Origin of the sequence: Achromobacter xylosoxidans A8, assembly GCF_000165835.1 — a bacterium.
In the GTDB taxonomy this organism is placed as follows: domain Bacteria; phylum Pseudomonadota; class Gammaproteobacteria; order Burkholderiales; family Burkholderiaceae_B; genus Achromobacter; species Achromobacter xylosoxidans_B.
Map to the genome: position 1 here is coordinate 1,855,631 of NC_014640.1, position 222,979 is coordinate 2,078,609.

Here is a 222,979-nt window from a genome sequence, read left to right on the forward strand (position 1 = left end):
GCTGGACGCCTTGAGCGCGCAGATAGCAGCGATGGCGCCGATCCCGCTGTTCGGCGTCAAGGCGCACCTGAACCGCATCGCGCGGGGCGAACTCGATCTGGCCGGAATCGAACAGGGGGTATTGCGTTCCGAGCGGTCGCATGACCTGGCTGAAGGCGCGGCGGCCTGGAAGGAGAAGCGCGCGCCGCATTTCACCGGCTGCTGACGCAGCCGGCGCATGAGCAGAGAGCCGCAGCACAAGCGGCTCCGATTCCACCAAAGGAGACACCGATGAAACCCGCTATCGCCGCCTGCGGCGCCGTACTTGCCGCTGTTGCCACTTTGTCCGCGATGCCCGGAGGAGCGCACGCGGCCGCTCCTTACCCCTCCAAGCCCTTGACGCTGGTGATCGGATTTCCGCCTGGCGGCGGGGCGGATCAGGTGGGCCGCGTCTATGCGAACGCACTTGCCAGGCAGTTGAAGCAGCCGGTCGTCATCGAAAACCGTCCTGGCGCAGGATCGACCATCGGCGCCAGCCTCGCCGCACGCGCCGCCGCCGATGGCTACACGCTGTACCTGGGCAATTCCAGCGTCATGGGCAGCGACAGCGCGCTGTACAAGGTGGATTACACGCCGGACAGCTTCGTGCCCGTGGCGCAGCTGACCACCGGTCCCATGGTGCTGATTGCGAACGCCAAGCTGGGGCTGAAAGACGTGCAGGACCTGATCGACCGGGCCAAGAGCAAGCCGGGGTCCATCAACGTCGCGTCGTCCGGCAACGGCGTCATCACGCACCTGGCGGCGGTCGAGTTCATGACGCTCTCCGGGGTGAAGCTGATGCATATTCCCTTCAAGGGAGGGGCCGCAGCGGCGCAATCCGTGGCAGCGGGCGACACCGACGTCTCGTTCGCCACGGCGCCGTCGGCCAAGTCGGTGATCGACACCGGCAAGGTGGTGGCGCTGGCGGTCACGTCCGGCCAGCCCTCCCGGCTGTTGCCCTATCCTCCCATTTCGCAGACCGTGCCCGGCTATGACCTCTCCAACTGGTGGGGCATCTTCGCTCCCAAGGGCACGCCGGCGGAAGTGCTGGAGACGCTGTTCAAGGCCAGCAATGAGGTGCTGGCTCAGCCCGACGTGCAGCAGGGCATGGCCGCCGGCTATGAAGAAGTGACGCCGTCCGCGTCCCTGGCCGCGTTCGGGGACTATGCCCGCAAGGAAGGAGGCAAGGGTTTAAGATTGGCCAAAGAAAGCCTAGAGACTGCCAATTGATGGAGACACCATGCCCTACGTAACCCCGCTGCAGGACTTCCGCTTCGCCTTGAACGAGCTGGCCGGACTCGGCGAAGTCCTGAAGCTCCCCGGCTTCGAAGAGGTCACGCCGGATCTGGTGGACGCCATCCTGGAAGAAAACGGCCGCTTCGTCGAACAGGCCGTGGCGCCGCTGAACGTGCCGGGCGACACGCAGCCACCGGTCTGGAAAGACGGCCAGGTCACCACCACGCCGGGCTATGCGCAGGGTTTCAGGGACTACGCGGCGGGCGGCTGGCAGGGCTTGCAGCATCCCGTGGCCTGGGGCGGGCAGGGGCTGCCCAAGCTGGTTGCGGCGGCGCCGGGCGAGAACATCCAGGCGGCCAGCCTGGCGTTTTCCTTGTGTCCCATGCTGACGGACGGCGTGATCGAAGCCCTGCTCACGGTCGGATCCGAAGCGCAGCGCAAGCAGTACGTGCCGCAACTGATCGGCGGCAAATGGACCGGCACGATGAACCTGACCGAGCCGCAGGCCGGTTCGGACCTGGCCCAGGTCGCGACCCGCGCGGTGAAGCAGGCTGACGGCAGCTACCGGCTGAGCGGCCAGAAAATCTTCATCACCTATGGCGACCACGACCTGGCCGAGAACATCATCCATCTGGTGCTGGCGCGCACCCCGGACGCGCCCGCCGGGGTGAAGGGCATCTCGCTTTTCATCGTGCCCAAGTTCCTGGTTCAGGCCGACGGCAGCCTGGGCAAGCGCAACGACGTCTGGTGCGCGTCGCTGGAGCACAAGCTGGGCATCCACGGCAGCCCCACCGCCGTGTTGCTGTACGGCTCGGGCAAGGGCGAAGTGGGCGAGGGCGCCATCGGCTATCTGGTCGGCGAACAGAACCGCGGCCTGGAATACATGTTCATCATGATGAATGCCGCCCGCTATTCGGTGGGGCAGCAGGGTATAGGCGTGTCGGAGCGGGCCTGCCAGCACGCGCTGGCCTATGCGCGCGAGCGCGTACAGGGGCGGGCGGTCGAAGGCTCCGCCGCTGCCGTGGCCATCGTGCGCCATCCCGACGTACAGCGCATGCTGATGACCATGAAGGCGCTGACCGAGGCGGCGCGCGCCGTGTCCTATGTGACGGCGGCAGCGCATGACAAGGGCACGCATCATCCCGATCCGGAGCAGCGCTCGCGCAACCGGGCCTTCTATGAATACATGGTGCCCATCGTCAAGGGCTTTTCGACCGAGACTGCGGTCGAGGTCGCATCCTTGGGCCTGCAGGTGCATGGCGGCATGGGCTACATCGAGGAAACCGGGGCGGCGCAGTACTACCGCGACGCACGCATCCTGCCCATCTACGAGGGCACGACCGCGATCCAGGCCAACGACCTGGTCAGCCGCAAGACGCAGCGCGACGGCGGCGCTACCGCCCATGCCGCGATCGCGGCGATGCGGGAGACGTTGCGCGCCGTGGAGACCGAGGCGAAGCGCGCGTCCGCGGGCGAGCAGGAGGGGCTGCGCCTGCTGCGCGACAACCTGGACAGCGCCATCCAGGCCTACGAGGCCGGCGTGGCCTTCATCCTGGAACAATCGCCGACCAATATCAGGGCGGTCTATTCCAGCAGCGTGCCTTATCTGATGCTGGCCGGGGTGGTGCACGGCGGCTGGCAGATGGCGCGGGCCGTGCTGGCCTGCCGGCGCCACCTGGCGGCTGGGTCCACCGATCCGTTCCATACAGCCAAGCTGGCGACCGGATTGTTCTACGGCGCCCACATCCTGCCGCGGGCGCTGGCCCTGTCGGCCGCGGTGCGGGCGGGAGTGGTGGCGGACGCCTGCGGCGCCAGCTTGAATATTGCATAAGGTTATATGACTTGCGTATTTCCCCAGCTACAGGTTTGATGGAAGAATCGTTTCACAGGCGCTAGCTTGCGCCAAGAAACGCTGTTCTGCGCCGCCTGCCGCGACGGGCGGCCAGCCCCTCACCTGCATCCGCACACAGGAGACACCATGAGTCATCTACGCCTGGGCGACACCGCCCCTGATTTCGAACAGGAATCCTCGGCTGGACCGATCCGCTTCCATGAGTATCTGGGTAACAGCTGGGGTGTGCTTTTCTCGCACCCGGCCGATTTCACGCCCGTCTGCACCACCGAACTGGGCTACACCGCCAAGCTGGCCGACGAGTTCGCCAAGCGCAACGTGAAGGTGCTGGCGCTGTCAGTGGACGGCACTGATTCGCATACCAAGTGGATCGAGGACATCAACGACACGCAGTCCACCAGGGTCAACTTCCCGATCCTGGCCGACAAGGACCGCAAGGTGTCCGAGCTCTACGACATGATCCACCCGAACGCCAACGCCACGCTGACGGTGCGTTCGGTGTTCATCATCGACCCCAACAAGAAGGTGCGCCTGACCATTACGTATCCGGCCAGCACCGGCCGCAACTTCAACGAAATCCTGCGAGTCATCGACTCCCTGCAACTGACCGACAGCCACAGCGTTGCCACGCCGGTGAATTGGGAAGATGGCGACGACGTAATCATCGTTCCGTCGCTGCAGGACGAGGCCGTGATCAAGCAGAAATTCCCCAAGGGCTACAAGGCCGTGCGCCCCTATCTGCGCATCACGCCGCAGCCTAATAAGTAAATTCGGAAACCGCAGGGGCTGGTCCCCGTTCGAAACCGCCGCCTGCCCTTTGGGGAGGCGGCGGTTTTTCATTGGGGCGCGCGTGGGGGCAGGGCAGATTCCCATTGCTGGGACGCCGGTCCTATATGCCTGCGAGCGATGAGCAACCAAATAATGATTCGTTCCGTTCAGAACGCCCAGCCAGCACACTTGCTCCCACATTGCCGAACACAGGGAGCATGGGATGTCTTTCAGGAAAGCCGGTTGGTTGGCCGCCTTGGCCGCAGTGACGATGTCGTTTGCCGCGATCGCGCCGGCGCAGGCGCAGCAGAAGCAGACGCTCCTGAACGTCTCGTATGACCCGACCCGCGAGCTGTATCGCGCGATCGACGACGCGTTCATCAAGCAATACAAGGAAAAGGCCAACGTCGACCTGACCATCCGCCAATCGCACGGCGGTTCCGGCCGCCAGGCGCGCTCCGTCATCGACGGCCTGGAAGCCGACGTGGTGACCCTGGCGCTGGCCTACGACATCGACGCCGTCGCCGACCGCGGGCTGCTGCCTGCCGACTGGCAGGCCCGCCTGCCGCAGAACAGTTCGCCCTATACCTCCACCATCGTGTTCCTGGTGCGCAAGGGCAACCCCAAGCAGATCAAGGACTGGGACGACCTGGTCAAGGACGGCGTACAGGTCATCACGCCCAATCCCAAGACCTCGGGCGGGGCGCGCTGGAACTACCTGGCGGCCTGGGCCTACGCGCTGGAGAAGAACGGCGGCAGCGAGGACAAGGCGCGCGCCTTCGTCGGCGACCTGCTCAAGCACGTGCCGGTGCTGGATACCGGCGCGCGCGGCGCTACCACCACCTTCGTGGAGCGCGGCGTGGGCGACGTGCTGCTGGCCTGGGAAAACGAAGCCTTCCTGGCGTTGGAAGAGCTGGGTCCGGACAAGTTCGACATCGTGGTGCCGTCGCTGTCCATCCTGGCCGAACCGCCGGTGGCCGTAGTCGACAAGGTCGTGGACAAGAAGGGCACCCGCGCTGCGGCGCAGGCCTACCTGGAATTCCTCTACACGCCCGCCGCGCAGGAAATCATTGCCAGGAACTACTACCGGCCCATCGACAAGACCGTGGCCGCCAAGTACGAAAGCAAGTTCCCCAAGGTCAAGCTCGTGACCATCAACGACCAGATCTTCGGCGGCTGGCGCAAGGCGCAGAAGGATCACTTCAGCGACGGCGGCACCTTCGACCAGATCTATCTGCCGCAAAAGAAATAAGCACATCACGATCGGACGATGGCCATGACTACAGCCTCGAACCCGGCGGCAAGCGGCGCGCAAGCGCCTTTTGCCTTTCGGCGCAACAGCCCGGGCGTGCTGCCCGGATTCGGCATCTCGATGGGTTACGCGGTGCTGTACCTCAGCATTCTCGTGCTCATCCCGCTGGCGGCCTTGCCGATCAAGAGCGCGGGACTGGGCTGGCAGGGCTTCTGGGACACCGTGACCGCGCCGCGCGTCGTGGCTTCGTACCAGCTGACCTTCGGCGCATCGCTGATCGCGGCGCTGGTGAATCTGGTGTTCGGCACGGTGGTGGCCTGGGTGCTGGTGCGCTACCGTTTCCCGGGCAAAAAAATCCTGGACGCGCTGGTGGACCTGCCGTTCGCGCTGCCGACGGCGGTGGCCGGCATTGCGCTGACCTCGCTGTATTCGCAGAAGGGCTGGCTGGGCGGGCCGCTGGCCGACTGGTTCGGCTGGAAGGTGGCGTTCACGCCGCTGGGCATCGTCATCGCGCTGATCTTCATCGGCGTGCCGTTCGTGGTGCGCACGGTGCAGCCCGTGCTGGAAGACGTGGAGCGCGAGATCGAGGAAGCCGCGGCCAGCCTGGGCGCCAACCGCTGGCAGACCATACGCCGGGTATTGCTGCCCATCATCATGCCGGCCCTGATGACTGGCTTCGCGCTGGCCTTTGCGCGCGCGGTGGGCGAGTACGGCTCGGTGGTGTTCATCGCGGGCAATATGCCCATGGTGTCCGAGATCACGCCGCTCTTGATCATCGCCAAACTCGAGGAATTCGACTACGCCGGCGCCGCCGCCATCGCCACGGTGATGCTGGCGCTGTCCTTCGCGTTGCTGCTCGTCATCAATCTGCTGCAGGGCTGGCAGGCTCGCCGCAACCTCGGGAGGCTCGCATGAGCGCCGCGGACCGTCCCGCCCATCTGACCGAGCCGCGCTGGGTGCGCGGCGTGCTGCTCTTCATCGCGCTGGGATTCCTGGCGCTGTTCCTGCTGGTGCCGCTGGCGGCGGTATTCGTCGAGGCGTTCAAGAGGGGCTGGCAGCTGTACCTGGACGCCATTATTGAACCGGACGCGCTCGCGGCCATCCGCCTGACGCTGCTGGTCGCGGCTATCGCGCTGCCGGTGAACCTGGTGTTCGGCGTGGCAGCGGCCTGGGCCATCACCAAGTTCCAGTTTCGCGGCAAGCAGTTCCTGATCACCTTGATCGACTTGCCGTTCTCGGTGTCGCCGGTGGTGGCCGGGCTGGTGTTCGTGCTGCTGTTCGGCACCCAGGGCTGGTTCGGCGGCTGGTTGCAGGAGCACGACATCAAGATCGTCTACGCCGTGCCGGGCATCGTGCTGGCCTCGCTCTTCGTCACCTTTCCTTTCGTGGCGCGCGAACTGATCCCGCTGATGCAGGCGCAGGGCAGCGAGGAAGAGCAGGCCGCGCTGACCCTGGGCGCGAGCGGCTGGCAGATCTTCTGGCGCGTGACGCTGCCCAACATCAAGTGGGGCCTCTTGTACGGCGCCATCCTGTGCAACGCGCGTGCCATGGGCGAATTCGGCGCGGTGTCGGTGGTGTCCGGGCAGATTCGCGGCCTGACCAACACCATGACTTTGCACGTCGAGATTCTCTACAACGAATACCAGTATTCCGCGGCGTTCGCCGTGGCGTCGTTGCTGGCCCTGCTGGCGTTGGTGACGCTGGTGGCCAAGAACGTCGTCGAGTGGCGCAACGCGCGCTTACAGCAAGCCGCCGACCTGCCGGTCGAGTATCCCGGCCAGCCGGCCGCCATCAAGCCGGCCCTGGCCTGACGCGGCGGCCTGCAAGGAGACCAAGCATGAGTATCGAAGTCCGCAATCTATCCAAGCGCTTCGGCCAGTTCCGCGCGCTGAACGACGTTTCGCTGCATATTGAAACGGGTGAGCTGGTCGCGTTGCTGGGCCCATCGGGCTGCGGCAAGACGACGTTGCTGCGCATCATCGCGGGGCTGGAATCGGCCGATTCCGGCAGCGTGCTGTTTGCCGGCGAAGATGCCACCGCGGTGGACGTGCGCCAGCGCCAGGTTGGTTTCGTGTTCCAGCACTATGCGTTGTTCAAGCACATGACGGTGTTCGAGAACGTGGCCTTCGGCCTGCGCGTCAAGCATCGTTCACAGCGCCCCTCGGAAGACGTGATCCAGCGCAAGGTGCATGACTTGCTGGGACTGGTGCAGCTGGACTGGCTGGCCGACCGTTATCCGGCGCAGCTCTCCGGCGGCCAGCGCCAGCGCATCGCGCTGGCGCGCGCGCTGGCCGTGGAGCCGCGGGTGCTGCTGCTGGACGAGCCCTTCGGCGCGTTGGACGCCAAGGTGCGCAAGGAATTGCGGCGCTGGCTGCGCCGTCTGCACGACGAGCTGCACGTGGCCAGCGTGTTCGTCACCCATGACCAGGAAGAAGCGCTGGAAGTGTCGGACCGCGTGGTGCTGATGAATTCGGGCCGCGTCGAGCAGGTCGGCACGCCGCGCGAGGTCTGGGAAGAACCTGCCACGCCGTTCGTGTACGGCTTTCTGGGCGACGTGAACCAGCTGCAGGGCTTTGCCACGCGCGGCGTCTGGAACGGTGCCGGCCTGTCCTTGCCCGCGCCGGAGCTGGCCCAGGCCGAAGCCCAGCGCGCCACCGCCTACGTGCGGCCGCACGAGTTCGACGTCGAGCGCTATCGCGCCGGCGCGGACGGCATTCCGGTGCGCCTGGCACACGCCTTCCTCGCCGGTCCCAGCGCCTACCTGGAGCTGGCCAGCGAGGATTCCGACGCCATCATCGAAGCCGAGGTGCCCGAGTCCCTATACCGGGAACTGGGCCTGCGCGATGGCGAAATCCTGTTGGCGCGTCCGCGGCGGGCGCGCATTTTCGCGACGCAATCATGAGCGCTACTGATCTCTCTCTTGAACTCGAGGCGGGCCTCGCGGCGCGCTGGCGCGACCTGGGCTTGCGGCTGGCCGACGTGCAGCGGCGTTACCCGGACGCCGCGCTGGCCTCCTCGCTGGCGGCCGAGGACATGCTGCTGACGCACGCCATCTACAGCGCCGGCCTGGACCTGGAAGTCTTCACGCTGGACACGGGCCGGCTGCATGCCGAAACGCTGGGCGTGCTGGACGCCGTGCGCGAACGCTATGGCCGCGAGGTCACCGTGTACCGGCCGGTGGCGGCCGCCGTCGAACAGCACGTCGCCGAGCACGGCGCCTACGCCTTCTACGAAAGCGTGGAACTGCGCAAGGCCTGTTGCCAGATTCGCAAGGTCGAGCCGCTCAAGCGCGCGCTCGCGGGACGCGGCGCCTGGATCACCGGACAGCGGCGGGCGCAATCCACCACCCGTGGCGAATTGCCGCTGGAAGAGGACGACAGCACCTTCGGCCTCTACAAGTTCAACCCGCTGGCGGAATGGAGCGAGGACGAGGTCTGGTCCGCCATCCGCGCCTTGGGCATTCCCTACAACCCGCTGCATGACCAGGGCTATCCGTCCATAGGCTGCGAACCCTGTACGCGTGCCATCCGGTCTGGCGAGGACCTCAGGGCGGGGCGTTGGTGGTGGGAGTCGTCGGACTCCAAGGAATGCGGCCTGCATGCGGGCAACCGGGTCATCAGCATCGCGGCGCGCGCCGATTGATGCGGCCCACGAATTCGAAATCTGTTTTAGGGGAAGTGCATATGTCTGCTGTGATCCAACGCAGCCACCTGGATTGGCTGGAATCGGAAGCCATCTTCATCCTGCGCGAGGTGGCCGCCGAAAGCGAAAAACCCGTGCTGCTGTTCTCGGGCGGCAAGGATTCCGTGGTGCTGCTGCGTCTGGCCGAGAAGGCCTTCCGGCCGGGACGGTTTCCGTTTCCGCTGATGCATATCGATACTGGCCACAACTTCGACGAAGTGATCGCCTTCCGCGACGCGCGCGCATCTGAACTGGGCGAGACCCTGATCGTGCGCAGCGTCGAGGATTCGATCGCGCGCGGCAGCGTGGTGCTGCGCCGCGAAACCGATTCGCGCAATGCCGCCCAGGCGGTCACGCTGCTGGAGGCGATCGAGGAATTCGGCTTTGACGCCTGCATCGGCGGCGCCCGCCGCGACGAGGAAAAAGCCCGCGCCAAGGAACGCATCTTTTCGTTCCGGGACGAATTCGGCAAGTGGGATCCGAAGGCTCAGCGCCCGGAACTCTGGAACCTGTTCAACACCCGCGTGCATCGCGGCGAGAACATGCGCGTCTTCCCGATCTCGAACTGGACCGAGCTGGACGTCTGGCAATACATCCAGCGCGAGCAGCTGGCGCTGCCATCCATCTACTACAGCCATGAGCGCGAGGTCGTGCGCCGCAAGGGCCTGCTGGTGCCGGTCACGCGGCTGACGCCGCCGCTGGAAAGCGAACAGGTCGAACGCCTGCAGGTGCGCTTTCGCACGGTGGGCGACATCTCCTGCACCTGCCCGGTGGCGTCCGACGCCGCCGACACCATGGCCATCATCGCCGAAACCGCGGTGACCGACATTACCGAGCGCGGCGCCACGCGCATGGACGACCAGACTTCCGAGGCCTCGATGGAGCGCCGCAAGAAGGAAGGCTATTTCTGATCGCATGACACGCCGGCATGCGCCGGCGACCAGGGACGCACATGAACGCACTAAACGATTCTTTTCTTTCCGGCGCCGACACGGGCGTGTTGCGCCTGATCACCGCGGGTTCGGTGGACGACGGCAAGTCCACGCTGATCGGCCGCCTGCTGTATGACAGCAAGGGCGTGTTCGCCGACCAGCTGGATGCGATCTCGCGCGCCAAGCACAAGCGGGTGGCGGGCGACGGCATCGACTTCTCGCTGTTGACCGATGGCCTGGAGGCCGAGCGCGAGCAGGGCATCACCATCGACGTGGCCTACCGCTATTTTTCGACGCCGGCGCGCAAGTTCATCATCGCCGATGCGCCGGGGCACGAGCAGTACACGCGCAACATGGTCACGGGCGCGTCGACCGCGGACGTGGCCGTCATCCTGATCGATGCCACCCGCGCGGCCGACGGCGTGCTGCTGCCGCAGACCAAGCGCCACAGCACTATCGCGCGCCTGCTGGGCATCCGCCACATCGTGGTGGCGGTCAATAAGATGGACCTGGTGGAGTGGGACCGCGCCGTGTTCGAGCGCATCCGCGACGCCTATGCCGACCTGGCGCGCAAGCTGGGCATTGAGCATTTCGACGCGCTGCCGCTGTCGGCGCTCAACGGCGACAACGTCGTCACCTTGTCACCGCAGACGCCGTGGTACCAAGGGCTGCCCTTGCTGGCCTTGCTGGAATCGCTGGACCTGGCGAGCGACGGCCGCGTCTTGCCGCTGCGCTTTCCGGTGCAGTGGGTGGCGCGCCATGACGGCAACCGCAAGGACGATTTCCGCGGCTATGCCGGCCGCGTCGCCAGCGGCGTGCTGCGTCCTGGCGATGAGATCGCGGTGCAGCCTTCGGGCGTGACCGCGGTCGTGCGCGAGGTGCGCGCCTTCGACCGCGCGCTGGATGAAGCTGTCGCGGGCGACTCGATCACGCTGGTGCTGGACCGCGACGTGGACGTGTCGCGCGGCGACGTGATCGTGCATGCGTCGGCGCCGGCGCAGGTCACGCGCGAGTTCGAAGCGGAGTTGTGCTGGCTTGATGCGCAAGCTTTGAATCCGGCGCGCAAGTATCTGCTGAAGTCGGGCACGCGCCTGACCTCGGCGAAGATACGCGCGGTGCTGTCGCATCGAGACATCCACGAATTGCAGGAAGTGGAGAACACCGAAGGCACGCTGCGCATGAACGACATCGGACGCGTGACGCTCACCACGCGCGAGTCGCTGGCGGTCGATCGGTATGCCGATGTGCCCGCGACCGGCGCCTTCATCCTGATCGACGAGGCCACGCACCAGACCGCGGCGGCGGGTATGTTGCGGTAACGCGTAAGAGGCCGGAAAACAACGGATTTTCGGCCTTCCAGATCTTGTTGTTTTTTCGCTAAACCTAGTATTGGCGCGGGTTTCGGCGCGATCTCGCCTGGTGAAATCGATTTGTCCGGACGGCGTCGGCGTCTTGCGGTAAAGTGGGGCTGTCTTACGAAAAGGCTTTTGGTGCTTGTCAAAACCACTGTGTTTTTGTACAGTAGTTTTCATGGCACGCACCGATCATTCTTTTCCCGCCGGTTCTGGGTCCCCGGCTGCCGCCCCCGCCGCCTTGCGCGGTCGGGGTGCGGTTACTAATGTTCGGCATCGCTTTCAGCGCGATGACCGTGTGCAGGTCGACGACGGCTGGTCCTCCTCCGGTCTACCGGCCGACTTCGTTGAATCCGTCCCTGATAATTTTTCCGAAGCCGCCGCTGACAAGCCAGCCGAGCGCGTCATTCCCATCCTGCCGGACGCGCGCATCGCGCCCGCCGCTCCCAAGACCACGGTCACCGCCGAAGAGGCGCGCAAGATGCTGTCGCGCAACGATTCGCCGGACATTCCCTTCGACGTGGCGGTCAATCCTTACCGGGGCTGCGAACATGGCTGCGTCTATTGCTACGCCCGGCCCACCCATTCCTACCTGGGTATGTCGCCCGGGCTGGACTTTGAAACCCGGCTGGTGGCCAAGGCCAATGCGGTCCAGGCCCTGCGCGCCGAACTGGCCCGGCCCGGCTACAAGCCGTCTCCCATCAACATCGGCTCCGCCACGGACGCTTATCAGCCCATCGAACGCGAATGGCGCCTGACCCGTGGCCTGCTGGAACTGATGCTGGAAACCCGCCATCCGCTGACCATCGTCACCAAGAACGCGCTGGTCGCCCGCGACCTGGACCTGCTGGCCGCGCTGGCCGAGCAAAAGCTGGTGGTGGTGTACATGAGCATCACCACGCTGGATGCCGGCATGGCCCGTACGCTGGAGCCGCGTGCCGCCGCGCCGTGGCGCCGCCTGGAAGCCGTGCGCAGCCTGACCGATGCCGGCGTGCCGGTGGGCGTGCTGGTGGCTCCCATCATTCCGTTCATCAACGACGAGTCCATGGAACACATCCTCCAGGAGTCCAAGGCGGCCGGGGCGCATTACGCCAGCTACACCGTGCTGCGCCTGCCCTGGGAGGTCAAGACCCTGTTCGAGGACTGGCTCAACGCCCATTTCCCCGACCGCGCCCAGCGCGTGCTGCATCGCATCGAAGACCTGCGCAATGGCCGCCGCAACGACCCCAATTTCGGGTCGCGCATGCGCGGAACCGGCGTCTGGGCTGATCTGCTGCGCCAGCGCTTTAGCCTGGCCACGCGCAAGCTGGGCTTGAACCGCCACCGCCTGGCGCTGGATTGCGACCGTTTCCTGCCTCCCGCCGCGCTTGCGGCGAAGGTTGCCGATTTTCTATCCCCGGTTGGCGCGCAAGCGTCTTCAGGGGTCCCTTTTCCCGCCGTATCGCCCGCAGCTGGCGGCGCGCACGGGCGCGTAGCGCGCCAGTTGCAAGCCATGGCCGCAGGCCAGTTGTCATTGTTCGATTGACCGCCGGCTGCCGCCGCGCATGCCTGCCGGGGGGCTATGCCCTGGCGCTGGACCGTCTTTGCTAGGAGTTCCCATGAACACCGCTGATATTTCCGTCTTGTCGGACGACCTCGTCGTCACGCTGAACCCGCTGCGCCGCAGCTCGCACCGCGCCCGCGCCTGGTGCGCCAAGGTGGCAGGCATGGCGATGCCCTGGAATTCGCCTGCGGCCGACGTCGAGCCGCGCCGTCGCGCGCGGCCCGGTTCCGGGCCTGCGCGTTGGCCGTTCCCCCCGGCGCCCGCCGAAGCCGGCGCACTGACCGGCCAAGCCGTTGCCGCTCCGCTGCCGATGCCTGCGCCTGCCGCGCCTGCGGCCGCTGTCGGGGTTTCAGCGGCTGCGGCGCCAGCCACCCGGGAACGCAGCCTGGGCAACGCCACGGTGGAACCCGTGACGGCTCAGGTGACGATGAAGGCCATGGTGATCGACGTGGTGATGGTATTGGCTTGGGGCGCGATCATCCCCGGCCTGATGTGGCTGGGCGCCGCCGCTGGGTTTTGAACGGCGGCAGGCTCCGCCGGAACTGGCCAGGCGAAACCTGCCCGTGCAGGACGCCGACGGAACGTTAGCCAAGGACAGCCCGTGAACCGGCACTGCCCGACCGAGTACCCGTCAGCTCGATCCCAGCAGGATGACGCCGGCCAGGATGGACAGGCAGCCTAGCAGGCGGCCGATTCCGACCTTTTCCCGCAGCAGGAACATGCCAGCCAGGGTGCCCAGCATCATGGACATTTCCCGGGCAGGGGCCACCAGGCTCAGTGGCGCGCCGTTGCGCAAGGCGTACAGCACCAGTATGTAGCCCAATGGCGACAACAGGCCCACCGCCAGCGCCAGATGCCAGTGTCCGCGCATGGCCTCCCAGGCCTGGGGGCGGCGGCGCAGCATGTGAGGGGTCATCATGGTTGTGCGGGTCACGCAGGTAAACCAGTCGAACAGCACCGGGCTGATCAGCAGCACCTTCACGCCGTAGGCGTCGACGACGGTATAAGCGGCGATGAACAGGCCGATCACCACGCCCCAGCGCACACCTATCCACGCCTGCGCCTGCTTGAAGATGGCCAGCCGGCCCTGCGTCGCGATCAGCAGCACGCCGGCTACCACGCAGAGCATGCCGATGATGCCGGTACTGGTGGCGGGTTCGCCCAACAGCAGAAAGGCGCCGGTGGTGGACAGCAGCGGTCCGGTGCCGCGCGCAATGGGGTAGACCACCGACAGATCGGCCACCTGATAGCCCCGTTGCAGGCACAGGCTGTAGCCCAGATGCAACAGGCTGGAGGTCAGGATGGCGGCGACCACGGGCCAGGTCCAGGTCATGCCGTCGTGCATCAGCACCCAGATGACCCACGGCGCATACAGCACCGACGCGCACAATCCATAGGCGAAGACGAAGGGCGCGCCCACCATGGCCGCGCGCTTGGCGAGCAGATTCCACGTGGCGTGGGCCATTGCCGCCAGGACGACCAAGATCAGGGACGAGTACGACATGTAGGAACAGCGTCAAATGACGTGTTTGTTACAGAAGACGGAAGGGTACTCCAAACCGCGAGAACCGGGGCCATGTTACCTGATGCCCTGAGCGATTTTTGGTGTAGAATCATTGGTTTGCCAAATCTCATCCTCTGCTTGCGGCACATGCAACGGGGGCTGGTCTCACCGCCAGCTAGCCGTGCAACACGCGACGGATGCAGGCAGCGCACATAGCGCAGCCTTGCAAAAACCGCGTGAACAACATCGAACGGCAAAAGTTTTAGTCCGCAAAGACATGATGATCTAGGAGTTCTCATGAACCTCATCGCTATCCTGGAACAGGAAGAAATTGCCCGTCTGACCGGCGGTCAAGCCAAGCCTGAATTTGCTCCTGGTGACACCGTCATCGTGAGCGTGAACGTCGTTGAAGGCACCCGCAAGCGCGTGCAGGCTTTCGAAGGCGTCGTGATCGCCAAGCGCAACCGCGGCCTGAACTCCGCGTTCACCGTGCGCAAGATTTCGTCGGGTGAAGCCGTGGAGCGTACGTTCCAGCTGTACTCGCCGCAAATCGCCGGCATCGAAGTCAAGCGCCGCGGCGACGTGCGCCGCGCCAAGCTGTACTACCTGCGCAACCGCTCGGGCAAGTCGGCGCGTATCAAGGAAAAGCTGGTCAGCAAGCAAGCCTCGGCGGCTTGATCGCTTATCGGCACACGGCCCTACCAGTGTCGGACGCTCACGCCATCCAGCGTTTTCGTTCGGCACGGGTTTCCGGGTTAAAAAGGCACCTGCGAGGGTGCCTTTTTCTTTTTGCAGAGCCGTATGTCTGATTCCTCGTCTTCCCCGCGGCCCCGGCGGCCGCTGGCGCGTCCCGGCTTCGACCCGGCGACGCAACCCTGGGTGGTGGCCAACGAGTCCCTGCCGGCCGTGCCCAGCCGTCTGCTGACCCCCGATTCGCTGCGGGGCACGCTCAGCCAGCCGTCCACCTGGACGCTGGAGCTTTCGCGCGACACCGACCTGCGCTATCCCGGCCGCGAAGGCGTGCCCGTGCCGGCGGCGGTGCTGATCCCTCTGGTGACGCGCGACAACGGCGTGCACATCATGTTGACGCAGCGCGCCGCCCACCTGCACGACCATGCGGGCCAGATCAGCTTTCCGGGCGGGCGCATCGAAACCAGCGACTCCACGCCGGAGGCCGCTGCCTTGCGCGAAGCGCAGGAAGAAACCGGGCTGCCAGGCAATCACGTGGAAGTGCTGGGCAGCATGCCGCCGTACCTGACGGCGACGGGTTTTTCCATCATTCCGGTGGTGTCGCTGGTGCGCCCGGGCTTCGACCTGGCGCCGGACGCGTTCGAGGTGGCCGAGGTGTTCGAGGTGCCGCTGTCGTTCCTGATGGATCCGGCCAACCACCGGCTGTACGAAGCCCGCCTGGATGACGGCCGGGTGCGCCAGTATTACGGCATGCCCTACGGCAAGTATTTCATCTGGGGCGCGACCGCCGGCATGCTGCGCAACCTCTATCACTTGCTGCGCCACGGCTTCACGCCGCGCTGATCCTGTCTGGCGCGTTTCGCCGCAATGAATACGGCCCCGTTCAGGGGCCGTATTCATTGCGGGACCGCAGCCAGGACCCGGCCCCGCGTCGCACGCCTTTACGGAACAGTGCGCCTAGTAGCGCTGTTGCCCAGCCAGGTTCTCTTCCAGGATGCGCTGGTACAAGGCGTAGCGGGCCGGATCGATCGCGCCCGCCTGCAGGGCCGCGACCACGCCGCAGCCGGGCTCCTGCCGGTGGGTGCAGTTGTAGAAACGGCACTGCTCGATGGGCTGGGTGAACTCCGGGAAGCCGCGGATGATGTCTTCGCGGCTGAGGTGCTGCAGGCCGAAGGCCTGGAAGCCCGGAGAATCGATCAGGTCGCCGCCGGGCGCGGGCAGATGGTAGAGCCGCGTGCTGGTGGTGGTGTGCTTGCCCATGTCCAGCGCGGTGGAGTGCTCGCGGGTCGGGGCGGCAGCGTCCGGCACCAGGGCATTGAGCAAGGTGGACTTGCCCATGCCGCTCTGGCCCAGCAGCAGGCTGGTGTGTCCGGCCAGGCGCGGCGCAAGCAGGGTGTGCACCTTCTCGGGTTCCCGCGCGCTGAGTTCGATCACGTCCACGCCCAGCGCCGCGATCGGCGCCAGCCGGGCGCGCGCCGCGGGCAGTTCGTCCGCCAGGTCGGTCTTGTTCAGGATGATGATGGGTGCGATGTCCGCGCTCCAGGCGCCCGCCAGGGCGCGCCCAGTCAGGTCGTCGGAAAACGTGGGCTGCACGGCGACCACGATCAACAACTGGTCGACGTTGGACGCGAACTGCTTGGAACGCATTTCGTCCGATCGATACAGCAGATTGCGCCGCGGCAGGATGGCGTCGATGGCGCCTTCGTCCTTGCCCTGCGGCGTGATGCGCACGCGGTCGCCCACGGCGGCGCCTGCCTTCTTGCCGCGGGGGAAGCACTTGCGCAACGTGCCGTCGGCCAGCTCCACGGTGTAGTGGCGCCCGTGGGCGGCGATGATGCGGCCTTCGTTGGACCCGGCTTCCGGCGCGGTCATGCGGTGGCCGCCGTCAGGTGGCGGATGCGCACGGCGGCGGGCGGATGGCTGTCGTAGAAGGCGGAATGCACGGGGTCGGGAGTCAAGGTGGCGGCGTTGTCGTCGTAGAGTTTGACCAGCGCGGATACCAGGCGTTCCGGCGAGCTCTGTTCGGCCGCATAGCGGTCCGCTTCGAACTCGTCGCGGCGCGAATACCAGCTGGCCACGGGCGTGAGCATGAAAGTGAAGACGGGGATGACCAGGAAGAACAGCAGCAGCGCCATGGCGTCGTTGCGTCCGCCCAGCTGCGGCATGACGCCCAGCCCCACATAGAACCAGGGCTGCTGCGAGATCCAGCCCAGGATGGCGAAGAATGCCAGCGCGGCGGCAAAGCTGAAGACGATGCGCTTGACGATGTGGCGCTTGGCGAAGTGGCCGAGTTCGTGCGCCAGCACGGCTTCGATCTCGTCGCCATTCAGGCGCGCCAGCAGGGTGTCGAAGAACACGATGCGGCGAGAGCGGCCGAAGCCGGTGAAATAGGCATTGCCGTGGGCTGAACGGCGCGAGCCGTCCATCACGAACAGGCCGTTGAGCGCAAAGCCGCAGCGCTGCGCCAGGCGCTGGATGCGTCCGGCCAGCTCCGGGTCGGACAGCGGCGTGAACTTATTGAAGAGCGGGGCGATGAACATCGGGTAGACGATCAGCAGCGCCAGGTTGAACGCCGTCCACAGCGCCCAGGCCCAAACCCACCAGTAGGCGCCCGCGCTGCCCATCAGCCAGAGCACGGCGGCCGCCAGCGGCAGGCCCAGCACCGCCGCCACCAGCAGGCCCTTGAACGCATCGGCGGCGAACAGGCCGGGCGTCATGCGGTTGAAGCCGAAGCGCGCCTCCAGCTTGAACTGCCGCCACAGCGTGAAGGGCAGGCCCAGCACGCCCAGCAGCAGCGCCACCACCACCAGCAGCAGCATCTGCCGCAGGAAGTCGTTGCTGGTAAGCTGGGCCACCATCAGGTCGATGAACTGCAGTCCGCCCATCAGGGTCAGGACCACCAGCAGGATGGCGTCATAGGTGCGTTCCAGCATGCCCAGCTTGACCCGCGCCACCGTGTAGTCCGCCGCGCGCTGGTGGCTGGCCAGCCCGATGCGGTGAGAAAATTCGGACGGCACCTGGTCGCGGTTGCGCGCGACGTGGCGGATCTGGCGGCTAGCCAGCCACAGGCGCACGGCAATATCGGTCAGCAAAAAGGCAACGAACAGCAGTGTGAACATGGGCGATGCGGCTTGCTCAAATAGGTATGTGCGAAAATCGCGTGTTTTTACCGCCAGGCGGTCCCAAGGTAAGAAGCGCCCCATTGGGGCAGCATGCCGAAGGCGCCGCGTGGGGGTATTCCTTATAGGCAAATTATATGGCTGTGAATGAAAACCGCCTGGTCTGGCTGGACATGGAAATGACCGGCCTGGATCCCGAGAAAGAACGCATCATCGAAGTGGCCGTTGTGGTGACCGAGCCTGACCTGACGGTCGTGGCCGAAGGCCCCGTGCTGGTGGTGCACCAGCCCGACAGCCTGCTCGACGCCATGGACAGTTGGAACAAGTCCACCCACGGCAAGAGCGGCCTGATCGACAAGGTCAAGGCGTCCACGATTTCCGAGTCCGAGGCCGAGGATACGCTGTTGGCGTTTCTGGCGCAGCACGTGCCGGCGGGCAAGTCGCCGCTTTGCGGCAACACCATCAGCCAGGACCGCCGCTTCATGTTTGCTTACATGCCGCGCCTGGAGCAGTTCTTCCATTACCGCAACCTGGACGTGAGCACGCTGAAGGAACTGGCGCGCCGCTGGGCGCCGGCCGTGTACAAGGGCTTCGAGAAGAAGAGCCGCCACGAAGCGCTGGCCGACATCTACGAATCGATCGACGAGCTCAAGTACTACCGCGAACACTTCCTGAAGGTGTAAGCGGCCACTGTCCATGCCCGCCGCCCCGTCCGCCTGCGAGCCGCTCATCGGGGATCACCCGTCGATGGCGGCCCTGCGCGATCTGGTCGGCCGGGTCGCGCGCAGCAAGGCCAGCATCGTCCTCATCTACGGCGAGACCGGTACCGGCAAGGGGCTGGTCGCCCGCAACCTGCATGCGCAGTCGGCACGCGCGGCCAAGGGCTATACCGAGATCAACTGCGCCGCCATTCCGGGCAATCTGCTCGAATCCGAACTGTTCGGTCATGAGCGCGGCGCGTTCACAGGGGCGGTGGCGCGCAAGACCGGGCTGCTGGAAGCCGCCAACGGCGGCAGCGTGTTCCTGGATGAGATCCGCGAGCTGGACCCGGTCATGCAGGCCAAGATCTTGACGCTGCTGGACAGCCGGCGCTTCCGGCGCATCGGTTCAGTCCAGGAAGTTTCGGTCGACGCCCGCTTCATTGCCGCCACCAACAAGATCCTGCTGGGGGAAGTGCAGGCCGGGCGCTTTCGCGACGACCTGTATTACCGCCTGCAGGTGGTGTCGATCAACCTGCCGCCGCTGCGCGAGCGGGGCGACGACGTCATCGTGCTGGCGCACCGCTTCCTGGAGCGCTACAACGCCACCCACGGTAGCCGCTTCAGCGTCATCGATCCCGAGGTGCGGCGCATTTTCCAGGCCTATGCCTGGCCGGGCAATGTGCGTGAACTCAGCAATCTGCTGGAGCGGATCTGCATCCTGGAGGACGGCGACACGGTGCTGGCGCGGCATCTGCCACAACGCATTCTGCGCGAAGCGGCCAAGCCCGCGCCCGCGGCCTCGCCTGCCGCTGCGGGCAGCTATGCCGAGCAATCCGCGCAGTTCCAGCGCGGCCTGATCCGCTCGGCCTTGCAGGCCCATGGCGGCAATCTGGGGCGCGCCGCCGAGTCCCTGGGACTCACGCGGCACGCTCTGCGCCACCAGATGCTCAAGCTGGGGCTGGACGGCTGAAGCGCTATTCCGCGCTGATGTTGTGCTTGCGCGCGATGCCCTGCCACATCGCAAGCTCGTCGCGCACGCGTGTGCCGAACTCGGCGCTGTCCATGCGGGAAGGCACGGTGCCGTCCAGATCGAGCAATGCCTTCATTTCCGGCGAAGCCGAGATCTCGACGAGCGCGGCGTTGAGCTTGTCGATATAGGGCTGCGGCGTGCCCGCGGGCGCGAACACGCCGACCCAGATCTGCACCGAATATCCCGGCAAGGCCTGGGCGGCCGGCGGCAGATCGGGGAAGGCCGGGGAGGGCGCCTGCGCCGTGGTGGCCAGCAGCTTGACCTTCTTGCCCTGCACCACGGGGGCCAGCGTGCTGTAGTTGGACAGCATGACGTGGATCAGGCCGCCCGCCAGGTCGGAGGCGGCGTTGGCCGCGCCCTTGTAGGGCACGTGGGTCATGTCCGTGCCGGCGGCGTCGTCCAGCATGACCGTGGCCAGATGCGCCAGCGAGCCGACGCCGGCGCTGCCGTAGTTCAGGGCGCCCGGCTTGCCGCGCGCCGCCTCCAGCAGCTGTTTCAAGGAGTTGTAGGGCGTTTGCGCCGAGGCCGCGATGACCAGCGGCCCCTGTCCTATCATCGCCACCGGCGCGAACTGCTTCAGCGGATCATAGGGCAGGTGCGGCTGGGTGGCGGCGGTGGTCAGGAAGGTCGACGAGGTCAAGAGCAGCACCGAGCCGTCCTTGGCCGAACGGGCCACGTACTCGGAGCCGATCGCGCCGGCCGCGCCGCCGCGGTTTTCCACGATGACCGTGTTGCCGAGGCGGGCCGCGAGCTGCGGCGCGATGGCGCGGGCGATCGCGTCATTGCTGGCGCCGGCGGTGAATGGCACCACGATCTTGACCTGCTTGGGCACTTCCGTCTGGGCCGCTGCCGCGCCGGCCAGCAGGGACGCGGCCAGGAACAACGTTGTTTGCATGAGCGCTTTCATGATCGATTCTCTGGGAGAGCGAGGGTTGGAGCGGGCGCCGGATGCGGCGCCCGCGGCGTTCAGTCCGGCATGGGGACGGCGACGTCCAGCAGCGGCGCGTACTGCTGCGCGCCGAAGATGTCGCCGTCGCCCGCGGAGCCGCTGGGAGCCAGCCGGTAGATCGTGAACTTGATGGCCAGGCCGGGATCGTAATGCACGAAGTCCGAGATGCGGCTGTCGTCGATGCGGTAGAGAGCCGCCATGCTGGCGCGCGTCAACGCGCCGGAGCGCTTGACCGCCTCGTAGGTCGCGGGCTCGCGGAAGATGATGTCGAAAGTGATCTTGTTCACGCCCGCGTTCTTGCTGCGGATGGTCTTGGCCAGGGTGCTGAGTTTCTGGGTGCTCATGATCTTGCCGGCTCAGGCGCCAGCCTCGGTGAGGTGGGTCGGGAAGAGTTCGCCGGCATCGGCCACCGGTAAGGTGTGGTTCAGGGTCCAGCGGTAGGCGGCGCTGGTGCGCACCACCTCGTCCAGCGGGAACGACACGGAGCCGGCCGTGCCCTTCACGTCGGGCAGTCGGGCGTAGAACATCTGGCGCAAGCCCGTGAGCGTCAGTTCCTCGGCCATTTCGGCGGTCGGGGCCACGCCCTGGACCATGACGCAGAGCTCATGGCCGGGCTGGTCGCGCAGCGGTTCCAGGTCGCCCATGACGCCGTCGCGTCCGTAGACCTTGTAATGCAGTTCATAGCCCGAGTCGCCGAAGCGTTCGCGCACCTTGTCGCGCGCCCAGGCGATGACGCGGTCGACGTTGGCGATGGTGTAGGGATCGCGGATGCCGCAAAGTCCCATGTAGCGCTCGCCGACCTTGCCGGATCCTTCCAGCTTCACGCGCACCTGGGCGGCGGGCTCGAAGCGCGAACCCGTGATGCGGGTGGTTTTTTCGCTCAACTGCTCGTAGCGGCATTCGGCCATGTCCAGCCGGCCGCCGGCGAAGAGTTCCTCATAGGGGTTGGAGCGTTCGTACATGGCGTGGCCCGCGACCGAGGCGATGGTGCAGCGCTGGTCGGGGTGCATGGCGGTGACGCGCACGTCCTCGGCCGAGATCTCGCCCATCACGGTTTCCTTGCCGCCATAGGGTTCGGCGCAGAAGGAGGCGCATTCCAGCACCTTGCCCAGGTAATAGGCGCGGTCGGCGTCGTAGCCCTGGTGCAGGGCCGGAGCGGCGAACACGGCGGCGTCCGAGCTGCGCCCGCCGATGACCACGTCCGCGCCGGCTTCGAGCAGCTTGATATAGGGGTGCACGCCGGCCACCGCCACGATGCGGTCGCTGGCGTCGAGTTCGGCCTCGGTCAGGTCGGCGTAGCCGTCCAGGCCCGCCACTTGCTGGCCGTCGCGCAGGGCGCGGCGCACGCGTTCTTTGTCGACTTCCGAATAGAAATAGCCGACCTTGAACGGCGCCAGCTTATGTTCCGCGGCAATTTCCTTGATCAGGCGCACGTACAGGTCGACGCGGCTGTTGGAGCCGGTATCGCCGGCCGACCCGATGACCATGGGCACGCCCAGCTTGCGCGCGGCCAGCAGCATCTGCTCCAGGTCGTGGCGCTGCCAGGCTTGCGGGCTGGTGGAGGTATCGGAGCCCAGCGGCACCGGACCCACGTCGTCGCTGCCCGAATCGGCGGCGATGCAGTCCGGCCCGGCGGCCACGCCGAGCTGGAAGCTCTCGGTGCGCAAGGGGGCGAATCCTAAGTGCCCATTCGGGCAGATGATGCTCATGGAACGCATGGGTGTAGTCTCTTCAGTTGAGTCGTCCGGTCTCGCTCGTACCGGCCATGACTACAACGCAAGATGCGTGCCAGGTGGCGGGAACCGTAAACCCCGCGTATTTGCTGTGCACTTGGCGTGGCTTTCTCTGATTTGCGGGTAAATTTTCACGCAGTGAGTGAATTTCACGCATAACCGATCCGACCCTGCACCATGCCGCCTTCCCATTCCGTAGCCCAGATCCGCGACGCCGAACGCCAGACCCTGGCTACCGGCAGGCGCCTGATGCCCTTGGCCGGGGCGGCTGCGGCCCGTCATGTGGCGGCGCGGATCCGGCCGGGGGCGGTGGTGCTGGCGTTGGCAGGGCCAGGCAACAACGGCGGCGACGCGCTGGAAGCGGCGACCGGCCTGCGCGCAATGGGTCACGATGTGCGCGTGCTGTTGCCCTCGGGCGCGCAGGGCCTGCCCGCCGATGCCGCCCGCGCCTATGCCGGCTGGCAGGCGGCGGGTGGCGAAACCTGGTCCACGCTGGAGCCGGGTTTCGTGCCGGGATTGGTCATCGACGGCCTGTTCGGCATCGGCTTGAATCGCCCGCTGGGCGCCGACTGGCAGGCGCTGGTGGACACGGTCAACGCCTGGAACGTGCCCGTGTTGGCCCTGGACGTGCCCAGCGGTATCGACGCGGATAGCGGCGAGGCTCTCGGCCGCCCGATCCAGGCGCGCTGGACCCTGTCGTTCATCGGGCGGGCGAGGGGGCTGGAACGCCCAGGTCCGGGTCGCGATGCCTGCGGCATATCGGAAGTGGACACGCTGGGGGTGATCATGACCCCAGCGAACTGACCCGCCGTACCGGCTTGCGCGTTCAGGCGGGCTTGCCGCCGAAGCGCGCGGCGATATCCTCCGACAGCGGCGCGTAACGCTCGTTGTCGCGGCCGGCCAGCGCGTCCAGGTGCGCTTCCGACGCGTCGAACACCTGCCAGTAGACGCGTCCGCAGATTTCGCGGGCGGCATGCCCGGGCCAGTCCTCGGGCAGCATGGGGCCGGGCAGTTGCGGGTCGTGCAGGACGATGCGGCGCCAGCTGTGCAGCAGCATGACCCGCACGATGAAGGCTTCGGCGGGCGCGGGCGGGGTCTCCAGCAGCTTTTCCAGCGGGCCGAAATTCTTGGCGAACTGGCGGTACTGCTCGGCCAGTTCATCGAGGTTCCAGCATTGCGAGGCCAGGCTGGCTATCGGCAGGCCGCCGGCGCCGGCCAGGTCGCGGGCCGACAGCACCAGCGCCCGGTCCGGGATGCCCAGCTTTTCCAGGATGTCGTGCGCGGCGCTCGCCTCGGTGTGCGGATGGGCGAATAGCCCCGGCGCGATCATGCCGAACCCTTCCCAGACCAGTTCGCGGCGCAGTTCCGCGCGCTCGGCCAGCCCGTTGCCGGTGCGCGGCAAGGCGACCAGCGTCCATTCCCCGTTCCATTCCTGGGGCGGGCCCACATAGATGCGCTGCGAGGCGTGCGCCGTGTGGCGCAAGCCCTGCTCGGAAATCAGGTAGAGGCTGCGGCGCCCGTGGCGTTCCGATTGCAGCCAGTTCTGCGCCACCAGGCGGAAGACGCTGGTGCGCAGCAGCCGTTCATTGATGCCCAGCGGCGCCAGCAGTTCGATCAGGTCGCCCAGCCAGATGGCGCCGCCGTGCGGGGCCAGGGCGTCGCCGAGCAGGCTGACGCAGAGCGATTTCGCGCGCGGCGGATCGTTCTTGATCAGGCGTGACAGAAAGCGGTCCAGGGGCGACTGAGGGTTTGCCATTAGAGGGGGCCGCAGGCGGCCGATATCGGGATCCGCAATATGATACATAAATCCAATGTGATACAGATTTGAGTTTGACAATGAATTTTTTGTATTAAATAATCCGCCTATGACATGACGGCACTGCGGAACGTTTGCTTTGCGTTTTCGCAAACCGTCTTCAAGGAGACAAACATGTACGCTCAACTCGTCGAAACCGGCGTCAAGCAGGTCAAGACCGCGGACCAGCTCGAAGGCCGGGAACAGACGTTCCAGCGCCGGATCGACGACGGCGTCCGCATCGAGGCCAAGGACTGGATGCCGGACGCCTATCGCAAGACGCTCGTGCGCCAGATTTCCCAGCACGCGCACTCCGAAATCGTGGGCATGCTGCCCGAAGGCAACTGGATCAGCCGCGCGCCTTCACTCAAGCGCAAGGCCATCCTGTTGGCCAAGGTCCAGGACGAAGCCGGCCACGGCCTCTACCTGTACAGCGCCGCCGAAACCCTGGGCGTGTCGCGCGACGACCTGATCGACGACCTGCATGCCGGCCGCGCCAAGTACTCCAGCATCTTCAATTACCCCACGCTCAGCTGGGCCGACATCGGCATGATCGGCTGGCTGGTCGACGGCTCGGCCATCATCAACCAGATCCCGCTGTGCCGCTGTTCCTACGGCCCCTATGCGCGGGCCATGGTGCGCGTCTGTAAGGAAGAGTCCTTCCACCAACGCCAGGGCTACGACCTGCTGATGCAGATGTGCCTGCACGGCACGCCCGAGCAGAAGGCCATGGTGCAGGACTCGCTGAACCGCTGGTGGTGGCCGGCGCTGATGATGTTCGGTCCCTCGGATGCCGATTCGCCCAACAGCGCCCAGTCCATGGCCTGGAAGATCAAGCTCTTCTCCAACGACGAGCTGCGCCAGAAGATGGTGGACCAGACCGTGCCGCAGGCCGAATACCTGGGCCTGACGGTGCCGGATCCCGAACTCAAGTGGAACGCCGAACGCGGCCACTACGACTTCGGCGAGATCGATTGGTCCGAGTTCTACGCGGTGCTCAAGGGCAACGGCCCCTGCAACCGCGAACGCCTGGCCGCGCGCGTCAAGGCGCACGAGGACGGCGCCTGGGTGCGCGATGCCCTGGTCGCCTACGCCGACAAGCAGGCCGAGCGCAAGGCAGCCTGAACTCGCGTCCGGGCTCCACTCTTCTTCACCACCATTGCAAACCGGAGCGCGCGGCGCGCGCCCGGCATTCGAGGATATCCATCATGAGCAAAGACTGGCCTTTGTGGGAAGTGTTCATCCGCAGCCAGCACGGCCTGGCGCACAAGCACGTCGGCAGCCTGCACGCATCCGACGCCGAAATGGCGATCAATCACGCCCGCGACGTCTACACCCGCCGCAACGAGGGCCTGAGCATCTGGGTGGTGCGCGCCTCCGATATTTCGGCCAGTAGCCCGGGCGACAAGGATCCGCTGTTCGAACCGGCCAACAGCAAGGTTTATCGGCATCCCACGTTCTTCCCGATGCCCGAAGAAATCAAGCACATGTAAGACGGCGGGGGAGACATGGACAAGACTCTGTTTGAATACCTGCTGCGCCTGGGCGATTCCTCGCTCATCCTGTCGCAGCGGCTGGGCGCCTGGACCGGCCACGGCCCCATCCTGGAAGAAGACCTGGCGCTGACCAACACCGCGCTCGACCTGCTGGGCCAGGCCCGCATGTGGCTGACGCTGGCGGGCGAGGTCGAAGGCGCCGGCCGCGACGAAGACGCGCTGGCCTACCTGCGCGACGCGCACCAGTTCCACAACGTGCTGCTGGCGGAACGCCCCAACGGCAACTACGCCGACACCATGGCGCGCCAGTTCCTGTTCGACGTCTGGCACTACTTCCTCTTGCAGCGCCTGGAGCAGTCGGGCGATGAGCGCGTCGCCGCCATCGCGGCCAAGGCCATCAAGGAAGTGACCTATCACGTGCGCCGTTCCTCGGACATGGTGGTGCGCCTGGGCGACGGCACGGCGGAAAGCCACGCCAAGATGCAGGCGGCCATCGACGACGCCTGGCGCTTCACCGGCGAGCTGTTCGCCGACGATGCCATCGATCAGGACGTCGTCGCCCGCGGCATCGGCTGTGAACTGTCGGCCTTGCGCCAGCCCTGGCTGGCACACGTGCGCGAAGTGCTGGAAGAGGCCACCCTGACCGTGCCCGACGAGTCCGCCGCCAACCATCTGGCGTATCGCGGCGGCCGCCAGGGCAAGCACACCGAGGAACTGGGCTACGTGCTCGCTGAAATGCAGTTCCTGCCGCGCGCCTATCCCGGAGCCACCTGGTGAACGCGCTGGCGCCCGTATCCGCCGACCAGGTCTACACCTGGCTGCAGGAGGTCCCCGATCCGGAGATCCCCGTGCTGTCCGTGGTGGATCTGGGCGTGGTGCGCGACGTGTCCTGGGATGGCGAGGCCTGTGTCGTGGTCATCACGCCCACGTACTCCGGCTGTCCGGCCATGCGCGAGATCACCCAGGACATCCAGCAGACGTTGGCCCGCCACGGCATCGCCGAGGTCCGCGTGGAAACCCGCCTCGCGCCGGCCTGGACCACCGACTGGATGAGCGAAAAGGGACGTGAGGCGCTCAAGGGCTACGGCATCGCCGCGCCCGCCGAACGCGCCGTCGACATTTCGGGCATCAGCCGGCGCGCGTCTGGCCCCGCCATCGCCTGCCCGCGCTGCGGTTCGAAAGACACGCGCCTGGTCAGCAACTTCGGGTCCACGTCGTGCAAGGCGCTGTATCGCTGCGTGTCTTGCCGCGAGCCCTTCGATTATTTCAAGACTCACTGAGAGCGGTTTCGCAATGAGCCAGAACCAATTCCATGCCTTGACGGTGGCTTCGGTGGCGCGCAACACGCGCGACGCCGTGGTCGTGACCTTCGACCTGCCCGAGACGCTGGCGCAAGAGTTCGCCTTCCTGCCGGGCCAGTACCTGACGCTGCGCACCGAGCTGGACGGCCAGGAACAGCGCCGCTCCTACTCCATCTGTTCCGCGCCGAACGACAAGCTGCTGCGCGTGGCCATCAAGAAGGTGGACGAGGGCGTTTTTTCCAGCTGGGCCAACCATGAGCTGCAACCGGGCCAGACCCTGGAAGTCATGGCGCCGGCCGGCAACTTCACCGTCGATTTTTCGCCCGAGAACAAGCGCCACTATGTGGCGTTTGCCGTAGGCAGCGGCATCACGCCGGTGTTCTCGCTGGTCAAGACCGCGCTGTCGACCGAGCCCAATAGCAAGTTCACGTTGTTCTTCGGCAACCGCGCCTCGTCGGCCGTGCTGTTCCGCGAAGAGATCGAAGACCTGAAGAACCTCTACATGGAGCGCTTCTCGCTGGTTTACATCATGAGCCGCGAGACCCAGGACATCGAACTCTTCAACGGCCGCCTGGACGGCGACAAGGTCGACCAGCTGATGGCGGCCTGGATGAGTCCCGAGGATATCGATTACGCTTTTGTCTGTGGTCCGCAGACCATGACCGAAAGCGTGGTCGAGCGGCTGCAGGCCCGCGGCATTCCGAAGTCGAACATCAAGTTCGAACTGTTCGGCGCGCCCAAGGGGCCGCGCGCATTGCGCACCGGCCAGGACGCCCGCCAGGCGCCCGGCAAGGGCCAGTGCGAAGTGACCGTGGTGCAGGACGGCCACAGCCGCATGTTCGTGATTGAAAAGAATAAAGACAGCGTGCTGGATTCGGCGCTGGCGCAAGGGATAGAACTGCCGTATTCGTGCAAGGGCGGAGTGTGCTCCACCTGCCGCTGCAAGGTCATCGAAGGCGAGGTGGACATGGATGCCAACTTCGCCCTGGAAGACTACGAAGTGGCGCGCGGTTTCATCCTGAGCTGCCAGAGCTTCCCCGTCAGCGACCGCCTGGTCATCGACTTCGACCAGGAAACCTGACCCGGCCCGCGCCAGGCAGATAAAACCATATCCATTTGGAGAGACGCAGTGTCCCAACAATTCTTCGAACGCCACCAGCCCCTGCTGGAACAAGCCATGGCCGCAGCCTCCTTGCGCGGCTACTGGAGCCCGTTTGCCGAGTCGCCCAGCCCGCGCAACTATGGCGAGACCGCCAACGACGAGGGCCGCGCCGCCTTTGAAGCGCTGCAAGGCAAGCCTTTCCCGCTGAACCTGCATGACGCCGACGGCACCGTGGGCGGCGAGCAGTCGCCCTTTGGCTTCGACCTGGGCATCACCTATCCGCGCGTCCCCGCCGACAAGCTGATCGCCGCTTCCAAGCGCGCGCTGGAAGACTGGCGCCGCGCCGGTCCGCGCGCCTGGGTGGGCGTGTCGCTGGAAATCCTGGCCCGCCTGAACAAGCGCAGCTTCGAGATCGCCTATGCGGTCCAGCACACCACCGGCCAGGGCTTCATGATGGCCTTCCAGGCCGGCGGCCCGCACGCGCAGGACCGCGGCTTCGAAGCCGTGACCTACGCCTGGCAGGAAATGTCGCGCATCCCGGGCGTGGCCGTTTGGGAAAAGCCGCAGGGCAAGAATGACCCGATCCGCATGGAAAAGCAGTTCACCGTGGTGCCGCGCGGCGTCGCGCTGGTGATCGGCTGCTCCACCTTCCCGACCTGGAACGGCTACCCCGGCCTGTTCGCCAGCCTGGCCACCGGCAACACCGTCATCGTCAAGCCGCATCCCGGCGCGATCCTGCCCCTGGCCATCACCGTGAAGGTGGCGCGCGAAGTGCTGCAGGAAGCGGGCTTCGACCCGGACGTGGTGCTGCTGGCGGCGCACGCCGCCGGCGACGACACCGCGCAGAAGCTGGCGCTGGACCCGGCCGTCAAGATCGTCGACTTCACCGGCAGCACCGCCAACGGCGACTGGCTGGAGAACAACGCCCGCCAGGCGCTGGTCTACACCGAGAAGGCCGGCGTCAACCAGGTCATCATCGATTCCACCGACGACCTGAAGGGCGTGGCCCGCAACCTGGCGTTCTCGCTGGCCCTCTACTCGGGCCAGATGTGCACCGCGCCGCAGAACATCTATGTGCCGCGCGACGGCATCCAGACGCCGGAAGGCCGCGTCAGCTTCGATGAAGTCGCCGCCGCCCTGGGCGCCGCGGTCGAGAAGGTCGGCGCCGATGCGGCCAAGGCCGTCGAGTTGACTGGCGCGATCCAGAACCAAGGCATCGTCGAGCGCATCGAAAAGGCCCGCGCGCTGGGCCTGCCGGTGGTGGCCGACAGCAAGGCGCTGACGCACCCGCAATTTGAGAACGCCCGTGTCCGCACGCCGCTCTTGCTGCGCACGGAAGCCGGCAACGCCGCCATCAGCCAGGAATGGTTCGGTCCGATCGCCTTCGTGGTCGCCACGGATTCCACCACCCACAGCATCCAGCTGGCGCGCGACAGCGTGATCAAGCATGGCGCGTTGTCGCTGTCCGCCTACACCACCAGCGACGCCGTCGCCGACCAGGTGCAGGACGCGGCGGAAGTCTCGGGCGTGTCGCTGTCGCTGAACTTGACGGGTGGTGTGTTCGTCAACCAGACGGCCGCCTTCAGCGACTTCCACGGCACCGGCGCCAACCCGGCCGCCAACGCCGCGCTGTCGGACTCGGCTTTCGTATCCAACCGCTTCCGCGTGGTGCAAACCCGCCGTCATGTCTGAACGGAGCGGCTGACATGAGCTACCAGGATATCCAATTCGACCTGTCCGGCGGCATCGCGCGCCTGACGCTGAACCGTCCCGACAAGCTGAACAGCTTCACGGCCAACATGCACGGCGAAGTGGCCGAGGCGTTGACGCGCGTGGAAAACGAAGGCGCGCGCGTGCTGCTGCTGACCGGCGCCGGCCGCGGCTTCTGCGCCGGCCAGGACCTGAGCGAGCGCAAGCCCGCCGCCGACGGCACGCCGCCCGACCTGGGCGAGACCGTCGACAAGTTCTACGGACCGCTGGTGCGCCGCGTGAACGCCTTGCCCATGCCGGTGGTGGTGGGCGTGAATGGCGTGGCCGCCGGCGCGGGCGCCAATCTGGCGTTTGCCGGCGACATCGTCATCGCCAAGGCTTCGGCCACGTTCATCCAGTCGTTCTGCCGTCTTGGGCTGATCCCCGACACCGGCGGCACCTTCGTGCTGCCGCGCCTGGTGGGCCGCGCCCGCGCCATGGGCCTGGCCATGCTGGGCGACAAGCTCAGCGCCAAGCAGGCCGAGGAGTGGGGCCTGATCTGGCAATGCGTGGCGGACGAGGAGTTCGACGCCGCGCTGGAAAGCTTGGCGCAGCATTTCGCCAAGGCTCCGACCAAGGGCCTGGCTTTCACCAAGCGGGCCATGCAGGCCAGCCTGGGCAACGACCTGTCCACGCAGCTGGACCTGGAACGCGACATGATGCGCGAACTCGGCCGCAGCGCGGACTACGCGGAAGGCGTGGCCGCCTTCCTGGGCAAGCGCGAACCGCAATTCAAGGGGCAATAAGAATGAACGCACACGTTCCCGCGGTCGAAGTGCCGGCCGATCCCCAGGAGCTGGCGCAGGCCGTCGGCACCGTCATGTTTGCAGGCGACGCGGCGTCGCAAGGCCTGGACATGAAAATCGAGGAAATGGCGCCGGGCTACGCGCGCCTGACCATGCGCGTGCGCGCCGACATGCTGAACGGCCACAAGACCTGCCATGGCGGATTCATCTTCGCCCTGGCGGACAGCGCCTTCGCCTTTTCCTGCAATTCGCGCAACGTCAGCACGGTGGCGTCGGGCTGCACCATCGACTACCTGGCGCCGGGCTTCGAAGGCGACCTGCTGACCGCAGTGGCGCAGGAGCGCTCGCTGGCCGGCCGCACCGGCGTCTACGACGTAACCGTGACCAACCAGGATGGGCGTAACGTGGCGCTGTTCCGCGGCCGTTCCTACCGCATCAAGGGCCAGATCGTTGGCGTCCCCGCGGACGCTTGAGCCAGCCAACCAACCAAAGATACGGCCGCGGGCCGGGCCGCGAGCGGGCAGGGCTTCCGCCCGCCGCGCGACCGGGCTCCGCGCAGAGAGAATTTCAGGAGAGAGATAACCATGTCCAACACCATGAGCAAGCCGGGGCTGGATCCCATCGAGCATGCCAGCGAGGATGAACTGCGCGCGCTGCAACTGGAGCGGCTGAAGTGGTCGCTCAAGCATGCCTATGAAAACGTGCCGCACTACAAGAAGGCTTTCGATGAAGCCGGCGTGCATCCCGACGACCTGAAGCAGCTGTCCGATATTTCGAAGTTCCCCTTCACCACGAAGAAGGAACTGCGCGAGAACTATCCCTTCGGCATGTTCGCCGTGCCGCGCGAGCGCATCTCGCGCATCCATGCATCCAGCGGCACCACCGGCAAGCCGACGGTGGTGGGCTATACCCAGGGCGACCTGGACAACTGGGCCAACCTGGTGGCGCGTTCCATCCGCGCGGCGGGCGGCAAGCCCGGCGACACGGTGCACGTGGCCTACGGCTACGGCCTGTTCACCGGCGGCCTGGGCGCGCATTACGGCGCGGAACGCCTGGGTTGCACGGTCATCCCGATGTCGGGCGGACAGACCGAAAAGCAGGTGCAGCTGATCAACGATTTCCGTCCGGACATCATCATGGTCACGCCCTCCTACTTCTGCAATATTCTGGAGGAACAGCGCCGCCAGGGGATTGATCCGCGTCAAAGTTCGCTGCGCATCGGCATCTTCGGCGCCGAACCCTGGACCGGGCAGATGCGCGCCGACATCGAGACCGAAGCCGGCATCGACGCCGTGGATATCTACGGCTTGTCCGAAGTGATGGGGCCGGGCGTGGCCAGCGAATGCGTCGAGACCAAGGACGGCCCGGTGGTCTGGGAAGACCACTTCTACGCGGAAATCATCAATCCCGACACGGGCGAACCCGTGGCCGACGGCGAGCCGGGCGAGCTGGTGTTCACCTCGCTGACCAAGGAAGCGATGCCCATCATCCGCTACCGCACCCGCGACCTGACGCGCCTGCTGCCGCCGACCGCGCGCAGCATGCGCCGCATCGGCAAGATCACCGGCCGCAGCGACGACATGCTGATCGTGCGCGGCGTCAACATGTTCCCGACCCAGGTCGAGGAACTGGTCCTGAAGATCGCCCAGCTGGCGCCGCACTATCAGCTGGTGCTGTCGCGCAGCGGCAATATGGACGAGCTGGAAATCCTGACCGAACTGCGCGCCGAGTTTTCGACCCTGTCGGATGCGGAACGCGCGAACCTGGGCAAGCAATTGCAGCACGCGGTCAAGACGCATATTGGCGTCAGCGCGCGTATCCAGGTGTCGGACTCGGGCCATGTGGAACGCACGCTGACCGGCAAGGCGCGCCGCGTGATCGACAAGCGACCGAAATAAGGTCCTAAAAAAAGCAGCCGCAAGGCTGCTTTTTTACTTGATCGCCCCGCGCACGATGCGCCGGTACCAGTAGTGCAGCAAGGCGGCCGACAGTCCCAAGCCGACCATGGCCATCAGCCACATGCTGCCCGCGCCCTGAGGAGATCCAGGGACCAGGACGGCGCGCACGCCGTCCAGACCGCCGCGGCCCGGGCCGAAGCCGAACCACCAGCCGCCGACCAGGCCCACTCCCGCCAGGGCGACCACTTGCAGCAGCAGCGGCACCACCGCCACCTTGTAGGCGCGCAGCAGGTAGGAGTTGATGCATTGCATCGAGTCGAACAGATGGAACAGGGGCAGGACGGCCAGCAGTGTGGTCGCCACCGCGGCCACCTCGGGGTTGTTGGTATAGGCGGCCAGGATGAGCGGCCGGCCCGCCAGCAGCACCGCTGCGGTGAGCAGCGCGCCCAGGATGCCGAGCGTCAGGCCCGCCATGCCGGTGCGGTGCGCATGCGCGAGATTGCCCGCGCCGATGGCCTGCGCGGTCAGGGCGGCCGTGGCCACGCCCAGCGCCATCGGCATCATGTAGCAGAGCGCGGCCAGGTTGGACATGATCTGGTGGCCGCCGGTCACGAAGGTGCCTTCGCGCGCCACCAGCAGGGCCATGAAGGTAAAGGCCGACACTTCCACCAGATACGAGCCGCCCATGGGGATGCCCAGGCGCAACAGCTCCTTGAGCGTCTTCCAGTCGGGCTTGCCGACGTGCAGCTTGAAGCGCCGGTAGTAGCGGTCATGGGTGATGACCCACAGGCCCAGGCCCAGGCTCATCCACGACACCACGGCCGTCGCCAGGCCGGCGCCGGTGGCGCCCATGGCCGGCAGGCCAAGATTGCCGTAAATGAAGAGCCAGTTGAAGAAAGCCTTGAAGCCGATCGCCGTCAGGTTGATGGCCATGACCAGCTTGGGGCGCGAGACCGAGGTGCCCAGCGCGTAGATGGTGCGGAACACCAGGGCCGCAGGCAGCGCCAGCACCAGGGCCTGCAGATAGGAGCCGATGCGTTCGCGCACGCCTGGGGCGACTTCGCCCGACATGGACAGCCACATGTCCGGGAACAGCAGCAGCACCGCGCCGACCACCGACAGCCCCAGCGCCAGCCACACGCCCTGGCCCCAGCTGCGCCCAACCTCGAGGTTGTTGCCGGCGCCGAAGTGCTGGGCCAGGATGGGGATCAGGGCGTGCACCACGCCCATCAGCCCGACAAAGATGGTGATGTAGATGGACGCGGACAAGGCCATCGCCGCCAGGTCGGCGGCGCTGGAGTGGCCCGTCATGGCGGTGTCGAGCACGCCGAAGGAGATGCCGGCCCATTGGCTGACCAGTACCGGCCAGGCCTGCCGGGCTATGCCGCGCAGGGTGGCGCCGAAACTCATCGGCGCGGCGGACGCGGGCGTCATCGGGGGGCGCCGACTCTAAGCAGGCGGAACACTTCCTGGCGGTCGGCGCGCCGGCCACCTTGCCACAGTACTTCGGCGCCGTCGCTGTAGGCGGCGGTATTGTCCCGCAGGCTCTGGTTGCTGGTCTGTTGCAGCACCAGCGTGCACTTGGAGTCGAACGTGAACGTCAGGTTATTGAAGATCAGGAACGAGGCGCGCTGCCCGCTGCCCAGGCTCAGTCCGCGCACGCACTCGCCGGGGCGCACGTTCTGCTCCAGCGCCTGTGCCAACTGCCCAGACACGGTGCGATAGCTGCGGGCGTAGTCCACGGCGGGCTGCCACAGCAGCACCAGCAGGATCCACGTAACGGTCAGGCCCCCGGCCGACAGCACGGTGCCGCGCCACAGCGCCTGCGGCCGCACCCGCAGCCGCCAGACCACCAGCGCGATCCAGCCCACGGTAAAAACAATGGCCAGCGCGAACGCCACCCAGGAGATCTCGGGGTCGTAGCCGGTGGTCTGGCGCGCGATATTGCGGGAAATCTGTGCCGGCCATCCGAAGTGCAGGGCGACCCAGCCCAGCCAGACCGTGGTTGCCGTCAGCGAAAAGCACATGACGGCGAACCAGTCCAGGGTGTTGACCACGCCACGGCGCAGCGTGGGCAGCGAAAACGCGCCCAACACCGCGCAAGGCACGGCCAGCAGCACATATTCGGAGTCGGACGCTTCTTCCAGGCCGAACAGCACTGCCGCGGAGCACACCAACAGGGTCAGCGGCAGCCAGATATGGGGCGCATAAAGCCAGGCGCGCCAGCGCCAGATGGCCAGCAGGGCCAACGGCCAGGTGGGCCACAGGTACCAGGGCAGGTCGCGCAGGGTGCGCCCGATGTCATGCCAGGAGGGCACGGCGAAGGACGACAGGTTCCAGATCTTCCAGTTGCGGATCCAATACTCGCTGCTATGGCTGGCGGGAATCCACCAAGCCAGGATCAGAAGGGCCGCCAGCAGCGCGGCCCAGGGCAGCCAGCGGCGGCATTTCCACAGCCGGCTGCGCGGATAGAAGGCCAGGGCCGCGCCCACCATGATGGGGATGGCGCCGACCCAGCCGCGGGTCAGGAAGCTGGCCGCCAGGGCAATGCCCAGGGTGGTGCTGCCGGTGAAGGGCCGGTCTATGCTGCGCGCCAGCGAATAGAAGGCCAGCGCCTGCCACGCCATGATGGCGGGCACGACGGTGGTTTCGTGGGTGCGCTGCAGGATGCCGACCGTGGCCAGCAGCAGGAGCAGCGCGGCGTCGGCCAGCATGCGCCCGTAATCACGAGGTTCGGGTTCGCCGCCGAAGGGCAGGGCCAGCGGCTGCGCTTCGGCGCGGCGGCCCAGCAGGTAGGTGCCGTACCAGACGCTGGTCGCGGTGATGCCGAACCACAGCAGATTGGGCAGGCGGCCGGCGGTGATGTCGCCGATGAAGGGGCCGAACAGCCAGATGCAGATCGCGCCCACCCAGGTGATCAGCGGCCCTTCCTCGGCGTGGGCCAGGTGCCCCACCTGCGGCAGCAGCCAGGTGATGCCGCCTTCGCGGATCGCCGTGACCATGGTCGCCAGCCCCACCGCATCATCAGTTTTCCACGGGTCGCGCATGAACAGGCCGGCCACGATATAGGCCAGCGACAAGCCCAGCAGGATCAGCCTGGGCAGTTTCGCGGTGGCCACGGACGTGAGCCGGGCCGGAGTGGAAATGGAAAGTGGGGACACGGGCGTTAATGTAACCGAGTGGTCTGATTGCGCTAGTACCCGGCGTCAAGATTGAACTGCCAGGGAGAAAAAAAAGCAGCCCGGAGGCTGCCTTTTTGCTGCGGCTCCCGCGGGAGCGACAGGATCAGGAAGCGGACTTGACCGTGCCGGCAGTGCGGGCGAAACGGGCGCGGAACTTTTCCACGCGGCCGGTTTCGACGATGCGGGTCTGGGCGCCCGTGTAGAACGGGTGCGATTCGGAGGTCACGTCGCACTTGAAGAGCGGGTACGTCTTGCCGTCGATTTCAACGGTTTCGCGCGTGTGCACGGTCGAACGGGTGATGAACTTGTTGCCCGTTTGCAGATCGGCGAAGACGACTTCGCGGTATTCGGGGTGAATGCCTTCTTTCATGGTGCTTTCCTAGGGCTCTTCCGAGCCTTGCAAGTTGTTAGGGTCGCCAGCCAGGAAGCGCGGTAATCCCGTCCGCCCGGCAAATCCGCCGATATGCTCATCGGGTTTGCCCAGCGGCCGGATACTCGTCGACTATTCCAGCCACGTATCCAAAAAGTAACCCCAAATTCTAGCATGGGAATTTTGGCTCGGCCAAGAGGAAAGGAGGCCCTTGGGGAGGGGCGCCCTTGCCAAAATTGGGGTCGGATAAGGGTTTAAAGATCCGTGCGCAGCTTCCAGATCTCGGGGAACAGCACCACTTCCAGCATGCGCCGCAGGTAATCGACCCCCGACGTGCCGCCAGTGCCGCGCTTGAAGCCGATGACGCGTTCGACGGTGGTGACGTGGCGAAAGCGCCACAGGCGGAATGCGTCTTCCAGGTCGGTCAGCTTTTCCCCTAGCTGGTACAGGTCCCAGTAGCGGTCGGGCTCGCGGTAGACCGTCAGCCAGGCGGCCTCCACGCCGGCCGACGCCTGGTAGGGCTGGGTCCAGTCGCGTTTGAGGTGGTCGGCCGGCACGTCCAGGCCGTGGCGGGCCAGCAGCCGCAAAGCCTCGTCGTACAGCGACGGGGCTTCATAGGCGCTGCGCACCTGGGCCAGCAGGTCGTCGCGGTGCGCATGCGGCTTGAGCATGGCGGCGTTCTTGTTGCCCAACAGGAATTCGACCTGGCGGTACTGGTAGCTCTGGAATCCGCTGGAACGCGCCAGATAGGGGCGCAGCGCGGAGTATTCGGGCGGGGTCATGGTTGCCAGCACGTCCCAGGCATGGACCAGCTGTTCCATGATCTTGCTGACGCGGGCCAGCATCTTGAAGGCGGGTTGCAGCCGGTCGGCGGCCACGTTGGCGATGGCGGCGCGCAGTTCGTGCAGCATCAGCTTCATCCAGAGTTCGCTGGTCTGGTGCTGGATGATGAAGAGCATCTCGTTGTGCTCGGGCGACAGCGGATGCTGCGCGCCCAGCAGTTCGTCCAGATGCAGGTAGTCGCCGTAGGTCATGTCGCGCGTGAAGTCCAGCTGCGCTTTTTCCTGGCGGACGATGTCCTCGGGGCGTTCGGAGTGGCTCATGCGCGGTCTCCCTGGCAGGGCGGGGCGGCGCGGCGCGCGGATGCGGGCAGGGCGCGCCACGAGGGCGCATGGGGACGGGCGCAGGCAAGCGCCGCGTGCGGATCGGAATGGTGTTTCATGGTCGAGCTTCCAGAACTGGCGGCCGATTTCGGATCGGCCGCCCATGGCCAGCGGACCAGCCTACAGTTCGCGCAAGACGGCGCGGACCGGGCTGGCATCGGCCTGGACCAGCGCCAACGGCAGTGCGATCAACTCGTAATCGCCTTCCGGCACATCGTCGAGCACCAGGTTCTCCAGTACCCGCATGTCGTGCCGCAAGATCGTGTGGTGGCTGTCCAGGGTCTTGCTGGACGCGGGGTCGATGCTGGCCGTATCCAGGCCAATCAGCATGACGCCGCGTTCGGCCAGCCATTCGATGGTCTGGGGCGCGTAGGCGGAAAAATCGTCGGTCCACCAGTCCTGCGCGGCATGCTTGGCGGTGCGGACCAGCACGCGGGGCGGCAGGTTCAAGGCCGCATGGGCCACGTGGTCCACCGTGATGAGGGGGCCGCAATCGATGGCGTGTATGACGCGACAGGGCCCCAGGAACGGTTCCAGGGACACCGCGCCGATGGCGGCGGCGCCGTTCTGGTAGTGCAGGGGCGCGTCAGCATGCGCGCCGATGTGCGGCGACAGCGTGATTTCGCTGACGTTCACCGGGCAGCCGGGCGTAAGCGACCATTTCCATTGCTGGCGGTACGGCGTGTCGCCAGGAAAGACTGGCGACGCCGTGGAGACGGGCGGGGAGATGTCCCACAAGCGTTTCATGTCAGGCGGAATGGGTCGGAAGATGCGTTAAGCCTAAAACAATTGCGGGCGCTAGTCTAACGAATTCGGGAGCTGTCCGCAGCCCCTACAGGCCGCCGAGTTCGGCCATGGAGATGACCGTCCCGGCGGCGACGATCAGATGGTCCACCAGCCGGATGTCCACCAGCGCCAACGCCTGTTTCAGGTGCTGCGTGAAGCCGCGGTCCGCGGCGCTGGGCTCGGCCAGGCCGGACGGATGGTTATGGGCGATGATCAGGGCCGCTGCATGGTGCCGCAGCGCCTCGCGCACGACCTCGCGGGGGTAGACCGATGCCTGGGACAGGGTGCCGCGCGCCAGCTCGCCCGTGGCGATGAGTCGCAGCCGGTTGTCCAGATAGAGCGCGATGCAGTGTTCCACCTGGCGGTGCCCCAGCGCCATTTTGCAATATTCCTTTACCTGCAACGGGTGGGCCAGGTTGCTATTGCGGGTCAGATCCTCTTCGATGGCGCGGCGCGCCAGTTCCAGCAGGGCGACCAGCATGCAGGCCTTGGCCGCACCCAGGCCGGGGACCGCGGTCAGTTCCTCGGGCGTCGCGCCCAGCAGGCCCCGCAGGCCGCCGAATCTGGCCAGCAACTGGCTGCCCAATTGCACCACGTCCAGGCCGGGAATGCCGGTGCGCAGGGCGATGGCGAGCAATTCCGAGTCCTGGAGCGATCCGGCGCCGTGGCGCAGCAAGCGCTCCCTGGGGCGCTCGTGTTTGGGCAGCCGATCGGACAATTTCATAAGAGGCTCTAAAATCAGGGTTTATTCAATTGCATATACGGTGGCAGATCTTGAGCATCGCCTCTAACGAAGTGAACGTTTTTGTCCGTCCGGATTCCTACCTGACGCTGCACTACCGCATCACGCTGGCCTCCGGGCCGGGCAAGGATTCCGTGTTCGCCGACACCTTCGACGGCCGTCCCGGCACGCTGCAGATGGGCAGCGGCCAATGGGCGCCCGGCCTGGAAGCGGCGCTGGTCGGCCGCGCCGAAGGCGAGCGCTTCAGCGTCACGGTCGAGCCGGCCGACGCTTATGGCGAGCGCAACCCCGAGCTCATCCAGCGCGTCACGCGCGCCATGCTGGCTGAGCATGCGGGCGCCGACGCCACCTTCGAGCCGGGCGACCTGGTGGAATTCGCCGCGCCCAATGGCGGACGCTATTCGGGCGTCCTGAAGGAAATCAACGACGAATCGGCCCTGTTCGATTTCAACCACCCGCTCGCGGGCATCAGCTTGCGGGTCGACGTGGCGCTCTTGGGAGTCCTCTGATGAGCCAGGTTGTCACCGCCGCCGACGCCGAAGTCCTGCTGGCGCAGCCGCGCGGCTTCTGTGCCGGCGTGGATCGCGCCATCGACATCGTCGAACGCGCGCTCGAACTGCACGGCGCGCCCATCTACGTGCGCCACGAGATCGTCCACAACCGCTACGTGGTCGAAGACCTGCGCGCCAAGGGCGCCATCTTCATCGACGAGCTGGACGACGCGCCCGCCGGCGCCATCGTGGTGTTCTCGGCGCACGGCGTGTCCAAGGCGGTGCGGGCCGAGGCCGATTCGCGCGGGCTGCGCGTGTTCGACGCCACCTGCCCGCTGGTCACCAAGGTCCATATCGAGGTGGCCCGCATGCGCGCCGCCGGCCGCGAGATCATCATGATCGGCCACAAAGGTCATCCCGAAGTCGAAGGCACGCTGGGCCAGGCCCAGGGCGGCATGTACCTGGTCGAGACCGTCGAGGACGTCGCCGGCCTGCAGGTGGCCGACCCCGAAAACCTGGCCTACGTCACGCAGACCACCTTGTCGGTGGATGACGCGGCGGCCGTGTCGCGGGCGCTGAAGGAGCGCTTCCCCAGCATCGTCGAGCCCAAGAAAAGCGATATCTGCTACGCCACCCAGAACCGCCAGGACGCGGTCAAGGTGATGGCGCCGGATTGCGACCTGGTGCTGGTGGTGGGCAGCCCCAATAGTTCCAACTCCAACCGGCTGCGCGAAGTGGCCGAGCGCAAGGGCGTGGCGTCCTACCTGATCGATGGTGCGCAGTCCATCGATCCGGCCTGGCTGGTGGATCGCAAGCGTATCGGCGTGACGGCGGGCGCATCCGCGCCCGAGATCCTGGTGCAGCAGGTCATCGACCGGGTCAAGGAATTGGGCGCGGTGTCGGTGCGCACCATGCCGGGCCTGGAAGAGAATGTGGCGTTCCCGCTGCCCAAGGGCCTGTCCCGCAAGTCGGCGCAGACGGAATCGCTGGAATAAGCAGGCGGGCGCCGCGCGACCGCGCGGCGCTGCCGCATCAGAACATCAAGGAGACTTCATGCAGTTGTACAGCTACTTTCGCAGCTCGGCCGCGTACCGGGTGCGCATCGCCCTGAATCTCAAGGGGCTGCCCTACGAATACCTGCCCGTGCATCTGCTGAAGGACGGCGGCCAGCAGCTGTCGGCGGATTACCGCAAGGTGAATCCGACCGCGCTGGTGCCCACGCTGGTCGACGGCGACGCCGTCATCGGCCAGTCGCTGGCCATCATTGAATACCTGGAAGAAACGCATCCCGAGGTGCCGCTGCTGCCGGCGGACGCGATAGGCCGCGCTCGGGTGCGCGACCTGGCGCTGGGCATCGCCTGCGACACGCATCCCTTGAACAATCTGCGCGTGCTGAAGTACCTGAAGCACACCCTGGGCGTGGACGAGGCCGCCAAGACCGCCTGGTACAAGCACTGGGTGCATCAGGGCCTGGAGGCCCTGGAGGCGCAGCTGGCGGGCTCTGCCGCCACCGGCCGTTTCTGCCATGGCGACACGCCCACGATCGCCGACCTGTGCCTGGTGCCCCAGGTGGCGAACGCCCAGCGTTTCGACTGCGATCTGTCGGCCATGCCCAACGTCGTGCGTATTGATGCCGCCTGCCGCGCGCTGCCGGCCTTCGATGCGGCCGCGCCGGGCAAGCAGCCCGACGCGGAGTAGCGGCTAACCGGGTGCGGACCGGCTCAGCCGATCTGCACCGGCACGAAGATCTTGTCTTCGCCGCGCTGTACCAGCAGGGCGACCGTCTTGCCCGCCTTGGACAGCGCTTCCTTGACCTGCGCGACGTTGTGCACGGGCACCCCGTTCAAGGACAGCAGCACGTCGCCCGGTTCGATCCCGGCCTTGGCGGCCGGCCCGATCGAGCGTTCGATCAGCAGGCCTTCGGCGCCGGCCGCCTGCTGCTCCTGCGGGCTCAGCGGACGCAGCGCCAGGCCGAGCTGGCCGCGCTGCACCTCCTGCTCTCCCGCCGAGGCCTGGGTCTTGTCCTTGGGTATGCCGCCCAGGGTGGCGACCAGTTCCTTTTGCGAACCGTTGCGCCAGACGTCCAGCTTGATCTTCTCGCCCGGCGTGGCCAGCGTGATGGTGGAGGCCAGATCGCCTGATGACACGATGGTCTTGCCGTCGATCTTGCGCACCACGTCGCCGGGCTGCAGGCCGGCCTTGTCGGCTGCGCTGCCTTTCTCCACGCTGGACACCAGCGCGCCCGAGGGCGTATCCAGCTTGAAAGAGTTGGCCAGGTCCTGGTTCACTTCCTGCACCGTTACGCCCAGCCTGGCGTGCTGCACCTTGCCGTGCTCCAGGATCTGGTCCTTGATCTTGTAGGCCACGTCGATCGGAATCGAGAACGACAAGCCCTGGAATCCGCCGGTGCGGCTGTAGATCTGCGAGTTGATGCCCACCACTTCGCCGCGGTCGTTGAACAGCGGGCCGCCCGAGTTGCCGGGATTCACCGCCACGTCCGTCTGGATGAAAGGCACCGAGGTGTCGTCCGGCAGCGAGCGGCCCTTGGCGCTGACGATGCCGGCGGTGGCCGTGTTTTCGAGGCCGTAGGGCGAGCCGATGGCCAGCACCCATTCGCCTACCTGCAGCTGGTTGACGTCGCCCACCTTCACCACCGGCAGGTTCTTGGCGTCGATCTTGAGGACGGCCACGTCGGTCTGCGGATCCGAGCCCAGCACCTTGGCCTTGTACTCGCGGCGGTCGGTCAGCTTGACCGTGACTTCCTTGGCGTCCTGGACTACGTGCGCATTGGTCAGGATGGTGCCGTCGGCGCTGACGATGAAGCCGGAGCCTTCGCCGCGCATCGGCACTTCGCGCGAAGGCCTTTGGCCGCGCGCGCCGGGAATCTGGCCGAAGAACTGGGCAAAGGGATCGCCTTCGTCGGCGGAAACCTTGCGGGTGCCGCTGACGCTGATGTTCACCACGGCCGGGCCGAAGTCGCGCGTGATCTGCGCGAAGTTGGGCGGGCTGGACATGCCGGGCGCCTGGAGGGAGGAGGTAATGGCCGGCGCGTTGGCCGCCATCGAAACGCCGCCGGTGAAGGCGGTTGCGCCCGCGCCGCCTATGGCGCCGGCTGCCAGCAGCGCCAGCACCAGGCGCGAGGGTTTCATTTGGGTGGTCTTCATGTCGGCTCCTGCGTTCATGTTGAAGGACATGGCGCTATCTTCGGGCCTGACACTTAGGCGAGTCTTAAGTCGGGAAAGCCACCTTCACGCGCAGGCCCTGGCCGGCCGGCGTGTCCTGCAGCGTTATCGCCGCGCCGTGCTGGTTGGCGATGCTGCGCGCGATCGCCAGTCCCAGGCCGCTGCCATGCTGCGCATTGCCTTCGACGCGGTAGAAGCGGTCGAACACGCGTTCCCTCTCTTCCGGCGCGACACCGGGGCCTTCATCGTCGATCAGCAGGGCGACTTCATGGGCGGCCTGTTCCAGGTGGAGGTGGACGCGCTTGCCGGCGGGGGTGTACTTGATGGCGTTGTCCAGCAGATTGCGCACCAGCAGCGTCAACGCATCGCGGTGTCCTTGCACCCATGCCTGTGGCGCGCCGTCCAGGTCGATGCTGATCGTCTTGGCGTTGGCCTGGGGCAGCATCTCGGAGAGCGCCTGGCGCAACACGTCGGCCAGGTCCACGGCTTCAGGAGGCGTCTGTTCTGCCGCGCTTTCATGGCGCGCCATCGACAACAACTGTTCCACCAGGCGCGTGGCGCGGTCGATGCCGGCAGCCAGGCGCTGCTCGGCCAGCTTGCGCGTCTCCGCGTCGCCCGCGCGTTGCAGCGCCTGTAGTTGCAGCCGCAGCGCGGTCAGCGGTGAACGCAGCTCATGCGCTGCATCGCCCACGAATTGCTTCTGCTGCGCGAAGGCGCCGCGCATGCGTTCCAGGAGCAGGTTCAGTTCCTGGACCAGCGGCCGGATCTCGTCGGGCAAGCCTTGCACGCTGACGGGGGAGAGGTCCTCGGGCTGCCGCGCCGCGACCTGGGCGCGCGCGCGCTTCACGGGGCGCAGCGACCAGCTCACCACGCACCAGACGATCAGCATCAGCAGGGGCGCCGCGGCGGCGATGGGGGCAATGGTGCGTAGCGCCAGCGCGCGCGCCATGCTGGTGCGCACGCCCATGTCCTGCGCCACCTGGATGACCTGGAAGGGCGTGGCCAGCGAATATACGCGGTAGGTGCTGCCCTCCATTTTCGCATCGGAGAAGCCGAGCACGATCTGGTCTGGCAGTGGGCGGCGCGAGCGGGAATTGAAGACGCGCAGGCCGTCGGGCGTCCAGATCTGGATGATCAAGTCGTCGGCGACGGGAGAGCCCGCGCCGCGCGCGTGCGTCGGGCCTGTGCTGAGCAGCCCGTCGCCGGTCCCCAGCGACAGGGCGGTGCGCTGCAGCAGCGAATCGAAGATGTCGTCGGCTTGCGCCAAGGTGCTGCGGTAGGCGATGGCGCCTTGCACCAGCGCGCCGACCACGATGGCGGCCAACAGGAAAAAAAGCAGCCTGGCTCTCAGTGAGTAGCTAAGCGGAATGCTCATGTTTTGGGGATGACATAGCCGACGCCTCTGACGTTCTGGATCAGGTTCGGACCCAGCTTCTTGCGCAGGCCATGAATATAAACCTCAACCGCGTTGCTGCTGATGCTCTCTTTCCAGCTATACAGCTTTTCTTCCAGCTGGGCGCGGGAGAAGATCATGCCGGGACGCGCGATCAGCGGTTCGAGCACGGCCCATTCGCGCGCGGTCAGCGTCACGGGGGTGCCGTCGACCATGGCGGCGTGCGACTGGGGGTCTATGGTGATGCCCTCGTGTTCGAATACCGGCTCGGCGCGGCCGGCGCTGCGCCGGATCAGGGCGCGCATGCGGGCCAGCAGCTCGTCCACGTCGTAGGGCTTGACCACGTAGTCGTCGGCGCCGGCGTCCAGGCCCGCGATGCGGTCGCTCACGGCGTCGCGGGCGGTGGCGATCAGCACCGGCGTGCGGTCCTTGCGCGCGCGCAGGTCGCGCAACAGCGACAGGCCGTCGCGCTTGGGCAGGCCCAGGTCCAGCAGTATGAGGTCGTAGGTGTCGGTGCGCAGCGCGAGTTCCGCCGCATTGCCGTCCTTGACCCAGTCGACGGCGTAGTGTTCGGCGCGCAGGAAGTCCAGCACGCTCTCGCCTATCATGAGATCGTCTTCAACAAGAAGGATGCGCATGGTCGTGTCCGCCAGGATGGTCCAGCAGGTTGGATGCGCGGTGGCGGGCGGGAGTTCCCGGGCGAGGGGCGGCGGCGCGGAACGGGTGCGGAAATGAAAAAAGCAGCCCGAGAGGGCTGCTTCTTGAAATCTGGTGCCGGCAATAGGAGTCGAACCTACGACCTTCGCATTACGAATGCGCTGCTCTACCAACTGAGCTATGCCGGCAAGACCATTTGCTTCGTTCCGGTGATGCTGGAACCGCAAGCAAAACATCTTTGTTTTTTCTGCCTCGTGGCCCTGATTTATGGGGCCCGATCTGGAAAGACCGAGATCATATCAGAGTTTTTTGGCGATGGGAAACCGCGCGCTCAAAACACTGGAAAAATCCGGCGATTTGCACAGTCTGATTTTTTAGTTCATAATCTCGTTTCTTAGCAGTTCCCCGATAGCTCAGTCGGTAGAGCGACGGACTGTTAATCCGCAGGTCGCTGGTTCGAGCCCAGCTCGGGGAGCCAAAGAATTCAGGGCCATTCACGCAAGTGAGTGGCCCTTTTGGTTTTCTGCATCGGATCTGGCATGGAAGATCGGGCATGGACGACAAGCGCATAGGCGTGACGGTGATTTCCGGTTTTCTGGGCAGCGGCAAGACGTCGTTGCTCAACCGGCTGTTGCGGGATCCGGCGTACGCCGATGCCGTCGTCATCGTCAATGAATACGGCGAAGTGGGCGTCGATCATCATCTGGTGCGGCAGGCCCGCGACAACATCGTGCTGGTCGAGGGCGGCTGCCTGTGCTGCGTCGTCAGTGGCGCGGTGGTCGATGCCTTGCGCGATTTGTTCATGCTCGCGCTCAGCCGCAAGATCAAACCCTTTCGCCGCGTGCTCATCGAAACCAGCGGGCTGGCCGATCCTGCGCCCATCCTGTTCACCCTCAGGCACGACCGCTTCCTGGCCGAGCGCTATGCGTACCGGGGAGCGATCGTCCTGGTGGATGCGCGCAACGGCCTGGATCAATTGGAGCGGCAACCCGAGGCGCCGCGGCAGCTGGCCTTGGCGGATGTCGTGGTGTTCAGCAAGCCGGACCTGTCGGACGAGGCGAGCCTGGACCGCCTGGGGCAGGCGGTCGCCGACATCAATCCGGGTGCGCAACGTTGCGTCCAATGGCCCGATGCGCCGCTTGCCGATGCGCTGTGCCTGGGGCTGGATAGGCAGGCCAGGCGCGATGGCGCTGCCCTGGCGGGTTGGCTGCGGCCATTTGCCCAGCCTCGGGTGGCCCGCCACGGAGGCGTGGGCAGTTTCTCCCTCGTTTTGGCTGTTCCCGTCGGGCGGGCGGCGTTTCTGGCCGGCATGTCGCGGATCCTGGAGCGCTACGGGCAGGGCTTGCTGCGTATGAAGGGCTTGGTATGTTTCGAGGGCGAGATGCTGCCGTGCGAGGTGCATGGCGTGCATGGCGAGCTCTATCCGGTGAATCAACTCGATCAATGGCCGGACGGCGAGCAGGTGTCGCGGCTGGTCTGCATCTTGCGAGGGCCTGAGGTGGCGGAGGTTCGCGCTGCTCTGGGTGCCGCGCTTGGGCAATCCATCCTTTGATTGTCCGTGGCTGACGGTCTGGGCCTTCCGGATGGTGGTCTTGATTTTGATGTCGGCGTTGCACCGAAATACGGTATAACCGGAGCGGTCTGGTGCAAGAATCGAGACAATCATGGATCGTTTGAAAGCCATGCAGGTGTTCGTGGAGGTCGCTGACAGGGGTAGCCTGTCGGCGGCGGCGATTCATCTGGATATGTCGCGCGCCATGGTGTCGCGCTATCTGGCGGAAATGGAGCAGTGGGTGGGAGTGCGCTTGTTGCATCGCACGACACGGCGCCTGAGCCTGACGCCCGCCGGCGCTGAAACGCTGCCGCGCTGCCGGCAGATGCTGGACATGGTGGGGGATCTGCGCAATGCCGTATCGACTCCGGACGACACGCCGCGGGGCCTGCTGCGCATCACCACCAGCATGTCGTTCGGCTCCCGGCATCTGGCCAGCGCCATCACCGATTACGTCAAGCTGCATCCGGGCACTTCGGTCGATCTGATGCTGGTGGATCGCGCCGTCAATCTGGTGGAAGAGCGCGTGGACCTGGCCGTGCGCATCACCAATGATCTGGATCCCAATCTGATCGCCCGCAAGCTTGCTGTCTGCCGTTCGGTGGTGTGCGCCTCGCCCGAGTATCTGCAGCGCGAAGGCGTGCCGGCCCGTATCGAGGACCTGTCCTTGCGCAATTGCCTGACTCACTCCTACTTCGGCAAAAGCCTGTGGCGCTTCGAGCGCGACGGCGAACCGGTGGATGTGCCCGTCAGCGGCAACATCAGCGCGAATGAGGTGTCGGTGCTGTCGCGCGCGGCGCTGGAAGGGGCGGGCATTGCCATGCTGCCGACTTACTACGCCGCGGACGACATTGCCTCGGGCCGCTTGCGGGCCATCCTGACCCAAAGCAAGCCTCAGGAGCTGGGCATTTACGGGGTTTACGTCTCGCGCCGCCAGATGCCGCTGATCTTGCGGTCCATGCTGGATTTTCTGGTGGGTCGCCTGGAATCCACGCCATGGGACAAGCCTGCACCGTAGTTTTCGCGCCGCGTTCGGCGTCGCTCGGGCTTGAGGGTGGGGTATATGGCGGTATAATCGAACAACTGCTTGAACATGCTAGGCGCGATGGGCTTATGCCTGTCAGCGTGTAGTTTTATAAAACATCCAAGAATCGTGGTTGCAGCTCAGGTGGGCTGCGGCATCGCGGAACCCGTTTCCGCATGCGCCAGGGGAAGCTTATCGGGTTTATGGAATGCTGCGGCCAGTCCGCGCAGCCCGAGCCTCGATGATTCAGGTCCTTGATATCGATTGCCGCAGGAAGACGGCGCCGGGTTGCTGGCGTGCTCTGCGGGCTGGCCGGCGATTTCTGCCGGCTTTTCCAGAATTTGCTTGAGTGTTTGCCGTGCGGGTCACGGCAGGCATTCCGCCCAATCCCGATTGGCGCGGTCGTTTCGGCACATGTCCGGGGTACGCATATCCGGGGCGCATGGCGGTAAACACAGGAATCCAGTGAAAATTTCGCAAACCAATGCTGTCTGTTGCTGGCGAGCCGCCGAGGCTGCCGGTCCGGCGGCGGGTGCGCGTGCCGGCGTGCCGGGGTTGCGTGCGTTGGCTGGTTTGCCGTACTTGTGGATTTTTTCCGGCGCCGCAAATGAAAAAGGCCCGGCGCGTGCGCCAGGCCTGAATCAATTTGGTTGCGGGGGCAGGATTTGAACCTACGACCTTCGGGTTATGAGCCCGACGAGCTGCCAGACTGCTCCACCCCGCGTCTGAGAAATGAATAGTAGCCTTATTTTCAACCTAGCGCAAGTTAGCCCTTTTTGAATTTGAATGTCGATGAACGATAGCGAGGCAATACTCGTGTTGGAAACCGCGCTGCTTTGCGCGGCGCAGCCGATGCACCTGTCCGATATGCGCAAGCTGTTCGGGGACGATGAACAATTCGACAACAGCGCGTTGCGCGCGTTGCTGGAAACGCTGCAGGCCAATTGGGCTGACGGCGGCCTGGAGTTGGTGCAATTGGCCACCGGGTGGCGCTTTCAGAGCCGCCCGCGCATGCAGCGCTACCTTGAGCGCCTCAATCCGGAAAAACCGCCGAAGTACTCGCGCGCCGTGATGGAAACGCTGGCCATCGTGGCCTGGCGCCAGCCGGTGACGCGGGGCGACATCGAGGATATCCGCGGTGTCACCGTGTCTTCCCAGATCGTGAAAGCGCTCGAGGATCGGGGGTGGATCGAGGTCATCGGCCACCGCGACGCGCCGGGCCGCCCGGCGTTGTTCGGCACCACGCGCCAGTTTCTGGATGATCTGGGCCTGCGTGCCCTGGACGAATTGCCTGCGCTCGAGTCCGCGCAGGCGGCCGCGGCGCTCGCCGGGCTGGATCTGGGCGAAGTGCAGCAGGTGCTGGGTGGGGAAGAGGCTGCGGCCGAAGGCGATGTGCCTGGCGACCGCGAGGAAGCCGCCGGCCAGCAGCCTGAGGGCGTGGCCGAGGTTGCGGCGGATGCCGCGGGCGACGCAGATTCCGCGGGCGAGGATGGCGTCGAAATGGGCGCGCGCTCCGAAGGCGAGCTCGCCGTGGCGGGCGAGGACGGGGAGTCCGAGGTCAGTATTCCGGTTGCGGAATTGTCTGTTTCGGAACAGGATGTACCCATAGCTCCCGTCGATAGCGTAGAATCCGTGCTTTCGCGCACAGAAGAAGGCGCGGATCCCGCTGACGAATCCACCGTCCGGGAGCAAGCCGAAGGCTTGTCCAATACGTCAGCCATGTCCGGTTTTCCCGACGACGCGGCTGACAACGACATTTCCAATATGGCCGCCGATGCCCCAGAAGCCGGTGCTGCAAAGGAAAGCGTCGAGAACGCAAAACACGCGGAACCGACCGACCCGATTGACGAGACCGATACTGCGGCGCCTGACGCCGCCGGGCATGAGCCCGCTTCCGGTCTTGCCGATCCTGTTCGGCCTGGCCCGGATGCCGCCTCCCCGGAATCGGACGAGGCAGGCTTTGAGCGGCCCGAGGCTGATCGAGAGCCGGCGTCCCCAGATGATGACGAGCCTGCCGCAGGCAGGCCTACCCAAGTTTGAAATTCGGAGCTGTCCCAGTGACAACGAATACAGCAATGCAGGACGACAATCCCCGTTCGGATGATGCCGCTTCCAACGGCCAGCCGGAATCCGCCGCGCGCGAGCCGGCAGCAGAAGGCGAGGCGGGCGCCCGCGGCCGAGGCCGCAAGCTGAGAACGCCGTTCCGCCGCCGCCGCGGCGATGCCGCCGCCGAGCAGGCGCCGGCGGGCGAGGCTCAGCCGGCAGCCGCTACCGCAGTCCAGGCCGAGCCGCAGGAGTCGCGCGGCACGGAGCAGGAGGCCGAGCAGGCGTTGTCGTACCTGGAAACTGCTGACCGCATGGAGCAGCGCCTGGGCAAGTACCTGAACAGCGATTCGGTCATGCCCAAGCTGCACAAGGTGCTGGCTGACGCCGGCATCGGTTCGCGCCGCGAAATGGAAGAACTGATCGTCGCGGGCCGGGTGTCGGTCAACGGCGAGCCCGCCCATATCGGCCAGCGCGTGGCGCCCAACGATCAAGTGCGCGTCAATGGCAAGCCCATCATGCGCGTGAATACGAAGAAGCCGCCGCGCGTGATCCTGTATCACAAGCCCGCCGGCGAAATCGTCAGCCACGACGATCCGGGCGGCCGCGCCAGCGTCTTTGCCCGCCTGCCCAAGCTGCGCACGGGCAAATGGCTGTCGGTGGGGCGTCTGGACCTGAACACAGAGGGTCTGCTGATCTTCACGACGTCCGGCGACATGGCCAACCGCATCATGCACCCGCGCTACGGCACGGAACGCGAATACGCGGTCCGCGTGCTGGGTGAGATGGACGAGGCCCAGCGCCAGTCGCTGGTCGATGGCATCGAGTTGGAAGACGGGCTGGCCGCGTTCGGTGCGCTGGACTACCTGGGTGGTGACGGCAGTAACCGCTGGTATCGGGTCACCCTGCAGGAAGGCCGCAATCGCGAAGTCCGCCGCATGTTCGAGGCCGTGGGCGTCACGGTCAGCCGGCTGATCCGCACCCGTTTCGGTGACGTGGTCCTGCCGCGCACGCTGCGCCGCGGCCGCTGGGAGGAGCTGGATGCCTCCCTGGTCACGGCGTTGATGGTCCAGCTGGGCCTGGTGCGCGATGACGACGAAGCCGGCGGCAACCGCCGCCGCTCCAAGCAGCCGCAATCGCATGACAGCGCGCTGCCCCCGGGCTTTGGCACCATGGACCGCAACGGCTTGAACGGTGCCCGCATCGGTCGCCGCGGCAAGCTGCAGGGCGGCCGCTTGGGCAGCGCCGGCCAGGCGGCCGCGTGTCCGTCGGATCCCTTTGGTACGGGTTTGATGATTGCCGGTGGTTATGCCAATGGCCATCCCCTGTCGGGAGAAGGCGCTGGCGGCAACCGCAAGGGCGGCAAGCCTGGCGGCGGCCGTTCCGCGGCCGCAGGCGGCAAGCCGGGTGGCAAGCAGGGCGGCAGGCCCGCCGGCAACGCTGGCAAGTCTGGCGGCAAGCCGCGAGGTCCGCGGGCAGCCGCGGCCGGTGGGCAGCCTGGCAATGCGGCGTCGGCCGATGCTGGCTTCGGCAATGCCGCCGAGGCGCCGGCTGGCGGCGCGCGCAGGCCGGCGGGCGGCAAGCCCGCAGGCGCGCGCGGCAACGGCGGTCGGGGCGGCAAGCCGGCGGCAGCCGGCGGCGGTCGTGGCGGCAACAAGGCAACGGGTTCCGCAGGCAACAAGGCGGGCGGCGCCGCTGGAAACAAGGGGCCGGGAGCTGGCGGCAAGCCGCGCGCTCCGCGTAATGCCTCCTCTGCTCCCCGTGGCGATGACTGGCAGCCGCGCGGCGCGTCGGCGCATGAATCCCGCCTGGGCGTGATGGGCGGGCGCGGCCGGCAGGGTCGCTGATCGCTGTCGGGCGGCGCGCTGGCCGCGCCGCCGGGCGGGATATGTCCCGCATAGTCGTAAGCCCGTGACGAATCAGGCGTTTTTCCAGTTTATCTGGTAAAATCAATGGTTTTCATGGCTTCGTGTCGTTGCCTTTTGCGTGCCGTAAGGCCGCAATGCCTCTGTAAACCCGCGCTAACCCATTGCCAACGCATCGCAAATGCATGGCAAGTTCGTGGCAAAAGCGTAGCGAATGCAGCGGTGGCGGCAGCAGCCAGGCAGTAGTTGGCATCGGACTTTGCGCCAGGTGCCGCCTGATCCGAATTGCGGGTTGGGGCGGCGGGTCAGGACTGACCGGGGCGGCGCAAGCCAAATTTAGGTCGCAATATAGGGCACTGCCCAGCATTGCTCCTTACGTGCAGTAGGGTGGCGGCTGGGCTCTGTGCAATACGGTGGGCTGGGCGTGCAGCCCATTTTTTTTGAGTATATGGCTGATTTATTCGCATTGACCAAAGAGGCTCTGGCCGGCATGGACGTCGAACTCGTGGACGTCGAGCGTGCCGCCCTGGGCCTTTTGCGCGTCACGATCGATCGGGTCGGCGGTGTGCGCATCGAAGACTGTGAGCAGGTGTCCCGCCAATTGTCGCGGGTGTTTGAAGTCGAGAACGTCGACTACAAGCGGATGGAAGTCGGTTCGCCGGGCGTAGACCGCCCGCTGCGCAACGAGGCTGAATTCCGCCGTTTCGCAGGCGAGCGCATCGAAATCAAGCTGCGCGAGGCATTGGACGGCCGCAAGGTCTTTGCCGGCATCTTGACGATGCCCGAAGACGACGCCGCAGCCTCCGACGCGGCTGCTGGAATGCAAAAGACCGTGTTCGGTCTCGAATTTGAGGCAAAAAAGAACGAAATCCAGGTGTTGAATTTCACGGTCGACGATATCGAACGTGCAAAACTGGATCCCGTTCTGGATTTCAAGGGCAAAAAGCGATGAGTCGCGAAATTCTTCTGTTGGTCGATGCCTTGGCGCGTGAAAAGAACGTCACGCGCGACGTCGTGTTCGGAGCGCTGGAAAGCGCGCTGGCCTCGGCGATGAAAAAGCGCTTCAAGGATGATGCGGACATCCGTGTCGCCATCGATAGGGACACGGGCGATCACGAAGGCTTCCGCCGCTGGCTGGTCGTGCCTGACGAAGCTGGCCTGCAAGAACCCGACAAGCAGGAAATGCTGTCGGATGCGCAGGAAATCGTTCCCGGCATCCAGGAAGGCGAGTACATCGAAGAGCCGCTCGAACCCATCGAGTTCGGCCGCATCGGCGCGCAGGCCGCCAAGCAGGCCATTCTGCAGAAGATCCGCGACGCCGAGCGCGAACAGGTGCTGAACGACTTCCTGGACCGTGGCGAATCCATCGTGTCCGGCACGATCAAGCGCATGGACAAGGGCGACGCCATCGTCGAAACCGGCAAGATCGAAGCGCGCCTGCCGCGCTCCGAAATGATCCCGAAGGAAAACCTCCGGGTGGCCGACCGGGTTCGCGCTTTTGTGTTGCGCGTAGACCACGCCGCGCGCGGCCAGCAGGTGATCCTGTCGCGCACTGCGCCGGATTTCATCCGCCAGCTGTTCGAGAACGAAGTTCCCGAAATCGAGCAGGGCCTGCTTGAGATCAAGGCTGCGGCCCGCGACGCCGGCGTGCGTGCGAAGATCGCCGTGGTGGCATACGATAAGCGCATCGACCCGATCGGCACCTGCGTGGGCATGCGCGGTTCGCGTGTTACCGCCGTGCGCAACGAACTGGGCGGCGAACAGGTCGATATCGTGCTGTGGTCGGAAGACCCCGCGCAGTTTGTGATCGGCGCCCTGGCGCCGGCCAACGTCGAATCCATCGTCGTCGACGAAGACAAGCACGCGATGGACGTCGTGGTGGACGAGGAAAACCTGCCCAAGGCCATCGGCGCCAAGGGTCAGAACGTCCGCCTGGCTTCCGAGCTGACCGGCTGGCAGATCAACATCATGACGCCGGAAGAAAGCCTGAACCGCCAGGAAGTCGAGCGTTCGGGCCTGCGCGCCACGTTCATGAGCAAGCTGGACGTCGACGAGGAAGTCGCTGACATCCTGATCGACGAAGGTTTTACCGGTATCGAGGAAATCGCCTACGTGCCCATGCAGGAACTGCTGGAAATCGAGGCCTTTGACGAAGACACCATTAATGAGTTGCGCGCCCGCGCCCGCAATGCGCTGCTGACCGAGGCAATCGCCCAGGAAGAGCGCCTTGAGACCGCGCAGGACTTGCTTGAACTCGAAGGCATGACGCCCGAACTGGCTGCCAAGCTGGCCGAGCGCCAAGTGCATACGCGTGATGATCTGGCCGAATTGGCGACGGACGAACTGGCGGAAATCGCCGGTTTGACCGAACAGGAAGCCAGCGATCTCATCATGCGTGCCCGCGCCCATTGGTTCGACGAAGAATAACCAAAAGGACACGGGTCCGCGGCGGACGGAGTTTCCGCCGCCGCGAGTTCACGTTGTTTGTAATAGCTGCATATAGGGAAGAGAGAGCCTAATGTCGAGTAATACCGTCGCGCAGTTCGCTACCGAGCTGAAAATGCCTGCCAATGTGCTGCTGGATCAGCTGCGCTCGGCCGGCGTTGACCTCAAATCGGTCGACGATTCCGTCACCGACAGCGACAAGGCGAAATTGCTCGAATCGCTGCGTCGCGCCCACGGCGCGACCGAAGGCAAGAAGATCACCCTGACGCGCCGCCAGACGTCCGAAATCCGCCAGGCGGATGCCACCGGCCGTTCGCGCACGATCCAGGTCGAAGTGCGCAAGAAGCGCGTGTTCGTCAAGCGTGATCCCTCCGAAATCGCCCTGGAACAGGCCGCGTCCGCGCGTGCCGAAGATGACGCAGCCGTCGATGAAGCGCCGCAGGTGTCGGCGCCCGTCGTCCCCGAGGCTCCTGTCGCGGCCGCCCCTCTCGAGGCCGCTCCCGCCCAGGTGGAGGCTGCTGCCCCCGTTCAGGCGGAAGAGCCCGTTGCTGCAGAAGCGCCCGCGCCGGTTGAAGCGCCCGCGCCCGTTGAATCCGTCGCGGCCGAAGCGCCCGCTCCCGTCGAGGCGAAAGCCGCCGAAGTCCAGGCCCAGCCTGAACCCGAACCGACGCCGGCGCCTGCTCCTGCCGAGCCCGTGGCCGAACAGGCCAAGCCCGAAGTCAAGACTGAATCCACCGAGCCCAAGGCTGAAGAAGCCAAGCCGGAACCCGTTGTGCTAGCCAATAAGTCCGAACCATCTATCTCCCAGGCCGCCGCGCCTGTCGCCCAGGCTCAGCCTGCTGCGAAGTCCGAACCCGTCAAAACCGCCGCGAAGCCCGAGCCCGCCGCGCCCGCCGTCAAGGTAGGCAACCGCGCGGACAACCGCCGCGCCGGCCCGCCGCTGGCCGCTTCCGCCGCGCCGGCAGCCCGCGATGAGGCCCGCCGCAAGGCCGAGGCCGAAGCCGCCGCGCTGCGCGAGATGCTGAATCGTCCGCGCAAGGTGCTGCGCGCTCCCGAACCGGAAGCGCCCGCCGCCGCGGCGCCGATCTCGGGCACGCTGCACAAGCCGGCCGGCAAGCCGGGCGCCGCTCCTGGCGCCAAGAAGGACGCCAAGCCCGCCGCTCCCGGCGCGAAGAAGACCATCAAGACCGCTGAAGTCGCGTCGACCTGGTCCGATGACGCCTCGCGCAAGAAGCCCGCGGACAAGCCGGCAGCCCCGGCCAGCCGCGACGGCTGGCGCGCGGGCGGCAAGGGCGGTGGCAAGGGCGGCCGAGGCGGCCGCAACCAGCAGAACGATCGCCGCAACGAGCCGGCGCCGCAGGAATTCATCGCGCGTGAAGTCCACGTGCCGGAAACCATCAGCGTGGCCGACCTGGCCCACAAGATGTCCGTCAAGGCCGCCGAAGTCATCAAGCAACTGATGAAGCTGGGCCAGATGGTCACCATCAACCAGGTGCTGGACCAGGAAACGGCCATGATCGTGGTCGAGGAACTGGGCCACGTGGCGATCGCCGCCAAGCTGGACGATCCGGAAGCCTTCCTGGACGAAACCGCCACCGTGTCGGAAGCCGAACAGATGTCGCGCGCTCCGGTCGTGACCGTCATGGGCCACGTCGACCACGGCAAGACCTCGCTGCTGGATTACATCCGCCGCGCCAAGGTCGCCGCGGGCGAAGCTGGCGGCATTACGCAGCACATCGGCGCCTACCACGTTCAGACCGAACGCGGCATGGTGACCTTCCTTGATACCCCGGGCCACGAGGCGTTCACCGCCATGCGTGCCCGCGGCGCCAAGGCCACCGACATCGTCATCCTGGTCTGCGCGGCCGACGACGGCGTGATGCCGCAGACCCGCGAAGCCATCCACCACGCGAAGGCCGCAGGCGTTCCCATGGTCGTGGCCATGACCAAGATCGACAAGCCCTCCGCCAACCCCGACCGCGTCAAGCAGGAACTGGTTGCCGAGGAAGTGGTGCCGGAAGAATACGGCGGCGACGTGCCGTTCGTGTCCGTGTCGGCCAAGACCGGCGAAGGCATCGACGATCTGCTCGAAAACCTGCTGTTGCAGGCCGAAGTGCTGGAACTGAAGGCGCCGGTCGACGCGCCCGCCAAGGGTCTGGTGATCGAAGCCCGTCTCGACAAGGGCCGCGGCCCGGTCGCGACGATCCTGGTGCAGAGCGGCACGCTCAAGCGCGGCGACGTGGTGCTGGCCGGCGCAAGCTTCGGCCGCGTGCGCGCCATGCTGGACGAAAACGGCAAGCCGATCCAGGAAGCCGGTCCGTCCATCCCCGTGGAAATCCAGGGCCTGACCGAAGTGCCGGCTGCCGGCGACGAGCTGATGGTGCTGTCCGATGAGCGCAAGGCGCGCGAAATCGCGCTGTTCCGCCAGGGCAAGTTCCGCGACGTCAAGCTGGCCCGCCAGCAGGCCGCCAAGCTCGAATCCATGTTCGACAACCTGGGCGAGGGCACGCAGACCCTGGCCCTGATCGTGAAGACCGACGTCCAGGGTTCGCAGGAAGCGCTGGTGCAGTCCCTGACCAAGCTGTCGACCGACGAAGTGCGCGTGCAGGTCGTGCACGCTGCCGTCGGCGGCATCTCGGAAAGCGACATCAACCTGGCCATCGCCTCGAACGCCGTCGTCATCGGCTTCAACGTTCGCGCCGAAGCCAGCGCCAAGAAGCTGGCCGAGAACAACGGCATCGACGTGCGCTACTACAACATCATCTACGACGCCGTGGATGAGGTGAAGGCAGCCATGTCGGGCATGTTGGCGCCCGAGAAGAAGGAAGAAGTCATCGGCTTGGTCGAGATCCGCGAGGTCTACAGCATCTCCCGCATCGGCAATATCGCCGGTTGCATGGTGCTGGACGGTCTGGTGCGTCGCGATTCGCAAGTCCGCCTGCTGCGCAACAACGTGGTTCACTGGACCGGCCAGCTCGATTCGCTGCGCCGCTTCAAGGACGACGTCAAGGAAGTCAAGTCTGGCTTCGACTGCGGTCTTACGCTGCGCGGCAACAACGACATCCAGGTGGGCGACCAGCTGGAAGTCTTTGAAATCAAGGAAATCGCGCGTACGCTGTAAGGCGTCCGCGAGGCATTTTTTCTAATGAGCCGTCACAAGTCCAAAGCCATCCCCGGCCGCAATCTGCGGCTGGCCGACCAGATCCAGAAGGATCTGGCCGGGATCATCCAGCGCGAGATCGACACGACCCGCGCTGGACTGATCACGCTCTCCGGTGTGGAACTGTCGACCGACTACGCGCACGCAAAGGTGTATTTCACGGTTCTGGGCGCCGAGCCCGAAGCCGCGACCGCCTTGCTGAACGAGAAAGCCGGTTGGCTGCATTCCCAGCTGTACAAGCTGCTGCACATCCACACTGTCCCCACTTTGCGCTTCTTCCACGACGAGCAGATCGCCCGTGGCATCGAGATGTCGATTCTGATCGACCGCGCAAACCGGCCCGGCCCGCACTCGGGCGTGCCCGACGAACCTGAAGACCAGTCCTGATCGGGCTGTCGTCACTGCTTTAAACCGGATTCCGACGATGGCTAAACGACGCGGGCTTACGCTCGACGGTGTGCTGTTGCTCGACAAACCCGTAGGTTTGTCGAGCAACCACGCCCTGCAACGCGCCAAACGTGCCATGGACGCGGCGAAAGCCGGCCACACGGGTACGCTGGATCCCTTCGCCACCGGCTTGCTGGTGTGCTGCATGGGCCGCGCAACCAAGATTTCCGGCGCGATGCTCAACGCCGACAAGGCATATCGCGCTACGCTGCAATTTGGCTCCGAAACCGACTCGGGCGACCTGACCGGCAATGTGGTGTCCACCGCCGAGCCCGGGTTTACGGTGGATGAGCAGTCGCTGCGCGACGCGCTGTCACGATTCTCGGGCACGATCGAGCAGATTCCGCCCATGTATTCCGCGCTCAAGCGCGATGGCAAGCCGTTGTACGAGTACGCGCGCGCCGGCATCGAGCTGGAACGGCCGCCGCGCCAGATCACGATACACCGCATCGAACTGCTGTCCCTGAACGGGACCGAGGCAGAGATCGATGTGGCATGCAGTAAAGGCACATACATCCGGACACTGGCCCAGGACATCGGGCGCGTGCTGGGCTGTTACGCCCACCTGACGGCGCTGCGGCGCACGCACGTCGGGCCTTTTTCCCTGGAACGCGCCGTTGCGCTGGAAGCCTTGCAGGCCATGCCAGATCCCAAGCAGGCATTGCTTGCACTGAACGAATTGCCGGAGGGCTTGCTGCCCTCCACCCTGACCTTAAAGGACTCGCTATGACTCGCGCCTTGCGCAACGTCGCCATCATCGCCCACGTGGACCACGGTAAAACCACCCTGGTCGACCAGCTGCTGCGCCAATCCGGCACCTTCCGCGAAAACCAGGCGCTGACCGAACGGGTCATGGACTCGAACGACCTGGAAAAAGAACGCGGCATTACGATTCTGGCCAAGAACTGTGCCGTCGAATACGAAGGCACGCACATCAACATCATCGACACCCCGGGACACGCGGACTTCGGCGGCGAAGTCGAGCGCGTGCTGTCCATGGTCGACGGCGTGCTGCTGCTGGTGGACGCGGTTGAAGGCCCCATGCCCCAGACCATCTTCGTGACCCGCAAGGCGCTGGCCCTGGGCCTGAAGCCCATCGTCGTGGTCAACAAGGTCGACCGTCCGGGCGCCCGCACCGATTTCGTCATCAACGCCACGTTCGACCTGTTCGACAAGCTGGGCGCCACCGACGAGCAACTCGACTTCCCGGTGATCTACGCCTCGGGCCTGTCGGGCTACGCCGGCCTGACCGCCGACGTGCGCGAAGGCAATATGCGTCCGCTGTTCGAAGCCATCCTCGAACACGTGCCGCAGCGTGAAGACGATCCCAATGGTCCGCTGCAAATGCAGATCATCTCGCTGGACTACAACAGCTACGTCGGCAAGATCGGCGTGGGCCGCATCAACCGCGGCCGCATGCGTCCCGGCATGGAAGTGGCCTACAAGTTCGGCCCCGAAGGCCAGGGCGGCCGCGGCCGCATCAACCAGGTGCTGAAGTTCCACGGCCTGGAACGCATCGTCGTGGACGAAGCCGAAGCCGGCGACATCGTGCTGATCAACGGCATCGAAGAACTGGGCATTGGTTGCACGGTGACCGACACCGCCACGCAAGACGCGCTGCCGATGCTGCGCATCGACGAACCCACCCTGACCATGAACTTCATGGTCAACACCTCGCCGCTGGCCGGCCGTGAAGGCAAGTTCGTGACCAGCCGCCAGCTGCGCGACCGCCTGGACCGCGAGCTGAAGTCCAACGTGGCGCTGCGCGTGCGCGACACGGGCGACGACACGGTGTTCGAAGTGTCGGGCCGCGGTGAACTGCACCTGACCATCCTGCTGGAAACGATGCGTCGCGAAGGCTACGAGCTGGCCGTGTCGCGTCCGCGCGTGGTGTTCAAGGACATCGACGGCGTTAAGTGCGAACCCTTTGAATCGCTGACCGTCGACGTCGAAGACGCCCATCAGGGCGGCGTGATGGAAGAACTGGGCCGCCGCAAGGGTGACCTGCAGGACATGCAGCCGGACGGCCGCGGCCGCACCCGCCTGGAATACCTGATCCCGGCCCGTGGCCTGATCGGCTTCCAGAACGAATTCCTGACGCTGACGCGCGGCACCGGCCTGATGAGCCACATCTTCCACGAATACGCGCCCATCAAGGAAGGCTCGATCGGCGAGCGCCGCAACGGCGTGCTGATCAGCCAGGACCAAGGCGACGCCGTGGCCTACGCGCTGTGGAAGCTGCAGGATCGCGGCCGCATGTTCGTGAGCCCGGGCGATGCGCTGTACGAAGGCATGATCATCGGCATCCACAGCCGTGACAACGACCTGGTCGTGAACCCCATCAAGGGTAAGCAGCTGACCAACGTGCGCGCTTCGGGCACCGACGAAGCCGTGCGCCTGGTTCCGCCGATCCAGATGTCGCTGGAATACGCCGTGGAATTCATCGACGACGACGAACTCGTGGAAATCACGCCGAAGTCGATCCGTCTGCGCAAGCGCTTCCTGCTGGAAAACGAGCGCAAGCGCGCCGCGCGCGAATCCGCCGTCTAAAGGACTTGCGCGGAGCGCGGCTTCGCATCGGTCTGGAAAAAACGCAGCCCTTGGGCTGCGTTTTTTTTTTGTTGCGCGCCGCGATACCCGCGCGCCTGTCAGCGGCGGCCGGCTGCCACCGCGCCTGGCAGGCGCTGCACCGCGTCCAGCAGCCGGGCGGCGAACTCCTGCGCCGCGCGGCTGCGCGATGCTTCCTTGCGCCACAGGATGGCCGCGCGGCGGATGGTGGTCGGGTCGGTGAGCGCGATGCTCTTCAATTCGGATCCCGCCGCGCCGGCCGCATGCTCGGCGGCGATGGTCGCCAGTTCGCCTTGCCGGCACAGGTGGATCAGCGCATCCACCGATTCCATTTCCACCCGCACCTCGGGAGCCAGCCCGGCCTGGGCGCAGGCCGCGTCTATCATGCGGCGCGTGGCGAAGCTGCGCGGCAGCAGCGCCAGCGGCACGCCCGCCAGGTCGCGCATGCGCAGGCTGCGCCGCGCGGCCAGCGGGTGGTTCTTGCCGACCACCACCTGCAGGCGTTCGTCGAACAGCGGTTGCGCCTCGATTTCCTCGCGCAGCGCCGGATGGAAGGAAATGCCCAGGTCCAGCTGGCCGCTGACCAGCAGGTCCTCGATGGGGCCGGCCCGTAGGTCTCGCACCTGGATCTGGACCTTGGGAAAGGCCAGGCTGAATCCGGCCACCGCGTCCGGCACGAAATGGGTCAGGAAGGTGGGGATGACGCCTATGGTGAGGGATCCGGCCTGCAGGCCGGCCAGATCCGCCAGGGCCATTTTCCCGGCTTCGACTTCCTGCAAGGCCCGGCTGGCATGGTCGCGCAGCACCCGGCCCGCTTGCGACAGGCGCAACCCCCTGCCAATACGGTCGAATAGGGGCATGCCCAGCTCTTCCTCCAACTGTCGCAAGCCGTGCGACAGGGTGGATTGGGTGACGTGCAGGGCGTCCGCCGAGCGGGTCAGGTGCTCGGTTTCCGCAACGCTGAGAAAGTAGCGTAGCTGGCGCAATTCCATCGGCGGGACTCCTGGTGCAAAGCCGGAACGGACGGTCAATGATGGGCGATTTATTATTCGATGGTATCGAATAATAAGTGCAATATAAATCATTGGATGAAAAACCGGCCGAGCCCTAATCTTGCCTGTATCACTCACGCAGGGCTTCAGGCTTTATGACTTCCGTTTCGACCCAGGCTCCGATCACGCCGGACGACGCCTCCTGGCGCATCGAGCGCATCCACGCGAGGATCGTCGACATCCCGACGATCCGGCCGCACAAGTTTTCGTTCGGCGCCATCAACCGGCAAAGCCCGGTCATCGTGCAGCTCTGGCTGGCCAACGGCGCCTGCGGTTTTGGCGAGGCGGCGACGATAGGCGGGCCGTCGTGGAACGAGGAGTCGCCCGAAACCATTCTGCATGCGATCCAGAACTACCTCGCTCCTGCAGTGGCCGGGGCGGATGCGCGCCGGTTCGCCGAACACATCAACCGTCTCGATGCCGTCTGCAAGGGCAATGCCTTTGCCAAGAGCGCCGTTGAGATGGCGCTGATCGACGCGGTGGCGCGCAGCCTGGGCGTGCCGGCCTGGCAATTGCTGGGCGGCAAGCGCATCGAACGCCTGCCGCTGGCCTGGACGCTCGCCAGCGGCGATTCGCAGCGCGACCTGGAAGAGGCCGAGCAGATGATGCAGGCGCGCCGCCACCGCCTCTTCAAGCTAAAGATCGGCGCACGCAGTCCGGCCGACGACGTGGCCCACGTGGCGCGCATCGCGCGCGGCCTGGACGGCCGCGCCGAGATGACGGTGGACGTCAACCAGGCCTGGGACGGCAACACCGCGCGCCGCTATCTGCCGCAGTTGGTGCAGGCCGGCGTGACCTTGATCGAACAGCCCGTGGCGAAGTGGGACATGCAGGCGCTGCGCGAGGCGACGCAGTCGCTGGATTCAGCCGCGCTGATCATGGCGGATGAGACCGTGTGCTCCGCGCAGGACGCCTTCATGCTGGCCTCGCAGCGCGCATGCCATGTGTTTTCCCTGAAGGTCGCCAAGCACGGCGGCCTGCTGCGCACGCGCGAAGTCGCGGCCGTGGCGCAAGCCGCCGGCATAGGCTGGTACGGCGGCACCATGCTGGAGACCTCGCTGGGCAGCGCGGCGTCCGCGCACGTGTTTGCCACGCTGTCTGACCAGCATCACGGTTGCGAACTGTTCGGCCCGCAGCTGCTGGTCGACGACATCGTCGAGCAGCCCATGGCCGTGCGCGACTTTGCATTGCAATTGCCCGACGGCCCCGGCTTCGGCGTCGTCGTGGATGAGAAGCGGCTGGATCGTTTCGACCGCGCCAGGGCAGGCCTGACGTCCGTCACGGTCGACTTCGGCCGCCGTGGCGAGGCTGCCGCGACCTGACCCACCATTTTCCCGATCATTCCAAAAAGCAGGAGACGCATCATGGCTGAATTTACCCAGCAACAACTACTGGACCTGGTCAACAGTTCCCAGGTCAATCCCGGCAACGACCGGGTCCGGCAGATTTCGCAGCGCATCGTGTCGGACCTGTTCCGCGCGATCGACGATCTCGACATCAAGCCCGACGAGTTCTGGGCGGGCGTGGATTGGCTCGCGCGCCTGGGCGCCAGCGGCCAGATGGGATTGATCACCGCGGGCCTGGGCTTTGACCGGCTGATCGATATCCGCGAGGAAGAGGCCGACGAGGCCGCCGGCCGCGCCGCCGGCACGCCGCGCGCCATCGAGGGACCGCTCTACATTGCGGGCGCCCCGCTGTCCGACAGCGAAGCGCGATTGGACGAAGATCCCGTGCCGGGGACCGTACTGGTGATGGAAGGGCAGGTGCGCGACGTGGACGGCCAGCCTGTCGCCGGCGCGCTCGTCGACGTCTGGCACGCCAACGAGCTGGGGCGCTATTCGCATTTCGATCCGGACCAGGCGGACTACCACCTGCGCCGCAAGATCAAGACCGACGCGCAGGGCCGCTACCGCTTCCGCAGCTTCATTCCGCCGGGCTACGCGATTCCGCCGAACAGCCCCACGTCCGAACTGTTCGAGGCATTGGGCCGCCATGGCAACCGGCCGGCCCATATCCACTTCCTGGTCGCCGCCGAAGGCCAGCGCACCTTGACCACGCAGGTCAACATCCCGGGCGACACCTTCCTGGACGACGACTTCGCCTTCGCCACGCGTGACGGCCTGGTGGTCGAACTGCAGCCGGGCACGCCGCCCGCGGGCTATGAGAGCTTGGGCGTGAACGCGCCGTTCACGCGAGTCTGTTTCGACTTTGTGCTGCAGCCGGCGCTGGACGCCGACGAGGCCCGCCCGCAAGCCCGCATGGACCGCGCCACCGCTTAAGCGTCCCCCCGGCGGCGCCCGCCGCGGCGCCGCCGTCCCCGACACCACACAGAACAATCCCGCAGGCGCGAGGCCGGGTCCGGCCGCGCCATGGAGACAAACATCATGACCGCTACCAACAGCTGGTCGATCCCCACGCTGATCGACCAGGAACGCCTGGGCGCCTTTCAATGGCGCGTGCTGATCCTGTGCTTTCTGATCGCGCTGTTCGACGGCTTCGACACCCAGGCGATCGCCTTCACCGGGCCCGCGATCCTGGCCGCCTTCGATCTGAAGGCAGGCGCGCTGGCGCCCATCCTGACCGCCGGCATCGTCGGCATGACGGTGGGCGCGATGACCCTGGGCCTGATCGGCGACCGCATCGGCCGTCGTCCCGCCATCATGCTGGGCCTGGCCCTGTTTGGCCTGTCCACGCTGGCCACGGCCTGGGCTACCGACACCAGCCACATCCTGGTGCTGCGCTTCATCGCCGGCCTGGGCATGGGCGGCTGCACGCCGGTGCTGCTGGCGCTGGCCGCCGAGTACGGCCCGGCTCGCTTACGCGGCGCCATCATGACCGGCGTGCTGCTGGGCCTGCCGGCGGGCGCCATGCTGGGCGGCCTGCTGGCGGCGCGCATGCTGCCCGTCATCGGCTGGGAAGGAATCTTCGTGGTGGGCGGCCTGGCGCCGCTGGCGCTGCTGGCCATCGCCGCCCTGATGCTGCCCGAGTCGCTGTACTTCAAGGCCACGCGCCGCGATCCGGAAAGCCAGCGCTACATCGCGCGGATTCTCTCGACGATATCGAGCCGCAAGCTGGGAGCGGACACGCAGTTCACCGTGCCGGAGGAATCCGTCGCGCGGGCCGGCGTGGGCGCGCTGTTCGCGGACGGCCACGGCGCCAAGACCGTGGCGATCTGGGCGGTGTACCTGTTGAACTGGGTCGCGTGGTTCATGCTGCTGTCGTGGCTGCCCACGGTGCTCAAGGCTGCGGGCCTGCCGGCAGAGCAGGCGCCCATGGGGACGGTCATCGTCAATGCCGTCTTCATCATCTGCGCGATCCCGCTGTCCTTCATGCTGCCGCGCCTCAACACCCGGCGGCTGCTGGGCGGCATGTTCGCGCTGGGCATCGCGGTGGCCGTCGGCCTGAGTCAAGCCGGCGACAACTGGACGCTGGTCTTCATCCTGGTCGGCGCCGCCGGCTTCGGCATAGGCGGACAGCAGATCGCGCTGAATTACCTGGTCGTGGGCGCTTACCCCACCGCCTTGCGCGCCACCGCCACCGGCTGGGCCATCGGCATGGGGCGCGCGGGAGCTATCGCAGGTTCGGCCATCGGCGGCAGCTTCCTGGCCTGGGGCGGGCCTTCGGGATTTTTCATCGCGCTGGCCATCCCCCTGGCGGTCGCGGCGCTGGCGGTATTGAGCCTCAAGCTCAAGCATGCGCGGCCCGAGGGCGCGCTGTCCGCGGCGCATTGATACGGCAAAGGACGACACAAGCATGAACACACATCTACGTTTCGAGGGCCAGGTGGCCCTGGTCACCGGCGCGGCCCAGGGCGTGGGCCGGGCAACGGCCCGGCGCCTGGCGGCCGAAGGCGCGCACGTGGTCGTGGTGGACCGGGCCGAGGAGCAGGGCGCCGCCGTGGCCGAGGAAATCCGGGCCGCGGGCGGACGCGCCAGCTTTGCGCAGGCCGATCTGGAAACCCATGCGGGCGCGCAGTCCATGGTGCGGGCCGCGCTGGCAATCAATGGCCGCATCGACGTGTCGGTGCACAACGTGGGCGGCACGATCTGGACCCGGCCGTTCTGGGAGTATTCGCCCGAGCAGATGCAGCGCGAGGTCAACCGGTCGCTGTGGCCCACGCTCTGGTCCTGCCGCGAAGTCATACCGGTGATGCGGGCGCAGGGCGCGGGCGCCATCGTCAACGTGGGGTCGAACGCCACGCGCGGCATCTACCGCGTGCCCTACTCGGCCTCCAAGGGTGGCGTGCACGCGGCCACCGTCTGCATGGCGCTGGAGCTGGCGAAGTCCGGCGTGCGCGTCAATTGCGTGTCGCCGGGCGCGCTGGACAACGGCGTGCGCGCCATCCCGCGCCATCATGAGACGCCCTCCGCGCAGGAGACCGCCTGGGTGGGCGAGATGTATGCCTCCTGCCTGCGCGACACGCCGCAGGACCGCCTGGGCCAGGCCGAAGAGGTGGCAGCGGCGATCTGCTTCATGGCCGCGCCCGAGGCGTCCTATATCACCGGGCAGATCATGTATGTGGCGGGCGGTGACATAGGCTGAATGGGCCGAGCCGCCAGGGGCCGGTTCAGCCAGTTGGCGCAGGTCTGGCTGCCTGGCTCCGCATCAGCCGTCGGGGCGGCTGGCCGCCAGCCAGTCCAGGAAATCGCGGCCTGGCCCTTGGTCGCGCGCGATTGCTCCTATGGGTTGGAACGAGCCCGGCGATTCGATCGGCACGCGCTGGAAGTGCCCATGCTGCATGTACCAGTTGCCCAGGGTCTGGGGCACCATCGCCAGGGCCTCCTGGGCCTGCATCACGGCGATGAGCAGCGGCATCGGCGGGGCGGCGCTGCTTAGCCTGCACAGCCGGGGCACCACGCCGGCGCGTTCGAAAAACGCCTTAAACACCGCGTGGATGGCCAGTTCCGGCCGGGGCTCGATCCATAGCTGCGAGGCCACCTGCGCCAGCGTGGGCGCGCCGTCGGGCGCCAGCAGCGGGTGGCCGGCGGCGGCCACGATCACCGCTGCGTCGTCTTGCAGCGGCACGAATTCCAGGCCGGCGGGCACCGCTTCCGGGCGCCGGCACAGCAGCATGTCCAGGCTGCCGCCAGCCGCCTGCGGCAGCAACTGCTCGCGGCTGCCTTCGACGACCTCCACTTGCAGTCCCGGCCGCGCCTTCAGGTAGGCGGGCAGGCGTTCGGCCAGCAGCCCGCCGCTGGCCGCGGGAATGGCGCCCAGGCGCAGGTAGCCGGTGGCGCCCTGACGCAGGGCCGCCACCGAGTCCGTGGAAGCGCGCAGCGTTGTCAGCATGCTGCGGGCGCATTCCGCCATGAGCTGGCCGCTGCGCGTGGTGCGCATGCCGCGGGCGTGGCGCTCGAACAGCTTTACGCCCAGCAGGTCCTCGATGTCGGCCAGCGCATGGGTGGCCGCAGGCTGGCTCAGGCCGATATGGCTGGCCGCCTGCTGGATGCTGCCCAGGTCGGCGATGCTGGCGAGCAATTGCAGATGGCGCAGGCGGCCCTTGGCGAGCAGGCGGGACAGCAGGGTGGCGGGGGCGACGTCCATGGCGCGGGCAAGATTGATATTCAAAATATGAATATATCTACCCATTAATGTATTTGAAATAAGGATATGCCCTGGACACAATGCAGCGATCCCGTTCATTGCTTCCGTTCCCCAGGAGTGGCTGGTCCATGAAGTCCCGTCTGCTGCACGCGCTGGTTTGCGCCGTAACTTTCAGTGTTTCGTCCCTGGCCGCCGCCCAGGGCGCCTATCCTTCCCAGCCCCTGCGGCTGATCGTGCCATTTGCGCCTGGCGGATCCACGGATGCGCTGGCGCGCGCGGTGGCCGAGGGCTTGCGCAAGGAACTGGGCCAGAGCGTGGTGGTGGAGAACCGCGCTGGCGCGGGCGGCCTGCTCGGCACCGAGGCGGTAGCCCGGGCCGAGCCCGACGGCTACACGCTGGGCATGGCCACGGTCAGCACCATGGCCGTCAATCCCTTGCTATACGGCACCAAGCGCGTCGACCCGCAGACGCAATTGAAGCCGGTGGCGTCGGTGGCGACGGTGCCGGTCGTATGGATGGTGAATCCGGCGTTTCCGGCGCAGGATTTCGCGCAATTCCTGGCCGAGCTGCGCGCCCATCCGGGCAAGTATTCCTATGGTTCGCCCGGCGTGGGCTCGCTGGGCCATCTGAACCTGGCGGCCATGAATGCCGACCTGAAGGTCGACGTGCTGCACGTGCCGTACCGCGGCATGGGGCCGGCGCTGACCGCCGCGGTGGGCGGCGAGGTGCAGGTGCAGCAGGACCAGTACGCCTCCGCGCAATCGCTGGTCAAGGCCGGCAAGCTGCGCGCCATTGCCGTGTCGGCGCCGGCCCGGATGCCCGACATGCCGGAACTGCCGACCATGACCGAACTCGGTTATCCGCAGCTGAACGCGCTGGGCCAGACCTGGTTCGGGCTGGTCGTGCCCGCAGGCACGCCGGATGCCGTGGTGCAGCGCCTCAATGAGGCGGCGGTGCGCGCGCTGGCGGACCCGGCGCTGGTGCAGCGCCTGGCGGGCATGGGCGCGCAGGCCGATGCCGGCACGCCGCAGGCCTTCGCCGAACGCATCGCGCAGACGCTGGCCGCCAATCGCAAAATCATTGAAACTGCCGGCATCAAGCTCGACGAGTGACCTGACCGGTATTTCCCCGCCATTACAGCCACAGGAGAGACAATGGGTGCCATCGAAAAACTTGCGCCGTTCATCGACGCGCGCAGCGAGCGCTACGCGGAACTGAGCGACCGCATCTGGAGCCTGGCCGAACTGCGCTACGACGAACACAAGTCCGCCGAGCTGCACATCGCGATGCTGGAGGAAGCAGGCTTTCGCGTCACGCGTGACGCCGCCGGCATTCCCACCGCCTTCGTGGCGGAGGCGGGCAGCGGCGGGCCTGTGATCGGCATCCTGGGCGAGTACGACGCGCTGTCGGGCCTGAGCCAGGAAAGCGGCGCCTACGCCTGCCAGCCTTCGCCGGAAACGCCGAACGGCAATGGCCACGGCTGCGGCCACCACCTGCTGGGCACCGCCGCGCATTTCGCCGCGGTGGCAGTGAAGGAATTCCTGGAGGCCAACGGCCTGCCCGGCACCATCCGCTTCTATGGCTGTCCGGCGGAAGAGGGAGGCTCGGGCAAGACCTTCATGGCGCGCGCTGGCCTGTTCGATGACCTGGACGCGGCGCTGACCTGGCACCCCGCATCGCACACTGGCATCTTCCACCAGTCCTCGCTGGCCAACATCCAGGCTTACTTCCGCTTCCGCGGCATCGCGGCGCACGCGGCGAACTCGCCGCACCTGGGCCGCAGCGCGCTGGACGCGGTCGAACTGATGAACGTGGGCGTGAACTACCTGCGCGAACACATGGTGCCGGATGCGCGCGTGCACTACGCCGTGACCAATAGCGGCGGCATTTCGCCCAACGTGGTGCAGGCCCGCGCCGAGGTGCTGTACCTGGTGCGCGCGCCGATCAATTCGCAGGCCTCCGAACTGTACGAGCGGGTGCAGAACGTGGCGCGCGGCGCGGCGCTGATGACGGGCTGCGAACTGGAAATCGTGTTCGACAAGGCCTGCTCGAACTACATCCCCAACGGCGTGCTCAACCAGATCATGTACGCCAACATGCAGTCTTTGCAGGGGCCGGATTACAGTGCGGGCGAACAGCAGGCCGCGCGCCGCATGTGGGACTCGATTTCCGCGGACGACATCGACAACGCCGGCAAGAATCTGGGCGCGGTGCTGCGCAATCCCACGCCGCTGTTCACCGGCGTGGCGCCGTACGAACCCGGCAAGGCCGAGATCACCTATGGCTCAACCGACGTGGGCGACGTGAGCTGGGTCACGCCCACGGCGCAATGCTGGGGCGCCTGCTATGCCTACGGCACGCCGTTCCATTCCTGGCAGATGGTGGCGCAGGGCAAGCTGTCCATGGCGCACAAGGGCATGGTGCACGCGGCCAAGATCATCGCGGCGACCGCCGCCGATCTGTACACGCAACCCGAGGCGCTGGCGCGCGCCAAGGAAGAACTGATGGAGACGCGCCGGGGGCAACCCTACGTCTGCCCGATTCCGGCCGACGTGCTGCCCTCGTTCATGCGTCAATAGGAAGGACCCCCACGCCGCGCGCGCTACGCGCGCTTGCTGCCCCCCGAGGGGGCTGCGCCGCCTTAGGGCGGCCTGGCGGCGGCGCGGGCCCCCACGTCGCGCGCGCTACGCGCGCTTGCTGCCCCCCGCGGGGGGCAGCGCCGCCTTAGGGCGGCCTGGAGACGGCGCGGGCCTCAAGCTACATGCGATTTCAGGCCGGCAGGGACGGCGCGTATTGCGCGTCCGAGTTGACCTTGGCGTGGAATTCCACCACCTTGCGCACCACCTTGACGGGATCGTCTTCGATGATGAAGAGGTCCAGGTCGTGCGCGCCTATCATGCCGTTGGCCAGCACTTGGCCGCCCAGCCATTCGACCAGGCCGGACCAGTACTCGCTGCCCACCAGCACGATGGGAGCGGGCGGGACCTTGCCCGTCTGGATGAGCGTCAGCGCTTCGAAGAGTTCATCCAGGGTGCCGAAACCGCCAGGCATCGCCACATAGGCGAAGCTGTGCATGAAGAAGGTTGCCTTGCGCGAGAAAAAATACTCGAATGACAGGCTGATGGTTTGGTATTCGTTGTTGTGCGCTTCGTGGGGCAGGCTGATGTTCAGCCCGATGCTGGTGCCGCCTGCCTCGAACGCGCCCTTGTTGGCTGCCTCCATGATGCCGGGACCGCCGCCGGCGATCACCGCGAAACCCGCATCCGCCAGAGCAGCTGAAATGGCGATGGTGGTTTCATAGTGGGGGGAATTACGGCTGACTCGCGCACTGCCGAAGACGCTGACAGCAGGCCCGATGTTCGCGAGCTTGTCTGCCGCCGTCCGTATCTCTGACATAATCAGCGGAATTTGTTTGTTGGCGGGTGTTTCCGCAGCTATTGCCATATCTGCCTTTGTAACCATGAAAAAAACCTTATTACTGGTCGACGGTTCAAGTTACTTGTACCGCGCTTTCCACGCTATGCCTGATTTGCGCAACGCGCAAGGCGAACCCACGGGGGCGCTTTACGGCGTGGTGAATATGCTGCGCAAACTTGTCTCTGATCATAAGGCAGAGTATGCCGCATGTATTTTCGATGCCCGCGGCAAGACCTTCCGGGACGATCTCTACCCGGAGTACAAATCGCACCGCCCGCCCATGCCGGAAGACCTGGCGGCGCAGATCGAGCCCATCCACAGCGCCGTGCGCGCGCTGGGCTGGCCGGTGCTGGCCATCGAAGGGGTCGAGGCCGACGATGTGATCGGCACCCTGGCCAAGCGCGCCGCCGAGCACGACGTGTACACCATCGTGTCCACCGGCGACAAGGACCTGGCGCAGCTGGTCAACAGCCACGTCACCCTGGTCAACACCATGACCGGCGAAGTGCTGGACGAGGCCGGCGTGGTCAACAAGTTCGGCGTGCCGCCCGACCGCATCGTGGATTACCTGATGCTGGTGGGGGACGCAGTGGACAACGTCCCCGGCGTGACCAAGGTGGGTCCCAAGACGGCGGTCAAATGGCTTACGGAATTCGGCTCGATTGACAAGCTGGTTGAAGGGGCGGAAGACATCAAGGGCGTCGCCGGCAGCAATCTGCGCGAGGCCATTCCGAATTTCCCGCTGACGCGCCAATTGCTGACCGTGAAGTACGACTGCGACCTGGCCGGCCACGTGGACGCGGTGGACGACCTGACGCCGCGCCCGCGCGACGAGGCGACGCTGACCGAGCTCTACGAGCGCTACGGTTTCCGCACCTGGCTGCGCGACCTGACCGGCGACGCTGAACGCGTGCCGGCGGGCGATGCCCGCGTCGCGCACGAGGCGCCCGCCGCGCCCGTGGAACTGGACTATCAGATCCTCTCCGACTGGGCCGCGTTCGACGCCTGGATGGAAAAGCTGAAGGACGCGCCGCTGGTCGCGGTGGATACCGAGACCACTTCGCTGGATGAAATGCAGGCGCGGATGGTGGGCATGTCGCTGGCGGTGTCGCCCGGCGTGGCGTGCTACATCCCGGTCGCGCACCGCGGTCCGGACAACGCGCCGCAGTTGCCCAAGGCCGAGGTCCTGGCGCGCCTGAAGCCCTGGCTGGAGGACGCTACGCGCGCCAAGCTGCTGCACCACGCCAAGTACGACGCGCACGTGTTCGCCAACGAAGGCATCAAGCTGGCCGGCATTACCGAAGACACGATGCTGCAGGCCTATGTGCTGGAATCGCATCGCGGCGTCGGGTTGAACGACCTGGCCCAGCGCTACCTGGGCCGCAGCGGCGTGTCCTACGAGGACCTCTGCGGCAAGGGCGCCAAGCAGATCGGCTTTGACGAAGTGGCGGTGGACAAGGCCGGCCACTACGCCGCCGAGGACTCGGACTTCACCTTGCAGCTGCATCAGGTGCTGCGCCCGATGGTGGCGGCCGACGAAGGGCTTAACCGCATCTACCTGCTGGAAATGCAGGTGTCTGAGGTGCTGACCACGGTCGAACGCAATGGCGTCAAGGTGGATGCCGCGGAACTGGGGCGCCAGAGCCATAAGCTGGGCCAGGAAATGCTGCAGCTCGAGCAGAAGGCCTATGAACTGGCCGGCCAGCCCTTCAACCTGAATTCCCCCAAGCAGCTGGGCGAGATCCTGTTCGGCCGCATGCAGCTGCCGGTGGTCCGCAAGACCGCCAGCGGCGCGCCGTCCACCGACGAAGAAGTGCTGAGCAAGCTGGCGCAGGATTACCCGCTGCCGCAAGTGCTGCTGGAATACCGCGGCCTGTCCAAGCTGAAGTCCACCTACACGGACAAGCTGCCGCGCATGATCAACCCGAACACCGGACGGGTACACACGCATTATTCGCAGGCTGCGGTCATCACCGGCCGCCTGGCTTCGTCCGATCCCAACCTGCAGAACATCCCGGTGCGCACCGAAGCCGGCCGGCGCGTGCGCGAGGCGTTCATTGCCGAGCAGGGCATGCTGCTGTCGGCCGACTATTCCCAGATCGAGCTGCGCATCATGGCGCACGTGTCGGACGACGCCAATCTGCAGCGCGCCTTCGAGGCGGGCGAGGACATCCACCGCGCCACGGCCTCCGAAGTTTTCGGCGTGTCGCTGGAGGACGTCTCCACCGAGCAGCGCCGCGCCGCCAAGGCGATCAACTTCGGCTTGATCTACGGCATGGGGGTGTTCGGCCTGGCGTCCAACCTGGGCATCACGCGCGATGCCGCGCAGGCCTACATCGACCGCTATTTCGCCCGCTATCCCGGCGTGGCGATGTACATGGACGACACCCGCCGCCGCGCGCGCGAACAGGGCTATGTGGAAACCGTCTTCGGACGCCGCCTGCAACTGCCGGAAATCCGCGGCGCTTCGGGCCCGCGCCGCCAGGGGGCCGAGCGCGCCGCCATCAACGCGCCGATGCAGGGCACGGCGGCCGACCTGATCAAGATGGCCATGATCGCGGTGCAGGACTGGCTGGAAGCGGAAAAGCTGCAGACGCGCATGATCATGCAGGTGCACGATGAACTGGTGCTGGAAGCGCCGGACGCCGAACTGGAACTGGTCAAGGAAGCATTGCCGCGCCTGATGTGCAATGTGGCGACCCTGCGCGTGCCGCTGGTGGCCGAGGTGGGCATGGGCAAGAACTGGGAGCAGGCCCACTAAGGCCGGGACCCTCCTGTCCCCGGGACACTTGGGCCGCCTGCGGGCGGCCCATTTCCGTTTTCGGTATTGAAACAATATAATGTTGCGCTTCCCCGCCTAAAACACGTCCCCCAAATGTTGCTGCTCTGGATTTTGCTCGCCACCGTTACCGGCGGGCTCATCGCTGTCCTGGTCGCCAGTTGGCTGGCCTACAAGGTCTTCGCGCAATATCTGCACCACATGGTCAGCCTGTCGGTGGGGGTGCTGCTGTCGGTGGCGCTGCTGCATCTGCTGCCCGAGGCGTTCGAGACCGGGGTGGGCGACGCCCATGTGCTGTTCGGCCTGATGCTGGCGTCGCTGATCGGCTTCTTCGTCCTGGAGAAGATTGCCTTGCTGCGGCACAGCCATCACCACGAGGGCGACGGCCACCATCACCACAAGGGTCATGACCGCCACGAGGCGGGCCGCGGCGGGGTGCTGATCCTGATCGGCAGCTCGCTGCACAATCTGTGCGACGGTGTGCTGGTGGCCGCGGCTTTCCTGACCGATCCGCTGCTGGGCGTGTTGACCGCGGCGTCCATCATCGTCCATGAAGTGCCGCACAAGCTGGGCGATTTCGTGGTGCTGCTGAACGCCGGCCTGGCGCGCCGCCGCGCGTTCTCGCTGATTCTCTTCACCAGCTTGTGTTCAGCCGTGGGCGGCATAATAGGGTACTTCGTGCTGCAGCAGGCGCAAGAATGGGTGCCGTATGTCCTGGTGGTTGCGGCCAGCAGCTTCCTTTACATCTCGGTGGCCGACCTGATGCCGCAGATGCACGAACGGGTATCCCTGGCCGATGCCGTCCCGCAGTTGCTGCTGGTCGGCGTGGGCGTGGCGCTGATCTACAGCGTCACCACGGTGATGCACCACGGGCACGACCACGACGCCGAAGCCGGCCGTGGCGCGCCGCAAGTGGAGCATGTCCACCGGCACTAGGATCGGCGCGAGGCCATGCAGGCGCTGGCGGGATATCCGGCTTGGTTGATCATCCCTACACAGGAGTTCTTCATGAGTTTTTCCGCCGCAGCCGGCAATGTCGCCCCCACCGTGATCCACACGGACACCCAGGGGCTGGTCCACGGGGATTTCAAGCTGCCCGTGGCCGACGGCACGATCGCCGCCTATTACGCCGCGCCCGAAGGCCGGCGCGACCTGCCCATCGTACTGGTGGTGCAGGAAATCTTCGGCGTGCATGAGCACATCAAGGACCTGTGCCGCCGGGTCGCCAAGGCCGGCTATCTGGCCGTGGCCGCCAATCTTTACCAGCGCCAGGGCGACGCCTCGGTCTACACCGACATCCCGAAACTGATTGCCGAGCTGGTCAGCAAGGTGCCGGACGAACAGGTGTTTGCCGACCTGGACGCCAGCGTGGCCTGGGCGGCCGAGCATGGCGGCGACCCCAAGCGCGTGGCGGTGACGGGCTTCTGCTGGGGCGGCCGCCTGACCTGGATGTACGCCGCGCACAACCCCGACGTGAAGGCCGCCGTGGCCTGGTACGGCAAGCTCAGCGTGGGCCATGGCCCGTTGATCAAGCGCTTTGCCTTCGACGTGGTCAACGAACTGCACGCGCCGGTGTTGGGCCTGTATGGCGGCAAGGACGCCAGCATTCCGCTGGCCGACGTCGAAACCATGAAGGCCAAGCTGGCCACCGGCAACGACAACGCCAGGCGTTCGGAGTTCGTGGTGTACCCGGAAGCCGACCACGCTTTCCTGGCGGACTACCGCGCCAGCTACAAGGCCGAGGCAGCGCAGGACGGCTGGAAGCGCATGCTGGATTGGTTCAAGCGGTACTTGTAGGAGCGGAGCAGGGGGCGAAAGCGCCTCTTGCCGCGATTTGAAAAAGCCGACCTCGCGGGTCGGCTTTTTTCTTCTTCTCAGTTCCCTGCCTCGCGCAGGCGGCTGGGCAGCAGCTCGCCGTGGCGCGCCAGCAAGGGGTAGGCGGCCGCGCCCACCAGGTGGGAATTGATGCCCTTCATGTCGCGCAGGATATCCAGGTAGAGCGCGCCCACTTCGGCCGCGTCGACCTCGCCTGCCTTGATCTTCTGCAGGTGGGTATCCGCCGCATGGGTTTCGATCGAGCGGAAGCGCGCCTTCTCGCCCGCCAGCGCGCGGGCCTGGCGCAGGTCGTCATTGACGAACAAGGCCGCGGCGGTGCGCTGGTTGGCGATGAGCTGGCCCAGCGTGTCGTCCAGGCTGGCGCGCTGCTCGGGCGAAAACATCCAGCCCTGCTTGCGCAGCTTGGCGACGTGGCTGAGCAGGCCGTGATGGGCGATGTCGCCGGCATGGCCGATATTGCTGGTGAAGGCGAGGATGTCGTCCAGGCGCTGGATGTCGTCGCGCGTCATGTTTTCCTGGTCCAGGGTGGCCAGGTACGTGGTGATGGCGTTCTCCAGCTTGTCCAGCGCGGCGTCCAGCTGGCGCGCCTGCACCATGCGGTGGCGGTTGTCGCGCTTGAAGCCGGCGCGGGCGTAGAGCAGCAGGGTTTGCAGCATGTCGGCCATGCGCAGCGCTTCGCGCGCGGCGTTGCCGAGGGCCACGGCCGGCACGTCATGGGCCCATTCGTCCAGGTACTGGGGTCGCGACGGGTCGTTCGGATCCGCGCGTTTGGGCAGCCAGCGGGTCAGCAGGGCTGCATAGGGCGTCAGCAGCGGCAGGAACACCAGGGCGATGACGGCGTTGAACAGCGTGTGGAAGTTGGCCACGGCGCGGGCCGGGTCGGACGCCAGCTCGCTCATCATCGGCTGCAGGTAGGGCAGCAGGATCAGGCCGGCCAGCACGCCCAGCACCCGGGTCAGCAGGTTGCCCAGCGGCAGGCGGCGGGCGGCCGGGTCGTCGCCGGTCACGCCTTCGATCATGGGGTTGATGGCGGTGCCCAGGTTGGCGCCCAGCACCAGCGCGAATGCGACGTGCGGGGCCACCATGTGGTGGCTGGCCAGCGACATGACCAGCACCACCACGGCCACGCTGGAATGCGCCGCCCAGGTGAAGGCGGCCGCCAGCAGCACGGTGGCCACCGGCTGGGTCGACAGCGCGTCCAGGATCATGCCCAGCATGGGCGCGGTCTGGAAGGGCTGGAACAGCTCGACCAACTGGTGCAGCGACAGCAGCAAGAGGCCCAGGCCGATGAAGACGCGGCCCAGGTCGCGCGTGCGCCCCGGCGGATAGCGGCGGAACATCCAGACGCCCGCCAGGATCAGGATGGGGGCGAGCGAGGTCAGGTCGAAGGACAGCAGCTGGACGATGAGCGTGGTGCCGACGTTGGCGCCCAGCATGGCGGCCAGGGCCGGCGCCAGGCCGACCACGCCGCCGGCCGCAAAGCCGGTGATCATCAGGCCGGTGGCGGTGCTGCTCTGCAGCGCGGCGGTAATGCCCAGCCCGGCGGCGAAGGCCCGCAGCCGGGTGCCCAGGGCCTTGCCCAACGCCGCGCCCAGCGCGGCCCCGAAGGCGCGCTGCACGCCTGTTTGGACCATGTGCACGCCCCACAGGAGCAGGGCGACGTAGCCGGCGAAGTCAAGCAGGGTAATAAGTCCGGACATCCTGGCGTGTTTCCATTCTTTTATGACAAGTAATAATTCTGTAATGATCGCATGCGCGGCGCTGGCGGGGGAACCTGTCCCCTCAATACAGCATACGCCTGCCGTGCCTGCTGCGCGCGGACTGGGCTGCGCGTATCATTGCCTCATCCTTCGTAGATGCATTGGAGTGTTGCGTGGCCGTTTCCGTATTCGACCTGTTCAAGATAGGCATAGGCCCGTCTAGCTCCCATACGGTGGGCCCGATGCGGGCTGCCCTGTTGTTCGCGCAAGGCCTGGAACGCGACGGGCTCATGCCCAGCGTGACCTGGGTGCGCGCCGAGCTCTACGGATCCCTGGGCGCCACGGGCAAGGGCCACGGCACCGACAAGGGCGTGCTGCTGGGCCTGATGGGCGAAGCGCCCGATACCGTCGACCCTGCCGCCATCGCCGGCATGATCGCGTCGGTGCGCGCCAGCCGCCAGTTGCCGCTGCTGGGACGCCATCCGGTTCCCTTCGTGGAAAAGGAACACATGATGTTCTACCGCCGCGAAGCCATGGCGGAGCATCCTAACGGCATGAAGTTTCATGCGTTTGACGCCAATGGCGAATCGCTGCGCGAAGCCCGCTACCTGTCGGTGGGCGGCGGCTTCGTGGTGACGGCCGGCGCCTCCAACAGTCAGGTCATCGCCGCGCACGACCAGTTGCCGTTCCCGTTCCGCATGGGGCGCGAGCTGATGTCCATGTGCCGCGAGAACGGCTTGTCGGTGGCGCAGCTGATGATGAAAAACGAGCTGACCTGGCGCGACGAGGCCGAGGTGCACGCCGGCCTGGACCGCATCTGGCAGGTGATGCAGGACTGTGTGTCGCGCGGCTGCGGCATCAACTATCCCGAGGCCGACGGCGAGCTACCCGGCCCCCTGCGCGTGCGCCGCCGCGCGCCCGAGCTGTACCGCAACCTGACGCAGCGCGCCGAGCGCACGCTGTCCGATCCCCTGTCCGTGATGGACTGGGTCAATCTGTACGCGATGGCGGTCAACGAAGAGAACGCCGCCGGCGGGCGCGTGGTGACGGCGCCGACCAACGGCGCGGCCGGCATCATCCCCGCCGTGCTGCACTACTACGACCGCTTCGTGCCCGGCTCCAATCGCGAGGGCGTGCGCGATTTCCTGCTGACGGCGGCGGCCGTGGGGCTGCTGTACAAGTACAACGCCTCGCTGTCGGGCGCCGAGGTCGGCTGCCAGGGCGAAGTCGGCGTGGCTTGTTCGATGGCGGCGGGCGGCCTGGCGGCGGCCCTGGGCGGCACGGTCGAACAGGTCGAGAACGCGGCCGAGATCGGCATGGAGCACAACCTGGGCCTGACCTGCGACCCGGTCGGCGGCCTGGTCCAGATCCCCTGTATCGAGCGCAACGCCATGGCCTCCATCAAGGCCGTCAACGCCGCCCGCATGGCGCTGCGCGGCGACGGCCAGCATTACGTGTCGCTGGATTCCGTCATCAAGACCATGCGCGAAACCGGCGCCGACATGAAGACCAAGTACAAGGAAACCGCGCGCGGCGGGCTGGCGGTGAACATTGTCGAGTGCTGAGGGCACGGGGTGACGACGATGCGGGAGGGCGAGCGGCTGTCATGGCCTCGGGGTTCCTTTCCGAAGCAAGGGAAGAACGCAGGCCGGGGAGGAAATGGCAAACGGCACGCCTGCAGGCTGCAGCTGGCCGCTGTCCGGGTCGATGCGCAGGCAGGAAATGCGGTGCTCGTCCTGGCTGGCGACCAGCAGGAAGCCGCCGTCCGGGGTGATGGCGGCGTCCCGCGGGGTGCGCCCGCCGGCGGGCCACAAGCCTATCGGCTCAAGCCAAGGGGCGGATTCCAATAGCCGAAATCCTGCGATGCTGTCGTGGCCGCGGTTGGTCGCGTAGAGCCAGCGTCCGCTCGGATGCAGGCAAAGCGCGGACGCGGAGTTGGCGTTGCGCCAATCTGCCGGCAGCGTGCCGATCCGGGCGAGCGCGTGTGCATGGGGATCGCGTGCCGTGGGCAGTTGAACGACGCTCACGCTATTGGACAGTTCGTTGAGCACGAAGGCGCGGGTACCGGCCGGATTCAGCCGCAGGTGGCGCGGCCCGGAACCTGGACCTATCTGCACCTGCAGGTCCGGGAGCAGATCCAGCGCGGCGCCCCGCAAGGCATGGCGGGCGACGCTGTCGGTACCCAAGTCACACAGGTAGACCGCATCGCCGGACGGGGTCGGCTGGGCGCAATGCACATGGGGGCTCGCCTGGCGGTCGCTGCGCGGACCGCTGCCATGGCGCACGATGATGTCGGGCGGGGCGCTGGGCAACCCCTGTCCGTCGAGCCGGTAGCTCAGGACTTCGCCGCTGCCATAGTTGGATACGAAGAGGCGGTCCGCCGCAGGGGTCAGGCTGATGTGGCAAGGGCTGGCGCCAGGGGTAGGCACATTGAGCAAATGCTGCAGCGTGGCCGCGTCGTCGACCGCGTAGACGTCGATGCTGGCGCCTACTTCCTGCTCGCTCACGCCATACAGCAGGCCGAGGGACGCGGAATGGCACAGGTAAGAGGGATTGACGCCATGGCTGTCCACCTGCAATTCACGCAGCGTGGCCGTCGCGGCGTCGAACCTCAGCAAGTGGATGCCGCGCCCTATGCCGTGCACATGCGGCATCGGCCGCGTATACGTGCCCACGGCAACCAGCCAGCTGCCCGTTCCGCGGGCCGGGGAGTGCGTACTCGATTCAGACACGGTCTGCCCTCGACATCACGTCTATCCATACAGCCAGGACCGGCGCCAGGCCCCTGAAATTATGCGCCCACCCCATTGAAGCAGGAATGCCTGATCGTTAGTCCTCTTCGGGGTCTGCCTCGCATCCTGGGGGCCTTTTTTTGGCCGGAGCCGGAAAAGACGATGGCCCGCGCAAGCGGGCCATCGAGTCAGGGCTGCAGGGCGCGAGGCCCGTCTGAGCGAAAGGCTTAGATCACGCGGGCGTTCTGCAGCGCGGCGATGCGGGCCGGAATCGGCGGGTGCGAGGCGAACATGGCCGCCAGGCCGCCCTTGCCGGTGATGCCCGAGGCCTCGAAGGACTTGGGCAGTTCGCCCGGCTCCAGGCCGCCGAGGCGGGCCAGGGCGCGGATCATGGGTTCGCGGGCGCCCATCAGGTGGGCCGAGCCGGCGTCGGCGCGGTATTCGCGCTGGCGCGAGAACCAGGCCACGATGATCGAGGCCAGGACGCCGAAAATGATCTCACAGACCAGTACGGTGATGTAGTAGCCCGGGCCGATGCCGCGTTCGTTCTTGAACACCACGCGGTCGATGAAGTAGCCGACCACGCGCGCCAGGAACACGACGAAGGTGTTCACCACGCCCTGGATCAGGGTCAGCGTGACCATGTCGCCGTTGGCGATGTGGGCGACTTCGTGGGCCAGCACGGCGGCGACTTCTTCTTCGCTCATGCTTTCCAGCAGCCCGGTGGACACGGCGACCAGGGAGTCGTTCTTGAACGCGCCGGTGGCGAAGGCGTTGGGCGCGCCTTCATAGATGGCGACTTCCGGGCGGCCGATGCCGGCGCGGTCGGCCAGCTGGTGCACGGTGTCGACCAGCCAGGCTTCGCGCTGGTTGCGCGGCGAGTTCGGGTCCAGCACCTGGGCGCCGGTGCTCCACTTGGCCATGGGCTTGCTGATCAAGAGCGAGATGATCGCGCCGGTGAAGCCCACCACGACCGAGAAGATCAGCAGGGCGTTGAGGTTCAGGCCGTTGGCGGTGATGTAGCGGTCCACGCCCAGGATGCGCAGCGTGGCCGACAGCACGAGCATGACGGCCAGGTTGGTCAGGACGAACAAGACAATGCGTTTCATGTTTTTTGTGTTCCTCTGCGAGCAGGATATGCCGGGATTCGACACTGCTGCGGCCCGCCAGTTCCCCGACTCGCGGCGCCGCTTCCGGTGACGGAGAGTATAGTATCGCTTTCCCTTATTCCTCCTCACTTTTCCCTTAGCGTAGACCCCCCATGCAGGCACTTTGGATGTTGCTGGCGTCCGCCATGTTCGCCATCATGGGTTCGTTCGTGAAGCTCGGCACCGAGCATGGCGCCTCGCTGCCGCAAGTGGTGCTCTTTCGCGGACTGCCGTCGGTCATCCTGCTGCTGATCTGGGCCCGCGCCGGCCGCCAGTCCATCATTCCCGTCAGCTGGAAACTGCACCTGTGGCGCAACCTGTCTGGCGTCACGTCGATGTGGCTGGGCTTTTTCGCCATCGCCCATCTGCCCCTGGCCACGGCCACCAGCCTGAATTACACCGCGCCGCTGTTCATCGCCTGTTGGATGCTGGGCTGGGGCGGGGCGCAGCGCGACCCCGTGCGCATTATGGCGGTGGCGCTGGGGTTCCTGGGCGTGATCGCGGTCCTGCGGCCCAGCATCAACGAAGACCAGTGGCTGGCCGCCTTGCTGGGAATGACCGCCGGCGCCATGTCGGCCATCGCCATGATGCAGATCCGCCAACTGGGCCGGGTCGGGGAACCCGAGTGGCGTACCGTGCTGTTCTTCTCCGTGGCCGTGTGCGTGTCCAGCCTGGCCGGACTGCTGTTCGAGGGCTGGGGCTACGCCGACTGGACCGGCTATCTGTCGCTGCTGGGCGTGGGTGTGACGGGGCTTTTCGGGCAGCTGGCCATGACCCGGGCCTTCGGCCTGGGGTCGGCGTTGCTGACCGCGGCACTGCAGTACAGCACCATCATCTTCGCGGCCTTGCTGGGCATGGGTATCTGGGGCGAGCAGCTGGACGCCTTGGCCTGGGCCGGGATGGGCCTGATCATTTTCGCGGGCCTGCTGTCGATATGGCGCACCATGCGCGATCCCAAGCCGGCCTGACCCGCGACAGCTACGCACCATTACAGGAGCACACCGAATGACGATGACCCTGATTTCCGCCGCCGACCTGGCCGCGCGCCTGGATGCGCCCGATGTGCGCGTGTTCGATGTGCGCCACGACCTGAGCAACCACGCGGCGGGCCGTCAGGCCTATGACGCCGGCCATATCCCCGGCGCCCGCTACCTGGACCATGAAACCGAGCTGTCCGCGGCCCGCACCGGCAAGAACGGCCGCCATCCCTTGCCCTCGCGCGGCGAATTCGGCGCGTTGATGGCCGCGCATGGCGTCACGCCCCAGACCCTGGTGGTGGCCTACGACGCCAGCGGCGGCATGTACGCCGCGCACCTGTGGTGGATGCTGCGTTGGCTGGGACACGATCAGGTGGCCGTGCTGGATGGCGGCTGGCAGGCGTGGACCGCGGCCGGACTGCCGACCACGACCGAAGCCGCGGCCGCCGTGCGCGCGGGCGATCCGGTCGAGCCGGGTGCCTCGCTCGCGGGTTCGGTAAACGCCCAGGCGGTGCTGGACAATATTTCCCGCCAGGCTTTCACCGTGATCGATGCGCGCGCGGTCAACCGCTACCGCGGCGAGGTCGAGCCCATGGATCCGGTGGCAGGCCACATTCCGGGTGCGCTGAACCGCCCCAACGGCGAGAACCTCCAGGCCGACGGCCGCTTCAAGCCCGCCGCGCAATTGCGCGAGGAATTCGCCAGCCTGCTGGACGGCCGCGATCCCGCAGCCATCGTGCACCAGTGCGGCTCGGGCATTACGGCCTGCCACAATCTGCTGTCGATGGAGATCGCCGGCTTGTCAGGGTCGCGCCTGTACCCGGGCTCCTGGAGCGAGTGGTGCAGCGACCCGGCCCGGCCGGTGGCCACGGGCGCGTAGGTTCTGCAGGCCGGGGCGCAACGCCCCGGCTTTCTTGCCGCAAGCCGCCGGGACTTTGCGGGACGGCGCGCCGGGCGGCTTCCTATCGCCTGGACCGGCCGGCGGACTTGGCCGCCTTGGCGTCCGCGAACACTCTCGAGCAGAGAAAATCGACCAGGGCCCGTACCTTGGGCGACGGCTGCTTGCTGGCGGGCCAGAGCACATGGAAGACGTTGGTGCGCTCCGCCTGTCCCGCCAGGACCTGCACCAGGCTTCCATCCGCCAATGGCTCGCGGATGGCGAAGTCCGGCAGGTAGGCTATCCCCAACCCTTGCAGCGCGAAGCAGGCGCGCGTCTCGATGTTGTTGCAGATCATCGAGACGGGCAGTTGCAGTTCTGGTTCGCCTTCGGCTTGCCGCAGCGCCCAGGTCTCCAGCTTGCCGCTGCTGGGAAAGCGGTAGTGCAGGCAGCTGTGATGCAACAGATCGGCCGGCGTCCGGGGCGTGCCCCGGCTGGCCAGATAGGCGGGCGAGGCGACCAGCAGGATCTGGAATGAACCCAGGCGGCGCGCCGACAGGCGGGAGTCGGCCGGTTCGCCCGTGCGTACCACGGCATCGAAGCCTTCTTCAATCACATCCACCATGCGGTCGGTGAAATCCAGATCGAGTTCGATCTCCGGATATTCGCGCATGAACTCGCCTAGTATCGGCAGCACCAGTCCGCTGACCAGCGGCAGGCTGACGCGCAGGCGTCCGCGCGGCGCGCCTGCCGCACGCGACAGCTCCAGTTCGGCCGCCTCGATTTCGGCCAGGATGCGGCGGCTGCGTTCCAGGAACAGCATGCCTTCGGCCGTCAGCGTGACGCTGCGCGTGCTGCGGTGGAACAGGCGCACCCCCAGCTTTGCTTCCAGCCGCGCCACGCTTTTGCCGATGGCGGAGGCCGACACGCCGAGCTGCCGGCCGGCGGCGACGAAGCTGCGCGTTTCGGCCACCTGCACAAACACGACAAAGCCATTCAGGCTGTCCATTTCTTTCCTCGATTGCGGACATCCAGTTCCGCATAAGAAGGAAATGTAGCCTACTTTTTCTTTAATCCCGGCGCATCTATTGTCTGGGTTCTCCTGCTTCAACCTAGATGCCACCCATGACAGATTCCGCGTTTTCCTCGCGCCCGCGCCCTGCGCCCGCGCATCCCCCCGCTGCCGCTTGCGATCGCTTGCGGTGGGGCTCCCTGCTGGCGCTGGCCATGGCGGGCTTCATCACGATCCTGACCGAGGCGCTGCCGGCCGGGCTGCTGCCGCAGATGGCGCAGGGCCTGGCCGTGTCCCAGGCCAGCATCGGCCAGACCGTCACCATCTACGCGATCGGCTCGCTGGTGGCGGCGATTCCGCTGGTCGCCGCCACCCGGGGCGTCCGCCGGCGTCCGCTGCTGCTGGCGGCGATCGCCGGGTTCGTGCTGGCCAATACCGTGACCGCGCTGTCATCCGCCTATGTACTGACGATGGCTGCGCGCTTCCTGGCGGGCATGTCGGCGGGGCTGTTGTGGGCCTTGGTGGCCGGCTACGCCGCGCGCATGGTGCCGGCGCACCAGCAGGGCCGCGCAATCGCGGTGGCGATGCTGGGCGCGCCGCTGGCGCTGTCGCTGGGCGTGCCGGCCGGAACCTTGCTGGGCTCGCTGTGGGGCTGGCGCATCGGCTTCGGCATCATGAGCGGGCTGGCGCTCATCCTGATGGTCTGGGTGCGCCTGCGGGTGCCGGACTTTGCGGGACAAACCCGGGGCCGGCAACTGCCGCTACGGCGCGTATTCCTGCTGCCCGGCGTGCGTCCGGTGCTGTTCGCGGTGCTGGCGTTCGTGCTGGCGCACAACATTCTCTACATCTATATCGCGCCGTTCCTGGCCTCGGTGGGGATGGCTGCCAGCACCGAACTGGTGTTGCTGGTGTTCGGACTGAGTTCGCTGCTCGGCATCTGGGTGGTAGGAGCGTTGATCGATCGCCATCTGCGGGCGCTGACCCTGGCCTGCATAGCCCTGTTCGGCCTGGCCGCGCTGGCGCTGGGCATCGCGGGCGGCATGCCGGCCATGCTCTATCTGTCTGTGGGCGCCTGGGGCGTGGCGTTCGGCGGCTCGCCGACGTTGTTCCAGACGGCGCTGGCCAAGACGGCCGGCGATGCCGCGGACGTCGCGCAGTCCATGCTGGTGACGGCGTGGAACACGGCCATCGCCGCGGGCGGCGTGGTTGGCGGCGCGTTGCTCGAACGCCTGGGCGTGGCTGCATTCGTGCCAGCCCTGCTGGCGCTGCTGGCGGCGACGCTGGCGGTCGTCTGGGCCGCCAGGACGCACGGTTTTCCCGCCAGCCCTACCAGATGGCAGCCAGCTTGACCCGCCCGGAGACGCTCTCGGCGATCTCCAGGAAGTGATCCAGGGGCGGCGTGGCCAAGCCGGGGACCTTGGCCATGTCGTCCCAGCGCCTCAGGCGGATCGCATCCGGCGCGCCCGGCATGCTCGCAAAATCCACCGCCTGGCCCGCATCGAAACTGCCCCCCTGCAGCGCCAGGCTGCGCTTCGAATCCTCCGAGAGCGACGCTTCATATTGCGGTTCCACATAGCAGAGGTAGCGCTTGGCCTCCACATGCAGCCGGATCGGGTCCAGCACCGCCGGGCCGAACAGGCCGCGCAGGAAGGGCAGCACGAAGTACTGGTGCTTGTCGTCGAGGCCGCGCAGCGTGGGCGTGCCCGGCCGGTCGGCGATAAGGTGGCCCAGGTCGTGCAGCAGGCTGGCGGTGATCAGGTGGGCGCCGGCGCCGTGGCGTTCGGCCAGCGCCGCGGTTTGCAGCGCATGCCGCAGGTGGCTGACGGATTCGCCGTCGTAGGAGCGGTGCCCGCGCTCCAGGAAAATCTGTTCGATATCTTGCAGGGTCAAGGCCATGGTTGTCTCCTGGGTGGCCGCATAGGGGAGGGCGGCGCTCAGCCGGCGGCTGGCGCCATCTCCAGAAAGCGCGCGATCAACTGCACCGGTTGGCGCTCGCGCAGGCAGTACAGGTATTCATGCATCACGATGTCGGCGCCCTCGATGTCCAGGGCCGCCAGTTCGGGATGAGAGGGAATCTCGCGCGAGGGGATCAGGCTGATCCCCAGTCCGCACAGGATGGCCTGGCGGATCGACTCGCGGCTGCCGATTTCGAGCGTGCGGCGCACGGCGACGCCGGCCGCCAGCAAGGCGTCTTCCGTCAGTTGCCGCGTCATGGAGCCGGGTTCGCGCAACAGCAGCGCGTGTTCGGCCAGATCGGCCAGGCGGACCTGGCTGTGGCGCGCCAGCGGATGGCCGCGATGCGCCACCACCCGGATGGGATCGGCGGCGATCATGCGCCGGTACAGGTGCTTGTCATCCATCAGAAAGGATGAGGTGGCAATCTCGATGCGATAGTCATGCAGCGCCTGCAGCATGGTCTGCGAATTGCCGATGGCCAGGGTCAGGTCTATGCCCGGGTAGCGCTGGTTGTAGGCGCGCACCGTATCCATGATGTAGTAGGGGCCGGTGGCGCCGATGCGCAGATTGCCTTCGCGCAGGTCGCTGGCGTCGCGCAGGCGGAAATCGATCTCGGTTTCCTGCTGGACCAGCTTCTCCACCATGGGCATCAGGCTGTGGCCGGCGTCCGACAGGCGCATGCCGCGCCCCTGGCGATGAAACAGTTCGACGCCGTAACGGGACTCCAACTGGCGCAATTGCCCCGTCACCGTGGGCTGGCTGACGCCCAACTGGGCGGCGGCCTTGGTGACGGTGCCGCAGCGGGCCACGGCGTAGAAGGATTTGAGTTCGGCGACAAGCACGGTTTTTTGGGGGCGGAATATGGGCGCAATGCGCAAGACCGCCAGTACACCAAAATAATTTGATGTTTTTATTACTGCATTTGCGCGAAGTGTCATAAACACTCAATACGCGTCTTCCATACTGCCTTCGTTCCCAAACCGGAGGCCCCATGGCCGAACGCGATACCGCATTTCTCTCTGTCAGGCATCTGGTGAAGCGCTTTGGCAGCCATACCGCGCTGTCGGACGTCTCGCTCGACATCCGCGCCGGGGAGCTGGTGTGCCTGCTGGGGCCCTCGGGCTGCGGCAAGACCACCTTGCTGCGCGCCATCGCCGGCCTGGAGCGGCAGGACAGCGGCACCATCGTGCTGTCCGGGCGCGACATCTCGCATGCTGAACCGCAGGCGCGCGACTACGGCATCCTGTTCCAGTCGTATGCGCTGTTTCCCAATCTGACCGTGGCCCAGAACGTGGCCTACGGCCTGAGCGGCAAGCGCGCGCACCGCAACCACGTCGCCAACCGCGTCGAGGAAATGCTGACGCTGGTCGGGCTGGCTGGCGCGGCCGACAAGTATCCGGGACAGATTTCCGGCGGGCAGCAGCAGCGCGTGGCTTTGGCGCGCGCGCTGGCGCCGTCGCCGTCGCTGTTGCTGCTGGACGAGCCCATGTCGGCGCTGGACGCCCGCGTCCGCGAGCATCTGCGCATCGAACTGCGCGCCCTGCAGAAGCGCCTGTCCATCACCACGCTGATGGTCACGCATGACCAGGAAGAGGCCATGGTGATGGCCGACCGCATCGCCGTCATGAATGGCGGCATCATCGAGCAATACGGCACGCCGCGGGAACTCTACCGCCAGCCGGGTTCGGCCTTCATCGCCGATTTCGTGGGCGAAGCGAACTGGCTGCCGTTCGAACGCCTGGATGCGCACCGCGCCCGCGTGGGACGCCAGGAGCTGGCCGTGGACGAGGCGCTGGACGCCGCCAGCGGCAAGCTGTTCGTGCGGCCGGAAGCGGTGCGCGTCAGCACCGCTCGGCCGGAGCAGCCGAATGCCATGCTGGCCGACGTGCTCGACGGCGTGTTCCTGGGCCGAGGCTATCGCCTGGCCTTGCGCCTGGAAGGCGTGCCCGGCAGCACGGTGCATTCCATCGTGTCCCCCGAAATCGGAGACGCCCTGCTGGGTCCTCACGCCGCCAGCCGCTGCTGGGTGGAGCTGCCGCGCCATGCGATACGCGCCTACGCTTGATCCCGCCATGAACCGTTCCTCCACCACGGCCGCCCCGGCCCCAGCCAGCATCGCGGCGCCTGCGCCGATGCTCGGCCGCCGCCCGCTGCCGGCCTGGATCGGTGCCCTTGGCTTCGCCACCGGGCAGGGCGCCCTGGCGCTGGGCCTGCTGCTGTTCCTGGCGCTGCCGCTGGCCGCGATCCTGATCCGGTCGGTGACCGACAGCGACGGCGCCTGGGCCGGGTTGTCGGTGCTGGCGGACATCATCGGCGGCGACGGCTTCATGGCCATGGTCGCGCGCAGCCTCGCGGTAGGCGTCGTGACCACGCTGCTGGTGGTGCCCTGCGCCTACGGATTCGCCTACGGCCTGACGCGCACGCGCCTGCCGGGCAAGGGCCTGCTGCGCACCGTCGCCTTGCTGCCGTTGCTGGCGCCGTCGCTGCTGCCGGGCATTGCGCTGGTGTACCTGCTGGGCAACCAGGGCCTGCTCAAGGGCCTGACCGGCGGCGCGACCATCTACGGCTTCTGGGGCATCGTCGTGGGCGAGGCGTTCTATACCTTCCCGCACGCGCTCATGATTCTTCTGACCGGCCTGGCCCTGGCCGACGGCCGTCTCTACGACGCCGCGCGCGCCATGGGCGCCGGCCCCTTGCGAACCTTCCTGACGGTGACCCTGCCGGGTACCCGCTACGCCGTGTTCTCGGCCTGCTGCGTGGTGTTCACGCTGACGGTGACCGACTTCGGCGTGCCCAAGGTCGTGGGCGGCGACTACAACGTGCTGGCGATGGAGGCCTACAAGGCCGTGGTCGGCCAGCAGAATTTCCCCAAGGGCGCGGCCATCGGCATCCTGCTGCTGCTCCCGGCGATCCTGACCTTCGCCCTGGACCGGCGGCTGCGCGCCCGTCAGGGCGCCCAGATGAGCGGCCGGGCCCAGCCCTACGCCGCCGGCCCCAACCGCCGCCGCGATGCCGCCTTCCTGACGCTGGCCGGCGTGCTGGCGGCGTTCCTGCTGTTGATCATCGGCGTGGCGGTGTGGGCGTCCTTCGTGAAGATGTGGCCTTACAACCTGTCGATGTCGCTGCGTTCGTATGACTTCGACAATATGGACGGCGGCGGCTGGCTGGCCTGGCGCAATAGCCTGCAGCTGGCGTTCTGCACTGCCCTGATCGGCACGGCCGTGGTCTTCACGGGCGCATGGATGATGGAGAAGGTGCCCGCCCGCGGCCAGCTGGCGCGCGGCCTGCGCGGCATGGTCGGCATGCTGGCGCTGATGCCCATGGCCGTGCCCGGCCTGGTGCTGGGCCTGGGCTACATCTTCTTCTTCAACAGCCTGTCGAACCCGCTGAACGTGCTGTACGGCACCATGCCGCTGCTGGTCCTGTGCACCGTCATCCACTTCTATACCAGCGCGCACCTGACGGCCGCCACCGCGCTCAACGCGCTGGACCCCGAGTTCGAAGCGGCCTCGGCGTCGCTGAAGGTGCCGCGCCTGACGACCTTCCTGCGCGTGACCCTGCCGATGTGCCTGCCTGCGGCGCTGGACGTGGCCCGCTATCTGTTTGTTTCCGCCATGACGACGGTGTCCGCAGTCGTATTCCTGTACAGCCCTTCGACGGTGCTGGCCGCGGTCGCGGTGCTGAACATGGATGACGCCGGCTTCATTGGCCCCGCCGCCGCCATGTGCACCGTGATCATGGCCAGCTCGGCCGCCGCTGCCATGGTCCTGCATCTGGCCAGCCGCGCGCTGGTGGCGCGCAGCCAGGCCTGGCGCCGTCCCGCGGCCCATTGAACGATTTTTCAAGGAAGACCCTCATGACTGTTTCGCCTTTGCCCGTCCGCCTGGAAGCGGTGATCTTCGACTGGGCCGGCACGCTGGTCGACTTCGGTTCCTTCGCGCCCACCAAGGTGTTCGTGGACGCGTTCTCGCAGTTCGGCGTGGAAATGTCGCTGGCGCAGGCCCGCGGCCCGATGGGCATGGGCAAGTGGGACCACATCCGCACGCTCTGCAACGATGCCGTGATCGCCGGCCAGTACCAGGCCCAGTTCGGCCGCCTGCCCACCGATGACGACGTGACCGCCATCTACGAGCGCTTCCTGCCGATGCAGCTGGACAAGGTCGCCCAGTATTCCGCGGCGATCCCCGGCGCGGTCGAACTGTTGCGCGCCCTGCGCCAGCACGGCCTGAAGATCGGTTCGTGCTCGGGCTATCCGGCCAGCGTCATGCGCCGCGTGGTGGAACGCGCCGCCTCCGAAGGCCTGGAGCCCGACTGCATCGTCGCCAGTGACGACGTGCCGCGCGCCCGGCCGGCGCCCGCGATGGCTTTGAAGAACGTGGTCGAGCTCGGCCTGTCCGACGTGGCCGCCTGCGTCAAGGTCGACGACACCGCGCCCGGCATCGAAGAAGGACGCCGCGCCGGCATGTGGACCGTGGGCCTGCTGCTGTCGGGCAACGCCGCCGGCCTGACGCTGGAGGAATACCTGAGCCTGGATGACGCAGGCCGCCAGAAAGCGCGCACCGCCGCCAGCCTGGAGCTGTCGCCCGCCGCGCCGCACTACCTGATCGACACCGTCGCCGACCTGCCCGCGGTGATCGCCGACATCGAATCCCGTTTGTCCGCGGGCCAGCGCCCCTAAACGTTCCATCACCTGTCTGCACCGCCTGACGGGGCCGGCCCAAGCCAGCCCCGAGGACCTTCTCAGCCTTTTTTCCGCTTACCAACGGAGTACTTCATGAATCGCTACAAGCTGCTTGCACTGGCCGCCGCCCTGACGGGCGTGATGGGCGCCGCCTCCGCCGAGACCACACTGACGGTCTACACCGCGCTCGAAGCCGACCAGATCAAGGCCTACCAGGCCGCGTTCGAGAAGGCCTATCCCGACATCAAGATCCAGTGGGTGCGCGACTCCACCGGCATCATCACCGCCAAGCTGCTGGCCGAAAAGAACAACCCCAAGGCCGACGCCGTCTGGGGCCTGGCCGGCACCTCGCTGGGCCTGATGGACAAGGAGGGCATGCTGCAGCCCTACGCCCCCAAGGGCCTGGACCAGATCGCCGCCAACATGCGCGACGCCAAGGCCGAGCCCAGCTGGGTCGGCATGGACGGCTTTGCCGCTGCCATCTGCTTCAACACCATCGAAGCCGAGAAGCAGAAGCTGCCCAAGCCCACCTCGTGGCAGGATCTGACCAAGCCGGTGTACGCCGGCAAGATCGTGATGCCGAACCCGGCTTCGTCGGGCACCGGCTTCCTGGACGTCAGCGCCTGGCTGCAGATCTTCGGTGAAGAGAAGGGCTGGGCTTACATGGACGCCCTGCACAAGAACATCGGTTCGTACACGCACTCGGGCTCCAAGCCGTGCAATATGGCCGCCGCGGGCGAATTCCCGATCGGCGTGTCGTTCGACTACCGCGCCGCCAAGCTGAAGGCTGACGGCGCCCCGGTCGAAGCCGTGTTCCCCTCGGAAGGCCTAGGCTGGGAAGTCGAAGCCACCGCCATCATGAAGGGCACCAAGAACCTGGAAGCCGCGCGCAAGCTGGCCGACTTCTCCGCCAGCCGCGAGGCCAATGAACTGTACAAGGCCAACTTCGCGGTGCTGGCCATCCCGTCGATCGCCACGTCGAATCCGAACCTGCCGGCCGACCTGATGCAGCGCATGATCAAGAACGACTTCACCTGGGCCGCCACCAACCGCGACCGCATCATCGCCGAGTGGACCAAGCGCTACGACGGCAAGTCCGAGCCGAAGAAGAAGTAAGTCCGTTTGATCGCGGCGGCGCTGGCTGCCGCCGCGCCCCGGGGCTGCCCGCTAGGGCGGCTCCCGCCGCATTTCCCTTTGCAATGTTCCACAGATGAAAAATTTCGACGTAGTCGTGGTGGGCGCCGGCATGCTGGGCATCGCCCATGCCTGGGCGGCCGCCAAGCGCGGCCTGTCGGTGGCCGTGATCGAGCGCAGCCGCCAGGCGCATGGCGCCACCATCCGCAACTTCGGCCAGGTCATCGTGACGGGCCAGGCGCCCGGCATGATGCTGTCGCACGCCCAGCAGGCGCGCGAGCTGTGGCTGGAACTGGCGGACCGGGCGGGCTTTCATGTGCGCGCCAACGGCGCCCTGGTGTTGGCCCGCAACGCCGAAGAGGCGGACGTGCTGCAGGAGTTCGCCGACACGCGCATGCGCCAGGAGGGTTATCGCGCCAACCTGCTGTCGGGCCGCGAGGTGGCCGCACTATATGGCGGCCAGCTGGCGCACCACTGCGCGGGCCTGCAAGGGCATGACGATCTGCAGATCTATTCGCGCGAGGCGCTGCCGGCCATTACGAGCTACCTGGCGGAGTCGCTGGGCGTGCAGTTCATTACCGGCACATTGGCGCGCGCGGTCGAGGGCGGACTGGTGTGCACCTCGGCGGGCGAGTTCAAGGGCGGGCACGTGTTCGTCTGCCCCGGACATGATTACCTGACCCTGCTGCCTGAGCGCTTTGCGCCGATGAACCTGGAGGTCACGCGCCTGCAAATGCTGCGCGCCGCGTTCGAAACCCATCCCATCGCGCTGGACCGCCCCTTGCTGACCGGCCTGTCCTGCGTGCACTACGGCGCGTTCTCGGATCTGCCGTCGGCGCTGGCGCTGCGCGAGGTGATCCAGGCGCGCACGCCCATGCTGCTGGAGAACGGCATCCATCTGCTGATCAGCCCCACGCCCTATGGCGAACTGATCATCGGCGATTCGCACCGCTACGGCCAGGATGCGCTGCCGTTCAACGACGAGGCGGTCGACAACGCCATGCTGGACCTGGCGTCCCAGGCCCTGGGCGCGCGCCTGCGCGTGCTGGAGCGCTGGCAGGGCGTCTATGGCGCGCACGGCCCGGCGCCGTTCTCCGTCATGCCGGTGGACCCGGCCACGACGGTGGCGGTGATGCATTCGGGCGTGGGCATGACGGTCGGCCTGGCCATCGGCGAGCGCACCGTGGCGGGCGTAGTGGGCCGCTGAACCCGGCCGGTGAGCCCGGGCGCTGGCGCGCAATGGGGCGCGCGGATGAGTGCAGTCACTCCTCGCGCAGCTTCGCATCCAGCGCCGCCAGCGCCGTCGCGTACATAGCCTGCATGGCGTTCGCCACATCGCTCAGTGGCGCGCCCTCGACCCGGAAGTCCGCCCACCATTGCACCAGCGTATGTCCGCTTTCAGTGATGGGATGCAGCGACACGCCAGCGATGCCATCGCGCAAGGGCAGGCTGGTTTCGATGACGGCGTAGCGCAGCGTGGTGCCGGGATCGTCCAGCATCAGGAGTTTCTCGCGCACAAAGCCGGACGACTTGCCCGTCAAGTACCGCACGGAACCCACCGCGTCATGACGTCCTCCCTCTTCGATCCGGCTTTCTGCAACGCCTGGCTGCCAGCGCGCCAGCCCATCGAAATCGCGGAAGCAGGCCCAGACCTTTTCAAGCGGCGCGTGAACAATGGCACTGACGTGTACGGTGTGCGGCATAGGGACTCCAATGGGCGCTAGGCCCTCGAAAGGGAAAACGGCAGGAAATGGGCGCTGAGCGGCAAGCCCGGATTTTGCGGTGTGCGGGATGCTTGAGACTATCGATTGGCGGAGGTGTCAGGCGCCGAGAGATCGGCGCAGGAAGGTCTGCGTCCGCTGATTCGCGAGCGCGGCGGCATGCGCGTCATAATGCGATCCGCCGCGCCGCGCGAAAGCATGGTTGCAGCCGGGATAACCGTGGACCTCGGTACCGGTCCTGCCCTCCAGCGCGGCCTTGATGCGCGCCTGGGAGTCCGCGGGAATGAACTCATCCGCATCGGCCAGATGCATCATCAGTGGCGCGGTCACCTGATCCGCTTCCTTCAGGTGCAGATCGGTGCCGCCGCCGTAGTAGGCGACCGCCGCGTCGACCTCGCAGCGGGCGGCTGTGAGGTAGGCCATGAGGCCTCCCATGCAAAAGCCCATGACGCCGACTTTGCCGTTCCCGCCTGAGATCGATCGCGCGGCGTCGATCATTGCCGCGATATCCTGCACGCCGCGGTCGATATCGAACGCCTTGTACAGCTCGAATGCCTGTCGCCACTCCTGCTTGTTCAGCTTGTTGAATTCGATGCCCGGCGCGGCGCGCCAAAAAAGATCGGGCGACACGGCGATGAAGCCCATGGCCGCGAGTTCATTGCATGTCGCCCGGAGATCGGCATTCACACCGAAAATCTCCTGGATGACTACGACGACCGGTGCGGAAATTGCCTGGGGCCGTGCTACATAGGCGTCGTAGGCTCCATCGGAAACCGTTATTTTCATCAGGCATATCTCTTCAGATTTGTTTCTTCGTTTGATTCAGCGGGCGCCAGGCACCCGTTTCAACGATGGGATTGCTCAGCCGCGTTGCTACGGTGTGAATCCGCCCGTTTCTTCTTGATGGCGACGAGGTCGGTACCTTCGGGCCAGGGGACCTCCTGGACGCGTTCCGGCACATCGTCCCATTCAAGACGCAGCGCCCGGCAGAAAGAGGCGTGCAGCATGTAGCCGCCGATGTGATATGTGATCTCGGCAATGTCCTCGTCCTTCATGAGCGTGTGCAGCGCATTGAAGACGCCGTCGGGAACGCGGCCGCGGTCGAGCACGATCGCGTCGGCATAGGCCAGAATCGCGCGCTCGAGCGGCGTCCACAAGTCAGGCTCCACATTCCAGTGCTGGATCGCGTCGATCTTGGCCTGCGGAATGCCAAGCACGTCTGCGATCTTGCAATGTTGCGAGTAGACGAACTGGCTCGCCATCAGGAAGCCAACCCGCATCAACGCGATTTCGCGCGCCCTGGGGTCCAACTGACTGGACGCTTCTGCCCCGAACAGTCCCAGCATGCCCATGTGCGCGGCGGCATGGTCGAAGATATATGGCCGCAATGCAATGGTGGACCACCAGTGTCCCGGCGTGCCGGTGGCCGTGCCCGGATTGACCGTCGGGTCGCCGCCCTTGAAAAGCCTCTCGTAGTATGGGCGGCCATTGGCATGGATTTCAGACAGGGGTACTTGGCGGACACGAGGCATATGTTCTCTCTGTTCTTGATGGGGTTCGTATTGGCAATATCAGGCGTCGATCGTCTCGCGCTTGTGGCGAGGGGCGTCCACGGCTGTCGCGGGCTCGTGCCGGACGTCCGCTTCGGTGAATACTCGTCTCCAACCTGCGAATTCGAGTTGAATGCCGTCTGGATCCCTGAAGTAAATCGAGGAGACCCAGGTGCTTTTGTGCTCTTGCTGCGTCACATTGAGCCCGTTCGGCGACACATCGTCGTGATGCACGATCTTGGATACCTCGACCCCCGCGGCAATCAGCCGTTCCCGATACTCGGGGATCAGGGCGGCATCGACATTGAACGCGAAATGATTCATTGCACCGATCGGGGTTTCGAAATGCAGTATCGACGGAACGGTCGGGCCCGGCAAAGCCGCAGGCGCATCCCGCAACCAAAAGAAGGCGAAGGATGCGCCGCAGCCCATGTCGAAGAAGAAGTGCTGCCCGTGGTCGAAAACATGGGTCTTGATCAGCGGCATTCCCAACACGCCTTGGTAGAAATCCACCGTGCGTTTCATGTCGGCGCAGACCATCGCGATGTGGTTCAAGCCCCTGATTTCGAATTTCTTGTTGACCTTGTCAGGCGCCGTAGTAAGTTGGCCGTTCATGTCGGTTGTCCCTCCAGAATTGAAGTCGATCACTTGCCGCCTGCTCGCTCTTGCCAAAGGCATTGGCGGATAGCGAAGGCTCGACATTTTTGTGCTTGCGTGGATCGGCAATCAATTTATCAGCGGTCCGCGACAGGGGGAATTCGCCATTCGGCAATGCAGCTTTCTGCTATCAAGCGCTCTGATTTATCCGCCCTGTCGGAAACGGCTCGACCCATGTTTGGGCGTTCGAGCATCCCTAGTAATCACAAAAATTTGTCTACTTACTACTTTTATCGATTCCTAGGTTCCAAAAGCGCTCGGCGTGATAGAGTTTTCCTCCGCCCGGGGGGCTTGGGCTCGCGGGATCAATCTCGGTCTGACAACTGATGGGTATGGCAACTGCTCATGGCTGGTCTCTCAAGGACATCGATCTCACTTCATTGCGGCTATTTGCGGCGGCGGTTGAGGAAGGATCTCTTGCCCGGGCGGCTGAACGGGAGCACATCGCCATTTCGGCCATCAGCCGCAGAATTTCGGATCTTGAATACCGCTGTGGCTTAGCGTTGCTCGAACGCCATGACCGCGGCGTGGCGGCGACTGCCGCCGGTGAGATATTGCTGGCTCGGTTGTGCGATCTGTCTGGCCCGCTTCAACGCATGATGTTCGACATGGAGGCGATCCGTGGCGGCACTAGCGGATTTATCAGGGTCCATGCCCATATGTCGGCGATTTCTGGATCTCTGCCTGGCAAGATCGCCAGTTTTATTGCTGAAAACCCGGGTATCGATGTTGAGTTGGACGAGTTCACCAGCGTCGAGGTTATCCATTCGGTCCGCACGGGCAGCGCGGATATCGGCCTGTTCTCGGGTACGGTCGATGGCGGTGATCTGCACATCATCCGCTGGGAGCATGACGAGCTGGTCGCGATCCTGCCGCCCGGCCACGGGCTTGCAAGCCGCGACGACTTGACGCTATCGGACATGCTCGACGAATTTTTCATCGGCATGCAGCGCGATAGCGCGCTATTGAGCCTGTACCGGCATCAGGCCACGATTCTAGGCAGGACTCTGAAGGAGCGCGGCCACGCGACGAGTTTTGAAAGCGTGCGCAAGATGGTGTCGGTCGGGCTGGGCGTCGCGATTCTTCCCGCCATCGCCGCCTACCCGTTTGTCGAACAGTTGGGCATCGTGGTCAGGCCGCTCAAGGAAACCTGGGCGTATCGCCCCTTGATGCTGTGCGTGCGTGACCCGAAGCATCTGCTTGCAGCCACGCGCTTGCTTGTCGAGCATCTGATCGGAAAAAAGCTCCCGGCCTGACGCCATGAAAAACACCCCATGGGATGGAGCTCCATCCCATGGGGTGCTGTTCACTGCCGGGCCCCAGCGGGCGAGGGGCCTCGGGGGCCCTGGCTTCAGACCCGCTCCTGCATGATGCGGCGATACCATTCATGGAAGTGCTGCATGCCGTCTTCCATGGGCGACTGGTAAGGACCGGTTTCGTTCACGCCGCGCAGCATCAGCGCCTTGCGGCCCGCGTCCATGCGCTCGGCGATCTCGTCGTCCTCGATAGCCGTTTCCATGTAGGCGGCGCGTTGCGCCTCGACGAACTCGCGCTCGAAGGCGGCGATTTCCTCGGGGTAGTAGAACTCGACCACGTTCACCGTTTCCTGCGGACCCTTTGGGTACAGCGTGGAGAGCACCAGCACGTGCGGGTACAGCTCGATCATGTGGGTCGGGAAGTACGTGACCCAGACCGCGCCGAAATCGGGCGCGTCGCCTTCGCGGAACGCCAGTAGCCGGTCATGCCACTGCTTGTAGACGTCGGACCCGGGCTGCGCCAGGGCGTTGTGCACGCCGACCTTCTGCAGGCTGTACCAGTCGTTGAACTCCCAGCTCAGGTCGTCGCAGGTGACGAAGCGGCCCAGGCCCGGGTGGAACGGACCGACGTGGTAGTCCTCCAGGTAGACCTCGATGAAGGTCTTCCAGTTGTAGTTGCACTGGTGCACTTCGACGTGGTCCAGCACGTAGTCGCCGAAGTCGAATTCCGGACGCGAGAACAACGGCGCCATGTCGGCGGCCGGATCGCGCGGGCCTTCGAACAGCAAGCCATGGCAGTCGCGCAGGCGGAACTTCTGCAGGTTCATGCAGGGCGTGGTGGCGAACTGCGGCGCGCCCAACAACTCGCCCTGGTTGTTGTACGTCCAGCGATGCAAGGGGCAGACGATGTTGCCGCCGGTTGCCTTCAGATTGCCATGCGTATTGCAGTTGCCGGCCACATTGCCGGTCTCGCCGCCAAGCATCAAAGCCTGGCGATGGCGGCAGACATTTGAGATGAGTTCGACGCCTTGCTGGTTGCGAACCAGCACGCGCCCTCCGTCTTCCTGGACCAACGTACGCCAATCCCCGTTTTCGGGCACCACTTTCTGGTGGCCGACGTATTGTGAGGATTGCTTGAAAATGAGTTCTTGCTCGCGGGCAAAGAGGGCTTCGTCAAAATACGCGCTGACGGGTAGCTGGGTGCGAGCTGGCACTACATGTGCCATCCGACCGATGTCGGTCATGATTCCCCCCGCTCGGATAAAAAAGCCAGGACGGAGAAGCATTTGCCTGGCGGCTTTGAAATCCGCTGGGTGCGTTCCGTGCTGGCGCGAAGAAAAATCGGTGCTGGCCGATCAAATAAGCCGTGAATTGTACCCCAAGCCCTTACCCCGCGCCCGTGAAGATCTGCGAAGCTTGGTGAAGTTATGCCGCAGCTGGTCGATGCGTGCCAGCTACGGCATAACCCCTTGAAGATGTAGGCCTTTCAGACGAAGCGTCGGGTGGCGGGATGGCGCCTCAGCAGCCAGCTGCTGGCCGCCGACAGCGCGAACACGGCGGCGGCCAACACCGGCAGCGTCCATGCGTCATTGCGCGCGCCGCTCAGGGCGCCGGCGCGATGCGCCACGTCCAGGAACAGCGGATGGATCAGGTAGACGCCGAAGGTCAGCGGCGCCAGCGAGGCCAGCCGCGGCAGGCGCGGCGATGAGACGATCCACTGGAACGCGGCCAGCGACATGAACGGCACCGTGAGGCTGAAGTAATCGTAAAAGTAGGTGTTGAGGGCCCGGTTGCTCGACATGGCATACACGCCCAGCGCCGTCGCGGCCACGCTGGCTGTCAGCATCAGGCCGGGGCGAGGGATGCGCATCTGGCCGTCGAAGATCAGGCGGCCCGCCACGAAGTAGCCCAGATAGGGCAGGAACCAGGTCAGGAAAAAGCCGGCGGGCGCGCCCAGCGCGCGGCGGTACAGCGCGTCCAGGATCGCCACGCCCAGGATGCCCACCACCCACAGCGCGCGCGCCCGTGGTGTGCTGCGCGCATACAGGACTCGTACCAGTGGCGCGAACAGGTACAGGCCCACGATCATGTACAGGTACCACAGGTGGTAGTAGGGCTCGCCCTGGACCAGCTTGCGCGGCCAGAACGAAAAATCGATGCGGCCGTCGTCCCACCAGTCCAACGCCGTGCGCCATGCCAGATAGAAGAAGGTCCAGAACAGGAGCGGCGCGCAGATCCGCGCCATGCGCCGGCTGTAGAACTGGCGCGCGTCCTGCGGCTTGTCGGGATCCAGCAGCAGGGCGCCGCTGACCATGACGAACACGGGCACGCACCAGCGCGCGGCCGAGTCGTACAGATTGGCGGCCAACCAGGCTCCGCCGCCGTAGACGGCCGGGTTGCTGACCACCATGGCCGCGCTGTGCAGCAGCACGACCGCGACCGCCGCCAGCCAGCGGGCGGCATCCAGGCGCGCGTATTTCTCTTCGGTATAGGGCATCGGGCTCCCGTTGCGGTGTTTGCCTTTTCACCTTAGCAGCGGGGCGCGCCCTGGTACTGTATCCAGGGGTTAGAGGGCCTGTCGGCGGCGCACGAAAAAACCGGCAGGGCTGCGGGAGCCTCTGCCGGCAGGAGCCGCGTGGCGCGGCGCATTCACGGGCAGGCGCGGGCCTGCCTACGTTTTGTCACGAAACGGCTCGCGCCCTCATTGCAGAACGATATTGGCCTGCTTGATCAGCTGCGCCACGATGGGCTGTTCGGTCTTGATCTGCTTGTCCAGTTCGGCGGCGGTGCCGGAGCGGGGATCGATGCCCATGTCCAGCATGCGCTTCTTGACGGTTTCGTCCTGCAGGGTTTCGACCAGGGCCTGCTGCAGTTTTTCCATGACGGGGGCGGGCGTGCCCTTGGGCGCCACGAAGCTGAACCAGGCGGTCATGTCGAACGCGGGATAGCCTTGTTCGGCCAGCGTCGCCAGCTTGGGCTGCGTCGCCAGGCGGCCGGGGCTGGTGATGGCGAAGACCTTGACCTTGCCGGCATCGGCCTGCGGCATGCCGGTGGCCACCATGTCGAAGAACAGGTCCACGTCGCCGCTGACCAGGGCGGGCAGGGCCTGGGTCGCGCCCTTGAACGGCACGTGCAGGATGTCGATGCCGGCGCGCTCCTTGAAGAGTTCGCCCGCAAGGTGCGAGGACGTGCCCGGGCCGAAGGTGGCGAAGGTCAGCTTGCCCGGGTTCTGCTTGGCGTAGGCCACCACGTCCTGGGTGCTGTTGAAGGGCCGCTTGGGACTGGCCAGCAGGACCAGCGGTCCCACGCCGACCATGCCGATGCGGGCGAAGCCGTCGGGATCGTAGGGCAGTTCCTTGTACAGATAGCGGTTGGTGACCAGCGTGGAGTTGGTCGCCATCAGGATGGTGTAGCCGTCCGGCGCTTCGCGCGAGACAAAGGCCGCCCCGATCGAGGTGCCGGCGCCCGCCTTGTTCTCGACGATCATGGGCTGGCCTAGCGTCTTGGCCATGCGTTCGGCCAGGATCCGGGTCAGCACATCGGTCGCGCCGCCGGCGGGAAAGGGCGAGACCACCTTGATCGGGCGGGCCGGGTAGGTGTCGGCCTGGGCGCCCAGCGCCGCCGCGCTGAGCAGCAGGGTGGCCAGCAGTTTGAAGCTAGTGCGTAGCATGTTTTCCCCTTGAAAACGTGTGCAATGAGTGGAGGGTCGGGCCTGGCTTGGCGCCGCGAGGCAGTGCTTGCCAGGTCTCCTTGGATGCATTAAATTCCGTAAAATGGAATTTAATTTTGTTATTCGAAATAAACTATAAAAACGAAGCGAATAGAAATGCAATCTTTTTCTGACGCCAAGCGCATCGCGCATCCCGCCGCCAAACCCGACGGCAAGGTCGAACTCAGCCTGCCCGCGCGGCGCAAGCGCGCCGCCGGCTCGGGCGAGGGCGCCAATTCTCCCGACTTCATTACGGCGCTGGCGCGCGGACTGGATGTGCTGCGCTGCTTCCGCCATGGCGTATCGGCCTTGGGCAACCTGGACCTGGCGCGCCTGACCGGCCTGCCCAAGCCCACCATCAGCCGCATTACCTACACCCTTACTGAATTGGGTTATCTGCGCTATCACCCGGACACCGGCAAGTACTCGCCCGGCTACGGCGTGCTGGCGCTGGGCTTCGGCCTGCTGGCCGGGCTGGAGGTGCGCGAACTGGCCAAGGCCTCGATGACCGAACTGGCGCGCGCCACCGGCGGCGCGGTGGCCCTGGGCGCCTTCGACGGCGACGCCATGACCTACGTCGAAGCCATCCATGGTTCTTCGGCGCTGTACCTGCGCCTGCCAGTGGGTTATCGCGCCAGCCTGGACAGCGCCATGGGCCGGGCATACCTGGCCAGCCTGCCGCCCCAGGCTTGCGCCGACGCGCTGGCCCGCCTGGGCGAGACGGCGCCGGCCGCGGACGCCATCGAGCGCGCCCGGGCGGAACTGCGCGACACGGGCTGCTGCTACGCCATCGGCGAATGGCAGTCGGGGATCAATGCGGTGGCGGTGCCGTTCTCGTCCATCACGGGCGAGGGCGTCTTCGTCATGAGCTGCGGCGGGCCGGCCAGCCTGTTGCCGGAGGCGGACCTGCGCTCGCGCGTGGCGCCTCTGCTGCACGCCGCCATAGCGGGGCTGGCGGGCGCTCCGGCCTGAGACTTGCGGCGCGCCGCGGCAAGCCCGACGGCCTTGCGGGTATCTCGTACAATTCACGGATTGATCCACCCCCTAGCGCCCTCGGAGACCCGTTTGGCCAAATCTTCACAAGCCGATCCGCAGATCGATGACCGTCCCTTGCCCCAGGATTTCGAAACGGCGCTGGCCGAACTCGAATTGCTGGTAGCGGCCATGGAAGACGGCTCGTTGCCGCTGGAGCAGTCGCTTGCCGCCTACCGGCGCGGCGTGGCGCTCACGCGGGTCTGCCAGGAACGCTTGGCGCAGGCCGAACAGCAGGTCAAGGTCCTGGAAGGCGATTTGCTGCGTCCGCTGGACCCGGCGGCGCTGGATGACGAATAAGAACCCGATGAAGCAAATTCAACTCGCCTTTCCGGAATGGTTGCAAGGGCGCGTGCAGCACGTCGAAGACGTGCTGGATGATCTGTTGCCCCCGGCGGATGCGTTGCCCTCGCGGCTGCACGAAGCCATGCGTTACGCCGTGCTTGGCGGCGGCAAGCGGGTGCGTGCCGCGCTGGTCTATGCGGCGGGGCAGGCCTGCCCCGTCAGCGGCAGCGTGCTGGCCGTGCAGGCCTCGCTGGACCGCGCCGCCGCGGCGGTGGAACTGATCCACGCCTATTCACTGGTGCACGACGACCTGCCCTGCATGGACGACGACACGCTGCGCCGCGGCCGTCCCACCACCCATGTGAAGTTCGACGAAGCCACCGCCATGCTGGCGGGCGATGCGCTGCAGCCGCTGGCCTTCGATCTGCTGGCTTCCATGCCGATCGCACCCGCGCTGATCGTGCAGGCCACCCAGTCGCTGGCGCGCGCCGCCGGCAGCCAGGGCATGGCCGGCGGGCAGGCGATTGACCTGTTCAGCGTCGGCCACGCGCTGTCGCGCGACGAACTGCAAACCATGCACAGCATGAAGACGGGTGCCATGCTGGCTTGCAGCGTGGCCCTGGGCGGCATCGTGGCGGGCGCCAGCTCGGCCTCGCGCCAGGCGCTGGACGCCTACGCGCAGGCTGTTGGGCTGGCCTTCCAGGTGGTCGACGACATCCTGGACGTGACCGCCGACAGCACCAGCCTGGGCAAGACGCCGGGCAAGGACGCTGCCGAAAACAAGCCTACCTATGTATCGCTGCTGGGTCTGGACGGCGCGCGCGCGTTTGCCCAGGAACTGCGTGAGGACGCGCTGGCTGCCCTGGCTCCGCTGGGCGAGGCCGGATCGCGCCTGGCTGAACTGGCCGACTTCATCGTCCTACGAGACCGCTGAGCCGGGAACAGCCCGGGCTGGAGGCAGGCCGGGCCAACGAACCACATAAAAGCATGACGACAGATTTACTGGACCGCATTCAATCCCCGGCAGACCTCAAGCGCCTGGATCGCCGCGAGCTGAAAAGGCTGGCCGACGAGTTGCGCGGCTTCGTGCTGGAGTCGGTGTCCAAAACGGGCGGGCACCTGTCGTCCAACCTGGGCACGGTCGAGCTCACCCTGGCCTTGCACCAGGTGTTCGACACGCCCCATGACCGCATCGTCTGGGACGTGGGTCACCAGTCCTACCCGCACAAGATCCTGACCGGACGCCGCGCCGGCATGGCCAAGCTGCGCCAGCAGGGCGGGATTTCGGGCTTCCCGAAACGCAGCGAATCCGAATACGACGCCTTCGGCACCGCGCATTCCTCCACCTCCATCTCGGCTGCGCTGGGCATGGCGGTGGCATCGCGCAACGCCGGCGTGCAGCGCCAGCACATCGCCATCATCGGCGACGGCGCGATGTCCGCGGGCATGGCCTTCGAGGCCATGAACAATGCCGGCGTCACGCCCAACATCAACCTGCTGGTGATCCTGAACGACAACGACATGTCGATCTCGCCGCCGGTAGGGGCGTTGAACCGCTACCTGGCGCGCCTGATGTCGGGCCGTTTCTACGCCGCCGCCAAGAACGTGGGCCGCGCGGTGCTGCAGCACGTGCCGCCGGTGCTGGAACTGGCGCGCCGCTTCGAGGAACATGCCAAGGGCATGGTCACGCCGGCCACGCTGTTCGAGGAATTCGGCTTCAACTACGTCGGCCCGATCGACGGGCACGACCTGGACGCGCTGGTTCCTACCCTGCAGAACCTCAAGGCCCTGGAAGGCCTGCAGTTCCTGCACGTGGTGACCAAGAAGGGCCAGGGCTACAAGCTGGCCGAGGCCGATCCGGTGCTGTACCACGGCCCCGGCAAGTTCGATCCGGCGGTCGGCATCCAGCAATCGAAGGCGCCCGGCAAGCGCAGCTTCACGCAGGTGTTCGGCCAGTGGCTGTGCGACATGGCCGAGCAGGATTCGCGTCTGGTCGCCATCACCCCCGCCATGCGCGAAGGCAGCGGACTGGTGGAATTCGAGCAGCGCTTTCCGCTGCGCTACTTCGACGTGGGCATCGCCGAGCAGCACGCCGTGACCTTCGCCGCCGGCATTGCCTGCGAAGGCCAGAAGCCCGTGGTCGCGATCTACTCCACCTTCATGCAGCGCGGTTACGACCAGTTCATCCATGACGTCGCCCTGCAGAACCTGGACGTGACCTTCGCGCTGGACCGCGCCGGCCTGGTGGGCGCGGACGGCGCCACGCATGCCGGCAACTATGACATCGCCTTCCTGCGCTGCGTGCCCAACATGGTCGTGGCCACGCCTTCGGACGAAAACGAAACGCGGCTGCTGCTGTCGACCTGTTATCAGCACCCCGGTCCGGCGTCGGTGCGCTATCCGCGTGGCGCAGGCTGTGGCGCGGCGGAAGCGCCCGGCCTGGATACGGTCGAACTCGGCCGCGGCGTGGTGCGCCGCGAGGGCCGCAAGATCGCCATCCTGGGCTTCGGCATGCTGCTCCAGGCCGCGCTGGGCGCCGCTGAAAAACTCGACGCCACCGTGGCCGACATGCGCTTCGTCAAGCCGATCGACCGCGAGCTGATCCTCGACTTGGCCAGCCGCCACGACGCGCTGGTCACGCTGGAAGATGCCTCCATCATGGGCGGCGCGGGCAGCGCGGTGCTGGAAACGCTGAGCGCGGCCGGGATCACGATTCCGGTGCTGCAACTGGGCCTGCCCGACGAGTTCATCGACCATGGCGAGCAGTCGGCGCTATGGGCCGGCATCGGCCTGGATGCGACGGGCATCGAAAGCTCGATCCGCGCCCGCTACGCCGATCTGCTGGGCTGAATCCGCTTCGATTCCTGCGGGCTTTGTCCGCAGGAATGAAACACACTGTTCCGGCCCCGCCAACCTACGAATAAAAGGGTTTTCCCTGGCGATTGGCGGACTATGGGCGATAATGGCCCCCTCTCAAAGATTACTAGGCCCGTGCGTTTTCACGACTGACTGCCTAGACAGGTAAGCCGAAATGAATTCTCCGATCGACCCCGCCATCGTGATGCCCGACGTCCAGAGTTCGGCGGACACCCGGCACATCCCGATTCAGCGCGTGGGCATCCGTGGCGTGCGCCACCCCATGTTGATTGAAAGCGGCGACGGCTCGCCCCAGGGCACCGTGGCCAACTGGACGCTGACCGTGGCCCTGCCGCCCGAAGAAAAGGGGACGCACATGTCCCGCTTCGTGGCCCTGCTGGAAAAGTACCGCAGCACCCCCATGACGCCGACCCTGTTCCGCGCCATGGCGGCCGACATGCTGCCGCTGCTGCATGCCGAGCGCGGCGACATCACCGCAGCCTTCCCGTACTTCATCAACAAGTCCGCCCCGATCTCTGGCGTGCAGAGCCTGCTGGACTACGAAGTGCAGTGGATCGCCCGAGCCCAGGGCGACGAGGTCGAGTTCGAACTGATCGTGCAGGTGCCCGTCACCAGCCTCTGTCCGTGTTCCAAGGCCATCTCCGAGTACGGCGCGCACAACCAGCGCTCGCACGTCACGGTGTCCGCCATCCTGAATGCCGACATCGGCATGGACGGCGTCATCCGCCTGATCGAGGAAGAGGGCTCCTGCGAGCTGTGGGGTCTGCTCAAGCGCCCGGACGAGAAGTACGTCACCGAACGCGCCTACGACAACCCCAAGTTCGTCGAGGACCTGGTGCGCGACGTGGCTGCCCGCCTGAACGCGCACCCCGGCATTGCCCGCTACCGCGTGGAAGCCGAGAACTTTGAATCCATCCACAACCACTCGGCCTACGCCGTCGTGGAAGGCTGAGCTTTCCGTGAGCCATCCGGCGGCCAATGACTGGCCGCTCATCGCGGGGCTGCAGCAGTGGGAATCGCGGCTGGCCAGCAATCTGGCCGGCCGCGGCCGTTTTGGCGTCGCCCTCTACGAGTTCTTCCGCTTTGGCGTGAAGCAGGCTTGGGCCTGCCTGTTCGGCGGCCTGATGTGCGCGCTGCTGCTGGGTACGCACTGGTGGTATCCGCAGGGTGCCGCGCTGGCCCGCTACGATTTCCTGACCCTGGCGGCCTTGGGCATCCAGGCGCTGCTGCTGGCGCTGCGCATGGAAACCTGGAGCGAGGCGCGCGTGATCCTGCTGTTCCATGTGGTGGGCACCGGCATGGAAGTGTTCAAGACGGCCGCGGGCTCGTGGATCTATCCCGAGGCCAGCGTGCTGCGCATCGGCGGCGTGCCGCTGTTCACGGGCTTCATGTATGCGGCGGTGGGCAGTTACCTGGCCCGCGTCTGGCGCCTGTTCGACTTCCGCTTCCGTGCCCATCCGCCGGTGGCGGCCACCGTGGCGCTGTCGGTGCTGATCTACGTGAATTTCTTCGCGCACCACTACATCATGGATATCCGGTGGGGCCTGTTTGCGCTGACCGCCATCCTGTTCGCGCGCACCTGGGTGTATTTCCGCATCTGGCAGGTCTATCGCCGCATGCCGCTGTTGCTGGGTTTCGTGCTGGTGGCCCTGTTCATCTGGTTCGCCGAGAACATCGGCACCTTCGCCAATGCCTGGCGCTATCCCAATCAGTCGCAGGGCTGGGAGCTGGTGTCCATCGCCAAGCTGGGCTCTTGGTTCCTGCTGATGATCATCAGCTATGTGATGGTCAGCGTGGTCAACCGGCCCGAGGAAATCGATGTTGCCGATTTGCCTCTGCGGACGGGGCAGGGCGGTGGAAATAGCCCGTCCCTGATTTCCTGAGCCCTCATTGGCTTGCGCTGTACCGCTCAATCGGTGATAATCGAGAGCTTTCTTGCTCGACCGCCCATGGTTTTTGGGTAGCGGGCTGCCCCTTGCGGGCCACTGTCCATGATGCAAATCCACCCCTGATGGAAAGCGGCGGGTGTAAGACGGTCGGCCAGCGAGACATCCTCAAGGAGTTTTACTCATGCGTCACTACGAAGTGGTGTTTATCGTTCACCCCGACCAAAGCGAGCAAGTGCCCGCCATGGTCGAGCGTTACCAAGCGCTGGTCACGGGCCAAGGCGGCTCGGTTCACCGCCTGGAAGACTGGGGCCGCCGTCAACTGGCCTACCCGATCCAGAAGCTCGTCAAGGCTCACTACGTCTGCCTGAACATCGAGTGCGGCCAAGCCACGCTGGATGAGCTGGAACACTCGTTCCGCTACAACGACGCCGTTCTGCGCCACCTGGTCATCAAGACCAAGAAGGCTCAAGCCACGCCCTCGATCATGATGAAGTCGGTCGAACGCGAAGAAGCCCGCAAGGCTTCGGCTGAAGCAGCAGCGCCGGCTCAGGCCGAGTAAGCAGGGCTCACGCAGAGCTCATCCCATGAAGTCCCCTCGGTGCCTGGCAGGATGAACAAGCTGGAACTCAGCGCCCGCGTTCTCGAATGCGAGCCTTTGCGCCACACTCCCGCCGGTTTGCCCGCACTGGAAATGGTGCTGGCGCACGAGTCGGAAGTCGTCGAAGCAGGCCACCCGCGCCGCGTCGAATTGACTATCGCGGCCGTGGCACTGGGCGATCTGGCGTTGCTGTTGAAGGACACCGCGCTAGGGTCCGAATTGCTGGTGCAGGGCTTTCTGGCTCCCACCCGCAAGGACTCGGTGAAGGTCAAGCTGCATTTGCAGCAGGCACGCAGGATCAGCGGCAGCGCAGGACGCGATCCGCTGGTGGCTTGAAGGGAATTGAGCAAGAGGCGCGATGAGCGCCTTCTGAATACGGATAGGTTATGGGGGTTTGGGCCCGTTTTGGGTAAAACCCGGCCCCCTCAAACAAAGAGGCACATATCATGGCTTTCTTCGGAAAACGCAAGGAAAAACGCAAATTCACGCAGCAGAACCCGCTTTTCAAGCGTCGTAAGTTCTGCCGCTTCACCGCTGCCGGCGTGGAAGAGATCGACTACAAGGATCTGGACACCCTGCGCGACTTCGTGCAAGAAAACGGCAAGATCATCCCGGCTCGCCTGACCGGCACCAAGGCAATCTACCAGCGTCAGCTGGACACCGCCATCAAGCGCGCGCGCTTCCTGGCCCTGTTGCCTTACACCGACAACCACAACTAATCCGGGGCACTGAAATGCAAGTTATTCTGCTCGAAAAAGTCGTCAACCTGGGTAACCTCGGTGAAGTCGTCCGCGTGCGTGATGGCTACGCCCGCAACTTCCTGATCCCCCAGCGCAAGGCCCGTCGCGCAACCGACGCCGCCCTGAAGGAATTCGAAGCGCGCCGCGCCGAACTGGAAAAGGCCCAGGCTGAAAAGCTGGCCGCTGCCCAGGCTCTGGGCGAGCGTCTCGCCGGCTTCCAGCTGAAGGTTGCCCAGAAGGCTGGCGTCGACGGCCGTCTGTTCGGCTCGGTCACCAACGCCGACATCGCCGAAGGCCTGAAGAAGGCTGGCTTCGAAGCCGTCGAAAAGGCGCAAGTGCGCCTGCCCAACGGCCAACTGAAGGCGGTCGGCGAGTTCCCGATCCAGGTTGCCCTGCACGCCGACGTGCTGGTCGACGTGACGGTCCTGGTCGAAGGCGAACTGTCCTAAGCCGGTACCCGCAGTAAAAAGAAGCCGGCCCGCGTGCCGGCTTTTTTTCTTTTTTGCCCCGCGCCGATTGCGTGTAGGCTTCGGACTCCACGATCCAGGCCTCGCGCCGCATTCCTCAGAGGACGTCTTGACTCAGCCCCCCGTTCACCACAACGCGCCTCCTGGCTTGCGAGCCTGGCTGGATAGCGTGGATGCGTCGCGTGAACCGTCGGTGCGGGATGTGACGATAGAGGGCGTGCGCTGCATCATCAAACGCCGCCGACCCAGCATCGGGCAGGGCGTGAGCTATGCGCTGCGCTATGTGCGCGCCCTGTTCCTGGGCGTGGTTTGCAAGATATTCCTGGGTGAATTCCCGCGGCCGGGCGTGCTGCTGCGCAATGGCCTGGCGCACGAGTCGCAACGCCTGGCGCAGTTGTTGAAGGCAGGCTGCCGCGTGCCCGAGGTCTGGTGGCAAGAGCAGGGCCTGCTGGTGCTGGAATACGTGGGCGAAGACCTGGCTGACCTGATCCGCAACGAGGACACGACGTCCCGGCTGTGGTTGGCGCGTGCCGCCGCGGCCGATCTGGCCGCCTTCCATGCCCGCGGCATGTGGCATGGCGGCGCGCAGATCCGCAATATCACCTTGCAGGACGGCGAACTGTGGCGCATCGATTTCGAAGAGAACATCGGTTCGACCCTGTCGCGCCCGCTGGCCCAGGCCTATGACCTGTTCCAGATGCTGGCCTCTCTGGTGTCTTTGCGTAAATTGCCGGACGATGTGGCCCGCACGCTGGGTAAACTGGCGCTCGAAGTCTATTTCGAGAGCAACCCCGATGCCGAGGTCCGCGCCCGCCTGACACGCCTGGCGCGTGTGCTCTGCGCCATTGCGGCGCCCTTGCGCGTGGTGCTGGGCCGCCTGCCCTCACGCGATATCCAGGGATTCTTCCGCGTTGCGGATATCCTGCAGCCGTTACTATTGAAGTCATGAATACACCCGCCGATTCCCAGCTCGAGTACCTGCGCGTTCCTCCCCATTCCATCGAGGCTGAACAGTCGGTCCTGGGCGGCCTGCTGCTGGACAACTCAGCCTGGGACCGCATCGCCGACGTGCTGGTGGAAGAAGACTTCTATCGCCACGACCATCGCCTGATCTGGCACCACATCGCCCGTCTCATCGGGCTGGCGCGTCCGGCCGACGTGATCACGGTCAACGAGTCCCTGATCAGCGCGGGCAAGGCCGAAGACGCCGGCGGCCTGGCCTACCTGAACGCGTTGGCGCACAACACGCCGTCCGCCGCCAACATCCGGCGCTACGGCGAAATCGTGCGCGAGCGCGCCATGTTGCGCAAGCTGGTGACGATCGCCGACGAGATTTCGTCGGCCGCCCTGAATCCGCAGGGCAAGGAAGCCCGCCAGTTGCTGGACGAGGCCGAGTCCAAGGTGTTCAAGATCGCCCAGGAAGGCGCGCGCGGCGCCGCCGGCTTCCAGGAGATCCAGCCTCTGCTCACGCAGGTGGTCGAGCGCATCGACGAGCTCTATCACCGCGAAGGCAGTTCCGACGTGACCGGCGTGCCTACCGGTTTCACCGACCTGGACAAGATGACGTCCGGCATGCAGGGCGGCGACCTGATCATCGTGGCCGGCCGTCCGTCCATGGGCAAGACCTCGTTCTCCATGAACATCGGCGAACACGTGGCCATCGAACAGGGTCTGCCAGTGGCTGTGTTTTCCATGGAAATGGGCGCCGTGCAATTGGCGATGCGTATGCTGGGTTCGGTGGGCCTGCTGGACCAGCACCGCATGCGTACCGGCAAGCTGATCGCCGACGATTGGCCGCGCGTGACGCACGCGGTGCAGCTGATGCAGGACGCCCAGGTTTACATCGACGAAACGCCCGCGCTCAGCCCGATGGAAGTGCGCGCGCGCACGCGCCGCCTGGCGCGCCAGTGCGGCCAGCTGGGCCTGATCATCATCGACTACCTGCAGCTTATGTCGGGGAACGGCTCGGGCGAAAACCGCGCCACCGAAGTGTCGGAAATCAGCCGTTCGCTCAAGGGCCTGGCCAAGGAACTCAACTGCCCGCTGATCGCGCTGTCGCAGTTGAACCGAAGCCTGGAACAGCGCCCCAACAAGCGTCCCGTGATGAGCGATCTGCGCGAATCCGGCGCCATCGAACAGGACGCCGACGTGATCCTGTTCATCTACCGCGACGAGGTCTATAACCCCGACTCGCCGGACAAGGGCACCGCCGAGATCATCATCGGCAAGCAGCGTAACGGTCCCATCGGCACCGTGCGCCTTACCTTCCAGGGTTCCAGCACGCGCTTCCTGAACTTCTCCGGCGCGCAGCCGCGCGACATGTACTGAGCGGTTCCGGCCCAAGAAAAAACCGCGCCTCGGCGCGGTTTTTCATTGCAGGCAGGAAGCCGCTTCAGGCTTCAGCCTCGGGGCGTTTGCCGAAGCGCGCGGCCAGCACGCCGCACACCATCAGCTGGATCTGGTGGAATAGCATCAGCGGCAGCACGATGGCGCCGACGGCGTGGCCGGCGAACAGCACCTGCGCCATCGGAATGCCGCTGGCCAGGCTTTTCTTCGAGCCGCAGAACAGCAGCGTGATGCGGTCTTCCACATTGAAGCCGAAGACCCGGCCCGCCAGCGCCGACAGGCCCAGCGCCAGCGCCAGGATGACGGCGCAGGCCACCACCAGGCCGGCCAGCGCGGGGATCGGGGTCGAACTCCACAGGCCTTCGTTGATGGCTTCCGAAAAAGCCGTGTAGACCACCAGCAGGATGGACCCCTGATCGACGAACTTCAGCATGGCCTTGCGCTTGTGCACCCAGGCGCCGATCCAGCGGCGGGCGAACTGGCCCAGCACGAAGGGCAGCAGCAGCTGCAGCATGATCTTGCCGACCGCGTCGAACGAAATCGGCGCGCTGCCCGCGTTGGCCACCACCGTACCCACCAGCAGCGGGGTGAGGAAGATGCCGAGCAGGCTGGAGGCGGAAGCGCTGCACACGGCGGCCGGCACATTGCCGCGCGCCATCGAGGTGAAGGCGATGGCCGACTGCACCGTGGCGGGCAGGCAGCACAGGAACAGGATGCCCAGATAGAGCTCCGGCGTGACCAGCGGCTCCAGTACCGGCTTGAGCGCCAGGCCCAGCAAGGGGAACATCAGGAAGGTCGCGGAGAAGATCGTGAGGTGCAGCTTCCAGTGCGTAAGCCCGGCGATGATGGCCTCGCGCGACAGGCGCGCGCCGTGCAGGAAGAACAGCAGGCCGACCGCGATGTTGGTGATCCAGCCGAACACCACCACGCCTTGCCCGTGCGCGGGCACGATGCTGGCGATGATGACGGTGCAGATCAGGTAGAGGGTGAAGCGGTCGGGAAGAAGGCGGGCAAGGCGTGACATGGAGGAGGGGAGGGAGGGCGGACGGAAAGCGCCGCAGGCGCCGTAAACGGGGCGTATTGTAGTCCCGGGGACGCCTTGCTTCCTGACAGCCAGTTGTCAGCGCCGCCGGGGCCGCAGCAAGGCCGCGGCGCGGCGCTCAGGGCGTCATGGCCAGCGCCAGGTCGAAGGCGGCGACCAGCGAGGCGTGGTCGGCCAGGCCCTTGCCCGCGATGTCGAAGGCGGTGCCGTGGTCGACGCTGGTGCGCACGAAAGGCAGGCCCACCGTCACATTCACGCCATGGTCCAGGCCCAGGTACTTGACCGGAATGAGGCCTTGGTCATGGTACTGCGCCACCACGATATCGAATTCGCCGCGCCGGGCGCGCATGAAGATCGTGTCGCCGGGCCAGGGGCCGCTGGCGTCGATGCCTTGCGCGCGGGCGGCGGCGATCGCGGGTTCGATGATGTCGAGGTCCTCGCGGCCGAACTTGCCGCCTTCGCCCGCATGCGGGTTCAGGCCCGCGACCGCGACGCGCGGCCGGGCGATGCCCATCTGGCGGCAGGCCTGATCGGCCAGTTTCATCGAGGTCAGTTCGGCTTGCGGCGTGATGCGCGCGATCACGTCGGCCAGCGCCACGTGTATGGTCACCAGCAGCACGCGCAGCTCGTCGTTGGCCAGCATCATCGCGAAGTCGCGCGTGCCCGAACGCTCCGCCAGGATCTCGGTGTGGCCGGGATAGTCTATGCCGGCGGCGTGCATGGATTTCTTGTTCAGCGGCGCGGTGACTATCGCGCGGATGCGTCCGGCCTGCGCGTCGTCGATGGCGGCGCAGACGTAATCGTAGGCGCCGCGTCCGGCGGCGGCGCTGATCTGCCCCAGGGGCAGGTCGGCGGGCAGGGCGGGGCTGCAGGCGATGACGTTGATATGGTCCGCGCCCGGCGCTGCCTGGCCCACATTCGCGACCTCGACGATCTCCAGCCTGGCGCCCAACTGGGCGGCGGCGCGTCGCAGCGCGCCCGCGTCGCCATACACCACGCAAGGCGCATTCAGGCCTTGCGCGTATGCCTTGACGACGATTTCGGGGCCGATGCCGGCGGCATCGCCCATGGTGATGCCGACGGGCAGGGAGGTCTTCACGGTGCTGGAGCTGAGGTTGTGTTGCGGATCATGCTACACCCGATGGCAGGCGGGCAGCCGCCTTACTTCGAGGGATTCTTGGGCGGTTCGATGACGCCGCATTCGAAGGTCACGGTGGCGCGCTTGGGACCCAGGCCGGTCGCGTGGTTGGACGTGATCTTGGGCTTGACCAGCTTGCGGTCGATGGACTGGCAATACTGTTCGGCGCGCAGCAGGGCCTGGTTCTTGATTTCCACCCAGGTCATCATCTGCGAGCCGGAGCTGTGGGTGACGCTGTAGGTGTCCTTGCCGACGGACGTGACCTCGCTCATGCTGGAACAGGCGCTCAGCAGGGCGAGCAATACGGCGGCGGGGGCAAGGCGTGCAAACATGAGGCGTCCTGAAATGGCGATTCCCCCAATTACACCATCATTTCAGGGCGCGGCCACGGCGCTGCGGCGGTCGAGCTTGCGGCTCAGGACGATGGAGGTCTGGGTCTGCTTGACCCCGTCGATCAAGCCGATGCGGTCCAGTAGTTCGTCCAGCTGTTCGTGGGTTTCGCAGCGCAGGAAGATAAGGTAGTCGTAGGGGCCGCTGACCGACGAGACCTCTTCGACCTCGGGCATCCTCTCCAGTTCGCGGATCACGGCGGCGGTCGTCTTGGGCAGCACGCTGATGGAGCAATAGGCCCGCACCGCCGCTTCTTCCAGCAGTCGCCCCAGCCGCACGCCATAACCTGCCACGATATGTTCGCGCTCGAGCCGGGCGATGCGCGCCACCACGGTGGTGCGGGCCAGGCCGAGCTTGCGCGCCAGGATGGCCGCGGGTTCGCGCGCATTGGCCTGCAGCAGGCTGAGCAGTTGCCGGTCGATGGCGTCGAGTCGTTCGTTCATACGGTGATGGGCAGCGTGGAGCGAGAGGGCGCGAGTGCCGACGGTACAGGCGCGGGGCGGCCCGCGTCAATGCGCGGCGGCGCGCGCGTTGCAGCGGGTTGGACGCTAGCCGTCGGATTCGGGGGGGATGCCGCCCTGATAGATGCGGCCGTCGAACTCGAAGCGCGTGATGGTCTTGCGCGCGGCATCGAAGATGCGGTCGCGGCTGGCGTCGTCCAGGCCGTCGTGGTCGGCGAAGCTGAAGCGGCACAGATCGATGTCGCTGTCGTAGAAGGCCGAATGCACATAGCGGCTGACGTCGGCCTCGTGCGCAAAATGCGCGAACTCGCGCAGCTGCTCCATTTCGTGGAAGGACCCGTTGCGGCTGACCAGCAGCATCCCGAACTTGCGCTCTTCGTCCGCCATGGGTTCGGGCGCGGCCAGCGCGTCGGGCTGACGCAAATCTTCATAGTCGAAGCGCGCGCCCAGTTCGTGCATGGCGGCCAGCACGCGCTGCCACTGCGCTTCATCCAGCGTGAGGCGGGCCGCCACGTAAAAGAGGCGCTGGCGGCCCAGCGAGCGCGGTTCGGCGCCGCCGATATAGCTGTGCCAGGGAATGGCCGCGTCCAGTCCGGCCAGTTCCGCCATGCGCGCGTCGCTGTAGTCCAGCCGGTCCTGCAGGCGCCGCATGGATTGGGCGTCCGGCGCAACGTAGTTCTGGATCGTCTTCATGGGGCCTCCGGTTGCACCGGAGCGCGGGGCCGCAGCCCGGGAGACGCAACCGGTGACGTGCGCCGCCGTGCCTATGCGGCTACGCTTCATGCTAGCGCGGCGCGCAGGGCTTGCCTAGCTTGGGCGGGCGCGGCGCCGTGCTAGGATTTGCGCCGACTTCAATGCCAGGAGGCTTTCAAATGGACATCCAGGAACAAATCGCCGTCATCGTGCATACCATTTCGCACCAAGGCGGCCGCATCGACGCGCTGAATTCGACCCTGCTGTCGATGCTGCATCTGGCCAAGGCTTCGCCTGGCCTGCGCGAGGCCATCGAGGCCCAGCTCGAACAGAACTATTCCAGCTTGCTGGCCCGCTCCGAGAATCCGCAGTACGTGGCCGGTTTCGAGAGTGTGCGCGACATGGTCCTGGGCGCCTTGAAATAGCCGCGCCCGATGGCGCTTGAAGTTGCGGGAGTTACCCACAACTTCTGTGGACAAGCCTTGGGATAGTGCGGGCATAGATGTTCAATTTCCTTTAATTACAAAGGCTTGCATGGGGCGCTCAAAGCGGGCTCCAATTGCGCTCGCTGGCGGCGCTTCGGGCGGCGCGGCGCAGGTCATGCAAGCCGGGTAATATGCGGCCCCATGCGGAATCAGTATTCATTGGAATGCCGGGGCGGATCGATCGCGGTGCGTGTCTCGGAAGCAGCAAAGCTGGCGGCGTTCGACCCCGGCAAACTCTCCCCCGAGGCGCGCCAGAGCTGGGAGCGGATGGGGCATGGCTTCAAGGCCTGGCACGACTTCGACCAGCGCCATCCCATCTTGCGCCGCCTGGTGCGCCTGCCCCTGGTGGGCCGCTGGTACCGCAATGCGCGGCGCCGCTATGTGCTGCGGGCCAGCGGCAAGCTGGTGGTCTGAGGCCGCTTTATTATTTACGGCGCCTGCCCAGCAGGTGATAAGCCAGCCAGATGGCGGCGCCGATTGCGATGGCCACGGCCAGCTTGGTCTCGACGCCATGCAGGCGTCCCAGCATCGATTCGATGGTCTGTCCGAACAGGTAGCCCAAGGCGCTGAAGCACATCGCCCAGATGGCGGCGGCGATGGCGTTGAGCACCAGGAAGCGCAGCGGCGGCACGTTCGATACGCCCAGCGCCACCGGTCCCACCGTGCGCAAGCCGTACAGAAAGCGCAGGCTCAGGATGAAGCCGTGCGGATAGCGGTCCACCGCCGCCAAGGCCTTTTCGAAAGCGGGTTTCTCGCGGACCCGCCGGACATAGCGATGATCGCGATAGCGGCGGCCCAGGAAGAACAACGCCTGATCGGCGAGGAACGAACCGGCGAAGGCGCACAGCATTACGTAGGGCAGGTGCAGCAGATGCTGGTGCGCCAGGAAGCCGGCGAACACGACCACGCTTTCGCCTTCGAGCAGCGTGCCGCCGAACACCGCCCACAGGCCATAGTCGACGATGAACTGATGCAGGGCCGGATTCATCTGGGCCGCTCGGCCACGATGCGCGCCAAGGTCTGCAGGGCGCTGGTGATCTCGGGCGTGGTGCGTTGCCCGCAACTGATACGCAGGAAGTGGTTGTAGCGCGCGCCGTTGGAGAACATGGCGCCGGGCGCTACCCGTATGCCTTGGCGCAGGGCAGCTTCAAATACCTCCATGCCCAGGCGGCCGTCGGGCATTTCCACCCATAGCAGCATGCCGCCTTGCGGCATGCTCAGGCGGGTGCCGGGAGGAAAGTGCGCGGCAATGGTCTCGGCGGTCTGGTCGCGCTGCATCTTCAGGTGCCGGCGCAGGCGCGACAGGTGCCGGTCGTAGGCGCGCGAGCCCATGAATTCGGCCACGGCGATCTGCGCCAGTGGTTCGTTGGGGCGGCTCTGGGCGAACTTCAGCATGGCGATGCGGGTTTTCCAGCGGCCGCCCAGCAGCCAGCCCAGGCGCATGCCCGGCGCCAGCGTCTTGTGCATGGACGAGCAATAGATCACGTTGCCGGTCGCGTCCCACGACTTGGCTGCGGCCAGCGGCGTGTCGTCGTCGGTCAGCGCGCCGTACGTGTCGTCCTCGATCAGCGGCACTTGCTGGCGCTCGCACAGGGCGACGAGCCGCGCCTTTTCCGCGTCCGGCATGACGCAGCCCAGCGGGTTCTGGAAATTGGGCACCACCACCACGGCGCGGATATTGCCATGGGTCTGGAACGCCAGGTCCAGCGCTTCGATCGACAGGCCGTGCTGCGGACTGGTGGGAATCTCCAGCGCCCGCATGCCCAGGCTTTCCAGGATTTGCAGCAGGCCGAAGTAGGCCGGCGATTCGACCGCGATTGTGTCGCCGGGCCGGGCCACTGCGCGCAGCGCCAGGTTCAGCGCCTCGATGCAGCCATGCGTGACGATGACGTCGTCGGGCGTCGCATTGATGCCATTGGCCAGCGCCCGGCGGGCCAGCACGGCGCGCAGGTCTGGATGCCCTTGCGGCGGCACCGGGCTCACCAGCACCTCGGGCGATTGGCGCAGCGCGCGCATCATGGCCTGCTTCAGTTCCTCTAGCGGGTAGGCCTCGGGCACGGCGGCGGCCAGGGCGAAGTTGGCGCTGACCGGATGCGCTTCGCACTTGGCCACGAAGTCCGAGACCCGGTCGTGGATGCCCACGTACTGCGCGGCGCCGAGTGTCTGGCGGATGTCGGGTTCGTCGACGGGCGGGATGCTGTTGCGCCGTGGTTTGAGCACGAAATAGCCCGAGCGGGGGCGCGCTTCGATCAGGCCGTCGTCTTCCAGCTGGCGGCAGGCCTGCAGCGCCGTCGACAGGCTGACGTGATGGGTGCGCACCAGGGTGCGGACCGAGGGCATGCGCTGGGCCGGCGCCAGCACGCCCGTCTGGATGGCGCGCCGGTAATGGTTGGCCAGGCGTAGGTATAGCGGTTGCGGGTCCATGCGCCGATCATGCTCCCCGAGGTTGGAATGAGGGTAGGCACAGATTCATGCAAAGTACACCATAACAGCGTGAAAATCGAGGATCTGCATCGGTACAGAAACCCTGGGATTGTGACTGTTGCGCATAGCAGGGCGAGCGTAGCCTGTAGTTGTCCGACAGGAGACGACGATGATTGCGACTTACCCCCCCGATGCCCAGGCCCGCCGCCTGGAACTTGCCGCCGGCGCCAGCCGGAAACTGGTCTTGCGCGCCGGCGCCACGCTTGTGTGCGTCAGCGGCAGCGTGCGGGTCGAGGAGCCGGTCAACGGCCCGGAAGCCGCGGGCGGACTGCCTGGGGCGGTATCCGTGCGTATCAATGCGGGGGAGGGGCACGGCCTGGGCTACGGTGGCGTGGCGCAGGTCACGGCCATCGGCCCGGCGGAGCTGATCTGCCTGGACAGCCCGGGCTATGCGCAGCGCTTTTTTCGGGCCGCCGCCGTTTTTTTTCAGCTGGAACTGCTCAAAAACCGAAAAAATCGGCTGGGTGCGCTGCACAAGATTTCAAAATGATGTATGATTCACACATCAGACGCGGGGTGGAGCAGTCTGGCAGCTCGTCGGGCTCATAACCCGAAGGTCGTAGGTTCAAATCCTGCCCCCGCAACCAGTTTCAAGCAGGACCGGCCCGTTCCGGCAGCATGGCAAAAATGCTGCGACGGATAGGCCCTTGCAGAAGAAAGCCGCGATTTTCATCGCGGCTTTTTTTTCGCCGTCGCGGCAGGATTCCCTGGGCCGCTTGCTCTGCGTCAAACCTTTGTTCCAGTCCGGACTTTCCCTGGTGTTCGCGGCCGCACAGGCCGCCAACCCTGCGCTACCATGGGTCACGCGCGCTAGGTTGCCGCACTCGAGGAGGGTCCATGGGAACAGCAAAATACGATCATCCTGGCTATGTCGCCGATGCTGGCGCTGACGGCAAATACCACGTGGGCATCTGGTGCCCCCACGGCTATCCTGCCCATATTCATATCGGCCGTCCCGCGGACCGCGGCGATCCCCAGGCGATGCTACGCCTGCGCATACCGGACGGGGTGTTCCAGTCCTTGCCGGACGATCCCGAAACCCTGTGCCGCCGTGCGCTCGGCCAGGCGCTGGATGCCGGCCTGCTGTCTTCCGTCTCGGTGGATGGCGAATACCAGGAACTGCGTTTCCAGATGGACGCCGAACCCTGGTCCGGCCCGATGCAGGCCGCGGGCCACGCGTGATTCCGCGGCGCATGCCCGGGCTGAATTACCCACAGCTACTGTGGACAAGCCTTGGGATAGCCTCTGCGTATTTCGGGTTTTCCCTGTCATAACAATGACTTGGTAACGCCGCTCAATAAACGCCCCAACGGGGCGTTTATTGCTTCCCGCCAGCCGCGCGCGGTGGCTATGCGACAATCTTTTCCCTTTCTGGCGCGCCCGCGCCTGATTTGCCATTTCCTCCCGGTTCGTTCCCCATGCCTAGTGCTACGCCTATCCATTCCTGCGGCCTGAAGGCGCCGGCGCCATGAGTCCGGCCGTCGCACGCGTCGCCGTGATAGGTGGCGGTCCCGCCGGCTTGATGGCGGCCGAGCGTCTGAGTGCTCAGGGGCTGGAGGTGGATGTATTCGATGCGATGCCATCGGTTGGCCGCAAGTTCCTGATGGCGGGGCGGGGCGGCTTGAACCTGACTCATAGCGAGCCGGCCGCGCCGTTCCTGGCGCGCTATGGCGATCGCGCCGCCCGCGTGGCGCCCTGGCTGCAGGCGTTGGACGCGGACGGCTTGCGCGAGTGGACGCACGGTCTGGGCATCCAGACCTTCGTGGGCTCGTCCGGCCGCGTGTTTCCCCAGGAGATGAAAGCGGCGCCCCTGTTGCGGGCCTGGCTGGCCAGGCTGCGCGCCAGCGGCGTGCGCTTGCACATGCGCCACCGCTGGCTGGGGTGGCCGGCCGATTCGCGGCCCGCCGCGGCCGCCTTGCGCTTCCAGACGCCCGAGGGCGAGCAGGACTACGCAGCAGATGCCGTGGTGCTGGCGTTGGGAGGCGGCAGTTGGGCCAAGCTGGGGTCGGACGGCGCCTGGACCGGCGGCCTGCAGGCGCATGGCGTCGCGGTCGCGCCGCTGCGTCCGGCCAATTGCGGCTTCGATGTGGCATGGTCGGATCACTTCCGCGAGCGCTACGCCGGGCAGCCCGTGAAATCCGTGGCCATGGCCTGCGAGACGGTGGCCGGCAAGACGCCCGCCAGGCAGGGCGAGTTCGTCGTGTCGGAAACCGGCGTGGAAGGCAGCCTGGTGTATGCCTTGTCGGCGCCGCTGCGCGACCGGATCGACGTCCAGGGGCATGCCATCGCCCTGCTGGATCTGGCTCCGGATTGGTCCCAGGAAAAGGTGATGGCAGCGGTGACGCACCCTCGAGGCTCGCGTTCCATGTCCAGCCATCTGCAGAGCCGGCTGGGGCTGACCGGGGTCAAGGCGGGGCTGCTGCGCGAATGCGCTTCGGCGGAAGACTTCCGCGATGCCGAACGTTTGGGCCTGCGCATCAAGGCCTTGCCGCTGCGCCTGCTGCGCGCGCGGCCGATGGACGAAGCCATCAGCACGGCGGGCGGCGTGTCGTTCGACTCGCTGGATTCCGGCCTGATGCTGCGCGATATTCCTGGCGTGTTCTGCGCCGGGGAAATGCTGGATTGGGAGGCGCCGACTGGCGGCTATCTGCTGACGGCATGCATGGCGAGCGGCGTGATCGCCGCTGCCGGAGTGCTGGAATTCCTTCGGTCGGGCGGACGGGTGCCGCCGCAAGCCTGAGGCCGCGGGGTTTCAGGAGCCCGAGGAGTAGGGCGCCAGGCCCAGCGGTGCGCGCGGCGCCAGGTCGCCGACGACATGCCCCACCACCGGTGCGCCGCCTTCGGGTTGCGTAACGATGCCGATGACGCGGGTAATCGCACTGGCCGGGATTTCGGTGCCGTGCGCGGGATCCTGCACCAACTGCCAGATGGTGGCTTCCGCGGGAATGGCGTCTTGATCGACCAGTTCAGAACTGTCCAGGCAACTGCGGGCAAAGGCAGACCAGTCCGACGCGTTGCAGGGCAGGCCGTGGGCGGTGGCCAGGCGGGCCAGGGCCAGGGGCGCATCCGCCTGGGCGGCGGCGTGCTGGGCGGCGGCTCCCAGGGAGACATCCAGCGACAGCAAGCGCAGGAACTCTACGACGTTGTCGGTATTCTTCATTGTGCGGTCTCCTGCGGTAACTGTTCTGTTTATGGCCCCGAACCTGCTGGCAAGCCGGGCGGTGTTTCAGGCTGGACCTTGGCCCAGCATCGACACCAGGGATTGTTTCAGGCGGGCCGAAAAAATGGGTACCGTATGGGACACCCCGTCGCGGTCCACGCCCTCTTTGAGTTCGACCGATTGGCCGAGAAAAATATCCGGCGCGGCGCCTATTTCGTTGTAGCGGGCCAGCAATTCATTCACGTTTTGCTGCGCATCGGCCAGCGTGCTGCTTTCAGCCAGCTTGCCGGCGGTATGCGCCTGCAAAATTCGGTGGAGATCGTCGATGAAGAGCGCCAATGCCGCTTGTCCGCGGCATTGGGGTTGTTCCCAGCCCCAGCCCTGGTGGGCGGAACCGGCGTTCTGCGATGCGTGTTTCTTGGTCATTTGCGAATCCTAATCGATTGGCGGCAATTGCGCGACAGGCGAACGCAAGCCTTTCGAATAGTGTTTGATCTCGCGCCGATGCGGCCGGCAGCGGCTGCGGAGCCCGTGTCCGCCCGATGCCCAAATGAGGGTCTTTGGGGTATGCTGGCTTCACTTTCCAAGCCCAGACAGGAGATGTCCATGAAGAACAAAGTCTTTCTCGTCATGTTGCTTTCGATCGCTGCCGTCTCGGCGGGATGCAACACCGTAGCCGGGGCAGGCAAGGACATTCAGCGGGGCGGCGAGAAGATCGAGGGCGCCGCCACCAAATAGGCCTTCGTTCTCCGCGCCGCAATTCCGGCCCAGAAGCCGCGAGACATGCCCATGCATCCCTCTCGCGGCTTTTTTGTTGCCGGATCGCGGCCCCCCCCTCCTGGCATAATTCGGGAAGTTGAATTCGATCGTGGGAAGTGTCATGCGCAAGTCTTTGTGGGTGGGAATGGCGTTTGCGGCCCTGTTGGCCGGCTGCGCGAGCAAAGGGGTCTACGAGTCCGATGCCGTGGTGACGGAGACCTTCACCGTCAATACCCACTACGAAGCGGCTTTCCGCCGCGCGGGCGAGTATGTGCGTACCTGCCATGTGAATGTGCAGCACGCCTACAACGTGGCCTATGCCTGGCGCCACGTGAAAGGCGAGAAGGGCGCGCCCGACGAGGTGCAGCTCTATAAGGTGACGGAACCCGCCAAGGTGCTGGAATTGATGACTGTCGAAAGTGCCAGTCCCTCGACGTCCAAGGTAAGCATCACGGTACTGGGCGAAGGCCGTTGGGATGCGGCCGAAATCGCCGCCGCCCGCGCTTCGATCCAGAGCGCCACGCCGGTCTGCCGCAAGGGCGGCGAAGGCTGAACGATGGACGCCCGCGCCCAGCAGATCCGCGCCAGCGGCCTGTCATTCTCGCTGTTGGCGGGGGCATTCCGCTTCCTGGGCTGGCTCAATGGCGGCGCGGCGCTGGTCCTGACGGGCTTTTCGCTGGGCGTGGTGGGGGGCGACATCGCCGCGCCGGATCTGCAGCTGCCGCTGGCGTTGTTGCTGGGCGGCCTGCTGGCTGCCTGCCTGGGAATATTGTTCGCCTACCTGGCGCAGGTCAGCCTGTTGCGCCAGGGCTACACCGGCCATCTGACGCGCGCTCACTGGCCCGCGCAGATTCTGGCCATGCTTTGCTACCTGATCAGCGCGCTTGCCTTCTGCGCCGCCTGCTGGCTGGCGGCTGCGCAGGCAATCACGGATGCGCCCCAGACCACCACAGCCTATGCAAGGCGGTAGTTGCGGGTAAACCCGTGTGCGCAAAAACGTTGGACTTGGATTTGTGTTGAGAATAATATGCGCACAGCGTATATAAATCTCCTGTTCGGGGCCCGTCATGACCATCTCCCAGCAAGCCTTCCTGCGCGACGCCATGCGGCGCCTGAATCTCACCCGCGACGTGTTCGCGACCCGCATCGGCGTCAAGCGCCGCGCGCTCGATACCTGGTTGCTGCCAGAGGGCTCGCAGGAATTCCGTGCGATGCCGGAAGTGGTGCAGCGCTTCGTCAGTGAAATCGTCCAGAACGGCGTCTTGCTGGAAAAATATACGCAAAGCGTACAAGAAGGTCCTTTGCGTGACCGTATCGCGGTGGAGGGCAAGCATCAGTTGCTGTCGGTGGATCAATTCACCCGCGAATCGGTGGAGGATCTGTTCCGCGTGGCCGACATGATGCAGCCCATCGCCCGCCGCCAGAAGGTGTCCCGCGTGCTGGAAGGCGCGGTGCTGGGCAACCTGTTCTTCGAGGCCAGCACCCGCACCCGCGTCAGCTTCGGCTCGGCGTTCTGCCGCCTGGGCGGCTCGGTCTGCGACACCACCGGCTTCACGTTCTCGTCCATGGCCAAGGGCGAATCGATCTACGACACCAGCCGCGTCATGAGCGGTTACGTGGATGCCATGGTCATCCGCCATCCGGACCAGGGTTCGGTCGCGGAGTTCGCCCGCGCCACCAACATTCCCGTGGTCAACGGCGGCGACGGCCCGGGCGAGCACCCCAGCCAGGCCCTGCTGGACCTGTACACGATCCTGACGGAGTTCTCGCGCCTGGGCAAACTGCTGGACGGCGCGCATATCGCCATGGTCGGCGACCTGAAGTACGGCCGCACCGTGCACTCGCTCATCAAGCTGATGGCGCTGTACAAGAACGTGAAGTTCTCGCTGGTGTCGCCCAAGGGCCTGGAAATGCCGTCCTACATCATCGAGCAGGCCAGCCGCAACGGCAACGTCATCGAGCAGAAGAGCTCGCTGGCCGAGGGCCTGGCCGGCGCCGACGTGATCTACGCGACGCGCGTGCAGAAAGAGCGCTTCGCCAACGAAGAAAACGAAGGCTACACCCCGGACTTCCAGATCAGCCGCGCCATCATCGACGCCTACTGCGGTCCGGACACCATCGTGATGCACCCGCTGCCGCGCGACAGCCGTCCCGGCGCCAACGACCTGAGCGTGGACCTGAACCACGACCCGCGCCTGGCGATCTTCCGCCAGACCGACAACGGCATCCCCATCCGCATGGCGATCTTCGCGGTGTTGCTGGGCGTCGAGGGCCTGGTCCAGCACTCCCTGCGCGATGTGACCTGGCAGCATCCGTCCCATATCGGGCCGGACGATTCGTCCTTCCACGGACTCGAATAAGCGCCGGGCGCCGGCCCGAATAGCCCTAGGCCCAGGCCGCAGGACGGCCCCGGCCCGGGGTTTTCAAGCATAATCCGCGCTGGTTTTTTCTGTCGCGTGTCGTTTCCGGACACGCCGTGGAGCCTTCGGGCGGATTATCTATATGTCTTCAAGCAGTCTTGGCGTCCCGCCAATTCCCGACCGGCACGCTGGCGCATCCGATCAGGCGTGCTACCTGAGCGCGTCCAACGAACAGGCCTGGATTGCGGTCTACCAGTCGGTTGACGCCTATACGCGCGGGCAAGTCGCCGCGGTGGTGGGCGACAGCCTCTCAGAACTGGTCGACGCCTTTTATTCCACCCTGCTGGCCGACGCCGAGGCCGGCCCGCGGCTGTCCCATGAAATCGTGTCGAGCCGCCTGCATGCGGGCATGACGCGCTGGCTCAAGGGGCTGCTGTGCGTGCGCGACCAGGGCGACATCGCCGCCCTGATGGCCACGCAGAAAAAGGTGGGCGAGGTGCATGCCCGCGTCCATATCCCCATCCATCTGGTGATGGCCGGCGCCCGCATCCTGAAAAACGAGATTGCCCTGCGCCTGCGCGTCAGCGACCTGGACGGCATGGCCGCGTCCGTGGCCACCCAGTACGTGTGCAATCTGTTCGACCTGGCGGTCGAGCAGATGAGCCGCGCCTTCATGCGCGACATCAGCCGCGGCGCCCGCAACGACGAGGCCTACCGGCTCTTCGCGCTGGGCCAGAACATCTCCACGGAACGCGAGCGGCAGCGCGCCGCCTTGCTGGAATGGAGCCAGGCGGTGCTGATCGGCCTGCACTACCGCGCGCCGGGACAAAGCCTGCCGCGGCTGGCGGCCTCGGAATTCGGGTTGTGGTTGCAGCACAAGGGCGGGGCGATGTTCGAAAGCGCGCCTGGCCTGCAGCAGATCACGGACGCCGTCGCGCAGCTGGACGGCGTGGTGCTGCCTCAATTGATGCGAGGCGAGGAACTGGGGCAGGCCGGGGCCATGCCCGACCACGTGCGCGAATTGCAGGAGCTGGTGGCGCGCATCAAGCACCTGCTCAACGGCCTGTTCGATATGGTGGCGGAGATAGAGAGCGGTAGCGACCCGCTGACCAATGTGCTGAACCGGCGCTTCCTGCCCTCGGTGATCGGGCGCGAGATATCGATTGCGCGGCGCCAGCGCAGCGAATTCTCGGTCCTGTTGCTGGATATCGACCACTTCAAGGCCATCAACGACCAGCACGGCCACTCCGGGGGCGATCAGGTGCTGCGCCAGTTCGCCGAGGTCCTGCACCAGGCGTGCCGCTCCAGCGATTTCGTGTTCCGCTATGGCGGCGAGGAATTCCTGGTGGTGCTGGTCGACGCGCCGCGCGAGGCCGCGCTGGCCGCGGCCGAGAAGCTGGGCGCGGAGATCCGACGCCATGTCTTCAATATTCCCGAGGCCGGCCCGCTGCACATCACGGCCAGCATCGGCGTGGCGACGTTCGACGGCCATCCGGACTACGCCTATCTGATCGACCGCGCCGACCAGGCGCTCTACCAGGCCAAACAGGCCGGCCGCGACCGCGCCGTGGCGGCCTGAGGCCAGTCTTGCAGACATGAAAAAGGCCGCCCTGCCAAGGGCGGCCCAGCTTGCAGGCGCGATGGCGCCCGCGGCTTACACCTTCTTTTCGCCGCCGAGCGCGTCGACCAGCTCGGCCATCATCTTGGCCAGTTCGCCCGTCATCAGCATCATGTCGGAATCGAACTTCTCGTCGTCGTTGGCGGCCACGCCTTCATTGCCTTCCTTCAACACGTCCAGGGGCGCGACGCGCTTGACGTCCAGGCCTTCTGTCAGGACGAAAGAAATGCGGTCGGCCCAGGTCATGGCCAGGCGGGTGCACTGCTTGCCCGACTGGATATGGCGGCGCACGTCGTCGGCGTCGATCGAATGCTTGACGTAGCGGATGGCCGCGCCGCTTTCGCCCGAGGAACGCAGTTCGGTGTCCTGGTCGATGGAGAAGTTGGCCGGAGCCTCGTCCTCGGCCAGCCAGCCGGTCATGGCTGAAGCCGGGGACTGGGCCACATACAGGTTCTCGAGCGGGAAGGGATCCACGCACTTGGCCAGGAGGCCGATGACTTCGTCGGCCTTGGCCGAGGCGGCCGCATCGATGACCAGCCAATGGTTCTGCGGGTCGATCCAGATGCGGGTGTCGCGGTACACGCTGAAGGCGCGCGGCAGGAGCTCGTCGGTGACGCGTTCCTTGATTTCCTTCATTTGCTTGCGGCCCGGCTTGTAGCCTTGCTGCTCTTCGATTTCCTGGGCGCGGGCCTTGGCGACCTGGTTGACGACCGTACCCGGCAGGAGCTTTTTCTCGGCGCGCAGGCTCAGCAGGATCTGGCCATTGACCACATGGGCCAGGCCGCCGTTTTCGCGCGGCGGCACCCAGCCCAGGCTTTGCATTTCGAGGTTGTTGCCGCTTTGGTAGGCATGCCGCGCGAGCGTTTCTTCAAGCTGGTCGCCGACCAGCGTCCACGGCGAGGAGAGGCGATAAATCTTGAGATTCTTGAACCACATGAGCGTCGGCCAAAAGGGTTGATTCTATACGACGCGGGCGCTTTGCCGAAGTGCGGCAATACCGCAGCGTGATGCGACACCTTCTGTCACTGACAGCCGCGGGCCTATGCGCTAATGTCCGCGCAGCAAGTCGAACTGGAGAGAAAAAATGAAGATCATCGGCGCCATCTTGATCGTCCTGGGCATCGCCGCCCTGGCCTACAAGGGCTTCAATTACAAATCCGAGGAGACCGTGCTGCAGATCGGTTCGGTCAAGGCTACCGCCGAGACCGAGAAGTCCGTGGCGATCCCGGCCTGGGCCGGCATCGCGGCCATTGTGGCCGGCGTGCTGGCGATCGGCGTGGGCATGCGCCGCTGATCGCCGGCGGCCCAGGCCGCCGCTTGCAGTATCCGACAATGGCGACCGCCTCGCGGTCGCCATTTTTGCGTGCCTTGCGTGCGCCAGCACAAAAAAAAGCGGCCCGGCTCATTGAGGGCCGGGCCGGTACGGGAGCACGCAATACCGCGTCATAAAAGGCTCGCGGGGAACGCGGTATCGGTGTCAGAACACTGGCCCTGCAATCGTCCGACAGGGGGATCAATCGTCGGTCGATCTGGCGCAAGGCCGTAATCTGAGCGCTCAGTCTAATGGCGCGGGTCTGACATGGTCCTGAAAGTGCGGATCTCTTTTTCGCCAGGGCGCAGCGAAAAGGGGCGGCCTGAACGGAGGCAAAAAAAAAGCTCCATAAGGAGCTTTTGAAAGGCCGGGCGGGCGCAGCAGTCCCGTCCGGCGGGGGATGGCCGTTTATGCGTTGATGTCGTTGTCCTTGGATTCGCGCACGAACAGCGTGCCGATGACCAGGGTCATGACTGCAATGATGATCGGATACCACAAGCCGTCGTAGATGTTGCCGGTTGCGGCAACCACGGCGAAGGCGACCGGGGGCAGGAAGCCGCCGAACCAGCCGTTGCCGATGTGGTAGGGCAGGCTCATCGACGTGTAGCGGATGCGGGTCGGGAACATTTCCACCAGCATGGCGGCGATCGGGCCGTACACCATGGTCACGTAGAGCACCAGGATGGTCAGCAGCACCACGACCATGACGTTGTTGCTTTGCGCCGGGTCAGCCTTGGCGGGATAGCCGTGGCTGCGGATGGCGGTGGTCAGCGACTTGTCCAGTTCGGCGGCCTTGGCCTTGAAGTCCGCCGGGGCCATGGTCTTGCCGTCGAACGAGGCGAACTCGTCGTTGCCGATCTTGACCTTGGCGACCGAGCCGGCCGGCGCTGCTTCGTTCTTGTAGTTCACCGAGTTGCGGGCCATGAACGACTTGACCACGTCGCAAGAGCTGGTGAACGACGAGGTGCCCACCGGATTGAACTGGAACGAGCAGGTGGCCGGGTCCGCGATCACGGTGACCGGGGCCGTGGCCTGAGCCTTTTCCAGCGCCGGATTGGCGAAGTGCGTGATGCCCTGGAAGATCGGGAAGTAGGTGATCGCGGCGATCAGGCAGCCTGCCATGATGATGGGCTTGCGGCCGATCTTGTCGGACAGCGCGCCGAAGACCACGAAGAACGGAGTGCCGATCAGGAGCGCGATGGCGATCATGATGTTGGCGGTATTGGCGTCGACCTTCAGCGTCTGCGTCAGGAAGAACAGGGCGTAGAACTGGCCCGTGTACCAGACCACGGCCTGGCCGGCGGTCAGGCCCAGCAGCGCCAGGATCACGACCTTCAGGTTCTTCCATTGGCCGAACGATTCAGCGATCGGCGCCTTCGAGCCCTTGCCTTCTTCCTTCATGCGCTTGAAGGTCGGCGATTCGCTCAGTTGCAGGCGGATCCACACCGAGATGCCCAGCAGCACGACCGAGATCAGGAACGGAATGCGCCAGCCCCAGGCCTTGAATTCGTCTTCGCCCATGAACGTGCGGATGCCGAGGATGACCAGCAGCGACAGGAACAGGCCCAGGGTCGCGGTGGTCTGGATCCAGGACGTGTAGAAGCCGCGGCGGCCATGCGGCGCGTGTTCCGCGACGTAGGTCGCGGCGCCGCCGTACTCGCCGCCCAGCGCCAGACCTTGCAGCAGGCGCAGCACGATCAGGATGGCGGGAGCGGCCAGGCCGATGCTGGCGTAGCTGGGCAGCACGCCCACGAGGAACGTGGACAGGCCCATGATCACGATCGTGACCAGGAAGGTGTATTTACGTCCGACCAGGTCGCCCAGGCGGCCGAACACCAGCGCGCCGAACGGCCGCACGGCGAAACCGGCGGCGAACGCCAGCAGGGCGAAGATGAAGCCCGCGGTGGGGTTCACGCCCGAGAAGAAGTGTTGCGCGATGATGGCTGCGAGCGAGCCGTAGAGGTAAAAGTCGTACCACTCGAAAACCGTGCCCAGCGACGACGCAAAGATGACGCGGCGCTCATCCTTGGTCATCGGGCGCGGATCCGCGGATGGACCGCGGCCTGCCATGGTTGTTGTGCTCATGATGTCTCCTCGGTTTTTATGGCCGGCGGTTGTCCGCCGTGCTCCGCCCGCAGCCGGCGAGACCGACATTGAGCTATACGCAACATTGGGGGGCGAGGCTGACGAGGTTCTGACGAGATCCTTACTTGAGTCTTAAAATTGAAACAACAAGTAACTGTCCCCTGGGGCGCTAGGGATAGTCCTAGGGTGCAGCGGACGAATCCGGGGCCTCGGCATAAAGCGGAAAGACCACGCGGATGCGCATGCCGGGGAGGTTCGAATGCGCTGTGGGGTGGTCGTTGATTTCGACGCTGGCCTGATGTTTCTGGGCGATCTCCCGCACGATGGCGAGGCCCAGTCCGCTGCCGTCGGACTGGGTGCCCAGCACGCGGTAGAAGCGGTCGAACACGCGTTCGCGTTCCTCTGGCGGAATGCCGGGGCCTGAGTCTTCCACCTCCAGCACCGCATGCCCGTCCTGGACCTGCGCGCGCACGGTGATATGGCCGCCGCGCGGCGTGTAGCGCAGCGCGTTGTCCACCAGGTTGTTGAGCAGTTCGGCCAACAGCAGGGGGTTGCCGTTGATCTCCACCGGGTGGTCGGAGCCTTCGAAGCCCAGATCAGTGCTCAGCGCGAGCGCCTGCGGCACCCAGTGCATGGCCTGTTCGTAGGCGATGGTATTGATGTCCGTGCGCGTGAGGCCGATGGCGCTGGGATTTTCGGCCCGGGCCAGCAACAGCAGCTGGTTCACCAGGCGCGTGGCGCGCTCAGAACCGGTCACCAGTTGGCGCAGGCTGGACTGCATTTCCTCGGGGCTGGCGTCGCGCAGGGCCAGTTCGGCCTGAGTGCGCAGGCCGGCCAGCGGCGTCTTCAACTGGTGCGCGGCGTCCGCGACGAAGCGGCGCTGCGCCTGCACGTTGGACGAAAGCCGGTCCAGCAGGTCGTTCATGGCGGCCACCAGGGGCGCGATCTCGGTCGGCGCGGCGCGCTCGTCGATGGGGGAAAGGTCGTCGGGCCGGCGCGCCCGCAGACGCTGCTGCAGCGCGTTCAACGGCGCCACCCCGCGCGACAGCCCGAACCACACCAGCAGCACGGCGACGGGCAGTACCACGAACTGCGGAATGATCACGCCCTTGATGATGTCGTTGGCCAGTTGCGTGCGTTTTTCGACGGTCTCGGCCGCGATCAGCAGCGCCGGCTGCGTATCGGGCAAGTGCAGGTCCACCCAGGTGAACGCAAGCCGGATGCCGAAGCCGCGCAAGGTCGCGTCTTCGTATTGCACTTCGCCCGGGCGGGGCTGGCCTACGGTGGAGGGCAGGGGCAGCGCGCGGTCGCCGCCCAGATATTCGCCGCGGCTGCCCAGCGCCAGCCAGAATACGCTGTCGGTTTCGTCGGCATGCAGCACCTCGCGTGCGGTGTCCGTCATCTTCAGCACGGCCCGGCCGTCCTGCGCGTGGACCTGCAGGGTCAGGACGTGGAGGTTGTTGGCCAGCGCGCGGTCGTAAGGCACGTTGGCGATGTTCTGGGCCACCACGTAGGTGATGGCCACGCTCATGGGCCACAGGAGGAATAGCGGCGCCAGCATCCAGTCCAGGATCTCGCCCAGCAGGGAGCGCTGCGGCGGCGCGAAGCTCGGACCCTTGGCCCCCGCCCGCATGACATCCAGTGCTTCCTGGTTCAGCGCTTCCGGCGGCGCTGCTTCAGCTTGCGAGGTACGCCGCACCCTGGTCCCGCTCAAGACAGTAGCCCAGGCCGCGCACGGTCACGATCTTCACGCCGCTGGGTTCCAGCTTCTTGCGCAGGCGGTGGACGTAGACCTCGATGGCGTTGGTGCTGACCTCTTCGCCCCATTCGCACAGGTGGTCGACCAGCTGGGTCTTGCTGACCATGCGGCCGCTGCGCGTCAGGAGGATCTCGAGCAGGCTGACTTCGCGCGCCGACAGGTCCAGGGTCTGGTCGTCGACCATGGCGACGCGGCCTGTCTGGTCGAACAGCAGGCGGCCGTGCTTGATCATGGTGGCGCCGCCGCCCGCGCCGCGCCGGGTCAGGGCCCGCACGCGGGCCTCGAGCTCGGACAGCGCGAAAGGCTTGGCCATGTAATCGTCGGCGCCCAGGTCCAGGCCCTTGACGCGCTGCTCGATGCTGTCGGCCGCCGTCAGGATGAGCACCGGCAGGGCGGAGTTGCGGGCGCGCAGGCGCCGCAGCACTTCCAGCCCGGCCAGTTGCGGCAGACCGAGGTCCAGGATGAGCAGGTCGAACGCCTGGGCCGCCAGCGCTGAATCGGCCGCCAGCCCATCGCGCACAGCGTCCACGGCGTAGCCATTGTGGCGCAACGAACGGGACAGGCCGTCGGCCAGGATGCTGTCGTCTTCGGCGATCAGGATGCGCATGGGCTACAGTGAGAAAAGACCCCGCGGCGCAAAGGGGACAAAACGCCGGGTTCGTCTGGCATTCTGGCATAGGGCGCCATGCTTGCCACTCAGGGTATACGTGCAAAACACTGGCACACTGGGTTTATGTACAGTATAATCCGATGCCATAATCTGACCCGTTGCTCAAAGCACCCGCCTAAACCTGCGGCACTTCCCTAGACACCAGATACGTTACAGACAGGACTCTACATGGACGACAAAACCACCAAGGCCGCCGCATCGGAAAAGGCCAAGGCGCTTGCCGCCGCGCTTTCGCAGATCGAAAAGCAGTTCGGCAAGGGCTCGATCATGCGCTACGGCGACAACGATGTTTCGCATGACATCCAGGTGGTTTCCACGGGCTCCCTGGGGCTGGACATCGCGCTGGGCGTCGGTGGCCTGCCGCGTGGCCGCGTGGTTGAAATCTACGGTCCGGAATCCTCGGGCAAGACCACGCTGACCCTGCAAGTGGTCGCTGAAATGCAAAAGCTGGGCGGCACCTGCGCCTTCGTCGACGCCGAACACGCGCTGGACGTGCAATACGCCTCCAAGCTGGGCGTGAACCTGGCCGACCTGCTGATCTCGCAGCCGGACACGGGCGAGCAGGCCCTGGAAATCACCGATGCGTTGGTGCGCTCCGGTTCGGTTGACCTGATCGTCATCGACTCGGTGGCCGCGCTGGTGCCCAAGGCCGAAATCGAAGGCGAAATGGGCGATTCCCTGCCCGGCCTGCAAGCCCGCCTGATGAGCCAGGCGCTGCGCAAGCTCACCGCCACCATCAAGAAGACCAACTGCATGGTCATCTTCATCAACCAGATCCGCATGAAGATCGGCGTGATGTTCGGCAACCCCGAAACCACCACCGGCGGCAACGCGCTCAAGTTCTACGCCTCCGTGCGCCTGGACATCCGCCGCATCGGCTCCATCAAGAAGGGCGACGAGGTCGTCGGCAACGAAACCCGCGTCAAGGTCGTGAAGAACAAGGTCGCGCCGCCGTTCAAGCAGGCCGAATTCGACATCATGTACGGCGCCGGCATCTCGCGCGAAGGCGAAATCATCGACCTGGGCGTCGCCGCCAACGTCGTGGACAAGTCCGGCGCCTGGTACAGCTACAACGGCAACCGCATCGGCCAGGGCAAGGACAATGTCCGCGAGTACCTGAAAGAGCACAAGGCACTCGCCATCGAAATCGAGAACCGCGTCCGCGAGAACCAGGGCATCGTCAGCCGCGCGGCCGAGTTCGTGCCGACCGCGGAAGACACCGCCGAAGAGTAATCGGATCGGGGGCGGGCCTTGCGCAGCGGATTCATATCTGCCGCCAGCGGCCCGCATATCTCGTCGCAGCCCGAACATGTGCGGCAGGCGCCAGGACGGGCCTGCCGTTATGCATAGCAAGCAGGATACGCATGAGCTGGAAACCGCCGCCCGCTACAGCCGAACGCCTACGCGCCAAGCTGGACGATGAATTCGAAACCGTGGCCAAGCCCCAGGGCTTGCGCCGCACTTCGGATGCGCGCCGCGAGCAGGAAGTGGAATCCGGCGAGGCGCCGGATTCATGGAGCCGCAGCTCGGAAGCGGGTAGTGTGCGGCGCGGGCGCCGCGCCGCTGCGGCCGAGGACGGCCCGGATGCCGATGGACAAACAGCCCGCAAGGGGCCTTCGTTGAAGATGCGGGCCGTAGGCTATCTGTCGCGCCGCGAACATGCCCGCGAGGAATTGGCGCGAAAGCTTGCCGCCCACGCCGAGGATCCGGCCGAGGTCGAGGCCGTGCTCGATGCCCTGGAAAAGGAAGGCTGGCTGTCCACCGAGCGTTTTGCGCAAAGCCTGGTCCATCGGCGCGCCTCGCGCCAGGGGGCGGCGCGCATCGTGCAGGAATTGCGCCAGCACGGGGTGGACGACAACCAGGTCGCCGAATTGCGCGAACAGCTGCGGGCCACCGAGTACGACCGCGCGCTGGAGGTCTGGAAGAAGCGCTTCAGCGCCAAGCCGGAAGACCGTGCGGCCTATGCCAAGCAGGCCCGCTTCCTGGCCAGCCGCGGCTTTGCGCATGACGTGATCCGCCGGATACTGGGCGAGGGCGACGAGGATTGAGCAGCCCTGTTCAGGGCTTGTCCGTATGCCTATGAAAATCCGTCGCGGCGGATTTTCCAAAAGCGAGCCGGCGGGCGGGGCGGGCCTTATTCCTGGATGGCAGACAGGAAGTCCGGGTCCTTGGCCAAGGCTTCGGTGCTGAGCCGTATCGAATCGTTTAGCGAAGTGAAGAAATTGGCGAACTTGTTCGTGCGTCGCTTGGTTTCCTTGGTTTGCGTATACACGGGCTTCTGCGTGGCCTTGTCGGTCACGACATAAGCAATACGCAGTGTCCAGTCCACCGAATAACCCAGGTCGTCCGCCAGGAATTCCTCGACTTCGGCGGTCAATAGACGGCGTTGTTGGTTGCCATTGACCTTGACGCCGATGAAGCGCAGTTCGGCAAAGGTGGCGTCCCGGACAAAGTCCTTGACGTCCTTTTCGAGCAATATGTTTCCGATCGCGGTGTTGCGGACCTGATTCGGAGCGATTTGCGGAGCGCGGTAGCTGCCAGCGGAGTTCGGTGAGCTGGCCTGCTGGGAGGTCGACAGGCCGGCGTTGGCGTAGCGCTGGGATTTGGGCTGTTCTGCAGTCTCTTTCTTGTTGGGTTCGTAAGTGAAGTCACCGACTTCGACGGCCCCTTCAGCGCTGATCACCGACGAAGGCGAGTACTGGACCGGGAGCGTGTTCGGAACGTTGCCACAACCCGCCAGCAAGGCGATGGAAGCAAGAATGGTCGAACGCCCGATAACGCGCGCTGAGAACAACGATTGCAAGAACATGTTTTGCTGCCGGCTCGAAGGTTTGAGGGAGCAGCATTCTAAACCTTATGTGCCAAATTGAATCTTATTATTTTTTAATGTATCGAGAATCGGCGGCGCACGGCAGGGGCGCTATTTCGCCGATTTGATCCCCGACAAGGTCTTGAAGCACACATTCCGGGTAATGGTCAGGAACTCATCGATATACGACGCGTCCGTGTCCTCGCTGCGCACCGTGGCGTACAACGTGCGCCATACGCCTTGCGGGCCCAGTCGACACTGCCGCAGCCAGCCCTGATTCATGTATTCCGTCAGCGCCCAGTTGGGTAGCGCGGCCACGCCGCGGTTGCTGGCCACCAGTTGCGCAATGATGGGTGTGAGCTCCGCGCGCCGGATGGCGGCGGGTTCCACGTCGGCCGGGTCGAGGAACGCCGTGAAAACGTCCAGGCGCTGCTTGTCCACCGGGTAGGTGATCAGCGTCTGGTCGGCCAACTGGTCCGGCATGACGAACTTGCTGCCGGCCAGCGGATTGGATTCCGACACGGCCAGCACCAACTCATATTTGAACAGCGGCAGGTATTCCACCGCGTCCAGCGGTTGGGGATCGGACGTAATGACCAGATCCAGGTCGCCGCGCACCAGGGCGGGCAGGGGAGCGAAGGAAAACGCCGCCGACAGATCCAGCGCCACGTCCGGCCATTGCACCCGGAAAGCATCCAGCGCCGGCATCAACCACTGAAAGCAGGAATGGCAGTCGATCGCCAGGTGCAGCCGCCCAGTGCGGCCCGCGGCCAGCCGCTGCAGGTCCCGTTCCGTCGCGCGGATGCGCGGCAGCACCTCGTCCGCCAGCGCCAGCACCCGCAGGCCCGCCGTCGTCAGCCGGGCCGGCCGCGTGCGGCGGTTCAGCAAAGGAGTGCCCAGCCGGGTTTCCAGGTCGCGCAACTGGTGCGACAAGGCCGACTGGGTCAGATGCAGGCGCTCGGCGGCTTCCTGCAGGCTGCCGCCGTCGCGGATGGCGGTGAGCGTTTCAAGATGGCGGATTTCAAGCATGGGTGACTGCAGGGATCGGGAATAAGCTCATATTGTATGAGATTTCCTCATTTTATGAATGTAGACATTGATTTTGATTCATTTTGGTTTGGCCTCAGAATAGCTGCCACTTGAACAAATTTTGTCTAAGGGCGGTGATGTCATGACTATTATTCATAATTTGGGGTTCCCCCGCATCGGTGCTCAGCGTGAACTGAAGCGCGCGGTTGAGGCTTATTGGGCCGGCAAGCAGACCGCCGAAGAACTCGAACAGACCGGTCGCGACCTGCGCGCCAAGCACTGGAAGCTGCAGGCTGCAGCCGGCCTGAAGTTCGTACCGGTGGGTGACTTCGCCTGGTACGACCAGATCCTGGAATGGACCACGCTGCTGGGCGCCGTGCCCGCCCGTTTCGGCCAGAAGGACAACGAGCCCGTCACGCTGGACACGCTGTTCCGCATGGGGCGCGGGCGCGCGCCGTCGGGCAAGCCCGCCGCCGCCTGCGAAATGACCAAGTGGTTCGACACCAATTACCACTACATCGTGCCGGAACTGGTGCCGGGCCAGACCTTCCGCATCGCCCGCGAATCGCTGTTCGAACAGATCCAGGAAGCACAGGCCCAGGGTTACGCCGTCAAGCCCGTGATCCCCGGTCCGCTGACCTGGCTGTACCAGGGCAAGGGCGACGCCTTTGCCGCCGGCGCCGCCGACGCGGGCAAGCTGCAACTGCTGGCCGCATTGCTGCCCGTCTACCAGGAAGTGCTGGCGCGCTTCGCCAAGCTGGGGGTGCCGTGGGTGCAGATCGACGAGCCCATCCTGGCGCTGGATCTGCCGCAAGCCTGGCGCGATGCGTTCAAGCAGACCTATGACCAGTTGTCCGCCAGCCCGGTCAAGCTGCTGGTGGCCACCTATTTCGACGGCCTGAAGGACAACCTGCCGACTGCGCTGGGCCTACCCGTGGCCGGCCTGCACGTGGACCTGGTCCGCGCGCCCGAGCAACTGGCGGAAGTGGTTTCCGGCCTGGGCGCCGAGCAGGTGCTGTCTGCCGGCGTGATCAATGGCCGCAACATCTGGCGCACCGACCTGGACGCCGCCATTGCCACGCTGACCCCGATCAAGCAGCAATTGGGCGACCGCCTGTGGCTGGCGCCGTCATGCTCGCTGCTGCACGTGCCGGTGGACCTGGCCTATGAAACCGAATTGGACGCCGAACTCAAGAGCTGGCTGTCCTTCGCCGCGCAAAAGCTGGAAGAACTGAGCCTGCTGGGCCGCGCCCTGGACAGTGCAACGCAAGCCGCCGCGCAGGACGGCCTGGCCAGGCAGCGCGCCGCGCTGGCTGCCCGCCGTTCCTCGACCCGCATCCATAATCCGGCCGTCGGCCAGCGCATGGCCGGCGCCGCCGCCGTGTCGCGCGACCGCGCGCCGTTCGCCGGCCGCATCGCCCGCCAGCAGGAACAGCTGGGCCTGCCCGCCTACCCGACCACGACCATCGGGTCCTTCCCGCAGACTGCCGAAATCCGTGCGCTGCGCCGCGACTGGAAGTCGGGCGCGCTGACGGACTCGGGCTACGAGACTGCCATCCGCAAGGAAATCGAGGAAGTCATCCGCTTCCAGGAGAAAGTTGGCCTGGACGTGCTGGTGCACGGCGAACCCGAGCGCAACGACATGGTGGAGTACTTCGGCGAACTGCTGGCCGGCTTTGCCTTCACCAAGAACGGCTGGGTCCAGAGCTACGGTTCGCGTTGCGTCAAGCCGCCGATCATCTTCGGCGACGTCGCCCGTCCCGCGCCGATGACGGTGGGCTGGTCGTCGTACGCGCAGTCGCTGACCGACAAGCCGGTCAAGGGCATGCTGACCGGGCCGGTCACCATCCTGCAATGGTCGTTCGTGCGCGACGACCAGCCGCGCGAGCAGACCTGCCGCCAACTGGCGCTGGCGCTGCGCGACGAAGTGGTGGATCTGGAAGCCGCCGGCATCAGCGTCATCCAGATCGACGAACCCGCCATCCGCGAGGGCCTGCCGCTGCGCCGCGCCGATTGGCAGGCCTACCTGGACTGGGCCGTGGATTGCTTCCGCCTGTCGACCGCCGGCGTGCGCGACGAGACGCAGATCCATACGCACATGTGCTATTCGGAGTTCAACGACATCATCGAATCCATCGCCGCCATGGACGCGGACGTGATCACGATCGAAACGTCGCGCTCCAACATGGAGCTGCTCAAGGCCTTCGAGGACTTCCGCTATCCCAACGACATCGGTCCAGGCGTGTACGACATCCATTCGCCGAATGTGCCCGAAGTGGATTGGATGGTCGGCCTGATGGAGAAGGCTGCGGCCCGCCTGCCCAAGGAGCGCCTGTGGGTCAATCCTGACTGCGGCCTGAAGACGCGCGCCTGGCCTGAAACCGAAGCCGCGCTGATCGGCATGGTGGAGGCGGCGCGGGCCTTGCGCCAGGCGGCCTGAGCAGACAGCTAGCCGTAGCGCCGCCGGATTCCATGGGTCCGGCGCCCACCCTGATCCGCGCATGTCGCGCGCGGATCAGGGTTTTTTCTTTGCAGCCGCAAGGTCTCTGTGATGGCTGCAAACCACAGCTTGGGCGCGGCGCCGATGTTTTTTTCAATCCTGCTTGAACGAAATTCCGCGGCATGGGTCAATACGCAAAATCCCATTGCTGGATCCTTGTCGTTCCTATGATTCTCCAAGGCCCCTGTCGGCCCGATCTGCTGCTAGCAGAGACGCTGCCCGACATTCTGGAAGCCACGATCCGCCGGCATCCCGCCGCCGCTGCCATTCATTGGCTGGATCACACCCTCACTTACGACATGCTCGGCCAGCGCGCCGACCTGGCCGCGCATCATCTGATTGCGGCCGGCGTGCGCCCCGGCGATATCGTGGGCCTATGCCTGCCGCGCGGGGCGGACCTGCTGGTGATGCAGGCGGCCATCGCCAAGGCCGGCGCCGCCTGGCTGCCGTTTGAATCGGATACGCCACCGGACCGCATGCAGGTCTGCCTGCAGGATGCGGGGGCCAACGGCTTGATCGCGGGCGCCGAGGTCCGGCTGGACGGCATGTCTACCTGGACCACCTGGGCGCTGTCGGAACCGGTGGACGGCGCCTTGCGCAGACGGGACGGGCTGCTGCCCGAGCATCCCGCCTACGTCATCTACACCTCGGGCTCCACCGGCAAGCCCAAGGGCGTACCCATCAGCCACGCCAGCATCTGTCATCTCCTGCGCAGCGAAAACGAAGTGCTGGGCGTGCGCCATGAAGACAAGGTCTACCAGGGCTTCTCGGTGGCCTTCGACATGTCGTTCGAAGAGATCTGGATCAGCTATCTCGTGGGCGCGTCCTTATGGGTCGCGCCCAAGATGCTGACCACGGATCCGGAAGGCTTGCCGGACGCCCTGGCGCGGGAAGGTGTCACCGTGCTGCATGCGGTGCCGACCTTGCTCGCCCTGTTCGCGCGCGACGTACCCGGATTGCGCATCGTTAATCTGGGCGGCGAGGTCTGTCCGGACTTCCTGGTGCCGCGCTGGGCCACGCCCGGCAGGCGCCTGTTCAATACCTACGGTCCCACCGAGACCACGGTGTCCGCCAGCCTGGCGGAACTCCTGCCCGGCCAGCCCGTGACCATAGGCGCGCCGCTGCCCAACTACGGCATGCTGGTGCGCGGCGAGGACGGCGCGGTGCTGCCGCAAGGACAAGTGGGTGAGCTGTGCATCACCGGTCCCGGCGTGGCCGGCGGCTATCTGGGCAGGCCCGAGCTGACGGCCGAGAAATTCCTGGCGAACCCTTGGCCTTGCGCCGATTACGACACCCGCATGTACCGCAGCGGCGATCTGGCGCGGATTGATGAGCATGGCCAGATCCACTGCCTGGGCCGCAGCGACGACCAGGTCAAGGTACGCGGCTTTCGCGTCGAGCTCGGGGAAATCGAGGCCGCGCTTTACCGTTTGCCGGGCGTGGGCGCCGCGGCCGTGGTGCTGCGCGATCTGGCGGGCATCGAGCAACTGGTGGCCTTCCTCAAGCCCGAGGGCGAGGCGCGACTGGACCCGCATGCCTTGCGCGGCGCGCTCGCCGCGGACTTGCCCGCCTACATGATTCCAGCCCGGTTCGAACTGGTGGCCGACGTTCCGCGCCTGACCTCGGGCAAGATCGACCGCAAGGCGCTGAAGGCGCGCGAGCTGGACGCCGTGTCCGAGCCCAGCGGCGAAGACGATGAACCCGTCACGCCGGGCGAACTTGCCTTGTTCGAGGCCTTGCGCCCGCTGTTCCCGGGGCAGCCGTTGCGGCTGGCCAGCGACTTCTTCCGCGACCTGGGCGGCCATTCGCTGCTGGCCGCGCGCCTGGTGTCGGCCTTGCGCAAGCATCCGCATTTTTCCGCGCTGACCATGCACGAGCTGTACCAGCATTCCGTCCTGGGCGTGCTGGCAGCCCGGCTGGACGCGCTGGCCGCGGCCGAAATGGCCGCGACCGCACCGGCCGGCGTCGCCGGGACTGGCAACGATCCGGCGGCCGCGCCCGAGTGGCGCCGCTGGACCTGCGGCCTGGCGCAGTTGGCAGCCTTGCCGCTGCTGATCGGCGTGCGCATGCTGATCTGGCTGACGCCGTTCTTCACCTACCACTACTGGACGGGCGACGAGGGCGACTCCGTCTGGCGCGCGGTGGCCCTGTCCATCGCCAGCTACCTGGCGTGCAACCTGCTCAGCTTCGGCGTGGCCGTGGCCTGCAAGTGGGGCATTCTGGGCCGGCTCAAGCCCGGCCGCTACCCGCTGTACGGCTGGCTGTTTTACCGCTGGTGGCTGGTGGATCGGGTACTGGACATACCGCCCGCGCATCTGCTGGCCGGATCGCCGTTGCAGGTCTGGTACTTGCGGGCGCTGGGCGCGCGCATCGGCCGCGACGCCGCCATCAGCCGCGTCTCCGTGCGCGCGCCCGACCTGCTGTCGGTGGGGAACGGCGTGAGCATCGGCGCGGCGGTCAACCTGGAGAATTTCTCGGTGCGCGGCGGGCAGTGGAGCGTGGGGCCGATCACGCTGGCGGACCAGGCCTACATCGGTTCCTATTCGGTGCTGCAGGGCGATGTGACGATGGGCGAGGGCGCCCGGTTGGACGGCCTGTCTTCCCTGGCGCAGGGCGCCCGCGTGCCCGCAGGTCAGATCTGGAGCGGCGCGCCGGCGCGGCACGATCCGCAGGCCCGCGCTCCCGAGCTGCCGCCGCGGCCCAGGCGCCAGGGCATCTGGAGCCGGCTGGACTGCGTGGCCTACGCGGGCGGCGGCACGCTGATCGCCGCGCTGTTCTTCATGCCGGTGTTTCCCAGTTTCGTGCTGATCGACTGGATCGACGCGCGCTGGCTGGACCTGATGGGCGCGCGCGTGCCCTGGCCCCAGGCCTTCCTGAGCTATCTGCTGCTGGCCTTGCCCGCCAGCGCCTTGCTGCTGATGTTGACGGTGCTGGTGTCCGCGTTGCTGCGCTGGACGCTGCTGCCGCGGCTGGCCAGCGGCCGTTGGCCCGTGTACGGACAGATCTATCTGCGACGTTGGCTGACCAACCAGATCCAGGAATCCAGCCTCAGCGTGCTGCACGGCCTGTACGCGTCGATCTATGCCGGCAACTGGTACCGCCTGCTGGGCGCCAAGGTCGGGCGCGGCACCGAAATCTCCACCGCCATGGGCGTGGTGCCGGACATGCTGACCCTGGGTCGCGACAGCTTCATCGCCGACGGCGTCATGCTGGGCGACGAGGAAATCGACGGCGGCTGGATGACCATGCGCCCCACCGTCATCGGCAACCGCAGCTTCGTCGGCAACGGCGCCTACGTGCCGGACGGCTCGGTGCTGCCCGACGACGTGCTGATCGGTGTGCAGAGCCGAGCGCCGGCCAACGCCCGCATGGCCAGCGGCCAGACCTGGCTGGGCAATCCGCCGCTGGCGCTGCCCGCGCGCGAGCAGACCGCGGGCTTTCCGGCACACCTGACTTTCCGGCCCAGCGTGGGCCGCAAGATCCTGCGCGGGGGCGTTGAAGGCATGCGGATGATCCTGCCGCTGGCCGTGGTGATCGCGGTGGGCTATCTGACTGTGATGAAGGTCATCCCCATGGCGGCGCGCGAAGGCTTCGTCTCCGCCTTCGACGAACTGATGCTGGCCGGCGTGCTGTACGGCGTCGGCGCCTTCCTGTTCCTGGTGGCGCTGAAGTGGACGCTGATTGGCCGCTACCGGCCGCGCGCCGAGCCGATGTGGACGCCCTTCGTCTGGAAGAGCGAAGCGGTCACCAGCCTGTACGAATCCATCGCAGTGCCGAACTTCTTCAACTTCCTGCGGGCCACGCCCTGGCTGCCGCTGGCTTTGCGCTGCATGGGCGCCCGCATTGGCAAACGGGTCTTCATGGACACCACCGACATCACCGAGTACGACTGCGTATCGATTGGCGACGACGCGGTGCTGCACGCCTGGTCCGGTCCGCAGACCCATCTGTTCGAAGACCGGGTGATGAAGATCGGCCTGGTCCGCATCGGCGACGCCGTCAACGTGGGGCCGCGCAGCACCATCCTATATGACACCCGGGTCGAAACCGGTGCGCGTCTCGGTCCGCTGACGCTGGTGCTCAAGGGCGAGGCCATTCCGGCGGGCCAGGCCTGGATCGGCAGTCCGGCCACGCCTTGGACCCAGCGGTGATCCCGGCCCTGTGGCTGACCGGGGAGGGCGCTCCGGTCGAGATGTGGCTGTTACACCTGCTTGCGGCCCGGCCGGCGCAGCGGCAGGCGGCCAGGGACTGGCTGGCCGAGGAGCTGGCGCGGCGCGATCCGGCCATGCCGCCGGAATGGACCGAAACCCCCAAGGGGCCGCGGATGTTGCCGGGCGCGCGCTGGCACAGCTCGTTTTCCTATTGTGGCCCCTATATTCTTTGCGGCCTGTCCCGGCAGGGCGTGCCGGGCGTGGACCTGACCAGCGCACAGGCCTGGCCGGGCGATGCCGATGTGCTGGCTCTCTATGGCGGCCCGCAGGCGGCCGCCGCACTGGCCGCCAGTCCGCCCGGCGGCCGGGCGGATGCCTTCGCCCGGGCCTGGAGCGCGCTGGAAGCGCGCCTGAAAGCCTGCCGGCGCGGGCTGGAGGAGTACTCACCGCAGCGCGAGCGGCACCTGGCCGCCGCCCAGCTTACCTGCCAGGTCCGGCACCAGGGCTTGTGGGCCGCCGCTGCCCTCTGCGGCAGCGCGCCAGGCGCCGGGCAGGGGTCTTGATCGCAGGCTGTCTGCGCTATACTTTGAAGGTTTTGTTGCCGCGCACCATGCGCAGGCATCTCGCCCCGCAGGCCCCCAGCATGCCCTTGCCACCGCCGGACTATCCTCGCCAACCATTGCATACGCGTTCCATACGCGTGCAGTCGTATGCGCGCGAAGACGGGCTCTGGGACCTGGAAGCCGAGCTGATCGACGTCAAGGCGTACGATTTCCCCAAGCGCGACGGCGAGATGTTCAAGGCCGGACAACCCATCCACCACATGCATCTGCGCATCACCATCGACGAGACTTTCTCGATCGTGGCGGCGCAGGCCGTCTATGACGCGGCTCCCTACGGCGAGCATTGCATGGCCATCGAACCGGCTTACACTGATCTGATCGGCATGAACCTGCTCAAGGGGTTCCGCGGGCAGGTCAAGGAGCGGTTCGGGCACGTGGCGGGCTGTACCCACATGACCGAACTGTCGCAGGTGCTTCCCACCGCGGCAGTCCAGACCATGGCCAATCGCCGGCGGCAGGAAAACAACCCGAACCGGCGTCCATTCCAATTGGACGGTTGCCATGCGCTAAGCACCAGCGGCCCGGTGGTGGCTGAGCACTATCCCAAGTGGTACACGGGGGGTAGCGCTGAGGCATCGGCCGATTCGTCCTCCGATTCACCTTCTTTTTCTCATACGTCCTGACAGGTAACACATGAAAATCCACGAGTATCAAGGCAAGGAACTGCTGAAGCAATTTGGCGTCCCCGTGCCGCGCGGGATTCCCGCTCTTTCCGTCGACGAGGCCGTGGCTGCCGCTGAAAAGCTGGGTGGACCGGTGTGGGTCGTCAAGGCACAAATCCACGCGGGCGGCCGCGGCAAGGGCGGCGGCGTGAAGCTGGCGCGCTCGCTGGACGACGTCCGCAAGCTGGCCTCGGAAATCCTGGGCATGCAGCTGATCACGCACCAGACCGGCCCGGAAGGCCAGAAGGTCCGTCGCCTGTACATCGAAGACGGCGCTGACATCCAGAAGGAATACTACGTGTCGCTGGTCACCGACCGCGCCACCCAGAAGGTCGCCTTCATCGCCTCCAGCGAAGGCGGCATGGACATCGAGGAAGTGGCCCACTCCACTCCCGAGAAGATCATCACCGAATACATCGACCCGCTGACCGGCCTGTCGGCCGAGCAAGCCACCAAGATCGCCAACGCGATCGGCCTGCCCGCTGATTCCACCGCCCAAGCCGTGGACGTGTTCCAGAAGCTCTACAAGTGCTACATGGACACCGACGCCTCCCTGGTCGAAATCAACCCGCTGAACCGCGACAGCAAGGGCAACATCATCGCCCTGGACGCCAAGTTCAACTTCGATCCCAACGCCCTGTTCCGCCACCCGGAAATCGTCGCCTACCGCGACCTGGACGAAGAAGATCCGGCTGAAATCGAAGCCAGCAAGTTCGACCTGGCCTACATCCAGCTCGACGGCAACATCGGCTGCCTGGTGAACGGCGCCGGTCTGGCCATGGCCACCATGGACACCATCAAGCTGTTCGGCGGCGAGCCGGCCAACTTCCTGGACGTCGGCGGCGGCGCCACGGCCGAGAAGGTCACGGAAGCCTTCAAGATCATGCTCAAGAACAAGAGCGTGAAGGCCATCCTGGTCAACATCTTCGGCGGCATCATGCGCTGCGACGTCATCGCCGAAGGCGTGATCGCTGCTTGCAAGGCCGTCAACCTGAACGTGCCGCTGGTCGTCCGCATGAAGGGCACCAACGAAGAACTCGGCAAGAAGATGCTGGCCGACTCCGGTCTGCCGATCATCAGCGCCGACACGATGGCCGAAGCCGCCACCCGCGTCGTAGCCGCCGTCAAGTAAAGAAAAACCCAAGGATTCACAAATGTCGATTCTGATCAACAAGGACACCAAGGTCATCACCCAGGGCATCACGGGCAAGACGGGCCAGTTCCACACCCGCATGTGCCGTGAGTACGCCAATGGTAAGGCCGCCTTCGTGGCCGGCGTGAACCCCAAGAAGGCGGGTGAAGACTTCGAAGGCGTGCCGATTTTCGCTTCGGTGAAGGACGCCAAGGCTGACACTGGCGCGACCGTGTCGGTCATCTACGTGCCGCCCGCGGGCGCCGCCGCCGCCATCTGGGAAGCCGTCGAGGCCGAACTGGATCTGGTGATCTGCATCACCGAAGGCATCCCGGTCCGCGACATGCTGGAAGTCAAGAACCGCATGAAGGCCAAGGGCAGCAAGACCCTGCTGCTGGGCCCGAACTGCCCGGGTCTGATCACCCCCGACGAAATCAAGATCGGCATCATGCCCGGTCACATCCACCGCAAGGGCCGCATCGGCATCGTCAGCCGTTCGGGCACCCTGACGTACGAAGCCGTGGCGCAAGTCACCGAGCTGGGCCTGGGTCAATCCAGCGCCGTCGGCATCGGTGGCGATCCCATCAACGGCCTGAAGCACGTCGACGTGCTGAAGATGTTCAATGACGATCCCGACACCGACGCCGTCATCATGATCGGCGAAATCGGCGGTCCGGACGAAGTCAACGCCGCCGAGTGGGCCAAGGACAACATGAAGAAGCCGGTCGTCGGCTTCATCGCCGGTGTCACCGCTCCTCCCGGAAAGCGCATGGGCCACGCCGGCGCGCTGATCTCCGGCGGCGCCGACACTGCCGACGCCAAGCTGGAAGTCATGGAAGCCTGCGGCATCCGCACCACGCGCAACCCGTCCGAAATGGGCAAGCTGCTCAAGTCGGTGCTGTAAAAAGCTCCAGGCCGGGTGTCCGGGCGCTTTTGCGTCCGGCGCCGCGAGCCTGCTGGCGCAAGCCTGGTCCTGGCGTCAAACCCCTGATTTCCAGCGACCTGCAAGCGCCATCCCAAGCCCGCCATGGCGGGCTTTTTTTCGTCTTTTTTCCGCAATCCTAGGGAAATCCCGCGTCCATGCCGCGGCCTGGCAAACATACGGAAAGCTGAACGAAACTATAATGAAAGAAATTCCACGCGTACCAAGCAAGAATGTCGCCGGGCTCGCACCAAGGCGGTCAGTACGTTTTTTTCGTCTTATTTCACCCATTCATTTGGTTTGTCCTAGGGGGATCACACCTAGGAAAGAGAGGCATGGAACTCAGTTCAGCGGCATTCTGGATAGCGTTGCTCCAGATCATTTGGGTCAACATTCTGCTATCGGGCGACAACGCCGTGGTTATTGCGCTGGCGGCGCGTTCGCTGCCTCCGGCCCAACAGAAAAAAGCGATCGTGGTCGGCTCCGCCGCAGCGATCATCATGCGTATCGTGCTGACGCTGGTGGCGGCCAAGCTGCTCTTGCTGCCGTGGCTCAAGCTGATCGGCGCGCTGCTCCTGGTCTACATCGGCGTGACGCTGCTGTTGCCTGAAGGCGAGGAAGACGGCGCGGGCAAGACGCAAGGCAATCTGCTGACCGCAATCCGCACTATCATGATTGCCGACCTGGTCATGAGCCTGGACAATGTGGTGGCCGTCGCCGCCGCCGCCATGGGCGATACGACCTTGCTGGTATTGGGCTTGGCCATCAGTATTCCGCTGGTCATCTTCGGCAGCACGCTGCTCCTGAAGGTCATCGAGCGTTTCCCGGTCATTGTCTGGGTAGGCGCGGCGCTGCTGGGGTTCATCGCGGGCGAACTGCTGGTGGGCGATCCGGCCTTGCAGGAACCGGTGGCGCGTATCGATGCGGCACTGGGGATCACGCAGCATAGCTTTGCGCTGATGACGGGCGTGCTGGGCGCGGTCCTGGTGCTGGCTATCGGTAAAGTTTTGCTGATGCGCCAGAAAGCTGACTGAAAGCTGAATTATACTAATAAGTTGTACTGAATAAGCTCGCCGCGCCTAGCGCGGCGAGCCATGCCGGACCGGGACCGGCCACTCTTTTCATAAATGCCTTCGGGGGTTCATAGTGCTTGAGTTTCTACAGACGCTGAGTTGGACAGCGGTATTCCAGATCATCCTCATCGACATCCTGCTCGGCGGCGACAACGCCGTCGTGATCGCGCTGGCCTGCCGCAATCTGGCGCCCAAGCAGCGCATGCAAGGCATTCTGTGGGGTACCGCGGGCGCCATCATCCTGCGCGTGGTCCTGATCGCCTTCGCCCTGACGCTGCTGTCGATTCCGTTCCTGAAGGTCGTGGGCGGTCTGCTGCTGGTCTGGATCGGCGTCAAGCTCCTGGTCCCCGAGGACGACGCCCATGGCAACGTGAAGGGCGGCACATCCATTGCCGCCGCGATCAAGACCATCATCATCGCCGACTTCGTAATGAGCCTGGACAACGTGATCGCCATCGCCGGCGCAGCCCAGAACGCCCATGCCGACCATCAGATCGGTCTGGTTGCCTTCGGCTTGATCGTCAGCGTGCCGATCATCATCTGGGGCAGCACCCTGGTGCTCAAGCTCATCGACCGCTATCCGCTGGTGGTTACGTTTGGCGCGGCTTTGCTGGGCTGGATCGCCGGTGGCATGCTGATTACCGACGTGGTTGTCGAACGTCAATTCGGTGTTCAGCCCACTACGGTTAAAATCGCTGCAGAAATTATCGGCGCCTTGCTCGTTGTTGTCCTTGGACGGTGGCTGGCAAGCCGCAAAACCGCTTCCAAGGAATCAGCACATGAGTCTGCGTAGATCCGTCGATCCCCAGCAATCCGAATCGGGCCTGAGCCTCCTTCAGGGCCTTTTCGTGCTGGCCATCCTCGGGGTAGTCGCGACGGTCATCGTCTCCAATTTCGTTTGATGCCGTCTCGTGTCTCTACCGCAACGCCTGGTCATCGCGACCCGCGCCAGCCGGCTTGCCCTGTGGCAAGCCGAGCATGTGCGCGACCGGCTGCGCACGCTGTACCCGGCGTGCGCGGTTGAGCTGCTCACCCTGACGACCCGAGGCGATCAGATCCTCGACCGCACGCTCTCCAAGGTGGGCGGCAAGGGTCTCTTCGTCAAGGAACTCGAAAACGCGCTGCTCGACGGACGCGCCGATCTGGCCGTGCACTCCTTGAAGGACGTGCCGGTCGATCTGCAAGCCCCGTTCGAGCTTTGCGCCGTCCTCGATCGCGCCGATCCGCGCGATGCCTTCGTCTCCAACACGCATGACACGCTGGCCGATCTGCCGGCGGGCGCCGTCGTCGGCACGTCCAGCCTGCGCCGCGAATCCCAGATCCGCGCGCGCTATCCCGAACTGGTGGTGAAGCCGCTGCGCGGCAATCTCGACACGCGCCTTGGCAAGCTGGACAAGGGCGAATACGACGCCATCGTGCTGGCTGCGGCAGGCCTGGAGCGACTGGGCCTGGGCGCGCGCATCCGCAGCCTGCTTGAACCGGAAGATAGCCTGCCGGCGGCCGGGCAGGGCGCCCTGGGCATCGAGATCCGCGACGACCGCGACGACATGCGCGCATGGTTGGCGCCGCTGGTCAGCGCCGATACCACTTCCTGTGTGGTGGCCGAGCGCGCCGTGTCCCGCAAGCTGGGCGGCTCTTGCCAGGTACCCCTGGCGGCGTACGCCGAGATCGCCGGCGGCACCTTGTCGCTGCGCGCGCTGGTGGCGTCGCCCGACGGCGTGCGCATGGTCCATGCGTCCCGCAGCGGGCCCGTGGCGGATGCCCAGGCCATCGGCGAGGCGGCGGCCCAGGCGCTGCTGGACGCGGGCGCGCAGGACATCCTGCGCGAACTGCTGCAAGACGAACCCAGGCCCGACTGATGGTCACGGCGTCCGCAGCCGCCGAGCTGCCGCGGGTCGCCATCCTGACGCGGCCCGATGGCCGCAACGAGGCGCTGGCCGGCCGCCTGCTCGGCGCCGGCTGGACGCCCTGCATACTTCCTGCCCTGGAAATCCAGGCCTTGCCGGCCATGGATGGCGGGCCGCCGCGCCCCTCCGACTACGACATGGTCGTGTTCGTCAGCGGCAACGCGGCCAGGCTATACCTGGAGCAGTGGGCCCAGGCGGACGGGCCCGTCCCTTGGCCGGCCGAGGTCATCGCCGCCACCGTCGGGCCGGCCAGCGCCCAGGCCTTGCGCCAGTCCGCCTGTTTTGGCGCGAATACAACAGTTTTGCATCCCCCCGAGAACGCTCCCAGCCACGATTCCGAGGCGCTTTGGCAGGTCTTGCAGGGCTTGCCGCAACGCCCCCGCCGCGTGCTGCTGGTGCGCGGCACGCAGGGCAGGGACTGGCTGGGTGACAGGCTCGAGGCGCACGGCGCGGCGGTGACCCGCCATGCCGCCTACCTGCGCCGCCCGGCGAACTGGGGCGCCGATCAACTTGCCAGCCTGCGACGCTGGGCTGGCGCGGGCATTCCTGCGACCTGGCTGATCACCAGCGGCGAAGGGGCGGACGCGCTGCGGGCCGGCCTGGATGCCGCCGGCCTGGCGGACTGGTGGGCGCGCTGCCGCTTCGTGCTGACGCATCCCTCCCTGGAGCGCCGCGTGCCACAGGCCTGTCACGAAGGCGGGGCGCGGCCAATGGTAAAAATCTGCCTGCCCAACGACGAGTCGATATTCCAGGCTTTTGTTGCTGCTTGATTCGTTGCATCGGACTGACACCGAATACAATCGCGTCATGACAGACAAGACTCCCGCTACCGATCCGGTCGTTCCGACGGCCGCCCCGGGTGCAAGCGCGCCCGCGTCGGCCCCGGCCGATTCCGTCAAGGCCCGCCCGGCCAAGAGTGGCAGTGGCCCGCTGGTCCCCGCCCTCATCATTCTCATCCTGCTGGCAGCCGGCCTGGGTTACGCCCTCTGGATGCAGCGCACCCAATTCGTGTCCGCTGGCCGCGAGGTTGCCACGCGCCTCGAAACGCTGACCACCGATCTCGCGCAGGCCCGCAAGGACACGCGCGAGGCCCTGGCCCTGGCGCAAGCCCAGGCCGGCCGCGTCGGCGAGCTCGAAGACACCGTGCGTGAAACGCAAAGCCAGTACAACGCTCTGCAATTGGCCTGGCAGAACTTCAACGACAGCGCCAGCGACGAACTGCTCGCCAACGACGTCGAGCGCTTGCTGACCATCGCGAATCAGCAACTGCGTCTGGCCGGCAACGTCTCCAACGCGATCGTGGCGCTGGAAACCGCGCAATCGCGCCTGGCGCGCGCCGACCGCCCGCGCTTCTCCAGCCTGCAGCAAGCCATCAACGGCGACCTGGACCGCCTGCGCGCCGTGTCCACCGTGGATATTCCCGCCCAGTCGGCCCGCATCGACCGCCTGGTGGCCCTGATCGGCAAGGCGCCCCTGCTGGTGCCGGACGCCGCCGCGCCGGGCGTGGCGCCTGCCGGCGAAACCGCTCCCACGGCCACGCCGGCCCCCGCGGTGGATCCGCTGGCCGGCCTCCCGGCCGACGCGCCCTGGTGGCAGCGCTGGCGCGCCGAGATGGCCTCCTGGCCCGGCCGCGCGGGCGCCGCGCTGGCCCATGAACTGGGCGGCCTGATCACGATCCAGCGCGTGGACGAGCCCGCGGCCCTGCTGCTGTCGCCCGAACAGGCCGACCAGGTGCGCGGCACCCTGCGCCAGCGCCTGCTGACGGCGCAACTGGCCATGCTGATGCGCCAGCCTGCCGTCTGGAAGAGCGAATTCGACAACGTCGGCGTCACGCTCGCGAAGTATTTCGACAACCGTTCCCCCGACACCGTCGCCGCCCAGACGCTGGCGCGCGAACTGGCGCAGACCGACATCGCCGTGCGCATGCCGGAAGTGGCCGACAGCCTGAACGCCGTGGCTGCGCTGCGCGCCGCGGGCTTCAAGACCAGCGGGCAGGACTGAGGCTTATGCGTACCTGGTTCTGGACACTGCTGCTCGCCGTCGTCGCCGTCGCCCTGGCGGTGGTGCTGCGTTCACACTCCGGCAACGTGCTGTTGCTGGTCTGGCCGTGGCGCATCAACATGTCGCTGACGCTCGCGGTCCTGCTCATCGTTGCGGCCTTTATCGTGCTGTACGTGGGCCTGCGCCTGCTGGCATGGCTGCTGGCCATCCCCGACCGCGTGCGGGCCTGGCGCGGCAAGCGCGCCCAGGCGCGCGACCACGAATTGCTGGAGCGCGGCTGGATCGGCCTGCTGGAAGGGCGCTACACCACCGCCGAAAAAGATCTCACCAAGCTGCTGGACCAGACCAAGGTCCAGACGCGCCGCGTGCTGGCGGCCTTGTCCGCAGCCCGCGCCACGCATGGCCTGGGCGAATTCGACCGCCGCGACCGCCTGCTGGCGACCGCGCAGGAACAGGCCGGCACGGACGCCGGCCTGATCGAAGCCACCGCCACGGTGTCGGCCGACATGCTGCTGGACCAAGGCCGCGCCGAGCGCGCGCTGGGCGTGCTGGAGCCGCTGGCCGACGGCGGCGCGCGCCATCTGCACACCATGCGCCTGCTGCTGCGCGCGCATACTGCCCTGCATCACGACGAACAGGTCTTCACGCTGGCGCGCGGCCTGGTGCGTCGCAATGCCCTGGCCCGTGCCGAAGCCGACCTCCTGATCGACGCTTCGGGCGCGGCGCGCCTGCGCGCCGCAGCGGCTGGCGGCAGCGAGGCCTGGCGCGCCATCTGGAAGGACCTGAAGGCCGAGGAACGGCTGCTGCCGGAAATCGCGCTGGCGGGCGCGGCCGCGTTCGAGGCCGTCGGCGAAGCCAGCGAGGCCGCGCGCGTGCTGGAAGCCGCAGTCGCCGTGAAGTTCAATCCGGCTTTGGTGGCGGCCTACGCCCGTTGCGAAGCCGAACAGGTTTCGCGCCGACTGGCGCGCGCCGAGACCTGGCTGCAACAGCGTCCCACCGATCCCGACCTGCTGACCGCGCTGGGCATGCTGTGCCTGAACGGCCAGCTCTGGGGCCAGGCCGAACGCTATCTGCTGCGCAGCCTCAGCCGCCGCAGCGACGCGCAGACGCATGCGCTGCTGGGCAGCCTGTATGACCGTCTGGAACGTCCCGCCGACGCGGTGCGCCACTGGCGCCTGGCAACGGCGGCCAGCATGGCGTTGCCGGTGCTGGCGGCGGATGCCGCCTTGCCGGCCGCGGATACCGGTTCCGATCCCTATCGCGTGGACGCCGAAGGCGGTTATGCGGTGGGTCTGTCCGATACCGACGGCGACGCCGAACTGGGCGGCGATTACCCCGCGCTGCCGCCGGCGGTGGCGGCCTCGGCTTCCGACTACGTGCTGGATCCGGACGCCCGCGTGAATAAAGAGCAGCGCGAACGCGCACTGGCTCCCGAAGACGCCCCGCTGGCTGGCGGCAGTACCTCCGACATCGACGAGTACTTCGATAGCGCCCCCATTCCGGCGGCGGCTTTCGATGATCCCGTGCCCACGTACGCGCCGGCCACGCCCGCAGGGTCCAAGCCCGCGCCGGCCGCCGCGCCCGTGCCGGCGACCAAGCCGCCGTTCAAGGACGACGGCTCGATTTGAACAATCCTTCAGACACACAACAAGGTTGAATCATGAGTCTTGATCGCGTCTCCCCTGGCAAGAAGCTGCCGGAAGACTTCAACGTCATCATCGAAATCCCCATGAACGCCGACCCGGTGAAGTACGAGGTCGACAAGGACACGGGCGCGATTTTCGTTGACCGCTTCATGCTGACCGCCATGCACTATCCGTGCAACTACGGCTACATCCCGCAAACCCTGTCCGAAGACGGCGACCCCGCCGACGTGCTGGTGCTGACTCCGTTCCCGATCCAGATCGGCGCGGTGGTGCGCTGCCGCGCCATCGGCGTGCTGGAAATGGACGACGAATCGGGCGGCGACGCCAAGCTGTTGGCGGTGCCGATCGAAAAGCTGTACCCCCCGTACCGCAACATCAAGTCCTACGAAGATCTGCCGGCGGAAGACATCTCCCGCATCCAGCATTTCTTCGAGCACTACAAGGACCTGGAAAAGGGCAAGTGGGTCAAGGTCAAGGGCTGGAAGGGCCTGGACGCCGCGCACGAGGAAATCGTCCGCAGCGCCGAGCGCTACAACAAAGCCTGATTACGGTTTCCTGGTTCTGGCCGGCGTTGCTCCGGCCGGGGACTTGGTGCGGCGCGGCCGCGACGGCATGATGCCGATCGCCGCCGCGCCGTTGCTTTGCGGGGCCTGAAGATTGCGCGACACCTGCGCGGCCGCGATCTGGATGCGCGCCTGTAGTACCTCCAACCGCTCGGCCGAGGTGCGCGCTTCCGCGGCGATGAACACCAGGCTGCCCACCACCTTCTGTTCGGCGCTGAAGATGGCCGAGCCTATGCCTATCAGCCCCGGGTCGACCTCGCCATGCGACACGTACACGCCGGCGGCGCGCAGGCGCTTGAGGTTGGCGCGGAACTCATCCCAGTCCTCGCCCAACCCGGCCTCGCGGATTTCGGCCGCGTGCCACAGCATCAGGTTGCGCAGCTGGTACGGCGGCAGGTTGGCCAGGATGGGCTTGGCCGTGGCGCCATGGAACATGGTGTAGGGACGGCCGCGCGCATAGCTGGATTCGATGGAGTCGTCGGTCCAGTAGCGGTCCACGCACATGACCTTGTCGCCGTAGTAATTGCACAGCATCAGGTTGGCGTGCAGCTCGTCGCCGGTGGCGCGCATGACCTCGCGCGCCGCCCGCATCAGGGGATCGTGCCGGCGCAGATGACGGTCCAGCTCGATGATGCGCGATCCCAGCACATAGGCGCCGCCCGCGGTGGGCGCGAGCAGCCCGCTTTCGGTCAGGGACTTCAGGTAGCGGTAGGCCGTGGCGCGCGAGCAGTCCAGATGCGCCATGACGTCTTCCTGGAACGCGGCGGTGGTGTCGTCGCGAAAGAGGTCGAGGATGGACAACATGCGGTCTGGAGTGCTCATTGCGGAAGGGCGCGCCTAGTGAATGTGGAAGCCGCCATTGACGTCGACCACGATGCCGGTTGAGTAGGAGGACAGGTCCGAAGCCAGGAAAAGTATGGCCTGCGCGACTTCGGCGGGCGAGCCGAAGCGCTGTAGCGGAATGCCCTGTTTGAGTTCTTGTTCCCAATTTTCGCCGAATTTCCCCAGCGTCATGTCCGTCTCGATGATGCCGGGGGCCACGCAGTTGGCGCGCACGCCGCGCGGGCCGAGTTCCCGGGCCAGCGCCTTGGTGAAGCTGATGACGCCGCCCTTGGACGCCGCATAGTGCGAACCCCCCAGGAGGCCGCCGCCGCGCAGCGCGGCGGTGGAGCCCAGGTTGACGATGGCCGGGCGCCGCGGGCTTTGCAGCAATTCGGGCAGCGCCGCATGCGTGACGTTGTAGGTGCCGGTCAGGTTGACCTCGACCATGCGGCGGAACTCGTCCTCGGGCAGGTCCCAGATGCGCGTGGCGGCGACGATGCCGGCGTTGTTGACCAGTACATCGATGCCGCCCAGTGCATCCCTGGCGCGCTCGATCGCCGCCTCGCAGGAGGCCGTGCGCGACACGTCGCAGTGCAGGTCGATGCGGCCGGCGGCCAGCGTCGCGCTGGCGCCTTCCGGATAAGCCTGGTCCAGCACGGCGACGGCCGCACCCTGCGCGATGAAAAGGTCGACGATGGCGGCGCCTATGCCACGGGGGTTGGCGCCCCCCGTGACGATGGCGCGCTTGCCGGCCAGCAGCCCAAGCGCGCCGTCCATCACGATTTCACCAGCGGGCAGGCGCCGTCCTTGAGCGGGCGGAAGGCCTGTTCGGCCGGAATCTTGCGCACCAGGTTGTAGTAGTCCCAGTCGCGCTTGGATTCCGACGGCTTCTTGACCTGGAACAGGTACAGGTCGCGCATGATGCGGCCGTCCTCGCGGATGCGGCCGTTCTCGGTCATGAAGTCGTTGATGGGCGTCTCATGCATCTTCTTCAGCACCGGCTCGGAAGCATCCGTGCCGGCCGCCTTGATGGCGTTCAGGTAGTGCATGGCGGCGCTGTAGTTGCTGGCCTGGACCATGGACGGCATGCGGCCAGTGCGCTTGAAGTAGCGCTCGGACCATTGCCGCGACTTGTCGTCCAGGTCCCAGTAGAAGGGCTCCACCAGGTTCAGGCCCTGCGCGTATTCCAGCCCCACGCTGCGCACGTCCACGATGCTCATGAAGAGGGCGGCCACGCGCTGCTTGCTGCCCATGATGCCGAACTCGAACGCCTGCTTGATGCTGTTGATGGTGTCGCCGCTGCCGTTGGCCAGGCCGATCACCTGCGCCTTGGACGCTTGCGCCTGCAGCAGGAACGACGAGAAATCCGCGCTGGCGATGGGGTGGCGCACGCTGCCGACCACCTGTCCGCCCTTGGCCTTGACCACCGCCATGGCGTCGCGCTCCAGCGAATGGCCGAAGGCATAGTCGGAGGTGATGAAGTACCAGCTCTTGCCGCCGTCTTCCATGACGCCATTGGCCACGCCGGTGGCGTAGGCGTAGGTGTCATAGGTCCAGTGCATGCCGTTGGGCGAGCAGGCCTTGCCGGTCAGGTCGGCCGAGCCGGCGCTGGTGAAGATCACCACGCGCTTCATCTGGCGGGTCAGGTCCTGCACCGCCAGCGCGATGGCGGAATTGGGTACGTCCAGGATCAGGTCCACCTTGTCGTTCTCGTACCAGCGGCGCGCGGTCGCCACGCCGATGTCGACCTTGTTCTGGTGGTCGGCCGAGATCACTTCGATGGGCTTGCCCAGCACGCTGCCGCCGAAATCCTCGACGGCCATCTTCACGGCTTCCACGCCGAACTTGCCGGACAGGTCGGCCATCATGCCGGATTGGTCGCCCAGCACGCCGATCTTCACGACGTCATCCGACACTTGCGCCTGGGCGGATACGGACAGGGCGCCCAGCACGCAGGCGGCCAGGCTGTTCTTCAAACGGGTCTTCATGGGTATGTCTCCTCGGGGGCTTCGTTCTTGCGCGCCGACCTGTGCCGGACGGTCGCGCCGGGTCTTCTTGTAGGGGCCTATTCCAGCGTCTGGCCGGCGTAGGCGTCGATGAACATATTGGGTTTCAGGAAGAAGCTCAGCACCAGGGCGCCGTTGGGTGCGCGCGCCACATGCTGGTTGCCGCGCGGGCGCCACACATAGTCGCCGGCGCAGACTTCGCCTTCGGCGTCGACGATCGAACCTTCCAGCACGAAGGTTTGTTCGACCTCCACGTGCTCGTGCAAAGGCAGTTCGGTGCCCGGCTGCCAACGGAACAGGGCGGTCAGGAGGCCGGTCTCCTTGTCCTGCATCAGCACCTTCATGTCTATGCCTTCCACCTGCGTCGGCTTCCATGGCAAATCAGCAACCTTGAGGAAGCGTGAAGCCAGGGGCGGCAAGGCGTTGGCTGCGGGGCAGCCGGGAGTTTCCAGGGCCATGATGTCTCCTACCAGAACTCTTTATGAGAGATAAAGAAAAAATCTTGTTATTGAGTGTTTAAAAATAGTCGCGTATATTGAGATTTATGTCAATCGTGTTTTCGCCTGACGAAAGCATGCAGCGACACAGGCCGGGCCAAGAAATCCGGCACATATAAGACCAAGGAGACAAGCTTGAAACACGACTATCTGGACCGCACGTTCGGTCTGGCGGGGCGCGTCGCGCTGGTGACCGGCGCAGCACGGGGACTGGGTTACGCCATCGCGCGGGCCCTGGGTCAGGCGGGCGCCCAGGTGGTAATCAACGATCTGTCGGGCGACGCTTGCGCCGCCGCCTGCGAGCGCCTGGCGGCCGAGGGCATCAAGGCCCATGGCGCGCCTTTCGACGTGGCCGACGAAAAGGCGGTGGCCGATGCCGTCGCACAGCTGGAGATCGCTGGGCTGGCGATCGACGTGCTGGTCAGCAGTGCCGGCAACCAGAACCGCAAGCCGGTGGTGGAAATGAGTTCCGCCGAATGGCAGGCCCTGCAGAACGTGCACGTCAACGGCGCCTTCCATTGCGCGCGGGCGGTGCTGCCCGGCATGGGCAAGCGCGGCTTTGGCCGCATCGTGCTGATGTCGTCCGTGGCGGGGCAGGCCACCATGCCCAACATTGCCGCCTATGCCACCGCCAAGGGCGCGATCGCGGCCTTCGCCCGCGCGCTGGCGGTCGAATACGGCGCCAGCGGCATCACCTGCAACGCGCTGGCGCCCGGCTTCGTGCGCACCGATTTCACGCAGGGGCTGCAGGACAATCCGCAGTTCCAGTCCTTCCTGGCCACGGCGGTGCCCGCTGGCCGTTGGGCGGCGCCGGAAGACATCGCGCCGGCCGTGGTCTACCTGGCCTCGCCGGGCGCTTCGTTCGTCAACGGACACGTCCTGGCGATCGACGGCGGCCTGCTGGCCCGCATGTAGGAGCGCGCCCATGAACACCCCAGCGGTCCTGTCCGCGCAGGGATTGATCAAGCGCTTCGGCGGCTTCAACGCCGTCGACGGCGTCTCCTTGTCCCTGCGTGAAGGCTCCATCCATGCCTTGATCGGCCCCAACGGCGCAGGCAAGACCACCTGCTTCAACCTGCTGACCAAGTTCCTCACGCCCGACGCGGGCGTCATCCACTACCGCGGCCGCGACATCACGGCGCAGGCGCCCGAGCAGATCGCGCGCCTGGGCATCGTCCGCTCGTTCCAGATATCGGCGGTGTTTCTGGGCCTGACTGCGCTGCAGAACATGCGCGTGGCGCTGATGCGCCAGCACGGCGACGGCTGGCGCTTCTGGCGCAGCCGCAGCAGCATCGACCGCCTGAACGGCCGCGCCATGGAGCTGCTGGACGCCGTCGGCCTGAGCGGCCTGGCGGATACCACGGCGGCCTTGCTGCCTTATGGCCGCAAGCGCGCGCTGGAGATCGCGATGACCCTGGCGCTGGAACCGGAAATCATGCTGCTGGACGAACCCATGGCGGGCCTGGGCCAGGAAGACGTGACCCGCATCGCCGCGCTGATCCGGCGCGCGTCGGCCAACCGCAGCATCCTGATGGTCGAACACAACCTGTCGGTGGTGGCGGACCTGTCCGACACCATTACGGTGCTGGCGCGCGGTGCGGTGCTGGCCCAGGGCGACTACGCCACCGTGTCCAGCGACGAGCGCGTCATCACCGCATACATGGGCTCGGACGAGGAGGCGCACTGAGATGCTGGAGATCAAGGACCTCAACGCCTGGTATGGCGAATCCCACGTGCTGCACGGTGTGGCCATGGAAGTGCGGCGCGGCGAACTCGTCACCATCCTGGGCCGCAACGGCGCGGGCAAGACCACTACGCTGCGCGCCATCATGGGCATCATGGACAAGCGCCGCGGCTCCATCCGCCTGAACGGCCACGAGACCGTGGGCATGGCGCCGCACCGCATTCCACGCTTGGGCGTGGTGTATTGCCCGGAAGAGCGGGCCGTGTTCCGCAGCCTGGACGTGACCGAAAATCTGATGCTGCCGCCGCGTCTGGCCGACGGCGGCATGTCGCTGGACGAGATCTACACGCTGTTTCCCAACTTGCGCGAGCGCAGCGCCAGCTCCGGCGGCAACCTGTCCGGCGGCGAACAGCAGATGCTGGCGATCGCGCGCATCCTGCGCACGGGCGCCCAGCTGATCCTGCTGGACGAGCCCACCGAGGGCCTGGCGCCAGTCATCGTGCAGCAGATCGGGCAGGCCATCCGCACCTTGAAGGAGCGAGGCTTCACCATCGTGCTGGTCGAGCAGAACTTCCGTTTCGCGACCAAGGTGGCCGACCGCCACTACGTCATGGAGCACGGCTGCGTCGTCGATCAGCTGTCGGCCGAAGAAGCGCGCAACGATCCCGAGCGGATCAAGCGCCGCCTGGGTGTCTGAGGGGAGAATCCACGTGTTCGAAATTTTCGGCGTGCCGTCCACGGCACTATTCGGCCAGCTGCTGCTCGGCCTGATCAACGGCTCGTTCTACGCGCTGCTGTCGATCGGACTGGCGGTGATCTTCGGCCTGTTGAATATCATCAACTTCGCCCATGGCGCGCAGTACACCGCGGGCGCGTTCCTGGCCTGGATGCTGCTGAACTACCTGGGCGTGAATTACTGGGCCGCGCTGGTGCTGGTGCCGCTCATCATGGCCGTGTTCGCCATTGTGGTCGAGCGCCTGCTGATCTCGCGCACCTACCGCATGGACCATCTATATGGCCTGTTGCTGACCTTCGGCATCGCGCTGCTGATCGAAGGCGGCTTGCGCCAGGCCTACGGCGTGTCGGGGCTGCCCTACACCATACCCAAGGCGCTGACCGGCGGCATCAACCTGGGCTTCATGTTCCTGCCCTGGTATCGCGGCTGGGCGGTGGCGGTGTCGCTGGTGCTGTGCCTGGCCGTCTGGGTGCTGATCGAGAAGACCCGCGTGGGCGCCATGCTGCGCGCGGCCACGGAAAACCCGACCGTGGTGCGCTCCTTCGGCATCAACGTGCCGCTGCTCATCACGCTGACCTACGCGCTGGGCGTGGCGCTGGCGTCGGTGGCGGGCGTGATCGCCGCGCCCATCTACCAGGTCAGTCCAATGATGGGCTCCAACCTGGTGGTGGTGGTGTTTGCGGTGGTGGTGATCGGCGGTATGGGCTCCATCATGGGCGCCATCGTCAGCGGCTTCGGCCTGGGCATCATCGAAGGCCTGACCAAGGTGTTCTATCCCGAGGCCGCCAACCTGGCGATCTTCATCATCATGGTGCTGGTGCTGCTGTGCAAGCCCGCCGGCCTGTTCGGCAAACCCCTGCAAGTGCAGAACGTGCTGGCCGCCGAGGCGACGCGCGAGCCGGTGCAGCTGAGCCGCCGCGGCATGCGCGTGGCGATGGCAGCGCTGGCCTTGGCCGCCGTGGCCGCGCCCTGGTTCATCTATCCGACCTTCCTGATGAAGGTACTGTGCTTCGCGCTGTTCGCCGCGGCCTTCAATCTGCTGGTGGGCTATGTGGGCCTGCTGTCGTTCGGCCATGCCGCGTTCTTCGGCGCGGCAGCCTATGCCACCGGCATCGTGATGAAGCTGTTGAGCGCCACGCCCGAGCTCGGCCTGCTGGCCGGGGTGGTGACGGGCGGCTTGCTGGGCCTGGCGTTCGGCGCCATCGCCATCCGCCGCCAGGGAATCTACTTCGCCATGATTACGCTGGCGCTGTCGCAGCTGGTGTACTTCATTGCGGTCCAGGCGGGCTTTACCGGCGGCGAGGACGGCCTGCAGAGCGTGCCGCGCGGCAAGCTGTTCGGCATCTTCGACCTGGAAGGCGTGATGCCCATGTACTACTTCACGCTGGCGGTGTTCGCGCTGGGCTATGCCTTCGTGCTGCGCGTGTTGAATTCGCCCTTCGGCGAAGTGATCCGCTCGGTGCGCGACAACGAACAGCGCGCGCGTTCGCTGGGGTACTCCACGTCGCGCTACAAACTGATGGCCTTCACGCTGTCGGCCTCGGTGGCGGGGCTGGCCGGCGGCCTGAAGGTGCTGGTGTTTGGCGTCGCCTCGCTGACGGACGTGCATTGGCACGCCAACGGCGAAGTGGTGCTGATGGCGCTGCTGGGCGGCATCGGCACGGTGTTCGGCCCGCTGGCCGGCGCCTTCACCTTCGTGTCGCTGCAGAACTACCTGGCGCCGCTGGGCTCATGGGTGCTCATCGTCCAGGGCGCGATCTTCGTCCTCTGCGTCCTCTTGTTCCGCGATGGCATCATGGGTCTGGTCTCGCGGGCCTGGCTGGCGCTTACCCGCAAGAGAAAGGAATTCTGATGTTCTTGCATGTCGTAATGCTGCAACTGTCCAGCGCCGCCGATGCGCGCTTCCATGACCGCGTCCAAGGCTATTGCCAGCGCATCCTGGCCGAGTGCGACGGGGTGGCGGGATACGCCTTCCGGCCCAATCAGGCCAGCCGTTCGGACGGCCTGACCCACGCCGTGGTGGCGGCGTTCGCGGACAGCCCCGCGCATGACCGCTACCAGGTGTCCCCTGCGCACCAGGAAATGAAGGCGTACATGGCCGGTTTCATCGAGCGGCTGGTGGTGTACGACGGGGAAATTCCTACTTTCAGCTGAACGTCCCGGACCGCGCCTTGCCCCCCGGAAAGGGATAAACTCGCGGATGGCTTTTCCCTGTCCGGCCCGCCTCCAGAGGGGCCGCCCGCGGTAGCGGGCGCCTCGCGGGCCTGGCTGTATTCTTCTGCCGGATTCCGGCCACGTATTCTTCATAGGTCGAGTGAACATGGACTACGTATTGCCCCCCCAGCCGCCCGTCGCGGTTCCCGTTGCCGGCAGCGCCGCGCTGTTTCCGGTGCGCCGCGTTTATTGCGTCGGCCGCAACTACGCTGAGCACGCCAAGGAAATGGGCTTCACCGGCCGCGAAGATCCGTTCTTCTTCTGCAAGCCCGCCGATGCCGTGCTGAGCGTGGCCGACGGCGAAACCGGCAAGATGCCGTATCCGCCCAAGACTTCCAATCTGCACTACGAGATGGAACTGGTCGTGGTGCTGGGCAAGGGCGGCCGCGACATTCCGGTGGAGCAGGCCAATGATTGCGTGTGGGGCTATGCGTTGGGCCTGGACATGACCCGCCGCGACCTGCAAGGCGAAATGAAGAAGCAGGGCCGTCCCTGGGAAATCGGCAAGGCCTTCGATCTGTCCGCGCCGCTGGGCCCGATCCATCCGCGCAGCGTCGTCGGCACTCTGGACAAGGGCGCCATCTGGCTGGACGTGAACGGCCAGCGCAAGCAGTCCAGCGACATCTCGCAGATGTTGTGGAACATCCCTGAAAGCATTGCCTACCTGTCCGGCCTGTTCGAACTGCAACCCGGTGACATCATCTTCACCGGCACGCCCGAAGGCGTGGGCGCCGTGCTGCAAGGCGACGTGATCACCGGCGGCGTCGAAGGCCTGGGTGAACTCCGCGTCCAGATCGTTTAAAGTACGCCCCGGATCCGTTTTCACTACTTCAGGAGCGCCAGCATGCGCAGCAAGATCGTGCTGACCGCCTTCGTCGTGTTCGGCTTTGTCCTCGCCGGTTGCAACACCGTCGCGGGCATGGGCAAGGACATGTCAAAGGCTGGCAGTGCCATTACCAATGCCGCCGACAAGTAACCGTCGCCTCCGGCAAAAAAAAAGCCCCTTGAGCGATCAAGGGGCTTTTTCCTTTGGCGGCAAGGGTTTACAACACATCCCCGGCGTAGTCGGCCAGGCGCGAACGCTCGCCGCGCTGCAGTGTGACGTGCCCTGAATGCGGCCAGCCCTTGAAGCGGTCGACCACGAAGGTCAGGCCGGAACTGCCCTCGGTCAGGTAGGGCGTATCGATCTGGGCGATGTTCCCCAGGCAGATCACCTTGGTGCCCGGACCCGCGCGCGTGACCAGCGTCTTCATCTGCTTGGGCGTCAGGTTCTGCGCCTCGTCGATGATCAGGTACTTGTTGAGGAAGGTGCGGCCGCGCATGAAGTTCAGGGACTTGACCTTGATGCGCGAACGGATCAGGTCCATGGTGGCGGCGCGCCCCCAGTCGCCGTTGCCTTCGCCTTCACCCATGTTCAGGACGTCCAGGTTGTCTTCCAGGGCGCCCATCCAGGGCAGCATCTTCTCTTCTTCCGTGCCCGGCAGGAAACCGATGTCTTCGCCGACCGGCACCGTGACGCGGGTCATGATGATTTCGGTGTAGCGCTTGGTTTCCAGCACCTGGGTGATGCCCGCGGCCAGCGCCAGCAGCGTCTTGCCCGTGCCCGCCTGGCCCAGCAGCGACACGAAGTCGCATTCGGGATTCATCAGCAGGTTCATGGCGAAGTTCTGCTCGCGGTTGCGCGCGGTGATGCCCCAGACGTTGTTCTTGCCGTGGGTGTAGTCGCGCAGCGTCGCCAGCACCGCCATCTTGCCGCTGACCTCGCGCACCTGCGCGTACAGGGGCATCTGGCCTTCGAAGTAGACGAACTGGTTGACCACGAACTGCGAGCACAGCGGGCCGTGGATGCGGTAGAAGGTGGTGCCGCCCTGTTGCCAGGATTCCACATCCTTGCCGTGCTTGTTCCAGAAGTCCTCGGGCAACTGCATCACGCCCGAGTACATCAGGTCCGAGTCCTCCATGACGTGATCGTTGAAGTAGTCTTCAGCGGCCATGCCCAGCGCGCGCGCCTTCAGGCGCATGTTGATGTCCTTGGACACCAGCACGACTTCGCGCTGCGGGTACTTTTCCTGCAGCGCCCGGACCACGCCCAGGATCTGGTTGTCGGCCTTGCCCATGGGCAGGTCGGACGGCAGGGTGCTGTGGATCGCGGTCGTCTGGAACATCAGGCGGCCGGTGGCGTCCTTGTTGCCCAGCTTGGTCAGCTCCAGCCCTTCGTCCAGCTGGCTCGCGTCCTGCACCAGCGCGTCCAGCGAACGGCTGACCTGGCGCGCGTTGCGCGCCACTTCCGACATGCCTTTCTTCTGATGGTCCAGCTCTTCGAGCGTCATCATCGGCAGGAAGATGTCGTGCTCTTCGAAGCGGAACAGGGAGCTGGGATCGTGCAGCAACACGTTGGTGTCCAGCACGAACAGCTTGCGTGGTTCGTTCTGGGCGCGGGCTTTCGTGCGCTTGGCGGGCGCCGGCTTGGCGCGGCGCGTTTCGGCGCGCGCGGCGGGAGCGGCTGGCGCCGGCGGCGGCACCTGGCGGGCGGGCGCCGGGATCTGCGCCTTCCGGGCCGGTGCGGCCAGACCTTCGAGTTCGGGCTGGACGAGCAACTCGTCTTCGTCGTCCTCGGCGAGGACTGCCTGGGTACTGGACCGCGCAGCGGCGGTCTTGGTGCTGCGGGCCTGCGCCCGGGCGGATTCGCCCGAGGGGAAGGTCAGGATGGCTGCGGGACGGGTGGGCAACTTCGGAAGCGGCATATTTGTCACTCTCCAGTGTGGGCCGGCTATAGCGCCTGACGGGTAAAACCTGTGCTTACACGGCTAACCGATGCTTTTCGCTGCCTGCAGGACTTCCTTGGCGTGGCCCGGGACCTTCACCCCGCGCCACTCCTGCACCAGCACGCCATAGGCATCGATCAGGAAGGTGCTGCGCTCGATGCCGCGCACCTGCTTGCCGTACATATTCTTTTGCTTGATGACGCCGAACAGATTGCAGACGGTTTCGTCGGCGTCGGAGATGAGAGGGAAAGGAAGTTCGTACTTGGCCTTGAAGTTCTCGTGCGACTTAAGCGAATCGCGCGAGATGCCGATGACGACGGCGCTGGCCGCCAGGAACTCGGCGTTCAGGTCGCGGAAATCCTGGCTTTCGGTGGTGCAGCCAGGGGTATTGTCCTTGGGGTAGAAATACAGGATCACGGCGCGGCCCTGGCACTGCTCCAGGCTGATCGGACCTATGGTGCTTTCAGCGGTGAACAGCGGGGCGGGTTTGCCTATGGTCGGCGTCATTTCTGGGATTCTCCGTTGGGGGGGATGAGGGCCACGACCACGCGCCGGCCCTCCGCCATCAGGATGTTGTAGGTGCGCGAGGCGGCGTGCGTGTCCATGATCTCGACGCCGATGCCGGCCGCCAGCAGGGGGCGCAGCACGTCGGGGCGCAGGAACTGCTGGCGCCCGCCGGTGCCCACCAGCAGCACTTCCGGCGCATTCGCCGGGCGGCTGGGGGCGGCTTCCGGTTCGTCCAGAAAGGCCATGGGGTCGCGGACGGGCTCGGACAATCCGGCCGCCTGGCGCAAGAGAGTGGGGGTGATGTCGGCCGGCGACTCAACGGGCCAGTGGGTCACTTCGCCTTCGGGGCCGAATGCGACCGAGGAGGAAAAACGTACCTGGTTGACCTCGATATAGCCATCACCATAGGCGGTGACGGTATTCAGAGCGGCCGTCGCAGGATCGGTATGCAGCTTCAATAAAAACTCCGGCTATATGGCCCGATAATAGCGCATCAGGATGACGCCATGTTGCAGGGTATCCACGTGTGGGGAAGGGCCCCCACGCCGCACTCGCTGCGCTCGCTTGCTGCCCCCCGAGGGGGCGCGTTTTGCCTTGGGGCGGCCCGGCGGCAAAACGGAGTCCTCACGCCACGCGATTCCTCTCGAGGAACCCCCGAAATCGGCCCCTTTTTTTCCCCATTTGCCGCACAGGCGTCCTTGCGCTAGATTACAGGGTTTTGCTGCACTGCAATCCCATGCCGGCGCAGCGTTTCGGACCCTTTTCCCCTTCGCGCATTCGCGCCCTGGTTTTTTGCCCTTTTATCGCCCCTAAGGATTCCCATCATGAGGAAGTTCTCCCGCATCGAGCGTTTGCCCCCGTACGTTTTCAACATTACCGGCGAGCTCAAGATGGCGGCGCGTAGGCGTGGCGAAGACATCATCGACATGTCGATGGGCAATCCGGACGGCGCGACTCCCAAGCACATCGTCGACAAGATGGTGGAAGCGACGACGCGTCCGACCACGCACGGCTATTCCGTGTCCAAGGGCATCCCGCGCCTGCGCAAGGCGATCTGTGACTGGTACCAGCGCCGCTACGCGGTCGAGTTCGATCCGGATTCCGAAGCCATCGTCACCATCGGCTCCAAGGAAGGCCTGGCCCACTTGATGCTGGCCACGCTGGACCGTGGCGATACCGTGCTGGTGCCCAACCCCAGCTACCCGATTCACATCTACGGCGCGGTCATCGCCGGCGCCAACATCCGTTCCGTGCGCATGACGCCGGGCGTGGACTTCTTCGAGGAACTGGAGCGCGCCGTGCGCGAATCCATCCCGAAGCCCAAGATGATGGTGCTGGGCTTCCCCAGCAACCCGACCGCGCAGTGCGTGGACCTGTCGTTCTTCGAACGCGTGGTGGCGCTGGCCAAGGAACACGACATCCTGGTGGTGCACGACCTGGCCTACGCCGACATCACGTTCGACGGCTACGTGGCGCCGTCCATCATGCAGGTGCCCGGCGCGCGCGATGTCGCCGTCGAGTTCTTCACGATGAGCAAGAGCTACAACATGGCCGGCTGGCGCATCGGCTACATGGTCGGCAACCGCGAGCTGGTCAACGCGCTCGCGCGCATCAAGAGTTATCACGACTACGGCACGTTCACGCCGATCCAGGTGGCGTCCATCGCCGCGCTGGACGGTCCGCAGGACTGCGTGAACGAAATCGTGGCGCAGTATCAAAGCCGCCGCGACGTGCTCGTGCGCGGCTTGCATGAAGCAGGTTGGAATGTGGAAATTCCCAAGGCGTCCATGTACATCTGGGCGCAGATCCCCGAACCCTACAGGGCGATGGGCTCTTTGGAATTTGCCAAGCGCGTCCTGTCGGATGCGAAGGTAGCCGTGTCCCCCGGGATCGGCTTCGGCGAGTATGGCGACGAATACGTGCGCTTCGCCCTGATCGAAAACGAGCAGCGCACCCGGCAAGCGGTGCGAGGCATCAAAGACATGTTCCGCAAGGACGGATTGCTGAAGTAGAGCCCACCCCCGAAGCGCTGCGCGCTTCCCCCTCAAGGGGGCATGCCTGCGGACCAGCGGAGCCGGATCCGCGGCATCCCGATAGGGGGGGCACCGTATCAGGGGGCGCAGCTCTCGTACAGCAGTTATGGAGAACCGAAAATGAATTCCCCTCAACGCCCGCCCGCAGAAGGCGCCGCGATGAAACCCATGAAAGTCGGCCTGCTCGGCCTGGGCGTGGTCGGCGGCGGCACCTGGGCGGTGTTGTCGCGCAACGCGGAAGAGATTGCGCGCCGCGCCGGACGCCGCATCGAAGTGACCCGCGCCGCCGTGCGCGACGTGGCCAAGGCGCGCGCGCGCGTGGGCGACGCGATCCTGGTCGATACCGATGTGCACGCGCTGGTGCGCGACCCTGAAATCGACATCGTCGTCGAACTGATCGGCGGCGACACGCTGGCGCGCGAGCTGGTGCTGGAAGCCATCGCCAACGGCAAGCACGTCGTGACCGCCAACAAGGCGCTGCTGGCCAAGCACGGCAATGAGATCTTCGCCGCCGCCCACGAGCGCGGCGTGATGGTGACCTTCGAAGCCGCCGTCGCCGGCGGCATCCCCATCATCAAGGCGATCCGCGAAGGCCTGACAGCCAACCGCATCCAGTGGGTGGCCGGCATCATCAACGGCACCACCAACTTCATCCTGTCTGAAATGCGCTCGCGCGGCCTGCCGTTCGCCGATGTGCTGGCCGAGGCCCAGCGCCTGGGCTACGCCGAAGCCGATCCCACGTTCGACGTGGAAGGCGTGGACGCGGCCCACAAGCTGACCCTGCTGGCTTCGCTGGCTTTCGGCGTGCCGGTACAGTTCGACCGCGCCTATATCGAAGGCATTTCGCAGCTGGCTGCCGAAGACATCGAGCATGCCGAACGCCTGGGCTACCGCATCAAACTGCTGGGCGTCACCAAGCGCCGTCCGGATGGCATCGAGCTGCGCGTGCATCCGGCGCTGGTGCCGGCCGAACGCCTGCTGGCCAACGTCGAGGGCGCGATGAACGCCGTGCTGGTCAAGGGCGACGCCGTCGGCCCCACGCTGTATTACGGCCAGGGCGCGGGCGAAGAGCCCACCGCCTCGGCCGTGGTGGCCGACCTGGTCGACGTGACCCGCCTGCACACCGCCGACCCGGGCAACCGCGTACCGCACCTGGCTTTCCAGCCGGACGCCATGTCCGACACGCCGATCCTGCCGATCGAGCAGGTCAGCACCTCGTACTACCTGCGCCTGCGCGTGGACGACCAGCCGGGCGTGCTGGCCGACATCGCCCGCATCCTGGCCGACCGCTCCATCTCCATCGGGTCGATGATCCAGCAGCCGTCGCACATCGGCGGCGCCGACATCATCTTCCTGACGCACGAAGCGGTCGAAGGCAACGTCAACCAGGCGATCGAACGCATCGAAGCCCTACCGTTCGTGCGTTCGAAAGTTACGCGCCTACGCGTGGAAAACCTGACATGAAATACATCTCTACCCGCGGCGGCATGGCCGCGATGGAATTCTCGGACATCCTGCTGGAAGGCCTGGCGCCGGATGGCGGCCTGGCGGTGCCGGAGCAACTGCCCCAGGTCTCGGCCGAAACGCTGGAGTCCTGGCGCGGCCTGCCGTATGCCGACCTGGCGTTCGAAGTGCTGTCGCTGTTCGCCACCGACATCCCGGCCGAAGACCTGCGCCGCCTGACGCGCGCGGCCTACACCCAGCAGATCTTCAACAGCGAGGACATCGTCCCGCTGCGTCCGCTGGACGGCGGCCTGTCGCTGCTGGGCCTGTCCGAGGGGCCGACGCTGGCCTTCAAGGACATGGCCATGCAGTTCCTGGGCCAGGTCTTCGAATACGTGCTGGCCAAGCGCGGCACCACCCTGAACATCGTGGGCGCAACCTCCGGCGACACCGGTTCGGCGGCGGAATACGCCTTGCGCGGCAAACAGGGTGTGGCGGTGTTCATGCTGTCGCCGCATGGCCGCATGAGCGCCTTCCAGCGCGCCCAGATGTATTCGCTGCAGGACGAGAACATCCACAACATCGCCGTGCACGGCGTGTTCGACGAAGCCCAGGATATCGTCAAGGCCCTGGCCGGCGATCTGGCGTTCAAGACCAAGTACCGTTTGGGCGCGGTCAACTCCATCAACTGGGCGCGTATCGCCGCCCAGGTGGTGTACTACTTTCACGGCTGGCTGCGCGCCACCAGCAAGGCTGGCGAGCAGGTGTCGTTCGCGGTGCCCTCGGGCAACTTCGGCAACATCCTGTCCGGCCACATTGCGCGCCGCATGGGCCTGCCCATCCGCCGCCTGGTGCTGGCCACGAACGAGAACAACGTGCTGGAAGAGTTTTTCCGCACTGGCGTCTATCGTCCGCGTCCCGCCGAGCAGACCTACGCCACCTCCAGCCCGTCGATGGACATTTCGCGCGCCTCGAACTTCGAGCGCTTCGTGTTCGACCTGGTCGGCCGCGACGCGGCTCGGGTCAAGGAACTGTGGGCCGGCATGGCGCGCGACGGGTCTTTCGACCTGTCCGATCTGAAGCCGCAGTTCGAGGAGCGTTATGGCTTCGTGTCGGGCGCGAGCTCGCACGAAGACCGCCTGGCGACGATCCGTTCGGTCTACGACGAAACCGGCGTGCTGATCGATCCCCACACCGCCGACGGCGTCAAGGTCGCGCGCGACTTCGTCGAACCCGGCGTGCCCATGCTGGTCCTGGAAACCGCCTTGCCGGCGAAGTTCTCGGAAACCATCGAAGAGGCGCTGGGCCGTCCGGCCACGCCGCCGGGCAACCTCGCCGATCTCGAATCCCTGCCGCAACGCGTGGAAATCATGGACTGCGACCAGGCCGCCGTGCGACGCTTCATCGAGGCGAACGCCAAGGTGTAAAGGCCGCTTGCGTCTTGTGTGCGTGTGCAACCCCTCGCAGGCCGGCCTTGCGAGGGGTTTTTTGCGTTCTGGCGGGTCCGCCGGATTACCTTCGCATGCATTTTGACCACAACCGGTCACGAATGAGGGGACAGTGTCCGATACAGTGAAACCACGATTCACTTTCGGAGAACACGCCCATGAAACTGAAGACCATGACGCTTGCCCTGGCCGTGACCGGATTCGGGGTACTGGCCGGATGCTCGTCTCCGTCGGTCATTCAGCAGCGGGACGGCAGCTCGACCGTGACGCCCGATACGCCCAAATACGACAAGGATTCGGGCATGTACGAATATGACAAGGACGGCAAGAAGGTCCAGATCAACAAGGACGACGTGAAGTCCATTGAACAGGTGAAGTGACCGCCGTTCCGGCCATCCTTCAAAGACAAAGCCCCGGCCGCACAAGGCGCCGGGGCTTTTTTCATGGGCGCGGAGCGCCTGCGGAATTACTGCTTGGCAGCCTCTTCGGCGTGATAGCGGCCGACGCGGTCGACTTCGTTCTTCGAGCCCAGGATCACGCTGACGCGCTGGTGCAGCTTGTCGGGCTGGATCGCCATGATGCGCTGCTCGCCGTTGATCGCGGCGCCGCCGGCCTGTTCGACCAGGAAGCTCATGGGGTTGGCTTCGTACATCAGACGCAGCTTGCCGGCCTTGCCGGGCTCACGGGCATCCCAGGGGTACATGAAGATGCCGCCGCGGGTCAGGATGCGATGCACGTCCGCCACCATGGAGGCGATCCAGCGCATGTTGTAGTCCTTGCCCAGCGGACCGGTGGTGCCGGCCAGGCAGTCGTCGACGTAGCGCTTGACCGGGGCGGCCCAGTGGCGCATGTTCGACATGTTGATGGCGAACTCCTTGGTGTCTTCCGGCACGCGGATGTTCTCGTGCGTCAGCACCCACGAGCCCATTTCGCGATCCAGCGTGAAGCCCACCACGCCATTGCCGATGGTCAGCACCAGCATGGTCTGCGGACCGTAGACGGCATAGCCGGCCACGACCTGCTTGTCGCCCGGCTGCAGGAAGTCCTGTTCGCACACGGGCGCGCCCGATACGTTGTGCGGCGCATGCAGCACCGAGAAGATGGTGCCGATGGAGACGTTGACGTCGATGTTCGAGGAGCCATCCAGGGGATCGAACAGCAGCAGGTATTCGCCCTTGGGATAGCGGTTCGGAATCAGATGGATGGTTTCCATCTCTTCGGAGGCCATGGCCGCCAGGTGGCCGCCCCATTCATTGGCTTCCAGCAGGATCTCGTTGGACAGCACGTCCAGCTTCTTCTGCACTTCGCCCTGGACGTTCTCGCTTTCCAGGCTGCCGAGGACGCCGCCGAGCGCCCCTTTGCTCACCGCATGGCTGATGGCCTTGCAGGCGCGCGCGACCACTTCGATGAGCAGCCGCACTTCCGGCGCGAGGGCTTGGGCGGAGCGCTGTTGCTCCACCAGGTATTGGGTCAGTGTTTTGCGTTTCAAAGGAACCTCCTATGCTGCGAATTCTAAAGCCTTGGATACGATTTCCTGCACGTTGCGCGAAAGGCCTTCGTGCGCGCGCACCTGCTGCAGGGCGGCCTGCATGGGCGTGCGCAGGGCGGGCACGAAGCGCGACCAGTTGTCCAGCGCGCGCGCCAGACGGGCAGCGATTTCGGGATTGAGCGCGTCCAGCGCCAGCACCTGCTCGGCCCAGAAGGCGTAGCCCGTGCCGTCGGGATGATGCATGCCGCGCGCGTTGTTCAGGCAGAACTGGAAGATCAGCGAGCGAGCGCGGTTCGGATTGCGCAAGGTGAACGCGGGGTGCCGCATCAGTTCGCGCGCGGTCTGCACCGTGGTTGAGCGTGCCGCGGCCTGCAGGGCGAACCACTTGTCCACCACCAGGGCATTGTCGCGCCACTTGTCGTAGAAGGCGGCAAGCGCCTCTTGCGGGAACTCTCCCTGGCCGAAATTGATCAGGGCGGACAGCGCGGCCATGCTGTCGGTCATGTTGCCTGCCTTGCCGTACTGCTGCTCGGCCAGGCGCTGGGCGTCGAGTTCGCCCGCCGCCATCAGGTGGCTAAGCGCTAGGTTCTTCAACGCGCGCTTGCCCGCCGGAACCGGCGCCGGGCTGTATTCCCCCGGAGTCTGGTTGTCGTCGAAGGCCTGGCGGAATTCGGCGGCCAGCTGGCGTCCCAGTTCGGCGCGCAGGAAGTCGCGCGCGACCGCGAGGGCGGGCGGATCCACCTGCTGCATGCGCTCGGCCAGGGTCTTTTCCGACGGCAGCGCCAAGGCGCGGGCACGGTAGGCGGCATCGATCTCAGGATCGGTCAGCAGCGCGCGCCAGGTGTCGATGAAGGCGGAATCGGCATGCAGCGTTTTGCCGGCCTGTTGGGCCTCGGCCAGCGCCAGGATCTGGCGAGTGGCGAATTCCTGGCCGGCCTCCCAGCGCGCGAAGGGATTGCTGTCATGCGCCGACAGCAGCGCCAGCTCTTCGTTGGTCCAGTTGTAATCGACGATGACGGGCGCCGAGAAGTCGCGCAGCAGCGACGGCACGGGGCGCTCGGCGATATCGTCGAATACCCATTGCTGGCTTTGCTGCGTCAGTTCCAGCAACGCGGTTTCCTCGACCTTGTCGCCCTGACGCAGCGGCAGGGGGCGGCCGCTCGGATCCAGCAGGCCGATGGCGAAGGGGATATGGAAGGGGGCCTTGACGTAGTCGGCGCCGGCCTTTCTTTCCACGCCGACCGGCGGGCATTCCTGAGTGAGCGTCACGGTGCAGCGGCGCGCGGCGGCGTCGTGCTCGAGCTTGACGGTCACGCGCGGCGTGCCGGCCTGGCGGTACCAGCGGCGGAACACGGACAGGTCGCGGTCCGGATGTTGGCGCACGTAGACGGATTCCATGGCGGCGACGAAGTCGTCGCAGGTCACGGCCTGGCCGTCATGGCGACGGAAGTACTCGTCCATGCCGGCGCGAAAGCCTTCCTCGCCCAGCAGGGTGTGCTGCATGCGGATGACCTCGGCGCCTTTCTCGTACACGGTGGCGGTGTAGAAATTGCCGATTTCCTGGTAGCTTTCCGGCCGGATGGGGTGAGCCATGGGACCCGCATCTTCCGGGAACTGGGCGGCCCGCAGCGCGACCACGTCGTCGATCCGCTTGACCGCGCGGGCGCTTGCGGCTTCGGCGGCATCCATGCCGTGGGCCATCATGTCGGCGCTGAACTCCTGGTCGCGGAAGACGGTCAGGCCTTCCTTCAGGCTCAACTGGAACCAGTCGCGGCAGGTGACGCGGTTGCCGGTCCAGTTGTGGAAGTACTCGTGTCCGATGACGGACTCGATGCCTTCGTAGTTGGCGTCCGTAGCGGTGTCCGCATCCGCCAGCACGTAGGCGGCGTTGAAAATGTTCAAGCCCTTGTTTTCCATCGCGCCCATGTTGAAGTCATGGACGGCCACGATCATGAAGCGATCCAGGTCCAGCTCCAGGCCGAAGCGGCTTTCGTCCCAGCGCAGCGCGCGCACCAGCGAATCCAGCGCCCATTCGGTCTTGGACTCCGAGCCCGGGTCGCTATAGACCTGCAGCAGCACGTCGCGGCCGCTGGCGGTCTTCACGGTGGTTTCGCGGTGCGTGAGCTTGCCGGCCACCAATGCGAACAGGTAGCAGGGCTTGGGGAAGGGGTCTTCCCATTCGACTTCGTTGCGGCCGTCGGGTAATTGGCGCGTGGCCAGCAGGTTGCCGTTGGACAGCAGCACCGGGTACTCCGGCTGCGCGCGCAAGGTTACGCGGTAGCGCGACATGACGTCAGGCCGGTCCGCGAACCAGGTGATGCGGCGAAAGCCCTCGGCTTCGCACTGGGTGAAGAAGTTTCCGCCCGAGACGTACAGGCCCATCAGCGTGGAATTGGCCGAAGGCTTGCAGCGGCTGACGATTTCCACCGTGGCGCTCGGCGGCAGGCCGTATAGGGCCAAACTGTGTTCGGACAGGCGGTAGCTGTCGGCGGGCAGGGCCGCGCCATTCACGCCTACCGAGACGAGTTCCAGGTCTACTCCGTCCAGGACCAGGGCGGCGTCGGCGCTGGCCCCGGCCTTGCGCTGCACTTGCAGCGTGCAGCGCACTTCGGTCGCGTCCGGCGCGAGATCGAAGGCGAGGGCGACTTCGGGAATGTCGTAGGGGTAGGGCTGGTAATCCTTGCGATATACGGTTACGGGCGTGTCTGTGCGCATGGGATTGCAGTCCTGTATGAACGAGGCCTCTATTGTAGTGGTTGGGCATGGCGCGCCGGCCTGGGCCTTTTGGCTTACCGTAAACTTTTTGTAGCGGTTCGAGTCAAAGTCAGTATCATGGCGCCGTCGCGCGCCGGAGGGGTTGCAAAATGTCGAGGTTGTCCATGTTCAATGCACGCCGCTGGGCGGGCCTGATGGCTGTTGCGGGGGCGCTCGCCCTGACGGGTTGCGCGGCGCCGACGGTTTCCGCGCGGGTGACTTCCTTTCAGCAATGGCCCGCGGGCGTAGAGGGGCAGACATACCAATTCATCGCCGCCGACGCCTCGCAAAACAACAATCTCGAATATCAGTCCTATCAGGACATGGTGCGTGCCGGCATAGGCGCAACCGGCCTGGTCGAAGCCAGGCCTGGAGCCAAAGGCCGTTTCGACGTGTCGTTCAATTACGGCACCTCGCAGACCCAGATAATGGTGCAGCGTCCATACGACCCGTACTTCTACGGCGGCTACGGCTATGGCTACGGCGGCTTCTACGGCCCGCGGCCCTGGGGCGCCGGCTATGGCTATTGGGGGCCGGACTGGGTGGATGTGCCGATGGCGGTGCAGCGCAATACCCTCACCCTGCATATCTATGACACGCAGCGGGGCGGCGCGGAGGTGTACCGTTCCAGCGCTTTCATATTGAGCGAGCGCGACGATTTCCTGCGGACCATGCCGTACCTGGTGCGCGCAATATTTGATAATTTTCCCGGGAATAATGGCGCTGAGCGCGAAATCCGTTTCCCGGTGCAATAAATTCCGGCGGTCTTTGCGGACCAGCCTTTAAATAAAATCGGCGCACCATTTTGGTGCGCCGATTTTTTTATTACTGGCGAATAGGTTCTTATTCTTTGATAAGAAAACTGTCGCGGGTCGCGCCTGCGGCTTCTTCCGCGGCGAGCCAGCGGGGAGCCTTGCCACGGCCGCTCCACGTTTCCCCTGTTTGAGGATGGCGGTACTTGGGCGCAACGGCGCGTTTGGCGGCGTTGGCGGGACGGGCAGCGGCGCCGGCCTTGCGGCGGCCGCCTGTGGCGGCGCGGGCGGGCTTGCCGGCGCCATAGGCTGCAATGATCTCTTCAGGCGTGATTTCGTACTCGCGCATCGACGTGATGATCTGCGTGATCACCGGCTTGCGGCGCTTGGTTTGCAGGACTTCAGCCTTCTTTTGTAGCTTGTTGATTTCCTTTTCGATCTTTGCTTGCAGTGCTGCGTAGGATTCTCGGGCCATGGTTTATTCCTGATTATGGAACTGCTGTAATCGCCGGCGAAGTTATGTGTAATTGTTGTGCTTCGCATAATACAGAAGTTGCGGCTTGACTTCCCGGTTTTCGAAGCAATTACTTTGTATCAAAAGAGCCCGATACCGTTTTTCGGTCTGGGAATGCCTGCAATGAGCCAAGTGCTGGGAAGGATATTCTTAAATTTGGGACAACTTGAAACAATAGGGATATTGGTTCACGAGGCGGACAAATGGGCCGTTGAACCCTTGCGCCTGCGCGGTTTGTCTCGCAGAGCGTGCAAATACGCGGCTTGCGGGCTGCCGCCATCAATCGTGCAAGCTGCCTGCCCGGCGCTGGTGGAGGTCTGATGACGGTATGCAAGGGAACGAATGAATTGTCCTGTAGTCCGATATTTATGCGGTCCCGTCTGATGTGATCCCGTATTGGGCGCCGGGGCGTTCCTTTGGCACATTTCATTTTCATGTCAAGTTGTATGACGAGTTTGGCGTGTGCGTTCGAGATATCGTGGGGTCTATATGCCGACGAGCCGCCCATGTCTTCCGGAACAGGGAAAGAGGGGCGTATCGAACATTGTTTGAGCCTGCGTTTGAGCCAGCCTGTCCAGCTTGATATGTAATATTCCGGCCCCATCCCATGTCCCATAGATAATGCCTGTGGTATTTTTCGCCGCCCGCGTGCCGCTCGCTGAATCCTCTGCGCCGGAGCGTTCCCGCGACGGCGGGGCTGCGCCGGCGTTACGATATGATCTCGAGTATCACCGCGAGCGCGCGCCTGCGCGCCGCCGCCTCCTGTACAGAGCCCCATGAAAATCATCGATCCCGCCATTGCTTCCCTCGCCACCGCCAAATCCCTGCTGCTCGACCCTTGGGGGCTGACCGAGGCGGATATGGCGCGCGCGCTGGGTGAGATCTTCACGCACAAGGTCGACTACGCCGACCTGTACTTCCAGTACACGCGCAGCGAGGGCTGGAGCCTGGAAGAGGGCATCGTCAAGACGGGCAGTTTTTCGATCAGCCAGGGCGTCGGGGTGCGCGCCGTGAGCGGCGAGAAAACCGCCTTCGCCTATTCGGATTCGCTGTCGCCCGAAGCCTTGCTGTCGTCGGCCCACGCCGTGCGCGGCATTGCGCGCCGCGGCGCCGGCAAAGTGAAGGTGGCGGCGCAGGTCGAAGCCGAGATCGGCCGCAGCCTGTACGCCGATATCGATCCGGTGGCCACGCTGAGCGCCCCGGAAAAAGTTGCGCTGCTGGAACGCGTGGAGCGCATGGCGCGCGCGCGCGATCCGCACGTGATCCAGGTCATGGCGGGCCTGGGCGCCGAATACGACGTGGTGCTGGTGGCCGGCAGCGACGGCCGCCTGGCCGCCGACGTGCGTCCGCTGGTGCGCCTGTCGCTGACTGTCATCGCCGAACGCAATGGCCGTCGCGAGATGGGCCACGCCGGGGGCGGCGGCCGCCTGGGCCTGGCCTATTTCACGGACGAAATGCTGCAAGGCTATGTCGAGCGCGCGGTGCACGAAGCCATGGTAAACCTGGAAGCGCGCCCGGCGCCGGCTGGCGAGATGACCGTCGTGCTGGGCTCTGGCTGGCCCGGCATCCTGCTGCACGAGGCTGTCGGCCACGGGCTGGAAGGCGATTTCAACCGCAAGGGTTCCAGCGTGTTCTCCGGCCGCATCGGCGAGCGCGTGGCCTCCAAGGGGGTCACCGTGGTGGACGACGGCACGATCCCGGATCGCCGCGGTTCGCTCAATATCGACGATGAAGGCAACGCCACCCAGCGCAACGTGCTGATCGAAGACGGCATCCTGCGCGGCTACATGCAGGACACCCTGAACGCGCGCCTCATGAAGACCGCTGCCACCGGCAATGGCCGCCGCGAATCGTTTGCGCACTTGCCCATGCCGCGCATGACCAATACCTACATGCTGGCGGGCGACAAGCCGGCCGAGGAAATCGTGTCGTCCGTCAAGCGCGGACTGTACGCGGTCAACTTCGGTGGCGGTCAGGTCGACATCACCAACGGCAAGTTCGTGTTCTCCGCGTCCGAGGCCTACATGATCGAAAACGGCAAGGTGACCTACCCGGTCAAGGGCGCCACCCTGATCGGCAACGGTCCGGACGCCATGAACCGCGTCACCATGATCGGCAATGACCTGCAGCTGGATTCGGGCGTGGGCACCTGCGGCAAGGATGGGCAGAGCGTGCCTGTGGGCGTGGGCATGCCCACGGTCCGCATGGAAGGCCTGACGGTCGGCGGCACGGCCTGATCCGAAAAAACACGGGTGACGGCCCGAAAAATTTGTGCTAGAGTCAATCCCCATGAAATTCGCGTCCCCCGCCTTTTATTTTTATTTTTATGGTTTTCTGAAGCCGCTGGCGGAGGAAGGGACGCGCTCAATCTGAAGTTTGGAAAGAATCCCCCCAAAAAAGCCGCCAGCGAACTGGCGGCTTTTTTTGCGCCGCCAGTTGAGGAAACCACCTCGGGAACATCCCCGTGGCGGGCAACCCAGGAGCAGTACCGTGTCACACAATACCGACGACCTTCGCATTCGAGAAATCAAAGAGCTGAACCCGCCCGCGCACGTCATGCGCGAGTTCGCCTGCACCAAGGAGGCGTCCGACACCGTGTTCGCCGCCCGCCAGGGGATGCACCGCATCCTGCATGGCATGGATGACCGGATGATCGTCGTGATCGGTCCTTGCTCCATCCATGACACCCGCGCGGCCATCGAATATGCCAAGCGTCTGAAGCCCGTGCGCGACCGGCTGAGCGCCGACCTGGAAATCGTGATGCGCGTGTACTTCGAGAAGCCGCGGACCACGGTGGGCTGGAAGGGCCTGATCAACGATCCGGATCTGGATGGCAGCTTCGACATCAACAAGGGCGTGCGCGTCGCCCGCGAATTGCTGCTGGACATCAACAGCCTGGGACTGCCGGCGGGTTGCGAGTTCCTGGACATGATTACGCCGCAATACATCGCGGATCTGGTCTCCTGGGGGGCGATCGGGGCTCGGACGACGGAAAGCCAGGTGCATCGCGAACTGGCTTCGGGACTGTCGTGTCCGGTGGGGTTCAAGAATGGCACCGACGGCAATGTGAAGATCGCGGTGGACGCGATCAAGGCGGCGTCGCAGCCGCACCATTTCCTGTCGGTGACCAAGGGCGGCCATTCCGCCATCGTGTCGACGGCCGGCAACGAGGACTGCCACGTCATCCTGCGCGGCGGCAAGACGCCGAACTACGATGCGGCCAGCATCGATGCGGCCTGCCAGGACATGTCCAAGGCCGGCCTGGCACAGCGCATCATGATCGACGCCAGCCACGCCAACAGCAGCAAGAAGCCCGAGAACCAGCCGCTGGTCATCGAGGACGTGGCGCGCCAGATGGAAGCGGGCGACAGCCGCCTGGTGGGCGTCATGGTCGAAAGCCATCTGCTGGGCGGCCGCCAGGACATGGTGCCGGGCACGCCGCTGGTCTACGGCCAGAGCATCACCGACGGCTGCATCGACTGGGACGCCTCGGTCGCGGTGCTCGAGCGCCTGGCGCACGCCGTGCGCGAACGCCGCCGGGTCGCCCTGACTTCCGGCAAGTAAGCCCCTGGCAGCGCCGCCGATCGCCAGCGCTTGGCGGTTTGCGGCGCGGCGTGCGCGGCGGCGTAGAATAATCAGGTTAACGAACCCGAGATCACGCTGACCATGAACGCTCCCTTGCACGCCGAATCGTTGCGCCGTCCGGTGCCGGCCGCCTGTCTGGATGCCTTGCGCGCCCGCTTTGGCGATCGCTTGTCCGAATCCTCCGCCATGCGCGACCACCACGGCCGCGATGAATCTCCCTATCCGGCCATGCCGCCGGACGCGGTGGTTTTCGCGCACACGACCGAGGAAGTGGCCGAGATCGCCAAGCTGTGCAATCAGCATCGCGTGCCCCTGATTCCCTACGGCGCAGGGTCTTCGCTCGAAGGCCACATCCTGGCGATCCAGGGCGGCATCAGCCTGGACCTGTCGCAGATGAACAAGGTGCTGGCGGTCAACGCCGAGGACCTGACGGCCACCGTGCAGGCCGGCGTGCTGCGCAAGCAGCTCAACGAAGAAATCCGCGACACCGGCTTGTTCTTTCCGATCGATCCGGGCGCCGACGCCAGCCTGGGCGGCATGGCGGCCACGCGCGCTTCCGGCACCAACGCCGTGCGCTACGGCACCATGCGCGAGAACGTCATGTCGCTGACCGTGGTCACGGCGGACGGGCGCATCGTCCGCACCGCCGGTCGCGCCCGCAAGTCCTCGGCCGGCTACGACTTGACACGAATCTTCGTGGGCAGCGAAGGCACGCTGGGCATCATCACCGAAGTGACGGTGCGCCTGTACCCGCAGCCTGAAGCCGTGTCGGCCGCGGTCTGCAATTTCCCCACGCTGGATTCGGCCGTGCAGAGCGTGATCGAAATCATCCAGATGGGCGTGCCGGTCGCGCGCGTCGAGTTCATGGACGCAGCCAGCGTGCGCGCGGTGAACCTGCACAGCAAGCTGACGCTGCGCGAAACGCCGCTGCTGGTGTTCGAGTTCCATGGCAGCCCCGCCGGCGTGCAGGAGCAGGCCGAAACCGTGCAGGCGATCACGGCGGATCACGGCGGCATGGACTTCGAATGGGCCGAGCGTCCCGAAGACCGCAGCCGCCTGTGGACCGCGCGCCATAACGCCTACTTCGCCGGCCTGCAACTGCGCCCCGGCTGCCGCGCCAGCACCACCGACGTCTGCGTGCCGATCTCGCGCCTGGCCGATTGCGTGCGCGACACGGTCGAGGAACTCGACCGCGCCAGCTTCCCCTACACCATCGTGGGTCACGTTGGCGACGGCAACTTCCACGTACTGATGCTGCTCGATGCGGACAACGCCAAAGAGTGGGAAGAATCCGAAACCATCAACCACAACCTGGTGCGCCGCGCGATCGCCGCCGACGGCACCTGCACGGGCGAGCATGGCGTGGGCCTGCACAAGATGCAGTTCATGGCCGAAGAGCATGGCGAGAATGCCCTGGATCTGATGCGCAGCCTGAAGCATGCGTTTGATCCGAACAACATCCTGAACCCGGGAAAGATCGTTTCCTGGTAAAGGCTGGCGCCGCGGCGCTCCCGACCTCCGAAGCCGACGGCATGCCGTCGGTTTTTTCATGCCGGCATGAAGGGCGCAAGCCGGCCGGACGCAGCCTGCAATGCTGGCGATTACGGCTGGTTACTTATCTGGCGTGCCGCAGGTGCGCGGATGCGGGTAAATCCCGGTCTGCTAGTGACGGGTGCTCGCGCTATTGTTGCGCTCATGAATTCTTTGGTCGAAACCGGCCTGGCACAAGTGCAGGCGCCTTATTCTTTGCAGCAGCTCATCGAGGCGTTGTCGGCCGTGTTGCCCGCGCACTGCGTGTTGTTCCGCGAAGAGGATACGCGCCCCTACGAGTGCGACGGCCTATCCCTGTATCGCGCGCTGCCTGCGGTCGTTGCCCTGCCCGAAACGGAAGAACAGGTGCAGGCCGTCATGCGCATCTGCAAACGCCTGAATGCGCCCGTGGTCGCGCGCGGGGCCGGCACCGGCTTGTCCGGCGGCGCCATGCCGCACAGCCGCGGCGTGCTGCTCGGCTTGTCCAAGTTCAATCGCATCAAGCACATAGACCTGGCCAGCGCCACGGCCATCGTGCAGCCCGGCGTGCGCAATCTGGCGATCTCCGAGGCGGCCGCGCCTTACGGCCTGTACTACGCGCCCGACCCCTCCAGCCAGATCGCCTGTTCCATCGGCGGCAACGTGGCGGAGAACTCCGGCGGCGTGCATTGCCTGAAGTACGGGCTGACCGTGCACAACGTGCTGCGCGTGCGGGTCGTGACCATCGACGGCGAGGTGGTGGAGTTGGGCTCCGAGGCGCCCGATGCACCGGGCCTGGACCTGCTGTCGGTCTTCATCGGTTCGGAAGGCATGCTGGGCGTGGTCACTGAGGTGACGGTCAAACTGATCCCCAAGCCGGCTTGCGCGCAGGTCGTCATGGCCAGCTTTTCCAGCGTCGAAGCGGCGGGCAACGCGGTCACCCAGGTGATCGCGGCCGGCATGATCCCGGCAGGCCTGGAGATGATGGACCGCCGCGCGACGCACATGGTCGAACCCTTTGTGCGCGCTGGCTACGACATGGACGCGCAAGCCATCCTGCTGTGCGAATCGGACGGCACGCCCGAAGAGGTCGAGCACGAGATCGCGCGCATGGAGGCCGTGTTCCGCGAGGCCGGAGCCACGCGCTGCCAGGTCTCGTCGTCAGAGGCCGAGCGCCTGAAGTTCTGGGCCGGCCGCAAGAACGCCTTCCCGGCCGCGGGGCGCGTATCGCCCGATTACTATTGCATGGACGGCACGATACCGCGCCGCCATCTGGCGCGCGTGCTGGGCGCCATAGAACAGATGGAAGACGAATTCAGCCTGCGCTGCGCCAACGTCTTTCACGCAGGCGACGGCAACCTGCATCCGTTGATTCTGTTCGATTCAAACAAGCCGGACGAGGTGGAGCGTGCCGAGAAATTCGGCGCCGCCATACTTGAGCTGTGCGTGCAGGTAGGAGGGACCGTGACCGGAGAGCACGGTGTGGGTATGGAGAAAATAAATCAAATGTGCGTGCAATTCTCTCGCGAAGAACTCGACGCGTTTCTGGCGGTCAAGCGGGCTTTCGATCCGCCCTGCCTGCTCAATCCTGAAAAAGTCATCCCCACGCTGGCCCGCTGCGCCGAATACGGCAAGATGCATGTCCATGCGGGAGAATTGCGCTTCCCCGATCTCGCCCGTTTCTAGGACCCGTCCTTATGGATTTCGTCCTGTCGGAATTGTGCGACCAGGTCATGACGGCCCGTGCCGGCCACAAACCCCTGTTTGTGATGGGCGGGGGCAGCAAGGCGTTCTATGGCAACTACCGTCCGGTGACGCCGCAGGACGGCCACTGCCTGCTGGACATGACGCCCTATCGCGGCATCGTCAGCTACCACCCGTCGGAGCTGGTGGTGACGGTGCGCGCGGGCACGCCGCTGGCTGAACTCGAGGCCGCGCTGGCCGAGAACGGGCAGATGCTGGCCTTCGAACCGCCGCATTTCTCGGTGTCCGCCACGGTGGGCGGATGCGTGGCGGCGGGGCTGTCGGGCCCGCGCCGCATGAGCGCGGGCGCGCTCAAGGATTTCGTCCTGGGCGCGCAGTTGCTGGATTCGGAAGGCCGCATTCTTTCGTTTGGCGGCGAGGTCATGAAGAACGTGGCGGGCTATGACGTGTCGCGCCTGTTGGCCGGTTCGCACGGCATCTTCGGCGCCATACTCGAAGTCTCCCTGAAGGTCGTGCCGCGGCCGATGCAAGAGATCACCTTGGCGCTGCCCGCCACGCAGGCGCAGGCCTTGGCCAGCTTCGCCCTGTGGCGCGGCAAGCCCCTGCCGATCTCGGCCACCAGCTGGAGCGGCGACGATGAGGGCGCCGAAGGCCAGATGGCCGTGCGCCTGTCGGGCGCGCCGCCCGCGGTCGCCAGCGCACGCCAGCTGATAGGCGGGGCGCCGATGGCGCCCGAGGCGGCGCAGGCCTGGTGGCGGTCGCTGCGCGAGCAGACGCATTCCTTCTTCGCGCCGGGCCGGCCCTTGTGGCGCCTGGCCCTGCCGCCCACCGCCGCCGCGCTCGGACTGGGGCCGACCCTGCTGGAATGGGGCGGAGGCCAGCGCTGGCTGTCGGGCGAGCAAGACGCCGCCGCGCTGCGCGAGACCGCCGAGCGGCTGGGCGGCCACGCCACGCTGTTCCGCGCCGGGCAGGGCAGGCCGCCGGCCGACGGCGTATTCCATCCGCTGGCGCCCGGGATCGCCTCGATCACGCGCCGCCTCAAACAAGAGCTCGATCCGGCCGGCCTGTTCAACCCCGGCCGCCTGGTCCTGGATCTATAGGGCATCATGCAAACCAATCTGGCATCCTGGGCACGCGATACCGATCTGGGTAAGGAGGCCGACGCCATCCTGCGGCGGTGTGTGCACTGCGGTTTCTGCACCGCGACCTGTCCGACGTATCAAGTGCTGGGCGACGAGCTGGACAGCCCGCGCGGACGCATCTACCTGATCAAGCAAGTGCTGGAGGGCGCCGAGCCCACGCAGTCCACGCAACAGCATCTGGACCGCTGCCTGACCTGCCGCAATTGCGAAACCACTTGCCCGTCGGGCGTCCAGTACGGCCATCTGGTGGATATCGGCCGCAAGATCGTCGAAGAGCGCGTGCCGCGCAGCTGGGCCGATAAAACCAAACGTACCTTGCTGCGCAAGACCATGCTGTCGCCGCTGTTCGCGCCCGCGATGCGGCTGGGGCAGGCGGTGCGCGGCATGTTGCCCGAGGCGCTCAAGCGCAAGGTGCCGGAACACCGCGCGGCGGGGCCGCTGCCGCAGGTGGCCGGCCATGCGCGGCAGGTGCTGATGCTGGCGGGCTGCGTGCAGCCCGCCATGATGCCCACCATCGATGCGGCCACCATCCGCGTGTTGGACGCGGTCGGCATAGGCGCGCGCATTGCCCCCGGCGCCGGCTGCTGCGGCGCGGCCAGTTTCCACCTGGACGCCCAGGACGACGCGTTGGCGCAGATGCGCGCCAACGTCGACGCCTGGTGGCCGCTGCTGCAGGATGGGAAGGTCGAGGCCATCGTCATGAACGCGTCCGGTTGCGGCGCCATGGTCAAGGAATATGCGCATCACTTGCGGCACGATCCTGCCTATGCGCAAAAGGCCGCGGACATCGTGGCGCTGGTGAAGGACGTAGCCGAAATCGTTGCGCCGCATGCGGCGCAATTGCGCGCGCGGCTGCAGGCGGGTACGCGCGCGGCTTTCCATCCGCCTTGCACGCTGCAGCATTGGCAAGGGCTGCGGCCGCTGTCGGAACAACTGCTGGCGGATCTGGGTTTCGCGTTGCAGCCGTTCGCCGACAAGCATTTGTGCTGCGGTTCGGCGGGGGCTTATTCGGTATTGAATCCAGAAATCGCGCTGGAGTTGCGCGACCGCAAGCTGGGTGCGATCGCCGCAGGCGGACCGGATGTGATCCTGTCCGCCAACATCGGCTGCATCGGTCATTTGCAAAGCGGCACCGACACGCCGGTGCGGCATTGGATCGAAGTGGTGGACGAACAATTGCGCCAGCCTGCCGGCCAGCGCAACGCATAGGCGCCGGACGCCTGGCGGCATCCGGCGCCAGGCGTTTTACTCCACCGCCTTGACCATGTCTTCCAGCACCTTCTTGGCGTCGCCGAAAACCATCATCGTGCGGTCCATGTAGAAGAGCTCGTTGTCCAGGCCCGCGTAGCCCGAGGCCATGGAGCGCTTGTTCACGATCACGGTGCGGGCTTTGTAGGCTTCGAGGATGGGCATGCCGGCGATAGGCGACTGCGGGTCGTTCTTCGCGGCGGGGTTGACCACGTCGTTCGCGCCCAGCACCAGCACCACGTCGGTCTGGCCGAACTCGCTGTTGATGTCTTCCATTTCGAAGACCTGGTCGTAGGGCACTTCGGCCTCGGCCAACAGCACGTTCATGTGGCCGGGCATGCGTCCTGCCACCGGGTGGATGGCGTACTTGACCGTCACGCCGCGCTCGGTGAGCTTTTCGGCCAGTTCCTTCAGCGCGTGCTGCGCGCGCGCCACCGCCAGGCCATAGCCCGGAACGATGGTCACGCTTTCGGCGTTGGTCATCAGGAAGGCGGCGTCGTCGGGGCTGCCCGACTTGACGCTGCGCTGCTGTGCATCGCCCGCTGCCGCAGCGCCGCCGGCCTGGCCGCCGAAGCCGCCCAGGATCACGTTGAAGAACGAGCGGTTCATCGCCTTGCACATGATGTAGGACAGGATCGCGCCCGACGAGCCCACCAGCGAACCGGCGATGATCAGCATGGGATTGTTCAGCGAGAAGCCGATGCCCGCCGCCGCCCAGCCCGAATAGCTGTTCAGCATGGACACCACCACCGGCATGTCGGCGCCGCCGATCGGGATGATGATCAGCACGCCCAGCACGAAGGCGATGATCGTCATGACGATGAAGGGCGTCCATTCCTGCGTGAGCATGAACCAGATGCCGCAGCCCAGCATCAGCAGCGCCAGCGCCAGGTTCAGCATGTGCTGGCCCGAGAACACCACCGGCGCGCCCTGGAACAGGCGGAACTTGTACTTGCCCGACAGCTTGCCGAAGGCGATGACCGACCCCGAGAACGTGATGGCGCCGACGAAGGTGCCGATGAACAGCTCGAAGCGGTTGCCGGTGGGGATGGGCATGCCGGCCGGCACGATGCCGAAGGCATGCGGCTCCGCCACCACGGCCACCGCGATGGCGACCGCCGCCAGGCCGATCATGCTGTGCATGAAGGCGACCAGTTCGGGCATCTTGGTCATTTCGACGCGCTTGGCCATCAGCGTGCCGATGGAGCCGCCCACCAGCAGGCCCAGCACGACCCAGCCCAGGCCGATGGTGGCGGCGCCACTGCGGGCCAGGGCGACGATGAGCGCGGCCGTGGTCAGCACGGCGATCGCCATGCCGGCCATGCCGAACGCATTGCCCAGCCGCGAGGTGGTGGGATGCGACAGGCCCTTGAGCGCCTGGATGAAGCAGACCGAGGCGATGAGGTACAGCAGGGTGACGAGGTTGAGCGAGATCATTTCGCTTCCTCCTTGCCTGCCTTGCGGTCCTTCTTCTTGAACATTTCCAGCATGCGCCGGGTCACGAGAAAGCCGCCGAACACGTTGACCGCGGCCAGCGCCACGGCAAAGACGCCCATGCCGCGCGCCAGTCCGCCTTCGGTCAATGCGGCCGCCAGCATGGCGCCCACGATGATGATGGCGGAAATGGCGTTGGTGACGGCCATTAGCGGCGTGTGCAGGGCGGGGGTGACGTTCCACACGACGTGGTAGCCGACATAGATGGCCAGCACGAAGATGATGAGGTTCATCAGGGTGGGGTTGATCGCTTCCATGCTGTCAGTTCCTCCGCGCCACGTTGCCGCCTTCGCACATCAGGCAGGCCGCGACGATTTCGTCGTCGCGCTGGATCGCCAGCGCGCCGTCCGCATTGATGATGAGTTTCAGGAAATCCTGGATATTGCGCGCATACAGCGCCGACGCGTCGGTTGCGACCAGACCGGGCAGGTTGGTCAGCCCGATGATGGTCACGCCGTGCTTTTCCACGATCTGCCCTTTCTCGGACAGCGGGCAATTGCCGCCGCGTTCGACCGCCAGGTCCACCAGTACCGAACCCGGCTTCATGGCCGCGACGGTTTCCGCGGACACCAGCGTGGGGGCGGGGCGGCCGGGGATCAGCGCCGTGGTGATGACGATGTCGGCCTGCTTGCAGCGCTCGGACACGAGCGCGGCCTGCCGCGCCATCCAGGCGGGCGGCATGGGCCGCGCATAGCCGCCCGTGCCTTGCGCGATTTCGCGTTCTTCATCCGTTTCGAAAGGCACGTCGATGAACTTGGCGCCCAGCGATTCCACTTGTTCGCGCGCGGCGGGGCGCACGTCCGAGGCTTCGACCACCGCGCCCAGCCGCTTGGCGGTGGCGATGGCCTGCAGCCCGGCGACGCCGGTGCCCAGCACGACGGCGCGGGCCGCTTTCAGCGTGCCTGCGGCGGTCATCATCATGGGGATCAGGCGGCCGTAGTGGTGCGCCGCCAGCAGCACCGCCTTGTAGCCGGCCAGGTTGGCCTGCGAGGACAGCACGTCCAGGCTCTGCGCCCGCGTGATGCGGGGCGCGGCCTCCAGCGCGAATCCCGTGAGCCCCGCGGCCGCCATTTGCTGAATGCCTTCGGCGTCGAAGGGATCCAGCATGCCGACCACGACGGCGCCGGATTTCATCTGGGGCAGCTCCGCGGCAGAAGGCGCGCGCACCTTCATGACAAGGTCTGCCCCCAACGCATCCTGGGCGCTGCCGAGCGTGGCGCCCGCTGCCTCATAGGCCTCGTCGAGATAGCGGGCGGCAGTGCCTGCCCCGCGCTCCACGACGACGGTGTGTTTGCCGCCTACGTACTTCTTGACGGTCTCCGGTGTTGCTGCGACACGAGTTTCCCCGTCTCGGGTTTCTTTTGGTATCCCGATGTGCATCTACGCCTCTCCTCATTAGTTGGCATCAGTTATACACGGGAAAGTGAAAGGAAAGGTGTCCCGCCCCCAGGGGGCGAGGGGGAAGAATCTGGCATTGCCGGAATGGCAAGGCGATATGCCAACTCAAAAAAAAAGCCCCATGGCGAACCATGGGGCTGGGGTCTTGCGACCCAACTGCTCCGGCCAGTCTGACTTTTGCGCTGGCCGGCACCAGTGCGCAAACGTCCGGCGTCAAGCCGTTTGCGCGCGAGTCCAGGTGATCAGCGCGGCGGTGAGCTCGCGCAGATCGGCCTTCAGGCGGCCGTAGTTTTCAGAAGGGCGCAGCGAGACTTCGTCCATGTAGAGCTTGCGGTTGATCTCGATCTGCAGGCTGTGGCGGCCTTCTTCGGGACGGCCGAAGGCGCGCACCAGTTCCACGCCCTTGTAGGGATCGTTGACGGTGACGTTGTAGCCGCGTTCGCGCAGCCAGGCGGCGATGAATTCGCGGAAGGCCGGGTCGCTGGTGCTACCGTCGCGGTCGCCCAGCACGAAGTCGGGGTGCACCAGGCCAGGACGGTCGGTGGCGTAGGCGCCGGCGACGCTGGGCATGGAGTGGCAGTTGATGTGCCAGACCTTGCCGAACTTCCGGTGGGCGGCGTCCAGCACCTGGCCCAGCGCGGCGTGGTAGGGCTTCCAGCAGGCGTCGATGCGGTGGCGCACTTCCGCCACCGTCAGCTTGCGGTTGTAGAGCGGTGTGCCGTCGTCCAGCATGCGCCAGATCAGGCCCTTGCCCAGCTTGACCTTGGGCGAGGCGTTGACGGCGTCGGGCCAGGCCTCGTCCAGCAGCAATTCGTCGATTTCGTCGGGCGAGCGGTTGGCGTCGATGTAGGCGCGCGGAAACGCGGCGGCAATCATCGGTACGCCCATGTCCAAGGCGTCGCCCCACAGGTCGTCAACCCAGGTGTCCTCGGCGGTGCGCAAGGCGCCAAAGTCCACCGCAGCCGCGAAATCGGGGGGGTAGGCGGTGCCGCTGTGCGGGGAGTCCAGCACAAGGGGAGCCGAGGAGTCCGAATCAGGATATTGCTGCGGGAGGTCGAGCCGGTAAGACAGGGGTTGGGTAATTCGCATAAGGGGGTGTTGCGTTCGTGAATCGGAGATCCTCGCCGCCGCGAGGGACGGCGAGGATCGAAGACCGCTTAGTCGATCTTCACGTTGGCTTCTTTGGCGATGCGCTTGTTCTTGGCGATTTCAGCCGAGATCTGCGCCGCGAATTCGGCCGGGGTGTTGGCGGCAGGCGCGGCGCCCAGGGCTTCCAGGCGGGTCTTGACGTCGGCTTCGGCGCTGACCTTCTGCACGGCGGCGTTCAGCTTGTCCAGCACGGGCTGGGGCAGCTTGGCGGGGGCCACCAGGCCGAACCAGGACGCGTCGTTCACAGCCGGCAGGCCGGCTTCGGCGAACGTGGGCACGTCGGGCAGGGCGGCCACACGCTTGGGCGAGGCGACGGCCATGGCGATCAGGCGGCCGGACTGCACGTGCGGCAGCGAGGAAGGCAGGTTGTCATACATGACGTCGACCTGGCCAGCCAGCGCGTCGTTCAGCGCCGGGCCCACGCCGCGGTACGGCACGTGCATCAGGTTGGTGCCCGAAGCCATCTTGAACAGTTCGCCCATCATGTGCGAGACCGAACCGTTGCCGGCCGACGCGTAGGTCAGCTTGCCCGGCTCGCTCTTGGCCAGCTTGATGAAGTCGGCGATGTTCTTGGCCTGGACCTTCGGGTTGATGGTCATGATGTTGGGCACAGCCGCCAGGTTCGAGATGGGCGTGAAGTCCTTCTCGCCGTCGAACGGCAGGTTCGGGTAGATGGCCGGGTTGATGCCGTGGGTGCTGACGGTGGCGATGCCCAGCGTGTAGCCGTCAGGCGCGCTGCTGGCGACGAAGGCGCTGCCGATCGAGCCGCCGGCGCCGCCGCGGTTTTCCACCACCACGGTCTGGCCCAGTTCCTTGCCCAGCTTGTCGGCGAACAGGCGGCCGACGATGTCGGTGGTGCCTCCGGGCGGGAACGGAACGATCAGGCGGATGGGCTTGGTCGGATACGCGTCTTCAGCGTGCGCGATGCCCGAGGTCAGCGGCGTGGCCAGGGTCGCGGCGGCGACGCACAGGCCCAGTACTACATTACGGCGTTGCATGGATTCCCCTAATGAATTGGAAAGCGGATGCGCAAAGGCAGACGCAAACGCAACGATTCTTTCCTGGCGGTCGGGTTTGCGCAAACGAAAGTTTCTCCGTAAGCTATGAGTTTTTTTCATGCCTCTTTTCGCGGCGGTCCGGAACAGGGCTGTTTTGACTGCGCGGCCTGAAACAATTTGCGTACCCCATCCATGCGGCGTTTCTGTCCTTCTCTTACCGATCTCCAGGCGTTTGAAGTCGCCGCGAGACATAGCAGTTTCACGCGCGCGGCTCAGGAATTGTGTGTCACCCAGGGCGCGGTCAGTAAGCAGGTGAAACATTTGGAGGAGTTCGTCGGCATCGAACTATTCCTGCGGATCAGGCAAGGCCTGGTTCTGACCGAGGCTGGACGCAGTTATCTGACCAAGATCCAGGCCGGCCTGGGGCAGATCGAAGCCGCGACCGTAGAGCTGATCGCGCACCAGGGGCAGGGCGGCACGCTGAACCTGACCTGTATGCCGACCTTCGGCGCGCGCTGGTTGATCCCGCGCCTGACCGCCTTCATGCGCCTGCGGCCGGACATCCACGTCGAGTTCCTGCCCCACCGGCAGGGCTATGACTTTTCCACGCCGGAACTGGACGCCGCCGTGCGCTTCGGCGAGGGCATCTGGCCGGGCAGCGGGGCGGACTACATCGTCGGCCGCGAAATCCTGCCGGTCTGCAGCCCGCGCCTGATTCCAGGCGGCTGCGCCACGCCGGCAGATCTGCTGGCCTACCCGCTGTTGCACCACACCTCGGCGCTGGACGGCTGGCGCGACTGGTTCGAGCAAGCGGGCTGCGATACCCGGCGCAGCCTGGAAGGCGCGCGCTTCGACCAGTACGCGCTGTTGTCGCAGGCGGCCGCGGCCGGCTTCGGCGTGGCGCTGATTCCGCGCTGCCTGATCGAGGACGAACTGCGCGACGGCAAGCTGGCCGTCGCCATTCAGCTGCCTATCCGCGCGCGCATGGGGTACTACCTGTGCTATCCGGAGCAGAAAGCCAATCTGCCCACTTTGCAGGCTTTCCGCACGTGGCTGATGGAAGTATCGCGCGCGGCCGAGCCGCAGCCGCGGGAAGATGCCCCGTCCGATCTAAAATAGATCCATCATGAATCAAAAATCTACCAAGAAAGGCCGCGTTGTCGTCGGCATGTCCGGCGGGGTCGATTCTTCGGTCACCGCCTGGCTGCTCAAGCAGCAAGGCTATGAGGTCGTCGGCCTGTTCATGAAGAACTGGGAAGACGACGACGATTCCGAATACTGCTCCACCCGCCAGGACCTGCTGGACGCCGCAAGCGTCGCGGACCTGGTCGGCGTCGAGTTCGAGTTCGTCAATTTCGCAGCCGAATACAAGGATCGCGTGTTCGCGGAGTTTCTGCGCGAGTACTCCGCGGGCCGCACGCCCAATCCGGATGTGCTGTGCAACGCCGAGATCAAGTTCAAGGCCTTCCTGGACCACGCCATGGCGCTGGGCGCCGAGCACATCGCCACGGGCCACTACGCGCGGGTGCGCGAGGTGCCGGCCGTGGGCGGCGGCACGCAGTTCCAGCTGCTCAAGGCGCTGGACGCATCCAAGGACCAGAGCTACTTCCTGCATCGCCTGAACCAGGCGCAGCTCTCGCGCACCATGTTCCCGCTGGGCGAGATCCACAAGACCGAAGTGCGGCGCATCGCGCACGAGATCGGCTTGCACAACGCCGCCAAGAAGGATTCCACCGGCATCTGCTTCATCGGCGAGCGGCCGTTCCGGGAATTCCTGAACCGCTATCTGCCGACCGAGCCGGGTCCGATCATGACGCCGGAAGGGCAGAAGGTCGGACGCCACGAAGGGCTGTCCTTCTACACGCTGGGCCAGCGCAAGGGCCTGGGCGTGGGCGGGGTGAAGGGACGCCAGCGCGAGGACGGCACGGCCGAAGCCTGGTACGTGGCGCGCAAGGACCTGGAGCGCAATGTGCTTTACGTGGTGCAGGGGCACGACCACCCATGGCTGCTGTCGGGTGAGCTGCGGGCGCAGGACGCCAGTTGGGTCGCGGGCCACGCGCCGGCCGCCGGCACGTATGGCGCCAAGACGCGTTACCGGCAGGCCGATGCCGCCTGCCGCCTGGACGGTGCTGTGGACGGCACGTTCAGCCTTGGCTTTACCGAGCCGCAGTGGGCGGTTACCCCCGGACAGTCCGCCGTGCTTTACGATGGCGAGGTTTGCCTGGGCGGCGGCATCATCCTGTAGGCGCCGCGCCGGCATCCGCCGCGCGGCGTGTACGGACTTCAATCAAAGCCCCTCGGGCGCGGCCCGTGGGGCTTTGTTCATTACCAAGAAGAAAGAGGAGAGAGTTGTGGATGTAACGATGGTGATTTGCCTGCTGGTGCTGGGCGGAGTGGTGGGTTTCGCCGCGGGCCTGCTGGGCATAGGCGGGGGCATGCTGCTGGTGCCATTCCTGACGATGCTGTTCGCGTGGAAGGGCATGCCTGCCGACCTGGTGGTGCACGCCGCCATCGCCACGTCGATGACCTCGATCCTGTTCACCTCCATTTCCAGCGTGCGGGCGCACCAGCAGCGCGGCACCATCAAATGGAACATCGTCTGGGCGATGGCGCCGGGCATCATCGTCGGCGGCCTGCTGTCCGGCGGCGCGGTGTTCGCCGCGCTCAGCACGCTGTGGCTGTCGCTGTTCTTCGCGCTGTTCGTCGGCTATTCCGGCTGGAGCATGCTGCAGAACAAGAAGCCCAAGCCCAGCCGGCAGATGCCGGGCGTGGTGGGCACCAGCGCGGCGGGGGCGGGCATCGGCTTTCTGTCCGGCCTGGTGGGCGCGGGCGGTGGCTTCTTGTCGGTGCCGTTCATGGTCTGGTGCAACGTAGCCTTGCACAACGCGGTGTCGACCTCCGCAGCGCTGGGCTTTCCCATCGCGCTGGCCAATAGCGTCGGCTACGTGGTGTCGGGCCTGAACTCGGGCGAAGCGCGTCCCGGCATGCTGGGCTACATCTACTGGCCGGCCTTGATTGCGCTGGTGTGCACCAGCGTGCTGACGGCGCCGCTGGGCGCGCGCATGGCGCACCGCCTGCCGGTGCAGACCTTGAAGCGCGTATTTGCCTGCCTGCTGTTCGCGCTGGCCGCATACATGCTGTTCAAGGCCTGGCAGACGTTCACCAGTTGAGCCGGGTACGGCTGCGCCGATGGATAGGCGCAGCCGACGCGCAAGCGTAGACGGAACAGAAACGTAGGCGGAACAGAAACGTAGGCGGAGCAGAGGCGCCGCCTACGAGAAGCGAGGCCGCACGGATCCGGCTCCGCCGGTCCGTAGCGGCGCCCCCTGGGGGGAGGCGCGCAGCGCCTCGGGGGGGGGCTTATCCTGGAACGGTATCGACGAACGATTGGCGTTGCGATAGCTTGTCGTACAGGCGGGCCAGGTTCTGGTGGTTGGTACGCCAGTCGAGCGCGGCGAAGCGCAGGTCCAGGTAGCCCAGTGCGCAGCCGACAGCGATGTCGGCCAGGCTGTAGTTGATGCCCATACAGTGGGCGTTGTCGCCCAGGCTCTTGTTCATGGCGTCGAGGCTGGCGTGGATCTTGGAGTACTGGCGTTCGATCCATTCGGGGCTGCGCTGAGCCTCGGGACGCTGGTTTTCCTTGACGATGGTCACGCAGGCGTCCAGGAGGCCATCGGCGATGGCTTCCCAGCACTTGACGGCCGCGCGGTCGCGCCCCGGCTGAGGAATCAGGCGGGCGACCGGGGACAGGGTGTCGACGTATTCGACGATGACGCGCGAATCGAAGAGGGCGCCGCCATCTTCCATGACCAGGCAAGGTACCTTGCCCAGCGGGTTGTACGTTTGGATCTGCGTGTCGGCGGACCAGACGTTTTCGAGTTCAAGCCGGTAGTCCAGCTTTTTCTCGGCCATGACGATACGCACTTTGCGCACGTAAGGACTGGTAAGCGAGCCGATCAGTTTCATGGAGTCACAAGCGGAGTCGGAAAGCGGCCGAAGTATAGCAGGCCGCATGACGGCAGACGGCCAAGAGGCCGGAATCTTCGTCAGTTTGCCACAATGTTGCATGCTTCCGGATGATAAAATCGCCCGATTCGCTCATTCCCCGCTTTTTCTTTCCCATACCATGCAAATCGCCGATCAGCTCAGCCAACTCAACGCCCTTTCGCCATTGGATGGCCGGTACGCTTCCCGGGGCGACGCGCTGCGCGGCCTGCTCTCCGAAGCCGGCTTCATGGCGCATCGCGTCGAAGTCGAGGTGGCCTGGCTGATCGCGCTGTCGGATGCCGGCCTGCCGGAACTGCCCGCCTTCTCCGAAGCCGCCCGCGCCCGCCTGCAACAATTGGTGCGCGACTTCTCGGAAGCGGACGCCGCCCGCATCAAGGACATCGAACGCGTCACCAACCATGACGTCAAGGCCGTTGAGTACTGGTTGAAGGAAAAAGTGGCCGATGACGCCGAGCTGGCCCGCGCCGCCGAGTTCATCCACTTCGCCTGCACCTCCGAGGACATCAACAACACCTCGCACGCGCTGATGCTGACCCGCGCCCGCAACGAGGTCGTGGTGCCGCGCCTGCGTGAACTGGCCGCCAAGCTGAACGACATGGCCGTGGCCCAGGCCGACCAGCCCATGCTGTCGCGCACGCACGGCCAGCCCGCCAGCCCGACGACCCTGGGCAAGGAATTCGCCAACGTGGCCGCGCGCCTGAACCGCGCCATCGCCGCCGTCGAGGCCGTCGAACCGCTGGCCAAGCTGAACGGCGCCACCGGCAACTACAACGCCCACCTCTCGGCCTACCCCGAGATCGATTGGCCCGCTTTCAGCCAGCGCGTGCTGGCTGGCCTGGGCCTGACCCAGAACCGCCACACCATCCAGATCGAACCCCACGACTGGATGTCGGCGCTGTTCGATGCCATCACGCGTGCCAACATCATTGTGCTGGACCTGGACCGCGACATCTGGGGCTACGTGGCGCTGGGCTACTTCAAGCAGCGCCTGAAGGAAGGCGAGGTCGGCTCGTCCACCATGCCGCACAAGGTCAACCCGATCGACTTCGAAAACTCCGAGGGCAATCTGGGCCTGGCCAACGCCGTGCTGCGCCACCTCGCCGACAAGCTGCCGATCTCCCGCTGGCAGCGCGACCTGACCGACTCCACCGTGCTGCGCAACCTGGGCGTGGGCCTGGGCTACTGCCTGGTGGCCTGGGACGCCTGCATGCGCGGGCTGGGCAAGCTGGAAGTCAACACCGCGGCCATCGACGCCGACATCGACGCTTGCTGGGAAGTGCTGGCTGAACCGGTGCAGACCGTCATGCGCCGCTATGGCTTGCCGCAGCCGTACGAACAGCTCAAGGCTTTGACGCGCGGCAAGGGCATCACCGAGGAAGGTCTGCGAGAATTCATCCAGGGCCTGGCCCTGCCCGAAGAGCCCAAGGCGCGCCTGCTGGCGATGACCCCGCGCTCCTATATCGGGCTGGCGGCCGACTTGGCCCGGGCGGTATAGTCGCCTTGCCGCGCGCCTGGGGCGCGCGGCCTCTGTTGACCTTACGGGAGATTGCAATGAAGAAGTTGTCCACGCTCGCCGCGTTGGCCTGTATGACGGTTGGGCCGCTGCTGGCGACGAGCGCGTCCGCGCAGTTCGCCAAGCCCGAGGATGCGGTCAAATACCGCCAGTCGGCGCTGACGCTGATGGCTTCCCACTTCGGCCGCATGGCGCCGGTGGTCAAGGGCCAGCAACCCTATGACGCCGCGCAGATCAAGGCCAATGTGGAAGTGCTGAAGACCTTGTCGGCCTTGCCGTGGACGGCTTTCGGCGCGGGCACGGAGGGCGGCGATGCGCGTCCCGAAGTCTGGAGCGACGCTGCGGGCTTCAAGCAGAAGCAGCAGGCCTTCCAGGACAACATCGTCAAGCTGTCGGCCGCCGCCGATGCCGGCGACCTGGACAAGCTGCGCGCCGCGTTTGGCGATGTCGGCGCAAGCTGCAAGGCCTGCCACGACTCGTACCGCAAGAAGAAATAAAGCGCCGGCCGTCCGCGGGCGGCATGTGGGCAAAGAGGCGCCAGCGGAATCGTTGGCGCTTTTTTTTGGTCATTGCGGGGCGTGGGCCGCGGTTCTCGGACCATGGGCGCATCCCGTTTCAGGGAGAGCGCATGAAATCCTTTGAGGATCTGGTGGCCGAGGCCGAAGCTGCCGACGTGAACGGTTGGGGTTTCGACTGGCTGTCGGGGCGGGCCTCCGAGGAGCGCCCGCCTTGGGGTTATGCCAATCGACTCGCCCAGCGCTTGGCCCGTGTGCAGTCGGCGCTGGATTTGGACACGGGCGGTGGCGAGGTGCTGGGCGAGGCCGCCGGCTTTCCGCCGGTGATGCATGCGACCGAAGCCTGGCCGCCCAATGCCAGGAAAGCGCATGAGCGCCTGGCCGCGCGCGGCGTGCAGGTGGTGCAGACCGCGCATGGCGCTGCGCTGCCATTCGCCGACGCCTCGTTCGAATTGGTGACGTCCAGGCATCCCGTGAGTCCGGACTGGGCAGAGATCCATCGTGTGCTCAAGCCGGGCGGATATTACTTCGCGCAGCACGTGGGACCGGCTTCCGCGTTCGAACTGATCGAGCATTTTCTCGGGCCATTGCCGCAGGAACGGCGCCTGCGCGATCCGCGGGATGAAGCCGCCGACGCCGCGGCGGCAGGGCTGACCGTGACGGATTTGCGCACGGCGCGCTGCCGGATGGTGTTCCACGACGTGGGCGCCGTGGTCTGGATTCTGCGCAAGTGCGTGTGGTGGGTGCCGGGCTTTTCGGCGCGGAAGTACCATGACGCGCTGTTGGCGCTGGATATGCGGATGCGCCGCGGGGAGCCGTTGGTGGCTCACTCGACGCGGCATCTGATCGAGGCGCGGCGTTGAGGCTGCGCAGCGCTGCTTTCGCGCCGCGCGGACGGATCAGGAAAAAGACATATCAGCGGCCACTTCCAGCGACCGGATCCACAGCACCAGGCCCGTGACGCATGCGCCCAGCACCAGGGCGCGCAGCCAGACGGCAAAGCCGTCCTGCGTGGGCGGGGTGCCGGCGGGCACGTCCTTGGCGTCGACCTTGCCCGTGATGATGGCGCGCACCAGGCGCTTGCGGCGCACCAGCGCGTACCAGAGCACCGCGGCCAGGTGCAGGGCGACCAGCGCCAGGATGACCCACTCGTTGAGCTTGTGCCAGGAGGTCATGGCGCCGGACACGGTTTCGCTGACGAGCCCGAACAGCGGACCCTGCGTCATGATGTCGTCGGTGGTGAACAGGCCGCTGACCGCCTGGAAGCCGATCACCAGCAGCAGCGCCAGCACCGACAGCGCACCCAGCGGGTTGTGGCCGGCGGGCGCGGCGGCGCCCTTGAGGTATCGGGCCACGGCAGCCGGGCCGCGCACGAACTGCGAGAAGCGGGCGTAGCGGGGGCCGAAGAATCCCCACAGCAGGCGGAACAGGATCAGGCCCAGCGCCGCGCAGCCGAAGCGCACGTGCCAATCCATGTACAGGCCGCCCAGCTTGACGCTGACGAACGCGCCGACGATACAGGCGACCAGCGCCCAGTGGAATAGACGGGTGGGAAGGTCCCAGATATGGACCGCGAGACGATTGTTCTGCATGGAGGGATCGCCAGGGCTGTGTTGCCGGGGACTTTATCACGCACAAATTGCCCCGTTGCGTGTGCAACGGGGCGGGGCACTGCTTCAGTGGGTGTTGCGGCGCACCGGCACGATGCGATGCACGTGCTCATGGCGGAAGCGGATGCGTTGGCCAGGAGCCTCTTGCGCAGGCGCTCCGCAGGGCACGACTTCGGTCGTGTAGGTCGTGGTGCCGTTGATCGGCGCGTTGTAGATGACCGTGGCGCGGATTTCCGGGCCATTCGCGGGCTTCAGGTAAACGATGTCGCCAATATGGATCGGCATGTTGTCCAGCGTGCTGTGGGCCGGGCGTCGGATCAGATCCGAGGTAGTGAAACGAGTATTCATGGTGTTTGTTCTCTTGGTTTCTAGTTATGTGAAAAGCCGCGTCAGGCCACATGACGCGCGGCATTCCTGCCGCTGCCAGCCGTATCGAATCGGGCGGGCGTGTGGTGACACTAACGCATTTCTGCCGCCGTCCCTTTGCGCATTCTCATGTTTTTTGCGCGCGCGGGCTGACGGTGCGATGCTGTCCATCAGTCCGGGACGGCATCATTTCGGGCTGTGCGATGCGCAAGGCATGCAGGGGTCCGAGGATTCAAGCAGGGCGTGCAGGCCCTGGCGATTGCGGCGCGGTTATCGGTACTTGTCGCTTGCGCGTGTTGCAGGCGCCGCAGATTGTCTTGTTGCTTCTTGCCAAGCCGGACTGGCGGTTTGGTGAAGGCGTTTTCCCCAAGGCCATGATCCGGATTTGCGTTCTTCGCAAACGGGACGGAATGCTCGGGCTTGGGTGTTTTTTTGAGGTTCTGCTTGGTGCTTGGAATGGGACTGATGCTCAGCCCTCAGGACCTGCGCCGTTTTATTTTCGAATGGAAATTGGCGCAAACCGCAGAACTCAACCGCTGATGATACGGGTGGTCGACGCTTTTTGCAAGCGTTTTGTGGTAGGGGAGATAGATATCTCCCCTTATCCGTCCCTTAATGTGCAGTCGGGCGGGCCTGGCGCTGGGCTTCGATGATGAGTCCTTCCAGACGCGCGGACATGCGCAAGGCGACCTGCGCGCTGGTCTGGCCGTCGGGCTGGTTTTCGGTTTCCAGCGCGAGTTCGATGCGCTCGTTGTCGAAAGCCTCGGGGGCGGCCTGGATTTCCACGTAGCGGGCCAGCAAGGCGTCGACTGCCTTTTGCGCGTCGGCCAGCGCTTCATCGGACAACTGGCCCGGGCTGAGGTACTGGTTGACCACTCGCGCCAGGTCGTTCATGAAGAACAGCAGGGCGGCCGCGCCGCGGCAATCGGGATGGGCAAAGCCCCAGGTATCGGAGGTGGCGGTTTGAGTCATGTCTTGGGGCTAGCCTGTATTGCGAGGGCCGTGGGGGCCGAAGACGCCATTTTATGGGATCGGACGGCAGTGCCGCTTGAGGCATACTGCCATGCCTATGATCAGACTCGCTCGACCTTCAGACTTGGCCAGCCTGGCCGATATCGAACGTTCCGCCGCGCGGCGGTTCCTGGACACGCACATGGCCTGGGCGGCCGGCGGCGACACGGCGCCGCAGGCCGAGTTGGCGCAGGCGCAGGCGGCCGGCCTGTTGTGGGTTGCGGAGTCCGAGGGCCTGCCCGCGGGTTTTGCACTGACCCGGCCCATGGATGGCGATCTCTACCTGGCGGAGATGGCGGTGGCCTTGCCCTGGCAGGGGCGCGGCCTGGGGCGGGCGCTGCTTCGCGCCGTATGCGCCCACGCCCGTACTGCTGGCTGCTACCGGTCCGTGGTGCTGACCACCGACCGCGAATTGTCCTGGAACCGGCCGTTTTACCTGCGGCAAGGCTTTGCCGAGGTGCCGGCGGAGGAGCTCTCGCCGGGGCTGCGGGCGCGTTTGCGGCACGAGGCAGCCATGGGCTTTGACCCGGCGCTGCGATGCGCGATGACGTATCCCCTGGCGCCATGATGCGGGCGACAGACCCTGTGTCAACACGCTTCGATAGCAACAAAATCCGCCCGCTGGCGGCGGCAGGAAGCGCCTTCGGGATAATCTGCCGAAGGGCGGCCGCCCTGCTGGGGGGCGGCGGTTTCGCGAACCCGCATGCAAGGAGGATGGGCATGGCACTGCTGCGAGCTTGCCTGCTGGGCCTGACGATGGCGTCGATGCTGTTTCTGTCGGCCTGCGTCAACAAGGAGCCCCAGGAGCGGGTTGCGTTCATCCAGTTGCTGCAAAGCCGGATGAGCAGCGCGTCGCTGCTGCCCATAGGCGTGCTGAGCGAGCCGGAAAAGGAGGCCGTCGGCGGCTATGCCGACGCCTATGAAGTGATCACCGGCTTCCAGGAAACCCTGGCGCAGGCAGCCCTGTCCATGCGCGGCGTGCTGGAAGTCGAGACCATCCATTCAGTGGCCGAGATCGTGGAACGGCGGGCTCGCTTCGAGGCGGCGCGCAAGACGCTGGCCGAGCAGGCGGCCGAGGTTCAGCAGGCCCAGGCCAAGGCCGACAAGGCGCGCGCGGCGCTGGCCTTGCCGGTGGATCTCGCGCCGGTCTATGACGGCGTTTATGACGAAGCCGTGACGGCGCCCGCCGGCGAGCTGCTGGATGCCGCGGCCGCCATGGATGCGGTGGCGCGCGATGCGCTCGGCGTGGCGGATTTCGTCGCCGCCCATGCGCAGGACATCCTGCTGGCGGACGGGCAGGCCCGCGTCGCGACGCTCACGCTGCAGCAGGAATTGAACCTGCGCCTGCAGGGCTTGAATGCGCAGTCGGACGTCCTGGAGCATGCGCGCATCGTGCTGCTGCAGGCTGCCGGGCAGCCGCCGGACGTCCGCTGAGCTGCGCTTTGTACAATGCGGGTCTCGCGGCGTCAGCCGAGCCTGGGACGGAATATGAGCCAATCTTCCAGCGTGCACTACAGAACCTTTCTGCTCCTGCTGGTGGTGGTCACCATCGCATTCGGCTGGTTGTTGTGGCCTTTTTACGGCGCCGTTTTCTGGGGCGCGGTTCTTGCCATCATCTTTGCGCCGCTGCAGCGCCGGCTGGTGGCGCGCATCGGCGGACGGCGCAACCTGGCCGCGCTGATCACTTTGCTGCTGGTGCTGCTGCTGGTGATCCTGCCGCTCATCGTCATCAGCGGATCGCTGGTGCGCGAAGGGGCGAATCTCTATCAGAGCGTCAAGTCCGGGCAGATCAACTTCGGCGCCTATTTCCAGCAGGCCATGGCGGCCCTGCCGCCGTCCGTACATGATCTGCTGGCGCGCTTCGACCTGACCGACATCCCGAGCCTGCAGGAAAAGCTCAGCGCGGGCGCCATGCAGGCCAGCCAGTTCCTGGCGACCCAGGCCTTGAACATCGGACAGGATACGTTCCAGTTCGTGATCAGCTTCGGCATCATGCTGTATCTGTTGTTCTTCTTGCTGCGCGACGGCCCGCTGCTGTCGGCGCGGCTCAAGCGCGCCATGCCGCTGAGCGATACGCACAAGCAGCACCTGCTGCGCAAGTTCACCACCGTGGTGCGCGCCACTGTCAAGGGCAACGTCGCGGTGGCCGCGGCGCAGGGCGCGCTGGGCGGGATCATCTTCTCGATCCTGTCGATCCAGGGCGCGCTGCTGTGGGGCGTGATCATGGGCTTTCTGTCTTTGCTGCCCGCGATCGGCGCCGGGTTGATCTGGGCGCCAGTGGCGATCTACTTCCTCCTGACCGGCGCCACGATCAAGGGCGTCGTGCTGATACTCTTCGGCGTGCTGGTCATCGGCATGGTGGACAACGTGCTGCGCCCCATCCTGGTCGGCAAGGACACCAAGATGCCTGACTATGTGGTGCTGATCTCCACGCTGGGCGGCATGGCCTTGTTCGGCCTGAACGGTTTCGTGATCGGCCCCCTGATCGCCGCGCTGTTCATGGCCAGTTGGGACCTGTTCGCGCCGCCGGTGGACGGATTGGCGGACAGCGCCGAGGACCCGCCGCGCGTCGAAAAATAGGCACGGAGGGCGGCCCGGTGGCCCGCCTCGGCCCGGCGGGTGTATGGTGTAGCAGCGCTGGCTTCCATCGAGGCCGGCCTTTCGTATCAAACCTCGACTAATCGGGAGCGCGTTGGATATGGAATGGAAACTGCATCGATCGGGCTGGATCGAAGAACGCAACTTCGACATCGAATTCGCCGAGACCTCCGAGGGCTATCACGCCCGGGTGCGGATCTTCGGATTTCCAGTACTGGAAGACACCAAGCACGTGTTCCCCAATGAGGCGCTGGCCGAGAAAGGGGCGCTGACGCTGCTCAAGACCCAGTTCACCGGCACCCCGGACCTGGAAGACCGGTAGCCGACAGGCGCCGCGCGTTCGCAATAAATTGGGGACGCGCTGTTTTCACCACATCGGTATCGACGCGGCGAGGGGATTCCCATGGCGCGGATTGTGCGATTGCGAACTTCTGCAATAATTTCTGGCGTTCATTCGTCCTGTGGCCGTGGGCCGAGGGGAGCGCATCGGGAGGCGCATGGGTCCAGAGGTGTGGTTTCGATCGGCAGGTCGACGCTTGCGGACGTCGCAGGGCGAGGTTCCCGTGGCTGACGCCGAAAGCCTGGCGGGCGCGCGGGTGCGTCGGCCGCGCCGCTATTCCATGCGCACAGGGCTGCTGACACTGGTGTTTGCCTGTATCACGCCCGCGCTGGTCATGGCTTCGGTGGCAGTCTACGAAAGCTACGTCATCCAGAAAGAGCGGATTTTCCGCGACACGATATTCCTGGCGCGCAATCTCACCGCGATCCTCGACCGCGAACTCACTGGCGTTGAGGCTGGCTTGCAGATGCTGGCCTCGTCGCCGGATCTGGTGGCTGGCGACCTGGCCGGTTTTCATCGGCGGGCGCGCGAATCCGTGCGCTTCCAGATCATCGACAGCTACGTCCTGACCGATAAGGATGGCCGCCAATTGATCAACACGTCCGTGCCGTTCGGCAACCCTTTGCCACTGACCGGCGCGTCCGCGCAGTTGGCCCAGGTGTTCCAGACGCGCGCGGCGGTGTTGACGGGTCTCTTTGCCAGCAAGGTCAACCAGGGGCCGCTCATTGCGCTGGGCGTACCGGTGATGCGCAACGGCGAGGTCGCCTACAGCCTTAATGTCGGCATTCTGCCCGAGCGCATCGGCAACCTGCTGGGCAGGCGGGCATTGCCTGACGGTTGGGTGGCTGCCGTGCTGGACGACAGCGGCACGATCCTGGCGCGCACCCGCGATACCTCGAAGTTCGTGGGCCAGAAGGCCGTGCCCGAGTTGGCGCGGGCGGTGCAGCAGGAAAGCGAGGGCTCGCTGGAAACCGTCACCAAGGAAGGCACGCCCGTCTACACCGCCTTCAGCCGCTCGTCTTTGTCCGGCTGGACGGTCGCGGCCGGCGCGCCGATGAGTTTGCTGACCACGGACCTGTATCGCTCCATCGCCTGGATCGCCCTGGGAACCTTGCTGGCTTTCGGCCTGGGCCTGCTGCTGGCCTTGCGGCTCGCCAGCCGCCTGACCTCGGCCGTGCAGAGTCTGGTTGCGCCCGCGCTCGCGCTGGGCAAGGGGCACGCGGTGACGGTGCCGGGCACGCGGGTCAAGGAGGTAGCGGAAGTGGGCGGCGCGCTGGTGCAGGCCTCGCGCATGCTGGCGCATGCCCAGCATCTGGCGCACTACGATCCGCTGACGGGCCTGTGCAATCGAGTGCTGTTCAACGAACTGGTGTTGCGCGAACTGACGGTGGCGCAGCGCAGCGGCGAGTCCTTCGCCATCCTGGCGATCGACCTGGACGGATTCAAGGCGGTCAACGACCTGCATGGCCATGCAACCGGCGACGCGGTGCTCCAGGAGGCGGCGGAACGCATGGCCGACGCGATCCGCGTGTCGGACGTGGCGGCGCGGCTTGGGGGCGACGAATTCGCGGTGCTGTTGCTGGGCGCCAGCCGGGACGACGCGCGGCGTGTCGCGCAGGCGTTGGTGGAAAGCCTGTCGCTGCCGTATCCCGAGGTCAGCGTCTCGGTATCCGCCAGCGTCGGAATCGCGGTGTATCCGCAGTCCGGCGTTGCCGTGCGCGAGCTGCTGGAACGCGCCGACATGGCGCTCTACAAGGCCAAGGGGCAGGGCAAGCGCAGGGTGGAGGCCGATCAGTGATCTGGCCCGCCTGCCGCCCATGTGCCGTCATGCGTCGTGGGGCGGCGGCGCCAGGGCGGTAAGCACTTCGCCCGATTTCAGCCGATACCGGTTCCGATCCAGCGGCACCACGAGCTCCCCCTCCGTGGTGCGGAGTATGTAGCGCGCCGCGTCAGGCCGGGCCGCGTCAGGCCGGGCCGCGTGGCCAGGCTCTTCCGTCCTCAGGAATACTTCAATCCGGTAGAGCCGGCCCGATTCCGTGCTGGCAAGCACGTCGCTCAATCTGCGTGTGGAGATGGTCATGCGGCGCTTGCTCCTTGTTCTGCATTGTTCTGGCGGGCATTCGAGGGTGGGGCGCCGACTCTGCCGCAGGCCGAAGGCTGGCCGCGAATCGAGCAGGTTTTCGCTAAACTGCCCGGCTTGGCGCCCCAAAGCGGGCAATCGGAATCGGTAATGCAACTCTCCCTGAGCCGGAACACGGCGACTTCCCTAGGTTTGCTGGCGGTGCTGCTGTGGGGCACCGTCGTCGGCCTGATACGCGGTGTCAGCGAAAGCTTCGGTCCGGTGGGCGGCGCCGCGCTGATCTATACGACGGGTTCCGCGTTCCTGGTGCTGCTGTTGGGCTTTCCGAAGCTGCGGACCTTTCCGCGCTCCTATCTCATTGTCGGCAGCTTGCTGTTCGTCGCCTACGAGATCTGCCTGTCGCTCTCTTTGGGCTATGCCGCTAATCGCGGACAGGCGATCGAATTGGGCATGGTCAACTATCTCTGGCCCTGCTTCACTGTGATTCTCGCCATGCTCATCAACGGCCAGCGGGCCAGCGCATGGGTGGTGCCGGGCATACTGTTGTCGTTGTGCGGCATCGTCTGGGTTCTGGGCGGATCCGGCGGCTTGTCTTGGGACCGCACCATCGCCAATGTTTCCAGCAATCCTCTCAGCTACGGACTGGCCTTCAGCGGCGCCATCATCTGGGCCGTCTATTGCAACGTGACCACGAGGTTTGCCAACGGCAGGAATGGCGTTGTCCTGTTTTTCATGCTGACCGCGGCCGCCCTGTGGATCAAGTACCTGCTGGGCGCCGAACCTGCCTGGACCTTCACCTGGCCCGCCACGCTGGAACTGCTGGTGGCCGGCGGCGCCATGGCGGCAGGCTATGCGCTATGGAACGTGGGAATACTCAAGGGCAACCTGACCTTGCTGGCCACGGCGTCCTACTTCACTCCGGTGTTCTCGACATTCTTCGCTGCCGTGTGGCTGTCGACCCGCCTGACCGCGTCATTCTGGCAGGGCGTGGCCATGGTGACCGCCGGGTCGCTTTTGTGCTGGGCTGCGACCCGCGGCAAGACCGCCCGGGGCGCTTAGCCCCAGGCGTGTATGCCGTAATAAAGGAGTTATTCGATCAGCACGGTCTGCGCGACCGCGTATCCGAGCGGAATCAGCAAGAGCGAAGCAAATAAGGAACTGACGATCGCCGCCGAGATCTTCAGCCAGGGTTCGGACCCTGCGCTTTGAACCGTTTGAATCACCAACGCGACGATACCCACAACCATCAAACAGCTCATAACCACTGCTACATAAGTCATGTTGTCTCCGTCCTCGCCTGATTAAAGGGATGCGGCTGCCGCTGATGCGGTCTAGATGTTTGTATCGATTGTGCGCCTGTATTCGGGCATTCGGCCCTAGGGTTTTCCTGACGCGCTGCGTCGCGTGTGGCGTTTTTGCCGCGGGGTGTGCAGCATGAATTCATGTGCGGGCGCAGCATTTTTGCCAGGGCTCGCGCCGACGTGTTTGCGTCGGCGCGTGTGCGTCGGCGCGTTTGCGCTACCATGGCGGCGTCGAACCACGCTAAAGGCCGCCATATGCCGCAACTGCGCCCAGGCACGCGCGCCACGTTGCAAGTCAGGCAACTGATGCCGGGAGAATTCGCCTGGATCATTACCCTGTTCGATCCCGAAACCGGCAATGTGCGCAGCACCAATTATTCGGCCAGGCGCTATGGCAGCCAGGATGAGGCTTCGGCGGCGGGCAAGGCTGCCGTGGTCGAATTTCTGGGTAGCGGGGGCCAGAAAGTGACCGAAACGGCCAAGGACGGCAAGAACAAGTCCTGATGCCTTCACCGTTATGCGCGCCATGATGCCCTCGTAAGAGGGCTTTTTCATGTCCGCGGGCGCGAGGCGGGCATGCGGCTTGCTGGAGGGATGGAGCGGCGCGCCTGGCGCTGCTCGAGGAGAACACCATGTCCCAGTCCATGCATCGCGAACCCGGCGGCGGCGACGAGCTCGTACCCGACGATCCCGCCTTTCCCAACAATCCGCCGCCTGACGACCCGCCGCTGGATCCGAATCGGCCTCGCAACGATCCCGATGTCATCGATCCCGTGCAGCCGCCGCCGAATCCTCGCGCGCCGGGCACGATCGATCTGGCCTGAGCGCCGCGCGCAAGGCGCGGGACATCATCCAAGGAGGTTTTATGCGTTCCATCTTGTTGTGGCTGCTTGGCGTGCCCATTCCCATCATCATCCTGTTGGCGCTTTTCTGGCATTGACCGCGAGATTTTCCTGCAGCTGTGGCGCATGTTGGCGCAGCCGCAATGAACCGTGAACAAGGAACATATCCATGGAAAACGCATCTTCATTGAGTCAGCCGTACGCAGGTGGCGTGCCGCCGCGAGAATCCGCCATTTCGGCCGTGTCGTGGGCCGCCGTGATTGCGGGCGCGGTCATCGCCGCGGCGCTTTCGCTGGCGCTGTTCGCCGGCGGCACGGGCCTGGGCTTTCTTTCTGTTTCGCCCTGGAGCGGCGAGGGCGTGTCGGCGCCTGCGATAGGCATCGGTCTCATCATATGGATGCTGGCCACGCAGATCGTTGCCTATGGCATAGGCGGCTACGTCGCGGGGCGGCTGCGCACCAAATGGGTCGACGTGCATTCGGACGAGGTCTATTTCCGCGACACGGCGCACGGCTTTCTGGTGTGGGCACTGAGCGCGGTCGTCAGCGCCGTCCTGCTGGGTGCGTCCATCGCGACCCTGGCTTCCGGTGTGGCCAAGGCGGGCGCTTCCGTCGCTGCGGGAGCCGGCACGGCTGCGACGGCTGCGGCCGCTGCGGGTGGGGGCGATGGGATGGCGCAGGTCAGGGGCTATTTCTCCGATGCCTTGTTGCGTCCGGAACGGCCCGATGCTGGCGCCGATCGCAACGGGGCAAGAGATGAAGTGGCCCGCATCGTGGCGATGAGCGTGGCGCGCGGCTCCATGACAGGCGAAGACCGCGACTATGTCGTGAAGGTCGTGGCCGCCCAGACCGGCATGGAGCCGGCAGCGGCGCAGCGCCGCGTCGATCAGGCCGTGCAGAACGTGAAGCAGGCCGCCGACGACGCCAAGCAAAAGGCCAAGGAGGCCGCGGACCAGGCGCGCAAGGCCGCGGCGGCATTCGCGTTGTGGGGATTCGCCTCAATGCTGATAGGCGCCTTCGTGGCCAGCCTGGCGGCGACCTGGGGCGGCAGGCGGCGTGATGCGGTGCGGCTGCCTTAGCCGCAAGGCGGGCGCTGCTTCAGTCAGGTGGCGGCCGCCGGTTCGCGCCTTTCTCCGAAGAGGAACACATGGGCGTAGCTGTCATTCATGGCATGGCGCGCCTGAGTGACTCCTGGGATCGTCGGAACCATGGGGGCAAACAAATCCCCCCACCCGATGTCCACGTTGAAGGGCGCACGTTCCGGTGTGTCGTTGTAGCCGAGGATCAGAAGGGCTCCAGGCTTGAGCACGCGGTGGCATTGCTTAAGCAGGCGTTCGAAATCGGGCCGTTCGTTGAGTCCCCAGCCGATCACGCCATTGGCCACAACGACGTCGAACGAAGCTTCGGCGTAGTGCGCCGACATGTTCGTCGCGCTTCCGATCGTATGTTTGCCGGCGGACCCATAGGCGGCTTGTTCAGGATCCATATCCAGCGAATGGAAATCCATCTTCAGCAAACGGGGGTAGTGCCACGTGTATTCATGCATGCCCACGAACAGGCATTGCATGGGCGTGCCTGACCGGGCGGCTTGTTGGTTCAGGTAGTCGAATATCTGCTGTTCCAGGAAACTGCGATTCGGAGCCTTCAGCCGGAAATCGATCCCGCAGCGCGCGGCCAGTTCAGGAGACCAGTGGAACAGCTTTTTTTTGCTCTACGGATAAGTCGGCGCAAGGAAATTTGATCGCTCCTGAGGATTGCTCGGGGTGGCGGCCGCGTCGTGACAGGGTGGAGTAGTAGTGCTCCATGCCAGCGCTGGTGCCGGGTCGTGAGACTGGCTACCTGCGTGCAGAGTTCCGATGCACAAACGTAAAGGGCGCCCACTTGCGTGGGCGCCCTTTGAATTCCTGGTGGCGCATCCCTGATTCGAACAGGGGACCTGCGGATTATGATTCCGTCGCTCTAACCGGCTGAGCTAATGCGCCATTTCGATCAATCCCTGAATTTGCGTCACATCCGTGTCGCAATCAGTGATCAACGAAGAACGAAATTCTAGCATGAAATTTTTGGCGTGCGCAAGCAATCCATACTCAAATTTCAAAGAAGTGCCTCATGCGTCCCGCGCCAGGCGGATCCCGGAGAACTGCCAGCGGGCTTCGGGCGGGAAAAAGTTGCGATAGCTGGGGCGGATGTGGTCCCTGGGCGTGGCGCAGGAGCCGCCCCGCAGCACGTACTGGTTACACATGAATTTGCCGTTGTATTCGCCCACCGCGCCGCTGTCGGGCTTGAAGCCGGGGTAGGCGTCGTAGGCGCTGGAGGTCCATTCCCAGGCATCGCCGAACAGTTGCACGGGGCCGCCCGTGCCGTTGCGCGCGGGGGCAGGGCGTGTGTCCAGGTGGCCGTTTTCCAGCATGTTGGCGCGCGCGGTCAGCGCGCCTTCGGGCAGTTGGCGGGCGGCATGTTCCCATTCGGCTTCGCGCGGCAGCCGCACGCGCGCCCAGCGCGCGTAGGCATCGGCCTCGAAGTAGCTGATGTGCGTCACCGGCGCCTGCAGTTCCAGTTCCTGCATGCCGCGTAGCGTGAAGATGCGCCAGTCTTCGCGTTGTCCTTCCCAGTAGAGCGGCGCACGCCAGCCTTCGGCACAGACCCGATCCCAGCCCAGCGACAGCCAGAGTTCGGGGCGCTTGTAGCCGCCGTCGCGGATGAAGGCCAGGTACTCGTGCTGGGTCACCAGCCGGTCGGCCAGATGGAACGGCGCCAGCAGCACGTCATGGGCGGGGCCTTCGTTGTCGAAACCGAAACCGCTGCCGTCGTGGCCGATGCGGCTGACGCCGCCGGCGTAGCGGGTCCAGCCGGCAGGCGTGCCAGGCGGCAGCGCGGGCGTTCCGGGCGCCACGTAGGCGGGCTTGAGCGGATTGGCCGACAGCATGTGCTTCAGATCGGTCAGGATCAGTTCCTGGTGCTGCTGCTCATGATTCAGCCCGAGCTCCAGCAAGGCATCGAAGGCGGGGTCGTTGCCGCCCAGGCGCGAGATCAGCTCATGCATGGCCTCGTCCACGTGGCGGCGGTAGTGCAGCACCTCCGCCAGCGCGGGGCGCGACAGCAGGCCTCGGTGTGGACGCGGATGCTTGGCGCCGACGGCGTTGTAGTAGGAGTTGAAAAGCATGCGGTACTGCGGATGGAAGACCGAATAGGGCGGATGAAAGCGCGTCAGCAGAAAGGTCTCGAAGAACCAGGTCGTATGGGCCAGATGCCATTTGACCGGGCTACAGTCCGGCATGGATTGCACCTGGCAATCCTCAGGGCTCAGGGGAGCGGCCAGGGCCGTGTTGGTCGAGCGCACGGCGTCGTAGCGGTCGTGCTGCCCCGCCTGGCCGGCAGCGTAAGGTCCGGTGGCGGGGTGAGTCAGCAGGCACGCAGGTTCCATGGCGATCCTCCAGTGGCGTTGAGGGCGGGCCCGCTTCAGGCGCGGGCGCTGAAAACCGAAAACCAGCCGCGGGAATCCGACCAGTGCGCGACATCGTGGTAGCCGGCGCTTTGCAGCAGGTCGGCAAAGGCTTGGGGGGTGAACTTGTAGGAATTCTCGGTGTGGATGCGTTCGCCGGCGCTGAATGCGCGCGCGCCGCCGGGCCAGGCCACGCGCACCGCGCGCTGCGCTTCCAGATGCATTTCGATGCGCGAACTGGCGCTGTTGAAAAGCGCCACGTGCCGCCAGTCGTCCACGTCGAAATCGGCGTCCAGCACGCTGTTCACGTGCCGCAGCAGGTTCAGGTTGAAGGCTGCGGTCAGGTGCAGCGCGTCGTCGTAGGCGGGCTCCAGCACCTGTTTGGGCTTGACTCGGTCCACGCCCACCAGCAGTCCGCCGCCCGCGCATTGTTCGCGGATCCGCCGCAGCATGGCATGCGCGTCCTCGGGACTGAGATTGCCGATGCTGGAGCCGGGATAGAAGAACAGCCTCTGTTCGGCCGGCACGCTGGCGGGCAGGGCTAGCGCATGCGTGAAGTCCTGGCCCAGGGCGGTGATCTGCAGGTCGGGGTAGGACAGCTGCAGGCGGCGCACCGCGGCTTGCAGGTAGTCGGCCGAGATGTCGATGGGCACGTAATGGCGCGGGCGCAGGCTGGCAAACAGGCGTTCGGCCTTGACGCAATCGCCCGCGCCCAGGTCTATCATCGAGAGCACCGGGCCGATGTGGCGCGCGATATCAGCGCCGTGACGCTGAAAAATTTCCGACTCGCAGCGCGTCGGGTAGTACTCCGGCAACTGCGTGATGGCGGTGAAGAGCGCCGAGCCCAGCGCGTCATAAAGGAACTTGGGATCGATGTGCGCGTGACGCGCCAGCAAGCCGTCGCGCAGTTCGATTTGTTCGGCGCTGGGAGGCTGCGGCTCTTGGGCGATGAACGTCGGCGCGGCGGGGGCAAACAGTGCGGAAGGCGAAACCATGCGTCCTGTTCCTTTTCTGTCGCCGGACTACCCCTGGGCGGCAAGCGCTTGGGAAACACGGCGTTGGGAGGTCCAGACCAGGCGGTTCTGGCGCATTGCAAAAGTCTATTGTGGCCGCCAGGGCAGGGCCGGTGTCAAGCGCCAAGCCGCTGAATGCAATGGACTTTTACGAATTCGAAAGAGGAGCGCGAGCGTCTGCGCCGGTGAGCGCACGCTGTCTTCCGATACGTTTGCTCGCGTTGAAATATCGGTTTACCGCTGGTTGCCAAAGCTCTGGCGGGGGCAGCCGATGATGGTCACAATGGGGCCACGCGATGCGCGGGCCGGTCCGGGAACGCGGCATGCTGCGTTGCGTCAGGCGGCCCGACTCCGCGAGGCCCGACAACGACAAGGAGCGACGATGAACCGTAAGCACCAACGCGCCGAAATGGCCCTGCACCGTGAACGGGTGAGCGACAGCTTCCATGAACTGCTCGCCGGTACGGAAGACCTCCTGCGGTCGACCGCTACATACACAGGTTCCGAGATCGAGGCGGCGCGCGCGCGCCTGAAGCGCCAGGTGGCCGAGGCGCGCGAGTCCGCCGGTGATTGGGAGGGCGCGGCACGGGAGCGCGCGCGCCGCGCCACCGCCTACGCCGACGAGTACGTGCATGAACATGCCTGGAAGTCGGTGGGCGTGGCGGCGCTGGTGGGCGCCTTGCTCGGCTGCCTGCTGGCTTCGGGCGGCCGCCGCTAAGCCGGAAAGCCATGAAGCCGCCCGCGGCGGTGCGCCGGCCGGGACTGCGGCGGGACAAGTGGCCGTGGCTGGCCGGCGCGTACCGGTGGCTGCTGCCGCTGGTGTGCGCGGCCTTGCTGGCGGCGTGCGCCAGCGTTCCCGACGCGCAGGAGCGCCGCGCGCGCGAGTCGCAGGCCGGCCTGTCGGCCGACGCCGCGCAGGACAGCTATCGCCGCGGCCAGGGCATCGCGGCGGATCCGCGGACTCCCAAGGATGATTTCCTCGCGCGTCACCTTGCCGTCGAGCAGGCGGTCAGTGGCGCGCCGCTGGTGGCCGGCAACCGCGTCCGGCTGTTGGCCGACGGGCCCAGCACCTATCGCGCCATGCTGCAGTCCATTGCGCAGGCGCGCCGGTATGTGCACATGGAAACCTATATCTTCGACGATGATGCCGAAGGCGCGCGCTTTGCCGAGGCCTTGATCGCGGCGCGCAATCGCGGCGCCGAGGTGTCCTTGATGGTCGACGCGGTAGGGACCATCAAGACGCCCGATGCCTTGTTCCAGCGCCTGCGCGACGCGGGCGTGCAGGTGGCGATATTCAATCCGGTCAACCCGGCCAGCGGCCGCGCGGGCTGGTCGCCGAACCAGCGCAACCATCGCAAGGTGCTGGTGGTGGACGGCAAGGTCGGCTACCTGGGCGGCATCAACGTCAGCAGCGTCTACGAATCTTCGCCCGGGTCTGGATCAGGATCGGGATCAGGATCGGGATCGGGATCGGGAAGCGGCGCCGGCAAGGCCGACGCGCCCGCTGCGGCGGACGCCAAGGCGGCGCCATGGCGCGACACGCACCTGCGTATCGAGGGGCCAGCAGTGGCCCAGCTGGAGCAAGTCCTCCGCGCAGGTTGGGAATCCCAGTCCAAGGAACCGATCAAGGGCGGCGACTCGCAGGTGGCGCCACCAGCAGGCGCGACGACCGTGCGGATCCTGGCCAACCAGCCGGACCGCAGCGATGGCTACACCGTCTACCTGACGCTGATGTCGGCGTTTGAAAGCGCGCAGGAATACATCCACATCACCATGGCGTACTTCGTGCCGGACCCGGCCTTCATCGACGTCCTGACGGACGCGGCGCGGCGCGGCGTGGACGTGGCGCTGGTACTGCCCGGCTTCAGCGATTCCTCGCTGGTGTTCCATGCGGGACGGTCGCACTACACGGATCTGCTGGCGGCCGGCGTGAAGATCTACGAGCGGCGCGATGCGCTCCTGCATGCCAAGACCGCGGTGGTGGACGGCGTGTGGTCCACGGTGGGTTCCAGCAACCTGGATTGGCGCAGCTTCGCCCTGAACTACGAAATCAACGCGGTGGTGCTGGGGCCTGAATTCGCGGCGGAAATGGAGTCGCTGTTCCAGCGCGACGTCGCCGATGCGGTGCGGATCACGCCCGAGGCCTGGCAGGCCAGGGGCGTGGGAGACCGTTCGATGGAGTTCTTCTCGCGCATGTTCGAGCGCTGGTTGTAGCGCCAGGCGCCAACCGGCTCAGACTTGCGCGGCGGCCGGTGTGGAGTGGGCGGCGTGTTCTTGCGCCAAGGCCGTGGTGATGTCGTGGGTCGGCTGGAACGAACTGGCCTGGGCCATCGACCAGCCGGCGCGGAACACCTGGTGACGGAATTCGCCGCGCAGCAGTTCGCCGGGCGCCAGCTCCGGGAACAGCGCCGACAGCAGCCGGATTTCGCTGGACGAGATGCGGCGCGCGATATGGTGCGGACGGAGCTGGCCGGGGTGAGTCAGGCCGGCTGCCGCCAACAGTTCCGCCAGCGCATGCAGGGTGTTGCGGTGGAAGTTGGCCACGCGCTGCGCCTTGTCCGGCACCACCAGCGCGCGCTGCCGCAGCGGGTCTTGCGTGGTGACGCCGGTGGGGCATTTGCCGGTATGGCAGGCCTGGGCCTGGATACAGCCGATGGCGAACATGAAGCCGCGCGCGGCGTTGCACCAGTCCGCACCCATGGCCATGACGCGGGCCATGTCGAAGGCCGTGATGATCTTGCCGGACGCCCCTAGCTTGATGCGGTCGCGCAGGTTCACGCCGATCAGCGTGTTGTGGACCAGGCGCAGCGCTTCGCGCAGGGGTGTGCCGACGTGGTCCACGAATTCCACGGGCGCGGCGCCGGTGCCGCCTTCGGCCCCGTCCACCACGATGAAGTCCGGCGTGATGCCGGTTTCCAGCATGGCCTTGACGATGGCGAACCATTCCCAGGGGTGGCCCACGCAGAACTTGAAGCCCACCGGCTTGCCGCCGGACAACTCGCGCAGGCGTGCCACGAATTTCATCAGGCCGATGGGCGAGTCGAAGGCGGAATGGGTGGCTGGCGAATTACAGTCCTGCCAGGCCACGACGCCGCGCGCCTCGGCGATCTCGGGTGTGACCTTGCCCGCAGGCAGGATGCCGCCGTGGCCGGGCTTGGCGCCTTGCGACAGCTTGATCTCGATCATCTTGACCTGCGGCGTACAGGCATTCTTGACGAAGGCCTCTTCGGAGAACGCGCCGTGTTCATCGCGGCAGCCGAAGTAGCCCGAGCCGATATTCCAGACCAGGCTGCCGCCCGGCTGGCGATGGTAGCGGCTGATGCCGCCTTCGCCGGTGTCGTGCGCGAAGTTGCCCTGGCGGGCGCCCTCGTTCAGGGCCAGGACGGCATTGGCCGACAAGGCGCCGAAGCTCATGGCCGACACGTTGAACGCGGACATGGAGTACGGCTGCTTGCACTCGGGGCCGCCCACAGTGACGCGGAAGTCGGTGTCGGGGATTTGCGAGGGCGACATGGAATGGTTGATCCATTCGTAGCGGTCGCCGTAGACGTCTTCCTGGGTTCCGAAGGGGCGCTTGTCGATTTCGCGCTTGGCGCGCTGATAGACGATGGAACGCTGCGCGCGCGAGAACGGCGCGGCCTGCGTGTCGTCTTCCAGGAAGTATTGGCGGATCTCGGGCCGGATGAACTCGAACAGGAACCGCAGATTGCCCAGGACCGGATAGTTGCGCCGGATGGCGTGGCGGGTCTGCACCAGGTCATAGACGCCCAGCGCGCCCAGCAGCGCCAGCGGCACGGCCAGCCACAGCCACCAGAGCGAGCTGGTCGCGGCTAGGGCCGCAGTGACCGCAGCGCCGATCAGGGTCAACAAGAAAGCCGTGTAACGGCCGAAAAACCAGCTCATGTCCATCTCCGTATTTCGGGATGGAGCAACCATACACCAGGAGCCGTCCCCTCGTGCCGGGGGAAGGTCCTGGAATACTGTTTCTCAGCAGCTGGAAGCGGCCGGAGTCTTCTCGACCGCGAGGCCGAAAGCCGGACGCAGGCGCACGCCCAGGGCGCTGCCGGCGAAGGCGGCAGGCAGCCACAGCCAGGCGTGCAGGCTGCCCGACAGGATGCCGCTGAAGTAGGCGCCGATATTGCAGCCGAAGGCCAGGCGCGAGCCGTAGCCCAGCAGCAGGCCGCCGATGACGGCGCCCATGAGCGAGCGGGCCGGCACCTTCCAGATGGGCGCGAACTTGCCGGCGGCGCTGGCGGCGGCAAGCGCGCCCAGCATCAGGCCGATGTCCATGACGGTGGTGACGTCCTGGCGCAGCGGCGCGGCCAGCGAGGGCTGCTTGGCCCAGTAGGCCCAGGTGGCCACGTCGCCGCCGAAGGCGTCCAGCGTCTTGGCGCCCCACAGCGCGAAGGCGGAGGTGATGCCCCAGGGGCGGCCGGCGAGCGCCAGCGTGGCGAAGTTCAGCACCACCAGCGCCACGCCGCCCCAGATCAGCGGCCAGGGACCTTGCAGCAAGGACGCCGGGCGCGCGGTGCGCGAGGCAAAGGAGATCACATGGCCGTGGCGGCGCTTTTCCAGCGCAGTGGCCGCCCACGCGATCAACGCGAACACGGCCAGGTTGATGGCCAGCGCGGGAGCCAGGCCCCAGGTCTTGATCAGCGAAGTCGGGGCCAGCGCCGGCAGGTTCGACCACCAGCCGAAGTTGGCGGTCGCGATGACCGAGCCGATGATGAAGAACAGCAGCGTGACCACCATGCGGGTATTGCCGCCACCGACCGCGAACAGCGTGCCCGAGGCGCAGCCGCCGCCCAGCTGCATGCCGATGCCGAACAGGAAGGCGCCCAGCAGGACCGAGACGCCAGGCGGCGACACGAAGCCGCTGACCGGTTGGCCGAACAGCGAGCCCGCCGCCAGAAAGGGGAAGAACAGCAGCACGCCCACGGCCAGCATCAGCATCTGCGCGCGCAGTCCGGCGCCGCGGCGGTCGGACACGAACACGCGCCAGGCTTGCGTGAAGCCGAAAGAGGCGTGGTACAGCGTTACGCCCAGCAGGGCGCCGATCACCCACAGCGCGCCCTGGCGCCAGCTGACGGTCTGGTTCAGGTAGAGCGCGCCCGCCAGCACCAGCAGCAAGGCGATCCAGAGCGGCTTGCGGTTGATCTGGATGGGCGGCAGGGCGGAAGACGGCAGGGGGAGGGTGGAAGCGTTGGTGCTCATGGGCGAGTCCCGGGGATCTGATGCGTAAGAAAGCAAAACGGGCGCGCGCAGGCACCCGTGTAGGTTTGAAAGTCTAAAGCGGCGCAAGCCTAACTCAAACCATCTATTAATGCCTTTTAAATAACTAAAAGTAATATAAAACCGCCTGGCCGCCTATTGCAGCCGCCACGCCAGCGCCGCCAAGGTCAGCAGCAGCACCGGCAAGGTCAGCACGATGCCGACCCTGAAGTAATAGCCCCAGGTGATGCGCAGGCCTTTGCGCGCCAGCACGTGCAGCCATAGCAGCGTTGCCAGGCTGCCGATGGGCGTGATCTTGGGGCCGAGATCGCTGCCGATGATGTTGGCGTAGATCATGGCATCCTTCACCGCGCCGGTGGCGCTGGTGTCCGCGATCGACAGCGCGCCCACGAGCACGGTGGGCAGGTTGTTCATGATGGACGACAGAAAGGCGGTGATCAGGCCCGTGCCCATCGCCGCGCCCCACACGCCATATTCCGCGCAACGGTCCAGCACCTGCGCCAGGTGCGCGGTCAGGCCGGCGTTGCGCAGGCCGTACACCACCAGGTACATGCCCAGCGAGAAGACCACGATGTGCCACGGGGCCTCGCGCATGATGCGCCGCGTGCCGACGATATGCTGCCGCCCGGCGATCAGCAGCAGGCCCAGCGCCCCGACGGCGGCGATGGCGCTAACCGGGATGCCCATGGGTTCCAGGATGAAAAAGCCCGCCAGCAGCAGCGCCAGCACGATCCAGCCGGCGCGGAACGTGGTCAGGTCGCGGATCGCGGAAGCGGGCGCGGGCAGTTGGCTTACGTCATAGCGCGGCGGAATGCTGCGGTGGAAGAACAGCAACAGCACCGCCAGGGTCGATGCCACGGCCATCAGGTTCACCGGCAGCATCACCGACGCGTACTCGCCGAAGCCGATGTTGAAAAAGTCGGCCGAGACGATGTTGACCAGGTTGGACACGATCAGCGCAATGCTGCCTGTGTCCGCGATGAAGCCCGCGGCCATCACGAAGGCCAGCGAAGCGCCGGGGCCGAAGCCCAGCGCCACCAGCATTTCCATGACGATGGGCGTGAGGATCAGCGCCGCGCCGTCGTTGGCGAACAGTGCGGAAACGGCCGCGCCCAGCAGCACGATCAGGACGAACAGCAGCCGGCCCCGGCCGCCGCCCCAGCGCGCCACGTGCAGCGCCGACCATTCGAAGAAGCCGGCCTCGTCCAGGATCAGGCTGGTAACGATGATGGCGATGAAGGTGGCGGTGGCGTTCCAGACGATGCGCCAGACATCCGCGATGTCGGCCGGGTGGACCACCCCCGTGGCCAGCGCGAGCGCGGCGCCCAGCACGGCGCTCCAGCCTATCGACAGGCCCCTGGGCTGCCAGATGACCAGGGTGATGGTGAGTACGAAAATGGCGGCGGCGAGCAGCATGGTGAAAGGCGTCAGGAAAGCGGATGGGCGCTGATCCAGGCGACCAGCAGGCTGACAGTCAGCACCGACGCCACCGTGGAGACCAGGATGGCGCGCGAGGTCACGCGGGCGTCGCGGCCGTACATCTGCGCCAGCATGAAAGGCCCTGTGCCGATCGGCAGCGCGCTCATCAGCACCGCGGTCCAGGCCCATACCGGCGGCATGGTGAAGACATAGAACGCCAGCACGGCCGTGACAGCGGGCTGCAGCAAGAGCTTGCCGGTGACCAGACGCATGACGCCCGGCCCCGAGCTGGACGTCTCCGTCTGCGCCAGGAACAGGCCTATCGTGACCAGCGCGCAGGGGCTGGCGGACGCGCCGAGCAAGGCCACGTAGCGGTCCACGCCCTCCGGCAGGGCGAGCCCGGTGAAGGCCCAGGCCAGGCCCAGCAGCGGCGCCGCCAGCAGCGGATTGCGCAGCAGCGCGCGCCCGACCTTGAGCAGCGTGGAGGGCAGGTTGGGCGTCTGCTGGCGGTCGAACTCGATCAGGGCGATGGCGCAGCCGAACAGCACACTGGCGGTGAGCAGGGTGGTGAAAGTAGCGGGCGCCATGCTGTCGGGGCCGAACAGCGCCAGGCATAGCGGAATGCCCATGTAGCCGGCGTTGGCGTAGGAGGCGGCCAGGCCCTGGATGCCGCGGTCGGTCAGCGCGCGCTGCGTGCGGCGCGCGCCGGCAAAAGAGACCAGGAACGTGACCGCGATGCCGCCCGCGAAGGCGCCCACGAAACCCCAATGCGCCATGTGCGCCAGGTCCACTTGCGTCATGGCGCGGAACAGCAGCGCGGGTAGCGACAGATAGACGACGTAGCGATTCAGGGCGTCGGTGGCGCCGGAACCCAGGATGCGCCAGCGGGCGGCGAGCCAGCCGGTCAGGATCAGCGCGAAGACCGGCAGGGCGGAGGTAATGACGGCGTTCATGGACAGGGACCTGGAGGGGCGCTCATTCTACTTGGGCGACGCTTGTGCCGTGCGCGTCACCAGCAGGATGCCCAGCGCCGCCAGCGCCATGCCGGGCCAGGCCAGCGCGGGGATGGCTTCGCCCAGGATGATCAGCGCGATGACGGCCGTGCAAGGCGGTACCAGGAAGAACAGCGCGGACACGCGCGAGGCCTCGCCGTAGCGGATCATGGTCAATAGCAAGGTGATGGCCACCAGCGAATTGCCCACGACCAGATAAGCCAGCGAACCCAGCAAGGGGCCGGTCCACTCGATGTGCATCGGCTCCAGCCAGAACGCCAACGGCGCGGTGGCGATCAGGCCGACCGCGTACTGCACCATATTGGAGGTGACGGGATGCGTTTGCACGCCGTAGCGCTTTTCATACAGGGTGCCCCCAGTGATGCAGAGCAGGGCGCAGATGGCGAACGCCAGGCCTAGCGGCGAGAGCACGTCGATCGAGGCCTTGGCGATGATCACCAGCGCGGCGCCCGATACCCCCAGGCCCAGGCCGGCCCAGCGGCGGGCATCGACTTTCTCGTGCGCGATCGCCGGCGCCAGCAGGCCGATCAGGATAGGCTGCAGTGAGGTGATCAGCGCCACGGCGCCGGCCGACATGCCCTGTTTGAGCGACAGGTAGGTGAAACAGAAGTAGCCTGCCTGCAACAGCAGCCCGACCATCGCCAGATGGCCCCAGGCGCTGGCGCCGCGCGGCAGCGGCGGGCGCAGAACCAGCATGAAGGGCGCAAGAATCAGCACCACGCAGGCATAGCGCAAGGCCAGGAACGTCATGGGGTCGGCATAGGCCAGACCCACTTTGAGCACGACGAAACCGCTGGACCAGAGAAGCAGGAAGAGCGCGGGCGCGGCTTTCAACCAGGCGGGGGGAGCGGCAGGCGGCATGTGGCGGAACATGGACGACGTGGGCAAGCCGCGATCGTACCCCCTTTTGGCACTTGTTCATCCCTGCCTAAAATGAGGCGTAGGATTCTTTTATTCATTTGCTGCACGCGAGGGATGGACATGTCGACCAACAAACAAGCTACGGTGCGTATCGCCCTGGGAACCTGGGACCGTTTGCGCGACGACGCATATTCGGTGCGTCACGAGGTGTTCGTCGTCGAACAGAAAGTGCCACCCGAAGTCGAGCTGGACGACGACGACGCCGTGTCGGTGCACGCCGTGGCCTACGGCCCGGACGGCACGCCGATGGGTACGGGCCGGCTTTTGCCCGACGGTCACATCGGCCGCATGGCGGTCCACAAGAAGGCGCGGGGCATGGGCGTCGGCAGCCAGTTGCTGGACGCGTTGATCAAACAAGGCCATGGCGACGGCCATCGCATGCTGGTGCTTCACGCGCAGACGCATGCGGCGGGCTTCTACCAGGCGCACGGTTTCAATGTGGAAGGCGAGGAATTCGTCGAGGCCGGTATTCCGCACGTGGTCATGACGCATGTGCTGAAGTAGGGCAGTCCCGCCCGGCTCAAGAAAATTGCGAGCCGGGCAAGCAAAATGGGCCCGACAAAGAAAAAACCCCGGACGCTTACGCGTTCGGGGTTTTTTTGGCGCATCACGCAGGTACCTCGTGATGTAATAATTGGTGCCCAGGAGAGGACTCGAACCTCCACACCTTGCGGCACACGGACCTGAACCGTGCGCGTCTACCAATTCCGCCACCTGGGCGCTGATGCTTTACTTGTCGCTTCGCTTTCGCGTTGTTTCTTGTTCAGCAGCAGAGGAATGAGATTATGCACACTTTTTTAGAAGTGTGCAAGTCGTGTGGGTTTTTTTTCATATTTTTTGCTGCCGGGCCGCTTTCGAACATTCGATATAGTGTCGCCCCATGTCCCGTACCCTTTGCACGCGTTGCCTGCGTCCTCTATCGCACTGTCTGTGCGCGCTGATTCCCTCGCTTTCCTGCCGTACTCGAGTCGTGGTGCTGCAGCATCCCAGCGAGGCGCGTCATGCCTTGAACACCGCAAGATTGGCCGTGCTGGGATTGGCGGGCGCGCAACGCGTGGTGGGCGAATATTTTTCAGAAGACGACTGGGCGTTGCCCGGCCACCTGCCTCGCTTGCTGTTTCCCGGCGAGGGCGCTGAGGTGTTGGTGCCTGGCTACGGGCAGGATCTCGGCGCGCCCATCAGGTTGATCGTGCCCGACGGCACCTGGGGGCATGCGCGCAAGCTGCTGCATATCAATCCTGCGCTTGCCGCTTTGCCGCGCGTGATGTTGCCTGCGGGACTCTCCACGCGCTATCGCGTGCGCCATGCCGATGTGGCAGGTGCCTTGTCCACGATAGAGGCCGTGACGCATGCCTTGAACGCCATCGAGGCGCCGATGAATTTCGATGCGCTGCTGCGGCCTTTCGAGGCATTGATCGATGGCCAGATCGAAGGCATGGGCGCCGATCTGTACGCACGGCATCATTTGAACCGCAAAGTGCCTTGGCGTTGAAGGGCAGGGTTTGCAAGGCGCAAAGCAAAAGCCCCGGAAATCTTGCGATTTCCGGGGCTTTTTAGCCGTTGCCATCAAGACTGGCTTGCATAGTCTTGATTGAAATTCCGTGGTGCCCAGGAGAGGACTCGAACCTCCACACCTTGCGGCACACGGACCTGAACCGTGCGCGTCTACCAATTCCGCCACCTGGGCACTGAGAGATACTGTCAGAAGTATGTGATACGCTGCCGCCCTAGTTGCATCGCTTCAGTTAAAACACATTAACTAAAGCATGCTTCCAAAGTGCAGTTGGTTCTACAATACGGTTTTAAGCAACTTGCTTTTCAACCCCGGCTGGGCTTTAAACTTCCCAACCTTCTGACCATTTTCTGCTTCAGTGTTCAGCCTTGGGCGAACCACAGAAGCTGCGCATTATATACGGAAATTTTAGCTTTGGCAAAACGATCGAATAACGAATCGAATAACAACAGATCAACACCCTTGCCCGAAGCGCCGCCGGACTTCGATCCTGATGTCCCGTCCCGTGAAGCCATCCTGAAAGCGCTGCGCGCCGCAGGCTCGCCGCTGTCTCCGGTGGAACTGGCCGAACGCATGGGCGTCGAGCGCGCCGCGACGATGGTGGGATTTGAGCGCCGCCTGGGCGCCATGGAGCGCGACGGGCAATTGATGCCCAATCGCAAGGGCGTGTTGCTGCTGGCCACCAAACTGGACTTCGTTGCCGGCAAGGTGCTGGGGCATCGCGACGGCTTCGGCTTCCTGCTGCGCGATGATGGCGGGCCCGATCTGTTCCTGTCGCCGCGCGAAATGCTCAAGGTGCTGCATGGCGATCGCGTGCTGGTCAAGCCTGCCGGCGAATACCGCGGCAAGCCTGAAGGCACCATCGTCGAAGTCATCGAACGCCGCACCAACAAGCTGGTGGGGCGCTTTCTGCACGAACACGGCCTGTCCATCGTCGTTCCCGAGGACCAGCGCATCAAGCACGACATCCTGATTCCGCCCAGCGATACCAACGGCGCCCAGCACGGGCAGGTGGTCGCGGTTGAAATCATGGAGCAGCCCACGCGCCATACGCAGCCGCTGGGCCGCGTGGCCGAGGTGCTGGGCGAGATCGACGATCCCGGCATGGAAATCGAGATCGCGGTGCGCAAGTTCGACGTGCCGGTCGAATTCTCGGAGGCCGCGCGTAAGCAGGCGGCGCGCCTGCCGGATGTGGTCAAGAAGACCGACCTGAAAGACCGCGTCGATCTGCGCGACGTGCCGCTCATCACCATCGACGGCGAGGACGCGCGCGACTTCGACGATGCCGTTTACTGTGAACCCGTGGAACTGGGCACGGGCCAGCGCAAGCGTCCGGGCTGGCGCCTGCTGGTGGCCATTGCCGACGTGAGCCACTACGTGCGTCCGGGCGACGCGCTGGACGACGACGCGATCGAACGCGGCACCAGCGTGTACTTCCCCCGCCGGGTCATCCCGATGTTGCCGGAATCGCTGTCCAACGGCCTGTGTTCGCTGAACCCGGACGTCGACCGCCTGGTGCTGGTCTGCGACATGGTTATCCCGGCCAGCGGCGCCAAGGCGGGTACGGTCACGGCCTACCAGTTCTATAACGCGGTCATGCATTCGCATGCGCGCACCACCTATACGAACATCTGGGCCGCCTTGCAGCAACCCGGCGGCCCGGCGGCGCATGCCATGCGCAGCGTCATGCCTCAGGTCCAGCACCTGTACGAGCTCTATCAGTTGTTGGCGCAAGGGCGCAAGAAGCGCGGCGCCATCGATTTCGACACGGTCGAGACCAAGATCGTCTGCAACGAGCTCGGCCGCATCGAGCAGATCGTGCCGTCGGTACGCAACGATGCCCACAAGCTGATCGAGGAATGCATGTTGGCCGCCAACACCTGCGCGGCCGACTTCATGACCCGCAGCAAGCATCCCGGCCTGTACCGCATCCACGAAGGGCCTACCCCCGAGCGCCTGCAATCGCTGCGTGAATTCCTGCGCACCATGGGCCTGTCGCTGGGCGGGGGCGAGACGCCCACGGCCAAGGACTACGGCGACTTCCTGGATTCGGTGCGCGGACGTCCCGACTACCAGCTGCTGCAGACCATGTGCCTGCGCTCCATGCAGCAGGCGGTTTACAGCCCGGACAATATGGGCCACTTCGGCCTGTCCTATCCTGGCTACAGCCACTTCACCTCGCCCATCCGCCGCTATCCCGACCTGCTGACGCACCGTGTCATCAAGGCGTTGCTGGCCGGCCAGCGGTATGTGCCCAGCCTGGAAGACCAGCCTGTGGTGATAGGCCGTACGCAACGCGAACACGAACACGCCATCTGGGAAAAGATGGGCCTGGTCCTGTCCGCCAGCGAGCGCCGCGCCGACGAGGCGTCGCGTGACGTCGAGGCCTGGCTCAAGTGCTGGTTCGTCAAGGAACGCGTGGGCGAGGACTTCAGCGGCACCGTTACCGGCGTCGCCAGCTTCGGCATCTTCGTCACGCTGGATACCCTGCACGTCGAAGGGTTGGTACATGTTTCCGAACTGGGCGGTGAGTACTTCCAGTTCAACGACGCCCTGCACGAGCTGCGCGGCGAGCGCACCGGCATGCGCTACCGCCTGACCGACAAGGTTCAGGTCCAGGTCTCGCGCGTGGACCTGGAGGCCCGCCGCATCGAGTTCCGCCTGGTGCAAGGTACGAGCTTCGACGCTCTGCGCAAGGCCTCGGCCCGCGGGCCGGATGAGCCGTCGCGCCGCGTGAAGAAGGCGGCCTCGCCCAAGCCCGCCGCCCTGAAGGGCCAGACCGCCAAGGAGCGGCGCGCCGAAGCCAAGAAGGCCAGCAAGCCGCCCAGGGCGCCCAAGGCGTCCAAGCGCGCCGCGCCGGCCAAGAAGGCCGCGCACAAGCGCCACTGATGCTTCTTTATGGCCAGGCCGTCGTTTGGCGGCCGAGCCATAAGGGGTAACATTGCATCTATGCCCGGCTTGGTCCGGTGGCCCGCCCCGCTCTGGGGCGGGTATTCGTTTATCTAAAGGTATTGCATTTATGGCGTCGACCCAAGTCCTGGCCGGGTTTCACGCGGTTGTTGCGCGGCTGCGCCACGCGCCCGACTCGATCAAGGAAATCTATGTAGAGGCATCGCGCCGCGACAAGCGGATGCAGACGTTCATCGAGCAGGCCGAGAAAGCGGGCTGCCGCCTGCATCCGGTCCCCATGGAGCGCCTGGACGGCTTGTCCCGCGGCACTCGCCACCAGGGCGTGGTGGCGCTGGCCGAAGAACGCCAATTGGCGGTGGACGTGGACGAAGTTCTCGACGTCATCGAAGGTCCGCCGCTACTGCTGATACTCGATGGCGTGACCGATCCGCACAACCTGGGCGCCTGCCTGCGTACGGCCGACGCCGCTGGCGTGCACGCGGTCATCGCCCCTCGCGACCGGGCCGTTGGCCTGAACGCGACCGTGCAACGCGTGGCTTGCGGCGCCGCCGACACGGTGCCCTATCTGATGGTGACCAACCTGGCGCGCACCATGCGCAGCCTGAAGGACCGCGGCGTGTGGCTGGTGGGTACCGACGACCAGGCGACCGACAGCATGCACCAGATCGATGCGCGCCAGCCCATGGCCTGGGTCATGGGGGCGGAAGGCGAGGGCATGCGCCGCCTGACGCGGGAAACCTGCGACCAGTTGGTGAACATTCCCATGCTGGGTTCGGTGGAAAGCCTGAACGTCAGCGTGGCCAGCGCCGTCTGCCTATACGAAACCGTGCGTCAGCGCCGTTCCTGATCCATCCGCCTTGCCTATCCTGTAGACCACATCCTCTTCGCGTCAGCCCATCATGCACCAGAACGGCTTTACCACCACGATCCTCCATTCCGACCGCAAGCAATCCGTCGAGCACGGAGCGGTGCACAAGCCCATGCATCCGTCCTCGGAGTTCGCTTACGAAGACGCCCGCGAGCTGGCTGCGGTCTTCCAAGGCAAAGCTGGCTTTACCTACGCCCGCCAGGGCACGCCCACCACCACTGCGCTGGAGGCCAAGGTCAACCAGATGGAAGGTGGCAAGGGCACGGTCAGCTTCGCGACCGGCATGGCCGCGCTGGCCGCGATCTTCACCACGCTGCTACGCCGCGGCGACCACCTGGTATCCAGCCAGTTCGTGTTCGGCAACACCAACAGCCTGCTGGGCACGCTGCTGGAACTGGGCATCGAGATCACCTTCGTGGACGCGACCGATTCGTCGCAGGTGCGCGCGGCGATCCAGCCCAATACCCGCATGGTCTTCACCGAAACCATCGCCAATCCGGGCACGCAAGTTGCCGACCTGGCGGTGATCGGCGAGATCTGCTGCGAGAAGGGCCTGGTCTACGTGGTCGACAATACCTTGACCACGCCGTGGATGTTCCGGCCGGCCTCGGTCGGCGCGTCGCTGGTGATGAACTCGCTGTCCAAGTACATCGGCGGCCATGGCAATGCCTTGGGCGGGGCCGTGACGGATACTGGCTTGTACGATTGGTCGGATGACTCGAACATCTACGAGGCCTATCGCAAGGGCGCGCCCACTAGTTGGGGCCTTACGCAGATCAAGAAGAAGGGTCTGCGCGACATGGGCGGCACCCTGGCGGCCGAGCCCGCGCACCGCATCGCGGTGGGCGCCGAGACGCTGGCCCTGCGCATGGCCAAGCATTGCGCCAACGCGCTGGCGCTGGCGCGCTTCCTGGAAGAGCATCCCGGCGTGGCCAAGGTGCATTACCCTGGGCTGGCCAGCCACCCGCAACATGCGCGCGCGGCGGCGCTGTTCGGTTCGCGCTTCGGCGGGCTGCTGGGCGTGGAACTGGCCGATGGGGTGGATTGCTTCGATTTCCTGAACCGCCTGCGCATCGTGCTGATGGCGACTCACCTGGGCGATACGCGCAGCTTGGCGCTGCCCGCCGCTCACACCATCTATTACGAGATGGGCGCCGAGCGCCGCAAGCAGATGGGCATCGCGGACAGCCTCATCCGCGTGTCCGTGGGCATCGAAGACGAAGCCGATCTGCTGTTTGATTTCGATCAGGCGCTCAACGGCTGCCTGCAGGGATAATGCGGCACGCGCGCGGCCGGTGGCTGGCCGCGCCTGCAACGCCATCGGGATAGTGCCCATGCTTATACAGATCGCAGAAGTTTTTACGCCTGAAGAGGCGGCCGAGATCCGGCGCCGCCTGGACGCCGCCGATTGGGTCGACGGCAAAGTCACGGCCGGGCATCAGTCGGCCGAGGTCAAGCGCAACCGCCAATTGCCGGAGCAGCACCCCTTGGCGCAGGAGCTGGGCAACCTGATCCTGCAGCGCCTGGCGGTCAACAACCTGTTCATGTCCGCCGCGTTGCCGCGCAAGATCTTTCCGCCTTTGTTCAATCGCTACGAGGGCGGCGAGTCCTTCGGCTATCACGTGGACAACGCCGTGCGCGGCATTGCCGG

At 65.8% G+C, this 222,979-nt stretch carries 216 protein-coding genes and 7 tRNA genes (2 of these 223 cut by a window edge); 142 read left to right on the plus strand and 81 right to left on the minus strand.

Annotated features, from left to right (window positions below; all coding sequences use genetic code 11):
• The 13 genes from AXYL_RS08625 to AXYL_RS08685 all read left to right on the plus strand — a co-directional run.
• Positions 1–205, plus strand: partial view of an enoyl-CoA hydratase/isomerase family protein gene (locus tag AXYL_RS08625; protein WP_013392413.1) — the 3' portion only. It extends 563 nt beyond the left edge of the window; the window shows 205 of its 768 coding nt (coding positions 564–768); its start codon lies beyond the left edge, outside the window; the stop codon is at positions 203–205.
• A 65-nt stretch (positions 206–270) separates the two neighbouring features.
• Positions 271–1,248, plus strand: coding sequence for a tripartite tricarboxylate transporter substrate-binding protein (locus AXYL_RS08630; RefSeq protein WP_013392414.1), 978 nt, complete (start codon positions 271–273; stop codon positions 1,246–1,248).
• A 10-nt stretch (positions 1,249–1,258) separates the two neighbouring features.
• Complete coding sequence (locus tag AXYL_RS08635; protein ID WP_013392415.1) at positions 1,259–3,085, plus strand: acyl-CoA dehydrogenase; 1,827 nt, start codon at positions 1,259–1,261, stop codon at positions 3,083–3,085.
• Between the two features lie 147 nt (positions 3,086–3,232).
• Positions 3,233–3,874 (plus strand): peroxiredoxin, encoded by a 642-nt coding sequence (locus AXYL_RS08640; protein WP_013392416.1) that lies wholly within the window; start codon positions 3,233–3,235, stop codon positions 3,872–3,874.
• Positions 3,875–4,145: 271 nt separating this feature from the next.
• The gene (locus AXYL_RS08645; RefSeq protein WP_085947848.1) at positions 4,146–5,126 is read left to right on the plus strand and encodes a sulfate ABC transporter substrate-binding protein; all 981 of its coding nucleotides are present in this window, start codon (positions 4,146–4,148) and stop codon (positions 5,124–5,126) included.
• Between the two features lie 24 nt (positions 5,127–5,150).
• Positions 5,151–6,041, plus strand: coding sequence for a sulfate ABC transporter permease subunit CysT (gene cysT, locus AXYL_RS08650; RefSeq protein WP_041655295.1), 891 nt, complete (start codon positions 5,151–5,153; stop codon positions 6,039–6,041).
• The gene (gene cysW, locus AXYL_RS08655; protein ID WP_013392419.1) at positions 6,038–6,937 is read left to right on the plus strand and encodes a sulfate ABC transporter permease subunit CysW; all 900 of its coding nucleotides are present in this window, start codon (positions 6,038–6,040) and stop codon (positions 6,935–6,937) included. The genes cysT and cysW overlap by 4 nt, the downstream gene beginning before the upstream one ends.
• Before the next feature lie 26 nt (positions 6,938–6,963).
• Positions 6,964–8,028, plus strand: a complete 1,065-nt coding sequence (locus tag AXYL_RS08660) for a sulfate/molybdate ABC transporter ATP-binding protein (protein ID WP_013392420.1) — start codon at positions 6,964–6,966, stop codon at positions 8,026–8,028.
• Positions 8,025–8,768: a phosphoadenylyl-sulfate reductase gene (locus tag AXYL_RS08665; protein WP_013392421.1), complete on the plus strand. Its 744-nt coding sequence runs from the start codon at positions 8,025–8,027 to the stop codon at positions 8,766–8,768. The genes AXYL_RS08660 and AXYL_RS08665 overlap by 4 nt, the downstream gene beginning before the upstream one ends.
• Positions 8,769–8,809: 41 nt before the next feature.
• Positions 8,810–9,718, plus strand: coding sequence for a sulfate adenylyltransferase subunit CysD (cysD, locus tag AXYL_RS08670; RefSeq protein ID WP_013392422.1), 909 nt, complete (start codon positions 8,810–8,812; stop codon positions 9,716–9,718).
• Positions 9,719–9,759: 41 nt separating this feature from the next.
• Complete coding sequence (locus AXYL_RS08675) at positions 9,760–11,058, plus strand: sulfate adenylyltransferase subunit 1 (RefSeq protein ID WP_013392423.1); 1,299 nt, start codon at positions 9,760–9,762, stop codon at positions 11,056–11,058.
• Between the two features lie 211 nt (positions 11,059–11,269).
• A complete protein-coding gene (locus AXYL_RS08680; RefSeq protein WP_013392424.1) occupies positions 11,270–12,616 on the plus strand; it encodes a PA0069 family radical SAM protein in 1,347 nt (448 codons plus the stop codon).
• 73 nt (positions 12,617–12,689) lie between these two features.
• A complete protein-coding gene (locus AXYL_RS08685; RefSeq protein WP_013392425.1) occupies positions 12,690–13,154 on the plus strand; it encodes a hypothetical protein in 465 nt (154 codons plus the stop codon).
• Positions 13,155–13,265: 111 nt separating this feature from the next.
• Here the strand turns inward: AXYL_RS08685 and AXYL_RS08690 are convergent, their stop codons facing one another.
• Positions 13,266–14,138, minus strand: a complete 873-nt coding sequence (locus tag AXYL_RS08690) for a DMT family transporter (protein WP_013392426.1) — start codon at positions 14,136–14,138, stop codon at positions 13,266–13,268.
• Positions 14,139–14,435: 297 nt separating this feature from the next.
• On the opposite strand from AXYL_RS08690, the gene rplS reads away from it, so the two are divergent.
• Both rplS and AXYL_RS08700 read left to right on the plus strand, forming a co-directional pair.
• On the plus strand, positions 14,436–14,816 hold the full coding sequence (rplS, locus tag AXYL_RS08695) for a 50S ribosomal protein L19 (protein WP_006218237.1): 381 nt from the start codon (positions 14,436–14,438) through the stop codon (positions 14,814–14,816).
• 123 nt (positions 14,817–14,939) lie between these two features.
• Complete coding sequence (locus AXYL_RS08700) at positions 14,940–15,671, plus strand: CoA pyrophosphatase (protein ID WP_013392427.1); 732 nt, start codon at positions 14,940–14,942, stop codon at positions 15,669–15,671.
• Positions 15,672–15,785: 114 nt separating this feature from the next.
• Here AXYL_RS08700 and rsgA read toward each other — a convergent pair whose 3' ends face one another.
• Both rsgA and AXYL_RS08710 read right to left on the minus strand, forming a co-directional pair.
• Positions 15,786–16,700 (minus strand): ribosome small subunit-dependent GTPase A, encoded by a 915-nt coding sequence (rsgA, locus tag AXYL_RS08705; RefSeq protein ID WP_013392428.1) that lies wholly within the window; start codon positions 16,698–16,700, stop codon positions 15,786–15,788.
• Complete coding sequence (locus AXYL_RS08710; protein ID WP_041652860.1) at positions 16,697–17,947, minus strand: M48 family metallopeptidase; 1,251 nt, start codon at positions 17,945–17,947, stop codon at positions 16,697–16,699. The genes rsgA and AXYL_RS08710 overlap by 4 nt, the downstream gene beginning before the upstream one ends.
• A gap of 137 nt (positions 17,948–18,084) precedes the next feature.
• On the opposite strand from AXYL_RS08710, the gene orn reads away from it, so the two are divergent.
• Together orn and AXYL_RS08720 are read left to right on the plus strand one after the other, a co-directional pair.
• Positions 18,085–18,630, plus strand: a complete 546-nt coding sequence (gene orn / locus AXYL_RS08715) for an oligoribonuclease (protein WP_013392430.1) — start codon at positions 18,085–18,087, stop codon at positions 18,628–18,630.
• Positions 18,631–18,643: 13 nt separating this feature from the next.
• On the plus strand, positions 18,644–19,618 hold the full coding sequence (locus tag AXYL_RS08720; protein ID WP_041652865.1) for a sigma-54 interaction domain-containing protein: 975 nt from the start codon (positions 18,644–18,646) through the stop codon (positions 19,616–19,618).
• Between the two features lie 4 nt (positions 19,619–19,622).
• Here AXYL_RS08720 and AXYL_RS08725 read toward each other — a convergent pair whose 3' ends face one another.
• The 3 genes from AXYL_RS08725 to AXYL_RS08735 form a co-directional block, all read right to left on the minus strand.
• Positions 19,623–20,573 carry a tripartite tricarboxylate transporter substrate binding protein gene (locus AXYL_RS08725; RefSeq protein WP_237709984.1) on the minus strand — a complete coding sequence of 317 codons (951 nt, stop codon included), beginning with the start codon at positions 20,571–20,573 and terminating at the stop codon, positions 19,623–19,625.
• A gap of 71 nt (positions 20,574–20,644) precedes the next feature.
• Positions 20,645–20,971 carry a DUF4387 domain-containing protein gene (locus AXYL_RS08730; protein WP_013392433.1) on the minus strand — a complete coding sequence of 109 codons (327 nt, stop codon included), beginning with the start codon at positions 20,969–20,971 and terminating at the stop codon, positions 20,645–20,647.
• Between the two features lie 12 nt (positions 20,972–20,983).
• Positions 20,984–22,345: an acyclic terpene utilization AtuA family protein gene (locus AXYL_RS08735; RefSeq protein ID WP_013392434.1), complete on the minus strand. Its 1,362-nt coding sequence runs from the start codon at positions 22,343–22,345 to the stop codon at positions 20,984–20,986.
• A 192-nt stretch (positions 22,346–22,537) separates the two neighbouring features.
• Between AXYL_RS08735 and AXYL_RS08740 the strand changes: the two genes are divergently transcribed.
• Positions 22,538–23,164 (plus strand): NAD(P)H-hydrate epimerase, encoded by a 627-nt coding sequence (locus AXYL_RS08740; RefSeq protein WP_013392435.1) that lies wholly within the window; start codon positions 22,538–22,540, stop codon positions 23,162–23,164.
• Between the two features lie 22 nt (positions 23,165–23,186).
• Here AXYL_RS08740 and paaX read toward each other — a convergent pair whose 3' ends face one another.
• The gene (paaX, locus tag AXYL_RS08745) at positions 23,187–24,116 is read right to left on the minus strand and encodes a phenylacetic acid degradation operon negative regulatory protein PaaX (RefSeq protein WP_013392436.1); all 930 of its coding nucleotides are present in this window, start codon (positions 24,114–24,116) and stop codon (positions 23,187–23,189) included.
• Between the two features lie 174 nt (positions 24,117–24,290).
• Here paaX and paaA point away from each other — a divergent pair, with 174 nt between their 5' ends.
• From paaA to paaK, 9 genes are all read left to right on the plus strand, one after another.
• Positions 24,291–25,280 (plus strand): 1,2-phenylacetyl-CoA epoxidase subunit PaaA, encoded by a 990-nt coding sequence (gene paaA, locus AXYL_RS08750; RefSeq protein ID WP_041655302.1) that lies wholly within the window; start codon positions 24,291–24,293, stop codon positions 25,278–25,280.
• Between the two features lie 83 nt (positions 25,281–25,363).
• A complete protein-coding gene (gene paaB / locus AXYL_RS08755) occupies positions 25,364–25,648 on the plus strand; it encodes a 1,2-phenylacetyl-CoA epoxidase subunit PaaB (RefSeq protein WP_013392438.1) in 285 nt (94 codons plus the stop codon).
• Positions 25,649–25,663: 15 nt separating this feature from the next.
• A complete protein-coding gene (gene paaC, locus AXYL_RS08760) occupies positions 25,664–26,428 on the plus strand; it encodes a 1,2-phenylacetyl-CoA epoxidase subunit PaaC (protein ID WP_013392439.1) in 765 nt (254 codons plus the stop codon).
• Positions 26,425–26,931 (plus strand): 1,2-phenylacetyl-CoA epoxidase subunit PaaD, encoded by a 507-nt coding sequence (gene paaD, locus AXYL_RS08765; RefSeq protein ID WP_013392440.1) that lies wholly within the window; start codon positions 26,425–26,427, stop codon positions 26,929–26,931. Before paaC ends, paaD begins: the two co-directional genes overlap by 4 nt.
• A gap of 13 nt (positions 26,932–26,944) precedes the next feature.
• Positions 26,945–28,033, plus strand: coding sequence for a 1,2-phenylacetyl-CoA epoxidase subunit PaaE (gene paaE, locus AXYL_RS08770; RefSeq protein ID WP_013392441.1), 1,089 nt, complete (start codon positions 26,945–26,947; stop codon positions 28,031–28,033).
• A 48-nt stretch (positions 28,034–28,081) separates the two neighbouring features.
• A complete protein-coding gene (gene paaN, locus AXYL_RS08775; protein ID WP_013392442.1) occupies positions 28,082–29,746 on the plus strand; it encodes a phenylacetic acid degradation protein PaaN in 1,665 nt (554 codons plus the stop codon).
• 14 nt (positions 29,747–29,760) lie between these two features.
• The gene (gene paaG / locus AXYL_RS08780; protein ID WP_013392443.1) at positions 29,761–30,549 is read left to right on the plus strand and encodes a 2-(1,2-epoxy-1,2-dihydrophenyl)acetyl-CoA isomerase PaaG; all 789 of its coding nucleotides are present in this window, start codon (positions 29,761–29,763) and stop codon (positions 30,547–30,549) included.
• 2 nt (positions 30,550–30,551) lie between these two features.
• Positions 30,552–31,022: a hydroxyphenylacetyl-CoA thioesterase PaaI gene (gene paaI, locus AXYL_RS08785; protein ID WP_013392444.1), complete on the plus strand. Its 471-nt coding sequence runs from the start codon at positions 30,552–30,554 to the stop codon at positions 31,020–31,022.
• A gap of 111 nt (positions 31,023–31,133) precedes the next feature.
• A complete protein-coding gene (gene paaK / locus AXYL_RS08790) occupies positions 31,134–32,447 on the plus strand; it encodes a phenylacetate--CoA ligase PaaK (protein WP_013392445.1) in 1,314 nt (437 codons plus the stop codon).
• Between the two features lie 33 nt (positions 32,448–32,480).
• Here the strand turns inward: paaK and AXYL_RS08795 are convergent, their stop codons facing one another.
• The 6 genes from AXYL_RS08795 to radC form a co-directional block, all read right to left on the minus strand.
• The gene (locus AXYL_RS08795; RefSeq protein ID WP_013392446.1) at positions 32,481–33,881 is read right to left on the minus strand and encodes an MATE family efflux transporter; all 1,401 of its coding nucleotides are present in this window, start codon (positions 33,879–33,881) and stop codon (positions 32,481–32,483) included.
• Complete coding sequence (locus tag AXYL_RS08800) at positions 33,878–35,608, minus strand: ArnT family glycosyltransferase (protein ID WP_041652883.1); 1,731 nt, start codon at positions 35,606–35,608, stop codon at positions 33,878–33,880. The genes AXYL_RS08795 and AXYL_RS08800 overlap by 4 nt, the downstream gene beginning before the upstream one ends.
• Positions 35,609–35,732: 124 nt before the next feature.
• Complete coding sequence (locus AXYL_RS08805) at positions 35,733–35,999, minus strand: type B 50S ribosomal protein L31 (RefSeq protein WP_006218255.1); 267 nt, start codon at positions 35,997–35,999, stop codon at positions 35,733–35,735.
• A 254-nt stretch (positions 36,000–36,253) separates the two neighbouring features.
• On the minus strand, positions 36,254–37,102 hold the full coding sequence (kynA, locus tag AXYL_RS08810; protein WP_013392448.1) for a tryptophan 2,3-dioxygenase: 849 nt from the start codon (positions 37,100–37,102) through the stop codon (positions 36,254–36,256).
• A 180-nt stretch (positions 37,103–37,282) separates the two neighbouring features.
• Positions 37,283–37,909, minus strand: a complete 627-nt coding sequence (kynB, locus tag AXYL_RS08815; RefSeq protein WP_013392449.1) for an arylformamidase — start codon at positions 37,907–37,909, stop codon at positions 37,283–37,285.
• An 85-nt stretch (positions 37,910–37,994) separates the two neighbouring features.
• The gene (radC, locus tag AXYL_RS08820; RefSeq protein WP_013392450.1) at positions 37,995–38,672 is read right to left on the minus strand and encodes a RadC family protein; all 678 of its coding nucleotides are present in this window, start codon (positions 38,670–38,672) and stop codon (positions 37,995–37,997) included.
• A 50-nt stretch (positions 38,673–38,722) separates the two neighbouring features.
• Here radC and AXYL_RS08825 point away from each other — a divergent pair, with 50 nt between their 5' ends.
• Genes AXYL_RS08825 through maiA form a run of 3 tightly spaced genes read left to right on the plus strand, consistent with a single transcriptional unit; the run spans position 38,723 to position 40,879 of the window.
• Entirely contained in the window at positions 38,723–39,199 is a 477-nt protein-coding gene (locus AXYL_RS08825; protein ID WP_080551049.1) for an FKBP-type peptidyl-prolyl cis-trans isomerase, read from the plus strand.
• Positions 39,199–40,176, plus strand: coding sequence for a 4-hydroxy-3-methylbut-2-enyl diphosphate reductase (gene ispH, locus AXYL_RS08830; RefSeq protein WP_013392452.1), 978 nt, complete (start codon positions 39,199–39,201; stop codon positions 40,174–40,176). Before AXYL_RS08825 ends, ispH begins: the two co-directional genes overlap by 1 nt.
• 58 nt (positions 40,177–40,234) lie before the next feature.
• Positions 40,235–40,879 (plus strand): maleylacetoacetate isomerase, encoded by a 645-nt coding sequence (gene maiA / locus AXYL_RS08835; RefSeq protein ID WP_013392453.1) that lies wholly within the window; start codon positions 40,235–40,237, stop codon positions 40,877–40,879.
• 23 nt (positions 40,880–40,902) lie between these two features.
• Here maiA and AXYL_RS08840 read toward each other — a convergent pair whose 3' ends face one another.
• From AXYL_RS08840 to AXYL_RS08855, 4 genes are all read right to left on the minus strand, one after another.
• Positions 40,903–42,345, minus strand: a complete 1,443-nt coding sequence (locus AXYL_RS08840; RefSeq protein ID WP_013392454.1) for a DegQ family serine endoprotease — start codon at positions 42,343–42,345, stop codon at positions 40,903–40,905.
• Positions 42,346–42,409: 64 nt separating this feature from the next.
• Positions 42,410–43,738 carry an ATP-binding protein gene (locus AXYL_RS08845; RefSeq protein WP_013392455.1) on the minus strand — a complete coding sequence of 443 codons (1,329 nt, stop codon included), beginning with the start codon at positions 43,736–43,738 and terminating at the stop codon, positions 42,410–42,412.
• Entirely contained in the window at positions 43,735–44,394 is a 660-nt protein-coding gene (locus AXYL_RS08850) for a response regulator (protein WP_013392456.1), read from the minus strand. The genes AXYL_RS08845 and AXYL_RS08850 overlap by 4 nt, the downstream gene beginning before the upstream one ends.
• A gap of 131 nt (positions 44,395–44,525) precedes the next feature.
• Positions 44,526–44,601: transfer RNA gene (locus AXYL_RS08855), tRNA-Thr, on the minus strand.
• A gap of 214 nt (positions 44,602–44,815) precedes the next feature.
• On the opposite strand from AXYL_RS08855, the gene AXYL_RS08860 reads away from it, so the two are divergent.
• The 3 genes from AXYL_RS08860 to AXYL_RS08870 all read left to right on the plus strand — a co-directional run bounded on the left by AXYL_RS08860 (position 44,816) and on the right by AXYL_RS08870 (position 46,983).
• Positions 44,816–44,891: transfer RNA gene (locus AXYL_RS08860), tRNA-Asn, on the plus strand.
• A gap of 75 nt (positions 44,892–44,966) precedes the next feature.
• Positions 44,967–45,965 carry a CobW family GTP-binding protein gene (locus AXYL_RS08865; protein WP_013392457.1) on the plus strand — a complete coding sequence of 333 codons (999 nt, stop codon included), beginning with the start codon at positions 44,967–44,969 and terminating at the stop codon, positions 45,963–45,965.
• 112 nt (positions 45,966–46,077) lie between these two features.
• The gene (locus AXYL_RS08870) at positions 46,078–46,983 is read left to right on the plus strand and encodes a LysR family transcriptional regulator (protein WP_013392458.1); all 906 of its coding nucleotides are present in this window, start codon (positions 46,078–46,080) and stop codon (positions 46,981–46,983) included.
• 653 nt (positions 46,984–47,636) lie between these two features.
• Here AXYL_RS08870 and AXYL_RS08875 read toward each other — a convergent pair.
• Positions 47,637–47,713, minus strand: a tRNA-Met gene (locus AXYL_RS08875).
• Between the two features lie 62 nt (positions 47,714–47,775).
• On the opposite strand from AXYL_RS08875, the gene scpB reads away from it, so the two are divergent.
• The 8 genes from scpB (at position 47,776) to typA (ending at position 59,499) form a co-directional block, all read left to right on the plus strand.
• A complete protein-coding gene (scpB, locus tag AXYL_RS08880; RefSeq protein WP_013392459.1) occupies positions 47,776–49,029 on the plus strand; it encodes an SMC-Scp complex subunit ScpB in 1,254 nt (417 codons plus the stop codon).
• A 35-nt stretch (positions 49,030–49,064) separates the two neighbouring features.
• On the plus strand, positions 49,065–50,879 hold the full coding sequence (gene rluB, locus AXYL_RS08885) for a 23S rRNA pseudouridine(2605) synthase RluB (protein WP_013392460.1): 1,815 nt from the start codon (positions 49,065–49,067) through the stop codon (positions 50,877–50,879).
• Between the two features lie 466 nt (positions 50,880–51,345).
• Positions 51,346–51,849 (plus strand): ribosome maturation factor RimP, encoded by a 504-nt coding sequence (gene rimP, locus AXYL_RS08890; RefSeq protein WP_041652908.1) that lies wholly within the window; start codon positions 51,346–51,348, stop codon positions 51,847–51,849.
• Positions 51,846–53,324 carry a transcription termination factor NusA gene (gene nusA / locus AXYL_RS08895; protein WP_013392462.1) on the plus strand — a complete coding sequence of 493 codons (1,479 nt, stop codon included), beginning with the start codon at positions 51,846–51,848 and terminating at the stop codon, positions 53,322–53,324. Before rimP ends, nusA begins: the two co-directional genes overlap by 4 nt.
• A gap of 91 nt (positions 53,325–53,415) precedes the next feature.
• Complete coding sequence (gene infB, locus AXYL_RS08900) at positions 53,416–56,463, plus strand: translation initiation factor IF-2 (RefSeq protein ID WP_013392463.1); 3,048 nt, start codon at positions 53,416–53,418, stop codon at positions 56,461–56,463.
• A gap of 24 nt (positions 56,464–56,487) precedes the next feature.
• Positions 56,488–56,889 carry a 30S ribosome-binding factor RbfA gene (rbfA, locus tag AXYL_RS08905; RefSeq protein ID WP_006388333.1) on the plus strand — a complete coding sequence of 134 codons (402 nt, stop codon included), beginning with the start codon at positions 56,488–56,490 and terminating at the stop codon, positions 56,887–56,889.
• A gap of 37 nt (positions 56,890–56,926) precedes the next feature.
• Entirely contained in the window at positions 56,927–57,679 is a 753-nt protein-coding gene (gene truB, locus AXYL_RS08910) for a tRNA pseudouridine(55) synthase TruB (RefSeq protein WP_013392464.1), read from the plus strand.
• The gene (gene typA, locus AXYL_RS08915) at positions 57,676–59,499 is read left to right on the plus strand and encodes a translational GTPase TypA (RefSeq protein ID WP_013392465.1); all 1,824 of its coding nucleotides are present in this window, start codon (positions 57,676–57,678) and stop codon (positions 59,497–59,499) included. The genes truB and typA overlap by 4 nt, the downstream gene beginning before the upstream one ends.
• 98 nt (positions 59,500–59,597) lie before the next feature.
• On the opposite strand, the gene cynR is transcribed toward typA, so the two are convergent.
• On the minus strand, positions 59,598–60,509 hold the full coding sequence (cynR, locus tag AXYL_RS08920) for a transcriptional regulator CynR (protein WP_013392466.1): 912 nt from the start codon (positions 60,507–60,509) through the stop codon (positions 59,598–59,600).
• A 155-nt stretch (positions 60,510–60,664) separates the two neighbouring features.
• Between cynR and AXYL_RS08925 the strand changes: the two genes are divergently transcribed.
• The 4 genes from AXYL_RS08925 to AXYL_RS08940 all read left to right on the plus strand — a co-directional run bounded on the left by AXYL_RS08925 (position 60,665) and on the right by AXYL_RS08940 (position 65,111).
• Entirely contained in the window at positions 60,665–61,891 is a 1,227-nt protein-coding gene (locus tag AXYL_RS08925) for a muconate cycloisomerase family protein (protein WP_013392467.1), read from the plus strand.
• 42 nt (positions 61,892–61,933) lie between these two features.
• The gene (locus AXYL_RS08930) at positions 61,934–62,848 is read left to right on the plus strand and encodes a dioxygenase (RefSeq protein ID WP_013392468.1); all 915 of its coding nucleotides are present in this window, start codon (positions 61,934–61,936) and stop codon (positions 62,846–62,848) included.
• Between the two features lie 105 nt (positions 62,849–62,953).
• Entirely contained in the window at positions 62,954–64,300 is a 1,347-nt protein-coding gene (locus AXYL_RS08935; protein ID WP_049797780.1) for an MFS transporter, read from the plus strand.
• 22 nt (positions 64,301–64,322) lie between these two features.
• Positions 64,323–65,111 carry a 1,6-dihydroxycyclohexa-2,4-diene-1-carboxylate dehydrogenase gene (locus tag AXYL_RS08940; RefSeq protein WP_013392470.1) on the plus strand — a complete coding sequence of 263 codons (789 nt, stop codon included), beginning with the start codon at positions 64,323–64,325 and terminating at the stop codon, positions 65,109–65,111.
• 63 nt (positions 65,112–65,174) lie between these two features.
• On the opposite strand, the gene AXYL_RS08945 is transcribed toward AXYL_RS08940, so the two are convergent.
• The gene (locus AXYL_RS08945; RefSeq protein WP_237709986.1) at positions 65,175–66,137 is read right to left on the minus strand and encodes a LysR family transcriptional regulator; all 963 of its coding nucleotides are present in this window, start codon (positions 66,135–66,137) and stop codon (positions 65,175–65,177) included.
• 104 nt (positions 66,138–66,241) lie between these two features.
• Between AXYL_RS08945 and AXYL_RS08950 the strand changes: the two genes are divergently transcribed.
• Positions 66,242–67,225 (plus strand): Bug family tripartite tricarboxylate transporter substrate binding protein, encoded by a 984-nt coding sequence (locus AXYL_RS08950; RefSeq protein WP_013392472.1) that lies wholly within the window; start codon positions 66,242–66,244, stop codon positions 67,223–67,225.
• 42 nt (positions 67,226–67,267) lie between these two features.
• Complete coding sequence (locus AXYL_RS08955) at positions 67,268–68,692, plus strand: M20 family metallopeptidase (protein ID WP_013392473.1); 1,425 nt, start codon at positions 67,268–67,270, stop codon at positions 68,690–68,692.
• Positions 68,693–68,882: 190 nt separating this feature from the next.
• Here the strand turns inward: AXYL_RS08955 and AXYL_RS08960 are convergent, their stop codons facing one another.
• Positions 68,883–69,509 carry a TIGR00730 family Rossman fold protein gene (locus tag AXYL_RS08960; protein ID WP_041652933.1) on the minus strand — a complete coding sequence of 209 codons (627 nt, stop codon included), beginning with the start codon at positions 69,507–69,509 and terminating at the stop codon, positions 68,883–68,885.
• Positions 69,510–69,573: 64 nt separating this feature from the next.
• On the opposite strand from AXYL_RS08960, the gene polA reads away from it, so the two are divergent.
• The 3 genes from polA to AXYL_RS08975 all read left to right on the plus strand — a co-directional run bounded on the left by polA (position 69,574) and on the right by AXYL_RS08975 (position 74,106).
• Positions 69,574–72,291, plus strand: coding sequence for a DNA polymerase I (gene polA, locus AXYL_RS08965; RefSeq protein ID WP_013392475.1), 2,718 nt, complete (start codon positions 69,574–69,576; stop codon positions 72,289–72,291).
• Positions 72,292–72,405: 114 nt separating this feature from the next.
• Entirely contained in the window at positions 72,406–73,245 is an 840-nt protein-coding gene (locus AXYL_RS08970; RefSeq protein WP_013392476.1) for a ZIP family metal transporter, read from the plus strand.
• Positions 73,246–73,317: 72 nt separating this feature from the next.
• Positions 73,318–74,106: a dienelactone hydrolase family protein gene (locus AXYL_RS08975; RefSeq protein WP_013392477.1), complete on the plus strand. Its 789-nt coding sequence runs from the start codon at positions 73,318–73,320 to the stop codon at positions 74,104–74,106.
• A 77-nt stretch (positions 74,107–74,183) separates the two neighbouring features.
• On the opposite strand, the gene AXYL_RS08980 is transcribed toward AXYL_RS08975, so the two are convergent.
• On the minus strand, positions 74,184–75,845 hold the full coding sequence (locus AXYL_RS08980) for a Na/Pi cotransporter family protein (RefSeq protein WP_013392478.1): 1,662 nt from the start codon (positions 75,843–75,845) through the stop codon (positions 74,184–74,186).
• Positions 75,846–76,018: 173 nt separating this feature from the next.
• Between AXYL_RS08980 and AXYL_RS08985 the strand changes: the two genes are divergently transcribed.
• Positions 76,019–77,410 (plus strand): L-serine ammonia-lyase, encoded by a 1,392-nt coding sequence (locus tag AXYL_RS08985; protein ID WP_013392479.1) that lies wholly within the window; start codon positions 76,019–76,021, stop codon positions 77,408–77,410.
• A 39-nt stretch (positions 77,411–77,449) separates the two neighbouring features.
• Here the strand turns inward: AXYL_RS08985 and AXYL_RS08990 are convergent, their stop codons facing one another.
• Both AXYL_RS08990 and htpX read right to left on the minus strand, forming a co-directional pair.
• Entirely contained in the window at positions 77,450–78,577 is a 1,128-nt protein-coding gene (locus tag AXYL_RS08990) for a lactonase family protein (RefSeq protein WP_013392480.1), read from the minus strand.
• 227 nt (positions 78,578–78,804) lie between these two features.
• Positions 78,805–79,686: a protease HtpX gene (htpX, locus tag AXYL_RS08995; protein WP_013392481.1), complete on the minus strand. Its 882-nt coding sequence runs from the start codon at positions 79,684–79,686 to the stop codon at positions 78,805–78,807.
• 152 nt (positions 79,687–79,838) lie between these two features.
• Between htpX and AXYL_RS09000 the strand changes: the two genes are divergently transcribed.
• A complete protein-coding gene (locus tag AXYL_RS09000; protein WP_041652943.1) occupies positions 79,839–80,693 on the plus strand; it encodes a DMT family transporter in 855 nt (284 codons plus the stop codon).
• A gap of 37 nt (positions 80,694–80,730) precedes the next feature.
• Positions 80,731–81,582: a sulfurtransferase gene (locus AXYL_RS09005; RefSeq protein ID WP_013392483.1), complete on the plus strand. Its 852-nt coding sequence runs from the start codon at positions 80,731–80,733 to the stop codon at positions 81,580–81,582.
• An 82-nt stretch (positions 81,583–81,664) separates the two neighbouring features.
• Here the strand turns inward: AXYL_RS09005 and AXYL_RS09010 are convergent, their stop codons facing one another.
• Positions 81,665–82,588, minus strand: coding sequence for a LysR family transcriptional regulator (locus AXYL_RS09010; RefSeq protein WP_013392484.1), 924 nt, complete (start codon positions 82,586–82,588; stop codon positions 81,665–81,667).
• Positions 82,589–82,806: 218 nt separating this feature from the next.
• Between AXYL_RS09010 and AXYL_RS09015 the strand changes: the two genes are divergently transcribed.
• Positions 82,807–83,940, plus strand: a complete 1,134-nt coding sequence (locus AXYL_RS09015) for an MFS transporter (RefSeq protein WP_049797910.1) — start codon at positions 82,807–82,809, stop codon at positions 83,938–83,940.
• Here AXYL_RS09015 and AXYL_RS09020 read toward each other — a convergent pair.
• A complete protein-coding gene (locus tag AXYL_RS09020; RefSeq protein WP_013392486.1) occupies positions 83,918–84,487 on the minus strand; it encodes a phosphonate degradation HD-domain oxygenase in 570 nt (189 codons plus the stop codon). The two genes, AXYL_RS09015 and AXYL_RS09020, sit on opposite strands and share 23 nt — an antisense overlap.
• A 38-nt stretch (positions 84,488–84,525) precedes the next feature.
• A complete protein-coding gene (locus tag AXYL_RS09025) occupies positions 84,526–85,389 on the minus strand; it encodes a LysR family transcriptional regulator (RefSeq protein ID WP_013392487.1) in 864 nt (287 codons plus the stop codon).
• A gap of 149 nt (positions 85,390–85,538) precedes the next feature.
• Between AXYL_RS09025 and AXYL_RS09030 the strand changes: the two genes are divergently transcribed.
• From AXYL_RS09030 to AXYL_RS09050, 5 genes are all read left to right on the plus strand, one after another.
• Positions 85,539–86,612 (plus strand): putative 2-aminoethylphosphonate ABC transporter ATP-binding protein, encoded by a 1,074-nt coding sequence (locus AXYL_RS09030; protein WP_013392488.1) that lies wholly within the window; start codon positions 85,539–85,541, stop codon positions 86,610–86,612.
• Positions 86,590–88,380, plus strand: coding sequence for a putative 2-aminoethylphosphonate ABC transporter permease subunit (locus tag AXYL_RS09035; protein WP_041652952.1), 1,791 nt, complete (start codon positions 86,590–86,592; stop codon positions 88,378–88,380). Before AXYL_RS09030 ends, AXYL_RS09035 begins: the two co-directional genes overlap by 23 nt.
• 23 nt (positions 88,381–88,403) lie before the next feature.
• Complete coding sequence (gene phnX / locus AXYL_RS09040; protein WP_013392490.1) at positions 88,404–89,225, plus strand: phosphonoacetaldehyde hydrolase; 822 nt, start codon at positions 88,404–88,406, stop codon at positions 89,223–89,225.
• Positions 89,226–89,321: 96 nt separating this feature from the next.
• The gene (locus AXYL_RS09045; RefSeq protein ID WP_013392491.1) at positions 89,322–90,344 is read left to right on the plus strand and encodes a putative 2-aminoethylphosphonate ABC transporter substrate-binding protein; all 1,023 of its coding nucleotides are present in this window, start codon (positions 89,322–89,324) and stop codon (positions 90,342–90,344) included.
• A gap of 94 nt (positions 90,345–90,438) precedes the next feature.
• Positions 90,439–91,569: a TIGR03364 family FAD-dependent oxidoreductase gene (locus AXYL_RS09050; protein ID WP_013392492.1), complete on the plus strand. Its 1,131-nt coding sequence runs from the start codon at positions 90,439–90,441 to the stop codon at positions 91,567–91,569.
• 55 nt (positions 91,570–91,624) lie between these two features.
• On the opposite strand, the gene AXYL_RS09055 is transcribed toward AXYL_RS09050, so the two are convergent.
• The 4 genes from AXYL_RS09055 to AXYL_RS09070 form a co-directional block, all read right to left on the minus strand.
• Positions 91,625–92,065 carry an SRPBCC family protein gene (locus tag AXYL_RS09055; protein ID WP_013392493.1) on the minus strand — a complete coding sequence of 147 codons (441 nt, stop codon included), beginning with the start codon at positions 92,063–92,065 and terminating at the stop codon, positions 91,625–91,627.
• Between the two features lie 117 nt (positions 92,066–92,182).
• Positions 92,183–92,869 (minus strand): dienelactone hydrolase family protein, encoded by a 687-nt coding sequence (locus tag AXYL_RS09060; RefSeq protein ID WP_013392494.1) that lies wholly within the window; start codon positions 92,867–92,869, stop codon positions 92,183–92,185.
• A gap of 59 nt (positions 92,870–92,928) precedes the next feature.
• Entirely contained in the window at positions 92,929–93,615 is a 687-nt protein-coding gene (locus AXYL_RS09065; protein ID WP_013392495.1) for a carboxymuconolactone decarboxylase family protein, read from the minus strand.
• A gap of 39 nt (positions 93,616–93,654) precedes the next feature.
• Complete coding sequence (locus AXYL_RS09070; RefSeq protein ID WP_237709987.1) at positions 93,655–94,281, minus strand: VOC family protein; 627 nt, start codon at positions 94,279–94,281, stop codon at positions 93,655–93,657.
• A 335-nt stretch (positions 94,282–94,616) separates the two neighbouring features.
• Between AXYL_RS09070 and AXYL_RS09075 the strand changes: the two genes are divergently transcribed.
• A complete protein-coding gene (locus AXYL_RS09075; protein WP_049797781.1) occupies positions 94,617–95,546 on the plus strand; it encodes a LysR family transcriptional regulator in 930 nt (309 codons plus the stop codon).
• A 95-nt stretch (positions 95,547–95,641) separates the two neighbouring features.
• Here AXYL_RS09075 and AXYL_RS09080 read toward each other — a convergent pair whose 3' ends face one another.
• From AXYL_RS09080 to AXYL_RS09090, 3 genes are all read right to left on the minus strand, one after another.
• On the minus strand, positions 95,642–96,790 hold the full coding sequence (locus tag AXYL_RS09080; protein ID WP_013392498.1) for an aromatic ring-hydroxylating oxygenase subunit alpha: 1,149 nt from the start codon (positions 96,788–96,790) through the stop codon (positions 95,642–95,644).
• A 242-nt stretch (positions 96,791–97,032) separates the two neighbouring features.
• Positions 97,033–98,043 (minus strand): acyltransferase, encoded by a 1,011-nt coding sequence (locus AXYL_RS09085; protein ID WP_013392499.1) that lies wholly within the window; start codon positions 98,041–98,043, stop codon positions 97,033–97,035.
• A 204-nt stretch (positions 98,044–98,247) separates the two neighbouring features.
• Entirely contained in the window at positions 98,248–99,216 is a 969-nt protein-coding gene (locus AXYL_RS09090; RefSeq protein WP_013392500.1) for a Bug family tripartite tricarboxylate transporter substrate binding protein, read from the minus strand.
• 156 nt (positions 99,217–99,372) lie between these two features.
• On the opposite strand from AXYL_RS09090, the gene AXYL_RS09095 reads away from it, so the two are divergent.
• The 12 genes from AXYL_RS09095 (at position 99,373) to AXYL_RS09150 (ending at position 109,471) form a co-directional block, all read left to right on the plus strand.
• Positions 99,373–100,227, plus strand: coding sequence for an IclR family transcriptional regulator (locus tag AXYL_RS09095; protein WP_013392501.1), 855 nt, complete (start codon positions 99,373–99,375; stop codon positions 100,225–100,227).
• Between the two features lie 93 nt (positions 100,228–100,320).
• Positions 100,321–100,587 (plus strand): exodeoxyribonuclease VII small subunit, encoded by a 267-nt coding sequence (locus AXYL_RS09100; RefSeq protein ID WP_013392502.1) that lies wholly within the window; start codon positions 100,321–100,323, stop codon positions 100,585–100,587.
• Positions 100,588–100,594: 7 nt separating this feature from the next.
• A complete protein-coding gene (locus AXYL_RS09105) occupies positions 100,595–101,506 on the plus strand; it encodes a polyprenyl synthetase family protein (RefSeq protein WP_013392503.1) in 912 nt (303 codons plus the stop codon).
• 53 nt (positions 101,507–101,559) lie between these two features.
• Entirely contained in the window at positions 101,560–103,422 is a 1,863-nt protein-coding gene (dxs, locus tag AXYL_RS09110; RefSeq protein WP_013392504.1) for a 1-deoxy-D-xylulose-5-phosphate synthase, read from the plus strand.
• Between the two features lie 181 nt (positions 103,423–103,603).
• The gene (gene folE2 / locus AXYL_RS09115; protein WP_013392505.1) at positions 103,604–104,401 is read left to right on the plus strand and encodes a GTP cyclohydrolase FolE2; all 798 of its coding nucleotides are present in this window, start codon (positions 103,604–103,606) and stop codon (positions 104,399–104,401) included.
• Positions 104,402–104,408: 7 nt separating this feature from the next.
• Positions 104,409–105,332, plus strand: coding sequence for a DUF817 domain-containing protein (locus AXYL_RS09120; RefSeq protein WP_013392506.1), 924 nt, complete (start codon positions 104,409–104,411; stop codon positions 105,330–105,332).
• Between the two features lie 187 nt (positions 105,333–105,519).
• The gene (rpsF, locus tag AXYL_RS09125; RefSeq protein WP_013392507.1) at positions 105,520–105,897 is read left to right on the plus strand and encodes a 30S ribosomal protein S6; all 378 of its coding nucleotides are present in this window, start codon (positions 105,520–105,522) and stop codon (positions 105,895–105,897) included.
• A 51-nt stretch (positions 105,898–105,948) separates the two neighbouring features.
• The gene (priB, locus tag AXYL_RS09130) at positions 105,949–106,272 is read left to right on the plus strand and encodes a primosomal replication protein N (protein WP_013392508.1); all 324 of its coding nucleotides are present in this window, start codon (positions 105,949–105,951) and stop codon (positions 106,270–106,272) included.
• A gap of 110 nt (positions 106,273–106,382) precedes the next feature.
• Complete coding sequence (rpsR, locus tag AXYL_RS09135; RefSeq protein ID WP_006218308.1) at positions 106,383–106,655, plus strand: 30S ribosomal protein S18; 273 nt, start codon at positions 106,383–106,385, stop codon at positions 106,653–106,655.
• A gap of 14 nt (positions 106,656–106,669) precedes the next feature.
• Positions 106,670–107,125 (plus strand): 50S ribosomal protein L9, encoded by a 456-nt coding sequence (gene rplI / locus AXYL_RS09140; RefSeq protein ID WP_013392509.1) that lies wholly within the window; start codon positions 106,670–106,672, stop codon positions 107,123–107,125.
• A gap of 127 nt (positions 107,126–107,252) precedes the next feature.
• Entirely contained in the window at positions 107,253–108,092 is an 840-nt protein-coding gene (locus AXYL_RS09145; RefSeq protein ID WP_013392510.1) for a hypothetical protein, read from the plus strand.
• On the plus strand, positions 108,089–109,471 hold the full coding sequence (locus AXYL_RS09150; RefSeq protein ID WP_013392511.1) for a replicative DNA helicase: 1,383 nt from the start codon (positions 108,089–108,091) through the stop codon (positions 109,469–109,471). The genes AXYL_RS09145 and AXYL_RS09150 overlap by 4 nt, the downstream gene beginning before the upstream one ends.
• A gap of 64 nt (positions 109,472–109,535) precedes the next feature.
• On the opposite strand, the gene AXYL_RS09155 is transcribed toward AXYL_RS09150, so the two are convergent.
• From AXYL_RS09155 to AXYL_RS09175, 5 genes are all read right to left on the minus strand, one after another.
• Positions 109,536–110,513 (minus strand): bile acid:sodium symporter family protein, encoded by a 978-nt coding sequence (locus AXYL_RS09155; RefSeq protein ID WP_013392512.1) that lies wholly within the window; start codon positions 110,511–110,513, stop codon positions 109,536–109,538.
• A 136-nt stretch (positions 110,514–110,649) separates the two neighbouring features.
• Positions 110,650–111,630, minus strand: coding sequence for a 4-hydroxythreonine-4-phosphate dehydrogenase PdxA (pdxA, locus tag AXYL_RS09160; protein WP_013392513.1), 981 nt, complete (start codon positions 111,628–111,630; stop codon positions 110,650–110,652).
• A 62-nt stretch (positions 111,631–111,692) separates the two neighbouring features.
• Positions 111,693–112,001 (minus strand): hypothetical protein, encoded by a 309-nt coding sequence (locus AXYL_RS09165; protein WP_013392514.1) that lies wholly within the window; start codon positions 111,999–112,001, stop codon positions 111,693–111,695.
• A 42-nt stretch (positions 112,002–112,043) separates the two neighbouring features.
• A complete protein-coding gene (locus AXYL_RS09170; protein ID WP_013392515.1) occupies positions 112,044–112,502 on the minus strand; it encodes an Lrp/AsnC family transcriptional regulator in 459 nt (152 codons plus the stop codon).
• Between the two features lie 105 nt (positions 112,503–112,607).
• Entirely contained in the window at positions 112,608–113,213 is a 606-nt protein-coding gene (locus AXYL_RS09175) for a hypothetical protein (protein ID WP_013392516.1), read from the minus strand.
• Between the two features lie 179 nt (positions 113,214–113,392).
• Here AXYL_RS09175 and AXYL_RS09180 point away from each other — a divergent pair, with 179 nt between their 5' ends.
• Positions 113,393–113,638: a hypothetical protein gene (locus AXYL_RS09180; RefSeq protein ID WP_013392517.1), complete on the plus strand. Its 246-nt coding sequence runs from the start codon at positions 113,393–113,395 to the stop codon at positions 113,636–113,638.
• A 201-nt stretch (positions 113,639–113,839) separates the two neighbouring features.
• Positions 113,840–114,112: a hypothetical protein gene (locus tag AXYL_RS09185; RefSeq protein ID WP_013392518.1), complete on the plus strand. Its 273-nt coding sequence runs from the start codon at positions 113,840–113,842 to the stop codon at positions 114,110–114,112.
• Positions 114,113–114,122: 10 nt separating this feature from the next.
• Here AXYL_RS09185 and AXYL_RS09190 read toward each other — a convergent pair whose 3' ends face one another.
• Both AXYL_RS09190 and AXYL_RS09195 read right to left on the minus strand, forming a co-directional pair.
• Complete coding sequence (locus AXYL_RS09190; RefSeq protein ID WP_013392519.1) at positions 114,123–114,686, minus strand: DedA family protein; 564 nt, start codon at positions 114,684–114,686, stop codon at positions 114,123–114,125.
• A complete protein-coding gene (locus tag AXYL_RS09195) occupies positions 114,683–116,122 on the minus strand; it encodes a PLP-dependent aminotransferase family protein (RefSeq protein ID WP_013392520.1) in 1,440 nt (479 codons plus the stop codon). Before AXYL_RS09195 ends, AXYL_RS09190 begins: the two co-directional genes overlap by 4 nt.
• A 169-nt stretch (positions 116,123–116,291) precedes the next feature.
• On the opposite strand from AXYL_RS09195, the gene AXYL_RS09200 reads away from it, so the two are divergent.
• The 4 genes from AXYL_RS09200 (at position 116,292) to AXYL_RS09215 (ending at position 118,922) form a co-directional block, all read left to right on the plus strand.
• The gene (locus tag AXYL_RS09200; protein ID WP_013392521.1) at positions 116,292–116,672 is read left to right on the plus strand and encodes a hypothetical protein; all 381 of its coding nucleotides are present in this window, start codon (positions 116,292–116,294) and stop codon (positions 116,670–116,672) included.
• Positions 116,673–116,692: 20 nt separating this feature from the next.
• Positions 116,693–116,769 (plus strand) — tRNA-Met (locus AXYL_RS09205).
• Between the two features lie 250 nt (positions 116,770–117,019).
• Positions 117,020–117,364, plus strand: coding sequence for a hypothetical protein (locus AXYL_RS09210; RefSeq protein WP_013392522.1), 345 nt, complete (start codon positions 117,020–117,022; stop codon positions 117,362–117,364).
• A 286-nt stretch (positions 117,365–117,650) separates the two neighbouring features.
• Positions 117,651–118,922: a TIGR03862 family flavoprotein gene (locus AXYL_RS09215; RefSeq protein ID WP_013392523.1), complete on the plus strand. Its 1,272-nt coding sequence runs from the start codon at positions 117,651–117,653 to the stop codon at positions 118,920–118,922.
• A 12-nt stretch (positions 118,923–118,934) separates the two neighbouring features.
• Here AXYL_RS09215 and AXYL_RS09220 read toward each other — a convergent pair whose 3' ends face one another.
• On the minus strand, positions 118,935–119,342 hold the full coding sequence (locus AXYL_RS09220) for a hypothetical protein (RefSeq protein WP_013392524.1): 408 nt from the start codon (positions 119,340–119,342) through the stop codon (positions 118,935–118,937).
• A gap of 66 nt (positions 119,343–119,408) precedes the next feature.
• Positions 119,409–119,768, minus strand: coding sequence for a hypothetical protein (locus AXYL_RS09225; RefSeq protein WP_013392525.1), 360 nt, complete (start codon positions 119,766–119,768; stop codon positions 119,409–119,411).
• 180 nt (positions 119,769–119,948) lie between these two features.
• Here AXYL_RS09225 and AXYL_RS09230 point away from each other — a divergent pair, with 180 nt between their 5' ends.
• The 5 genes from AXYL_RS09230 to AXYL_RS09250 all read left to right on the plus strand — a co-directional run bounded on the left by AXYL_RS09230 (position 119,949) and on the right by AXYL_RS09250 (position 124,040).
• Positions 119,949–120,080: an entericidin A/B family lipoprotein gene (locus AXYL_RS09230; protein WP_013392526.1), complete on the plus strand. Its 132-nt coding sequence runs from the start codon at positions 119,949–119,951 to the stop codon at positions 120,078–120,080.
• Between the two features lie 142 nt (positions 120,081–120,222).
• Positions 120,223–120,654 carry a BPTD_2524 family lipoprotein gene (locus tag AXYL_RS09235; protein ID WP_013392527.1) on the plus strand — a complete coding sequence of 144 codons (432 nt, stop codon included), beginning with the start codon at positions 120,223–120,225 and terminating at the stop codon, positions 120,652–120,654.
• A 3-nt stretch (positions 120,655–120,657) separates the two neighbouring features.
• On the plus strand, positions 120,658–121,071 hold the full coding sequence (locus AXYL_RS09240) for a hypothetical protein (protein WP_013392528.1): 414 nt from the start codon (positions 120,658–120,660) through the stop codon (positions 121,069–121,071).
• 97 nt (positions 121,072–121,168) lie between these two features.
• Complete coding sequence (locus tag AXYL_RS09245) at positions 121,169–122,461, plus strand: aspartate carbamoyltransferase (protein ID WP_013392529.1); 1,293 nt, start codon at positions 121,169–121,171, stop codon at positions 122,459–122,461.
• A 142-nt stretch (positions 122,462–122,603) separates the two neighbouring features.
• Positions 122,604–124,040 (plus strand): diguanylate cyclase, encoded by a 1,437-nt coding sequence (locus AXYL_RS09250; protein WP_013392530.1) that lies wholly within the window; start codon positions 122,604–122,606, stop codon positions 124,038–124,040.
• Between the two features lie 75 nt (positions 124,041–124,115).
• Here the strand turns inward: AXYL_RS09250 and AXYL_RS09255 are convergent, their stop codons facing one another.
• Positions 124,116–125,015 carry a recombination-associated protein RdgC gene (locus tag AXYL_RS09255; protein ID WP_013392531.1) on the minus strand — a complete coding sequence of 300 codons (900 nt, stop codon included), beginning with the start codon at positions 125,013–125,015 and terminating at the stop codon, positions 124,116–124,118.
• A 148-nt stretch (positions 125,016–125,163) separates the two neighbouring features.
• On the opposite strand from AXYL_RS09255, the gene AXYL_RS09260 reads away from it, so the two are divergent.
• On the plus strand, positions 125,164–125,373 hold the full coding sequence (locus AXYL_RS09260; RefSeq protein WP_013392532.1) for a hypothetical protein: 210 nt from the start codon (positions 125,164–125,166) through the stop codon (positions 125,371–125,373).
• 426 nt (positions 125,374–125,799) lie between these two features.
• Here AXYL_RS09260 and AXYL_RS09265 read toward each other — a convergent pair whose 3' ends face one another.
• From AXYL_RS09265 to AXYL_RS09275, 3 genes are all read right to left on the minus strand, one after another.
• Complete coding sequence (locus AXYL_RS09265) at positions 125,800–127,461, minus strand: MFS transporter (protein WP_041652979.1); 1,662 nt, start codon at positions 127,459–127,461, stop codon at positions 125,800–125,802.
• A 196-nt stretch (positions 127,462–127,657) separates the two neighbouring features.
• A complete protein-coding gene (locus tag AXYL_RS09270; protein WP_085947850.1) occupies positions 127,658–129,037 on the minus strand; it encodes a sensor histidine kinase in 1,380 nt (459 codons plus the stop codon).
• Positions 129,038–129,152: 115 nt separating this feature from the next.
• Positions 129,153–129,842 (minus strand): response regulator transcription factor, encoded by a 690-nt coding sequence (locus AXYL_RS09275; RefSeq protein ID WP_013392535.1) that lies wholly within the window; start codon positions 129,840–129,842, stop codon positions 129,153–129,155.
• Positions 129,843–130,073: 231 nt separating this feature from the next.
• On the opposite strand from AXYL_RS09275, the gene recA reads away from it, so the two are divergent.
• On the plus strand, positions 130,074–131,138 hold the full coding sequence (recA, locus tag AXYL_RS09280) for a recombinase RecA (protein ID WP_013392536.1): 1,065 nt from the start codon (positions 130,074–130,076) through the stop codon (positions 131,136–131,138).
• 131 nt (positions 131,139–131,269) lie between these two features.
• Positions 131,270–131,953: a recombination regulator RecX gene (gene recX / locus AXYL_RS09285; RefSeq protein ID WP_013392537.1), complete on the plus strand. Its 684-nt coding sequence runs from the start codon at positions 131,270–131,272 to the stop codon at positions 131,951–131,953.
• Between the two features lie 86 nt (positions 131,954–132,039).
• Here recX and AXYL_RS09290 read toward each other — a convergent pair whose 3' ends face one another.
• The gene (locus tag AXYL_RS09290) at positions 132,040–132,714 is read right to left on the minus strand and encodes a hypothetical protein (RefSeq protein ID WP_013392538.1); all 675 of its coding nucleotides are present in this window, start codon (positions 132,712–132,714) and stop codon (positions 132,040–132,042) included.
• Positions 132,715–132,825: 111 nt separating this feature from the next.
• Positions 132,826–133,743, minus strand: coding sequence for a LysR family transcriptional regulator (locus AXYL_RS09295; protein ID WP_013392539.1), 918 nt, complete (start codon positions 133,741–133,743; stop codon positions 132,826–132,828).
• Positions 133,744–133,885: 142 nt separating this feature from the next.
• On the opposite strand from AXYL_RS09295, the gene metE reads away from it, so the two are divergent.
• From metE to ppa, 14 genes are all read left to right on the plus strand, one after another.
• On the plus strand, positions 133,886–136,183 hold the full coding sequence (gene metE, locus AXYL_RS09300; protein ID WP_013392540.1) for a 5-methyltetrahydropteroyltriglutamate--homocysteine S-methyltransferase: 2,298 nt from the start codon (positions 133,886–133,888) through the stop codon (positions 136,181–136,183).
• A 227-nt stretch (positions 136,184–136,410) separates the two neighbouring features.
• Positions 136,411–140,394, plus strand: coding sequence for a Pls/PosA family non-ribosomal peptide synthetase (locus AXYL_RS09305; protein ID WP_013392541.1), 3,984 nt, complete (start codon positions 136,411–136,413; stop codon positions 140,392–140,394).
• Positions 140,391–140,957 (plus strand): hypothetical protein, encoded by a 567-nt coding sequence (locus AXYL_RS09310; RefSeq protein WP_013392542.1) that lies wholly within the window; start codon positions 140,391–140,393, stop codon positions 140,955–140,957. Before AXYL_RS09305 ends, AXYL_RS09310 begins: the two co-directional genes overlap by 4 nt.
• A gap of 80 nt (positions 140,958–141,037) precedes the next feature.
• Positions 141,038–141,640, plus strand: coding sequence for a DUF2889 domain-containing protein (locus tag AXYL_RS09315; RefSeq protein ID WP_013392543.1), 603 nt, complete (start codon positions 141,038–141,040; stop codon positions 141,638–141,640).
• A gap of 10 nt (positions 141,641–141,650) precedes the next feature.
• Positions 141,651–142,811 carry an ADP-forming succinate--CoA ligase subunit beta gene (sucC, locus tag AXYL_RS09320; protein ID WP_013392544.1) on the plus strand — a complete coding sequence of 387 codons (1,161 nt, stop codon included), beginning with the start codon at positions 141,651–141,653 and terminating at the stop codon, positions 142,809–142,811.
• 22 nt (positions 142,812–142,833) lie between these two features.
• Positions 142,834–143,715 (plus strand): succinate--CoA ligase subunit alpha, encoded by an 882-nt coding sequence (gene sucD, locus AXYL_RS09325; protein ID WP_013392545.1) that lies wholly within the window; start codon positions 142,834–142,836, stop codon positions 143,713–143,715.
• 353 nt (positions 143,716–144,068) lie between these two features.
• Positions 144,069–144,767, plus strand: coding sequence for a TerC family protein (locus tag AXYL_RS09330; protein ID WP_013392546.1), 699 nt, complete (start codon positions 144,069–144,071; stop codon positions 144,765–144,767).
• 112 nt (positions 144,768–144,879) lie between these two features.
• Entirely contained in the window at positions 144,880–145,599 is a 720-nt protein-coding gene (locus AXYL_RS09335) for a TerC family protein (protein WP_013392547.1), read from the plus strand.
• Positions 145,586–145,708, plus strand: a complete 123-nt coding sequence (locus AXYL_RS35410; RefSeq protein WP_006218348.1) for a hypothetical protein — start codon at positions 145,586–145,588, stop codon at positions 145,706–145,708. Before AXYL_RS09335 ends, AXYL_RS35410 begins: the two co-directional genes overlap by 14 nt.
• A 9-nt stretch (positions 145,709–145,717) precedes the next feature.
• Positions 145,718–146,665, plus strand: coding sequence for a hydroxymethylbilane synthase (gene hemC, locus AXYL_RS09345; protein ID WP_013392548.1), 948 nt, complete (start codon positions 145,718–145,720; stop codon positions 146,663–146,665).
• The gene (locus tag AXYL_RS09350) at positions 146,665–147,483 is read left to right on the plus strand and encodes a uroporphyrinogen-III synthase (RefSeq protein WP_013392549.1); all 819 of its coding nucleotides are present in this window, start codon (positions 146,665–146,667) and stop codon (positions 147,481–147,483) included. The genes hemC and AXYL_RS09350 overlap by 1 nt, the downstream gene beginning before the upstream one ends.
• 37 nt (positions 147,484–147,520) lie before the next feature.
• Positions 147,521–148,714: a uroporphyrinogen-III C-methyltransferase gene (locus AXYL_RS09355; RefSeq protein WP_013392550.1), complete on the plus strand. Its 1,194-nt coding sequence runs from the start codon at positions 147,521–147,523 to the stop codon at positions 148,712–148,714.
• A 5-nt stretch (positions 148,715–148,719) separates the two neighbouring features.
• A complete protein-coding gene (locus tag AXYL_RS09360) occupies positions 148,720–150,342 on the plus strand; it encodes a heme biosynthesis HemY N-terminal domain-containing protein (RefSeq protein WP_013392551.1) in 1,623 nt (540 codons plus the stop codon).
• 32 nt (positions 150,343–150,374) lie between these two features.
• On the plus strand, positions 150,375–150,905 hold the full coding sequence (gene ppa, locus AXYL_RS09365) for an inorganic diphosphatase (protein WP_013392552.1): 531 nt from the start codon (positions 150,375–150,377) through the stop codon (positions 150,903–150,905).
• Here the strand turns inward: ppa and AXYL_RS09370 are convergent, their stop codons facing one another.
• The 4 genes from AXYL_RS09370 to AXYL_RS09385 all read right to left on the minus strand — a co-directional run bounded on the left by AXYL_RS09370 (position 150,906) and on the right by AXYL_RS09385 (position 154,209).
• Positions 150,906–151,745 carry an IclR family transcriptional regulator gene (locus AXYL_RS09370; protein ID WP_041652995.1) on the minus strand — a complete coding sequence of 280 codons (840 nt, stop codon included), beginning with the start codon at positions 151,743–151,745 and terminating at the stop codon, positions 150,906–150,908.
• A gap of 15 nt (positions 151,746–151,760) precedes the next feature.
• Positions 151,761–152,522: an SDR family NAD(P)-dependent oxidoreductase gene (locus tag AXYL_RS09375; protein WP_013392554.1), complete on the minus strand. Its 762-nt coding sequence runs from the start codon at positions 152,520–152,522 to the stop codon at positions 151,761–151,763.
• Positions 152,522–153,733 (minus strand): ABC transporter substrate-binding protein, encoded by a 1,212-nt coding sequence (locus AXYL_RS09380; RefSeq protein WP_013392555.1) that lies wholly within the window; start codon positions 153,731–153,733, stop codon positions 152,522–152,524. Before AXYL_RS09380 ends, AXYL_RS09375 begins: the two co-directional genes overlap by 1 nt.
• Positions 153,734–153,810: 77 nt before the next feature.
• Positions 153,811–154,209: a cupin domain-containing protein gene (locus AXYL_RS09385; protein ID WP_013392556.1), complete on the minus strand. Its 399-nt coding sequence runs from the start codon at positions 154,207–154,209 to the stop codon at positions 153,811–153,813.
• Between the two features lie 174 nt (positions 154,210–154,383).
• Between AXYL_RS09385 and AXYL_RS09390 the strand changes: the two genes are divergently transcribed.
• The 7 genes from AXYL_RS09390 to AXYL_RS09420 all read left to right on the plus strand — a co-directional run bounded on the left by AXYL_RS09390 (position 154,384) and on the right by AXYL_RS09420 (position 159,858).
• Complete coding sequence (locus AXYL_RS09390) at positions 154,384–155,163, plus strand: SDR family NAD(P)-dependent oxidoreductase (RefSeq protein ID WP_013392557.1); 780 nt, start codon at positions 154,384–154,386, stop codon at positions 155,161–155,163.
• Positions 155,164–155,173: 10 nt separating this feature from the next.
• A complete protein-coding gene (locus AXYL_RS09395; protein WP_013392558.1) occupies positions 155,174–155,935 on the plus strand; it encodes an ABC transporter ATP-binding protein in 762 nt (253 codons plus the stop codon).
• Between the two features lies 1 nt (position 155,936).
• Positions 155,937–156,629, plus strand: a complete 693-nt coding sequence (locus tag AXYL_RS09400; protein ID WP_013392559.1) for an ABC transporter ATP-binding protein — start codon at positions 155,937–155,939, stop codon at positions 156,627–156,629.
• 13 nt (positions 156,630–156,642) lie between these two features.
• The gene (locus tag AXYL_RS09405) at positions 156,643–158,520 is read left to right on the plus strand and encodes an ABC transporter permease (protein WP_013392560.1); all 1,878 of its coding nucleotides are present in this window, start codon (positions 156,643–156,645) and stop codon (positions 158,518–158,520) included.
• Positions 158,520–158,822 (plus strand): Dabb family protein, encoded by a 303-nt coding sequence (locus tag AXYL_RS09410; RefSeq protein WP_013392561.1) that lies wholly within the window; start codon positions 158,520–158,522, stop codon positions 158,820–158,822. The genes AXYL_RS09405 and AXYL_RS09410 overlap by 1 nt, the downstream gene beginning before the upstream one ends.
• Before the next feature lie 166 nt (positions 158,823–158,988).
• On the plus strand, positions 158,989–159,684 hold the full coding sequence (locus AXYL_RS09415; protein ID WP_013392562.1) for a fumarylacetoacetate hydrolase family protein: 696 nt from the start codon (positions 158,989–158,991) through the stop codon (positions 159,682–159,684).
• A 42-nt stretch (positions 159,685–159,726) separates the two neighbouring features.
• Complete coding sequence (locus AXYL_RS09420) at positions 159,727–159,858, plus strand: entericidin A/B family lipoprotein (protein ID WP_013392563.1); 132 nt, start codon at positions 159,727–159,729, stop codon at positions 159,856–159,858.
• A 67-nt stretch (positions 159,859–159,925) separates the two neighbouring features.
• Here the strand turns inward: AXYL_RS09420 and AXYL_RS09425 are convergent, their stop codons facing one another.
• The 3 genes from AXYL_RS09425 to AXYL_RS09435 all read right to left on the minus strand — a co-directional run bounded on the left by AXYL_RS09425 (position 159,926) and on the right by AXYL_RS09435 (position 162,612).
• Positions 159,926–161,626 (minus strand): PhoH family protein, encoded by a 1,701-nt coding sequence (locus tag AXYL_RS09425; protein WP_013392564.1) that lies wholly within the window; start codon positions 161,624–161,626, stop codon positions 159,926–159,928.
• A gap of 63 nt (positions 161,627–161,689) precedes the next feature.
• Positions 161,690–162,154 carry a peroxiredoxin gene (locus AXYL_RS09430; RefSeq protein WP_013392565.1) on the minus strand — a complete coding sequence of 155 codons (465 nt, stop codon included), beginning with the start codon at positions 162,152–162,154 and terminating at the stop codon, positions 161,690–161,692.
• Positions 162,151–162,612, minus strand: coding sequence for an Mth938-like domain-containing protein (locus tag AXYL_RS09435; RefSeq protein ID WP_013392566.1), 462 nt, complete (start codon positions 162,610–162,612; stop codon positions 162,151–162,153). Before AXYL_RS09435 ends, AXYL_RS09430 begins: the two co-directional genes overlap by 4 nt.
• Positions 162,613–162,978: 366 nt before the next feature.
• Between AXYL_RS09435 and alaC the strand changes: the two genes are divergently transcribed.
• The 4 genes from alaC (at position 162,979) to AXYL_RS09455 (ending at position 167,458) form a co-directional block, all read left to right on the plus strand.
• Positions 162,979–164,166: an alanine transaminase gene (gene alaC, locus AXYL_RS09440; RefSeq protein WP_008164319.1), complete on the plus strand. Its 1,188-nt coding sequence runs from the start codon at positions 162,979–162,981 to the stop codon at positions 164,164–164,166.
• Positions 164,167–164,346: 180 nt separating this feature from the next.
• A complete protein-coding gene (locus AXYL_RS09445; RefSeq protein WP_013392567.1) occupies positions 164,347–165,651 on the plus strand; it encodes a homoserine dehydrogenase in 1,305 nt (434 codons plus the stop codon).
• Positions 165,648–167,057, plus strand: a complete 1,410-nt coding sequence (gene thrC, locus AXYL_RS09450; RefSeq protein WP_013392568.1) for a threonine synthase — start codon at positions 165,648–165,650, stop codon at positions 167,055–167,057. Before AXYL_RS09445 ends, thrC begins: the two co-directional genes overlap by 4 nt.
• A 179-nt stretch (positions 167,058–167,236) precedes the next feature.
• On the plus strand, positions 167,237–167,458 hold the full coding sequence (locus AXYL_RS09455; protein WP_013392569.1) for a YgdI/YgdR family lipoprotein: 222 nt from the start codon (positions 167,237–167,239) through the stop codon (positions 167,456–167,458).
• 86 nt (positions 167,459–167,544) lie between these two features.
• On the opposite strand, the gene AXYL_RS09460 is transcribed toward AXYL_RS09455, so the two are convergent.
• Both AXYL_RS09460 and pepN read right to left on the minus strand, forming a co-directional pair.
• Entirely contained in the window at positions 167,545–168,567 is a 1,023-nt protein-coding gene (locus tag AXYL_RS09460; protein WP_013392570.1) for a class 1 fructose-bisphosphatase, read from the minus strand.
• Between the two features lie 9 nt (positions 168,568–168,576).
• Positions 168,577–171,282, minus strand: a complete 2,706-nt coding sequence (gene pepN, locus AXYL_RS09465) for an aminopeptidase N (protein WP_013392571.1) — start codon at positions 171,280–171,282, stop codon at positions 168,577–168,579.
• Positions 171,283–171,431: 149 nt separating this feature from the next.
• Between pepN and AXYL_RS09470 the strand changes: the two genes are divergently transcribed.
• Positions 171,432–172,076: a DUF4136 domain-containing protein gene (locus AXYL_RS09470; protein WP_013392572.1), complete on the plus strand. Its 645-nt coding sequence runs from the start codon at positions 171,432–171,434 to the stop codon at positions 172,074–172,076.
• An 88-nt stretch (positions 172,077–172,164) separates the two neighbouring features.
• Here AXYL_RS09470 and AXYL_RS09475 read toward each other — a convergent pair whose 3' ends face one another.
• Positions 172,165–172,548, minus strand: coding sequence for an H-NS family nucleoid-associated regulatory protein (locus tag AXYL_RS09475; protein WP_013392573.1), 384 nt, complete (start codon positions 172,546–172,548; stop codon positions 172,165–172,167).
• Positions 172,549–172,710: 162 nt separating this feature from the next.
• Between AXYL_RS09475 and AXYL_RS34840 the strand changes: the two genes are divergently transcribed.
• The 7 genes from AXYL_RS34840 (at position 172,711) to glcF (ending at position 181,736) form a co-directional block, all read left to right on the plus strand.
• Complete coding sequence (locus AXYL_RS34840) at positions 172,711–172,908, plus strand: hypothetical protein (RefSeq protein WP_148260593.1); 198 nt, start codon at positions 172,711–172,713, stop codon at positions 172,906–172,908.
• Positions 172,909–173,363: 455 nt separating this feature from the next.
• Positions 173,364–174,824, plus strand: a complete 1,461-nt coding sequence (gene tldD / locus AXYL_RS09480; protein WP_013392574.1) for a metalloprotease TldD — start codon at positions 173,364–173,366, stop codon at positions 174,822–174,824.
• Positions 174,825–175,077: 253 nt separating this feature from the next.
• Positions 175,078–176,151, plus strand: coding sequence for a 3-deoxy-7-phosphoheptulonate synthase AroG (aroG, locus tag AXYL_RS09485; protein ID WP_013392575.1), 1,074 nt, complete (start codon positions 175,078–175,080; stop codon positions 176,149–176,151).
• Between the two features lie 102 nt (positions 176,152–176,253).
• Positions 176,254–177,663 carry an FAD-binding oxidoreductase gene (locus AXYL_RS09490; protein ID WP_013392576.1) on the plus strand — a complete coding sequence of 470 codons (1,410 nt, stop codon included), beginning with the start codon at positions 176,254–176,256 and terminating at the stop codon, positions 177,661–177,663.
• Positions 177,664–177,867: 204 nt separating this feature from the next.
• The gene (locus AXYL_RS09495; RefSeq protein WP_041653019.1) at positions 177,868–179,367 is read left to right on the plus strand and encodes an FAD-linked oxidase C-terminal domain-containing protein; all 1,500 of its coding nucleotides are present in this window, start codon (positions 177,868–177,870) and stop codon (positions 179,365–179,367) included.
• Positions 179,368–179,378: 11 nt separating this feature from the next.
• The gene (gene glcE / locus AXYL_RS09500; protein WP_013392578.1) at positions 179,379–180,485 is read left to right on the plus strand and encodes a glycolate oxidase subunit GlcE; all 1,107 of its coding nucleotides are present in this window, start codon (positions 179,379–179,381) and stop codon (positions 180,483–180,485) included.
• Between the two features lie 6 nt (positions 180,486–180,491).
• The gene (gene glcF / locus AXYL_RS09505; RefSeq protein ID WP_013392579.1) at positions 180,492–181,736 is read left to right on the plus strand and encodes a glycolate oxidase subunit GlcF; all 1,245 of its coding nucleotides are present in this window, start codon (positions 180,492–180,494) and stop codon (positions 181,734–181,736) included.
• A 36-nt stretch (positions 181,737–181,772) separates the two neighbouring features.
• Here glcF and AXYL_RS09510 read toward each other — a convergent pair whose 3' ends face one another.
• The 5 genes from AXYL_RS09510 to AXYL_RS09530 form a co-directional block, all read right to left on the minus strand.
• Positions 181,773–183,212 carry an NAD(P)(+) transhydrogenase (Re/Si-specific) subunit beta gene (locus AXYL_RS09510; RefSeq protein ID WP_013392580.1) on the minus strand — a complete coding sequence of 480 codons (1,440 nt, stop codon included), beginning with the start codon at positions 183,210–183,212 and terminating at the stop codon, positions 181,773–181,775.
• Positions 183,209–183,526, minus strand: coding sequence for an NAD(P) transhydrogenase subunit alpha (locus AXYL_RS09515; protein ID WP_013392581.1), 318 nt, complete (start codon positions 183,524–183,526; stop codon positions 183,209–183,211). The genes AXYL_RS09510 and AXYL_RS09515 overlap by 4 nt, the downstream gene beginning before the upstream one ends.
• A 4-nt stretch (positions 183,527–183,530) precedes the next feature.
• Positions 183,531–184,649 carry a Re/Si-specific NAD(P)(+) transhydrogenase subunit alpha gene (locus tag AXYL_RS09520; RefSeq protein WP_013392582.1) on the minus strand — a complete coding sequence of 373 codons (1,119 nt, stop codon included), beginning with the start codon at positions 184,647–184,649 and terminating at the stop codon, positions 183,531–183,533.
• Between the two features lie 231 nt (positions 184,650–184,880).
• Positions 184,881–185,756, minus strand: a complete 876-nt coding sequence (locus AXYL_RS09525) for an N-formylglutamate amidohydrolase (protein ID WP_013392583.1) — start codon at positions 185,754–185,756, stop codon at positions 184,881–184,883.
• 68 nt (positions 185,757–185,824) lie between these two features.
• Positions 185,825–186,814 (minus strand): Bug family tripartite tricarboxylate transporter substrate binding protein, encoded by a 990-nt coding sequence (locus AXYL_RS09530; protein WP_013392584.1) that lies wholly within the window; start codon positions 186,812–186,814, stop codon positions 185,825–185,827.
• A 192-nt stretch (positions 186,815–187,006) separates the two neighbouring features.
• Here AXYL_RS09530 and gcvA point away from each other — a divergent pair, with 192 nt between their 5' ends.
• The 3 genes from gcvA to AXYL_RS09545 all read left to right on the plus strand — a co-directional run bounded on the left by gcvA (position 187,007) and on the right by AXYL_RS09545 (position 189,984).
• Positions 187,007–187,933 (plus strand): transcriptional regulator GcvA, encoded by a 927-nt coding sequence (gcvA, locus tag AXYL_RS09535; RefSeq protein WP_013392585.1) that lies wholly within the window; start codon positions 187,007–187,009, stop codon positions 187,931–187,933.
• Between the two features lie 7 nt (positions 187,934–187,940).
• Complete coding sequence (gene mnmA / locus AXYL_RS09540) at positions 187,941–189,059, plus strand: tRNA 2-thiouridine(34) synthase MnmA (RefSeq protein WP_013392586.1); 1,119 nt, start codon at positions 187,941–187,943, stop codon at positions 189,057–189,059.
• 106 nt (positions 189,060–189,165) lie between these two features.
• The gene (locus AXYL_RS09545; protein ID WP_013392587.1) at positions 189,166–189,984 is read left to right on the plus strand and encodes a sulfite exporter TauE/SafE family protein; all 819 of its coding nucleotides are present in this window, start codon (positions 189,166–189,168) and stop codon (positions 189,982–189,984) included.
• Between the two features lie 190 nt (positions 189,985–190,174).
• Here the strand turns inward: AXYL_RS09545 and AXYL_RS09550 are convergent, their stop codons facing one another.
• Positions 190,175–190,780, minus strand: coding sequence for a glutathione S-transferase (locus tag AXYL_RS09550; RefSeq protein ID WP_013392588.1), 606 nt, complete (start codon positions 190,778–190,780; stop codon positions 190,175–190,177).
• A gap of 160 nt (positions 190,781–190,940) precedes the next feature.
• On the opposite strand from AXYL_RS09550, the gene purB reads away from it, so the two are divergent.
• The 3 genes from purB to AXYL_RS09565 all read left to right on the plus strand — a co-directional run bounded on the left by purB (position 190,941) and on the right by AXYL_RS09565 (position 193,713).
• Complete coding sequence (purB, locus tag AXYL_RS09555; RefSeq protein ID WP_013392589.1) at positions 190,941–192,317, plus strand: adenylosuccinate lyase; 1,377 nt, start codon at positions 190,941–190,943, stop codon at positions 192,315–192,317.
• 56 nt (positions 192,318–192,373) lie between these two features.
• A complete protein-coding gene (locus AXYL_RS09560; RefSeq protein ID WP_013392590.1) occupies positions 192,374–192,832 on the plus strand; it encodes a c-type cytochrome in 459 nt (152 codons plus the stop codon).
• Positions 192,833–192,963: 131 nt separating this feature from the next.
• Entirely contained in the window at positions 192,964–193,713 is a 750-nt protein-coding gene (locus tag AXYL_RS09565) for a class I SAM-dependent methyltransferase (RefSeq protein WP_013392591.1), read from the plus strand.
• 36 nt (positions 193,714–193,749) lie between these two features.
• Here the strand turns inward: AXYL_RS09565 and AXYL_RS09570 are convergent, their stop codons facing one another.
• The 3 genes from AXYL_RS09570 to AXYL_RS09580 form a co-directional block, all read right to left on the minus strand.
• Entirely contained in the window at positions 193,750–194,442 is a 693-nt protein-coding gene (locus tag AXYL_RS09570) for a cytochrome b/b6 domain-containing protein (protein WP_013392592.1), read from the minus strand.
• 84 nt (positions 194,443–194,526) lie between these two features.
• Positions 194,527–194,808 carry a hypothetical protein gene (locus tag AXYL_RS09575; protein WP_013392593.1) on the minus strand — a complete coding sequence of 94 codons (282 nt, stop codon included), beginning with the start codon at positions 194,806–194,808 and terminating at the stop codon, positions 194,527–194,529.
• A gap of 630 nt (positions 194,809–195,438) precedes the next feature.
• Positions 195,439–195,798 carry a hypothetical protein gene (locus tag AXYL_RS09580; protein ID WP_013392594.1) on the minus strand — a complete coding sequence of 120 codons (360 nt, stop codon included), beginning with the start codon at positions 195,796–195,798 and terminating at the stop codon, positions 195,439–195,441.
• Positions 195,799–195,889: 91 nt separating this feature from the next.
• Between AXYL_RS09580 and AXYL_RS09585 the strand changes: the two genes are divergently transcribed.
• The 5 genes from AXYL_RS09585 to AXYL_RS09605 all read left to right on the plus strand — a co-directional run bounded on the left by AXYL_RS09585 (position 195,890) and on the right by AXYL_RS09605 (position 200,573).
• Positions 195,890–196,405: a GNAT family N-acetyltransferase gene (locus AXYL_RS09585; protein ID WP_013392595.1), complete on the plus strand. Its 516-nt coding sequence runs from the start codon at positions 195,890–195,892 to the stop codon at positions 196,403–196,405.
• A gap of 152 nt (positions 196,406–196,557) precedes the next feature.
• Positions 196,558–197,271: a DUF3053 family protein gene (locus AXYL_RS09590; protein WP_013392596.1), complete on the plus strand. Its 714-nt coding sequence runs from the start codon at positions 196,558–196,560 to the stop codon at positions 197,269–197,271.
• 54 nt (positions 197,272–197,325) lie between these two features.
• The gene (locus AXYL_RS09595; protein WP_013392597.1) at positions 197,326–198,417 is read left to right on the plus strand and encodes an AI-2E family transporter; all 1,092 of its coding nucleotides are present in this window, start codon (positions 197,326–197,328) and stop codon (positions 198,415–198,417) included.
• A gap of 118 nt (positions 198,418–198,535) precedes the next feature.
• The gene (locus AXYL_RS09600) at positions 198,536–198,757 is read left to right on the plus strand and encodes a hypothetical protein (RefSeq protein WP_013392598.1); all 222 of its coding nucleotides are present in this window, start codon (positions 198,536–198,538) and stop codon (positions 198,755–198,757) included.
• A gap of 241 nt (positions 198,758–198,998) precedes the next feature.
• Positions 198,999–200,573 (plus strand): diguanylate cyclase, encoded by a 1,575-nt coding sequence (locus AXYL_RS09605; protein ID WP_013392599.1) that lies wholly within the window; start codon positions 198,999–199,001, stop codon positions 200,571–200,573.
• A gap of 27 nt (positions 200,574–200,600) precedes the next feature.
• On the opposite strand, the gene AXYL_RS09610 is transcribed toward AXYL_RS09605, so the two are convergent.
• Positions 200,601–200,855 carry a hypothetical protein gene (locus tag AXYL_RS09610; protein WP_013392600.1) on the minus strand — a complete coding sequence of 85 codons (255 nt, stop codon included), beginning with the start codon at positions 200,853–200,855 and terminating at the stop codon, positions 200,601–200,603.
• Between the two features lie 150 nt (positions 200,856–201,005).
• Here AXYL_RS09610 and yddG point away from each other — a divergent pair, with 150 nt between their 5' ends.
• Positions 201,006–201,914, plus strand: coding sequence for an aromatic amino acid DMT transporter YddG (gene yddG, locus AXYL_RS09615; protein WP_013392601.1), 909 nt, complete (start codon positions 201,006–201,008; stop codon positions 201,912–201,914).
• Between the two features lie 29 nt (positions 201,915–201,943).
• Here the strand turns inward: yddG and AXYL_RS09620 are convergent, their stop codons facing one another.
• Positions 201,944–202,135 (minus strand): hypothetical protein, encoded by a 192-nt coding sequence (locus AXYL_RS09620; protein ID WP_013392602.1) that lies wholly within the window; start codon positions 202,133–202,135, stop codon positions 201,944–201,946.
• A gap of 276 nt (positions 202,136–202,411) precedes the next feature.
• Here AXYL_RS09620 and AXYL_RS09625 point away from each other — a divergent pair, with 276 nt between their 5' ends.
• From AXYL_RS09625 to AXYL_RS09635, 3 genes are all read left to right on the plus strand, one after another.
• Positions 202,412–202,660 carry a hypothetical protein gene (locus tag AXYL_RS09625; protein ID WP_013392603.1) on the plus strand — a complete coding sequence of 83 codons (249 nt, stop codon included), beginning with the start codon at positions 202,412–202,414 and terminating at the stop codon, positions 202,658–202,660.
• Positions 202,661–202,788: 128 nt separating this feature from the next.
• Positions 202,789–202,980, plus strand: coding sequence for a hypothetical protein (locus AXYL_RS09630; protein ID WP_013392604.1), 192 nt, complete (start codon positions 202,789–202,791; stop codon positions 202,978–202,980).
• 187 nt (positions 202,981–203,167) lie between these two features.
• Positions 203,168–204,076, plus strand: coding sequence for a hypothetical protein (locus AXYL_RS09635; RefSeq protein ID WP_013392605.1), 909 nt, complete (start codon positions 203,168–203,170; stop codon positions 204,074–204,076).
• Positions 204,077–204,099: 23 nt separating this feature from the next.
• Here AXYL_RS09635 and AXYL_RS09640 read toward each other — a convergent pair whose 3' ends face one another.
• The 4 genes from AXYL_RS09640 to egtD all read right to left on the minus strand — a co-directional run bounded on the left by AXYL_RS09640 (position 204,100) and on the right by egtD (position 207,434).
• Positions 204,100–204,564: a class I SAM-dependent methyltransferase gene (locus AXYL_RS09640; RefSeq protein WP_013392606.1), complete on the minus strand. Its 465-nt coding sequence runs from the start codon at positions 204,562–204,564 to the stop codon at positions 204,100–204,102.
• Between the two features lie 338 nt (positions 204,565–204,902).
• A tRNA-Met gene (locus AXYL_RS09645) sits at positions 204,903–204,979 on the minus strand.
• A 125-nt stretch (positions 204,980–205,104) separates the two neighbouring features.
• Positions 205,105–206,421: an ergothioneine biosynthesis protein EgtB gene (gene egtB, locus AXYL_RS09650; RefSeq protein ID WP_013392607.1), complete on the minus strand. Its 1,317-nt coding sequence runs from the start codon at positions 206,419–206,421 to the stop codon at positions 205,105–205,107.
• 35 nt (positions 206,422–206,456) lie between these two features.
• Positions 206,457–207,434 carry an L-histidine N(alpha)-methyltransferase gene (gene egtD, locus AXYL_RS09655; RefSeq protein WP_013392608.1) on the minus strand — a complete coding sequence of 326 codons (978 nt, stop codon included), beginning with the start codon at positions 207,432–207,434 and terminating at the stop codon, positions 206,457–206,459.
• Between the two features lie 400 nt (positions 207,435–207,834).
• Between egtD and AXYL_RS09660 the strand changes: the two genes are divergently transcribed.
• Together AXYL_RS09660 and AXYL_RS09665 are read left to right on the plus strand one after the other, a co-directional pair.
• Positions 207,835–208,170, plus strand: coding sequence for a DUF883 family protein (locus AXYL_RS09660; protein ID WP_013392609.1), 336 nt, complete (start codon positions 207,835–207,837; stop codon positions 208,168–208,170).
• Between the two features lie 11 nt (positions 208,171–208,181).
• On the plus strand, positions 208,182–209,666 hold the full coding sequence (locus AXYL_RS09665) for a phospholipase D-like domain-containing protein (protein ID WP_013392610.1): 1,485 nt from the start codon (positions 208,182–208,184) through the stop codon (positions 209,664–209,666).
• Positions 209,667–209,684: 18 nt separating this feature from the next.
• Here the strand turns inward: AXYL_RS09665 and AXYL_RS09670 are convergent, their stop codons facing one another.
• From AXYL_RS09670 to AXYL_RS09690, 5 genes are all read right to left on the minus strand, one after another.
• A complete protein-coding gene (locus AXYL_RS09670) occupies positions 209,685–211,355 on the minus strand; it encodes an FMN-binding glutamate synthase family protein (protein WP_013392611.1) in 1,671 nt (556 codons plus the stop codon).
• A gap of 84 nt (positions 211,356–211,439) precedes the next feature.
• Positions 211,440–212,666 carry a YeeE/YedE family protein gene (locus tag AXYL_RS09675; protein WP_013392612.1) on the minus strand — a complete coding sequence of 409 codons (1,227 nt, stop codon included), beginning with the start codon at positions 212,664–212,666 and terminating at the stop codon, positions 211,440–211,442.
• A 153-nt stretch (positions 212,667–212,819) separates the two neighbouring features.
• The gene (locus AXYL_RS09680; RefSeq protein ID WP_013392613.1) at positions 212,820–214,100 is read right to left on the minus strand and encodes an arsenic transporter; all 1,281 of its coding nucleotides are present in this window, start codon (positions 214,098–214,100) and stop codon (positions 212,820–212,822) included.
• An 11-nt stretch (positions 214,101–214,111) separates the two neighbouring features.
• Positions 214,112–215,056 (minus strand): AEC family transporter, encoded by a 945-nt coding sequence (locus tag AXYL_RS09685; RefSeq protein ID WP_013392614.1) that lies wholly within the window; start codon positions 215,054–215,056, stop codon positions 214,112–214,114.
• 27 nt (positions 215,057–215,083) lie between these two features.
• On the minus strand, positions 215,084–215,977 hold the full coding sequence (locus AXYL_RS09690; protein ID WP_041655327.1) for a DMT family transporter: 894 nt from the start codon (positions 215,975–215,977) through the stop codon (positions 215,084–215,086).
• Between the two features lie 114 nt (positions 215,978–216,091).
• Between AXYL_RS09690 and AXYL_RS09695 the strand changes: the two genes are divergently transcribed.
• Entirely contained in the window at positions 216,092–216,541 is a 450-nt protein-coding gene (locus AXYL_RS09695; RefSeq protein WP_162470883.1) for a GNAT family N-acetyltransferase, read from the plus strand.
• 131 nt (positions 216,542–216,672) lie between these two features.
• Here AXYL_RS09695 and AXYL_RS09700 read toward each other — a convergent pair.
• A tRNA-Leu gene (locus AXYL_RS09700) sits at positions 216,673–216,757 on the minus strand.
• A gap of 160 nt (positions 216,758–216,917) precedes the next feature.
• On the opposite strand from AXYL_RS09700, the gene AXYL_RS09705 reads away from it, so the two are divergent.
• Positions 216,918–217,529 carry a tRNA-uridine aminocarboxypropyltransferase gene (locus AXYL_RS09705; RefSeq protein WP_013392617.1) on the plus strand — a complete coding sequence of 204 codons (612 nt, stop codon included), beginning with the start codon at positions 216,918–216,920 and terminating at the stop codon, positions 217,527–217,529.
• A 110-nt stretch (positions 217,530–217,639) separates the two neighbouring features.
• Here AXYL_RS09705 and AXYL_RS09710 read toward each other — a convergent pair.
• A tRNA-Leu gene (locus AXYL_RS09710) sits at positions 217,640–217,724 on the minus strand.
• Positions 217,725–217,964: 240 nt separating this feature from the next.
• On the opposite strand from AXYL_RS09710, the gene rnr reads away from it, so the two are divergent.
• The 4 genes from rnr to AXYL_RS09730 form a co-directional block, all read left to right on the plus strand.
• Positions 217,965–220,439: a ribonuclease R gene (gene rnr, locus AXYL_RS09715; protein WP_013392618.1), complete on the plus strand. Its 2,475-nt coding sequence runs from the start codon at positions 217,965–217,967 to the stop codon at positions 220,437–220,439.
• Between the two features lie 130 nt (positions 220,440–220,569).
• Positions 220,570–221,307: a 23S rRNA (guanosine(2251)-2'-O)-methyltransferase RlmB gene (gene rlmB, locus AXYL_RS09720; RefSeq protein WP_013392619.1), complete on the plus strand. Its 738-nt coding sequence runs from the start codon at positions 220,570–220,572 to the stop codon at positions 221,305–221,307.
• Positions 221,308–221,359: 52 nt separating this feature from the next.
• Positions 221,360–222,604 carry a cystathionine gamma-synthase family protein gene (locus AXYL_RS09725; RefSeq protein ID WP_013392620.1) on the plus strand — a complete coding sequence of 415 codons (1,245 nt, stop codon included), beginning with the start codon at positions 221,360–221,362 and terminating at the stop codon, positions 222,602–222,604.
• 58 nt (positions 222,605–222,662) lie between these two features.
• Positions 222,663–222,979, plus strand: the 5' end (the start) of a protein-coding gene (locus AXYL_RS09730; protein ID WP_013392621.1) for a Fe2+-dependent dioxygenase. Its footprint extends 364 nt past the window's final position; 317 of the gene's 681 nt are visible here — the first part of the coding sequence; it begins with the start codon at positions 222,663–222,665; its stop codon lies beyond the right edge, outside the window.

Bases quoted from the DNA above. Each gene is read 5' to 3' on its own strand.
- AXYL_RS08630 (WP_013392414.1), top strand. From the start codon at position 271: ATGAAACCCGCTATCGCCGCCTGCGGCGCCGTACTTGCCGCTGTTGCC.
- AXYL_RS08635 (WP_013392415.1), top strand. From the start codon at position 1,259: ATGCCCTACGTAACCCCGCTGCAGGACTTCCGCTTCGCCTTGAACGAG.
- AXYL_RS08640 (WP_013392416.1), top strand. From the start codon at position 3,233: ATGAGTCATCTACGCCTGGGCGACACCGCCCCTGATTTCGAACAGGAA.
- AXYL_RS08645 (WP_085947848.1), top strand. From the start codon at position 4,146: ATGTCGTTTGCCGCGATCGCGCCGGCGCAGGCGCAGCAGAAGCAGACG.
- cysT (WP_041655295.1), top strand. From the start codon at position 5,151: ATGACTACAGCCTCGAACCCGGCGGCAAGCGGCGCGCAAGCGCCTTTT.
- cysW (WP_013392419.1), top strand. From the start codon at position 6,038: ATGAGCGCCGCGGACCGTCCCGCCCATCTGACCGAGCCGCGCTGGGTG.
- AXYL_RS08660 (WP_013392420.1), top strand. From the start codon at position 6,964: ATGAGTATCGAAGTCCGCAATCTATCCAAGCGCTTCGGCCAGTTCCGC.
- AXYL_RS08665 (WP_013392421.1), top strand. From the start codon at position 8,025: ATGAGCGCTACTGATCTCTCTCTTGAACTCGAGGCGGGCCTCGCGGCG.
- cysD (WP_013392422.1), top strand. From the start codon at position 8,810: ATGTCTGCTGTGATCCAACGCAGCCACCTGGATTGGCTGGAATCGGAA.
- AXYL_RS08675 (WP_013392423.1), top strand. From the start codon at position 9,760: ATGAACGCACTAAACGATTCTTTTCTTTCCGGCGCCGACACGGGCGTG.
- AXYL_RS08680 (WP_013392424.1), top strand. From the start codon at position 11,270: ATGGCACGCACCGATCATTCTTTTCCCGCCGGTTCTGGGTCCCCGGCT.
- AXYL_RS08685 (WP_013392425.1), top strand. From the start codon at position 12,690: ATGAACACCGCTGATATTTCCGTCTTGTCGGACGACCTCGTCGTCACG.
- AXYL_RS08690 (WP_013392426.1), bottom strand. From the start codon at position 14,138: ATGTCGTACTCGTCCCTGATCTTGGTCGTCCTGGCGGCAATGGCCCAC.
- rplS (WP_006218237.1), top strand. From the start codon at position 14,436: ATGAACCTCATCGCTATCCTGGAACAGGAAGAAATTGCCCGTCTGACC.
- AXYL_RS08700 (WP_013392427.1), top strand. From the start codon at position 14,940: ATGTCTGATTCCTCGTCTTCCCCGCGGCCCCGGCGGCCGCTGGCGCGT.
- rsgA (WP_013392428.1), bottom strand. From the start codon at position 16,700: ATGACCGCGCCGGAAGCCGGGTCCAACGAAGGCCGCATCATCGCCGCC.
- AXYL_RS08710 (WP_041652860.1), bottom strand. From the start codon at position 17,947: ATGTTCACACTGCTGTTCGTTGCCTTTTTGCTGACCGATATTGCCGTG.
- orn (WP_013392430.1), top strand. From the start codon at position 18,085: ATGGCTGTGAATGAAAACCGCCTGGTCTGGCTGGACATGGAAATGACC.
- AXYL_RS08720 (WP_041652865.1), top strand. From the start codon at position 18,644: ATGCCCGCCGCCCCGTCCGCCTGCGAGCCGCTCATCGGGGATCACCCG.
- AXYL_RS08725 (WP_237709984.1), bottom strand. From the start codon at position 20,573: ATGCAAACAACGTTGTTCCTGGCCGCGTCCCTGCTGGCCGGCGCGGCA.
- AXYL_RS08730 (WP_013392433.1), bottom strand. From the start codon at position 20,971: ATGAGCACCCAGAAACTCAGCACCCTGGCCAAGACCATCCGCAGCAAG.
- AXYL_RS08735 (WP_013392434.1), bottom strand. From the start codon at position 22,345: ATGCGTTCCATGAGCATCATCTGCCCGAATGGGCACTTAGGATTCGCC.
- AXYL_RS08740 (WP_013392435.1), top strand. From the start codon at position 22,538: ATGCCGCCTTCCCATTCCGTAGCCCAGATCCGCGACGCCGAACGCCAG.
- paaX (WP_013392436.1), bottom strand. From the start codon at position 24,116: ATGGCAAACCCTCAGTCGCCCCTGGACCGCTTTCTGTCACGCCTGATC.
- paaA (WP_041655302.1), top strand. From the start codon at position 24,291: ATGTACGCTCAACTCGTCGAAACCGGCGTCAAGCAGGTCAAGACCGCG.
- paaB (WP_013392438.1), top strand. From the start codon at position 25,364: ATGAGCAAAGACTGGCCTTTGTGGGAAGTGTTCATCCGCAGCCAGCAC.
- paaC (WP_013392439.1), top strand. From the start codon at position 25,664: ATGGACAAGACTCTGTTTGAATACCTGCTGCGCCTGGGCGATTCCTCG.
- paaE (WP_013392441.1), top strand. From the start codon at position 26,945: ATGAGCCAGAACCAATTCCATGCCTTGACGGTGGCTTCGGTGGCGCGC.
- paaG (WP_013392443.1), top strand. From the start codon at position 29,761: ATGAGCTACCAGGATATCCAATTCGACCTGTCCGGCGGCATCGCGCGC.
- paaI (WP_013392444.1), top strand. From the start codon at position 30,552: ATGAACGCACACGTTCCCGCGGTCGAAGTGCCGGCCGATCCCCAGGAG.
- paaK (WP_013392445.1), top strand. From the start codon at position 31,134: ATGTCCAACACCATGAGCAAGCCGGGGCTGGATCCCATCGAGCATGCC.
- AXYL_RS08795 (WP_013392446.1), bottom strand. From the start codon at position 33,881: ATGACGCCCGCGTCCGCCGCGCCGATGAGTTTCGGCGCCACCCTGCGC.
- AXYL_RS08805 (WP_006218255.1), bottom strand. From the start codon at position 35,999: ATGAAAGAAGGCATTCACCCCGAATACCGCGAAGTCGTCTTCGCCGAT.
- kynA (WP_013392448.1), bottom strand. From the start codon at position 37,102: ATGAGCCACTCCGAACGCCCCGAGGACATCGTCCGCCAGGAAAAAGCG.
- kynB (WP_013392449.1), bottom strand. From the start codon at position 37,909: ATGAAACGCTTGTGGGACATCTCCCCGCCCGTCTCCACGGCGTCGCCA.
- radC (WP_013392450.1), bottom strand. From the start codon at position 38,672: ATGAAATTGTCCGATCGGCTGCCCAAACACGAGCGCCCCAGGGAGCGC.
- ispH (WP_013392452.1), top strand. From the start codon at position 39,199: ATGAGCCAGGTTGTCACCGCCGCCGACGCCGAAGTCCTGCTGGCGCAG.
- maiA (WP_013392453.1), top strand. From the start codon at position 40,235: ATGCAGTTGTACAGCTACTTTCGCAGCTCGGCCGCGTACCGGGTGCGC.
- AXYL_RS08840 (WP_013392454.1), bottom strand. From the start codon at position 42,345: ATGAAGACCACCCAAATGAAACCCTCGCGCCTGGTGCTGGCGCTGCTG.
- AXYL_RS08845 (WP_013392455.1), bottom strand. From the start codon at position 43,738: ATGAGCATTCCGCTTAGCTACTCACTGAGAGCCAGGCTGCTTTTTTTC.
- AXYL_RS08850 (WP_013392456.1), bottom strand. From the start codon at position 44,394: ATGCGCATCCTTCTTGTTGAAGACGATCTCATGATAGGCGAGAGCGTG.
- AXYL_RS08865 (WP_013392457.1), top strand. From the start codon at position 44,967: ATGGACGACAAGCGCATAGGCGTGACGGTGATTTCCGGTTTTCTGGGC.
- AXYL_RS08870 (WP_013392458.1), top strand. From the start codon at position 46,078: ATGGATCGTTTGAAAGCCATGCAGGTGTTCGTGGAGGTCGCTGACAGG.
- scpB (WP_013392459.1), top strand. From the start codon at position 47,776: ATGTCGATGAACGATAGCGAGGCAATACTCGTGTTGGAAACCGCGCTG.
- rluB (WP_013392460.1), top strand. From the start codon at position 49,065: ATGCAGGACGACAATCCCCGTTCGGATGATGCCGCTTCCAACGGCCAG.
- rimP (WP_041652908.1), top strand. From the start codon at position 51,346: ATGGCTGATTTATTCGCATTGACCAAAGAGGCTCTGGCCGGCATGGAC.
- nusA (WP_013392462.1), top strand. From the start codon at position 51,846: ATGAGTCGCGAAATTCTTCTGTTGGTCGATGCCTTGGCGCGTGAAAAG.
- infB (WP_013392463.1), top strand. From the start codon at position 53,416: ATGTCGAGTAATACCGTCGCGCAGTTCGCTACCGAGCTGAAAATGCCT.
- rbfA (WP_006388333.1), top strand. From the start codon at position 56,488: ATGAGCCGTCACAAGTCCAAAGCCATCCCCGGCCGCAATCTGCGGCTG.
- truB (WP_013392464.1), top strand. From the start codon at position 56,927: ATGGCTAAACGACGCGGGCTTACGCTCGACGGTGTGCTGTTGCTCGAC.
- typA (WP_013392465.1), top strand. From the start codon at position 57,676: ATGACTCGCGCCTTGCGCAACGTCGCCATCATCGCCCACGTGGACCAC.
- cynR (WP_013392466.1), bottom strand. From the start codon at position 60,509: ATGGAATTGCGCCAGCTACGCTACTTTCTCAGCGTTGCGGAAACCGAG.
- AXYL_RS08925 (WP_013392467.1), top strand. From the start codon at position 60,665: ATGACTTCCGTTTCGACCCAGGCTCCGATCACGCCGGACGACGCCTCC.
- AXYL_RS08930 (WP_013392468.1), top strand. From the start codon at position 61,934: ATGGCTGAATTTACCCAGCAACAACTACTGGACCTGGTCAACAGTTCC.
- AXYL_RS08935 (WP_049797780.1), top strand. From the start codon at position 62,954: ATGACCGCTACCAACAGCTGGTCGATCCCCACGCTGATCGACCAGGAA.
- AXYL_RS08940 (WP_013392470.1), top strand. From the start codon at position 64,323: ATGAACACACATCTACGTTTCGAGGGCCAGGTGGCCCTGGTCACCGGC.
- AXYL_RS08950 (WP_013392472.1), top strand. From the start codon at position 66,242: ATGAAGTCCCGTCTGCTGCACGCGCTGGTTTGCGCCGTAACTTTCAGT.
- AXYL_RS08955 (WP_013392473.1), top strand. From the start codon at position 67,268: ATGGGTGCCATCGAAAAACTTGCGCCGTTCATCGACGCGCGCAGCGAG.
- AXYL_RS08960 (WP_041652933.1), bottom strand. From the start codon at position 69,509: ATGTCAGAGATACGGACGGCGGCAGACAAGCTCGCGAACATCGGGCCT.
- polA (WP_013392475.1), top strand. From the start codon at position 69,574: ATGAAAAAAACCTTATTACTGGTCGACGGTTCAAGTTACTTGTACCGC.
- AXYL_RS08970 (WP_013392476.1), top strand. From the start codon at position 72,406: ATGTTGCTGCTCTGGATTTTGCTCGCCACCGTTACCGGCGGGCTCATC.
- AXYL_RS08975 (WP_013392477.1), top strand. From the start codon at position 73,318: ATGAGTTTTTCCGCCGCAGCCGGCAATGTCGCCCCCACCGTGATCCAC.
- AXYL_RS08980 (WP_013392478.1), bottom strand. From the start codon at position 75,845: ATGTCCGGACTTATTACCCTGCTTGACTTCGCCGGCTACGTCGCCCTG.
- htpX (WP_013392481.1), bottom strand. From the start codon at position 79,686: ATGAAACGCATTGTCTTGTTCGTCCTGACCAACCTGGCCGTCATGCTC.
- AXYL_RS09000 (WP_041652943.1), top strand. From the start codon at position 79,839: ATGCAGGCACTTTGGATGTTGCTGGCGTCCGCCATGTTCGCCATCATG.
- AXYL_RS09005 (WP_013392483.1), top strand. From the start codon at position 80,731: ATGACGATGACCCTGATTTCCGCCGCCGACCTGGCCGCGCGCCTGGAT.
- AXYL_RS09010 (WP_013392484.1), bottom strand. From the start codon at position 82,588: ATGGACAGCCTGAATGGCTTTGTCGTGTTTGTGCAGGTGGCCGAAACG.
- AXYL_RS09015 (WP_049797910.1), top strand. From the start codon at position 82,807: ATGGCGGGCTTCATCACGATCCTGACCGAGGCGCTGCCGGCCGGGCTG.
- AXYL_RS09020 (WP_013392486.1), bottom strand. From the start codon at position 84,487: ATGGCCTTGACCCTGCAAGATATCGAACAGATTTTCCTGGAGCGCGGG.
- AXYL_RS09030 (WP_013392488.1), top strand. From the start codon at position 85,539: ATGGCCGAACGCGATACCGCATTTCTCTCTGTCAGGCATCTGGTGAAG.
- AXYL_RS09035 (WP_041652952.1), top strand. From the start codon at position 86,590: ATGCGATACGCGCCTACGCTTGATCCCGCCATGAACCGTTCCTCCACC.
- phnX (WP_013392490.1), top strand. From the start codon at position 88,404: ATGACTGTTTCGCCTTTGCCCGTCCGCCTGGAAGCGGTGATCTTCGAC.
- AXYL_RS09045 (WP_013392491.1), top strand. From the start codon at position 89,322: ATGAATCGCTACAAGCTGCTTGCACTGGCCGCCGCCCTGACGGGCGTG.
- AXYL_RS09050 (WP_013392492.1), top strand. From the start codon at position 90,439: ATGAAAAATTTCGACGTAGTCGTGGTGGGCGCCGGCATGCTGGGCATC.
- AXYL_RS09055 (WP_013392493.1), bottom strand. From the start codon at position 92,065: ATGCCGCACACCGTACACGTCAGTGCCATTGTTCACGCGCCGCTTGAA.
- AXYL_RS09060 (WP_013392494.1), bottom strand. From the start codon at position 92,869: ATGAAAATAACGGTTTCCGATGGAGCCTACGACGCCTATGTAGCACGG.
- AXYL_RS09065 (WP_013392495.1), bottom strand. From the start codon at position 93,615: ATGCCTCGTGTCCGCCAAGTACCCCTGTCTGAAATCCATGCCAATGGC.
- AXYL_RS09075 (WP_049797781.1), top strand. From the start codon at position 94,617: ATGGGTATGGCAACTGCTCATGGCTGGTCTCTCAAGGACATCGATCTC.
- AXYL_RS09080 (WP_013392498.1), bottom strand. From the start codon at position 96,790: ATGACCGACATCGGTCGGATGGCACATGTAGTGCCAGCTCGCACCCAG.
- AXYL_RS09085 (WP_013392499.1), bottom strand. From the start codon at position 98,043: ATGCCCTATACCGAAGAGAAATACGCGCGCCTGGATGCCGCCCGCTGG.
- AXYL_RS09090 (WP_013392500.1), bottom strand. From the start codon at position 99,216: ATGCTACGCACTAGCTTCAAACTGCTGGCCACCCTGCTGCTCAGCGCG.
- AXYL_RS09095 (WP_013392501.1), top strand. From the start codon at position 99,373: ATGCAATCTTTTTCTGACGCCAAGCGCATCGCGCATCCCGCCGCCAAA.
- AXYL_RS09105 (WP_013392503.1), top strand. From the start codon at position 100,595: ATGAAGCAAATTCAACTCGCCTTTCCGGAATGGTTGCAAGGGCGCGTG.
- dxs (WP_013392504.1), top strand. From the start codon at position 101,560: ATGACGACAGATTTACTGGACCGCATTCAATCCCCGGCAGACCTCAAG.
- folE2 (WP_013392505.1), top strand. From the start codon at position 103,604: ATGAATTCTCCGATCGACCCCGCCATCGTGATGCCCGACGTCCAGAGT.
- rpsF (WP_013392507.1), top strand. From the start codon at position 105,520: ATGCGTCACTACGAAGTGGTGTTTATCGTTCACCCCGACCAAAGCGAG.
- priB (WP_013392508.1), top strand. From the start codon at position 105,949: ATGAACAAGCTGGAACTCAGCGCCCGCGTTCTCGAATGCGAGCCTTTG.
- rpsR (WP_006218308.1), top strand. From the start codon at position 106,383: ATGGCTTTCTTCGGAAAACGCAAGGAAAAACGCAAATTCACGCAGCAG.
- rplI (WP_013392509.1), top strand. From the start codon at position 106,670: ATGCAAGTTATTCTGCTCGAAAAAGTCGTCAACCTGGGTAACCTCGGT.
- AXYL_RS09150 (WP_013392511.1), top strand. From the start codon at position 108,089: ATGAATACACCCGCCGATTCCCAGCTCGAGTACCTGCGCGTTCCTCCC.
- AXYL_RS09155 (WP_013392512.1), bottom strand. From the start codon at position 110,513: ATGTCACGCCTTGCCCGCCTTCTTCCCGACCGCTTCACCCTCTACCTG.
- AXYL_RS09165 (WP_013392514.1), bottom strand. From the start codon at position 112,001: ATGTTTGCACGCCTTGCCCCCGCCGCCGTATTGCTCGCCCTGCTGAGC.
- AXYL_RS09170 (WP_013392515.1), bottom strand. From the start codon at position 112,502: ATGAACGAACGACTCGACGCCATCGACCGGCAACTGCTCAGCCTGCTG.
- AXYL_RS09175 (WP_013392516.1), bottom strand. From the start codon at position 113,213: ATGAAGACGATCCAGAACTACGTTGCGCCGGACGCCCAATCCATGCGG.
- AXYL_RS09180 (WP_013392517.1), top strand. From the start codon at position 113,393: ATGGACATCCAGGAACAAATCGCCGTCATCGTGCATACCATTTCGCAC.
- AXYL_RS09185 (WP_013392518.1), top strand. From the start codon at position 113,840: ATGCGGAATCAGTATTCATTGGAATGCCGGGGCGGATCGATCGCGGTG.
- AXYL_RS09190 (WP_013392519.1), bottom strand. From the start codon at position 114,686: ATGAATCCGGCCCTGCATCAGTTCATCGTCGACTATGGCCTGTGGGCG.
- AXYL_RS09195 (WP_013392520.1), bottom strand. From the start codon at position 116,122: ATGGACCCGCAACCGCTATACCTACGCCTGGCCAACCATTACCGGCGC.
- AXYL_RS09200 (WP_013392521.1), top strand. From the start codon at position 116,292: ATGATTGCGACTTACCCCCCCGATGCCCAGGCCCGCCGCCTGGAACTT.
- AXYL_RS09210 (WP_013392522.1), top strand. From the start codon at position 117,020: ATGGGAACAGCAAAATACGATCATCCTGGCTATGTCGCCGATGCTGGC.
- AXYL_RS09215 (WP_013392523.1), top strand. From the start codon at position 117,651: ATGAGTCCGGCCGTCGCACGCGTCGCCGTGATAGGTGGCGGTCCCGCC.
- AXYL_RS09220 (WP_013392524.1), bottom strand. From the start codon at position 119,342: ATGAAGAATACCGACAACGTCGTAGAGTTCCTGCGCTTGCTGTCGCTG.
- AXYL_RS09225 (WP_013392525.1), bottom strand. From the start codon at position 119,768: ATGACCAAGAAACACGCATCGCAGAACGCCGGTTCCGCCCACCAGGGC.
- AXYL_RS09230 (WP_013392526.1), top strand. From the start codon at position 119,949: ATGAAGAACAAAGTCTTTCTCGTCATGTTGCTTTCGATCGCTGCCGTC.
- AXYL_RS09235 (WP_013392527.1), top strand. From the start codon at position 120,223: ATGCGCAAGTCTTTGTGGGTGGGAATGGCGTTTGCGGCCCTGTTGGCC.
- AXYL_RS09240 (WP_013392528.1), top strand. From the start codon at position 120,658: ATGGACGCCCGCGCCCAGCAGATCCGCGCCAGCGGCCTGTCATTCTCG.
- AXYL_RS09245 (WP_013392529.1), top strand. From the start codon at position 121,169: ATGACCATCTCCCAGCAAGCCTTCCTGCGCGACGCCATGCGGCGCCTG.
- AXYL_RS09250 (WP_013392530.1), top strand. From the start codon at position 122,604: ATGTCTTCAAGCAGTCTTGGCGTCCCGCCAATTCCCGACCGGCACGCT.
- AXYL_RS09255 (WP_013392531.1), bottom strand. From the start codon at position 125,015: ATGTGGTTCAAGAATCTCAAGATTTATCGCCTCTCCTCGCCGTGGACG.
- AXYL_RS09260 (WP_013392532.1), top strand. From the start codon at position 125,164: ATGAAGATCATCGGCGCCATCTTGATCGTCCTGGGCATCGCCGCCCTG.
- AXYL_RS09265 (WP_041652979.1), bottom strand. From the start codon at position 127,461: ATGGCAGGCCGCGGTCCATCCGCGGATCCGCGCCCGATGACCAAGGAT.
- AXYL_RS09270 (WP_085947850.1), bottom strand. From the start codon at position 129,037: ATGCTGGCGCCGCTATTCCTCCTGTGGCCCATGAGCGTGGCCATCACC.
- AXYL_RS09275 (WP_013392535.1), bottom strand. From the start codon at position 129,842: ATGCGCATCCTGATCGCCGAAGACGACAGCATCCTGGCCGACGGCCTG.
- recA (WP_013392536.1), top strand. From the start codon at position 130,074: ATGGACGACAAAACCACCAAGGCCGCCGCATCGGAAAAGGCCAAGGCG.
- recX (WP_013392537.1), top strand. From the start codon at position 131,270: ATGAGCTGGAAACCGCCGCCCGCTACAGCCGAACGCCTACGCGCCAAG.
- AXYL_RS09290 (WP_013392538.1), bottom strand. From the start codon at position 132,714: ATGTTCTTGCAATCGTTGTTCTCAGCGCGCGTTATCGGGCGTTCGACC.
- AXYL_RS09295 (WP_013392539.1), bottom strand. From the start codon at position 133,743: ATGCTTGAAATCCGCCATCTTGAAACGCTCACCGCCATCCGCGACGGC.
- metE (WP_013392540.1), top strand. From the start codon at position 133,886: ATGACTATTATTCATAATTTGGGGTTCCCCCGCATCGGTGCTCAGCGT.
- AXYL_RS09305 (WP_013392541.1), top strand. From the start codon at position 136,411: ATGATTCTCCAAGGCCCCTGTCGGCCCGATCTGCTGCTAGCAGAGACG.
- AXYL_RS09315 (WP_013392543.1), top strand. From the start codon at position 141,038: ATGCCCTTGCCACCGCCGGACTATCCTCGCCAACCATTGCATACGCGT.
- sucC (WP_013392544.1), top strand. From the start codon at position 141,651: ATGAAAATCCACGAGTATCAAGGCAAGGAACTGCTGAAGCAATTTGGC.
- sucD (WP_013392545.1), top strand. From the start codon at position 142,834: ATGTCGATTCTGATCAACAAGGACACCAAGGTCATCACCCAGGGCATC.
- AXYL_RS09330 (WP_013392546.1), top strand. From the start codon at position 144,069: ATGGAACTCAGTTCAGCGGCATTCTGGATAGCGTTGCTCCAGATCATT.
- AXYL_RS35410 (WP_006218348.1), top strand. From the start codon at position 145,586: ATGAGTCTGCGTAGATCCGTCGATCCCCAGCAATCCGAATCGGGCCTG.
- AXYL_RS09350 (WP_013392549.1), top strand. From the start codon at position 146,665: ATGGTCACGGCGTCCGCAGCCGCCGAGCTGCCGCGGGTCGCCATCCTG.
- AXYL_RS09355 (WP_013392550.1), top strand. From the start codon at position 147,521: ATGACAGACAAGACTCCCGCTACCGATCCGGTCGTTCCGACGGCCGCC.
- AXYL_RS09360 (WP_013392551.1), top strand. From the start codon at position 148,720: ATGCGTACCTGGTTCTGGACACTGCTGCTCGCCGTCGTCGCCGTCGCC.
- ppa (WP_013392552.1), top strand. From the start codon at position 150,375: ATGAGTCTTGATCGCGTCTCCCCTGGCAAGAAGCTGCCGGAAGACTTC.
- AXYL_RS09370 (WP_041652995.1), bottom strand. From the start codon at position 151,745: ATGAGCACTCCAGACCGCATGTTGTCCATCCTCGACCTCTTTCGCGAC.
- AXYL_RS09375 (WP_013392554.1), bottom strand. From the start codon at position 152,522: ATGGACGGCGCGCTTGGGCTGCTGGCCGGCAAGCGCGCCATCGTCACG.
- AXYL_RS09380 (WP_013392555.1), bottom strand. From the start codon at position 153,733: ATGAAGACCCGTTTGAAGAACAGCCTGGCCGCCTGCGTGCTGGGCGCC.
- AXYL_RS09385 (WP_013392556.1), bottom strand. From the start codon at position 154,209: ATGGCCCTGGAAACTCCCGGCTGCCCCGCAGCCAACGCCTTGCCGCCC.
- AXYL_RS09395 (WP_013392558.1), top strand. From the start codon at position 155,174: ATGAACACCCCAGCGGTCCTGTCCGCGCAGGGATTGATCAAGCGCTTC.
- AXYL_RS09400 (WP_013392559.1), top strand. From the start codon at position 155,937: ATGCTGGAGATCAAGGACCTCAACGCCTGGTATGGCGAATCCCACGTG.
- AXYL_RS09410 (WP_013392561.1), top strand. From the start codon at position 158,520: ATGTTCTTGCATGTCGTAATGCTGCAACTGTCCAGCGCCGCCGATGCG.
- AXYL_RS09415 (WP_013392562.1), top strand. From the start codon at position 158,989: ATGGACTACGTATTGCCCCCCCAGCCGCCCGTCGCGGTTCCCGTTGCC.
- AXYL_RS09420 (WP_013392563.1), top strand. From the start codon at position 159,727: ATGCGCAGCAAGATCGTGCTGACCGCCTTCGTCGTGTTCGGCTTTGTC.
- AXYL_RS09425 (WP_013392564.1), bottom strand. From the start codon at position 161,626: ATGCCGCTTCCGAAGTTGCCCACCCGTCCCGCAGCCATCCTGACCTTC.
- AXYL_RS09430 (WP_013392565.1), bottom strand. From the start codon at position 162,154: ATGACGCCGACCATAGGCAAACCCGCCCCGCTGTTCACCGCTGAAAGC.
- alaC (WP_008164319.1), top strand. From the start codon at position 162,979: ATGAGGAAGTTCTCCCGCATCGAGCGTTTGCCCCCGTACGTTTTCAAC.
- AXYL_RS09445 (WP_013392567.1), top strand. From the start codon at position 164,347: ATGAAACCCATGAAAGTCGGCCTGCTCGGCCTGGGCGTGGTCGGCGGC.
- thrC (WP_013392568.1), top strand. From the start codon at position 165,648: ATGAAATACATCTCTACCCGCGGCGGCATGGCCGCGATGGAATTCTCG.
- AXYL_RS09455 (WP_013392569.1), top strand. From the start codon at position 167,237: ATGAAACTGAAGACCATGACGCTTGCCCTGGCCGTGACCGGATTCGGG.
- pepN (WP_013392571.1), bottom strand. From the start codon at position 171,282: ATGCGCACAGACACGCCCGTAACCGTATATCGCAAGGATTACCAGCCC.
- AXYL_RS09470 (WP_013392572.1), top strand. From the start codon at position 171,432: ATGTCGAGGTTGTCCATGTTCAATGCACGCCGCTGGGCGGGCCTGATG.
- AXYL_RS09475 (WP_013392573.1), bottom strand. From the start codon at position 172,548: ATGGCCCGAGAATCCTACGCAGCACTGCAAGCAAAGATCGAAAAGGAA.
- AXYL_RS34840 (WP_148260593.1), top strand. From the start codon at position 172,711: ATGAGCCAAGTGCTGGGAAGGATATTCTTAAATTTGGGACAACTTGAA.
- tldD (WP_013392574.1), top strand. From the start codon at position 173,364: ATGAAAATCATCGATCCCGCCATTGCTTCCCTCGCCACCGCCAAATCC.
- AXYL_RS09490 (WP_013392576.1), top strand. From the start codon at position 176,254: ATGAACGCTCCCTTGCACGCCGAATCGTTGCGCCGTCCGGTGCCGGCC.
- AXYL_RS09495 (WP_041653019.1), top strand. From the start codon at position 177,868: ATGAATTCTTTGGTCGAAACCGGCCTGGCACAAGTGCAGGCGCCTTAT.
- glcE (WP_013392578.1), top strand. From the start codon at position 179,379: ATGGATTTCGTCCTGTCGGAATTGTGCGACCAGGTCATGACGGCCCGT.
- glcF (WP_013392579.1), top strand. From the start codon at position 180,492: ATGCAAACCAATCTGGCATCCTGGGCACGCGATACCGATCTGGGTAAG.
- AXYL_RS09510 (WP_013392580.1), bottom strand. From the start codon at position 183,212: ATGATCTCGCTCAACCTCGTCACCCTGCTGTACCTCATCGCCTCGGTC.
- AXYL_RS09515 (WP_013392581.1), bottom strand. From the start codon at position 183,526: ATGGAAGCGATCAACCCCACCCTGATGAACCTCATCATCTTCGTGCTG.
- AXYL_RS09520 (WP_013392582.1), bottom strand. From the start codon at position 184,649: ATGCACATCGGGATACCAAAAGAAACCCGAGACGGGGAAACTCGTGTC.
- AXYL_RS09525 (WP_013392583.1), bottom strand. From the start codon at position 185,756: ATGCGAATTACCCAACCCCTGTCTTACCGGCTCGACCTCCCGCAGCAA.
- AXYL_RS09530 (WP_013392584.1), bottom strand. From the start codon at position 186,814: ATGCAACGCCGTAATGTAGTACTGGGCCTGTGCGTCGCCGCCGCGACC.
- gcvA (WP_013392585.1), top strand. From the start codon at position 187,007: ATGCGGCGTTTCTGTCCTTCTCTTACCGATCTCCAGGCGTTTGAAGTC.
- mnmA (WP_013392586.1), top strand. From the start codon at position 187,941: ATGAATCAAAAATCTACCAAGAAAGGCCGCGTTGTCGTCGGCATGTCC.
- AXYL_RS09550 (WP_013392588.1), bottom strand. From the start codon at position 190,780: ATGAAACTGATCGGCTCGCTTACCAGTCCTTACGTGCGCAAAGTGCGT.
- purB (WP_013392589.1), top strand. From the start codon at position 190,941: ATGCAAATCGCCGATCAGCTCAGCCAACTCAACGCCCTTTCGCCATTG.
- AXYL_RS09560 (WP_013392590.1), top strand. From the start codon at position 192,374: ATGAAGAAGTTGTCCACGCTCGCCGCGTTGGCCTGTATGACGGTTGGG.
- AXYL_RS09565 (WP_013392591.1), top strand. From the start codon at position 192,964: ATGAAATCCTTTGAGGATCTGGTGGCCGAGGCCGAAGCTGCCGACGTG.
- AXYL_RS09570 (WP_013392592.1), bottom strand. From the start codon at position 194,442: ATGCAGAACAATCGTCTCGCGGTCCATATCTGGGACCTTCCCACCCGT.
- AXYL_RS09575 (WP_013392593.1), bottom strand. From the start codon at position 194,808: ATGAATACTCGTTTCACTACCTCGGATCTGATCCGACGCCCGGCCCAC.
- AXYL_RS09580 (WP_013392594.1), bottom strand. From the start codon at position 195,798: ATGACTCAAACCGCCACCTCCGATACCTGGGGCTTTGCCCATCCCGAT.
- AXYL_RS09585 (WP_013392595.1), top strand. From the start codon at position 195,890: ATGCCTATGATCAGACTCGCTCGACCTTCAGACTTGGCCAGCCTGGCC.
- AXYL_RS09590 (WP_013392596.1), top strand. From the start codon at position 196,558: ATGGCACTGCTGCGAGCTTGCCTGCTGGGCCTGACGATGGCGTCGATG.
- AXYL_RS09595 (WP_013392597.1), top strand. From the start codon at position 197,326: ATGAGCCAATCTTCCAGCGTGCACTACAGAACCTTTCTGCTCCTGCTG.
- AXYL_RS09600 (WP_013392598.1), top strand. From the start codon at position 198,536: ATGGAATGGAAACTGCATCGATCGGGCTGGATCGAAGAACGCAACTTC.
- AXYL_RS09610 (WP_013392600.1), bottom strand. From the start codon at position 200,855: ATGACCATCTCCACACGCAGATTGAGCGACGTGCTTGCCAGCACGGAA.
- yddG (WP_013392601.1), top strand. From the start codon at position 201,006: ATGCAACTCTCCCTGAGCCGGAACACGGCGACTTCCCTAGGTTTGCTG.
- AXYL_RS09620 (WP_013392602.1), bottom strand. From the start codon at position 202,135: ATGACTTATGTAGCAGTGGTTATGAGCTGTTTGATGGTTGTGGGTATC.
- AXYL_RS09625 (WP_013392603.1), top strand. From the start codon at position 202,412: ATGCCGCAACTGCGCCCAGGCACGCGCGCCACGTTGCAAGTCAGGCAA.
- AXYL_RS09630 (WP_013392604.1), top strand. From the start codon at position 202,789: ATGTCCCAGTCCATGCATCGCGAACCCGGCGGCGGCGACGAGCTCGTA.
- AXYL_RS09635 (WP_013392605.1), top strand. From the start codon at position 203,168: ATGGAAAACGCATCTTCATTGAGTCAGCCGTACGCAGGTGGCGTGCCG.
- AXYL_RS09640 (WP_013392606.1), bottom strand. From the start codon at position 204,564: ATGCAATGCCTGTTCGTGGGCATGCATGAATACACGTGGCACTACCCC.
- egtB (WP_013392607.1), bottom strand. From the start codon at position 206,421: ATGGAACCTGCGTGCCTGCTGACTCACCCCGCCACCGGACCTTACGCT.
- egtD (WP_013392608.1), bottom strand. From the start codon at position 207,434: ATGGTTTCGCCTTCCGCACTGTTTGCCCCCGCCGCGCCGACGTTCATC.
- AXYL_RS09660 (WP_013392609.1), top strand. From the start codon at position 207,835: ATGAACCGTAAGCACCAACGCGCCGAAATGGCCCTGCACCGTGAACGG.
- AXYL_RS09665 (WP_013392610.1), top strand. From the start codon at position 208,182: ATGAAGCCGCCCGCGGCGGTGCGCCGGCCGGGACTGCGGCGGGACAAG.
- AXYL_RS09670 (WP_013392611.1), bottom strand. From the start codon at position 211,355: ATGAGCTGGTTTTTCGGCCGTTACACGGCTTTCTTGTTGACCCTGATC.
- AXYL_RS09675 (WP_013392612.1), bottom strand. From the start codon at position 212,666: ATGAGCACCAACGCTTCCACCCTCCCCCTGCCGTCTTCCGCCCTGCCG.
- AXYL_RS09680 (WP_013392613.1), bottom strand. From the start codon at position 214,100: ATGCTGCTCGCCGCCGCCATTTTCGTACTCACCATCACCCTGGTCATC.
- AXYL_RS09685 (WP_013392614.1), bottom strand. From the start codon at position 215,056: ATGAACGCCGTCATTACCTCCGCCCTGCCGGTCTTCGCGCTGATCCTG.
- AXYL_RS09690 (WP_041655327.1), bottom strand. From the start codon at position 215,977: ATGCCGCCTGCCGCTCCCCCCGCCTGGTTGAAAGCCGCGCCCGCGCTC.
- AXYL_RS09695 (WP_162470883.1), top strand. From the start codon at position 216,092: ATGGACATGTCGACCAACAAACAAGCTACGGTGCGTATCGCCCTGGGA.
- AXYL_RS09705 (WP_013392617.1), top strand. From the start codon at position 216,918: ATGTCCCGTACCCTTTGCACGCGTTGCCTGCGTCCTCTATCGCACTGT.
- rlmB (WP_013392619.1), top strand. From the start codon at position 220,570: ATGGCGTCGACCCAAGTCCTGGCCGGGTTTCACGCGGTTGTTGCGCGG.
- AXYL_RS09725 (WP_013392620.1), top strand. From the start codon at position 221,360: ATGCACCAGAACGGCTTTACCACCACGATCCTCCATTCCGACCGCAAG.